The organism is Zobellella endophytica (assembly GCF_003012775.1).
In the GTDB taxonomy this organism is placed as follows: Bacteria; Pseudomonadota; Gammaproteobacteria; order Enterobacterales; family Aeromonadaceae; genus Oceanimonas; species Oceanimonas endophytica.
On sequence record NZ_PXYG01000003.1, the window covers coordinates 115344 to 319052 of the forward strand.

The following is a 203709-nucleotide window of genomic DNA, read 5'->3' on the forward strand; positions in this document are numbered from 1 at the left end:
GTTTCAATCCACGCGCCCGCGTGGGGCGCGACTTGCGTTCCACCCGCACGTGTACCACAACCTCAAGTTTCAATCCACGCGCCCGCGTGGGGCGCGACCACCATCACCGGCGCCATCATCGCCCGCTACAACGTTTCAATCCACGCGCCCGCGTGGGGCGCGACAAAATCACATGCTGACTGCCGCCGAAAGCATCCAGTTTCAATCCACGCGCCCGCGTGGGGCGCGACGCAGTGCGGCATCGAGCGCGTCGCCTGGCTCAAGTTTCAATCCACGCGCCCGCGTGGGGCGCGACACAACGCGCTCACTGCAAAGTGGGGGTTCTGATGTTTCAATCCACGCGCCCGCGTGGGGCGCGACACGAGCAGACCACTGCGATGCTGGCGGTACTGGCTGTTTCAATCCACGCGCCCGCGTGAGGCGCGACAAAATACGCGAACGCTGTTGAAGATGCTCGTGGGTTTCAATCCACGCGCCCGCGTGGGGCGCGACTGTAGAGGTTCAGCACCACACTACGCTGATATTGGTTTCAATCCACGCGCCCGCGTGGGGCGCGACGTGGAGCAGCAGGGCAACTTCCCGGGTGTTGAGGTGTTTCAATCCATGCGCCCGCGTGGGGCGCGACTGGCGATGGCTTCTTCGGCAGACATTGTGGTGTCGTTTCAATCCACGCGCCCGCGTGGGGCGCGACATAAACCGGGCTGATCCGCCGCTGACCTTTCCGTGTTTCAATCCACGCGCCCGCGTGGGGCGCGACGATACCGCTACTGGATACCGACCTGCTGCAGCAGCTGTTTCAATCCACGCGCCCGCGTGGGGCGCGACTTAGCTTCCACACAAACCTCCAAATTGAGTTATATGTTTCAATCCACGCGCCCGCGTGGGGCGCGACCATACCCGCGACATGTATTCACGCATCGGATACGTTTCAATCCACGCGCCCGCGTGGGGCGCGACGTTTTACGCCGAGTTCCCCAAGGCCATGGGGCTGTTTCAATCCACGCGCCCGCGTGGGGCGCGACAGGTCTAACCATGCCGATCACCCCCGATGCCGTAGTTTCAATCCACGCGCCCGCGTGGGGCGCGACATGCTGGGCGAGATGCTGCAAACGGTGAGCAACGTTTCAATCCACGCGCCCGCGTGGGGCGCGACGCCCACCGTGGCCACCATTCTGGCGGATGAAGTGCAGTTTCAATCCACGCGCCCGCGTGGGGCGCGACAAAGGCCAGAAATGCGGGGCGGCACGCCTTGTTGCGTTTCAATCCACGCGCCCGCGTGGGGCGCGACTGTAAAACAGATGACACCGTCACATTTTGGGTAGTTTCAATCCACGCGCCCGCGTGGGGCGCGACGATTTTCCTGAGTTTCGCGTCTGATAAGGCCATGTTTCAATCCACGCGCCCGCGTGGGGCGCGACTGGTGTCGTCCAGCACCAGCCGGCAGCTGTCGCCGTTTCAATCCACGCGCCCGCGTGGGGCGCGACGGTTCGCGCAGGGCCTGGCCGGCCTGCTGCACCACGTTTCAATCCACGCGCCCGCGTGGGGCGCGACATGCCTCTCATTATGCTTTAGATCTGCGTGTTGCGTTTCAATCCACGCGCCCGCGTGGGGCGCGACAATATCGATGGTTTTGCCGTTGGTCAGGATTATGTTTCAATCCACGCGCCCGCGTGGGGCGCGACAAAAAATCGCAAACTGGGGCGGCCCATTCGCAAAGTTTCAATCCACGCGCCCGCGTGGGGCGCGACAATTAACAAACGAAACCAGGGAGACGCTAGTAATGTTTCAATCCACGCGCCCGCGTGGGGCGCGACTTCGACGACCTCAGCCAGGGCGTGGCCGAAAGCGTTTCAATCCACGCGCCCGCGTGGGGCGCGACCGCAGCTTGCGGTTGACCCGCCCCTTGCCGTAGCGGTTTCAATCCACGCGCCCGCGTGGGGCGCGACGTTCGCGCAGGGCCTGGCCGGCCTGCTGCACCACGTTTCAATCCACGCGCCCGCGTGGGGCGCGACGGCGCCCCTGGGATGTGCTTTGCTCGTATGCGTTGTTTCAATCCACGCGCCCGCGTGGGGCGCGACAACGCCCAGTGGCAAGGCGGCAGTGCCATGATCGGTTTCAATCCACGCGCCCGCGTGGGGCGCGACAGCCGACATTCTGCTTACTCAGGTTATTCAGTTTTGTTTCAATCCACGCGCCCGCGTGGGGCGCGACCGCGCAGCCCCACAGCAGCAGCGGGTGGAGCAGGTTTCAATCCACGCGCCCGCGTGGGGCGCGACTTGGCGTAGAGCTCGAGCTGCCGGATTACGCCTCGTTTCAATCCACGCGCCCGCGTGGGGCGCGACGACATCATCACGAGAGTGCCAATCAAGGGTAATGTTTCAATCCACGCGCCCGCGTGGGGCGCGACTTATCGCCGTCTGCATAATGAGTAACAAAAAGACGTTTCAATCCACGCGCCCGCGTGGGGCGCGACACCAGCCGCCAGATAATCACGTGCAAGGCCGACGGTTTCAATCCACGCGCCCGCGTGGGGCGCGACTAAAAATCATGCGAAAAACGGTACTAATAATTGGTTTCAATCCACGCGCCCGCGTGGGGCGCGACATTCAGTTTCATGTTTTTATCTCCTTCCGGTTCAGTTTCAATCCACGCGCCCGCGTGGGGCGCGACGGGGTTCCGTCGGCTGATCACGTACACCTTGCCAGTTTCAATCCACGCGCCCGCGTGGGGCGCGACCCAGCGGCACCGAGTTCGAGACGACGGACGAGATGTTTCAATCCACGCGCCCGCGTGGGGCGCGACTTAATTGGTTTCGCCTTGTTCGTAAACGTGGTTGGTTTCAATCCACGCGCCCGCGTGGGGCGCGACGGGCGGCGGCCGGGGCGATATCCGCATCCACCAGGTTTCAATCCACGCGCCCGCGTGGGGCGCGACGCCGCTCGCCCCGGCTCTGCTCCCACTGCCCCAGTTTCAATCCACGCGCCCGCGTGGGGCGCGACCCGCCAGAAAGCCGATGAGGACATCCTCAACCTGTTTCAATCCACGCGCCCGCGTGGGGCGCGACACCAACGGCAATATCGTCGGCCGGTGGCTGGTAGTTTCAATCCACGCGCCCGCGTGGGGCTCGACCGATGAACGACGACAGGAAAACATGGCCTCATAGTTTCAATCCACGCGCCCGCGTGGGGCGCGACCGGGGAGCTTGTCGAGCAGCACCTCTTCGGAGTCGTTTCAATCCACGCGCCCGCGTGGGGCGCGACTTGCCACATACACCGCCGAGACCGCGATCAACTGGTTTCAATCCACGCGCCCGCGTGGGGCGCGACCCCCGAGCAACTGCTGGCCCCCGCGCCCCACGCCGGTTTCAATCCACGCGCCCGCGTGGGGCGCGACCCCCGTACCCAGCGAACGGGCGGACAAGGCCAGTGTTTCAATCCACGCGCCCGCGTGGGGCGCGACGCAGGGCACCACGGCACTACTCCACCGACTCCACGTTTCAATCCACGCGCCCGCGTGGGGCGCGACTTGTTGTTGTCCGAACATGGTCGTTGCTCCTTATGTTTCAATCCACGCGCCCGCGTGGGGCGCGACCGCCCCATCATCCGCATTGAGCAGCCCTGCCATGTTTCAATCCACGCGCCCGCGTGGGGCGCGACACATCAGGCCCGCCAGGCCCGGCGCTGGCTGGCCGTTTCAATCCACGCGCCCGCGTGGGGCGCGACATCGGTTCGACGATGCACGTGGGACACCCAGGGCGTTTCAATCCACGCGCCCGCGTGGGGCGCGACCTGATGCTGCCTATATATAGGAGGGGGGTCATTTGTTTCAATCCACGCGCCCGCGTGGGGCGCGACCGTGGAAGCCACCCGCGTCCGCCGCAACTGGGAAGTTTCAATCCACGCGCCCGCGTGGGGCGCGACTTGGCAATCCGCTGCTGGATCGCATCACGGGTCCGTTTCAATCCACGCGCCCGCGTGGGGCGCGACTGGAGCAGTTCCGCGACATGCTGCTGGCCGCGCAGGTTTCAATCCACGCGCCCGCGTGGGGCGCGACCATCGACAGGTAGAAACGGCTGGAGCCCGGGTCGCGTTTCAATCCACGCGCCCGCGTGGGGCGCGACGAAAACCGCTTTATGCACGTGCCCGAGCTCAACGTTTCAATCCACGCGCCCGCGTGGGGCGCGACTTGGGCGGCGGCCTCACCGCCGTGGCCGCCAGCGTGTTTCAATCCACGCGCCCGCGTGGGGCGCGACGTGGTTAAAACACCAGTGCGGCCGTGCATAGGGGTTTCAATCCACGCGCCCGCGTGGGGCGCGACCCAGCCACCGGCACCTCGCGGCACAGGGGTAGGAGTTTCAATCCACGCGCCCGCGTGGGGCGCGACATTACGAGTACGCCCAGCTGGCCGCCAACCTGGAGTTTCAATCCACGCGCCCGCGTGGGGCGCGACAGGCATCCTCCAACCTGTTGATCTCAGCCAAAATGTTTCAATCCACGCGCCCGCGTGGGGCGCGACCATCCCCTGCTGCGAGCCAGCCTCAGTCATGGCGTTTCAATCCACGCGCCCGCGTGGGGCGCGACCCGGGGTGGCGGACATCCGCTTCACCACCGACCCGTTTCAATCCACGCGCCCGCGTGGGGCGCGACCACGTCCAGGCCGTCATCAGCCGAACGCAGGCTGTTTCAATCCACGCGCCCGCGTGGGGCGCGACAACAGCTGTTGTGGCTCTTCTGCTGTGTTGTTGCTGTTTCAATCCACGCGCCCGCGTGGGGCGCGACGTGCCGCGCGGCAGCGTGGTGATGTTGCTGGATGTTTCAATCCACGCGCCCGCGTGGGGCGCGACTTGTCCGCTACCGGGTGATCCCCGCATGAGTGCCGTTTCAATCCACGCGCCCGCGTGGGGCGCGACTCACCACGGTGGTGGTGGCCACGCCCTGCTCGTTGTTTCAATCCACGCGCCCGCGTGGGGCGCGACCGCCGACCCGTTCGACGATGGGGTGGCAGATGTCGTTTCAATCCACGCGCCCGCGTGGGGCGCGACGGCGCTCTTCGTACAGCACGTCTTCAATCTGGCGTTTCAATCCACGCGCCCGCGTGGGGCGCGACCTTCATCCAGCGTCAGGGATTCGCAATCACCATTGTTTCAATCCACGCGCCCGCGTGGGGCGCGACCTTAAGCGTACAGTAAGTAATCAGCCGCTGAATATGTTTCAATCCACGCGCCCGCGTGGGGCGCGACTTCCTTGCTCGCTGCTTGCGTCGAGCTATCCGCAGTTTCAATCCACGCGCCCGCGTGGGGCGCGACGTCGTGGTGCGGCTCCACCACCCGAAAGCCGTAGTTTCAATCCACGCGCCCGCGTGGGGCGCGACGCCAGCCCACTTACATGCGCCGCATTCCCAAATTGTTTCAATCCACGCGCCCGCGTGGGGCGCGACTTGCCCTGCTCAAGCCGATCATCCAGGCGGGCCAGGTTTCAATCCACGCGCCCGCGTGGGGCGCGACGTTGTCTTTGATCCACCCCGACTGATACGGCAGGTTTCAATCCACGCGCCCGCGTGGGGCGCGACCTGTGGTCAACGGCAGCTACGTTACCCTGAGCCACGTTTCAATCCACGCGCCCGCGTGGGGCGCGACGTTCTATTTCGTTTTGTTCGCCAGATTTTTGAGGTTTCAATCCACGCGCCCGCGTGGGGCGCGACCTCCCCGCAAAAATCAGGAGCAAACAACTCGATAGTTTCAATCCACGCGCCCGCGTGGGGCGCGACGGAAACGGTGGCCCATAATTCTTTAGATCCAGATGTTTCAATCCACGCGCCCGCGTGGGGCGCGACGAGATAGCATCAGCGTGAGCAACCAGACAGCCGTGTTTCAATCCACGCGCCCGCGTGGGGCGCGACTTTCTCCACCGCATACCTAGCAGACGTGAACAACGGTTTCAATCCACGCGCCCGCGTGGGGCGCGACCATGGAGCGCCATTATCCAAAAGCTAGCAGGGGAGTTTCAATCCACGCGCCCGCGTGGGGCGCGACATGGATAAGCATAATGGGACACGGAAAAAAATGGTTTCAATCCACGCGCCCGCGTGGGGCGCGACCGATGGTCTGTATGCCCTACCGGGCATGTCCTGGGTTTCAATCCACGCGCCCGCGTGGGGCGCGACGATAACGGAGCGTAGACAAGCCCGCGATATAGGTTTCAATCCACGCGCCCGCGTGGGGCGCGACATATGGCGTCCGACCAGCTTGCGAATATGCTGATGTTTCAATCCACGCGCCCGCGTGGGGCGCGACGGCGGCCGAAACCCGCGATCGGGTGGCTAGCCACGTTTCAATCCACGCGCCCGCGTGGGGCGCGACCCAGCGAGCAGTTGCGCAGGCTGGCGGAAAGCTGTTTCAATCCACGCGCCCGCGTGGGGCGCGACCTCAAGGTATCGCTCGGGGCGGGCCAGATTTTGGTTTCAATCCACGCGCCCGCGTGGGGCGCGACGCAGGTCGTAGTGCCGCATTCGGCGCCAGCTCTCGTTTCAATCCACGCGCCCGCGTGGGGCGCGACTGCTCGACAGGGGACGCCCATTCCGGGGCGAAGTCGTTTCAATCCACGCGCCCGCGTGGGGCGCGACCGTTGGCCGCCGCAGCGTCGCCTTGATTCTGGAGGTTTCAATCCACGCGCCCGCGTGGGGCGCGACCAACGTCAGCGCCGCCAACTTCGCCATCGAGGTGTTTCAATCCACGCGCCCGCGTGGGGCGCGACCAAGCTGTTCAGTTTACGGCTGACGTTGAGGATGTTTCAATCCACGCGCCCGCGTGGGGCGCGACGCCCACAATGCGACCAGCCCCAACCAGGGCTACGCGTTTCAATCCACGCGCCCGCGTGGGGCGCGACTAGCCCCGACTCGTCATCAGCGCGCGTGGCATTGGTTTCAATCCACGCGCCCGCGTGGGGCGCGACTTCCGAGCGCCGGTCTTATCGCTCGGATCAATGATGTTTCAATCCACGCGCCCGCGTGGGGCGCGACTGGTCACCGCCGCCGAGGCGGTAGAGCAGTGCCTGTTTCAATCCACGCGCCCGCGTGGGGCGCGACGGTGAAGATCGAGGTCAACGTCGTCGACGCGAGGTTTCAATCCACGCGCCCGCGTGGGGCGCGACACGAGGACCTGGCCTCGGGTTTTGCCGGGACGATGTTTCAATCCACGCGCCCGCGTGGGGCGCGACTCACCCGGACGTACCGGCCAGCCATGCTATCGTCGTTTCAATCCACGCGCCCGCGTGGGGCGCGACTGCAGCGCCCGGATCTTCAGCGTGACGGACGTGGTGTTTCAATCCACGCGCCCGCGTGGGGCGCGACAGTGCTTTCCCGGAACGACCCCCGCAATGCACTGTTTCAATCCACGCGCCCGCGTGGGGCGCGACTGGCTGACGATGTCGAGGTCCAGCGGGAGTTCAGGTTTCAATCCACGCGCCCGCGTGGGGCGCGACTACTTACTGTACGCTTAAGGGTGTCGTGCGCTTCGTTTCAATCCACGCGCCCGCGTGGGGCGCGACATGCTTCCATGACGAGATTTGGGTGCTCACCACGGTTTCAATCCACGCGCCCGCGTGGGGCGCGACGTTGGCCGCCGCAGCGTCGCCTTGATTCTGGAGGTTTCAATCCACGCGCCCGCGTGGGGCGCGACATTCCAAACAGCCAGACCATGTGCGCAATGAGTTGTTTCAATCCACGCGCCCGCGTGGGGCGCGACCGAAATCTCCCGGAGCACGACCCCCAGAAGTGGGTTTCAATCCACGCGCCCGCGTGGGGCGCGACGCGGTAGTTGGTGTCCAGGTAATCCTTGATTTCAGTTTCAATCCACGCGCCCGCGTGGGGCGCGACGGAACTACGGCTTGCTCTTTCGGGGCCCGGTTCAGTTTCAATCCACGCGCCCGCGTGGGGCGCGACCCAGGCGCTCCCGGGCATGCTGACCACGTATATCGTTTCAATCCACGCGCCCGCGTGGGGCGCGACCCCGAGGCCAGGTCCTCGTTAATCTGCTTGGCGTCGTTTCAATCCACGCGCCCGCGTGGGGCGCGACATGCCGAACGACCGGAGAACAACTTCGAATACGTTTCAATCCACGCGCCCGCGTGGGGCGCGACATCAGCACGAGGCCGGACAACCGGCCCCTTTCAGTTTCAATCCACGCGCCCGCGTGGGGCGCGACCCCCGTCTTGGTTCGAGTACCGGGCAAGAAACGGTCGTTTCAATCCACGCGCCCGCGTGGGGCGCGACTGTGTCTTATTAAAAGCAGGCACCGGGTTATACGTTTCAATCCACGCGCCCGCGTGGGGCGCGACGTTGCCGCTAACGCGCAGTACAGAGCCACGAATAGTTTCAATCCACGCGCCCGCGTGGGGCGCGACGGAACTGAGCCCTCCAGTCGTCTTCCTCCGGCCAGTTTCAATCCACGCGCCCGCGTGGGGCGCGACGTTTGTAACGATAAAACGGTCGGCGCTCCGTTACGGTTTCAATCCACGCGCCCGCGTGGGGCGCGACGTGCCGCAAACGGTCAAGAACCTGAGCGAGGCGATGTTTCAATCCACGCGCCCGCGTGGGGCGCGACACCGGGGCCTGATACGTAAGCTGTAAAGGGCGACGTTTCAATCCACGCGCCCGCGTGGGGCGCGACGACCCACTGATGAATTTTATTATGCAGTTAATGCAGTTTCAATCCACGCGCCCGCGTGGGGCGCGACGCAGCTCAATGACCCGGTTTAAGCCGGCTTATCTGTTTCAATCCACGCGCCCGCGTGGGGCGCGACAGCCCCTACTCGTCATCAGCGCGCGTGGCATTTGTTTCAATCCACGCGCCCGCGTGGGGCGCGACGGAGATATAGGGCAATAAATCATCAAGCACTTGAGTTTCAATCCACGCGCCCGCGTGGGGCGCGACTAGCCCCTACTCGTCATCAGCGCGCGTGGCATTTGTTTCAATCCACGCGCCCGCGTGGGGCGCGACAGACCCAGCGGAATGCATAACCAGTGGCAATTGCAGTTTCAATCCACGCGCCCGCGTGGGGCGCGACGTCAGACGGAGATACAGATTAGCATCATGATCAGTTTCAATCCACGCGCCCGCGTGGGGCGCGACACCATTCTACTGACCCGGCCGGGGAACGTTCTCAGTTTCAATCCACGCGCCCGCGTGGGGCGCGACCGGCGATAGCAATGCTGCTGACGTTCAGGGCTCCGTTTCAATCCACGCGCCCGCGTGGGGCGCGACGGGTCGATTCGGCGACCGTCATGCCAAACCTTTTGTTTCAATCCACGCGCCCGCGTGGGGCGCGACGCCGTGTCCTTCGTGACTATCGGCCTGGAGTGGCGTTTCAATCCACGCGCCCGCGTGGGGCGCGACAACGATGCGGGACAGTTTGGCCGAGGTGGGCACGTTTCAATCCACGCGCCCGCGTGGGGCGCGACAAAGAACGTACCCCTCTACGCCCCCCTGATGCTGTTTCAATCCACGCGCCCGCGTGGGGCGCGACCCAGTATGGGGGCGTTGCTCAGGAGGGTAATTTGTTTCAATCCACGCGCCCGCGTGGGGCGCGACCAGGAATCCGCATGTTTTACGACTGGTTAACAATGTTTCAATCCACGCGCCCGCGTGGGGCGCGACACGGCATCGACAGCGTGCCCAAGTCCGGCACCTGGTTTCAATCCACGCGCCCGCGTGGGGCGCGACGCCTCTCCGCATCGGAGAAGAAATTGTCGTAGTAGTTTCAATCCACGCGCCCGCGTGGGGCGCGACAGGACGCGATCAAGAGTTAGGCGGTGGCAAAAAGTTTCAATCCACGCGCCCGCGTGGGGCGCGACGCACGAGGCCGGACAACCGGCCTACAATATCGAGGTTTCAATCCACGCGCCCGCGTGGGGCGCGACTGTACTCAAAAGAGCTGATCAAAGCACTAATGAAGTTTCAATCCACGCGCCCGCGTGGGGCGCGACAGTCATAACAGGCCCCAATAACTAGGATTTAACCGTTTCAATCCACGCGCCCGCGTGGGGCGCGACATTGAGCCTGGTATGACTGCTCTCGATGACAAAAGTTTCAATCCACGCGCCCGCGTGGGGCGCGACTCGACGTTTTTGAGGCACCAACAGGACCAGTAATGTTTCAATCCACGCGCCCGCGTGGGGCGCGACGACAAAGGCGTCCTGCAGCACGGCGAAGCCTTCGTTTCAATCCACGCGCCCGCGTGGGGCGCGACCAGTTCCGCCAACAGGAGCAGGCCCGCCAGGCCGTTTCAATCCACGCGCCCGCGTGGGGCGCGACGCTGCAGTTCGCCGCAGTGTGGGCAAGGGACATGGTTTCAATCCACGCGCCCGCGTGGGGCGCGACACAGCGTCTGCTTGCCCGGGTCGCCATAGAGCCGGTTTCAATCCACGCGCCCGCGTGGGGCGCGACCCGGGGTGGCGGACATCTACTTCACCATCGACCCGTTTCAATCCACGCGCCCGCGTGGGGCGCGACTGTCGATAAAGGCGGTTTCTTCACCGGGCTGGGCGTTTCAATCCACGCGCCCGCGTGGGGCGCGACTGCTTTAGTCTAACTTGTTAAAGAACAAAGGCAAAATACGCCATAGGCGCTAACCGCCTTGATATCCATAATCATCAGCGTGGCCGACATCAACGACTGTTTTGAAATGGTTTTAATATCATGTACTTATCTTAGGCGCTAACCGCCCTGCATTTTTCTGAGAACCGAAGGTTAGCGATTACAGGATCAAGGGATCCCTAAGTGGGTCAGCAGTTGGCTTGGCACCAACATGTTCCACCTTTTGGTGGCCCTTTTTGCCAAGAAAATAGAAGCGCAAGCTGTCTTCTTCAGGATCGAAAATATCCAACAGCTTGGTTTTGAGATAAACAAACTGATCCGGAGACACCTCGCATTCAAAAACAGAGTTCTGCACTCGTACACCGTGATCCAGGCAAACTTTGGCGATATTGCGCAAGCGCCGCCGTCCCGCCGCCGTGATAACACTCACATCGTAGGTGATCAGTACCAGCATGTCATTTCACCAGATAAGGCGTGTAGTATTCCGTATCCCCCCGGATATGCCGTGCCAGTAACATCGCTTGGCAATGCGGCAATAATCCGATGGGTACCTGTTCCTGCAAGTAGGGATGCATCACCTCCACTTGCTTGCGTTCCTGATAGGCAACCAGTAATTTCTTGCGCGCCTCGTCTTGCAGGCGAACCGCACCACTCGCTTCGGTAATGAAATCGGTGAGCTGGACCTGACGACGGTTGATCATCGTCAACACGAAACGATCCGCCCAGGGTGCGCGGAACTCCTCCAACAAATCCAGGGCAAGACTTGTCCGACCTGGGCGATCCCGGTGCAAAAAACCGACATAAGGATCGAGCCCCACGCCTTGCAACGCCGCCACGCACTCTTGCGTGATCAACGAATACACGAAGGACAGCAACGCATTCACCGGATCAGTCGGTGGTCGGCGTATCCGTCCGTTAAAGGTAAAACCTGAACCACGTAACAACTCGTTAAACACCGAGAAATAGTAATTGGCGGCTTCGCCTTCAATACCGCGGGTTTCGTCCAGCTCTTTCGCATGGCGAACGCGCGCCAGGCACCGCGCGAGATTATTCACAGCCTGCTTCAGTAATGGATTGTCACCGTGATTGCGCAGATCCCGCAGCAGAACCGCACGGCTGTTGGCGATTTTTGCCGCCACCATCAGCCGGGCGATACCATTGTACTGCTCGGACAGATCTGCCCAGCGGTACTGAGCTCTACGCAACAATACATTGCCGGTTTCCTTGCCCTGAACCCGCGCCAGAAAACGGCCGTATTCCGTATAAAAAGCCATGCCAATACCCTGTTCCGCGCAGTATCCCATCAAAAACGGCGACACGGAAATCTGCCCGAAACAGAGGATGTTGCCCAGGGATAATGACGGAAACTGCGCCAGTTTCTCGCCGCCATTTTTGATCACAATGGTTTCACGCTCTTTATGCAGGTAACTCTCCTGCCTCGTTACATACAGCGTATTGAGCAGCTTCTTCATGTCTTGAATAACTCCCTGATATAGCGGGCAGACCCATCCTTGCGAAAGCGATCCGGTTCGCACAGGTTGAACAGGGAGCAGGCACGGCAGCGCTTTTTGTCATCGATTGGCGGCGGCGTTCGCCCCTCGGCCAAGAGTGCATGGGCCTGCTCAATAGTAAAGATGGTGATCTCCCGGAGCCGGTCGTCTATCGGCACCAGTTCACGGCGGCGCACTTCCCAGTACCAGATCGCCCCCTCCCCGATCACCACATCACGCATCTCTTCTATACACATTGCCTGAGCACAAAGCTGGATTCGATCCCAGTCCTGCACCTTGGGCTTGCCACGTTTGTATTCCACCGGGCGATACGCCGGCTCTTTTCCACCTTCGATCTCCAGCAGATCCATCTTGCCAACCAGACGGTAGCGATCCGAACGCAGCATCACACCGCGTTCATAACGGATATGTCGACGTTGCTCCGCCATACCCGAATCAACGCGCTCGTGTAGCACACGACCTTCCGCCGTGAAACGGTTCTCCGCCCAAACCTGCTCCACATGGATTAACGCATACTGCCGAGGGCAGTATGCGTAGTGTTGGAGGGCGGAGATGGCTATTGCGTCATCGAGAGCCATCAAAATCCATCGATTATTTCAACGTCAAGATCGGGTAGCGCTGTTTTTATGCTATCCCGTAGCGAGGATGCATCGAAGAGCATTTCCATACCATTGCTTCTGTGTTGCTCAATATGCTTCCTTAGGCTGTTGTGTACTTTTGCTGAAGAGTACTGACCCGATTTCGAGTTATGTTGCCACCAGATCACTTTCTCAACCGCCATACTGCCTTCTGGCCTGGCCGAGGAAGCGTCCCCTTCAAACAGTCTTGGTAATATATGTTTGATGGCTTGTGCGTCTTCATCGCTAAAGCCAGTACGCTCGGCCAGTTGCGGAGACATGGCACCAAAGGCAACATAAGTGGCACTATCCACCCTATGTTTCATGCCCATAGTGTCCGAACCCCGTTTACCACCGTCACCTTCACCGCTGACGCTCTTTGTGATCTGTGAACTAGTTACACTAATAGTCTCTACACTAAAGGCAGGCTGAATTGTGACAGGTCCTCTAATAGGGATTGACACTCCCTCTGCCTCATCCCCTCCAGTAAAAGCGAACAGTTGCCCAAATGCTCTCACATCAAACCATTTTTCAGAGGCTCTTTTAGCCGTTTCAACCTCTTTCAGAGCATTTTCTTTCTTTATCTTCGCCTTGACGTCAGGTTTGTCACTTTTTTTAGGCTTTTTAAAGGTAAATGCTTCACTCCCCAGACCATATTTTTCTGACTCTGCCCTGACTCTTAAGGATGGCAATCCATCGACATTATTGTCATCGGACTGAACAAATATTGAAATTCCATCATTAAGTAATCTGTTTCGTATTTTTCGCTTTAGACAAACATCAGAAACCTCGCCGTAGCCATCATAGTCAGTGCGAGGTCTGTTACCATTCAATGGATCGCCGTTGGGATTGGCATTCTTCACAGAAAAAATCACGGCGAAATCAATTTTATTACTCAGTGAACTCATTACTCATCTCCTTCATTAACGGTCAACTCTGTTTCTTCTGAGGACTTGCTTACCCACAACCCCTTTTCCAACTTATGTTCCCTCAGCCACTTGCGCTGGCAGTGGAATCCCAATAGATACTCCCCGCTCAACCGCTTATCCGAAGAAAAATCATCCCGATTGAAAACATCACAAATATCGTCCAGCAACCTGTTGTAAGCGGCTTCCAAGGGCGGCAACTTGGTGCGCAAGCGCTGTTGGTATGGCACCAAGGCATTGCGGATATTCAACCAGGTGGATGCCGGCCGATCGGAAAATCGTTGCATCAAGCGGCTGGCATGAGTTGAGCGACTTGGCTCGCTGGCAGCAACCATCGCCATTTCCTCAATCCGCTCGGCCACCGCCAGTAGTCGTCCAAACAGGTAATCCCGTGAGGCATGTTTGGTATCTAACGACATAGCATATTCTCTCCTTTTACTTGAGTCGGGTTGACGTTCTGGATGATAAAATCCTCGATACAATGAACACGCAACACTTAAATCGCTCAACCATGCGTTTAATTCACTGCTGGGGTTTGAAAACTGCTCACTCAGCCGTTTAACATTCCTGTTTCCAGCTCGCCGAACAGCCAAATCAACAATATCCTTTGGCAAAGGGCGCATCTCAGAGATACATGGCAAGAGCCTTTCATTTAAGCTCTTTCTTAGCTCCTTATTGCTTTCCACAATGTTTCCGTAAGCAGCTCTCAGAATCTTCAAAGGCGAAGGGGTGCTAACTACCCAATAAGATACCCTCTTTGATTTCTTTTCGTCCCTTTTAATATCTCTACTGACACGTTGTGGCCAAGCCAGATGCAAATGCCACTTCTCAATAGTTTTTACATATTCTTTGGCCATAAAGTCGCGGTAGTAGGTGATCGCCATACGTCCCGGCGTAGCCGAGTCGAGACCCATAATAACGATACTTTCATGTTCTTTGAGGTTAGCGATACGACCATCGAAGTATCCAGCCATATAACGGCTTAGAGCCTTGGAAAAACTTTGGCCCAGATCGGTTGTAAGATCGGTTTCGATGGATAGCGCATCGTGGCTGTCATCCGGAATCTCATCGAAATTATCCAGATCCCAGGTGGGCACCAAGGGGGCAGGAACAGGCTTGCCCGATACCGCCCAGGAAACTACCACCTGATCGCCATTTCTGCTGGCCTGATTGAAAATCAACCAACGCAACGCATTATGGGCCTTTTGTGTAACTTCAAAGCCGATATTGGCTACCTGCTCACTAGCAATAAAACGGCCTCGGAAAGTGAATCCAGAGGTGTCGTTGGCTGATACCAGCTTGGCTTTATCGCCGGTGTGCCTGAGTTTGGCCGGATGGTTGGACGCCGTAGGTTGCGCTTGCCCTGAGGCATAACAAAGCGACTCCTTGCCGGATGTTTCGGCATCAAAGGCTATCCATGACTGTTGCACCGATTCATCCTTCCAGGTTTCGGGAACCAGATCGCCTTCGGTTATAACAGTCCAGCAGATCATTGCGTTACCCTGATCCAGTTCGCCACTCTCCTTGGGCAATACCTTGAAGAGCAAAGGCAGAGGATTTTCTTCTGTGACCTTAAACGGCCAGGAGGTCAGAAGTCGATTATCGGTATCCAGATAGCAAACCTTGGCATCTACCAGATCCTTGATAACTAGCCCTTTTGCGACATAGTTCAGTACAGCTTGTATTTTGAGGTGGCTATGGTGAGACTCACACCAACGCTTGAGCTGTGCTTCATATCCCTCGAAATAGTGTTTTTTTTGGCCCCCGAACTTGGCATAGTCAGCGGCCACATACTGTAGTTTATCCGCCAATGGATGCGGCGCCTCACCGCTACTTCGTCCTGCTGAGCTTTCCGTGGCCGGCAAAACGATCTGGGTCTTTTCCAGTACCTTGGCACCAAGAAAATTTCCATCCCCATCGATTTGAATATTGATGTGAGCATTTTGCAATGTGTGACTGATCGGCATCAGCCGCTTGTCATCGGGCAGATCCAGCTTCATCGCCTGCTCATAGGTATCATAGAGTTTCGCCATCCAGCTCATAGCGACGCCTCCTCTTCCTCTACGCCCAGCAGGTTATTGCCTAAGCTGAAATCCTTGGCTTCCATCTGGCGCACAAAACGGCGAATACCACATTGCTCTGGAGTCGGGAATTCCAATATGCCTGCTTTCATGGTGGCGTGCCAAAAACGGCTATGTAGCTCATCGCTGCCGGTTTCGTCTGGGTAATCGAAACCATGGAACATCAGGCCAAAAGACAGCTCATCAATATCGTCATAGGCCCCCGGCCCCTCGCCAAATTCACAGGATTCCACATAGCCCTGGCAATCCCTCACACCGAGAAAAATGTCCTGCCGACCACCTTTTTCCAGCATCCGTTTGGCAATGGCAAAATGCTTGCCGTCAATGCGGTCCTCGGTCAGCTCCGACCTGTGCATATTCCATTCAAAGTGAGCCTGCACCTGATACTCCACCTCATGCAGGAAGGTGTAGATGGCCAAGCTGTTTCCACCGCCCCAGACCAGCGGCTTGGTTCCCTTGGTCTGGGTACGGATCGGTTTAATCACACGCACCTTGTCCACATGCCAGACAATAGTGGGCTTCCAGTAGATGGATTTGAGCACACCCTTGATTGCCTCATAGGTGGGCACATGGTAGGAACATTTCTCCCCACCTATCTTGGTTATGGGATCGGTAAACAAGGCATACCGCCCCCATAGCTTGAAACTGATACTGTTTTTCACCTTATCCTCCCTATGCAATCAGAGCCGACATCGTGCCGACAGGCTCGGTGCCAAGGCCAAAACTCTCGTTGTAATACTCTTCGTCCAAGAAATAGATACCATGCCCAGGCTGAACTTCATGCACGGCTTTCTGCCCTTGTAATTTTTCCCATACGTTGGGAAACACATTGACACTAAATTTCTGGGCTTGACGCAATAGCTGGTAATAGCGATGAGCATTGAACTCCTTGGCTGCCGAGCAAAGCTCGGCTACCAATTCTCGACCTTTGCCGTATTGGACGATCACGGCCTGGGTTGGCGCGTCAATGGCTTTGAACTGTCTGCCAGCTTCCATAAAAGCTTGTCGTAATAGAGGAAGTTTTGTCATCTCCCCAGGTTTTCTATCTAGAAAAAATTCAGTACATCTGGGGTTATCACTCAGGAGATTCAGCAAATTGTCATCACGATGACTTTTGTTACCCTCCAGCCGATAGGTCATATCGTCGGCCCGGTCAAAGAAATAGTAGCGGAAATACTGTTTGATAGCGTCTGGTGACAACACATCCTCGTGGCTTTCCGACAGCACGCGCTCCGCTTTATCTTTTCCTATCTCAATATCCTTTAACATCCCCGTACTTTCCTTGTCCGGATTCACTACAAAGACTTGGCCTTTGATAAGGTTCCCTTTTTCGTCTTTCAGCTTGCCGTTGCGATTGCAACGCCCGGCGGCCTGGGCAATGGAATCCAAACCGGCCAGAAAGCGTATGACGGATGAAAAATCTACATCGACCCCGGCTTCAATCAGTTGGGTTGAGATACAAAGTACCGGCAGCCCTTGATCCAGGCGTGTTCTGATTTCTTCCAGCAACATTGTTCGATGGGCGGGGCATTGATTGGTACTGAGGTGGAACAGTTGAGACTTACCCACTTGCTCTGCACAGCGCTGAAAGAGCTCCTGCGCCCATGCCTTGGTATTGACGATAACCAGACAACTGCCTAGCTCCCGGAACTGCCCTACCGCCAGATCGCTGATTTCCTGGGCACTCCAGCCTCCTGGTTTTATCTGGTTATGCACATCCACCCGTCTGAGTTCGATAAAATGCCGGTCAAAATCTCCAGCCAATTCATTTATATTTGGAATAGTCAACTGGCCTTTATCCGGGCTTTTTAACTCGTTCAAAAGGGGCTGGGTCGCCGTACACAACACCGCAGTGGTGTTGCACCTCTGCGTGAGAAAATTCATGGCATTACAGAAGATATGCACGCAGTTGACCGGCAATGTCTGAATTTCATCAAAAATAAGGATACTGTTGGCAAGTTGATGCAGTCGTCTTACGCCTTTTGTTCCACCGCTGAACAAGGCTTCCAACAATTGCACCATGGTAGTCAGTACTATGGGTGCGTCCCAGTTCTCCGATACCAGCTTGCTTTGCCAGGTTTGCTGCTCCGGCTCCAGATTAGAGTGATGTTCCAGCACCCAGGGCCTGACGTCCTCTTCCTTCTCTACCACCTCCCGTATAACCTTGGCGTTCTGCTCAATAATTGAGGTATAGGGGATCACGTAGATAATGCGATCCAAGCCATGATGGCTGGCATGATGCAGGGCGTAACGCAGGCTGGCATAGGTTTTACCGCCCCCCGTGGGCACCGTCAGGGTGTAAAGCCCCTGCGCCTTGTCTGCGTTGTTCTTGCAGTTATCAGAAATTTCCCGGCGCAGTTCATCCACATAATTACGTGGCACCAGGCTCGCCAAGTGACCCTCCAAACGCTCTATGGCTATCCTCCAAGGTATAGGGGTCGCATTCTTCAGTCGTTCTTCCAGCCTGGCAGGATCCTCAAATTCGGCACTGTTGAGCCTATCCGCGTCGATCAGGCAACTGAACAGAAAGCGGGTGAAAAAGCCCAAATTGAAGTAATCACACGTCGATAATTTTTCGAAATCGACGAACTGGCGTAGTTGACCGAACAGCTCTTTTACCAACTCTACGTTCGCAAGTTGCTCAATCGCATCAAGAATTGCCTGGTCTGCCGCCAGCAGGCACTCCTCAATGTGTACTTTTTCGTCGGGTTTACGCATACGCTCAGTAAAGACTGCTCTGTCATCCATACTAAAACAGTCAATCAAGCCACTATGATGCGAAACGATGCAAAGCGCCAGTATCTGGCCACACAATTCACCCTGTCCTGCTGCCTTCCCAATACGGTTTAGACGTTGCCAGACAAGTTGAGCACCAGCGGTAGAATGATCAACCTTACCCTTCATGCCCTTGGCATCGACGTAGTCATCCTCGTCTGGATTGATCTCGCCAGTAGCGGACTTTATATAGGTTTGAAACTCTTGGCTATACTTGCCAAAATCGTGTACCAAACCGATCAATCTGCCTGCATTTTCGGCACCGATTTTTCTGGCAAAAGAGCTGGCGATTTCCCCAACCTCAGAGAGATGGGTATGCAGAAGTTGGCGCTCTCCATCAGATTTTCTCTTGTGTGCAATAAAGTCATCTTTCTTCATGTATCCGTCTCCTCAACCACTCCAATCTGTCTCGCGACATCAACCATTAATGCTGACGTTTTACCGACGGGACAACACTGTACATCCATACACGACAACTCAGTTGACAGGTTCGTCAACCCGGCTCGAATTACATTTCTTGCTCTCGTCAAAACAACCATGCCTTCACCTCATCATGGTTGGCCAGTATCAGTTGCTGGGCGGCGGGGTTGCCGTCGAGCATTTTTACACTTACCTGCATTTCGTTGAGCAGGTAGTGGGCCAGGGCGGCGCGGGTGGGCAGGTGCAGTTCACCGTTTGTCATGTCGTAGTCGTAGGCCAGGGCGGCTTGCTGCTCGGGGCTTAGGCGGGGGTCGGGTTTGAGTATCAGGGTGAGGGTGGTGTCCCAGGCGGTATCGTCGGGCAGAGGGGAGCGTTGTGGGCCTTCCGGCGCCGGCTCGCCGTGGAAGCGGCTCAGTACAAAATCCCGGTAGCCCTGGGCTTTTTCGCACCAGGCGCGCAGGTGCCAGCGCCGGCCGGTGTTGACGAAGCGGATCGGCACTATGATGCGGCCATCCCGGTCCGGCTTGCTGACGGCGCCGTAGTCCACTTCCAGCCGGTGGTTCTGGCGCAGGGCCTGGATCAAGGGGCGTATCACCCCGGGGGCGACGTTGCGCGGTGGTGGCGCCAGAATGGCGTGCTCCAGCCGGTAGCCGGGCTCAACGGGCATGGCGTGGGCGCGCTGGCCGGTCATCCAGTTCAGGTATTCGGCCACGTCGCCGGAAATAAAACCGGGCTTGAAGGTTGGGGTGGGCAAATGGCCCTTGCGGGAGGAGCTGTAATAAAGGTGCTCGGGATAATCCTGCAGATACAGGTTGATGTCCTTGCTGGCCTGCTGACGGCTCAGGCCGAAGAACTGCTGCAAATGGTTGGCGGTAAGCCGGCCTTCCCAATAGGCAACCAGCTCTATCAGCCAGTAACGGCGGTGGGGTTCGGTTTTTATCATGGCATCCGTGCTTTTTGTTTTTTGCCATTAAAGGCAGAGCATAGACCCGATATCAATCCCTAATTAGTCGAAGTTACGGGCGTTTGATCCCTGTCAACAAAAAGCGGCTGTTGGGCAAAGCTGCAAACGGCATGGCGGCGCCAAACTGCCAGCTGAAACGGCGGCAACAGTACCGTGCCGTCCAAGTCTGATCCGGTCTCCGTTCAATGGCTTCCTACCGGGCGGGATACGGCCCTGTCCGCCCGCTCCCGGTCCACATCCCTCACCCTTTGAGCAACCTGGTGGGCAATGGCCTGTACCTGGCCGAGTTCCAGCACGCCCGCATGCAGGGAAGGCAATTGCCTGGCCAGTTCGGTGGCGTTCATCACATAAGGATCGGCCATGCGCTGTTTGCGCTCCAGAAACCAGCCGGGCAGTATCAGCACGCCCGCCACCGGCACCTCGAAGCCGGTGGCCTCGCACAGCCACTTGCGCACGGCCTGGACGTTGCGTCGGGTCTGTAGCAACGGCTCCCGCTCGATGCGATGGGGAAAATGGAGGGCGTCGCCTTCAATTCTAACCTTGAATTGCTTGTTGCCCTTGTTGAGCGGCTTGGAGCGACCCTTGGTTTCAACCACAAAAACGCCGCTGGGGTTGACCACCAGGTGGTCGATATTGAAGCCGTCGAAAGGAATGTCATGGAATACCCGATAAGGCCGATCATTCGGGCGGATAAGCGGCTCCAGCTCCTGGCCCACGGCACGCTCACAGGCATGACCCAGCCTGAGTGCTGTCCGTGTTTTGACCAGCCTGACCGCCTTGCGAACATAGTAGCTCACAAAGAGCAGCAGTACACCGGCCATGAGCAGGCCCTCCACCAAGGTGGGATAGCGGCCTTTCGCCAGTGTCTGCAGCAGCAATATCATGGGGCCGGCTGTCATGATCAGTGGGATAATCGACAAACATTCCATCAGATCCCACTGGATATCGTCGAGCCGTTGCTGCAGGGAAAAACCGGGGGGACGCAACAGATCGGACGTCAGTGGGGTCACACTGTGGCTGGCCTGTTTTTTCTTGATGTACTGGATAAGCGCAACCAGCAACAGCAAAGGCACAAAAGCGCACGCCAGGAACAAGCCAACCAGGTAGATCGGTGAAATTAATTCCATCTGCCGCACTCCCTCCGTGGAAACATCACGCAGACCCAAGTTTAGGCGATGGCCGCCCGGCTACCGCCGGCGGCGGCCATTTAATTCAGTCTATCCTTTCCACCGCCCGGCAGCGGGGATAGGACGTCTCCCCCGATCCGGCAGCCTTTGTCCGGCGGCTAAAGCGCCGGCGACAATGCCTCTTGCTTCATGTATCCCTATTTCCACTGCGTCCATTTCAAGGGGCCAAAACGGTTCAGATTGACATATGACACCACAGGTTTAAAAGGCCCGAGGTAGAACAGGCATCGCGGGTTGGGTTGTGCCTTCGCCCACCTCGGTGCCACCCTCATGCGGGCTGGCCGCCCGCGCCCCAAGGTCCTCCCCCCGATTTCCCCCCATCGCTCACCGCCGGTTGGAACATAAAAAAAACCCCGGCCAGGCCGGGGTAAACAGAGACCAAACTACAAAGGGGTTAACGCAGTTCGCGCAGGCTCTGGATGCGTTTTTCCAGCGGCGGGTGGCTCATGAACAGCTCGCTGTGGCGCTTGCCGTTGATGCCGAAGGCGGCGAGCGAGCCTTCCAGCTCTACTTCCGGGCCCCGGCGCAGGCGCTCGAGGGCGGCAATCATCTTCTCTTTGCCGGCCAGGCGGGCACCGCCTTCGTCGGCGCGGTATTCGCGCTGGCGGCTGAACCACATGACGATGATGGAGGCCAGGATACCGAACACCAGCTCCAGCACCATCACCACGCCGAAGTAGGCCAGGCCGCCCAGGCCGCCGCCTTCCTCGTCGCCGCGGCTCAGGAAGCTGCTGATGATGTTGGCCACGATGCGGGCGAAGAACATCACGAAGGTGTTCACCACGCCTTGAATAAGCGTGAGGGTAACCATGTCGCCGTTGGCCACGTGGCTCACCTCATGGGCCAGCACCGCCTCGGCCTCGTCCCGGCTCATGCTGTACATCAGGCCGGAGCTCACCGCCACCAGGGCGTTGTTGCGGCTGGGGCCGGTGGCGAAGGCGTTCATGTCCGGCGAGTCGTAAATCCCCACCTCCGGCATGCCGATGCCGGCCTGCTGGGCCTGGCGGGCCACCGTGGTCATCAGCCAGTGCTCCATTTCGTTGCGCGGCTGGTCGATCACCTGTACGTTGTAGGCACGCTTGGCCATCCATTTGGAAATAAGCAGCGAGATGGTCGAGCCACCAAAACCGAACACGGCACAGAACACCAACAGGCCGCCGACGCTGCTGCGATCGATGCCCAACATCGAAAATACGATATTGAGCACCACGCCCAGTACCAGTACCACGGCCAGGTTGGTGGCAATAAACAGCAAAACGCGTTTCATAACCTTTCCTTACTTCAGAGAGTCTGCAGACATAATATGTCCGCAAACGCGAATTTCAAGATGACGACGATGAATTATTTCAGCAGCAGGGCCAGATCGATAAAGCCCTGGGCGCTGTCGGCTTCGTCTTCGGTCAGCCTCGGCATCTCCCCGAGAAAGGGCGCGGAAATCAATTGTTTAAGGGTTTCGGCATTTTCATGGTAGTGGCTCATATGGGGATCTACCCGGTTCAGCACCCAGCCGGCCACCACCAGGCCGTCGTGGCGGATGGCCTCCAGGGTGAGCAGGGCGTGGTTGATGCAGCCCAGCCGGGCGCCCACCACCAGGATCACCGGCAGGTGCTCCTTCTTCACCCAGTCCGAGAGCAGGTGCCGTTCGTCCAGCGGCAGCCGCCAGCCCCCCGCCCCTTCCACGAAAATCCAGTCGGCGGCGGTTTCCTTCAGCCGGGCCAGGCCCTCGCCTATATGAGCGAGGCTGATGGGTTCATTGGCCTCCCGCGCGGCGATATGGGGGGCGATGGCCGGGGCGAAGGCGTAGGGGTTGATCATGGCATAGGGCAAGTCGATGGACGACTCGGCCTGCAGGGCCAGGGCGTCGCTGTTTTTCAGCTCGCCGCCAACCAGCTCGCAACCCGAGGCCACGGGCTTGTAGCCCAGCACCTTGCGGCCCGCCTCCTTGGCGGCGCGCATCAGGGCGCGGGTAATAAAGGTTTTGCCCACTTCGGTGTCGGTGCCGGTCACGAAAAACGCCTTAGCCATAAATCACTCCATACGCCAGTCGGTAGCTGGCCACACAGTGGCCCTGATTGTTCTTAGGATAGGTCAGATTGAGTCGCTGCCAGGCATCTTTGCCGAGCAGGCCCGGGCGGCGGTCGCCGTTGACCCGGTTGGCGCCGATGCCCTTGAGATCCAGCAGCAGCCCCCTGAGTTCGGGATAGGCCAGGTGGATGTCGGCCCGCTCCAGCCGCCAGCGCCGGCCGGTGGCGGCCAGGTGAGACTCGAGTCGCTCCGGCTCGATAAAGCGGTTGATATGGGTGTGGTCGTCCACCTGCCGCCAGGCGGCCTCCAGCTCGTGCAGGCTGCCCGCCAGCAGGGTGGAAAACACCATCACCCCGCCGGATCTCAGCCGGCCGCTCCACTGGGCGAGCCAGGCGGCGGGATCGGCGCTCCACTGCAGGCAGAGGTTGGCGAAGATAAAGTCCAGGCTGTGCTCGGGCAGTGGCGGCCGGTCCATGTCGGCGCAGATGGGCTCCACCTCGGCCTTGGCCGCCGCCTGTTGCAACATGGCCGGCGACAGGTCCAGCGCCAGCAGCCGCCCGGCCCGGTGCTTGAGCGCGGGCAGGAACCAGCCGCTGCCGCAGCCCAGATCCAGTCCGGTGCCGGCGCGGGCCGGCAGCCGTTCGAGCAGCGCCTCGCCGCTCCGCCGTTGCAGCTCGTTGTGCCGCTCGTAGCTGTGGGCGGCGCGGCCGAAGGCCTCGGCCACCTTTTGCTTGTCGATAAGCTCCATCATGGGCTCACTCCCTCGGCGGCCTCGGCCAGGATCTTGATCAGGGTCCGGATGTCCTCCTGGGTATGGGCGGCGCTCAGGGTAATGCGCAGCCGGGCCGAACCTTTGGGTACGGTGGGCGGGCGGATGGCGCCGACCCAGAGGCCGCGCTCCTTCAGCCGCGCCGCCAAGGCCAGGGTGTCGGCCTCGTCGCCGATCACCAGCGGCTGGATGGCGGTAGCAGAGGGCAGCAGTTCGAACGGTAGTTCCGCTACCCCGGCGCGGAACTGCCGCACCAGTTGGTTCAGGTGTTCGCGCCGGTCGTCGGCCCGGCGCGCCAGGCGGACGGCGGCCAGCACGGCGGCGGCCTGGGGCGGCGGCAGGTGGGTGCTGTACACATAGCTGCGGCCATGGTTGTGCAGGTAGTCCACCAGCTCGCGGCTGCCGCCGACGAAGGCCCCGCCCACCCCCAGCGCCTTGCCGAAGGTGCCCATGAAGATCCGCACCTGCTCCGGCGCCACCCCCAGCGCATCCAGGGTGCCCCTGCCCTCCCGGCCGAGTACGCCCAGGCCGTGGGCATCGTCTATCATCAGCCAGTTGCCGCTCTGCCCGGCCAGGCGCGAAAGCCCCGGCCAGTCGCCCAGATCGCCGTCCATGCTGAACACGCCTTCGGACACGATCAAACCAGCGCTGGGCTTGAGCCGGGCCTCCAGCGCGACCATGTCGTTATGGGCAAAGCGCAGCATGCGCGCCGGGCTGAGCAGGCCCGCCTCCTGCAGGGAGGCGTGGTTGAGCCGGTCCTGCCACAGCAGGTGCTCCTTGCCGAGCAGGGCTTTGATCACCGCCTGGTTGGCGGAAAAACCGGAGCTGAACAGCAGCACCGCCTCCAGCCCCAGCCAGTCGCACAGCGCCGCCTCCAGCGCCCGGTGCACCGCCTGGTGCCCCACCACCAGCGGCGAGGCCACGGCGCCCGCGCCGAATTCCCGCGCCGCCCGGTCGGCGGCCAGGCGCAGCTCCGGCGCCTGGCTCAGGCCCAGGTAGTCGTTGCCGGCAAAGTTGAGGTAGGCGCGGCCGGCGGACCACAGCAGCCGGCCTTCCACCTTATCGATAAGGGGCAGGCTGCGTTTCAACCCCGCCGCTTCGCGGCCGGCCAGGCTTAAGTGAAAGGGCATAGCAGTTTCCATTATTCCGGGATGATGAAAAGCGGTAAGCCGTAGGGTCGATTTCAATCGACCACCCCACCGGCGGCGCCCTGTTCGGTCGAATAAATTCGACCCTACGGGCCCGTCACAGGGTCGATTTCAATCGACCACCCCACCGGCGGCACCGTGGTTCGGTCGAATAAATTCGACCCTACGGGCCCGTCACAGGGTCGATTTCAATCGACCACCCCACCAGCGGCGTCCTGTTCGGTCGAATAAATTCGACCCTACGGGCCCGTCACAGGGTCGATTTCAATCGACCACCCCACCGGCGGCGCCCTGTTCGGTCGAATAAATTCGACCCTACGGGGCCCGTCACAGGGTCGATTTCAATCGACCACCCCACCGGCGGCGCCCTGTTCGGTCGAATAAATTCGACCGAACAGGGCCCTACAGCTGTGTTTTACGCTTCGTAATACAGAGGCTTGGGCGCGTTCTGGGCGGCCAGTTGCTCGTGCAGTTCGATTTCGGTCATCTCGTCCGGTTTCTGGCTCACGCCGCTCGGGCGCAGCCCCAGGCGCTTGAACAGCTGCATGTCGCTGTTTTCGTCCGGGTTGGGGGTGGTGAGCAGCTTGCAGCCGTAGAAGATGGAGTTGGCGCCGGCCATAAAGCACAGGGCCTGCATCTGGTCGTTCATCTTCTCCCGCCCGGCGGACAGGCGCACATGGCTCTGGGGCATCAGGATGCGGGCCACGGCGATGGTGCGGATAAAGTCGAAGTCGTCCAGGTCTTCCTGGTTTTCGAGCGGGGTGCCCTTTACCTTCACCAGCATGTTGATGGGCACGCTTTCGGGCTGGCGCGGCAGGTTGGCCAGGGCCAGCAGCAGGCCGGCGCGGTCTTCCGGGCTTTCACCCAGGCCGACGATGCCGCCGGAGCACACCTTCATGCCGGCGCCGCGCACGTTCTCCAGGGTGTTGAGCCGGTCGGCATAGGTGCGGGTGGTGATGATATCGCCGTAAAACTCGGGGCTGGTGTCCAGGTTGTGGTTGTAGTAGTCGAGCCCCGCCTCGGCCAGGCGGTCGGCCTGGGAGGCATCCAGCATCCCCAGGGTCATGCAGGTTTCCATCCCCAGCGATTTCACCTCCTGCACCATCTTCAGCAGGTAGGGCATGTCCCGCTCCTTGGGGTTGCGCCAGGCGGCCCCCATGCAGAAACGGCTGGAGCCGTTGGCCTTGGCCTCCCGCGCCCGCTCCAGCACCTTTTCCACTTCCATCAGCCGCTCGGTTTCCAGCCCTGTGCTGTAACGGGCGCTCTGGGGGCAGTATTTGCAGTCTTCCGGGCAGGCGCCGGTCTTGATGGAGAGCAGGGTGCTCACCTGCACCTCGTTGTGGTCGAAGTTGGCTCTGTGCACCTGCTGGGCTTCAAACAGCAGATCGAAGAAGGGGCGTTCAAACAAGGCGAGCACCTGCTCGCGGGTCCAGTTCTGGCGGCTCATGGTTGCCCTATATCCTTAAATTCAAGAGGTGTTTTGCTTGGCTAGTGTAAGGACGGATGCTAGCCTGTCAACCATCAGTAACATCAATGGTTTACATTTGATTAATTTATGACCAATCAAGAATTCGATCTGCACCACCTCTGGCACCCCTATACTTCCCTCACCCAGCCCCTGCCCTGCTACCGGGTCGAGCGCGCCAGCGGCGTTTACCTGGAGCTGGCGGACGGCCGCAAGCTGATAGACGGCATGTCGTCCTGGTGGGCCTGCCTGCACGGCTATAATGTGCCGGAGCTGAACGCCGCCGCCACCGGGCAGCTGGCGAAGATGTCCCACGTGATGTTCGGCGGCCTCACCCACGATCCCGCCATCGCGTTATGCCGGGCGCTGGGCCAGGTGCTGCCGGCGGGGCTGGATCGCTTCTTCCTGGCGGACTCGGGCTCGGTGTCGGTGGAGGTGGCGCTGAAAATGGCCATCCAGTACTGGCACGGCCGGGGCACGCCCAAAACCCGCTTTGCCGCGCTCAGCCGCGGCTACCACGGCGACACCTTCGGCGCCATGAGCGTGTGCGATCCCAACGGCGGCATGCACAGCCTGTACAAGGGCTTTTTGCCGGAGCATATTTTCGTGCCCACGCCCCAGAGCCCCTTCGACGGCGAGCTCGACCCGGCCGATCTGCAGGCGCTGGAAGCGGTGCTGGCCGAGCACCACCGGGAGCTGGCGGCGCTTATCCTGGAGCCCGTGGTGCAGGGCGCCGGCGGCATGCGCTTCTACCATCCGGACTACCTCAAAGGCGCGCGCGCGCTGTGCGACCGTTACGAGGTGCTGCTGATCGCGGATGAAATCGCCACCGGCTTCGGCCGCACCGGCAAGCTGTTCGCCTGCGAGTGGGCCGGCATCACGCCGGACATCATGTGCATCGGCAAGGCGCTCACCGGCGGCTACATGACCATGGCCGCCACCATCACCACGCAAGCGGTGGCCGACACCATCTGCAACGGCCCGGCCGGGGTACTGATGCACGGCCCCACCTTTATGGCCAATCCCCTGGCCTGCGCCGTAGCCCTGGCAAGCCTGGAGCTGCTGCTCGCCTCCCCCTGGCAGCAACGCATCCAGGCCATCGAAGCCCAGCTCAAGCGCGAGCTGGCACCGGCCCGGGATCTGCCCCGGGTGGCGGATGTGCGGGTGCTGGGCGGCATCGGCGTGATCGAGATGAAAGCGCCGCTCGCGGTCGCCGAGGTGCAGAAGCGACTGGTGGAGCTGGGCGTGTGGATCCGCCCCTTCGGCAAGCTGCTCTACGTGATGCCGCCCTACATCATAAAACCCGACGAGCTCAGCCGGCTGACCGGTGCCATGAAGGTGATCGCCGGGCAGTAGCCGCCGTGATTGGGGTGGTTCCCGTAGGGTCGACTTCAGTCGACCGAACCACGGCACCGTTGTCGGAACGATCCACCGAAGTGGACCCTCGCCCACTTCGGTGCCCCCTTATGCGGCCTGGCAAGCCATGCCTTAACCACAGGCGTACCCCCCATGCGGGCGGGCCGCCCGCGCCCCAAACAGCGCCACTCTGCGACCTTAACGGCGAACGCCAACCCCCGGAGCGCAGGCGGCTCGCCGGTATTTCTAACTTGTAGGGTCCATTTCAATGGACCTCCCACCCACGGCGCCGTGGTTTGGTCGACTGAAGTCGACCCTACAACAGGAGCGCAGCGGGAACCTGCGGCCTGGCAAGCCATGCCTTAACCACAGGCGTACCCCCTATGCGGGCGGGTCGCCCGCGCCCCCCCAAAAAAAGCCCTTTCACCTGGGGTGAAAGGGCAAATCGGTGTCTTAACCACTTTTTAATGTCGTTCGAACTACATCAGGCTCGGCAGCCACAGGGAAATGGCCGGGAACACCGCGATGATCAGCATGCAGATCAGCATGGAGGCCAGGAAGGGGAGCATTGCCTTGAACAGGGCGCCCATCGGCAGGTTGGCCGAGGTCATGGCGATATAGAGCCCCGGCCCCACCGGCGGCGTGACCAGGCCGATCAGGGTCGCCAGGCTGATGATCACCCCGAAATGGATGGGATCGATGCCGAAGGAAATGGCCGCCGGCAGTATGATCGGCACTATCACTATCATCACGCTGATGCTCTCGAGGAACATGCCGAGCAGGATCACCAGTACATAGACCAGCATCAGGAACAGCAGCGGCGAGGTGGTGATGCCGCTGATCCATGCCACCAGCATGTCCGGCACCGCCTCGAACGACAGCGCCCAACCGAACACCGAGGCGGTGGCGATAAGGCCGGTGATGGTGGCGGTGTTGAGCGCCACCGAGGCGAAAATAGCCGGCAGCTCCTTCAGGCTGATGCTCCTGTAAACCACGGCGCCGATGATAAAGGCCAGGATGGAGGCGATGGCACCGGCCTCGGTGGGCGTCATCACCCCGGAGATGATGCAGACGATCACCACCAGCGGAATGGTGCCTGGCAACAGGCCGCTCACCAGCTCCTGGCGGATGTTCTTGTGCTTGAGGTGCTCGCCCGAGGGCAGGCCGGCGAACAGGCCGGTGAGGAAGATCACCAGGGCGAAGCCGGCGATGATCAACAGCCCCGGCAGTATGCCGGCGATAAACAGGGCGGAGATCGGCTGGTAGGCCACCACCCCGTAGATGATCATCAGCATCGAGGGCGGAATGATGGGCCCCAGCAGGCCGCCGGCCATGGTCACGGCGGCGGAGAATTCCTTCTTGTAGCCCTTTTCCACCATGGTCGGCACCATCAGCCGGCTCATCACCGCGATCTGGGCGGTGGCCGAGCCGAGGATGGAGGCGGCCATGGCGTTGGTCAGCAGGTTCACGTAGGCCAGTCCGCCCTTGAAGCCGCCCACGAACACGTCGGCGGCGTTCATCAGCCGGGAGGTGAGCCCGCCCTTGTTCATCAGCTCGCCCACCAGCATGAACAGCGGAATGGCCAGCAGGCCGTTCTGGTTGAGGGAGCCGTAGAGCTGGATCGGCAGCGAGCTCATCAGCACGGTGAGATCGGTTTGCCACAGGAACACCAGGGTACCGAGCAGCAGGGTGATGAAGATGGGCAGCCCGATCAGCAGGGTGACGAAGAAGGTAACGGAGGTCATCATAATGCCGCCTCGCTGTGAACCGAACTGGCCGGGCCGATGATTTTGACGAATTGATGCCAGGCCATGCAGTAGAAGGACACCACCAGCACCGCGTAGTTGTACCACCTGGGTAACTGGGTGGTGGGCGACACGTCCGCCTTGATTTCCGGGCGCAGTATCCAGTCGGTGGCGTAATAGCACAGCACCAGCAAGGTCAGCAGCGACACCAGCTGCAGCAGTTTTTCCAGCCAGAGCCGGCAGGATGCATTCAGATTTTCCAGAATAAAGTCCACCCGGACCAGTTTGCTGGAAAACAGCAAATAGCTGACGCCGATAAAGGTGGCGGAGATGAGTATCTGCACCGAGACTTCTTCCGCCCAGAACAGGGGGCTGTTGAAGAAATACCTGAGCACGACCTGGGTTGCCAGGATAAAGGTCAGCAGCACCGTCAATACAATCAACAGCCCGTATTCCACCTTACCCAGCAGTCCATCCAGCTTTCTGATGATCTTGAACATAATAACCTCGGTAGCAGGGCCCGGGCCCTGCTCGATTGATGTCACTGCTGACGCTGTTGCTGATAGAAGGCATCGATGCCGGCGCTGGCCGCGGTATAGCTTTCCACCACGGCGGCGGCGGCCTCCTGCAACTGGGCTTCATCGAATTCGTTGATGGTCACCCCTTCCTTTTCAAGCAGTGCCAGGTTGGAAATTTCGGCCTCCGCCTGTTTCCGGAAGCCCCATTCCTCGGCCTCCTTGAAGGCGTTCAGCACCAGGGTGCGATCCTCTTCCGACAGCCGGTTCCACCAGACCTCGGAGGCCACCACCACGCCGGGGAAGGCCATGTGGTTGGTCAGGGTCAGGTAGGGCGCCTGCTGGTACATCTTGAGGCCGACCACTATGTCCAGATCCACGTCCACCGCATCCAGCAGGTTGGTGGTCAGGGCCGAGGACACGTCGCTGATGGCCAGGGCGGTGGGCGCCGCGCCCAGCTGGTTCCACCAGTCGTTGAACAGCTTGTTGGGGAAGGAGCGGATCTTCTTGTTCTTGAAATCGTCTGCCGAGGTCATGGGTTTGGAAGAAATGACGTGGCGCATGCCGGCGAAGGTGTAGCCCAGCCCCACCAGCTTGTGCTGCTTGAGGTTCTCCAGCATCTCCTGGGCGGCGGGGTGCTTGCTGGCCTCGGCGGCGTCGGTCACGTCCTCGAAGATATAGGGCAGGAACCAGGCGTTCATGTTCTCGGCCCGGTTGGACAGGCTGCCCGCGGTCAGGATGGCCAGCTGCATGCCGCCGGACTGCAGCAGATCGATCATCTGATCGTCGCCGCCCAGCTTGGACAGCGGGAAGATCATGATGGAATGCTTGCCGCCCGAGGCTTCCTTCAGGTTGTCGTTGAAGCGCTCGGCCACCTGGTTCCAGATATGGCTGGGCGGGGTCACGTGCCCCAGCCGCATCCGCTCCGCGCTGGCGGAGAAGCTGAAGGTCAGTGCCGAGGCGATGGCGGTCACCGCGAAGAGTTTTTTCAAAGTTACCATGACGAGTCGAGCTCCCTGTAATCCGTAAACCATGGGGGAAATCCCCCACCATTGCGGCCGTGCTGGCCTAAAATCCGTTTTCATCCACAACGGGGCCGGGCCCATGAGCCGGCCCCGTCGTTATTGGGCGATGCGCAGCTCTACGCCGCCCACCCCGGCCACCACGCCGGTGATCCGGTCGCCGGCCACCACCGGGCCCACGCCGTCGGGGGTGCCGGTGTAGATCAGATCCCCCGGCTGCAGGTGGTAGAAGCGCGACAGGTGGGCGATGATCTCCGGTACGTTCCAGATAAGCTTGGTCAGATCCGAGTGCTGCCTGACCTCGCCGTTCACGCTCAGGCTGATCTCGCCGCTGTTCACTATGCCGGTCTGCGCCTTGGGCACGATGGGGCCGAGCACCGCGGACTCCTCGAAGTCCTTGCCCAGATCCCAGGGCCGGCCGGTTTCCCGCGCCTTCAGCTGCAGATCCCGGCGGGTCATGTCGAGGCCGGCGGCATAGCCGAACACCAGCTCGTTGGCCTCGGCCTCGCTCACTTCGAAGCCTTCCTTGCCGATGGCCACCACGAACTCCATTTCATAATGGTAATTGGCGGTTTGCGGCGGATAGGCGATTTCGCTGCCCGAGGGGATCAGGCTGCTCGGGTGCTTGGTGAAGTAAAAGGGCTCCTGGCTGCTCTTGTCGACGCTCACCCCCATTTCGGCGGCGTGGGCGTGGTAGTTGCGGCCCACGCAGAAGATGCGGTGCACCGGGAACAGCGCCTCGGTACCGGCCACGGCGGCGAAGGTCTGCTCTTTAGCAGGGAATAACAGTTGCTGGGTCATAGGGTCGCCTTCCATTAATAGATGCCGAGGTAACGATGCAGCGGGGCTTCGTCGGCGGTGATCATAAAGGCCGGCTTATCGGCCGAGCCGTTGCTCAGGGTAATGTCGCTGTAGCCGGGGGCGGACAGGGTGTCCTTGTCGTTCCAGGCCAGGGGCTCGCCGCCGTCCACGCTCAGCTGGCCCGCGCCTTCCACCGCGTGGAACACGCAGGCGGTGGTGCGCCTGGACAGGGTGACGCTCTCGCCCGGGCGCAGCATCAGGGCGCCGAAGCCGATGCTGGGGAACAGGCTGGCGCCGGTTTCCGGGTTGACGTAGCTCACCTGCAGCAGGCCGTTTTGATAATGCTCGGCCATCTCCACCAGGCAGGAACGGGTCTTGCTCCAGGGGTAGCGCAGCATGGGCGCGTCGGCGGTGCCGCGCTGGAAGTTGAGGTTGGGCACCACGCCGGCGGCGCTGTAGTCGGCGAACGACTTGTCCCGGCTCAGGGTGGTCTGCTGGGGCTGGCCTTCCATCGCCCAGGAGCCTTCCAGCTGGTAGATCAGCGGCAGGTCGAGGATGTCCAGCCAGACGATGGGGCCGTCCCCTTCGTGCTGGTGCTCGTGCCACTTGCCGGAGGGGGTGAGGATCAGATCACCCCGCTCCATGCGGCAGGGCTCGCCATCGACGGTGGTGTAGGCGCCCTCGCCCTCGACGATGATGCGCACCGCGTTGGGGGTGTGGCGGTGGTTGGGCGCGGTTTCACCGGGCAGGATCAGCTGCAGCCCCATGTAGATGCTGGGGGTGGCCTGCATGTTGTTGAGGCCGTGGCCCGGGTTGGCCAGCACCAGCACCCGGCGCTCGGCCTTTTCCATCGGGGTCAGCTCGCCGGCCTGCAGCAGCAGCGGGCGCACCACCTCGTAGCCCCAGCGCAGGGTGCGGGTCTTGCGGCTGGGCACCTTGGGCGGCAGCACGGCGCGCATGTTGGGCCACAGCGGCACCAGGTTCTGTTCGGTCAGCTCGTGGCGGTAGCTTTCGGGCAGCTCTTCCAGGGTTCCGAGTTGATGCATCTTCTCTGTCTCCTTGCGGCGCCGGCCGGGCCGGCGCGCGATACGATTAGCGGTGGTCGTCTTTCAGGCAGTTGGTCACGTTCCAGCCGTACAGCCATTCGATGGCGTCGTAGAAGCGTTCCTGGCTGCGGCCTTGCCACAGCTCGTTGCGCACCAGCCGCTCCACGCCCTTGGCATGATAGATGCGCCCCATCTCCCGGCTGGACAGCACGATACGGGCGGTGCGGGCGACCCGGGAGCGCTGGTACAGATCCAGCGCCTTGTCCCAGTCGTTGTCGTGCACCCGCAGCGCCTCGCCCAGGGTCACGGCATCCTCGATCGCCATGCAGGCGCCCTGGGCCATGTACTGGGTGGTGGGGTGGGCGGCATCGCCCAGCAGGGTGACCCGGCCGTAGGTCCACTGCTCGATGGGCTCCCGGTCGGCGGTGGCCCAGCGCTTCCAGCTCTTGGGCAGGTCGATCAGCTGGCGCGCCCTGGGGCAGATGCCCTGGAAGTAGCTCTGCACCTCTTCCTTGCTGCCTTCGGTCACGCCCCATTCTTCCTGCTCACGGCTGTGGAAGGTCACCACCACGTTGTACTGCTCGCCGCCGCGCAGCGGATAGTGCACCAGGTGGCAGTTGGGGCCGGCCCACAGGCTGGCGGCGTTCCAGCGCAACTCTTCCGGGAAGTCGTCCTTGTCGACCACGGCGCGGTACACCACATGGCCGGTGACCCGGGCCGGATCATTGACATAGGTGGCGCGCACCACCGACTTGACGCCGTCGGCGCCAATCAGGGCGATACCCTTGTAGACGTTGCCGTGCTGGTCATGGACGGCCACGCCGTTTTCATCCTGCTCCACCCGCTGGATCTGGGTGTCGGTCTTGAATTCCACCCGGCCGGTTTCCTGGGCGCCTTCGAACAGCGACAGGTGCACGTCCGCCCGGTGGATCACCGCATAGGGGTTGCCGAAGCGCTGGCGGAAGGCCTCGCCGGTTTCTATCTTGCCTACCTGGTATTCGTCGATGGCGTCGTGCATCACCATGAAATCGGTGAACACCGAGCGGCCGCGCGCCTTGTCGCCGATGCCGAGGGCGTCGAAGGCGTGGAAGGCGTTGGGCCCGAGCTGGATGCCGGCGCCGATTTCACCGATCTCCGGCGCCTGCTCCAGCACCTGTACCCGAAAGCCCCGGCGCACCAGGGCCAGTGCCGCGGCCAGGCCGCCGATACCGCCACCGACCACGATCACTTTTTGCGCTGTCTGTTGCTTGTCCATCTCTGTTCTCCTTTCAATCTGTCTGCCGCCCGGCTCAGGCGATGAAGTCCGGCTGGCGGGAGGGGACCGCCTGCTGGAAGGCCGGCTGCCGCTGGCAATGTTGGTATACCGCCATCATCCGGGGATAGGCGCTCAGGTCGCAGCCCATGCGCTCGGCGTTGGCCACCTGGGGCACCAGGCAGCAGTCGGCCAGGGTGGGCGCCTCGCCGAAGCAGTAGGGGCCATGGCCATAACGTTCGAGCAGGGCCTCCACCGCGCCGAAGCCCTCGGCTATCCAGTGGCGGTACCAGTCGTTCTTCTGCTCTTCGCTCACCTTCAGTTCGTTTTTCAGGTAGCCGAGGATGCGCAGGTTGTTCACCGGGTGGATGTCGCAGGCGATGGCATTGGCCAGCTCCAGCACCCGGGCCCGGGCCAGCGGCTCGGCCGGCAACAGTTTAGGCTCGGGATGAGTCTCGTCCAGATAGTCGATGATCGCCAGCGACTGGCTCAGGCGGTTGCCCTCGTCGTCCACCAGCAGCGGCACTCCCCTGGACGGGTTCACCGCCTGGTAGTCGTCGGTCTTCTGCTCGCCCACCCGGATGTTTATTCCTTTGTAGTCGTAGTCTAGGCCCTTCAGGGCCAGGGCGATGCGCACCCGGTAGGAGGTGGAACTGTTGAAAAAACTGTAAAGCTGCATGATTTTCCCCCTTACAGCACGCGCACGTGCAGTTCGCCCAGGCCCTCGACGCCGCCGACCATCAGCTCGCCCCGGTGCACCGCGCCCACCCCTTCCGGGGTGCCGGTCATGATCAGATCGCCCGGCTGCAGCTCGAAAAAGCGGGACAGGTAGCTGATGGTCTCGGGCACCGACCAGATCAGCTTGTCGATGTCGCTGCGCTGGCGATCTTCGCCGTCCACCTGCAGCCAGATCGCGGCCTGGCCGGGATGGCCGATCTGGCTGGCCGGATGGAGCGGGCCCACCGGCGCCGAGGCATCGAACGCCTTGCCGATTTCCCAGGGGCGGCCCATCTCGCGCATCTTCATCTGCAGATCCCGGCGGGTCATGTCCAGGCCCACGGCGTAGCCCCATACATGGTCGTTGGCCTGTTCCAGGGGGATGTTGCTGCCGCCCTTGCCGATGGCCACCACCAGCTCGATTTCATAATGGTAGTTGCCGGTTTCACTCGGGTAGGGCAGTGCCAGGGTGTCGCCTTCCGCCACCGGCACCACGGCGTCGGCGGGCTTGCAGAAGAAGAAGGGCGGCTCCCGATCCGGGTCGAAGCCCATCTCCCGGGCATGGGCGGCGTAGTTGCGGCCGACGCAATAGACGCGGCGCACCGGAAACTGCTGCTCGCCGCCGACGACGGGGATGCTGGTGACGGCTTGGGGTTCTACGACATAACTCACGTGACACTCTCCTGACTGATTGAGCGGCCCTGCGTCGGCGCCCTGGGTACTGCCCGGCGATAGCATTATTCCAATGTCTCGCTCACGGCCTCGTAACTTCTGAGCAACAGTATTATCCGTGAACCCCATACCGAATAATGATATTTTGAGATACCGTCATACACTTTATGGTATATCTCGATGGACTGGACCCGCCGCCTGCGCCTCAGGCACCTGCACCTGCTGATCAACCTGGCCGACACCGGCAGCCTGAGCGATACCGCCCGCCTCATGCATAGCACCCAGCCGGGGCTGTCGAAGTGGCTGAAGGAGCTGGAAGAAGACATCGGCGCGCCGCTGTTCGAGCGCCATGCCCGCGGCCTCAGGCCCACCGCCATGGGCCAGTTGCTGGTGGGCCATGCCCGGCGCATGGTGACCGAAATGGCCCGGGCCCAGCACAACCTGGAAGCTCTGCAGGAAGGCAGCTCCCGCACCGTGGCGGTGGGCACCTCGCCGGCCTCGGCGCCCAGCTTCGTGCCGGCGGCCATCATGGCCTTCATCGCACTGCACCCCAGGGCGCGGGTGGAAATACAGGAAAGCACCATGAACTCGCTGCTGGACAAGCTGGTGCTGGGCAAGCTGGACGTGGTGGTGGGCCGGCTCGACAACTACCAGCCCCGCGCCAGCCTGAAGAGCGAAATGCTCTACGAGGAGCCGCTGCGCATCGTGGCCCGGCCCGACCATCCCCTGGCCGGGCGGGCGGGGCTGGGCTGGGACGACCTTTATCAGTACGACTGGATAGTCTGGCCCCAGGGCACCCCCATCCGCAGCAAGCTGGACATGGCCCTGACCCTGGCCGGGCGCAAACCGCCGCCCTACCGGGTGGAGTCGTCCTCCCAGGTGGGCAACCTCTGGCTGCTGCAGCACAGCGACATGCTGTCGGTCAGCTCGGAGCGGGTGGCCCGCCACTTCACCGGCCGCGGCCTGGTGGTGCCGCTCGACATCCACCTCGACAGCGGCGAAGGCTATGTGGGCATGTGCTGGCGCGACGAAGAACACCCCGACCCCACCACCCTGGATCTGCTGGAATGCCTGCGCCAGGCCCGGCAGGGCGCCGTGGCTGAAAAGGTCGATTGAAATCGACCCTACGACAAACCACAGCCCGCCAAGGGTCGACTTCAGTCGACCAGGCCACGGCACCGTTGTCGGAACGGTCCACTGAAGTGGACCCTCGCCCACCTCTGTGCCCCCCTAATGCGGGCGGGTCGCCCGCGCCCCACCGTTGTTGTGCACGGCCTCGAGCCTGAAGACGAATAACGCGAAAAAGCGACACAAAAAGGTTACACATCGGTTAAAAAAGTGAAACAAAATACTTCACTTTCTCGATGTATGTGGCATATTTCGTATCGGGTTATACGGCCCTGGCCCCGGGTACGGGCTGAAGCACCCACGATAATGGAGTAGATAAAACAAAGACATGATCCCTTACCTGCCCGGGGGTGGCCCTGTCGATGTCGGTTTCGCCTCACCATAAACTTAGCAATATATAAAAGCGACACATAAAGATTAATGTATCGCTTTCATGGCTCTGGCCCCCGATATCGGGCTCCTGCTCCAGGAGCGCAGCCCCCATCATCGCCCTGAACGGCACGCGCCTCTGCCTCGGCAGAGCGCGTGAGGGATCCCTTTGCACATCGATCTCCTCGAGCGCACGCCTGAGACATCTCAGGGTGGACTTCTGTTAATAAAAGGACTTGATGACATGACTTACCCAAGCAAGAAATCGCGCGTCTTCCCCCTCTCCCTGCTGGCCCTGCTGGTGGCCGGCCCTACCGCCGCCTTCGAAGTGCAGGTGGGCGATACCAAGGCCAATGTGTACGGCTACGCCAAGCTGGATCTGATCTACGATCTGGACGCCGATCTGGGTAACACCGTCAACCGGGGTAATATCCGGCTCGACGGCGAGCCCGGCCCGGACGGACACACCACGCTGCACGCCTTCCAGAGCCGGCTGGGAGTGAGCACTGCCACCCCCACCCGGATGGGCGAAGTCAAAACCACCCTGGAGGGCGACTTCTTCGGCAACGGCGGCGGCAATTTCCGCCTGCGCCACGCCTACGGCGAGTGGAACGGCATCACCGCCGGCCAGACCTGGAGCAACTTCGGCGGCTTGCTCGGCATGAGCCCGACCATCGACTTCACCCCCCAGCCGGGCCAGGGCAACGCCGGCCGCCAGGCCCAGTTGCGCTATACCCTGGGCGGCTTTTCCGTCGCCCTGGAAGATCCCGGCAACCTGGGCAAGAACCTGGCCGTGGCCGCGCCCGACTCCGCCAAGAACACCCTACCCGATCTCACCCTGCGCTATCAGGGCACGTCCGGCGCTCTCAGCTACGGCGCCTCGGCGCTGCTGCGCGAGATCGAGTATTACCGCCAGGCGAGCGACAGCGATGAAAACGCCCTGGGCTGGGGCCTGAACCTGGAGGCGGCCTACCAGCTCACCGACGGCGTCACCCTGCGCGGCTCCCTCACCCATGGCGACGGCATCGGCGGCTACCTGGAAGGCAGCCCGGCGGGCCCGGGTTACCTGGATCCGGCCAGCGGTGCGGTGGAAACCATCGAGGCCAGCGGCGGCACCGCCGGCATCACCGTCAAGGCCGGCCCCGGCGCCGCCACCCTGGGCTACGGCATCGCCCGGGCCAGTCTGGACGATGCCGTGAACGCGGGCGCCGCCGGCTTCGGCGGCGGCAGCACCGATACCTTCGAGGCCATTCACCTCAACTACATCTGGTCACCCGTCGGCCCGGTCAGCTACGGGGTGGAAGTGAGCCACCACCGCCGCGGCCTGCACGACGGCCGGGACGGCGACGCCACCCGCCTGCAGGGCATGGTGATGTACCGCTTCTGACCCTTTCCCTTGCCTGCTGTTTTCGGTGTCGGCCTCGGCCGGCACCTTTTTTATCTGCCTGCCTCCCACCCTCGCACCTGTTACACCAAGGTTAAAAAAACAGAAACAAAATACTTCACTTTTAAAAATAAAATAGTGTAGTGTGTATCATGTTTGTTATGGCAATGTTCCGTTCATGCAAAGGGGAGTGTTATGAAACGTATATGGATATCTCTGTTCGCCGCCGCCGGGCTCTGGCATGGCCAGGCCACCGCCACCGAAACCACCATGCGGGTTGCCACCTGGCTGTCGCCCACCAGCGAGATGAACACGGTGGTGCTGCCCACCTGGGGCCGGTGGATCGAGGAAGCGACCGAAGGAAGGGTCAGGATCAAGCTGGAGCACGATCTGGGCCAGCCCCAGAGCATGATCGATTTGGTTCAGGATGGTGCCGTTGATGCATCATGGACGTATCACGGTTATTTTCCCGGTCGTTTCAAGCTGACCAGCATCGCCGAGTTGCCCAACCTGGGTGCCGGCGCCGAGGCCGCCTCCGTCGCCCACTGGCGGGTACACCAGAAATACCTGGCCCAGGCCAACGAGCACGGCGACGTGGTGGTGGCCGGCCTCTTCACTCACGGCCCGGGCGAGATCCACATGCGCGAACCGATCACCAGCCTTAGCGAACTCAGCAACAAGAAGATCCGCGTCGGCGGCGGGGTGCAGAACACCATCGGCGAGCAGCTCGGCATCATCGGCGTGGCCGCCCCCACCACCAAGGTCTACGAAATGCTGACCCAGGGGGTGGTGGACGGGGTGTTCAATCCCATGAACACCAAGCGCACCATGCGCTTCAAGGAAGTGGCCCCCTATACCCTGAAGATGCCCCACGGCATGTACCTGGGCAGCTTCGGCATCTTTATCGGTCAGGACTTCCTCGACCGGCTGTCGGAGCAGGACAGGGAAGCCGTCATGGCGGTGTCCGGCGAGCGGCTCTCGGCCATGGCCGCCCGCGCCTGGGTGCAGGGCGACCAGGAGGCGGAGCAGGACGCCATCGAATACGGCAACACCATCACCCCCGCCAGCGAGCAGGACGTGCAGCTGTTTGCCGAGCTGACCCGCGGCATCGAGCACGGCTGGCTGGACGAGGTGGCCGACCGCCGGGTCGACGCGAAGCGGGCCCTGGCCGAATTCCGCCGCATTGCCCGGGAATACCAGGCTCAAATGGACGGTAACCAGGGATGAACACCATGACTCGCACCGCAGCCCGGCTCTGGTGTGGCGGCGCGGCCGCCCTCAAGCGGCTGCTCAACCTGCTGGCCGCCCTGATGCTGCTGCTGATGATGCTGCTCACCACCGTCGACGTGCTCGGCCGCTACCTGTTCAACCGGCCGGTGGTGGGCGCCTCGGAGCTGATTGAAATCATGCTCGCCGCCGCCATCTTCCTGGTGCTGCCCACCATCACCTGGCACCGGGAGCACGTGGCGGTGGATCTGGCCGAGCCCTATCTGCCCCGGCTGGTCCGCCGGCTGCGCGACCGGCTGTGCCACCTGTTCATGACGGCGGGCGTCGCCTGGATGGCGATGACGGTATGGAAGCTGGCCGAGCGCGCCGCCCGCTACAACTCGGTCACCGAATACCTGGCCATTCCCAGCGCCTGGGCCATGTACCTGATCGCCGCCAGCCTTTGGCTGACCGCCCTGACCTTTTTGGTGCTGACCCTGCTCGGCGAGCCCGCCGAGCAGACCCTGGCACAACATGAACCCGCGCAGGAGGCGCCGGCCCTATGATGGAATCACTGCTTGGATTCGGCGTGCTGCTGACCCTTATCTTCCTGCGCGTGCCCATCGCCTTCGCCATGGCCGCGGTGGGAGTCGTCGGCTACGCCGCCCTCTCGGACTTCAACTTCACCGCCGCTCTGTCCATCAGCGCCCGCCGGCTGCTGGACACCGCCCAGGACTACGGCCTGAGCGTGATCCCGCTGTTCATCCTGATGGGCAACCTGGTCAGCCGCTCCGGCCTGTCCGGCGAGCTGTTCCAGGCCTCCCATGCGCTGATCGGCCACCGCAAGGGCGGCATGGCCATGGCCGCCATCACCGCCTGCGGCGGCTTCTCCGCCATCTGCGGCTCCAGCCTGGCCACCGCCGCCACCATGTCGCGGGTGGCGATACCGCCGATGCGCAAATACGGCTACGCCGACAGCCTGGCCACCGCCGCCATCGCCGCCGGCGGCACCCTGGGCATCCTCATTCCGCCGAGCGTGGCGCTGATCATCTACGGCGTGCTCACCGAGCAGAGCATCCGCGATCTGTTCGCCGCCGGCTTCGTGCCCGGCCTGCTCGGCATACTGCTTTACCTGGGCGCGGTGCGTTACGTGGTGTGGCGCAACCCCGAGGCCGGCCCCCCCGGCGACGCCATGAGCCGGGCCGAGAAGTGGCGCGCCTTCAAGGGCGTGGGCGGCATCCTCGGCCTGTTCGCCCTGGTGATGGGCGGCATCTACCTCGGCATCTTCACCCCCACCGAGGCCGCCGGCATCGGCGCCGCCGGCGCCCTGGGCATCGCCCTCAAGCGCCGCAGCCTGGGCCTTGCCGAGCTGAAGGAAGTGCTGACAGAGACCGCCCGCACCTCGGCCATGCTGTTCTTCGTGGTGATCGGCGCCCTTATCTTCTCCAACTTCGTCAACCGCGCCGGCCTGCCCGAACACCTGGTGGAGCTGATCACCGGCTTCTCGGTGTCGCCGATGACAGTGCTGCTGATGATCATCGCCATCTACCTGGTGCTGGGCGCCGTGTTCGAAAGCATGTCGATGATGCTGCTGACGGTGCCGGTGTTCTTCCCGGTGATCCACAGCCTGGGGCTGGACCCCATCTGGTTCGGCATCATCGTGGTGGTGGCCACCGAGATCAGCCTGATCACCCCACCGGTGGGCATGAACGTCTTCGTGCTGAGCGGCATGCTCAAGGACGTGAACAGCAGCACCGTGTTCAGGGGCGTCACCCCCTTCTGGTGTGCCGATATCCTCCGCCTGGGGCTGCTGATCCTGCTGCCGGCCCTCACCCTCTGGCTGCCGGAGCTGCTGTACCGCTGAGCGCCACAACCTCATCCCGGGGCCCGCCACGGCGGACCCCGCAGATCGCCGACACGCCTTCGCACCGGCGCCGATCGGCCCCCCCATACCCAAACATCCGGACAGTCCGGCCTTTCGGCTTGCATTCCCCCGGCTCTGCGCCGATCTTATGGTTTTACTTACCGCAAGGTACTGCAAGGAAGGATCCATGCGCTGGGAACATCGACGTCGCAGCTCCAATGTGGAAGACAGGCGGGGGGCCTCGGCCGGCGCCCCCGCCCTGCTGGGGCTGCTGTTGCGCCTGCTGCCCTGGCTGCTGCGCACCAAACTGGGCCGGGTGGTGCTGGTGGCCGGCGCCGGGATCTTTGTCGGCGCCCGCCTGCTTGGCATCGACCTGCTACCGCTGCTGAGCGGTCAGCCGACCACGGTCAGCCAGCCGCGTGCCCTGTCCGCCGAAGAGCAGCAACTGGCAGAGTTTGTCTCTGTGGTGCTGGCCGATACCGAAGACACCTGGCAGCCATTGTTCGAACGTATGGGCAGCCATTATCGGGATCCGACCCTGGTGCTATTCAGCGGCCAGGTGCAATCCGCCTGCGGGTTCGCCCAGGCGGCCATGGGGCCCTTTTACTGCCCCGGCGACAACAGGGTCTATATCGACCTCTCGTTCTACCAGGATCTCAGGCACCGTCACGGGGCGCCGGGGGATTTCGCCCAGGCCTATGTGATAGCCCACGAGGTGGGGCACCATGTGCAGAACCTGCTGGGGATTTCACGTCGGGTACACGAGGCCCGGCGCCAGTTGCCGGCGGTGGAAGCCAACCGGCTGTCGGTGCGCCAGGAGCTGCAGGCGGACTGCTTCGCCGGGGTCTGGGGATTTTATGCCAACAGCGAGCGCCGGTTGCTGGAGCCCGGCGATCTGGAGGAAGCGCTGACCGCCGCCGCGGCCATCGGTGATGACCGCCTGCAACGGCAGAGCCGGGGCCAGGTCACCCCGGACAGCTTTACCCACGGCAGTTCGGAGCAGCGGGTGCGTTGGTTCAAGCAGGGCTTTGAATCGGGCCGGCCGGAACGCTGCGACACCTTCGCCGCCGAGCGGCTCTAGTGAGGGCACCGTGCCTGCCAAGCCGCAGCCAAGGGGGAGGAGCGTTCCGCGCCGGCGGTACTATCCTCCCCTCCGCTGCTAGGCCTTGTATTTGGGCAGGTAGTCGGCGTGCTGGAACAGGCGGGGGCGATCCGGCTCCACCGCCTTGAGCGGGGTGGCCGGGCGCAGGCTGTGCAGGCAGCGCCCGACCAGATCGATATAGGTCTGGGTGCCCTGGCGCTTCCATTCGAGCTCCTCCTGGCGCAGCTCGCGCATCACCCGGGCCGGGGTACCGGCCACCAGCACATTGGCCGGGATCCGCATCTCGGCCTTCACAAAGGCGTGGGCCGCCACTATGCTGTTTTCGCCCACCTCGGCCCCGTCCATCACCACGGCGTTCATGCCCACCAGGGCATTCTCCCCCACCACGCAGCCGTGGAGGATGGCGCCGTGGCCCACGTGGCCCCAGGGGCAAACCTGGGTGTCGGCGTCGGGAAAGCCGTGCATCACGCAGTTGTCCTGCACATTGGCGTTTTGTTGCACCTGGATGCGGCCAAAGTCGCCCCGCAGCGAGGCCAGGGGGCCGATATAGGCGCCCCGTTCCACGATGACGTCGCCGATCAGCACGGCGGTGGGGTGCACATAGGCGCCCTCTTCCACCACCGGCACCAGGCCGTCTATTTCATAGCAATTCATCGATGATCTCCTTTGGTATGGGGAGCCGGTGTAGGGCCGGTTTCAATCGGCCGCCTACCCACGGCGCCGGGTCTGGTCGACTGAAGTCGACCTACAAGCCGGCCCTGTAGGGTCGACTTCAGTCGACCAAACCACCACGCCGGGGATGGATGGTCAATTGAAATGGGCCCTACGGCGATCCTTCCCGGCTATTGCCTCAAACCGCCGAAGCGGCGGTAGAAGGCGGGGCCGGCCGGCGGCAGCGGCCCTTCGGCGGTGCGGCCGGTGGCCCAGAGGTGTTCGTCCGCCGCCCGGTAGAGCAGGTTGTAGATATTGGCGCACAGGGTCTGGGCGGCGGCGCCGGGCCAATTCGCCGGCAGCAGGCCGATGGGCAGGTTGGGATCCTTCAGCAGCACCCGCCGGTAGTGGTAGATAAGCAGGGTGCGCAGCTGGAAGGCCTGGGCCGGATCCAGCCCGGCGCCATCTTCCAGCAGCGGCAGCAGGGGGCGATACAGCGTCAGAAACTCGTGATAGCGCTGGCTGATGTCCTCCAGCGGCCAGTTGACGCTCACCATCCGCGGCAGGGGCGGTGCCACCCCCAGCGACAAGTCCGGCGTCCGGGCCCGGAACACCACCACCTGCTCGGCCATGTCCAGATCCAGCAGCAACTGGCGCAGCTTGCCCTGGTCCAGCCCCGGGTAGGCCATCAGGTTGGGGGCGATGCCGGCGCAGCCCAGCCATTCCAGCTCCTTGCGCAGTTGGGCCTTGGCCTCCAGCTCCACCGAACTCAGCAGCACCAGATCCCACTGGCCGTCCCAGTCCCGCTGGCCGATGCCGTAGATGCGGGCCTCGGCCTGGCGGAAGCGGTGGACGCTGCTGTCGGTCACCCGGTAGAAGCTGAGCCGGCCGATACGCTCCGAGCTGAGCCAGTGGTGCTTGGCCAGGCGGAAGACGGAGGTGCGCACGAAGCGCTCGCCGAAGCCGAAGCCGGCCACCAGCTCGATCAGGCTGGCCAGGCTGATGCCGCCGCCGCGATGGGCGAGGCTGTCGCCGAAGATGGTCATGATGAGGGAGGTGCCGCTCACGGTTTCGTAGTCGAGGGCCTGCTGGATAAAGTGGCTGAGTCGGGAATCCATGGTGTCCAATCTGAGGTATGAGTCAGGTGTGAAAAGGCGGCCAAAGGCCGGGATGAGCCCATTACACCCCGTTTAAATGGCGGACATCAAGCACAAAAGTGGCGTTGCCGCCACTTTTGTGTATCAGGTCCGGCGCTCAGGCGCAGGCGCTGTTGCGCAGATCCAGCACCCGGGCCGCCTTGCCCTCGGAACGGGGCAACTGGCCCTCGCCCACTATGTCTATCTGGGTGGAGATGCCGATCATCGCCTTGATACGGTGCCTGAGCTGGTGGCCGAGCGAATGCAGATCGGCGCTGGCGCAGTCGTGGCGCAGCTCAACCTTGACCATCAGCGAGTCCAGGTGGCCGTGGCGGCTCACCTCCAGCTGGTAGTGGGGGGTCAGCTGGGGGAACTTGAGGATCTGCTCTTCCACCTGGGACGGGAACACGTTCACCCCGCGGATGATCAGCATGTCGTCGCTGCGGCCGGTGATCTTGTCCATGCGGCGCATGGTGCGGGCGCTGCCGGGCAGCAAGCGGGTCAGATCCCGGGTGCGGTAGCGGATCACCGGCAGCCCTTCCTTGGTGATGGTGGTGAACACCAGTTCGCCCAGCTCGCCGTCGGCCAGCACGGCGCCGTTTTCCGAGTTGATGATCTCCGGGTAGAAGTGATCTTCCCAGATGGTGGGGCCGTCCTTGGACTCCAGGCACTCCATGGCCACCCCCGGCCCCATTACCTCCGACAGGCCGTAGATGTCGAGGGCGTCGATGCCGAGGCGCTGCTCGATTTCGGCTCTCATGCCGTTGGTCCAGGGCTCGGCGCCGAACACCCCCACCCGCAGCGAGCAGGCGCTGGCGCTGCCGCCCATCTGCCGCTCCAGCTCATCGATGATGTTGAGGCAGTAGGAGGGCGTGACCATGATGGCGTCGGGCTGGAAGTCCTGGATCAGCTGGGCCTGCTTCTCGGTCTGGCCGCCGGACATGGGGATGACGGTGGCGCCCAGGCGCTCGGCGCCGTAGTGGGCGCCCATGCCGCCGGTGAACAGGCCATAGCCGTAGGCCACGTGGATCTTGTCCCTACTGCTAAGGCCGGCGGCGCGCAGGGAGCGGGCCACCACGTCGGCCCAGACGTCGATGTCGTGCTGGGTATAGCCCACCACCGTCGGCTTGCCGGTGGTGCCGGACGAGGCGTGCAGCCGCACTATCTTCTCCATCGGCACCGCGAACAGGCCGAAGGGATAGTTGTCGCGCAGATCCTGCTTGGTGGTGAAGGGAAACTTGTTCAGATCCTCCAGGGTCTTGCAGTCGGAGGGATGCACCCCGGCCTCGTCGAACTTGCGCCGGTACATGGGCACGTTTTCATAGGCGTGGTGCAGGGTCTTTTGCAGCCGCTCCAGTTGCAGCGAACGCAGTTCGTCGACGGATGCGGTTTCAATATGGTCCAGTTTGCTCATTTGTTGCCTCCTCCCTTTGGCTGGTTACGCGAGGTTCTCGACGATCAGGGCCACGCCCTGACCCACACCCACGCACATGGTGCACAGGCCGTAACGACCGCCGGTGCGTTTCAGTTCATTCACCGCCGCCATTACCAGGCGCACCCCGCTCATGCCGAGCGGATGGCCGAGGGCGATGGCGCCACCGTTGGGGTTGACGTGGGCGGCATCGTCCGGCAGCCCCAGTTCGCGCAGCACCGCCAGGGCCTGGGCGGCGAAGGCCTCGTTCAGTTCGATCACGTCCATCTGCTCAAGATTAAGACCGGCCTTTTCCAGCACGGCGCGCACCGCCGGCACCGGCCCCATGCCCATGTAGCGGGGCTCCACCCCGGCGCTGGCCATGGCCAGGATGCGGGCCTGGGGGGTAAGACCGTACTGGCGCACCGCCTGGCCACTGGCCAGCAGGGCGCAGGCGGCACCGTCGTTCACCCCCGAGGCATTGCCGGCGGTCACGGTGCCGTTCGCCCGGAAGGGGGTCGGCAGCCGGGAAAGATCCGCCATTGTGGTCTCGGGCCTGGGATGCTCGTCGGCGCTCACCTCGGTGACCTGGCCCCGGCGCCCCGGCACCAGCACCGGCACCATGCCCCGGGCCAGCATGCCGCTCTGGCGGGCCTGCTCGGTGCGCCGCTGGCTTTGTAGCGCAAATGTATCCTGATCGTGACGGCTGATGCCATAGCGTTCGGCCACATTTTCGGCGGTTTCCGGCATGGCATCGCTGCCGTACTGGCTTTTCATCAGCGGATTGACAAAACGCCAGCCGATGGTGGTGTCGAAGAGCTCCGCCTGGCGGGAAAAGGCACTCCCGGCCTTGCCCATCACGAAGGGCGCCCGGGACATGGACTCGACCCCGCCGGCCAGCACCAGGTGGGCCTCGCCGGCCTTGATGCTGCGGGCGCCGAAGCCGAGGGCGTCCAGGCCGGAGCCGCACAGCCGGTTGACGGTGGTGCCCGGCACCGTGACGGGCAGCCCCGCCAGCAGGGCCGCCATGCGCGCCACGTTGCGGTTGTCCTCGCCGGCCTGGTTGGCGCAGCCCAGTATCACCTCGTCCACCCGCTCCCAGGGCAGTTGGGGGTGGTTTTCCATCAGCCGGCGCAGGGGAACGGCGGCCAGATCGTCGGCGCGGACCCCGCTCAGGGCGCCGCCGTAGCGGCCCACTGGGGTCCGCGCCATGTCGCACAGATAGGCATCAGTCATGGTGTTCTTCCTTTAAAATGGTTCCCTTTACCTGGTAGGAGCGGCCCCGGAACAACGCCAGCACCTCCCCCGCTTCATTCTCCAGCTGCACGTCGTAGGTGCCGGTGCGCCCGCCCCGGTGCCGCTCCTCGGCCCTGGCCCGCAAAAACTCGCCGGCGAAGGCAGGCTTGAGGTAATCGATGCTGCAACCCTGCCCTATGGTCACCCGGTTGTAACCGTTGCAGGCGAAGGCGAAGGCCGCGTCGGCGAAGGTAAACAGTATGCCGCCCTGAATGCTGCCGTGGCCGTTGAGCATCCACGGCTGCACCCGCATGGTCATCACCGCGGCGCCGGCAGCCACGCTCTCGAGTTCCAGGCCCAGGTGCTGGCTGCAGGCGTCGTTGGCAAACATGGCCTCGGCGCAGCGCCGGGCCAGATCCTCTTCCATTCGTTCAGTCATGGGCTTCCTCCCTGGCCGCCCAGTGCCGCAAGGTGAGCGACGGGCGATATTTGTCCTCGCCGTACAGGGCGTGCAGTCGTTCGAGCAGAGCCAGCAACCGGCGGTAGCCGATTTCCGCCCCCCAGGCCACCGGCCCCTTGGGGTAATTCACGCCATAACGCATGGCCAGATCGATGTCTTCCGGGCTGGCCACCCCGTGCAAACAGGCCTCGGCGGCCTCGTTGACCAGGGTGGCCAGGGTGCGCAGCACCAGCAGCCCCGGGTGATCCGAGAGCAACAGCACCTGCTTGCCCAGGGCCTGGAAAAAGCCGGTCACGGCGGCCACCTGCTCCGGTGTGCAGCAGGCCGACACCCCCAGCGCTAGGTACTGGGCCCGCTCGTAGTCCTCGGCCCAGTCCAGGGCCATGGCGGCCCGGCCCGGGTGGCGCAGGGCGGCGCTCTGGCCGTTGGTCGGCTCGACGCAGACCCCGTCGATCAGCAGGGCGGGCGCGCCGCCCTCGCGCTCAATAGTGCCTGGATAACGGGCCAGCAGGGCCTCGACCCCCTTGAGCCCGGACCAGTCGCCGCGCACCACCACCCGCTCCGGCGCCCGGCCGGCGGGGCTGGGCAGTTCCTGCACCTCCGGCTGGCCGCCCTGGTAGCGGTAGAAGCCCTGGCCGGACTTGCGCCCCAGGCGGCCGGCGTCCACCAGCGCCTGTTGCACCAGCGAAGGCCGGTAGCGGGGCTCGTCGAAGAAGGCCCGGTAGACGCTGGTACTCACTGCAAAATTCACATCCTGGCCGATCAGGTCGGTCAGCTCGCAGGCTCCCATGGGAAAGCCGCCGGCGCTGCGCATCAGGGCGTCCAGCACCCCGGGCTCAGCCACCCCTTCCTGCAGGGCGCGCAGGGTCTCTCCGTAATAGGGCCGGGCGATGCGGTTGACGATAAAACCGGGGGTGGAGCGGGCATGGACCGCCACCTTGCCCCAGTCCCGGGCCAGGGCGAGCAGGGTGTCGCGCACCGGCGCCGCCGTGGCCAGGCCGGAGATCACCTCCACCAGCTTCATCACCGGCGCCGGGTTGAAAAAGTGCAGCCCGGCCAGCCGTTCGGGCCGTGCCAGGGCGGCGCCGATGGCGGTGATGGAAATGGACGAGGTGTTGGAGGCGAACATCGTCTGCTCGCCGCAGATGGCTTCCAGCTCCCGGAACAGCTGCTGCTTGACCTCCAGCCGCTCGACCACGGCCTCGATCACCAGCTCAGCCTCGGCCAGCTCGGCCAGGCACTCGGCGGGCACCAGCCGCGCCAGCAGGGCGGTCCTGTCATCCTCGGCGAGCCTGCCCCGGGCCACCCGCAGGGCCAGCCGTTCGGCCAGCTCCGCCAGGGCGGCGCGGGTACGGGCCGGGTCGACATCGTACAATTGCACGCTGTGTCCGGCCTGGGCCGCCACCTGGGCGATGCCCAGGCCCATGGTGCCGGCGCCGATCACCGCCACTCGTTGAATTGCGTTGCGGCTCATCTCAGCACCCCTTGAAGTTCGGCGACCGCTTGTTGAGAAAAGCGTCCACCCCTTCCCGGTAGTCTTCACTGCGGCCGGCCAGGCGCTGCAGATCCCGCTCCAGCTCCAGTTGCTGCTCCAAGCTGTTGCTCTCCGCCTGGTGGATGGCCTTCTTGATCAGCCCCAGGCCGTAGGTGGGCTGGCGGGCCAGGTGCTGGGCCAGTTGCATGGCCTCGCTGCCCAGTTGCTCGTCGTCCACCACCCGCCAGACAAGGCCCATGTCCAGCGCCTGCTCGGCGCCGAGTTTGTCGCCCAGCAGGGCCAGGCCCAAGGCCCGGGCGCGGCCCACCAGCCGGGGCAGCAGCCAGGTGCCGCCGGAGTCTGGCACCAGGCCCAGCCGGCAAAACGCCTGGATAAAGGAGGCGCTCCGCGCCGCCAGCACGATGTCGCAGGCCAGGGCGATGTTGGCGCCGGCGCCGGCGGCCACGCCGTTCACCGCGCACACCACCGGCTTGGGCAGGCTGGTCAGGCGGCGGATCAGCGGGTTGTAGTAACGCTCGATGGACAGGCCCAGATCCGGCGCCTCGCCGCCCGGGGCCACGGCCCGATCGCCCAGATCCTGGCCGGCGCAAAAGCCCCGGCCACGGCCGGTGAGCAGGATGGCGCGGATCTCGGCGTCCTGCTCCCAGGCTTTCAGCACCTCGGCCACTTCCTGGTGCATGCGTTCATTGAAGCTGTTGAGCTGGGCCGGACGGTTGAGCGCGAGCACGCCCACGGCGCCTTCCCTGTAACATTCGATATGCTGGTATTCCATTATTTCCCCCGGTAGTGCGGTGCGCGTTTTTCCAGAAAGGCGTTGATGCCTTCGTTGCGATCGTCGGTGGCGGCCAGCCAGACAAAGGCCTGGCGCTCCTGGCGCAGGCCCTGGCTCAGGCTGGTTTCCTGGCAGGCCCGCACGGCGGCCTTGGCGGCCCGTACCGCCAGCGGCGCCTGGGCGGCGATGCGCCGGGCCAGCTGGTGGGCGTATTCGTCGGTCAGGCCCGGCGGACAGACCCGGCTCACCAGGCCGAGCTCATGGCCGCGCTCGGCGCTGATGGGCTCGCCGGTGAGCACCATGCGCATGGCGGTCTGCTGTCCGAGCTGGCGGGTCAGCCGCTGGGTGCCGCCGGCGCCGGGCATGATGCCGAGGGTGATTTCGGGCAGTCCGAGCAGGGCGCCCTCGCCCGCCACCACCAGGTCGCAGTGCAGCACCAGCTCCAGCCCGGCGCCCAGGGCGAAGCCGTTCACCGCCGCGATCAGCGGCTTGGGAAAGGCCTCGATGCACGCCCACAGGGCCGGCCGTTCGTCCTGCTGCAGGGCCACCGCGTCCAGGTGGCGCATCTCTTCCAGGTCGGCCCCGGCGGCAAAGCCGCGGCCCTCGCCGCGCAGCACCACGGCGCGCACCCGCTCGTCACTGGCGGCCCCGGCCAGGGCATCGCCCAGCTCGCGCAGGCTCTGGTTGCGCAGCGCGTTGCGCCGCTCGGGCCGGTTGAGGCTGAGGGTCAAGACCCCGTCGTCCCCCCGCCGGCTCAGAATATCCCGCTCCGTCATCCTCTCCTCCTCCCAGGTTCAGTCGTCGAAGCTGATGCGCACCGCACCGCTCCGGGGCCGGGCCTGGCAGCTCAGCACATAGCCCCTGGCCACCTCGTCCTGCTCCAGGCTGTAGTTGAGGGCCATGTCCACCTCGCCTTCCAGCACCCGGCATTTGCAGGTGGCGCAGACCCCGCCCTTGCAGGCGTAGGGCAGATCGGCCCCGGCGCGCAGGGCGGCGTCGAGGATGCTGTCGTCCTCGGCGCTCACCTCCAGCCGGAACTCGCGGCCGTCCAGCAGCAGGCTGACGTCGCCCTGGCTGCGGGCGGCGCGCTGCTCGGCGCTGATGGCGCGCGGCACGCCCGAGTTGAAGCGCTCGGTATGGATGCGCTCCCGGGCGAGGCCGTGGTCGGGCAGCACCTGCTCCACCGCCTGCATCATCTCCTCGGGACCACAGGCGAAGCAGTGGTCGTAGCGGTCGGCCAGCAGCTGGCTGGCAAACAGGGACTGGATACGGGCGGCGTCGAGCCGGCCGTTGAGGATGTCGCTCTCGCCCTGCTCCCGGCTGAACACGCAGATCAGCTGGAAGCGGCTCGGATAGCGGTCCTTCAGATCCGCCAGCGCCTCGGCGAACATGGTCTGGCGCCAACTGCGGTTGCCGTACACCAGGGTGAAACGGCTGTCGGGCCGCTCGCCCAGCACCGCCTTGACGATGGACAGCAGGGGCGTGATGCCGCTGCCGGCGGCAAAGCCCAGGTAGCTTTCGCCGCCCTGCTTTTCCGCATGCTGGAAGAAGAGGCCCTGGGGCGGCATTACCTCCAGCGCATCTCCCGCCTTGAGGTTGTCGTTCACCCAGTTGGAAAAACGGCCCCCGGGCACCCGCTTGACGGCGATGGTGAGTTCCTCCTCGTCCTGGCGGCTGCAGATGGAGTAGCAGCGGCGCAGCTCTTCCCCCTGGTCCTGGTAACGCAGGGTGAGGTGCTGGCCCGGCCTGAAGCGGAACCGCTCCTTGTTGTCGCCCTCCAGCTCGAAGGCGATGGCGATGGCGTCCTGGGTCTGCTCCTGTACGGACTTGACCCGTAGCGAATAAAACTGATTCATACTCTGCTCCCTGTGCGGCTTGGCTAGATGCACTTGAAGTAATCGAACGGCTCCAGGCAGTCGCGACACTGGTACTGGGCCTTGCAGGCGGTGGAGCCGAACTCGCTCACCAGCCGGGTATGGTGGCTGCCGCATTGCGGGCAGGGCACCCCGTCTTCGGGAATAAGGTGCTGGCCGCAGGCCGGCCCCTGGGGCGGCGCTATGCCGTACCGGCGCAGCTTGTGCTTGCCCTCGGCGCTCATCCAGTCGGTGGTCCAGGCCTCGGACAGGTCCAGCTCCACCCGGGCCGGACGCAGCCCATCCCGGCCGAGGGCCGCCAGTATGTCGGCCTCCAGCATGTCGGTGGCCGGGCAGCCGCTGTAGGTGGGGGTAAAACGCACCACCAGGGCGCCGTCCTCGGCCAGCACCACCCCGCGGATCATCCCGAGATCGGTCACCGACAGCACCGGGATCTCCGGGTCGGACACGGTTTTCAGCAGCTCCCAGCAGCGGGGAATGCGATGATCGGCGATTTGCACCTTGCTTCTCCTTACCAGCTCACGTTCGGATGGGCCCGCGGCAGCGACTGCATCTCCGCCAGCAGGAACCCCAGGTGTTCGGTGTGCCGGCCCTGGCGGCCACCCTGGCGATAGGGCGCCTGGGAGGGCTGGGTCAGCTCGGCCTGGCGGCAGCCTGCCTCGATGCGCGCCCGCCACTGGCCGGCCAGCTCGTCCAGCCCGGGCAGGATGCCCGCCGCCACCAGCATCGCTTCCACCTCGTCGGTGGCGAACAGCTCGCCGGTGAAGCGCCACAGCTCGTCCAGGGCGGCCTGGGTGCGGCTGTGGCTTTCCTCGGTGCCGAGGCCGAGCCGCTGGATCCAGCCGTTTGAAAAGCGCAGGTGATAGTTCACCTCCTTCAGCGACTTGGCGGCGAAGGCCGCCAGCGGCGCGTAACCCGAGCCGGTGAGGGCGGTGAACAGCAACTGGTGGTAGTTATCAAGCCACCACTGGCGCATCAGGGTCCGGGCGAAATCGCCGTTGGGCTGCTCGCACAGCAGCAGGTTGCAGAACTCCCGCTCGTCCCGGAAAAAGGCGAGCCGGTCTTCGTCCCGCCCCTGGCCTTCCAGCTCGCCCGCCATGGTCAGCAGGGTGCGGGCCTGGCCCAGGATATCCAGGCCGATGTTGGCCAGGGCGATGTCCAGCTCCAGCTCGGGGGCGTGGCCGCACCACTGGGACAGCCGGTGCGACAGCACCAGCTGGTTGTCGCCCAGGCGCAACAGATAAGTAAAAAGCGCGTCTTTGTGTGCCTTGTCCATACCGCCTCCTACATGTGCTCGATGCCGTCGGGGATCCGGTAGAAGGTCGGGTGGCGATACACCTTGTCCTCCGCCGGCTCGAAGAAGGCGCCCTTCTCCTCGGGCTGGCTGGCGGTGATGAGCTCGGACTTCACCACCCAGATACTCACCCCTTCCTTGCGGCGGGTGTAGGCGTCCCGGGCGTGCTCCAGGGCCATTTCATCGTCGGCGGCGCGCAGGCTGCCCACGTGACGGTGGTGCAGGCCCTGCTTGCTGCGGATAAAGACTTCGTACAACGACCATTGCTTGTTCATGGCTTGCTCTCCTTGCTTGTTCATCAGGCCGCGTGCGGGCGGCGGGCGGCATAGGCGCTGGCCGCTTCGCGTACCCAGCGGCCCTCTTCCCAGGCCTTGCGGCGGACGGCCAGACGCTCGTGGTTGCAGGGCCCCTGGCCGGCAATCACGGCGTAGAACTCGTCCCAGTCGATCTCGCCAAACTCGTAGTGGCCGGTTGCTTCGTTCCAGCGCAGATCCGGGTCCGGCACCGTCAGGCCCAGGGCGTGCACCTGGGGCACGGTGTTGTCCACGAATTTCTGGCGCAGCTCGTCGTTGCCGAAGCGCTTGATCTTCCAGGCCAGGCTCTGGGCGGAATGGGGCGAGTCGGCGTCGGAGGGGCCGAACATCATCAGCGCCGGCCACCAGAAGCGGTTTACCGCGTCCTGGGCCATCCGCTTCTGCTCCTCGCTGCCGTTGGCCAGGGCCATCATGGCCTCGAAGCCCTGGCGCTGGTGGAAGCTCTCTTCCTTGCAGATGCGCACCATGGCCCGGGCGTAGGGCCCGTAGGAGGTACGGCACAGGGCCACCTGGTTGACGATGGCGGCGCCGTCCACCAGCCAGCCGATGGCCGGCACGTCGGCCCAGCCCAGGGTGGGGTAGTTGAAGATGGAGGAGTACTTCATCCGGCCATCATTCAGCTTTTCCATCATCTCGTCCCTGTCCGCGCCCAGGGTTTCGGCGGCGCTGTACAGGTAAAGGGCGTGGCCCGCCTCGTCCTGCACCTTGGCCAGCAGCACCGCCTTGCGGCGCAGGCTGGGTGCCCGGGTGATCCAGTTGCCTTCCGGCAGCATGCCCACCACTTCGGAATGGCCGTGCTGGCCAATCTGGCGGATCAGGGTTTGGCGGTAGGCCTCCGGCATCCAGTCCTTGGGCTCTATGTTCACTTCGTCGCGTACGGCCTGTTCAAACCGTGCGAGCTGTTCGGCGTTTTCCATCACTCAACCTCCTGCACCAGGGTGTGCAACATTTCAAAAACATGATGAAAACTTAATATGACACATAAAATATTACAATATATTTTTTAATGAATCATTTTATAGTTACATCAACACCTTGATATATAAGGAAATAAAAACACAATGATCTGGGATTGCCGTATAAAATCCATAAAACATCGTTGACAAGTAGCCACAACAGCAACAAATTATGTAACACAATTTATGTTGATCGTGATTTTTTGGTGTCGTATCCGAGGGAGGAGTGATGGAAAAACTGCAGAGCTATGTGGCCGGCCGCTGGCTGGCGGGAGAAGGCGAAGGACGCCTGGTGCGCCACGCGGTCACCGGCGCCCCGCTGTATGAGGTGACCAGCCAGGGGCTGGACATGGCCGCCATGGTGGCCTGGGCCAAACAGGGCGGCCAGGCGCTGGCGGCCATGAGCTTCCATCAGCGGGCCCATATGCTGAAGGCCCTGGCCAGCCACCTGGCGGAGCGCAAGGAGGAATTCTACGCCCTGTCCGCCGCCACCGGCGCCACCCGCAAGGACGGCTGGATCGACATAGAAGGCGGCTTCGCCACCCTGTTCACCTATTCCAGCCTGGTGCGGCGCGAACTGAGCGACGAACGCATCCTGCTGGAAGACGACTGGATCCCCCTGTCGCGCCGGGGCGGCTTCGGCGCCCGCCACATGCTGACCCCCAAGCCGGGAGTGGCGGTGCACATCAACGCCTTCAACTTCCCGGTGTGGGGCATGCTAGAAAAGCTGGCCCCCACCCTGCTGGCGGGCATGCCGGCCATCGTCAAGCCGGCCACCGACGGCGCCCAGCTCACCCAGGCGGTGGTGAAATGCGCGCTGGCGTCCGGCCTGCTGCCCGAGGGCGCCCTGCAGATCCTCTGCGGCGGGGTCAACGATCTGTTCGACCAGTTGGGCCCCCAGGACGTGGTCACCTTTACCGGCTCGGCCCACACCGGCCAGCAGCTGCGCGCCACCCCCCGTTTCAACCGCTGCTCCATCCCCTTCACCATGGAGGCGGACTCGGTCAACAGCGCCATCCTGGTGGAGGGCGCCGACGCCGCCACCCAGGCCCTGTTCGTGCGCGAGGTGGTGCGGGAGATGACCACCAAGGCCGGCCAGAAGTGCACCGCCATCCGCCGCGCCTTTGTGCCCCGGGCCCTGCTGCCCCAGGTTCAGGACGCCCTGCTTGCCAAACTCGGCAAGGTGGTGCTGGGCGATCCGGCCCGGGAAGGGGTGACCATGGGTCCCCTGGCCAGCCAGCGCCAGCTGGCGGACGTGCGCGACAAGGTGGAGCAGCTGGCGAGCCAGGCCCGCATCCTGTGCGGCGGCCACCAGCAGCCCTTTGCGGTGGACGCCGAGGCCCCCGAAGCCGGCGCCTTCTACCCGCCCACCCTGCTGCGGTGCGACCAGCCCAAGGAAAGCCCGCTGGTGCACCAGACCGAGGCCTTCGGCCCGGTGTGCACCCTGCTGCCCTACGACGACGAAGCCGAGTTGCTGGAACTGGTGGCCCTGGGCGAAGGCAGCCTGGTCGCATCCCTGGTGTTCAACGCCGGTCAGGACATTTCCGCCCTGGTGGCGCAACTGGGCGCCTGGCATGGCCGGCTGCACCTGCTCGATCCCGTCAGCGCCGAGGAGAGCACCGGCCACGGCTCGCCCCTGCCCCACCTGGTGCACGGCGGCCCCGGCCGGGCCGGCGGCGGCGAGGAGATGGGCGGCCTGCGCGCGGTGAAACACTATATGCAGCGCACCGCGGTGCAATCTTCCCCCGGCGCCATGACCCAACTGAGCCACAGCTGGACCACCGGCGCCCCCGTGGTGGAAGACAGGGTGCACCCCTTCCGCAAATACTTCGAGGAGCTGGCCGTGGGCGAGCGCCTGCTGACCGCCCGCCGCACCGTGACCGAGGCCGACATCGTCAACTTCGGCTGCCTGAGCGGGGATCACTTCTATGCCCATATGGACAAGATTGCCGCCGCCGAATCCCTGTTCGGCGAGCGGGTGGCCCACGGCTACTTTGTGGTGTCCGCCGCCGCCGGCCTGTTCGTGGACGCGGCACCGGGCCCGGTGATCGCCAACTACGGCATGGAAGGGCTGCGCTTTATCGAGCCGGTGAAGATAGGCGACACCATACAGGTGGAGCTGACCTGCAAGCAGAAAACCCGCAAGCCCAGGCGCACCCCGGACGATCTGCCCCAGGGCGTGGTGGTGTGGGACATCAAGGTCAAGAACCAGCGCGACCAGCTGGTGGCCAGCTACGACATCCTGACCCTGGTGCAGGCGAAGGAATAACGACACCGGGGCCATGCCCCGTTCTACCCGCCGGTGCCCGGGCATGGCCGGCGGGCCTTTTACGCCAGTCTGCGACTGGCGTTTTTTCGTCTATTCCCGGGCCAGCGTTGCCACGGGCTGCGCAGACAACCGACCGTCGCTCCAGAAACGCGGCGCCAGCCTGAGTGTCTCCCCCTGCCCTTGCTGCCCACGACCCCTTTCATAGGTGTGTTCGACATGCTCCCGGCTCTCCGTCACATAAGCCGCCAGCACCATCAGGGCCAGCACCGCCAACAGCTTCACGGCCGCCGTACTCCGTGCCGACAGCGACGGCCCCGGCCGGTATGAGCGGTACAGTCCAAACGCCATCCCCAGCACCAGCACCAGCATCAATTGGCTGACCGGCATCACGATCACACCGCTCAGCAGCGACTGCAGCGCCGCCGTGGCCATGGCGGCGGTCAGCATCACAAACCAGACCGGCTCGACCCGGCTGCTCACCCTCCCCAGCACCACGGTCCGGGCCAGTCGCAGCCAGCGTACCGCCGCCCAAACCAGGAGCACCAGCACCATCCCCAGGGCGGGCAACCCCCACTCTGCCGCCAGTTGCAAGGGGGCGCTATGCGGGTGACGAGGGCCAGCCACGGTATCCGCGGCGAGCTGCATCGGTCCGACACCGAACCAGGGGTGATGCGAGATCTGCTCGATTGCCCGGGCCCAGAGCTGCTCGCGGCTGGACAGTCCGGCGGACAGCAGGCGGCTGCGTTCGGGATCGAGTCCGGGGGCATCGAACAGCAGCCAGGCCAGGATGGCCCCCAGCACCGCCACTCCCAGGGTGGCCAGGGCGAAGCGCCGCCCCGGCCGCCCCAGCAGCAGGCCCCGTCCCTGGGTCTGCCAGATCAGGGCCCAGTGCATGCCGAGGCTCAGCAACAGCAGGCCCCACCAGGTCGGCGCCGACAGCCAGGTCGGGCGAGGCAGGAACAGCAGGCCGGTGAGCACGGGCAGCAGCCAGCCCTGGTACTGGTTGAAAAAACGGGGATTGATAAAACCGTGCATCGGCTCATGGCCGCTCACCCCGCCCTGTAGCCGGTACAGGACGATCAGATAGACGAGGGCGATCAGCACATAGGCCAGCGCCGACAACAACCAGCATGGCTTGACCCACAGTGCCAGCGCCGCCGGGTACCGATCGATCAGGGTAGCGGTGATGTACACTGCCAGCAGCAGCAGCGCAAAGAGGCTGACCTCTACCAGTTGGTCCAGCACCAAACCGTTGATGCCAGCCGACGCCAGGCCCCAAAACAGAAACCACGCCAGCAGCCGGTATCCGGCCAGCAGGGGGGCTCGGGCGGCGATCAGGAACACCACCAGCAGCGCCAGCAGCAGTAGTTGCCCCAGCCGCTGGGTATCGTAACTGAGCAGGGGGAGCAACCAGGAAAAAGCGGGGATCAGCAAGGTGGCCAGCAACAGCCCCCCCGCCAGGAAACCAGACAGCTTGTCGGACACCGGATAGCCTCGCTGAACCTAACGCCGGGCCACAAGCAGCGTGCCGAACCGGCGTGAATGAAAGTGGACAGCTTCAGATATACACCGATTCGTTCGGAACCGCCAGTCATCTCCCGGTCCGGCAGCCCGCCGTCCCCGATGGGGTATGACACTGCCCCCGTTTGTGGGGCTATGTCCCCACAAGCGGGGAAAATGCCCCTCGCCATCCCCTTAATCCACATCCACGGCTGCCCGGTTTCACCCCTCGGCGCCCCACTGCTATACCAGCGTGCCGAAGCGTCAAAGACTGGCGCGCTCCTTGCTGGGGATCCCAATGTCGGTGGCCGTTTGCGGTGTCGACAGGATCAGACAATGACCAACAGGGAGAAAAGCCACGGCGTCCGGGCACGGCCGGCGCCGAGGTAAGCGGTTGCGGCGCCCGTCCCGGGCGCATCGAGAGGCGAAAGGCGTGGCATGCCAGGGACGGCATGCCCGGCGGAGGGTGACAAGAATGAACAGCAGCACAACCCCGGCACAAGGACTCCGATACACCGGCATCGCCACGGCAGTGCTGCTGACCCTGGGCCTGGCGAGCGCCGCCCCGGTCGACGACGTCGGCCCGCCACCGGCCACCGACCCGTCCGCCTTCGTCGATCCACCGGCCGACAACAGGGCCGCGCTGGCGGAGCTGCTGACTCTGCCGGCGGCCTACAAAGGAGCATTGGAAATGCCCGATAACGTTTTCGGCGACAGGACCACACCGCTCGCCGAAAACGTGCTGCAGCCCGACGATCAGCCCTCCTTCGATTATCCCTCCGAGGGACCGGCCAGCCCGCTCTACGGCGCCAGGCCCTTCACCCAGCACATGCTGCGCTTCGAAGCCTTTGGCATGGAAAAGGTGGATCCGACGGTGCCCGCAGGCAACATCCGCTTTCCGCAGCCCAGCACGGGTCCGGCGCCGGAGCAGGATCCCCTGTACCTGGCCCGCAGCAGCCCGGCCGGCAGCGCCCTGGATGCTTTCCTGCAACAACCGGGGTTCCATCCGTTTCCCACCCAGTTTGCCAATGTGCTGGACCGTAACCCCTGGAAGGCGCACATCGAGCACTTCCTCAACCGCAGCCTGGTCGGCGCCCCCGCCGAAGGCCGCCCCCCCGGCAAAGGCTGGTCACACCAACGCTGGAACGAATTCTATCCCCAGGTGGGCTTCAAGACGGTGCAGGCCGGCTCCCGGGTCAACAGCGGGATCCTAGACAGCAAACAGACCCATGGTTACACCAACGGAGAATTCGGCCCCGGCGGCCTCTATTACCACAATGGCAGCAGCAGGGGGCTCGCCGTGCGTTTCCACCCCAAGATGCCGGTGCAGGACCACAAGTCGCTCTGGACCTTCGACGGCACCCTGCCGCCCAAGCTGCTTATGGCCCGCCATGGCCAGCCGATACTGATGCGCCATTATAACGCCCTGCCCATCGATCCGGCGGCCAACCGGGGCTTCGGCCTGCACACCATCACCACCCATGAGCACAACGGCCATGTGCCGGCGGAGAGCGACGGCTACGCCAACGCCTTCTTCTTTCCCGGCCAGTTCTACGATTACCGCTGGCCGATGCAGCTGGCCGGCTACGACAGCATCAACACCACCGCCGAGGATCCCCGCGCCGCTTTTCCCTGCGAGCCCGGCGAAACCCTGTGGGTCAACGACACCAATCCCGGCCTCAAAAACTGCGACAACGGCAGTATCCGCATCCGCGGCGACTGGCGGGAGACCATGAGCACTCACTGGTTCCACGATCATATGCTCGACTTCACCGCCCAGAACGTCTACAAGGGCAACGCCGCCATGATGAACTACTACAGCGCCCTCGACCGGGGCAACGAGGGGTTCGAGGACGGAGTCAACCTGCGCTTTCCCAGCGGCACCGCCTATTCCTGGGGCAACCGCGACTACGACGTCAACCTGATCATCGCCGACAAGGCCTGGGATCCGAGCGGCCAGCTGTGGTTCAACCCCTTCAATACCGACGGCTTCCTCGGCGACCAGATGCTGGTCAACTGGCTGTACAAACCCTACCTGGACGTGCGCGCCCGCAGCTACCGGTTCCGCCTCCTCAACGGCTCGGTGTCCCGCTACTTCAAGATTGCGGTAGTGCGGGAGATCTCCGGCGGCGGCGGCGAATTTCCCGGCCCGGACGGCTCGGGCGTCTCCTACGACCGGGTGCCCTTCCACCTGATCGCCAATGACGGCAACATCATGGAGCATGCTATCCCCTTCGACGGCAGCCGGGATCTGGACGGCGACGGCGACCTGGACGATCACCACGGCATCATGCCGGAACAGGGTATCGCCGAGCGCTACGACATCATCATCGACTTCTCCAAGCACGGCATCCAGCCGGGCGACAGGATCTACTTCGTCAACCTGATGGAGCACGACGACGGCCGCAACCCGGAGGAAGCCATCCCACTGGACGAGGTGCTGTCCGAGGAATACAAGGCGGTCACTCGGCAAACCGACAAGGGCCTACGCTGGCGGGATGGCGACCCCGTGGTAGGCAAGTTCCTGCAGTTTAATGTCAAGCCTTACGCCGGCCAGGATCTGAGCATGAACCCGGCGGAGTACGAGCCGGGCGGCAAGAAGATGATCCCGCTCACCATCGACCGGGACGATCCGGAGATGCAGGCCAAACTGCGGCAGGCGCGCAAGCGTACCTTCGAATTCAGCCGCTCCGACGGCACCGACGAAAACCCCTGGACCATACAGACCGACGACGGTTTCGGCTACGCCATGGACCCCCGGCGCATCTCGGCGGCGCCCCAGTTGGACACCGGCCCGACCGACGCCGGCTTCAGCGGCGACACCACCCTGGAGGTATGGCGGCTCGACAACAGCGGCGGTGGCTGGAGCCACCCGGTGCATGTGCACTTCGAGGAAGGGGTGATCCTGAGCCGCGACGGCAAGGCCCCGCCGGAATGGGAAAAGTGGGCACGCAAGGACGTATTCCGTATCGGGCGCGAGGATGAAGCCTCCGAAGTGGTCGAAATCGCCTTCCGCTTCCGGGAGTTTGCCGGCACCTATATGGAGCACTGCCACAACACCCAGCATGAGGACACCGCCATGCTGCTGCGCTGGGATCTGGAACAGCCGGGACAGTTCCAGCTGATGCCCACCCCCCTGCCCAGTTGGGACGGGGTACGTTATGTGAACTCGGTGGCCCTGCCCACCGCCCGTACCGGCTTCCGGGACGACGACGATGAAAGCCGGGATGATGGCGGCAGTATTGACGATATTGTCGATAATGATGATGGGCTTGGCGACAACGGCAACACCGATGACGGACTGGCCGACAACGGCGACGGCAACACCGATGGCGGACTGGCCGACAACGGCGACGGCAACACCGGTGACGGACTGGCCGACAACGGCGACGGCAACACCGGTGACGGACTGGCCGACAACGATGACGGCAACAGTGGAGACGATCTCGCCGATGTCGGTGACAGCCGGGATGACGACCGCAACCGCAACGCCCGGGACGAACGCCGCGACCGGGACGACGACCGCAACCGCAACGCCCGGGACGAACGCCGCGACCGGGACGACGACCGCAACCGCAATACCCGGGACGAACGCCGCGACCGGGACGACGACCGCAACCGCAATACCCGGGACGAACGCCGCGACCGGGACGACGACCGCAACCGCAACAACAACCGCCGGAGCGATGAGCTCCGACGATCCGCCGGGATCACCCCGGTGGCCTCCTTCGTAGACCGCTAACACCAGGGAGAACGAAAGATGGAACGAAATCCTTATTCATGGTGCAAAGGGGCCCTGCTGGGCCTGTTTTGCCTATTATTTGTCCAGGGGACGACCGCCAGCCCCTGGGGAGCCGACTATTTCCCCAATACACTGCTGGTCAACCAGCATGGCGAGGAGGTCCGCTTCTTTGACGATCTGCTCAAGGACAAGGTGGTGGCAATCAACTTCATCTTCACCAGTTGCACCGACTCCTGCCCGCTGGAGACCGCCCGCCTGAAGCAAGTGCAGGACCTGCTCGGAGACAGGGTCGGCCGGGACATCTTCTTCTATTCGATCACCATAGATCCGCAAACCGATACCCCCGAGGTGCTCAGGCAGTATGCCGAACGGTTCCGGGTCGGGCCCGGCTGGCAGTTCCTGACCGGCGCCGAACAGGATATCGATCGGTTGCGCCAGAAGCTCGGCCTCTTTATCGAAGGAGTCGACGACAGTCCCGATAACAACCACACCATCACCATGATCGTCGGCAACCAGAGTACCGGCCGCTGGATGAAGGCATCGCCGTTCGAGAACCCCTACATACTGGCGGATCGGCTGGGCAACAGCCTGCATAACTGGAAGCAGGCGGTGGCGATGGACAACAGCTACGAGGAAGCCCCCGAGCTGCGAGCCCCCTCCACCGGTGAACAACTGTTTCGCACCCGCTGCTCCTCCTGCCATACCCTGGGCGACAACGAGCATGCGGGCATGCGCGGCATTGGTCCGGATCTGCTGGGCGTCACCCGCAACCGGGATCCCGCCTGGCTGGTCCGCTGGATCAAGGAGCCCGACCGCATGCTGGAAGAAAAGGATCCCCTCGCCCTGGCCCTGTACGAACAGTATAACCGGGTGTCGATGCCGAACCTGCGCCTGAATGACAGCCATGTCCATGCCCTGCTGGCCTATATCGAGGAGGAAACCGAACGGCTGATGCCGGCCGAGCCCGCACCGGCCCCCATGGATCACAGCGCCCATCACCAGGGCGATGGTGGAGGTCATAGTGACGGCCATGGCGACCACCAGCACTGAGGCCGATGGGGTTCAGGAGGGGTAAAAATAAAACAGCAACAGGGTAAGGATGGCGGCCGAGGCCAGCATCACCAGGTACACCTTGAGAAACTGGCTGTGACGGCGGCCCTTGAGGTGTACCAGGGTAAAGGCGGTCACCGCCAGCCCCAGGGCGCCCCAAATGCCCACATGAAACCAGTAGGTCGGCAGGCTCAGCCAAGTGGTTCTGACGTCGACTTCCAGGTATTTCAGGTAGCCGAATTCCTGCTCGGGGCGGCCGTAATGAAACAGCACCAGCAGCAGGACGTAGAGCACCCAGCCCCCCAGGGTCATGCCGGCCAGCAGCCGACCCAGCCAGTCTATGCGTCGCTGTACCATAGGCTACCTCCACGCACATCTTTTGCTTGAGTCCTGAGGCTACAAGGGTAACATTAGCCCCCTTATATATAGTCTATCGGCCGGGCGCCGATTTAGTTTAAAGCTGGAGAGCGATTCAAGATGACCCACGCATCCGTTGCAGATGTGCTGGCGGGCAAATATCCCGTTGGTACCACCCTGACCGTTAAGGGGTGGATTCGTACTCGCCGTGACTCCAAGGCGGGCATTTCGTTTTTGGCGGTACACGACGGCAGCAGCTTCCATCCGGTGCAGGCCGTGGTGCCCAATAACGTGGCGAATTATCAGTCCGAAGTGGTGCGTCTGACTACCGGCTGCTCCGTGGAAGTGACCGGCACCGTGGCCGAGTCCCAGGGCCAGGGTCAGGCTTTCGAGCTGCAGGCCACCGAGGTCAAGGTAGTGGGCTGGGTGGACGATCCCGACACCTATCCCATGGCCGCCAAGCGCCACTCCATCGAATACCTGCGCGAATACGCCCACCTGCGCCCGCGTACCAACCTGATCGGCGCCGTGGCCCGGGTGCGCAACTGCCTGTCCCAGGCCATTCACCGCTTCTTCCACGAGCGCGGCTACATCTGGGTGGCCAGCCCCATCATCACCGCCGCCGACACCGAGGGCGCCGGCGAGATGTTCCGGGTATCCACCCTGGATCTGCATAACCTGCCGCGCACCGACAAGGGCCAGGTGGACTTCGGCGAAGACTTCTTCGGCAAGGAAGCCTTCCTCACCGTGTCCGGCCAGCTCAACGGCGAAACCTACGCCTGCGCGCTCAGCAAGATCTACACCTTCGGTCCTACCTTCCGCGCCGAAAACTCCAACACCAGCCGCCACCTGGCCGAGTTCTGGATGATTGAGCCGGAGCTGGCCTTCGCCGATCTGAACGACATCGCCGCCCTGGCCGAAGACATGCTGAAGTATGTGTTCAAGGCCGTACTCGAGGAGCGCATGGACGACATGAGCTTCTTCGCCGAGCGGGTCAACAAGGAGGTAGTCAGCCGGCTGCAGGATTTCGTGGAGAAGGACTTCGCCCAGGTGGATTACACCGACGCGGTGCGCATCCTGCAGGAAAGCGGTCGCACCTTCGAATTCCCGGTGGAATGGGGCATCGATCTTTCCTCCGAGCACGAGCGCTACCTGGCCGAGGAGCACTTCCAGGCGCCGGTGGTGGTGAAGAATTACCCGCGGCATATCAAGGCCTTCTACATGAAGCTGAACCCGGACGGCGAAACCGTGGCGGCGATGGACGTGCTGGCTCCCGGTATCGGCGAGATCATCGGCGGCTCCCAGCGGGAAGAGGTGCTGGAGGTGCTGGACAAGCGCATGGAAGAGATGGGCCTGAACAAGGAAGACTACTGGTGGTACCGGGACCTGCGCCGCTACGGCACCGTGCCCCACTCCGGCTTTGGCCTCGGCTTCGAGCGCCTGGTGGCCTACGTGACCGGCATGGCCAACGTGCGCGACGTGATCCCCTTCCCCCGCACCCCGCGCAACGCCGAGTTTTAGCCGGCTGGTTGAGTGCCGGGTTCCACCGGCTTTGTTGTAGGGTCCATTTCAATGGACCTTTACAACATCGGCGCCGGGGTTTGGTCGACTGAAGTCGACCCTACGACGACCCTACCGCAGGCGACGGCTTTGCCGTAGGGTCCATTTCAATGGACCTTTCCACCATCGGCGCCGGGGTTTGGTCGACTGAAGTCGACCCTTGACGATCCTACCGCTCAAGCGCTACCCCACATTTACTTGCCGCCGCTCAGGGCCGACAATGGTTCCCTGAACCATGCCGGCCACCGAGGTCAGGCGGAGCGAGCCCGAGGAGCCTTGCGGATGTTGTTAATCCTCTCCCTGCTGCAGCAGATGAGCGTCTTTCTGGTGATCGCCTATCTGTTTTCCAAGTCCCCCCTGTTCAGGCCCGTGGCCAACGACGCCATGCGGTTTCAGCACAAGCTGCTGATTTATTTTGTTTTTTCCGGCTTCTGCATCATGGGCAGCTACTTCGGCCTGGCGGTGCAGGACGCCATCGCCAACACCCGGGCGGTGGGGGCCGTGCTCGGCGGCCTGCTGGGCGGGCCCGTGATCGGTTTTCTGGTCGGCCTGACCGGCGGCCTGCATCGCTACTCCATGGGCGGCTTTACCGACCTGGCCTGCGCCATCTCCACCACCCTGGAAGGGCTGCTGGGCGGCCTGGTGCATTACCGGCTAGTGAGGAAGGGCGATGTCACCGCCCTCTTCTCCCCCCGCATCGCCTTCTTCACCACCCTGGCGGCGGAGGCCCTGCAGATGGGCACCATACTACTGGTCGCCCGCCCCTTCGAGCAGGCCTGGGCCCTGGTGCAGGTGATCGCCCTGCCCATGCTGCTCGCCAACGCCACCGGCGCCGCGCTCTTTATCAGCATGATCCGCGACCAGAAGACCATGCATGAAAAATTCTCCAGCGCCTATTCGGCCAGGGCCCTGGCCATCGCCCGCCGCACCGTGGGCATCATGGCCAGGGGCTTCGGCCGGGAGTCCGCCGAGCAGATCTGCCGCATCCTGCACCAGGAGATCGGGGTCGCCGCCGTGGCCATTACCGACCGGGAAAAGATCCTGGCCTTCACCGGCCTGGGCCACGAGCACCACCGGCCGGGCACCCCCATCTCCTCGGCCCTGACCCTGGAGGCGATAGCGGATCAACAGGTGAAGTTCGCCGACGGCTACCAGGTGCCCTATGCCTGTTCCCTCGCCGCCGACTGCAAGCTGGGCTCGGTGCTGGTGATCCCCATCAAGGGCTGCAACGGCATCCTCGGTACCATCAAGCTCTACGAGCCCAAGAAACGGCTGTTCCTCAAGATCAACCGCACCCTGGGCGAAGGCATTGCCGAGCTGATGGCCCACCAGATCCTCAGCGGCCAGCTGGAGCGCCAGCAGCAGTTGCTGACCCAGGCCGAGCTGAAACTGGTCCACGCCCAGGTCAACCCCCACTTCCTGTTCAACGCGCTCAACACCATCGGCGCCATCATCCGGCTGGATCCGGACAAGGCCCGGGCCCTGCTGCTGCACCTGTCCCATTTTTTCCGCAAGAACCTCAAGCGCTCCGGCGAGCGCACCACCCTGAAGGAAGAGCTGGAACACGTGCAGGCTTACCTGGCGATAGAGCAGGCCCGCTTCAGCGACCGGCTCAGGGTCGGCTTCGACGTGCCCGAGGCCCTGCTGGGGCAGCGGCTGCCCACCTTCACCCTGCAGCCGATCATCGAGAACGCCATCAAACACGGCACCTCCACCCTGCTGGAGCAGGGCGATATCAGGGTGGAGGCACGACGGGAGGGCGAACAGATACGGCTTCGGATCACCGATAACGCCGGCAACTACCAGCCCGCCGCCCGGTCGGACGGGCTCGGCCTCGGCCTGGTCGACAAGCGGGTCAAGTCCCTCTATGGCGACCAGTACGGGGTGCAGATAGAATGCGAGCCGGAACAGTGGACCCGGGTCACGGTGTCACTGCCCGTTACGGAGGACCACCCATGATCAGTGCCCTTGTCGTCGACGACGAACCCTATGCCCGCGCCGAGCTGGCCGAGCTGCTGCGCGCCGAAAACGTCACCGTGCTGGCGGAGGCCGGCAACGCCCTGGAGGCGCTGGCCCTGCTCAACCGGCTGCGACCCGATGTGGTTTTCCTCGACATCCAGATGCCCAAGGTCAGCGGGCTGGAGCTGCTGGCCCTGCTCGATCCCGCCCGCCTGCCCCGGGTGGTGTTCGTTACCGCCTTCGACGACTACGCGGTGCAGGCCTTCGAGGACAACGCCTTCGACTACCTGCTCAAGCCCGTGGCCCCGGCCCGGCTGCACAAGACCCTGGCCCGGCTGTCACAGGCGCTGGCGCCCCAGGATCTGGCGGCGGTGACCCCGCCCCTGCGGATGGTGCCCTGCTACCAGCAGCAGCGCATCCGCCTGGTGCCCATCGACGAGGTGGAATACGCCTATTCGGATCTCGGCGGCGTCCACCTGGTGACCGCCGAGGCCACCTACCATGCCCAGCTCACCCTCAAGGCGCTGGAATCGCGCAGCCCCCTGCTGCGTATTCACCGCCAGTACCTGGTCCGCGGCGAGGCAATCCGCGAGATAGTCCTGCTGGACAACCACGCCGCCGAGCTCAAGACCCGCCATGGCCACGCCCTGCCGGTCAGCCGCCGTTACCTGAAGTTTCTCAAGGACCATTTCGGCTTCACCGCAACGTGATAGCGCTCACCTTTCGGCCCGGCTCCGGAAGGGGGCCTCGCCGCTCGGCGGGCCATATGACCGCTCACCCAATAAGGCCGGGATTTTACCGGCCGGCTCCTTACACTGCATAACGTTAACAACCCGTTCACAGACAAGGAGCAGTGTTATGACGTGGCTTTTACTTTGTATCGGCCTCTTGATTGCCGGTTACTTCACCTACGGAAAGTTCATCGAGCGCCTGTTCGGGCCCCGGCCCGAGCTGGATACCCCGGCGGTCACCATGGCCGACGGGGTCGACTATGTGCCCATGTCGGACAAGAAGGTCTACCTGGTGCAGTTGCTGAACATCGCCGGCCTGGGCCCCATCTTCGGCCCCATACTGGGCGCCCTCTACGGCCCCGTGGCCATGCTCTGGATCGTATTCGGCTGCATCTTCGCCGGCGCCGTGCACGACTACTTTTCCGGCATGCTGTCGGTCAGGGCCAGGGGCGCCTCGGTGCCGACCGTGGTCGGCCAGCAACTGGGCAGCTTCGCCAAGCACTTTATGAATATCTTCGCCGTGTTGCTGCTGTTGCTGGTGGGCGTGGTGTTCGTGCTCGGCCCGGCCAAGCTGCTGGGCGATCTCTCCGGCACCACGGTCGCCGCCTGGGTGGCCGCCATCTTCGCCTATTACATCATCGCCACCCTGGTGCCTATCGACAAAATCATCGGCCGCCTCTATCCCATCTTCGGCGCCCTGCTGGTGTTTATGTCGGTGGGCCTGCTGCTGGGCCAGTTCGCCAGCGGCAACGGCTTCCACTCGGGCGGGCTCGACTTCAGCAACCTGCATCCGGACGGGCTGCCCCTGTGGCCGCTGCTGTTTATCACCATCGCCTGCGGCGCCGTGTCCGGCTTTCACGCCACCCAGTCCCCGCTGATGGCCCGCTGCATGCAAAACGAGCGCTCCGGCCGCTTTATCTTCACCGGCGCCATGATCGGCGAAGGGGTGATAGCGCTTATCTGGTGCAGCCTCGGCATCTCCTTCTATGAAAGCCCGGAGGCGCTGAACGCGGTGCTGGCCAGCGGCGGCCCCGCCGCCGTGGTGCACCAGGTTTCCACCAGCCTGCTCGGTGTGGTGGGCGGCGTGCTGGCGATACTGGGCGTGGTGATACTGCCGATCACCTCGGGCGACACCGCCTTTCGCAGCGCCCGCCTGATCATCGCCGACTTCCTCAAGCTGCCCCAGCAGTCCCTGCCCAAGCGGCTGCTGATCGCCCTGCCCATGTTCGTGGTGGGCTACCTGATCACCCAGGCCGAGTTCGGCGTGATCTGGCGCTACTTCGGCTGGGCCAACCAGACCACCGCCATGATCATGCTGTGGGCCGCCGCCGCCTACCTGGCCAAGGAAGGCAAGCTGCACTGGGTGTGCACCCTGCCCGCCATCTTTATGACGGCGGTCACCTTCACCTACCTGGCCCATGCGGATATCGGCTTCGGCCTGGGGATGCAGCCGGCTACCCTGATCGGCCTGGGCGTGGCCCTGTCCTTCACCGTCGCCTTCCTGCTGAAATACCGCCCGGCCAGCACCCCGGCCGCGGTGGAAGAGCAGCCCTGATACGGCTCAGGCCATCACGCAAAAAGCCCCGGATTTCCGGGGCTTTTTTTGTTGTGATCTTGAGCTTGAGCTATGGGAGTTGTAGGGTCGAATTTATTCGACCGAACCCGGCACGGGTTACAGCCCTACCGCAAACTTCACCACGAAGAGCACCGCCAGCACCCAGACGGTGGTGCTGATCTCGGCGGCCCGTCCGGCCAGCAGCTTGACGCCGACGAAACTGATAAAGCCCAGCGCGATGCCGTGGGCGATGGAGAAGGTGAAGGGCATCATGGCCACCACCACCACGGCGGGTACCGCTTCGGTGATATCGTCCCAGTGCAGGTGGCTGAGCTGCCCCATCATCAGCACCGCCACGTACACCAGGGCACCGGCGGTGGCGTAGGCCGGCACCATGCCCGCCAGGGGCGAGAACAGCAGTGCCAGGATGAACATCAGGCCGGTCACCACGGAGGTCAGGCCGCTGCGGCCGCCCACCGCCACCCCGGCGGCGCTTTCCACATAGGAAGTGGTGGTGGAAGTGCCCAGCATGGAGCCGGTGATGGAGGCGGTACTGTCGGCCAGCAGGGCCCGGCCCAGGCGCGGCAGCCGGCCCTGTTCGTCCAGCAGTTTGGCGCGCTGGGCCACCGCGATCAGGGTACCTGAGGTGTCGAACAGGTCCACGAACAGGAAGGCGAAGATCACCGACAGCATGGCCAGGTTGAAGGCACCGGCGATATCCAGCTGCATAAAGGTCGGCAGGATGGACGGCGGGGCGGACATGATGCCCGCATACTGCACGTCACCGAAGGCGATGCCGAGCCCGGTGATCACCAGGATGCCGATCATCACGGCGCCACGCATGCCGCGTGCCGCCATGCCGATGATCAGGAAGAACCCCATCACCGCCAGGCCCACCGGCAGGCTGGTGACATCGCCGAGAGACACCAGGGTGGCCGGGTGATCGACGATAATACCGGCGTTTTTCAGCCCGATCAGCGCCAGGAACAGGCCGATACCGGCGGCGATGCCGATCTTGAGCGGCCCCGGAATGGAGTTGATGATCCACTCCCGCACCTTGAGCAGGCTGAGCAGCACGAAGATACAGCCGGAGAAAAACACCGCCCCCAGAGCGGCCTGCCAGCTGTAACCTTCGGTGAGCACCACCGTATAGGTGAAAAAGGCGTTGAGCCCCATGCCCGGAGCCAGGGCGATGGGGTAGTTGGCCCAGAGCCCCATGATAAAGCAGCCGATGGCGGCGGCCAGGCAGGTGGCCACGAACACGGCGCCCCGGTCCATGCCCGCATCGGCCAGGATGGCCGGGTTGACGAAGATGATGTAGGCCATGGTGAGGAAGGTGGTGATCCCGGCCAGCACCTCGCGGCGCACGTCGGTATTCAGTTCCTTTAAATGAAAGTATTTTTCAAGCATGGGGGTTGCTCTGAACAGGTTGTTGGAATAGGAAATTATCGACTCAAAAGGGGCCTTTGGCAATGAGAGGACCGGCCAGCTGACCGGCGGGACAGGGCGGCCCGAGTCCCGGTGCCGTTGTTGGCATGGTCGATTGAAATCGACCCTACGTATCCGTAGGGTCGAATTTATTCGACCAAGGTTATATCGCGGCGAGCAGGCCGGCGCCGGCCATGGCGGCACCGGCGATGCGCACCGCGGTGGCGTGGACTTTGCCGGCGGCCAGCCAACCTGCGGCGTGCAGCAGGGCGGTGGCGGCCACGAAGCCGGCGAAATAGCCCAGCGCCGAGCCGTGGGCCGGCAGCTCCAGGCCGTGGGCGTTGCCGTGGAACAGGCCGAACAGGGCGCACAGCCCCAGGGCCAGTCCGGTAAAACCGGTGACGCCGGCGGCCAACATGCCGCCCAGCACCATCAGTGAGGCGAGAATGCCCGTTTCCACCCCGGTAATACCGACCCCGCCGATGCCGAGGAGGGCCCCCGCCACCATGGCCGCCACGAAGGCCAGCGGCAATTGCCAGGCTTTCTGCTCCCGGCCCAGCACCGCCAGCATGCCCACCGCCACCATGGCCAGCAGGTGATCCCAACCGAACAGCGGATGGGTAAAGCCGGACACCAGGCCGTGGTCGCCGTGGCCCGGGTGGGCGAAGGCGGCGGTGGGGACCAGGGTCATCAGTACTATCAGTGCTCTGTTCATGGTTATGCTCCTTCCTTTATGGTTGTTATGGCAACGTCGGCGGGCAGCGGGCGCAGCATGCCCTGTTGCTGGATAAACTGGATGATGTCGCCCAGGCCGTCGCCGCGCATCAGGTTGGTGAAGACGAAGGGGCGCTCGCCGCGCATGCGTCTGGCGTCGCGGTCCATCACCTCCAGGGAGGCGTTGACCATGGGCGCCAGATCGGTCTTGTTGATGATCAGCAAGTCGGACTTGGTGATGCCGGGGCCGCCCTTGCGGGGGATCTTGTCGCCGGCGCAGACGTCGATCACATAGAGGGTGAGATCCGACAGCTCGGGGCTGAAGGTGGCGGAGAGGTTGTCGCCGCCGCTTTCCACCAGCACCAGCTCGAGCCCGGGATGGCGCTCCTGCAGGGTGTCGATGGCCGCCAGGTTCATGGAGGCGTCCTCGCGGATGGCGGTGTGCGGGCAGCCGCCGGTTTCCACCCCCATGATGCGATCCTCGGCCAGCGCCTGATGGCGCAGCAGGAACTCGGCATCCTCCTTGGTATAGATGTCGTTGGTGACCACCGCCAGATCGTAGTGATCCCGCAGGGCCAGACACAGCTGGCGCAGCAGCGCCGTCTTGCCCGAGCCGACCGGCCCGCCCACACCTACGCGCAAACATTGTGTACTCATGGTTCAACTCCGGAATAAACGGGAATATTGGGTTTCGTGCAGGGCGCTGGCCTGCACCTGGCCGGGCAGGCTCAGCCCCAGTTGGTCGTCGTGCAGTTCACCGGCCAGGGCCAGCGCCCCGGCCAATGCCGGCTTGAGTGCCAGCAACAACCGCTGGGCGGCGGTCTGGCCGAGCGGCAGCGTTTTACTGGCCACGGTGAGCTGGTTTTCGAGCCAGCTCCAGGCAAAGCCCAGGGCCGCGCCCTCGGCGCTCAGCCCCCAGCTGCGGGCGGCCAGTGCCCAGGCGCTCATCAATGCCGGCGGCGCGGGCAGCATCGCCACCTCGGTGCCCTGCCCCTTCAGCAGCCGCACCAGGGCCCGGGCCTGCTGCTCGTCCTCGAACAACAGTTCACGGGTTTCACGGCTGGCGCGCACCACGTCGTTCCAGTGCGCCAGCGCCTCGTGATCATTCCGCTCCAGGGCCCGGTACAGGCGCAGCAGCACCGGCAGGTCCAGGTGCGCCAACCCCTGCAGGGCGCCGGCCAGCCACAGCTCCAGGCCGTCTTCGTCGCTCACCCAGCCCAGATCGATGGCTGACTCCAGGCCGGCGGAATAGGCGAAGCCGCCGATGGGCAACGCCGGGCTGGCCAGGTGCAGCAGCCCGAGCAGTTCCCCCACCTCAGTGGTCATGGTGGTGCCCGTGATCATCATGGTGGTGGTGCCCGCCCAGGCCCTGGTAGGCGCCGGACTCGGGGCTGAAGGGCGCCTCGCCGTGCTCCAGCCACAGGCCCAGGTGCTCGGCCAGGTGCTCCAGCACATGATCCGGTGGAAAGCGTAGCCAGAGCGGGCCGATTTCCAGGGTGACGTGGCGGTTGCCCAGGTGATAGCAGGCGCGGGCGAAACCCGGCCAGTCGGCGGCGTGGGCGGTGACCATGGGCTCGGGGCTCGCCGCCACCTCGAACAGCCGGCCGCACTCGCTCTTGAGCCTGTCGCCCTGGGCCAGCACCTGGCCGCGCTCGAGGAAGAGCCCCACCTCGGTGCCGGCGTCGCTGACGGCGCGAAAACGCCCCTTCCGGCGCAGCTCGAAGGGCAGGGTCAGGGTATCCTGTGCCGGTTCATCCGTCTGGCCCAGGTTTTGGGTAATTCTCAGCATACGTTTCCTCTGTATAAGTGGTTGTTTCCGTAGGGCAGATTTTAATCGGCCACCTACCGCAGATGGCGGCTTTGCCGTAGGGTCCATTTCAATGGACCTTTCCAACACCGGCGCCGGGTTCGGTCGAATAAATTCGACCCTACAAGTCAACCCTACAAGTCGAGCCTTGCTGGTGGAGCGCAGGCGGGCCGCCCGCGCCCCAAACGGCGGGCTCCCATATCGCCTGCAGACCGGTTAAAACAACGAATACAGCTGGGCCAGGGGCAGCACAGTGGCCGGCTCGCAGTGCAGCAGTTCGCCGTCGCAGCGCACCTCGTAAGTCTGGGCATCCACGGTCAGCGCCGGGGTGGCGCCGTTGTGGATGAGGTCTGACTTGGTGATGCTGCGGGTATTGCGGCAGGCCGCGAGCTTGCGCGTGAGTCCAAGATCCTTGGCCAGATCCCGCGCCAGCGCCGCCTGGCTGACGAAGGTCAGGCTGCTGGCCGCCGCCGCCCGCCCCTGGGCGCCGAACATGGGCCTGTAGTGCACCGGCTGGGGCGTGGGGATGGAGGCGTTGGCATCCCCCATGGGGGCGTAGGCGATGCTGCCGCCCTTGATGATCAGCGCCGGCTTGATGCCGAAGAAGGCCGGGCTCCACAACACCAGGTCGGCCAGCTTGCCCACCTCCACCGAGCCCACCTCGTGGCCGATGCCGTGGGTGATGGCCGGATTGATGGTGTACTTGGCGATGTAGCGCTTGGCGCGGAAGTTGTCGGCGCCAAGCGCCCGGTCTTCCGGCAGCAGGCCGCGTTGCACCTTCATCTTGTGGGCGGTCTGCCAGGTGCGGCACACCACCTCCCCCACCCGGCCCATGGCCTGGCTGTCGGAGGAGATCATCGAGATCACCCCCAGATCCTGGAGGATGTCTTCCGCCGCTATGGTCTCCTTGCGGATACGCGAGTCGGCGAAGGCCACGTCTTCCGGGATGTTGGGATCCAGGTGGTGGCACACCATCAGCATGTCCAGGTGCTCGTCCACGGTGTTGACCGTATAGGGCCGGGTCGGGTTGGTGGACGAGGGCAGCACATTGGGCAAGCTGCAGGCAGTGAGGATGTCCGGCGCATGACCGCCGCCGGCGCCCTCGGTGTGGTAGGTATGGATGGTACGGCCCTTGAAGGCGGCCAGGGTGTCCTCCACGAAGCCCGACTCGTTGAGGGTGTCGGTGTGGATGGCGATCTGCACGTCGTATTCCTCCGCCACCGACAGGCAGCAGTCGATGGCCGCCGGGGTAGTGCCCCAGTCCTCGTGCAGCTTGAGCCCCATGGCGCCGGCTTCCAGCTGCTCGCGCAGGGCTTCGGGCCGGCTGGCGTTGCCCTTGCCGAGAAAGCCGAAGTTCATCGGCATCTGGTCGGTGGCCTGCAACATGCGGGCGATGTGCCAGGCGCCGGGGGTACAGGTGGTGGCCTTGCTGCCGGTGGCGGGGCCGGTGCCGCCACCGAGCATGGTGGTGATGCCGGAGCAGATCGCCTCCTCCACCTGCTGGGGGCAGATAAAGTGGATATGGGCGTCCACCCCGCCGGCGGTGAGGATCAGCCCCTCGCCGGCGATCACCTCGGTGCCGGGCGCCACGTTAATGGTGACCCTGTCCTGAATATCCGGGTTGCCGGCCTTGCCGATGGCGTGGATGCGGCCGTCCTTCAGCGCCACATCGGCCTTGACGATGCCCCAGTGATCCAGGATGAGGGCGTTGGTAATCACCGTGTCCACGCTGTCGGCGCGTACCGCCTGGCTCTGGCCCATGCCGTCGCGGATCACCTTACCGCCGCCGAACTTCACTTCCTCGCCGTAGCGGGTGTAGTCCTGCTCCACCTCTATCCACAGTTCGGTGTCGGCCAGCCGCACCCGGTCGCCCAGGGTGGGGCCGAACATGTCCGCATAGGCCTGCCGGCTAATTTTGCTCATCTTGCGCTCCTTGCTGGTCGATGGGGCCCATCACCTCGCCCCGAAAACCGTAGACTTCCCGCTTGCCGCCCAGGGCCACCAGGGTCACGGTGCGGCTCTGGCCCGGCTCGAAGCGCACCGCGGTGCCGGCGGCGATATCGAGGCGAAAGCCGAGCGCCTGGGCCCGATCCAGAACGAGCGCCGGATTCACCTCGGCAAAATGGTAGTGGGAGCCCACCTGGATGGGCCTGTCGCCGGTGTTGGCCACGCTCAGGGTGCGCCGCTGCCGGCCTTCATTGAGGGCGATGTCGCCCCCGGCCAGCTGGTATTCGCCCGGTATCATGGCGCCTCCTTATTGAATGGGTTGATGCAAGGTCACCAGCTTGGTGCCGTCGGGAAAGGTGGCTTCCACCTGCACTTCCTGCACCAGCTCGGCAACGCCTTCCATCACCTGGTCGCGGCCGAGCCAGGTCCGGCCCTCGCCCATCAGCTCGGCCACGGTGCGGCCGTCGCGGGCGCCTTCCATCACCGCCGCCGACAGGTAGGCCACCGCCTCCGGGTAGTTGAGCCTGAGCCCGCGCACCAGCCGGCGCTCGGCCAGCAGGGCGGCGGTAAACAACAGCAGCTTGTCCTTTTCTCTTGGACTGAGTTCCATCTTGATGTCTCTCCTAGGTGAGCCAGATGCGGGGAATAACGGCGGGCCGGCCGAGTACGGCGGGGCGGAGCAGCCCCCAGGCCCGCCACATGCCATCGCGGCAGGCATTCATATCAGTGCCCAGGTAGCGCACCAGCAGCACACCCAGGCGTTCGGTCACGGTGAAATCGGGGCTCGGCAGGACCTCGCGTAGGGCGGTGATCAAAGCCTCATCCAGCCCCGGCCCCGCCGCCATCAGGGTGCCGAACACGCAGCCGCCGTTCAGCCCCACCTGGTCCCGGTGTAACCAGTCGCCGCCCTCGAGGCAGAGGCGTTCGTTGAACAGCAGGCGGCCGGCCCGGTGCAGTTGCAGGCGCTGGGTCAGGTGGCCCTGATCGAACCACTGCTCGCCGGCTGGGCGGCCCAGGCAGACCAGATCCCAGCCGATAAAGCGGGCGCCTTCGGCCAGCTCGATTTTGGTGTCGAGCACGCCGTTGGCGCCCCGGTAAACGATGGTCTCCTGGGGCAGCCACTCCAGTTCGGCGCCCTCGCCCGCGCGCAGCAGCACCTGCTGGCCCTGGGCCACACCGGCGCTGTCGCGGCCGTAGATCTTGCCCGCCGAGGGGGTGGTCAGCAGCGCCTGCCCGCCGGGCTCGGCGGTCACCTCGATGGCCAGCCGGTCGCCGGACACCAGGCCGCCGGGCGGATGCAACAGGTAAAGATGACAGGTGCCCCCTTCCGGATAGAAGGGCCGCTGGATGCGCAGGGGGCCGGCGAAGTCCAGCCCCTTGAGCCGGGTCTTGCCCCCCGCAGGAGCAGGATCGGCTTCCAGCCGCAGGCGCAGGTGCGCCGGCCAGCTACGCTTTTGGCCGTAACCGGAGCTGGCTTGCAGGGCTTGTGCCGGAGTCTGGGTCATATGGACACATCAGGGTCGAAGATTCTGTACACAAGCCTTAACAGAATTCGTGCCAATTATTTAAATAATAATAAATTCAATAATTTAAATTCAATATTGAAGAATTAATGGCGCCGCTATCCCGCTTGACTGAGTCCTTTCCACCAAAATGGTGCATGATGCCGTGCACAAGATCCATATTGGTGCAACCCGAGCCCGTACCAACAAAAAAGGCCCCGCGAGGGGGCCAAGGCACGATTAACGCTTTAATACACTCAGGACTCGGTTTGCAGCACCACCTCGCCGGCGGGTTTGGCGATGGGTTTCATCAGCAGGGTGTAACCCGCCACGCTCACCGTCAGGCCGACGAAGAAGGCCAGATCCATAAAGACAACGCTGGCCAGGAAAGACACCCCGTACACCAGGAAGGCCCGCAGGTTGTAGTTGTTCTGGTAGACAAAGGGACCCTTGGGGTCGTAGAAATCGTTAACATTCAGCCGGCCGCGGCGCAGCAGGTAGAAATCGGCCAGCATGATGCCCGCCACCGGTCCCAGCAGGCCGGAGGTGATCACGCTGAACCACAGCAGGTTGTCGGCGAACACCCAGGGCATCATCAGCAGGCCGATGGCACCGGAGATGGCCACGCCCTGGGCGAAGTTGAGCCGGGGGAAGACGTTCATCAGGATATAGGCCGAGGGCATCAGGTTGGCGGCGGTATTGGTGGACCACTGGGCGAAGGCGATGGTCAGCATGCTCAGGATCAGCACGATGGGTGAACTCATGGAGTTGAGCACTATCTCGATGGGATCCCAGGTGCCGGTGAGGATGCCGCCTATCATGCCCACCATCAGGATGCCGGAGCCGATCACGATAAGGCCGGTGATCTGGGCGATAAAGGGCTTGCGGTTGCGGATAAAGAAATTGTTGCTGGAGTGATCGCGCGAACGCTCCAGCTTGCGGGTGAGATCCGGGCTGTTCAGGCCCATGGTGATCCAGATGCCGGCGATGGCCATCACCGCGAACCAGAAGGAGCCGTTGTCCAGCGAGGGCGCGGCCAGCACGTCGCCGATGGTGGCGTCGTTGGTCTGCAGCAGCCAGAAGGTGACCAGGCCGATGAGGATGGTCAGCGCCGGGATCGCCACCCAGTCGAACTTGGCCATGGCCTTCATGCCGTAGACGGCGTTCACCACCTGCAGCACCCCGAAGATCAGGATCAGAATGGTAGTGTTGGTATAGCCGACCCACATCTCCAGCACCTTGCCGATGGCGACCGCCGCCACCCAGGTCTGAAAGCCGAACCAGAAGCAGGCGGGAATGGCGCGGAAGGCGGCGGGGATCTTGGCGCCCTTGTAGCCGAAGCAAGAGCGGATATAGACGGTGAAGGGAATGCCGTAGCGGATGCCGATGTCGCCGGCCAGGATCAGGATGCTGGTGACGATGGCGTAGGCGGCCAGGATGGCGCCGATAATGGTCCAGGGCGACAGGCCCGGATAGAGCTGGGCGCCCATGGTGAAGGCACCCATGTTGATGGTCATGCCCGCCCAGAGCATGGTGAAGTCCCAGATGTTGATGTCCCTGTCCTTGTCGGTGGACGGCATCAGCTCGGGGTTGTTCATTTCATGTACCGCCATTGGCCTCTCCCTGTGTGACTGCCATGCCGGCGATGTTGCCGGCATGGGTTAAATGTGAACAATGAAGTTATATTTACGTAAACAAATTAACCAATAAATCGTTAACAATAAATCTAACAGTTCGTTATCGATCTATATTTGTGATCCTTGTCACGCTATGGCGGCGCGAGGACGACCGGTGCCGGACGGATCGGCGGGGGAGCCCCGGCTCCCCCGCCACCTCCACTTCTCTTCCGTCACGCTCGCGAAGGCGGGAGTCCATGCGCCCCTTCGGCTCTGCCATTGCGATCCGGCCGGGCTTCCGTCCTGTTCGCCCGAATTGAATCCGGATGACCCCTGTGGTGACCTGAAAGGCATGGTGCACAGTGGGCCGGCGATTCGCGGTGTGAAAGAGCCCGGGCAGCGAGCCCGCTCCTGTATGCGGAAGTTGCGACAGAGGCCGAGTACCAGCGTTCATCCTTCAGATACCGTCTGTTTCCTTTTCGGAGTCAATACTTTATTTTTTTAAACCATTGCTCGTTCTCATCACCGTAATGAAACCAATTTAATGCAATAAAAACAGCCGCTTACGAAAAACTTGAATTAATTCGATATCAATGCACCACTCTTTTCAATTTTTTTATCAGGCCGCCCCCCCTAATATCGGTTCCGAGCTTAACGAACAGCGAGCCATGCCTGGCCAGGCTTTAAAAAACAGTTAGCAAGACAACCCAAAGGAAACGAAAGCCATGTCTAAAGTAACAATTGAATTTTTTCACGATGCGGTCTGTGGTTGGTGTTATGTCCTGAGCCCGAGGTTGCGCAAGCTGGTTGAACGGGCCGATGTCGAAGTGAAACAGCGCTGCTTTGTACTGCAGCGAAATGATGAAGAAATGGTTCAGCGCTTTGGTTCTCTGGCTGCTGCCAAATCGGAAATCCTGAATCACTGGGTCGCCTGCCAGCAAAAGGCGGATGATCCCACTCGCTTTAATATTGAAGGCATGCGTGCTCAGCCATTCTCTTACCCGAGCGGTTATTTGGCAGCGCTGGGCGCCAAGGCGGCAGAGTTGCTGGGGCATTCAGACAGCCACTGGGATTACTTCGATGAAATCCAGCGCCTGCACCTGAAAGTGAACGATAACATAGGCGATCGTGACGTCATCATCGCCGCAGCGGGAAATATCGGCCTGGATACTGAAGCCTTTGCCAAAGTCCTGGATAGCGATGAAGTCCGCCAGGCGGTAGAAGCCGACCTCAAGCGAGCCAGAGACTTTAACCTGCGCAGCATTCCAAGCCTGATTATCAACGGCGAGCATGTGGTGTCTGACACGCTGACGAACGAACGCATTGAGCAACTGTTTCTGAAATAAGACAGGCAGTAAAGATAAAACATGAAACGCATTGCAAGTTTTTAATTATATTAAAGTGAGATAACACCATGACGACAAAAGTACTGGTTCTATATTATTCAAGTTATGGCCATGTTGAAACAATGGCGCACGCGGTGGCGGAAGGGGCAAAGAGCGTCGGTGATGTCCAGGTCGACATTAAGCGCGTCCCCGAGCTGGTGCCGGAAGAGATTGCGAAGAAATCCGGTATTCAACTGGATCAGCTGGCACCCATTGCCGAGCCCAATGAGCTGGCAAACTACGATGCCATTATTTTTGGTACGCCGACCCGCTTCGGCAACATGGCCGCCCAGATGCGCAACTTCCTCGACCAAACCGGTGGTCTGTGGTTTGAGCAGAAGCTGATCGGTAAAGTCGGCAGCGTGTTTACCTCAACGGGCACCGGCGGCGGCAATGAAACCACCTTGCAGTCATTCCATACGACGCTGTTTCACCATGGCATGGTGGTGGTTGGCCTGCCTTACTCCGCATCCGAACTGACCGACCTATCGGAAGTAAAAGGTGGCTCTCCGCTGGGGGCGGCGTGCATCGCAGGCGGTGACGGCTCACGTCAGCCTTCGTCCAAGGAGCTGTCAATGGCACAATTCCAAGGCCAGCATGTGGCCAGGCTGGCCAAGAGAATCAGCCAGTAATCCTCACCGACCCAGGATGGCGGCCGCTTGTCAAAAAAGCGGCCAACCCTTCTTGACTTTCCCCAGCGACAGAAGGAGGTATTCCCGGACGCAATCACAATGTCACTGCAGGCTGTCAGTCCCACGCGCCACCGTATTCCTCCCCCGAATCACAGTGTTCACCGGCATTGAGGCGGTGTTGAGCTTGCTCATCAGCGCCGCGAGCTACGCTGACTCTGCCAGGTTTTCCTCCCGCGTGTTATCGGCCATCGACTTCGTTTTTAGAGTGTGCTCTCGTTTTGTGGGCACAGCCACCTTGGTCAAGGTGATACTGAATACTCATGCTTTTTCCTTTCCATAAGGTCTATCTTCCCATGTATGAACGATGTCTGATACCGTGGCTGCATGGTTCAGGTTCGCACTTTAATTTTTATTCATTGTGTTGATCATCATTACGTTGCAATATAACTTGGCTTTAAGTCAATGGTCCATGAATGGTCATCGAATAAAAAAGAAACATATTGAGAGTTGGTTGGTTAAAGGGATATCACTCATGTCAGCGCGTGTAACCTTAGAAATGTGGCGGGCTTTTATTGCAATAGCAGAGCAGGGCAGCGCGATGAAGGCGGCTCAGAAATTGAATAAAAGCCAGTCCGCCCTGTGCCACAGCATCAAGAAAATGGAATCGTTGCTGGGGCATTCCTTGTTTATTGTCGAAGGCCGAAAATCCACCTTGACGGACCTTGGTCACAGTCTGTTGCCTCGGGCACAAAGTTTACATAATAATGCCACCCAGATTGAAGCGCTGGCCTCGACATATCAGGGGACGCTGATGACAGAAATCAATGTGGCAGTGGATGTGCTGCTGCCGTTTGATTTTATCCGGGACGTTTTTGAACGCTTTTATCAGGCCTATCCAACGGTTTCGATACGGGTATTCGAAACCGCACTGTCCGGGGCCGGACAGTTGATGGAGTCTGGCAGCGTGTCGCTGGCGATTGCCAGCCGCCTCCCCAAAGAAACCGTGCTGGAACCCTTGGTCGAGATCGAACTGCTTTGCGTGTGCGCCCCTTCATTTCCGCTGGCAACCGAAACACAGGTGTTTCAACCGGAACTGAAACGTTACCGCCAGGTGGTGATCCGTGATTCAGGCAACCAGAACCTTGATAGCGGCTGGCTGGGATCACACCAGCGGCTGACGGTCAGCAGCCTGACGGCGGCGTTGGAGTCTGTCGAGCAGGGGCTGGGGTTCGGCTGGTTACCGATGCGCAGTATTGCCGGGAAAATGGAACGTGGTGATTTGTTACCTGTTGACCTGACGAAGGGGAAAAGACGGGTCGTCAGGCTTCAGCTGGGCATGAGTGCGGATCAGGCCCATGTTGGTGAGGTGAATACACTGTTTGACCTGTTTAACCAGCGGAAAGTCATGCTGGATCAACCCGCTGAGGTTGAGCTTGCGTAAGTGAGTGGATGGTTCTCTCCGGCTGAAGGTGTCTGAAGACACAGCGGGTTTTGGAGGGCTTTTGGGATGGCGGGGAATGAACGGGCACGGCTGACATTCCCACGCCGGGCGCGGGAATGCGGTAACGAAAAGATAAGGGTAGAGCGCAGGCGGGCCGCCCGCGCCCCAATGGCCCATTGAAATGGGCCCTACGGCTGAGTAGGGTCGATTTCAGTCGAGCAAACCCGGCGCCGTGGGTGGGAGGTCCACTGAAGTGGACCCTACAACACCCCCTACGGCGCACCCGGCGGATCCCGTAGGCTGCCCCCGGTCAGCCGCCCCTTTTAGTTGATCACAAACAGCGCCATAAACTCCTGCACCGGGGTGGCCTCCAGCCGTTGCTGATCCAGGCAGAGATCCATGATCTGCCGGCAGCGCCCCTGGGGGAAGCGGGTCTGCAGGTTGCGCAGGAACTTGCGCTCCAGCACCGGGATGCCCTCGGCCCGGCGGCGGCGGTGGCCGATGGGGTATTCCACCTCTACCCTGTCGGTGTGGGTGCCGTCCTTGAAGAACACCTGGATGGCGTTGGCGATGGATCTTTTGTCGGCCTCCAGGTACTCGGCGCTGTAGCGCGGCTCTTCCACTATCTCCATCTTGTCGCGCAGGGTATCGATGCGGCTGTCCTCCCGGTGGAAGTCGTCCTCGTAGTGCTCGGCCACCAGGTCGCCGTACAGCAAGGGCACCGCTATCATGTACTGCAGGCAGTGATCCCGGTCCGCCGGGTTGGCCAGCTCCCCTACCTTGGAGATGATGCGGATGGCGGACTCGTGGGTGGTCACCACAATGCGGTCGATCTCACCGATGCGGTCCTTCACCTGGTCGTGCAGGCGCACCGCGCACTCCACCGCGGTCTGGGCGTGGAACTCGGCGGGGAAGCTGATCTTGAACAGCACGTTTTCCATCACATAACTGCCGAAAGGCTGCCTGACCTTGAAGCTCTCGCCCTTGAACAGCACGTCGTAATAGCCCCACTTGGGCGCGGTCAGCACCGAGGGCAGGCCCATCTCGCCCTTCATGGTGATCATGGCCAGCCGCACCGCCCGGGCGGTGGCGTCCCCGGCCGCCCAGGACTTGCGCGAGCCGGCGTTAGGGGCGTGGCGATAGGTGCGCAGGGCGCAGCCGTCGGCCCAGGCCTGGGACAGGGCATCGATGATCTGCTCCCGGCTGCCGCCGAGCATCCTGGTGACCACGGCGGTAGAGGCCACCCGCACCAACAGCACGTGATCCAGCCCTACCCGGTTGAAGCTGTTTTCCAGCGCCAGCACGCCCTGGATCTCGTGGGCCTTGATCATGGCGGTGAGCACCTCACGCATGGTGAGCGGCGCCTTGCCCTGGGCCACCGCCACCCGGCTCAGGTAGTCGGCGGTGGCCAGGATACCGCCCAGGTTGTCGGAGGGATGGCCCCACTCGGCGGCGAGCCAGGTGTCGTTGAAGTCGAGCCAGCGGATGATACAGCCGATGTTGAAGGCGGCGGTCACCGGATCCAGCTCGTGGGAGGTGCCGGGCACCCGGGCGCCGTGTTGCACTGTGGTGCCGGGCACTGTTGGCCCCAGGTGCTTGGTGCACTCGGGAAAGCGTAGCGCCAGCAGGCCGCAGCCCAGGGTATCGATCAGGCAGTTGCGGGCGGTGTTGTAGGCCTCGGCGGAGGCGATTTCGGTATTGGCCACATAGTCGGCGATGGTGACCAGCAGTTGATCGGGATCGGGTCTTTGGTTCAGGTCGAAATTGGCGCTCATCTTGGTGTTCCTTGTCTCTTTGTCGACATCGTATGAATGGGTTGGTCGACTGAAGTCGACCCTACGGCCGGCTTGAGGCTTGAGGTTTCCGGCTTCCAGCCTCAAGCTTCGAGCTTCCGCTCAGCGCTGCGCTATCGGCACCCACTGCTGGTGGCCCGGGCCCACGTAGTCGGCGTTGGGGCGGATGATGCGGTTATGGGCGCGCTGCTCCATGATATGGGCGGTCCAGCCGGTGACCCGGCTCAGCACGAAGATGGGGGTGAACAGCCGGGTGGGGATGCCCATGAAGTGATAGGCGCTGGCGTGGTAGAAGTCGGCGTTGGCGAACAGTTTCTTCTCCCGCCACATCACCTCCTCCACCCGCTCGGACACCGGATAGAGCACCCGGTCGCCCACCGCCTGGCCCAGCTGCTTGGCCCAGGGCTTGATGATGGCGTTGCGTGGATCCTTTTCCTTGTACACGGCGTGGCCGAAGCCCATCACCTTGTCCTTGCGCGCCAGCATGGCCAGCAGCTCGCGCTCGGCCTCGTCCGGACCGCTCCACTGCTCGATCATCGCCATGGCCGCCTCGTTGGCGCCGCCGTGCAGGGGGCCGCGCAGGGTGCCGATGGCGGCGGTCACCGCCGAGTGCAGATCGGTGAGGGTGGAGGCGCACACCCGGGCGGCGAAGGTGGAGGCATTGAACTCGTGCTCCGCATACAAAATCAGCGAGCAGTGCATCACCTTGACGTCCAGCTCCGGCGGGACATGGCCGCGCAGCATGTGCAGGAAGTGGCCGCCGAGGCTGTCGTCGTCGAGCGCGGTGTCGATGCGCACGCCGTCGTGGGCATAGCGGTACCAGTAGCAGATCATCGAGGGCAGCAGTGCCAGCAACCGTTCCGCCGCCTCCTGCTGCTCGCTGAATTTGTGTTCGGTTTCCAGGTTGCCGAGCATGGAACAGCCGGTGCGCAGCACGTCCATGGGGTGGGCCGAGGCCGGGATCTGCTCAAGCACGGTGCGCAGCGCCGCCGGCAGGCCGCGATTGGCGCGCAGCCGGGCCTTGAAGGCAGGCAGTTCCCCCTGGTTGGGCAGGTAGCCCTTCAGCAACAGGAAGGCCACTTCCTCGAACTGGGCCTTGGCGGCCAGATCCTCGATGTCATAGCCCCGGTAGGTCAGGCCGGAGCCGGTCTTGCCCACGGTGCAGAGGGCGGTCTGGCCGGCACTTTGGCCGCGCAGTCCTTCGGTGTTAGTCATGGTGTCCTCCTTGTGCAAACAGTGCATCCAGTTTGGCTTCATAGTCGTGGTAACCCAGGGTCCGGTACAGCTGCTCCCGGGTCTGCATCAGCGCCACCGCCTCCCGCTGGTGGCCGTCGTTCAGGATATGGCGGTAAACGGTGTCGGCGGCCCGGCTCATGGCGCGGAAGGCCGACAAGGGGTAAAGCACCATGGCCACCCCGGCGCCGGCCAGCTCCTGCTGGCTGAACAGGGGGGTCTGGCCGAACTCGGTGATATTGGCCAGCACCGGCACGCCCACGGCGTCGCAGAAGGTGTGGTACTGCTCCAGGCTCTCCATCGCCTCGGGGAAGATCAGGTCGGCGCCCGCCTCCACGCAGGCCAGGGCCCGCTCCACGGCGCTGTCCATGCCCTCCACCGCCAGGGCATCGGTGCGGGCCATGATGGCGAAGCGGCTGTCAACCCGGGCGTCCACCGCCGCCTTGATCCTGTCCACCATCTCCGCCCGGGAGACGATGGCCTTGTTGGGCCGGTGGCCGCAGCGCTTCTGGGCCACCTGATCCTCGATATGGATGGCGGCCACCCCGGCCCGCTCCATCTCCCGGACGGTACGGGCGATGTTGAAGGCGCCGCCGAAACCGGTGTCCACGTCCACCAGCAGCGGCAAGGGGCTGGCGGCGGTGATGCGACGGGCGTCTTCCAGCACGTCGTTGAGGCTGGTGATGCCCAGATCCGGCAGGCCGAAGGAGGCGTTGGCCACCCCGGCACCCGAGAGATACAGGGCCTGGTGCCCTGCCTGCTCGGCCTGCATGGCGCTGTAGGCGTTGACGGCGCCGACGATGGCCAGGGGCCGGGATGCCGCTATGGCCTCGAACAAACTGTGCTTCATTGCATTTCCTCATTGAATTGGGCCAACAGGTGGTTGCGGCTGCGGGCCACGTGGCGACGCATCAACAGCTCGGCCAACTCGCCGTCGCCCTGGAGCACGGCGTCCAGGATCTGGCGATGTTCCCGCAGGGCGAGCCGGGGGTCGGAGTGACGATAGGAAAGGCGATGGCGGTACATGCGCAGCAGTTGGTACAGCTCATCGCACAACAGCTTGACCAGCATCTGGTTGTGGCTGGCCTTGAACAGCAGGTAGTGGAAGTCCTCCTCCCCCTGCTGGCGCAGGTAGACTTCCTGGCTGTCGACAAACTTCTGGTGCTCGTCCAGCAGCCGGGTAAGTGCCTCGGCCTCTTCCCGGGTAATGGCAGCGGCAGCCAGGCGGCAGGCCATGCCTTCGAGCGCCTCTCGTACCGCAAACAACTCGGTCAGCCCCTCGGCGGTGAGCTGCACCACCCGGGCGCCCTGGCGCGGCAGCCGCTCCACCAGCCCCAGGCCTTCCAGCCGCAGCAGAGACTCGCGCACCGAGCCCCGGCCCACCTCGAAGCGGCGGGCCAGTTCGGGCTCGGACAGCTTGGTGCCGGGAGTCAGTTCGCCGCCAATCACGGCTTCCACCAGGCGGGGGGTCAGATCTTCACTAAGCACGGGCATAATGTTGTCGACATTTAAATTTTACATAACGAAAAAATAGCAGTTTTTTCACGTTACGAAACAAAAAGTGTCGACAAATTTCGAAAGGACGATCCTGCGCACATTCCGACCAAGGTCGTATTGTTCGTGAGGTGTGAGGCAGCCGTAGTCGACCAAACCGCGACACCGGTGGTGGAATGGTCCATTAAAATGGACAGCGGAATCCGTAGGGTCGAATTTATTCGACCGGATATGGCACCGCTGTTGGAAGGTCCATTGAAATGGACCCTACAACAGGAGTGCAGGGCGGCCCCGCGCTCAAACGGATTCGGAATAGGGCGGGCAGTCGTTTACCAGCCAGTCGGCCACTTCCTCGGCCGGCATGGGCCTCGCCAACAGGTAGCCCTGTCCCAGCTCGCAGCCCAGCTGTTGCAGCCGTTGCTGCTGCTCGGCCTGCTCTATGCCTTCGGCGGTCACCGACATCTCCAGGCTGCGGGCCAGATCGATAATGGTCTTGACCAGGCTGACCGCCCTGCCGTCTGTCGACAGATCGGCGACGAAGGACTTGTCGATCTTGAGCTTGTTCACCGGCAGCTGGCGCAGGTGGCTGAAGGAAGAATAACCGGTGCCGAAATCGTCCAGCGCAATCTCTACCCCCAGCCGGCGCAGCTCATGCAGGGTATCGATGGAGCCGGCGGTATCCCACAGGCTGGTGTCCTCGGTGATCTCCAGCACCAGGGCATCGGCGCCGACCCCGGTCACCAGCAGCGCTTTACCTACCGCTTCCGCCAGTTCGCCGCGCATAAAGATGCTGGGGCTGATATTGACGTTGATCTTGAGCCAGCCGAAGCCCGCCAGCTGCCACTGGCGCAACTGCCGGCAGGCCCGGTACAGCACCCACTCGTTGAGCGCGCGCGCCAGGCCGTGATGTTCGGCCACCGCGATAAGCTCCAGCGGACAGACCCGGCCGAATTCCGGCGATTGCCAGCGCAGCAACGCCTCGAGGGACTCGATACGGCCGGTGCCCAAGTGGAAAATGGGCTGGTAGTGCAGCACCAGTTCGTCTTTTTCGATGGCCGCCTGCAACGCCACCGCCATCTTCTGGCTGCGCAGCCGCTGCTCATTCATGCCCGGCTCGAACAGCTGTACCGCACCCTGGCTCTGGTTCTTGGCGTAATACATGGCGGTATCCGCATGGCTCAGCAGCTCGGGCATGGTGGTGCCGTGATCCGGGTACAGGCTGGTGCCGATACAGGCCATGGGTGACAGGCAGCCGTCGTTGAGCCGGATTTCCCGCGACAGCGACCGCCACAGCCGCTGCGCCATCTGCTCCGCCTCCACCACCTCCGCCAGCCGCTGGATCACCACGAATTCATCGCCGCCCAGCCGGGCTACCTGACCGTGATCGCCGATAGTCTGGCGCAGACGCGCGGCCACCATCCGCAGCAGCCGATCCCCCACCTCGTGCCCCAGGCTGTCGTTGATCGCCTTGAACTCGTTCAAGTCCACCATATGCACCGCTATCCGATGCCGCTCCTTCTGGGCGGCGGCCATCGCATCGCCCATCAGCTGGTAGAAGAACATGCGGTTGGGCAGGCCGGTCAGCATGTCGTGATAGGCCAGGTGGCGGTTGCGCCGGTTTTCCCGCACCAGCATCCACAGCATCAGGCCGCCGCTAGAGAACAGGCCGGCCAGGTAGAGCATGGAACGCAGGCGGATGTCCTGAATGATATTGAGCTGCTGCCAGACATTGGCGCCGGAGAAGCTTTCCACATTGATTTCCCGGGTCAGGGTCCGGTAGGCGGCCACCTCCTGCTGTAATGCCAGTATGCCGGCCCGGTCGGCGGCGGTCAGCCCGTAGACCGGCTGCTCCCACCGCTCCAGTTGCGTCCGGAAACGCTGCAGCAGGGGCAGCATGCCGGGCTGCTCCCGCAGCGGCTGGTTCTCCTCCCCCTGCAGCAGGATGTCGACGCGGCTCCACAACAGTTCGAAGCGCAACTGGAGGTTGGCTTCGTCACTGGTGCCGGCAACCAGCTCGCTCAGGGCATGGTCGAATTTCAGCGTCTCGGTTTCCAGCTCGGAACTGGCCCAGCCGATAGCCTTGATGGTGGCCGACACATAGCGTACCACCTCCAGATCCCGGTGATAGCTGTAGAGCGAACTGAAACCGAACAGCAGGGCGATGCCGGTCAGCAGGAGCAGCTTGAGTTTGGTCACGGTCAGCGGATGTCCAGGGTTCTGAGTTGCCAAATCATCATCTCATGGTGCTGCTTGGTATTGAGGGCCGGCATGTCCGACAAAGGCAATAGTATCCACACCGGGCCCTTGTCACGGATTTTCATCGCTTCGCCGTCCTGGTGGGTGGCCAGCAGCACCGGCAAGCCCGCGGCCGTCGCCCAGTCGATATCCACATGATACTGGTTGAGCGCCAAGGCCCTGATCCGTTCGCCGCTGGCGCCCACCCGGGCCAGCAGATCCCGCAGCAGCACCCCGCTATAGCGGTGCGCGCCTTCGGTCCAGGGGGTTTCAGTGGTGAGTTCGTGCTGGGGCAGTTGTTGCAGCATCGCCATGTCAAAATCAGCCCGTTCGCCGGCATTGGTGGTAGCGACATTGCCGGTCAGGCTGAGCAGTACGGGGCCCTGGGCCGCCGGCAGGGGCTCTGCCGCCGCCACGGCGCCATGGCACAGGGCGAACAGCAGACACAGAGAGCGGAGCCCGTCCCCGAATAACGACTTTGTCGGAAGCATGGTGATACCTCTTCATCATGAGGGACTCATAAGAGTTTAGATAGCCGCGCCCATTTTAACAGGTCGCAACATAATAAAAGTTCGCAGATTAAAGCAGTCGGAAATTGAAGTCGAGCGGATCCGGGCACCACGGAAAAGTCCCGGATAGAAGGGACTCATTCAGCGTCAACCCCTGACAGATGACGACATTTGGGCCGGCCTGCCTTCCGCCGGCATATATACTTCAAGCCATGTTTCCACCCGGAGATATCACCATGAAACCGCTCCCGATGCTGGCCGCCGTGCTGTGGCTGCCCCTGCCCGTGCTGTCGTTTCCACTCACCCCGGACGCCCTGCCCACCAACCTGTATGGCAGCTATGGCCCGGGCGGCGACTGCCTGGCCCGCCCCCTGGTCAGCCTGGACGACGGCGGCCTCTACCTGGTCAGCGGCGACCAACGGAGTCGGTTCGAGGCGGTGGAGGTCTGCCTGAGCTGCGCCGGCGGTGTCCGCTATGAGGGCATCGAAGTCTGGCTGTCACCTCAGGTGGCCGACCACCATGCCCTGCATTTTCGCTTCAACGCCGGCGAACAGCCCGGACGACTGGAAGTCGAGGATCCGGGGAACGTCGAGCCAGGGCCGAGCCTGAGCACCGTGGCCGCCGCCTCTCCCTACCACCGCTGCGGTCCCCCGGCACAGCCGGCCACCTGACCCGGCCTTGGTTACTCCGCCGCGTCCCTGCCGGCGGCGGGCGCCTCCCGCGGCAGATGGCGGATATGCAAATCCATCTGCGGGAAGGCGATCTCGATGCCGGCCTGGCGGAACGCCTTGAGGATGGCGAAGTTCAGCTCGCTGGTGGTAACCATGCGATCGTTCATCTTGTCCACGTAGGCGCGCAGCTCGAAATCCAGGGTGCTGGCCCCGAACAGGGTGAAAAACACCGAGGGCGGCGGCTCCTCCAGGGTCAGCGGGTGCGCCTCTGCTATCTGCTCGAGCAGCGCCTTGGCCTGGTCCACGTCGGCATCGTAGCTCACCCCCACCTTGATCACGATGCGGGTCACGTTGTCGGACAGGGTCCAGTTGATCAGCCGTTCAGTGATGAAGGCCTTGTTGGGCACCACTATCTCCCGGTTGTCCCAGTCGATGATGGTGGTGGCCCGGGTGCGGATACGCGCCACGGTGCCGCTGAACTCGCCGATGGTGATGGTGTCTCCCACCCGCACCGGCCGTTCGAACAGCATGATGATGCCGGATACGAAGTTGGCCACCACCTCCTGCAGGCCGAAGCCCAGGCCCAGGGTCAGGGCCGCCACCATCCACTGCAGCTCGCTCCAGCGCAGGCCGAGCAGGGAGAACACGGTGATCACCGCCATCACCGCCAGGGCGTAGCGCAACAGGGTAGTCACCGTGTAGCTGTGGGCCGCGTCCATCAGGCTGCTGCGGGCCAGCAGTATCTCCACCAGGCCGGGCAGGTTGCGCGCGGCGAGCAGGTAGACGGTGCCGAGGAAGATGGCCAGCAGGAAGTCCTGCAGGCTGACCGCGCTCAGCACCTCGCTTTCCCCCACCGTGATGGTGCGCGACCAGAGCGTCACCCCGTCCAGCCAGGTCAGCGCCGGCAGCACCTCGGCCCACACCCAGAACAGGGCCACCGCCAGCAGGGTCAGGGTGGCGGTGCGCAGCAGGGTGCGGGTCTGCTGGTTGATGTCCTCCAGGCTGAGGTGCGGGTCCGGCAGCTCGACATTGCCCTCGCCCATGCTGTTGCCCTCTTCCGCCGTCTTGGCGCGCTGCTCGCGCTTGCGCCGCAGCAGCAGGTGGGTTTCGCTCAGGATCAGCGCCCGCGCCGCCAGGCTGTAGGCCAGCCAGACCAGGCTCAGCACCACCAGGCTGTCGACAAAGCGCGGCAGCAGCTCGGCCACGGTGATCAGGTAGCCACCGAGGATCAACAGGCCCAGGATCGCGAACAGCAGGCTCATGCCGATCCGGATGAAACGCCGCTTGCCGTCGCTGACAAAGGCGGTCTCGTGACGGCTGCCGGGAGCCAGCAACCGCCAGGTCGCCAGGCCGTTGAGCCCGGTGATCAGCAACAGGATCAGCCGTCCGAACACGTCGTACACCGCTTCGTCCGGATGGCTGAAGCTCAGCGCCAGCCCCAGGAGCAGCAACAATTGCGCCGGCAGGAACCAGGACAGGATGGTGCCCAGCCGCGCCAGCAGCAGGGGATGCCAGTTGAAGTGGGCGTTGCCGGGCCCGTGCTCGCGCACGAACAGCAGGAACAGGTGTCCGGCCAGCCACCACAGGGCGATGTTGCCCAGGGCCCCGGCCAGCACCTCCGCCACCGGCTCCGCATCGGCCAGCGTCGCCAGCTGCGAGGCGGCGAGCAGCAGCAGCAAGGGCACCGGCAGTACCCGCAGCAGGCTCCAGCCGATGGCCTTGAAGGTCAGGCCGATATTGTCGGTATAGCGGTGCGAGCTCTGCTCGGCGAGCAGCGTCAGTTGCTCCCGGGTATTGCGCCCCCAGAACACCAGCAGCACCGTGGTCAACAAGGCCAGGGCGGTGTTGAACGGGCTGGCGACGAGCACCAGCAGCAGCAGCTTCAGCAGCGGCAGCCAGTTGCCCGGGCTGAGCAGGCTCAGGGTCGCGTCCGGCACCTGCTTCAGCCAGCCTGCGCCGATCGTCGCGTGGCTCGGCCACCACAGCAGGCTCTCGCTCAGGGTCTGATCCAGCTCGGCCACCAGCCGGTTCAACTCCCGCAGCCGCACCTCGTTCTGGCGCAGCTGTTCGCTAAGCTGCTCTTCGGCCTGCAGCTGCAGCGTCAGGATCTGGGTTTTGATCCGGTGCAGCTCGCCCTGGGCCGGATCGTCGCTCGGCGGCCTCGGCTGGCCGGCGAGCTCGCGCAGTTGATCCCGCAACGAGATGCTGCGCAGCCGGGACTGGGCCAGATCCCGCTCCAGCACCTGCAGCGAGAAGCGGGGCTCCTTGTATTCATTGAGCCGCCGTTTTTCGTCGAGAAACTGCACTCCCAGCGCCTCGGTCAGGCCACCGATATCCAGCCGCTCGCGGATACTCTCCAGGGTCTGGGTCAGGCGGGTTTCCCGCTCACCGTAGTCGTCGCGCCGCTGCTGCATCAGCCGCAGCTGTTCATAGGCCGTCGCCACCCCGTCGATATGGCCGCGCAACGTCTCCAGCTCGGCGGCGAACCGCGTTTGCGCCTCCGGCTCCCGCTCGGCCAGCCGGTGCAGTTCGACGCTGAGCGCCCGCAGCTCTTCCGACGACCGCCGGTTGAACTCGCCTTCCCGCTGCTGAATATGCAGGTTGAGCAACTGGTTGGCCAGCGCCAGGGCCCGGATCTCCAGCTGCAGCAGCGCCTGGCGCACCGGTATGGTCTGGCCGTCCAGCTCGGCGGCCAGCTGGCGGGCGTCGGTCCGGCGCTGCACCGAAGACTGCAGCGCCTCCCTGGCCTCGGCCAGTTCCGGGGTGCTCTCCGCTTGCACCGCCGGCGCCGCCTCCTCCGGGGCCTGGCGCCGCAGCGTTTCCAGCGCCTGCTGCTGGCCACGCTGCTCTTCCTCCAGCCGGGCCAGGGCCTGTTGCTTCTGCTCCACTTCGCTCAGCAGCAGGCTCTGGCGGGCCTTGAGCTCGGCGATGTCGTCCTCGACCTGGGTCAGCGACTGACTCCGGCCCTCGCCGGTGAGCAGCCCGGCCAGTTCGTCGAGCTGCCGGCGGGCCTGGTCCAGCCGTTCGTCTGCGCTGTGGGCCAGCTCCGCCCGCTCCAGCGCCCCGCTGAGCCGGGCCTCGGCACTCCGCTCGTTGTCCAGCACCTGCTGCCACAGCTGGCGCGCCGCCTCAGCCAGGTTTTCGCCTTCCAGCTGCTTGGTCGCCTGCGCCGCCAGCCCCGCCTGCAACCAGGCCTGCGCCGGCGCATCATCGATGGCCTCCACCTGGCCGGCCAGTTGCGCCTGTCCTTCGTTCAGGGCCCGGCGCAATTCGGGTAGCTGCTGGGACAGCACCAGAGCCTGTTCGTCCGGCTCGGCCGCCCGGACCGGCTGTGACAGCCATAGCCCGCAACACCACACCAGGCTCAGGATCAGGATCAGGCCCAAGGATCTCTGCTTACCGCCCATTCCGCTCACCCCCAAAGAAGAACATCAGCCGTCGATGATAAGCCAAGTACGGGAACTTGTGCTGCCCCTATATCGGGCCCGGCTCACATTTCCTGACGCGCCCGCACCAGCGGCCAACGGGAAAAGACCCGGCGAAAAAACGGACGATGGCCCTGGCCATCAAGTGAAGGGAACTTAGGCCGGCTTGCCGGCGTGAGGGGCCCTGGCGGACCCCTCCCTGGCTTACAGCCGGTTCAGGGTCACCGTGGCCGGGGTCAGCTCGGTGAGCACCGGGCGCTGGTCGCGCACGTAGTCGATAAAGGCCTGGGCGTCGGTGTTGCAGCGCACGCCCTCGGCGTTGCACTCCAGCGGCTGGTTGATGTAGTGCACCTGGGTGCCGCCGCCGCTGGCCTTGCTCAGCCGGGCCACCGGGAAGGCCGTCAGCCGACCGTCGACGAACGCCAGATCCAGGCGGTCGGTCAGCACCTGCTGGGCGGTGTAGAGGGTGTTCCAGCCGTCGTTGCCGGAGGCGTTGTAGCTGGTCATCACCACCTGGTAGCCGGCTTGCGGGTCCAGTTTCTGCCAGCGGCCGTCGGCCAGGTGCTCGATGCGGCTGAGGTAGCCCCGCCCCTTGCTGGTTTCGCTGAACTCGTAACGCAGGCCGGCGCTGTAGGGGAACTTGCCGGTGTGGGCCCCCTCGGGCAGGGTGCCGTTGATGGCTTCCAGCAACAGGCCCGCTACCTGACGACCGGTGAGCGAGACGATGCTCATGGCGTTGGCGAAGGGCAACAGCTCCAGGCTGACGTGGCCTTCCTTCAGCTCGCCCGGTTCCAGGCTGTTGCGCACCCCGCCGGCGCCCACCAGGGCGAAATCGGCCCGCCGGCCGGTGACCGCCTGCACCGCCGGGGTATTGGCCCAGTACAGCTGGCTGGCCGCCACCAGGGGCGCCACCCGGGAGCCCTGGCCGTCGGCGCCGGGCAGGCGCACATGCTTGAGCTCAACCGGCACATGGCCGATCACCTCGCCGTAGGCCCGGTCCAGCGCCGGCTTGTACTGCTCGTCGATATGGGCGCGCAGTGCCGGGTCTTCCTCCACCAGGGCGATATTGGGCTGGGCCTCGATAAAGGCGGCGACCCGCGCTGCGTCCTGGCCGGCCAGGCGGTGCTGCTCGGCGCGGCGGATGTCGCGGAAGAAGGCGTGGTCCGACAGCAGGGTGTTGCCGCCGTCGCACTGGCTCACCCGGCCGTCGGGGGTAAAGGTCACGCTCACCCGCCCCATGGCCTGGGCATACTGGCCGGCCTGCACCACGCAGGTCTTGCCGCGACCGTCCTGGTTGGTGAACACCTGGGCATAGGGCTCATTTTGATCCCACCCCAGGTTGCTGAAGTTGCCGAGCAGGCTGTGGGAATGGCCGCCGACGATCAGATCGATACCATTGACCTCTTTCGCCAGGCGCTGATCCCGCTCCAGCCCCAGGTGGGTGATGGCGACGATGTGTTTCACCTCCTGTTCGCGCAGCGCCCGGACGGTACGCTGGGCCGCCAACACTTCCCGTTCGAAGATCAGTTCGCCCAGGTTGGGCGAGATTTCGGCCATGTCCTCCAGCACCAGGCCGATCACCGCCACCACCGGATCATCGCCGGCGTCGTCCATGCTCTCCAGCCGTTCCTTGTCGTGGCCGTCAAATTCATAAAGCACATAGGGCCTGAGGTTCTCCAGCCCGCTCAGGTGCGGATCCCGGCTGGCATCCAGGTTGGCGGCCAGCACCGGAAAATCGACGCCGCCGATAAAGGCGGCCAGCCGCTCGTTGTCGAGGTCGAATTCGTGGTTGCCGAGCGCCATGGCATCCAGCCGCATCCGGCTCAGGATGTCCGCGTTCATAGCGCCCTGGTTGAGCTTGAAATAACCGGTGCCCTGCCAGGCATCGCCACCGTGCACGAACAGCAGCGGCTGATCCGCGGCCTCGGCCTGCCGGCGCAGGGACTCGGCATGGCTCTGCAGGCGGGGATGCCCGCCCAGGCGGGTAAACAGGGCCTGGTTGCCGAGTTCCAGCCGGGCATCGGTGGCATCGAAGTGGGAATGGGTGTCGTTGATATGGGCCACGGTCAGGGTGAAGGGCTGCTCCGGCTGCTGGCTGGCACAACCCGCCAGGGCCAGCGCCAGCATCCCGGCCACTATGCTTTTATTCATTGATGGATAAGCTCCGTTTATTGAGAAATATCGTGCTCTTTGGTGCTGCGTGGCCGGTCGAGTGAAATCGACCCTACAGGATGCACCGGGGCCTGCCGTAGGGTCCACTTCAGTGGACCACCCACCATCGGCGCCGTGGTTCGGTCGAATAAATTCGACCCTACGACTGCTGTACCTGCCGCAGAACTCAACTGGTGAACACCACCGTCTTGCCGTTGTGCAGGAACACCCGTCGTTCGATATGGTATTGCACCGCCCGCGCCAGGGTGATGCATTCGATATCCCGCCCCTTGGCGATCAGCTGCTCCGGGTAGTGGCTGTGATCCACCACCTCCACCCCCTGGGTGATGATGGGGCCTTCATCCAGATCGTTGTTGATGTAGTGGGCGGTGGCCCCCACCAGCTTGACCCCCTTGTGGTAGGCCTGGTGATAGGGCTTGGCGCCCTTGAACCCGGGCAGCAGGGAATGATGGATATTGATGGCCCTGCCGTTCAGGGCGTCGCACATGGCCGGACTCAGCACCTGCATGTAGCGCGCCAGCACCACCAGGTCCGCCTCGCATTCGTTGACGATACCCAGCACCTGGGCCTCCTGCCCGACCCTGTTGTCGTTGCCGACCGGCAGGTGGTAATAGGGAATATGGTGCCAGTCGGCCAGCCGTTGCAGGTCCGGATGGTTGGAGATAATGGCCGGGATCTCGATGGCCAGCTGGCCGGTGCGGTAGCGATAGAGCAGGTCGTTGAGGCAGTGATCGAATTTCGACACCATGATCACCACGTTGGGCCGGTAACGGCTGGCGGTCAGCTCCCACTGCATGCCGAACTGCCCGGCCCGGGGCTCGAAGCCCAGGCGGAAGGCATCCTCGTCGAAGGCCTGCCCCCGGGGCGGCCGGAACTCGGCCCGGATAAAGAAATGCTCGCTCACCACGTCGTCGAAGGTCTGCATTTCCACCACATAACAGCCCTGTTCGCGCAGGTAGCGGGTTACCACGTCCACGGTGCCCAGGCTGCCCGGGCAATGGGCGGTCAGATAATAGGTGTCTTTTGGCTTGGCCACGGATGCTCTCCCTACCCCGAAAAGAAAACGGCGTCGCCGGATGGCGGCGACGAGGCGCTATTCTGCGGCAAACGGCGCCCCAGTGCCAGTGGCTCAGGACGATGGCGGCGCCAGCGGTTTCTCCATCACGAAGCGGGTAAAGGACTGGCCGCTCCGTTCCACCTCCTGCTGGCTCACCAGCCGGAAGCCGCGCTGCTCGAACACCGGCCTGCTGAGCACGCTGGCGTCGGTGCGCAGACAGCGCACCCCGCGCCGCGCCGCCTCCTGCTCGATATCGCCGCACAGCCGGCCGGCCAACCCCCGGCCGGCGTGCTCGGCCAGCACATAGAGCAAAGCCAGGTGGTTGTCGGGGTAGAGGGTGGCGAAGGCCACCGGGATATGCTGCAACGCCATGATCCGGGTATAGCCGCTGCCGACCAGGGTCCTGAACTCGTCGGCATAAAGATAGGGAAAAGACGCCCATGCCGAGACCTGTTCATCGCTGTAGCCCCGGCGGCCCTGCCCCATCACCGCATCGTGGTAGATCAGTTCGAGGCTGCTGAGATCGGTCTCTTGATAAGCTCTGATCAGATACATAACGACTCCGGCTGGATGTCCAGTCTGTACCGACAACGGATGGATTAATTCTGATCCGCCCCGCCGGGCTTGTCCAACCACCGCAGTTGCTGTTCCTTGCGCCGGGCGCTGATCGCCAGCACGCCGCCGGCGACACAGACCATGAGGCCGAACACCCAGGAGCGCTCCGGTCCCCACAGCATGACCCCGGAGCCGGACAGCAGCAGCACGAAGCCCATCAGCTTGGCGCGGGTGGCGCGGCCGTTCACCGCCAGCCGAGCCCGGCAGTGGGGACAGTGGAAATGCACGTTGAGCCCGTGACTTTCACGCTCGGTGACCTGGGCGGGACGAATGATGTTCTCACAGGATGGGCACTTCACAGCGTCTCCTCGGTTGATATCGGTGCGGCCGATTTTGTCCTTGCCGGCCAGCCACTGCAAGTAAAACAGGCAGCGATCGCCATGATGACCCCACCGCGCGCCGCCAGGGTCAGGCCGTCGAGGGTTGCTTCCATCGACAAACAGGTATGGAAGGCCGAGAGCGTCAGGGCATAGTTGTCGCCCAGGCCAACGCCGACGGCCTGGCTCAAGGACAGCAGGCCGACACGAAGCCGATGGTAGCCAGGGTGGTGAACATGGGTCAACAATATCCCTGTGCTTATCGTGACCACGGGCCGCGTCATACGCCCCGGCAAAACACCAATGACAACAAAGGCCGACCGGGCTATCTGCCCGGCGGCCTGATTTTATTGCATGTGCCCTGGGTTAACCCACCGCGTGCGCCGACAGGTGTGGGACGTTCGATAACCGACGAGGCGGCAAGGTCCCTCACCTGAGGGGTGATCCTTATTTGGATCCGCCGACTTCATGACCGATGATGCCGCCGACCACGGCCCCCCCCAGGGTACCGGTGGTGCTGCCACCGGTAAGCACGGCACCGCCCAGGGCACCGGCACCGGCACCGATGGCGGTATTCCGCCCCTGATCCGACATGCCGCTACAACCGGACAGACCGAGCAGCACTGCCGAAAATACAGCGGTTAACGTGACACTCCGTATTGTGTTCATGAGATAACCTCTTTTCAAATAGCATTTCAGCGAACCCGCCGATGACAGGCCGGCGGAACGGGCGGCGCGCTTGCGCCATCGTTAATACCGCTGCATGACGCCATTGTTGATCCTGACCCTGTCACCGACTCTGAAACCGGGATTTCCCTCCAGCATCAGCGATTGATATGAGCCGTTATCCATACGAATGGAGAACCGGTAGATCTCCGGCCCCAGGGACTGTCGGTTTTCCAGTTCGTGGCCGATGTAAGCCCCCCCTGCCGCGCCAATCACGGTCGCCGCTATACTGCCACGCCCGGAGCCGATCTGACTGCCGGTGACACCCCCGACCACGGCACCGGCAATGGTTCCCAGGCCGATGCTGCTGCCGGTACTGTCTTGCTGCATCAGTTCTATCGACTGCACTACGCCATACCCCGAATACACGGTGGGCTGGCCGGTCGTCCCGTATCCCGAAGACTGATACGGCTGGTTGGACTGCATAGGCTGGTTACGCTGGGTTTCACAGCCGCCCAGTATCAGCACCCCGGTCAAACCGAGTACCGAACCAAGCCCCTTGATCATGTTCATGACAATTCTCCTGCGTAATGAGGATGCACACCGGATATCGCCAACACCGTCAATCCAATAGCCCCGTCAATCGTCAATCCCATCATGTCCCACATCCGGTCTGGTTTCTGTACGCTAACGCTCATAGAAGCCGGATATATACGGCGGCCGAAAGCAGACCCGCCGTGCTCTACACTTAAACCGGTTATTGCACTCATGGACATGACGACAGTGTCACCTTTTCAGCATCGCCGCGCCGCCGGCCAGGCCCTGGCCGGGCTGGTGCAACCGCTTCGCGACCATCCCCGCCTGCTGGTGCTGGGCCTGCCCCGGGGCGGGGTGCCGGTGGCTTATGAAGTGGCTCGCGCCCTGGGTGCCCCGCTCGACGTGCTGCTGGTGCGCAAGCTCGGTCACCCCCATCACGAAGAGCTGGCCATGGGCGCCATCGCCTCCGGCGACATCCTGGTATGGAATCCGGAGATCCTCGGTGCCGGTGGCATCCGTCAGGCCCAGATAGACCGGGTGCTCCGCCGGGAACGGGCGGAGCTCGAGCGCCGGGAAGCCGCCTATCGGGGCGAGGCGCCGCCGCTTGTGCTGACCGACGCCACCGTGCTGCTGGTGGACGACGGCCTGGCCACCGGCGCCACCATGGAGGCGGCGGTACGGGCGGTAAAAAGCAAAAAGCCGGCGTACCTGGCGGTGGCGGTGCCGGTCTGCTCGACCGAGGCCGCCGCCCGCATCCACGCCCTGGTGGACGACTTCATCGCCCTGCGGACAAGCGACCAGTTCTGCTCGGTCGGCCAGTTCTATCTCGACTTCGGCCAGACCGACGACCGGGAAGTGCGCGAGCTGCTGGCGGCGGCGGCCGGATAACGCCGGGGTTATCCTTCCAGTTCCAGCAGTACCAGCTCGGCGACCGGCCCGCCGGAGGCTGGATTCTGCCCGGTGATCAGCCGCTGATCATTGACGGCAAAAGGCAGCCAGGGCGCTTCCGCCTTTTGGTAAATGGCACCGCGCCTGACCAGTTCGTCCTCGGTGAGGAAAGGCACGAACTGATCCAGCTCGGCCAGCTTCTCTTCTTCGTTGGAAAAGCCGGTCACTTCCTTGCCCTCGATCAGCAGGCTGCCGTCGGCCAGCCGGATATTGAACAGGCCGGCGGCGCCGTGGCAGACGGAGGAGACGATGCCACCGCTCTCGTAGATGCGCTGGCTGATCAGTTGCAGCGCCTCGTTGTCGGGAAAATCCCAGATCACGCCATGGCCGCCGGCGAAATAAATAACAACATAGTCATCCGGATCGACCTCGGCCGGACTGAGGGTCGCCCCTAGCCGGTTCATAAAGGCCTTGTTCCGGTACCACTGCCAGTCCAGCTCGTCGGCCATGGCCAGGCTGTGGGGATCGATGGGGGTATAGCCCCCCTGGGGGCTGACATAGTCGACCCGGTAGCCGGCCTCCTCCATCTTGTTGACGAAATGCACCGCCTCCCCCAGCCACAGGCCGGTGGCCCGGTTCAGGTTGGGATATTTTTCCACGCTGGTCACTACCACCAGGATGTTCTGTTTCATCGCTCCTTTCTCCCTGTCATCGAAGCCGGTATCACCTGCAAGCTTAGTCCCGCTGTCGCCAAAGAGCGCGGGATGGAAGCGCCGACCGCAAAGCCCTTTAATTTTTCCCGGCTTGGGATATGCTGCGGGCAGTCAAGCCAACGAACGGGATAAGAACTTGAAACCACGTTACCTCAGTGCCCTGGTGATCGGCGCCGTGCTCAGCGGCTGCGCCGGCCAGGCCGAAACCTCCCAGCCGGCCGCGCCGGCCCAGTCACCTCAATCCACTCCGGCCGCTCCCCAGGTCAGCGCCGCCGAGCAGCAGAGCTTCGCCGCCTGGCGGCAGGATTTTCGCGGCCGGGCCCTGGCCGCCGGCATCCGGCCGGCGGTGTTCGACGCCGCCTTTCGCGACGTCAGGCTGAACCAGGAAGTCATGCGCCTGGACGGCCGCCAGGCCGAGTTCACCAGGCAGATCTGGGAATACCTGGACACCGCCACCTCCGCCACCCGCGTCGGCAACGGTCGCCAGAAATGGCAGGAGCTGGCCCCCACCCTCAAGGCCATCGAGGAGCGCTATGGGGTGGATGCCAAGGTCATCATGGCCATCTGGGGCATGGAAACCAACTACGGCTCCTTCCGGGGCAACACCGGCATCATCGAAGGCCTGGCCACCCTGGCCTTCGAGGGCCGTCGCCGCGGCTTTGCCGAAGAGCAGCTGATCGCCGCGCTCAGGATACTGCAGTCGGGCGACACCAGCCCCGAGCGGATGCGCGGCTCCTGGGCCGGCGCCATGGGCCACACCCAGTTCATGCCCACCAGCTACCTGCAATACGCCCAGGACTTCACCGGCGACGGCAAGCGGGACATCTGGGGCGAGGATCCCACCGATGCCCTGGCCTCCGCCGCCCACTACCTGGCCCGTTTCGGCTGGCAGCAGGGCGCTCCCTGGGGGCTGGAGGTGACACTGCCGGCCGGCTTCGACTATGGCGTTGCGGATCAGGACAACCGCCGGCCCGTAGCCTACTGGCGGGAGCGGGGCGTGACCACCCTCGACGGCCGGCCGCTGCCGGATCACGGCGAGGCCGCCATTCTGGTGCCCGCCGGCGCCCGCGGTCCGGCCTTCGCCGTCTACCACAACTTCCGGGTGATCCGCCGCTACAACAACGCCACCTCCTACGCCATGGCGGTGGGCCACCTGGGCGACAAGCTGGCCGGCGGCGGCGAGTTCCGCACCCCCTGGCCCCGGCACGAGCGGGCCCTGAGCCGGGCCGAGAAGGAAGAGCTGCAGCGCCGGCTCACCGCCCGCGGCTTTGACACCAAGGGGGCGGACGGGGTGATCGGCCCCAATACCATCGGCGCCATCCGCGCCTTTCAGCAGTCCCGCGGCCAGGTGGCCGACGGCTACGCCAGCGAGTCGCTGCTCAAGCAACTGCGCTGAGTCAAGGACAGGGCCGGACGGCCCTGCCAGACTGCTGACAAAGCTTAGGGCTGGCTTGAACAGACAACTCCCATGCCAGTTCAAGCGGACAAAGGGAACGGCTCCGCCGCGCCAGGGATGGCGCGGCGGGGCCCCCAGGGGGCGAGCTTGCTCGCCGTGACGAGCGGTTTCAGCCTGACCGAACATCCAGTGAATGTTCGCAGCAGGCTGAAACAGCGAGTGTCATGTCCTTACGGCGAGTCGGCGGAGTTGGCCCTTTGGTCGATTCATGCCTGTAGAGCAGACGACTTTGTTATCAAGCGGTCTGCCCTTCTTTCAGGCCGCCTTGTCCGCCAGCAGGTGACCGGCGTCGAAGCCCAGGATCAGCGAGCCCCAGTGCTGGCCCTTGACGTAGAGCGGAATGGACAGATCGTTGATCACCTCGCCGGTGTTGCGGATATAGCTCTGCAGCAGGAAGGGCTTCTGGTGGTTGCAGCGCCGCCGCTCCTGGCGGCTCTGGTTGTAGAGCCGGCGATGGCGGCAGTGGATATTGTCCCGCTCCGGATCACCGCTCAGGGGCTGGGAGTCCTTGCCGTGATGTACCGGGATATAGCCCTTGGTGTCCACCCCCACCACGTAGATAAACTCCGGATGTTCCTTGATAAAGCGGTCGTAGAGCGGCTGCAGCTCGCCTTCCACCGCCGTCACGTACCCGGTCATGAACTGGGCCGGCACCTGGCCCGGATTGACCGGCCGGTAGTTCTGGTCGAACAGGTTGACACCCTCGTCCTGGAGCCGCCCCAGCAGGGTGCCCACCTCTTGCGCCCATTGGGTGCCCAGCCGGGTGATGCGCTCGAAATCCCCCTGTCCCACGATAAACTGCGACAGCAGCTCCAGGGTGGCGTCGGTGGCGCTTTCCAGCGACGAAGAAAAATCCCGGGACCGGGTCATGTTGTCCTTCATGGTGACGGAGAGCCCGGCGATGGACTCCACATGCTGGTGTGATTCCTTATTGGTGTAGGAGAGCTCGTCCAGGGCGGCGGAAATGGTGGTCAACTGCTGGCTCATCTGCTCGAAGTCCGCCACCATGGTGCCGAACTGATCCCGGTTGCGGCTCATGAACCGGTCCGTTTCCAGAATATGCTGGCCGATGGTCTCGGCCCCCTCGCGGGTGCTCTGCACCAGGCTGGTCATCTCGCCGATATTGTGGTGAATTTCCTGGGTCGCCTCCCCGACCTTGCGGGCCAGGTTGCGCACTTCGTCCGCCACCACCGCAAAGCCCCTGCCGGCCTCGCCGGCGCGGGCCGCTTCGATGCTGGCGTTCAGGGCCAGCAGGTTGGTCTGCTCGGAAAAATCCTGCACCAGCCCCAGTATGTTCTGGATATTGCGGGAGTTCTGGCTCAAGGTATGGACCGTCTTGCCGAACTCCCGGGTCAATTGCTCCACGGCCTTGATCTTGTCCACCGCCAGCTGCAGTTCCTCGCTCGACTGGCGTACCTCGGTCAGGTTGTGGCTGGTCTGCTGGCTGATGTCCACGGTATTGGCGGCGATCTCCTCCACCGCCAGGGTCGCCTGCCGGCTGGACTCGAAGATCTGCTGGGCGATCTGCTCCTGGTCGGCGGAGGAATGGCCGGCATGTCCTATCATCTGCCGCAGGCGGGTGGCATTGACGGCGACGCTGATCGAATTCGTCCGGGCTTCGCTGATCATCGCCTTCAGCTTGCCGGAGAAGTCGTTGTAGCTCCTGGCCATGGTGGAGATTTCATCGAAGGTGTAATCGGGCAGGGTCGCCGAGATATCGCCGTTCTTGTCTTTCACCGCCTGCAGCGCCGCGGTGATGTCCCTGATCGGCCGGACAAAAATCTCGCGCATAAAGAACACGATAAAGATGCCTACGGCCAGGGTCAGCAGGGCCCCTCCCAGCAACAGCCAGCGGAACTGCTGCAGGATCTGCGCCGCCCCGGCGGCATCCTCCAACCCGCGCACTTCGTTCGCCAGTTGGGAGAGATGGAACAGGGAAAGGGCGACCAGCAGCAGCGGGGGCAACAGCAGGGCAATGACATTGCCCACTATCTTGCGGGTAAGGGTATACCAGAAGGTCTTTTCTATGGTGCGGTAGAGGTTCATCCTGATGCTCTCGTTGTCGTAAATTCCATTGTGCGGACGGCGGTAATGGTCATCTCAGCTGCAACATACTAAGTCATCTCCGGCACCAGACCACAGTTTCATGTGGAAACTTTGACCTTGTGCACAGCATGGTGATCGACAATGACCAGTTCGGTCAGTTTATCCACCAGAGCGCAGGTGGCCGTCATTGCGCAAAGAACACCGCCAGCCAGATGGTATCCTGCTCCGGGTGGGTCCAGTTGACCCGGTGCCGGCGGTGGGCGGCGATGGTCAGGCAGTCGCCGGGCTCGAGCCTCAGCCGCTCGTCGGGCGCGGCCAGCTCCAGCTCCGCCGCGCCCTGCACCAGCAGCACGAACTCGTGCTCGGCCTGATCGTACCAGAAGCCTTCCGGGGAATGGTGGCCGCGGGACACGATGCGCTCGATACGCACCCAGGCGTTGCCGGCCAGGGCCTGGATCAGCTCCTCGGGCAGCATGGCGGGGATGTCTTGCCGCAGGTTCATCGGCACCTCCTTTCAATGATCACAAAAATGAAACATATATTCGACATCGGGATCGAACCATGATTAACTGCCCCTGATTGTGAACCGGGGAGCCTCCGCCATGAAAGAAAAGGATCTGCTGTTTTTCCAGCCGCTGTGGCGGCGCATCGTCGTCACCCTGTTCTGCGCCGGCTGGGCCGGCTGGGAATGGCTCAATGGCCAGACCCTGTGGGGCCTCATCATCACCGGCGTCACCCTCTACTGTTACTGGACCCTGTTCCATACCTTCGTGCCCATCGAGCGGCAGGACAAGAAAGGCTAGAACACCATATATACGATTTTAAAACTCAGGCTCTGGTTCTCCCTTGGCCGGAGACATCATTGACTCGGTCAAAGGGCACTGCTCCGCCGACACGCTATGAATACCTCCCTGTACGCTCTCTGTTTCATCCCTGAAACAGAAGGTCGGCTGAGCAGTGCCCTTTGTCCCGATGCCGCCTGCTGGCACCCTCCTCAGACGGCGTCGGGGCTTGAAAAGAGACAACAGGGATGGCCTCCGCCGACCGTCACATGCCATGGGTACAAAGCACCGCATACGGCCACCAGTCCATGGGTGCAGAGCACCGGCTAAATTTGCTATGATCCGCGCCCTGTTGCGCCATGCTCACGCCGAGCCTGGGGCGGATACTAGATTGATACAGCGCGCGGCCGGCGCTGGAGGAAACCATGTCTCAGTTTGTTGTTTGTGCCCTCTATAAATTCGTTACCCTGGAACGCCACGAGGCGCTGCGCGGGCCGTTGCTTGCCCTGATGGAAGCCGGGCAGATCCGTGGCACCCTGCTGCTGGCGTCCGAGGGCATCAACGGCACCGTGGCCGGCTCCCGCGCCGCCATCGACCGGCTCAAGGCCTGGTTCGCCGCCGACGACCGTTTTGCCGGCATCGACTACAAGGAATCCCTGAGCGAGGAGCAGCCCTTCTACCGCACCAAGGTCAAACTGAAGAGGGAAATCGTGACGCTGGGGGTCGAGGGCATCGATCCCAAGCGGGTGGTCGGCACCTATGTGGAGCCTCAAGACTGGAACGCGCTGATTTCCGACCCGGAGGTGGTGTTGATCGATACCCGCAACGACTACGAGGTGGATATCGGCACCTTCAGGGGGGCCGTCAATCCCCATACCGAGAGCTTTCGCGAGTTTCCCGACTACGTGAAAAACAACCTGGACCCGGCCAAGCACAAGAAGGTGGCCATGTTCTGCACCGGCGGCATCCGCTGCGAGAAGAGCACCGCCTACCTCAAGGAGCAGGGCTTCGACGAGGTCTATCACCTGCACGGTGGCATCCTCAAGTACCTGGAACAAGTGCCCGAAGAAGACTCCCTGTGGCAGGGCGAATGCTTCGTGTTCGACAACAGGGTGACGGTGGATCACCAGTTGCAGCCGGGCCATTACCAGCTGTGCTCCGCCTGCCGGGCACCGCTGTCCCATGAAGACCTGCAGAGTCCCCACTACCAGCACGGCGTCAGCTGCCCCCGTTGCCACGACCGGCAAACCCCGGAGCAGCGCCGCCGTTATGCCGAGCGCGAGCACCAGCTGCAACTGGCGAATGCACGGGGCGAGGCCCATATCGGCAGCGACGCGGTCGAGGCCGCCAAGCGGCACCGGGCGGAAAAACTGGCCCGCAAGCAGGAGCAGCAGGCCCGCAAGGGCTGAGCGCGGCGGCGCCGTTAACAGACCCAAGCGGTTTGGCGTTGGCTCCCCGGCGAAGGCGGGGGCCCAGGGCGCGACCGGATGGAAGCCGGCTCGATACCGTTTTTCTCCTTGCCCGCCACACGGCGGGGCCCCTTTTGACCAGGAAGCTGTTCGATGCTTTGGATCCCCTTTACCCTGTTTGCCGCACTGATGCAGGCCTGGCGCAACGCCTTCCAGAAGCAGCTGAGCCAGGAGACCGGCGCCACCGCCGTGACCCTGGCGCGCTTCGTGCTGGCCGGGCCCATCGCCGCCCTCTATCTGTGGCTACTCTACCGCTGGCAGCCCCAGCAGCCGCTGCCCGATATCAGCTTCCTTTTCGCCGCCTACATCGTCGCGGCGGCCTTTAGCCAGATCCTGGCCACCGCCCTGATGGTGCGGCTGTTCCAGCTGCGCAACTACGCGGTGGGGGTGGGGCTGGCCAAGAGCGAGGCAATACTGGCGGCGGCCCTGGGGGTGTTCTTTTTCAGCGCCCCGCTCACGTCCCTGGGCTGGCTGGGGGTGCTTGTCGGCGGCCTGGCGGTGTGGCTGTTGAGCGGCCTGCGCCGGGCCGTGGGCAGCCCCGTCCCGCCGGCCACCCTGCTGATGGGTCTGGGCAGCGGCCTGGCCTTCGCCCTCACTTCCCTCTGGGTGCGGGAAGCCAGCCTGGTGCTGGGCCTGCCCTTTCCCTTCGGCGCCGCCTGGGTGCTGCTGCTGGTGATTTCCCTGCAGACCCTGGTGCTGCTGCTCTGGCTGGGGATCAAGGATCCCGCCGGCCTCACCGCCCTCTGGCGCCGGCCGGGGCTGACCTTGCTGATCAGCCTCAGCAGTTGCCTGGGATCCATCGGCTGGTTCAGCGCCATGAGCCTGGAAAGCGTGGCCCTGGTCAAGACCCTGGGCCAGATAGAGGTGCTGTTCACCCTGATGATCTCGGCCTGGTACTTCCGGGAGAAGCTGGCCCGCCAGGATCACTGGGGTCTGCTGCTTATCGTGGTGGCGGCCCTGTGCGTGATGTGGGCCTAGCAGCCCACCCGCCGCCACGCCCGGTGAGAGGCGCCGTTTTGCACCGCCCAGCGCAGCACCCGGGCGAGCGCGTGCACGCCGAGGCGCACACCGTGGCGCTCGAACCCACCCAATTGCCAGCCGCTCATCGCCAGCGCCCAGGGCGGCAGCAGATCCATGCCCGCCTTCATCATCAGTCCCACCAGGGGCCGGGCCGGAAGACTGGGCGCCGGCGCCGCCAGCAGCAGCCGGAAGATCTCGGCGGTGCGCTGGTCAAACACCAGCTCGGGACGCATCCGCTGTAGGTACTGGTCGACATGATGCCGGGTTTTGGGCACGCCTTGCGCTCCCAATGCCTCGGCCACCCGCGCGGCCTCGGCGAAGTAGCGGTCCTGCCCGGCCAGGTTCAGGCCGGGATTGCAGTAGCGCAGGTGGGCCGCCATAAAGCAGCTCACTTCCGCCACGTGCACCCAGGTGAGCAGGCCCGGGTCGTCCGCCGCATAGGGCCTGCCGTCCGCCGCTACCCCCGTCACCCGGCGATGGATGCCCTTTACCCGTTCGATCAGCCGTTCGGCGTCGGCCCGGGGGGCGAAGGTGGTGGCGGCGATAAACTGGCTGGTGCGGCGCAGCCGACCCGGCATGTCCTCCCGGAAACGGGAATGATCCCAGACCCCGGCCAGCGCCAGCGGATGAAGCATCTGCAGCATCAGGGCACCGATACCGCCACACAGCATGGCGGTAAAGTCGCCGTGCACCCGCCAGATCACCGAATCCGGGCCGAACAGGCCGGGATCATTCCTGGGATGCTCGTAGTCGATGTCACCCAGCGCCAGCCCGGTCACCCCCATCACCTGACGCTCGATGCGTTGTCTCAGTGCTTCCATCTCAATCAAAAGGATAACGTTTGAAGGACCACAGCCGTTTGATGCCTTCCAGCAGCAGCAGCCCCACCGCCGTCCAGATGGCGATATAGGTGGCCCATTCGTCGGGGGCTATGGTCTCGCCCAGCAGCAGGGACACCAACACCAGCAGCACTGGCTCCACATAGCCGAGCAGGCCGAACAGCACCAGGGGCAGGCGCCGGCTGGCCAGGATATAGGAGATCAGCGCCAGGGCACTGATGAGCCCCAGCCCCAGCACCAGCCAGGGCAGGGCGGCGCGCTCGGCGAAAGGCGCCAGGGGTGCCCCGGCGGCGAACAGGAAGCCGCAGGCCAGGGGCAGCAGCAACGCCATGTCGAGCCAGAGCCCGCCCAGGTTGTCGTTGCCCAGCCAGCGGCGCCAGACAAAATAGCAAGGATAACCGATGGCCACCACCAGGGTTTCCCAGGAAATACCTCCGGCACGCCACAGCTCGTTGGCCACGCCGGTGGCGGCGCAGGCTACCGCCAGCCACTGCAACCGGCTCGGCCGCTCCCGGTAGACGAAACGGCCGATCAGCACCAGCGCCAGCGGCATCATGAAATAGCCGAGCGACACCGGCAGTCCCCGGCCGTTGAGCGGGGCCCACATAAACAGCCACAGCTGTACCCCCACCAGGGCGGACGACAGCGGCAGTCCGAACCACAGCAGCGGCCGCCGCCTCAGCTGGCCGAGCAGGCCGGTCACCAGCCGCCAGTCGCCGCCGAGCAGCAGGAAGAGGCCCATGCAGGGCAGCGTCAGCAACATGCGCCAGCCGAAGATCTGCTCGCCGTCGAGCGGCCACAGCAGGCTGGCATAGTAATACAGTAGCGCGAACATCACCGACGAAAATACCGACAGCGCAACACCCTTGGTCACTCTGGTTTCCCCCTGCTTCATCGTTATTATCGGATCGGTCGGCAGCTTATCAGCTTTGTACACAAAGATTGAGCTGGCGTTAAAAATAAAAGCAGTGCCGACCACCGGTTGAGCGCTACTACACCAGCAGATACTGCTGTCCGTCCCCGCGAGACTGCCGCAGTCATCATGCTAACCAACCGGCTCCGCCCGGCCATGGGCTGCGGCGACGCCAAAGGGCCGGAAACCGACCCAGGCGGATTTTCCTGTGCCTCGGCCGGCAAAACCGCTATAACTGCAGCTCGTTGAATGACAAGGAAAAAACCGATGCGCCTGCTTTCCCTCGCCCTGCTTGCCCTGTGCCTGGCCGGCTGCGCCGCCGCCCGGGGCGAGCGGCTGGCACTCGAGCCCCTGGCCGACTTTCCCTCCCTCCTGTCGGAAAGCTCCGGCCTGGCCGCCTGGCGGGGCGGCCTGCTCAGCCATAACGACAGCGGCAAGCCGGCCACCCTGTTCGCCCTGAGCGCCGCAGGCAAATCCGTCCGGAGCTGGCCGGTGCCCGCAGGCAATCGCGACTGGGAAGACATCGCCGTGCACGGCGACGACATCTACCTGGCGGATACCGGCAACAACGGCGGCCAGCGCCGGGATCTGGCGGTATACCGGCTGCAGCTGGCGGCAGGCACGCTGCAACTGCGCCAACGCCTGCCGGTGGCCTACGCCGAGCAGGGCAACTTCCGGCCACCCCGCCACCAGCACAACTTCGACGCCGAGGCCCTGGCCTGGGTGGACGGCGAGCTGTGGCTGCTGACCAAGCGCTGGCTGGATGAAGACAGCGCCCTCTATAAGCTGCCGGCAGAGGGCGGCAAGGCGCCGCTCATCGAGCAGCAGCGACTGGCCACCGCCATGCTGGTGACCGGTGCCGATTACGACGCCGCCAGCCAGACCCTGCTGCTGCTCGGCTACAGCCGCCACTGGCTGGACCGACGCGCCTTTCTGTGGCTCTACCCGGTGCGGGACGGCCGGGTCGAAGAAGCGCAAGGACGGCGCTGGCAACTGAGCGAGGGTGGCCAGTTCGAAGGCATCACCCTGGGCGAGGACGGCTTTATCTACCTGAGCCGGGAAGGCGGCGGCAGCAACCTGTTCCGCAGCCGCCAGCCCCTGGCCGAGCTGCTGCCAACGGCCGCACCGGCTCAGCCGCGCCGGTAGCTGCTGATCGAAAAGCGGGGGGCGAAGCCCAGCCGCCGATAGAGCCCCTCCCCGGCGACGGAGGCCTGCAGGGTCAGATAACGGGCCCCCTGCTCCCGGGCCAGGGCCATCAGTTGCAGCATCAGCTCATGGGCGATGCCCTGGCCCCGGAGCTCCGGCACCACCCCCACCTGGTGCATGCCCATCACCTCCCCGGAGTGGTACAGCAGCGCCGTGGCCACCGGTCTGTCCTCCCTGCTTGCCAGCAGCAGGCAGGCCCCGCCCGCCCCGAGCAGGCGACGGACGGTTGCCGCCGCCACCTCGTAGCCGAAGGCCCGGCCGCACAGCACCGCCCACTGCTCCGCCTGGGCGGGCGTCAGTACCCGGCTCAGCCGCAAGCCGCCTTCCGGCCGGCGCCCCTCGCCGTCCATGCGCAGGTGCATGGCCCTCTGCTCCAGCGCCAGGTCGAAGCCCTGGCTTATCAGCGCCCTCTCCAGCACCGAGCCGGCGGTCCAGACCGGCACCATGGCCCTCGGCGGCAGCCGGGCCAGTTCATGCCCCTCGCACAGCGGCTGATGGTCCCAGTCGAACCAGAAACGGTGCGGCCAGCCCCGGCTGGCCTGCAGGCCGGCCATGCCGGCGGGCTCGGAACCCATGGCCCGCCACAGGGCGGTCAGGTTGTCGATATTGGCCTTGTCCAACTGCGTGTCATTCATGCTTTACTCCCGGTTTATCAGGATGACCCCCGCCACCAGCGCCACCGCCCCGAGCAGCTTCAGCGGGGTGAGCGGCCGCACCGGCAGCTCGAACCAGCCGTAGTGACTGACGATCAGCGCCACCGCCAACTGGCCGGTCAGGGCGAAGGACATCATGGGCCCGACGCCCATGCGCGGGATCAGAAAATAGAACAGCCCCACCCCCAAGGCGCTCAGGGCGCCGCCGAACCAGAGGTGGCCCGGCACCGCCTGCAGGGTATCCGGGCCCGGCCAGCTTCGCGGCAGGACCAGGCTGGCCAGCAGGGATACCCCGGCCGCCACACCGAAGGCGATGGTGGTGCCCAGCAGCACATGGCGCAGCTGGACCCCGAGCTGGGCATTGAGACCGGCCTGCACCGCGATGGCGGCGCCCGCCAGCAGGGCCAGTACGGGCAACAGGCTCATGGTCAGTACCGCCGCACCAGTTCGTCGTAGGCCAGGCGCACCTTCGCCAGCCCGGCCTGCGCGTCCTCGGGGTGGCGATAACCCAGGGTACAGATGGCGGTGGTGGCCAGCCCCTGCTCCGCCAGCCCCAGTTCCCGGTCATAGCCGGCCGGATTTATGCCGGTCATGGGACAGCTGTCGATGCCCAGCAGGGCGGCGCCGGCGAGCAGGGTACCGAGGGCGATATAGGCCTGCTGGTGGGCCCATTCCCGCCGCGCCCCCGGAGACTGGGCGGCCAGGAAACTCAGGTAGTGATCGGACATGGCCGACAGCGCGGCGGCGTCGGCCCCGCGCACCTCGGCCAGCCGCGCCAGGTAGCGGGACACCAGCCGCTCATCCGGCCCCACATCGGCGGCCAGCACCAGCAGGTGCGGCGCCTCCACCACCTTGTGCTGCCCCATGGAGTGGGCCAGCAGCCGCCGGCGCAGGGCCGGCGACTCCACCAGCAACAGCCGGTAGGGCTGCAGGCCAAAGGCCGAGGCACTGAGGCCGGTCGCCTCCAGCAGCTGGTGCAAAAGCGCCGGTGCCACCGGCTCCGGTGCGAACCGCTTGACCGAATAACGCCATTGCAGGGCGCTGATAATGTTCATTCGACTTCCTCCCGACAGGCAGGCGAACCCCCATGGCCGCCCGATGTCCGCCAGCATAGGGGGAGCCGGAGCCGGCTTCCTTTACATAGGTTGAGTGCCCTCGATTTTTTTGCGGATGCGGCTGAGCTGGGTGGGCGTGATGCCCAGGTGGGAGGCGATATGGTACAGGGGCAGGCGCCCGGCCAGGGCCGGAAAGTCGCGCAGAAAGCGCAGGTAGCGTTCGGCCGCTTCCTCCTGCACCAGCTCTATCTCGCGGGCGTCCTTGTCCAGCAGCCAGTGATGCTCCAGGTAGTGGATCTGGAACAGGGCGAGATCGTGGTGCAGGTGCAGCAGACGGCGGAAACTCGCGAACGAAATGTCGATGACCACCGCCGCTTCCAGCGCCTCCAAGGTCACCCGCGACGGCTCACCGCGCAGCAGGGCGGTCATGGCTCCGGGAAAGCGTCCTTCCTCGAAGAAGGCCTTGTTGTACTCGTTGCCTTTCTCGTCGAGCACGAAGGCCCGGAACAGCCCCCGGTGAACGAAGGAGAAGTAAGTGGGCGTTTCGCCGGCCCGGCACAGCAGCTCATGCCGGCGCAGCTCCCGGTAGCTACAGGCGGTCTGCAACGCCGCCCAGCTCTGGTCACCGAGCGGGTGGTAACGGTCCAGGGTCCGGCGCAAGGCGGCAAAGGCCTCTGTCTTCAAGGGGATCAAACGGTATGCTCCGGCTAGCCGATGAGTCACGAGTAAGACAGTGTGCGGTGATCGCGGAGCAGAGGCAATCCCTGTTCCCTCTTTCAAGCCCTCCGGCACCGGAGCGGCTATCCCGCCCGGGGCTATCCCGCCGAGCGCAGCGGCACGTCCAGGGACGACGAAGGCGCGGCGCTGTCGATACGGATGCGCACCGCGTCGTGGCGCCAGATCTCCCGGTCGCAATCGATCGGTCGGCCGAACTGATCGTAGTTGATACGGGTCACCGCCAGCACCGGGCTGCCCGGGGCCAGGTTGAGCACCCGGGCCGCCTCGCCCCGGGCCGCGGTGGGGCAGATGTCGAATCGGGAGCGGCCGTACTCCAGCCCGTATTCGCGCCGGTAGAGCTCGGTCAGGGACTGGCTCAGATCCTGGCGCTCTATGCCCGGAAACAGATGTGGGCGCAGGAAGTGGGTCACATAAAGCACGGTCCGGTCGTCGATGCGCCGCGCCCGGCGGATGCAAAACAGCGGGCTGAGCGGCGCCAGCTCCAGCTCGGCCACCAGCTCCGAGGGCGCGACCACTGGCTCGGCGCCCAGCACCCGGGTCTCGGCCCGGCGCCGCTGGGCCTCCACCAGGGCGTGGAAGTGGGAGCGGCTGGCCGGATTGTAGACCAGGCGTGGTCGCGACACGAACCAGCCGCGCCGCTCCTCCCGGTAGATGAGCCCCTCGGCCTCCAGCATGGACAGCGCGTCCTTGAGGGTGATGCGGGTGGTATCGAACAACACGGCCAGCTCCCGCTCGGCGGGCAGCTTGGCCCCGGGCGGGAGGGTACCGGCCACCACCTGCCGGCGCAGGGTCTCGGTGATATGGGCAATCTGGGTTTTGGGAAGCGGCTCCATGACGATGGCCTAGTCCAGCAGACAAGAGCGTCAGTATCGGCCGCCGCCATGACAGCCCGATGACAGGGAAACGGTCACGATATCATCAAAACGGCATCAAACTGCCACCAAACCGTCGCCGTTCTGTCACACAGGCCTCCTAGCATGAGCCTCGAACCTGACCTAGTCCAGAGGATTGCAACTCATGAAACATCTGTTTACCGCAAGTCTGCTTACCCTGGCCCTGGGCACCACCGCCCAGGCCGCCGATATCAGTGAACTGGAAGCCAAGGCCCGGGACGAGGGCCGGCTCAACAGCGTGGGCATGCCCGACTCCTGGGCCAACTGGAAGGACACCTGGCGGGACCTGACCGAACAATACGGCATCCGCCACCAGGACACCGACATGAGCTCGGCCCAGGAGATCGCCAAGTTCGCCGCCGAGAAGGACGACGCCACCGCCGACATCGGCGACGTGGGCGCCGCCTTCGGCCCCATCGCGGTGCAGCAGGGGGTGACCCAACCCTACAAGCCCAGCACCTGGAGCGAGATCCCGGACTGGGCCAAGGACGAGGACGGCCACTGGATGCTGGGCTATACCGGCACCATCGCCTTTATCGTCAACAACGAGCTGGTGACCAGGCCCCCCGTCTCCTGGGCCGAGCTGCGCCAGGGCGACTACAAGGTGGCCCTGGGCGATGTGGGCATCGCCGCCCAGGCCAACAGCGCCGTGCTGGCCGCCGCTTTCGCCCTGGGCGGGGACGAGTCCAACCTCGAGCCGGCCCTGAGCCTGTTCGCCGAGCTGGCCAGACAGGGCCGGCTGTCGCCGGTGGACTTGAACATCGCCAACCTGGAAAAGGGCGAGATCGAGCTGGCGGTGATGTGGGACTTCAACGCCCTCAACTATCGTGACCAAATTGACCGCGCCCGCTTCACCGTGGTGATCCCGAGCGACGGCTCGCTGATCTCCGGCTACGCCACCATCATCAACAAGTACGCCAAGCACCCCAACGCCGCCAAGCTGGCGCGGGAATACATACTGAGCGACGCCGGCCAAATCAACCTGGCCCGGGGCTATGCCCGCCCCATCCGCACCAATGTGGCGCTGCCCGAAGACGTGCAGGCCAAGCTGCTGCCCAACGACATGTACGCCAAGGCCCGCCCCATCGAAAACTTCGACGCCTGGGAGCAGACCACCCGCACCCTGTCCCGGCTGTGGCAGTCCGACGTGCTGCTGCACCAGAAAGGCTGAGCATGAACAAGGTCATACTGGTCCTGATCGACGGTCTGGCCCATGAGGTAGCCCGGGACAGCCTGGGCTACCTGCTGGCCATGAGCGAAGCCGGGCGGGCCACCGGCTACAAGCTGCAGTGCGAGCTGCCGGCAGTGTCCCGCCCCCTGTACGAAACCATCCTCACCGGCACCCGGCCGGTGGATCACGGTGTGGTACACAACCAGGTGGTGCGCCCGAGCCGCGAGCAAAGCATCTTCACCCTGGCCCGCGCCGCCGGGCTAACCACGGCGGCGGCGGCCTACCACTGGGTGAGCGAGCTGTACAACCGCGCGCCCTACCAGGCGGTGCGGGACCGCTTCACCCAGGACGAACACCTGGCCATCCAGTACGGGGTTTTCTACCACCGGGACGACTACCCGGACTGCCACCTGCTGCTGGACGCGGAATGGCTGCGCCGGCGCTTCGATCCGCACTTTCTGCTGATCCACCCGATGAACGTGGACGACGCCGGCCACCGGCACGGCCTGGACTCCGCCCAGTATCGCAACAGCGCCCGCCGCCTCGATCTCTGGCTGGCGGATTACCTGCCGACCTGGCTGGAGCAGGGCTACCAGGTGCTGGTGACCAGCGACCACGGCATGAACCGGGACCAGAGCCACAGCGGCACCCTGCCCGAGGAGCGGGAGGTGCCGCTGTTCGTGCTGGGCGCCGCCTTCAGCCACGACCGCCACGCCCGCCCCCGCCAGCTCGAGCTGTGCGGCACCCTCGCCAGCCTGCTGGGCCTTGCGCACGACAAGCCGGTCTGCGGAGAGTTATTGAAATGAATCAACAAGCTATTTCCGGCAAATTACAAAATACCGACGGCGGCACAGCGACAGCCAGCTCCGATCTCGATGAGCGGACAAAGGGAACGGCTCCGCCGACCGTCTCGTCGGCCAAACCCGCTTCCTGGCGCCGCTTGCTGCCGCTCGCCCTGGGGCTGCCCTTCGCCCTGGTATTCGGCCTGTTCCAGCTCGCCCCCATGGCCTGGGTGTTGATCCACAGCTTCCAGGCCGGCGGCGGCTGGAGCCTGGCCAACTTCGGCCAGATCCTGGGCTCCCCCTACTACCGCCAGTCCTTCGCCAACAGCCTGGATCTGGCGCTCTGGTCCAGCCTGCTGGGGCTGGCCATCGCCCTGGCGGGCACCGCGGCACTGCGCCAGGTGCCGGGCCGGCTGCAGGACGCCGTGGTGGCCTTCACCACCATGGCCAGCAACTTCTCCGGCGTGCCGCTGGCGTTCGCTTTTATCGTGTTGCTGGGCATGAACGGCGCCGCCACCCTGCTGCTGCAGGAACTGGGCCTGTTCGAGGGATTCCACCTCTACTCCCGGGCCGGGCTTATCCTGCTCTACACCTACTTCCAGATCCCGCTGGCGGTGCTGCTGCTCTACCCGGCCTTCGACGCCATCAAGGCCGACTGGCGCGAGGCCGCCGCCCTGCTCGGGGCCGGCCCGCTGCACTACTGGCTGCGGGTGGCGCTACCGGTGCTGAGCCCGGCCCTGCTCGGCACCTTCATCATACTGCTGGCCAACGCCCTCGGCGCCTACGCCAGCACCTATGCGCTGATGACCAGCAACTACAACCTGGTCACCATCCAGATAGCCGGCCTGGTGGCGGGGGACATCTTCCTCGAGCCGCAACTGGCGGCGGCCCTGTCGCTGTTGCTGATGGGGCTGCTGTTACTGGTGACCGCCGTCAACCAATGGCTGATCGCCCGGAGTCGTTATGAATAAGGCTCCCCTGCCCGCCCGGCTGACGCTCTGGATCCTGGTGGCGCTGCTCGCCACCCCCATCCTCATCACCCTGGTGTATTCCCTCTCCGCCCAGTGGGGGGCGCAGATCCTGCCCCGGGGCTTCACCCTGGACTGGTACCAGACGCTCTGGTCCGACGGCCGCTTCCTCGCCGCCTTCGGCCGCTCCCTGCTGGTCTGCGCCGCCGCCCTGGCGCTGAGCCTTCTGCTTATCCTGCCCACCCTGTTCGTGGTGTTCTACTACTTCCCGCGGCTCAAGGGGCTGATGAACCTGCTGATCCTGCTGCCCTTCGCGGTGCCGGCGGTAGTGTCCTCGGTGGGCCTGCTGCAACTCTACGCCGGCGGCCCCCTGCCGCTGGTGGGCACCCCCTGGATACTGGTGTTCAGCTATTTCACCCTCGGCCTGCCCTTTATGTACCGGGCGCTGGCCAACAACCTGGAGGCGGTGAACCTGCCAGACCTGATGGACGCCGCCCACCTGCTGGGTGCCGGTACCGCCCGCGCCTTCTTGCAGGTGGTGCTGCCCAACATCAGGAACGGCCTGCTCAGTGCCCTGTTCCTCGCCTTTTCCTTTTTGTTCGGGGAGTTTGTGTTCGCCAACCTGCTGGTGGGCACCCGCTTCGAGACCCTGCAGGTCTACCTGTACAGCCAACGCACCAACAGCGGCCACTTTACCAGCGCCATGGTGATGTCCTATTTCCTGTTTATCGGCGCCGCCACCTGGCTGGCCCTGCGCCTGCAATCCCGGAGAGCCTGATGTTTTACCTGGAAGTTGCCCACCTCGCCAAGTCCTTCGGCGACACCCCCGTGTTCAGCGATATCAGTTTCGACGTCCGCCAGGGGGAACTCATCACCCTGCTCGGCCCCTCGGGCTGCGGCAAGTCCACCCTGCTGCGCAGCCTGGCGGGGCTGGTGCCCCCGGATACCGGCCAAATCCGGGTGGCGGGGGAAGACATCACCTGGCTCAAACCCCAGCGGCGGGGCATCGGCATGGTGTTCCAGAGCTACGCCCTCTTCCCCAACCTGACGGTGGCCGGCAATATCGCCTTCGGCTTGACGCTGCAAAAACTGGACAGGGGCGAGATCGCCCGCCGGGTGGCGGAGGCGGTGGAGCTGGTGGGCCTGACCGGGCGCGAGCACCACCATCCGGCCCGGCTGTCCGGCGGCCAGCGCCAGCGGGTGGCCCTGGCCCGGGCGCTGGTGGTGCGCCCGCGCATCCTGCTGCTGGACGAGCCGCTCTCCGCCCTCGACGCCCCCATCCGCAAGCGGCTGCGCGAGCAGATCCGCGCCATCCAGCAGCAGCTCGGGCTCACCACCCTGTTCGTGACCCACGATCAGGAAGAGGCGCTGACCCTGTCGGATCGCATCTTCGTGATGAACCAGGGCAGCATCGTGCAGGCCGACACCGCCGAGGCGGTCTACACCCGCCCGGCCAGCGATTTCGTGGCCGGCTTTATGGGCAGCTACAACCTGCTGTCGCCCGATCAGGCCAGGGCCTTGCTCGGACTCGAAATCGGCGGCAAACTGGCCATCCGCCCCGAGTCCATCTACCTGCGTGAACCCGGGCGGGACTACGGCCCGACCATGACGGCCCCGATACCGGCACGGATAGCGCAGCACCAGTTGCTCGGCAACGTGGTCCGCTACCGGGTACAGACGGCGGGTGGCGAACTCATGGTGGACCGGCTCAACCGCGGCGCCCGTGCCCTGTTGCCGGCAGGCAGCCGGGTGGAGTTGTTGTTCGACACCACAGAACTGAACGAGGTGGCCTGATGACCCTGGCGATTTTCGACCTGGACGAGACCCTGATTGCCGGCGATTCCGCCAGCCTGTGGCTGGAATTCCTGGTGCGGCACAAGCTGGCCCCGGCGGCCATACTGGAGCAGGAACGCGCCCTGATGAGCGCCTACTACCAGGGCCGGATGGACATGGACGCCTATATGGCGCTGACCCTGTCCCCCATTCGCCACTGGCAGCCGGCGGATCTGGCCCCGCTGGTGGAGGAATTCATCGAGCAGGACATCGCGCCCATCGTCTACCCCGAGGCCCAGGACCGGCTGGCCTGGCACCGGCGCCTGGGCCACGAGCTGCTGATCATCTCCGCCACCGGCGAACACCTGGTCAGGCCCATCGCCCATTCTTTGGGCGTGAACCACGCCCTCGGTATCCGGCTCGAATGCTGTGACGGTATCTACAACGGCCGCACCCGCGGGGTATACAGCTACCAGGAAGGCAAGATCACCCGGCTGCAGGAGTGGCTGGCCGAGCGGCAATTTTCCCCCGAACTGACCTACGGCTACAGCGACTCGCTCAACGATCTGCCGCTGCTGGAATACGTGGACAGGCCATGCGTGATCAACGGCGGCGACCACCTGACCCGGCTGGCCGCCGAGCGGGGCTGGGCGAGCCTGCACTGGCGGCTGTAAGCCTGCCTATTTAGTTAATCACCCGTTTCCGCTGTCTTTTGATGAGGTGTGAATCGTCAGACAAAGGGCACTACTCCGCCGACACGCGATGAATACCTCCATGTACGCTCTCTGTTTCATCCCTGAAACAAAAGGTCGGCCAAGAGCAGCACCCTTTGTCCTCCTTTACGCTAAGGCAGCGCTTTTGGGTATTACCATCACCCAGCTCAGCGGTCAGGGAGAGGCAAAAGGGAGCGCCTCCGCCGACCGTGACATGCCAGGGATGGCATTTCCGAGCCCCCATGGATGGGTTTATGGCGTGTCGGCGGAGGTGGCCCTGTTGCCTCTTCTCCTCGCAAGATCAGGCAACCGGATGCATGAGTTTGTCCCATCACACGGGCGGACCGCCGATACTCCGCCTTAAAGACAATGCCCAGAGGGAGCTGAACAGCACCCTTTTGTCATCTGGGCTTCATATTACTGCCATACACTGCCGTCCATTATTGCGGTATATGGTGCCCCATGACGGTGTTGACCTGCTTGAGCGATTCCCTCGCTTCCCTGATAGCCCAGCACAGACTGCGGCCCCTGTTCCAGCCCATAGTGGATACCCGCCAGGGGCGAGTTCTAGGCCATGAAGCGCTGATCCGCGGCCCTGCCGGCCACCCGCTCGAATACCCCACGGCGCTGTTCGGCGAAGCCAAGCTGACCGGGCTCTTGTCCGAGCTCGACCTGGCCTGCCGCGAGGCCGCCATCCAGGCCTATTGCCGGCAGCAGATGGACGGCTACCTGTTCATCAACGTCAATCCCAATGTGCTGCTCGACAAGCAACATCCCAGGGGCTGCACCCAACGCCTGATCCGGGAACTGGGCATACCGGCGGAGCGCATCGTGATCGAGCTGTCGGAGCAGTATCCCATCCAGGATCCGGAAGGGCTCAAGGCCGCCGTCGACCGCTACCGGGAGCTGGGCTTTCTGATCGCCATCGACGATCTCGGCGCCGGTTACTCCGGCCTCAAGCTGTGGTCCGAGGTCAGGCCGGATTACGTGAAGATCGACCGCTATTTCATCCAGCACATCCACCAGGATCCGATCAAGCGGGAATTCGTGCAGAGCATCATCACCCTGGCCCGCGGCATGCAGTCCAGGGTGATCGCCGAAGGCATCGAAAGCCGGGAAGAGCTGCAACAGCTGCACAGCATGGGCATCCACTACTGCCAGGGCTACTACCTGGGCCGGCCGGATGCCCGCCCCCTGCACCGGCCGGACAACACCGATGCACTTCATGGCCACCGTACCCTGAGCCGGCACAAGGAAACCGTGGCCATGCTGGCCCGCCCCGGGGTAACGGTGGACATCGGGGAAAAGATCCACGACGTGTTCGACACCCTGCTGGCCGACAGCCGGCTGCTCTCCCTGCCGGTGCTGGACCAGGACGTGCCGGTGGGCATACTGCGGCGGGAAAAAATCATGGAGCTGTTTTCCGGCTCCTACGGCCGGGCCCTGTACGCCAACAAGGACGTGCGCCACGCTATGGAGACCCGGCCGGTGGTGGTGGACTGGCAAACCGCCCTCGAGCAGGCCAGCAGCATGATCACCGATGACGACGACGCCTCGGCCCTGCAGCATTTTATCGTCACCCGCCAGGGCCGCTACTACGGCCTGGCCTCGGTACGCGGTCTGCTGCGCAACATCACCGAGCAGCGCCTGCTGCACGCCCGCTACGCCAACCCGCTGACCCTGCTACCGGGCAACGTGCCCATCTACCGGGAGATCGACGAGGCACTGCAGCAGCAGCGCGACTTCCATGTGGCCTACTTCGACCTGAATCACTTCAAGCCCTACAACGACGTCTACGGCTACGCCCAGGGCGACAAGGTGATCCAGTGGGTGGCCCGGCTGCTGCAGGAAATCATCGTCGGCGCCGGCCAGTTTCTCGGCCATGTGGGGGGCGACGATTTCGTGGCGGTGTTCGGCGCCGACTGCGACTGGCGACGGCTGTGCGACACCATCATCCGGCGCTTCCACCAGGAACTGCCGGGATTCTATACGGCGGAAGATCGGCGGCGGCGGGGCATTATCGCGCACTCGCGCCGCGGAGAGCAGCAGTTCTACCCCCTGCTCGGCATCGCCATCGGCGTGGTCCACCCGGACCCGCAGCGCTGCCAGTGCCACCATGATGTGGCCGCCCTGGCCAGTGAGGCCAAGCACCTGGCCAAGCAGCAGCCCCGCAGCCATTGCCTGTTAAGCCCCAAGAGAACCCCATTCCTGCCCCGGGAAAACACAATATTCGGCCGGGATCGGATAACAAACCACAATAAATGACTATTTATTGACCAATAAAATAGTGAATCCGTCAACCATGTCGGATTTTACTGGATCTTCGTCTAAATTTTACCTTTTCATAACAAAATCATGTTCTCTTTGTGCTAATACTCTATGAGGCATCGGATATTTTATGCCTTTCCGGTACGGATAACGCTACCTGCCCGAGTAATTCAAGAGGAAGTGACATATGACAGGCAAAGGAAAAACAGCACTTTTTGCAGCAGTAACCCTGGCCCTGGGGCTGTCCCAGGCGCAAGCCGCCACCCTGGATTCGGTCAAGGAAAGAGGGGTGCTCAAATGCGGCGTCAACAGTGGCCTGCCCGGCTTCTCCAACCCGGACGACCAGGGGGTATGGAAAGGGCTGGATGTGGATCTGTGCCGGGGCATTTCGGCGGCGGTGTTCAACGATCCGGACAAGGTGCAGTACATTCCGCTCAATGCCAAGGAACGCCTCACCGCCCTGCAGTCCGGCGAAATCGACGTGCTCTCCCGCAACACCACCTGGACGTCCAGCCGCGACACCGATCTGGGCGTCAACTTTACCGGCGTCAACTACTATGACGGCCAGGGGTTCCTGATCAACAAGAACCTCGGCGTGTCCAGCGCCAAGGAGCTGGACGGCGCCGCCATCTGCATCCAGTCCGGCACCACCACCGAGCTGAACGTGGCCGACTACTTCCGCAAGAACGGCATCAGCTACAGCGCCGTGGTATTCGACACCTCCGATCAGACCGCCCAGGGCCTGGAAGCCGGCCGCTGTGACGTGCTGACCTCGGATCTGTCCCAGCTCTACGCCCTGCGCATCAAGCTGTCCAACCCGGACGATGCCGTCGCCCTGCCCGAGGTGATCTCCAAGGAGCCCTTGGGCCCGGCGGTGCGCCAGGGTGACGATCAGTGGTTCAACGTGGTCAAGTGGGTGCACTTCGCCATGGTCAACGCCGAAGAGCTGGGGGTGACCAAGGCCAACGTGGATGAGATGCTGGCCAGCGACAACCCGGATATCCGCCGCCTGCTGGGCCAGGATGCGGACTTCGGCCAGGGCATGGGCCTCGAAAAAGACTGGGCCTACCGCATCATCAAGCAGGTCGGCAACTACGGTGAAATCTTCGAGACCAACGTCGGCCAGGGCTCGGCCCTCAAGATCGACCGCGGCCTCAACGCACTCTGGACCGAAGGCGGCCTGCAGTACGCTCCGCCCGTTCGTTGATGTGCTCCGGGGCTGCGCTGGTCGCAGCCCCTCTTCATTAGGTTGATTGCAAGGATGGCGACCTATGTCCTCACCCCCTGACAAGCAAGCACCCAAGGTGCGATTCTGGCGGGATCCCGCCAAACGGGCCCTGGTATTTCAGCTGATCCTGCTGGCCGTGGTGGGCTGGTGCGTCTGGTTTATCGTCGATAACACCCTGAACAACCTGGCCACCCGGGGCATCACCACCGGCTTCGGCTTCCTCGACGATCCGTCCGGTTTCGCCATCGCCCAGTCGCTGATTTCCTACAGCGAGACCGACACCTATGGCCGCACCTTCGTGGTGGGCCTGCTCAACACCCTGCTGGTGTCATTCATGGGGATTGTCTTCGCCACCATACTGGGTTTTATCATCGGCGTGGCCCGGCTTTCCCCCAACTGGCTGATCAGAAAGCTGGCCTCCGCCTATGTGGAGATATTCCGTAACCTGCCGTTGCTGCTGCAGATGTTCTTCTGGTACTTCGCGGTGTTGCGCACCCTGCCCGGCCCCCGGGACAGCCTCAATGTCAACGACACCTTCTTTCTCAATGTGCGCGGCCTCTACCTGCCCGAGCCCGTGCCCGGAGCCGGTTTCCACTTTATCTGGCTGGCCCTGGCCCTGGCCCTGACGCTGTCGGTATGGCTGTTGCGCTTAAACCGCCGCCGGCAGGAAGCCACCGGCAAGCGGCTGCCCGCCTGGTGGATATCGCTGGCGCTGCTGGTCGGCCTGCCGGGGCTGACCTTTGTGCTGCTCGGCACCCCGCTGGAGTGGAACTACCCGGAGCTGCGCGGCTTCAACTTCCGCGGCGGCATGACCATCATTCCGGAATTCCTGGCGCTGTGGCTGTCGCTCAGCATCTATACCGCCGCCTTTATCGCCGAAATCGTGCGTTCGGGTATCCAGGCTGTGTCCCACGGCCAGACCGAGGCCGCCCACGCCCTGGGCATCAAGGACAGCCTGACCCTGCGGCTGGTGGTGATCCCCCAGGCGATGCGGGTGATCATTCCACCGCTGACCAGCCAGTATCTCAATCTGACCAAGAACTCGTCCCTGGCCACCGCCATCGGCTATCCGGATCTGGTCTCTGTGTTCGCCGGCACCACCCTCAACCAGACCGGTCAGGCCATCGAGGTGATCGCCATCACCATGCTGGTGTACCTGACCATCAGCTTGTCGGTGTCCTGGTTTATGAACTGGTTCAACAGCCGCATGGCCCTGGTGGAGAGATAGGATGCACAAAGATACCCTGATCCCGGCGCGGGACGCGCCGGTCGCCAGCAGCGGCCTGCTCGGCTGGCTGCGGGCCAACCTGTTCTCCGGCCCGGTCAATACCCTGGTGACCCTGGTTGGGGCCTATGCCCTGTACCTGCTGCTGGTGCCGCTGCTCGACTGGGCGCTGGTCAACGCCGACTGGCTCGGCGACGACCGCAGCGCCTGCGTCAGCGGTGGCGCCTGCTGGGTGTTCGTCACCAACCGGCTGCAGCAGTTTACCTACGGTTTCTACCCGGGCGATGAACTCTGGCGCATCAACCTCACCTTCGCGCTGTTCGTGGCGCAACTGCTGTGGCTGGCGCTGCCGAAGCTCCCGGGCAAGATGTGGCTGGCCGCCTTTACGGTGCTGCTGTTCCCCTTTGTCGCCTATGCGCTGCTGTACGGCGGCTGGTTCGGGCTGACCCTGGTTCCCACCCACCAGTGGGGTGGCCTCACCCTGACCCTGATCCTGGCGGTGGTGGGCATTACCGCCGCCCTGCCCATCGGCACCCTGCTGGCCCTGGGCCGGCGCTCCCACATGCCGATAGTGCGCAGCCTGTCGGTGGTGTTCATCGAGTTCTGGCGCGGGGTGCCGCTGATCACCGTGCTGTTCATGTCGTCGGTGATGCTGCCGCTGTTCGTGCCCCAGGAGCTGACCCTCGACAAGCTGCTCAGGGCCATGATCGGCATCATCTTCTTCCAGTCCGCCTATATCGCCGAGGTGGTGCGCGGCGGCCTGCAGGCCATCCCCAAGGGCCAGTACGAGGCGGCCGAAGCACTGGGACTCGGCTACTGGAAAATGATGGGGCTGATCGTGCTGCCCCAGGCCATGAAGCTGATGATACCGGGCATCGTCAACACCTTTATCGCCCTGTTCAAGGACACCAGCCTGGTGCTGATCATCGGCCTGTTCGACCTGCTGGCCATCGTCCAGGCGGGGCTGTCGGATCCCAACTGGCTGGGCTATTCCACCGAGGGTTATGTCTTTGCCGGCCTGGTGTTCTGGGTGTTCTGCTTCGGCATGTCGAAATACAGCCAGTATCTGGAACACAAGTTGTATACCGGGCACAAGAAACGTTAACCCTGGCGGCCGCTTATCAGGAGAAAATGGATGGAACAACAAAGCAGAGAGGCCATGGTCGCCATGCACCAGGTCAACAAGTGGTACGGTGACTTTCATGTGCTGCGCGACATCAACCTCACCGTGACCAAGGGCGAGCGCATCGTGATCTGCGGGCCTTCGGGCTCGGGCAAATCGACCCTGATCCGCTGCATCAACCGGCTGGAGGAACATCAGCAGGGCGATATCATAGTGCGCGGCACCCCGCTCACCAACGACGTCAAGAACATCGAGACCATCCGCCGGGAAGTGGGCATGGTGTTCCAGCACTTCAACCTGTTCCCGCACCTGACGGTGCTGGAAAACTGCACCCTGGCGCTGATCTGGGTGCGCAAGACGCCGCGCCGTCAGGCGGAGGAAATCGCCATGAAGCTGCTGACCCGGGTCAAGATCCAGGAGCAGGCCAAAAAGTATCCCGGCCAGCTCTCCGGCGGCCAGCAGCAGCGGGTGGCCATCGCCCGCAGCCTGTGCATGAACCCGGAGATCATGCTGTTCGACGAGCCCACCTCGGCGCTGGATCCGGAGATGATCAAGGAAGTGCTGGACGTGATGATCGAGCTGGCGGAAGAAGGCATGACCATGATGTGCGTCACCCACGAGATGGGCTTCGCCCGCACCGTGGCGGACCGGGTGATCTTTATGGACGCGGGCCAGATTATCGAGGAGAACGATCCGGAAAACTTCTTCCACCACCCCCAGTCGGAACGGACCCAGCTGTTCCTCAGCCAGATACTGGGGCATTGAACACCAAACGGCACCCGCGGGTGCCGTTGTTTTATGATATTAAGTCCGGTCGCCCCCCCGCTTTTGCCACCAGACAGTCTGGAGGGCACCAAGCGGTAGAAAAATGGGCGGAGCCTCCGTCTGCACGAAGGCCCCGCCCGGGAGCGCCTTAGTAGGCGGCGCGGAAGATGGCGACCACTTCCTCATGGCTGGGCTGCACCGGGTTGGTCAGGCCGCAGGCGTCCTTCATGGCATTGCCGGCCAGCACCGGGAAGTCTTCCTCCTTCACCCCGAGGCCGGCCAGGCCGGCGGGAATGCCCACCTGCTCCGCCAGGGCCACGATGGCCTGGATGGCGCGGTCGGCACCTTCCTCATCGGTTAAATAATCCACGTCCTGGCCCAGGGCGGCGGCGATGTCCTTCAGCCGGGTGGCGGCGGCGCGGCGGTTGAAGCGCTGCACATGGGGCAGCAGTATGGCATTGCAGACCCCGTGGGGCAGGTCGTAGAAGCCACCCAACTGGTGCGCCATAGCGTGCACATAGCCCAGGGAGGCGTTGTTGAAGGCCATGCCCGCCAGCAACTGGGCGTAGGCCATCTGGTTGCGGGCCGCCATGTCGCTGCCGTCCGCCACCGCCCGGGCCAGGTTTTGGCTGATCAGGGTCACCGCCTTCAGTGCACAGGCGTCGGTGATGGGGTTGGCGGCGGTGGACACATAGGCTTCCACCGCGTGGGTGAGGGCATCCATGCCGGTGGCCGCGGTCAGCGATTTGGGCATCTTCTTCATCAGTTCGGGATCGTTGACCGACATGATGGGGGTGACGTGCTTGTCGACGATGGCCATCTTGATGTGGGTATGCTCGTCGGTGATGATGCAGAAGCGGGTGATTTCCGAGGCGGTGCCGGCGGTGGTGTTGATGGCCACCAGCGGCAGCTGGGGCTTGGCGGACTTGTCCACTCCCTCGTAGTCGCGGATGTCGCCGCCGTTGCTGGCCACCAGGGCGATGGCCTTGGCGCAGTCGTGGGGCGAGCCGCCGCCGAGGGAGATCACCGAGTCGCAGCCCTGTTGCCGCAGCAGTTCAAGCCCCGCCTCCACGTTGCCGGTGGTGGGGTTGGCCTGTACCTGGTCGAAGATGCTGGCCTGGATATCCTGGGCCGCCAGGGCCTGCTGCAACTGGCCGGCATAGCCCAGCTCCACCAGCGGTTTGTCGGTGACGATCAGGGCGTGACAGAATCCGGACTGGCTCAGTTTGGTTACCGCCTGCTCTACCGCGCCGGCGCCGATAAGGTTGACGGACGGCATATAGAAAGTAGCTGTAGTCATGATGCTTCCCTACGTTGTTTCAGGTTAAGTATGTGGCCGCCTCTCCCCTGCGACCGGATAAAAACCGTGCTCTTTAAATGGGCACCGGCACTGCTAATGCTCGGGCCAGGCTATCGCCACGCCAACACGCAGCAAGTACATCCCTGTATGCTCGACGATGGCATCCCTGCCATCGACGGTTGGCTTAGGCAACAGCCTGCCCCTCTTGACTGTTCTGCATTACCGCGGCAGTACCTGTTATCAGAAGAAACCGAGCGGGTTGCTGTCGTAGCTCACCAGCAGGTTCTTGGTCAGCTGGTAGTGATCCAGCATCATCTTGTGGGTTTCGCGGCCGATGCCGGACTTCTTGTAGCCGCCGAAGGCGGCGTGGGCCGGATAGGCGTGGTAGCAGTTCATCCAGATGCGTCCGGCCTGGATACCCCTGGCCATGCGGTAGGCGCGGTTCACATCCCGGGTCCAGACCCCGGCGCCCAGGCCGAACTCGGTGTCGTTGGCAATGGCCAGGGCTTCGGCCTCGTCCTTGAAGCGGGTCACTCCCACCGCCGGGCCGAAGATCTCTTCCTGGAACACCCGCATCTTGTTGTCGCCCTGGAAGATGGTGGGCTGGATATAGAAGCCGTTTTCCAGGCCGCTGATGCGGTTGGCCTGGCCACCGAGCAGCATGCGCGCACCTTCGTCCCGGCCGATCTGCATGTAGCTCAGGATCTTCTCGAACTGTTCCTGGGACGCCTGGGCCCCGACCTGGGTCTCGGTATCCAGCGGGTTGCCCTGCTTGATCTGGCGGCCGCGCACCAGCACCCGCTCCATGAAGTCGTCGAAGATGCTGTCCTGCACCAGGGCCCGGGACGGACAGGTGCAAACCTCGCCCTGGTTGAAGAAGGTGAGCAGCATGCCCTCGATGCACTTGTCGACGAACTCCGGCTCGTAGCGCATCACGTCTTCGAAGAAGATGTTGGGCGACTTGCCGCCCAGCTCCACGGTGGAGGGGATCAGCCGCTCGGCCGCCGCCTTGAGAATATGGATGCCGACCGGGGTGGAGCCGGTAAAGGCCAGTTTGGCGATGCCCGGGTGGCGCAGTATGGCCTCGCCCGCTTCCCGGCCCAGGCCGTTGACCACGTTGATCACGCCCGGGGGCAGCAGGTCGCCAATCAGCTCCATCATCACCAGGATGGAAGCCGGGGTCTGCTCGGCGGGCTTCAACACGGTACAGCAGCCCGAGGCCAGCACCGGCGCCAGTTTCCAGGCCGCCATCAGCAGCGGGAAGTTCCAGGGGATGATCTGCCCCACCACGCCCACCGGCTCGTGGAAGTGATAGGAGGCGGTGCTGGCGTCCAGCTCGGCGGCGGTGCCTTCCTGGGCACGGATGGCGCCGGCGAAGTAGCGGAAGTGATCCACCACCAGCGGGATGTCGGCGGCCAGGGTCTCGCGCACCGCCTTGCCGTTGTCCCAGGTTTCCGCCACCGCCAGCAGCTCGCGGTTCTGCTCGATGCGATCGGCGATGCGCAGCATGATGTTGGCCCGCTCCGCCACGGCGGTTTTGCTCCAGGTCGCGAAGGCCTGCTGGGCCGCCTGCACCGCCAGATCGATGTCCTGGGCATCGGAGCGGGGCACCTCGCAGAACACGGCACCGTTCACCGGCGAGACGTTTTCCATGTAGCGGCCGCTCACCGGCTCGCGCCATTGACCGCCGATAAAGTTCTGGTAGCGGGCCTTGAAGTTGACCACGGCTCCGGCTTGTCCTGGTTGCTGATAAATCATCACGGCTCTCCTTGCGGGTAATCTCGGTTGACGTTGACGCCAGTCGGCGTTTGCAAACAGGTAGGTGCAAGGTCGGTGCCAGTTGTTGCAGATCAAGCAAACAAGGTTAAAAAGTCGTTACAATTGGGCCTTCTAAAGACTAACCTAAGGGAGTCCGCTCCCCGGTTGGCAAGGCGCTTTGTCCAGGGTCTGGACAGGGTGTTCAGTACAGGTGTTCAGTTTCTTAACAGGCAGGGACCATGACCATCAGCACAGTGCTTACTCAGCCCCAGGATCTGGCTTTACTCGAACGTTCATGGCAACGAAGCCGCGACTACGGCCTGCTCCAGGCCGGTCGCTCCGATCCCCGCTGCCTGCCGCCCTCGGCCCTGAACCAGAAACAGCAACAACACGAGTTGCTGCTGCGCTACCTCCGCCACAGCCTGCCGCTGTTCGAACAACTGCAGCAGGGCCGCCACTGTCGGTTGATCTTCGCCGATGCCGAGGGCACCATCCTCTTTACCAGCGGTGATCCCCACTTCGGCAGCAAGGCCCAGAAGATGGCCCTGGCCAGCGGCGCCAGCTGGCACGAGCAGAGCATGGGCACCAACGCCATCGGCACCGCCCTGAGTGAACAGAAAGAAATCTGCATCCTGGGCAATCAGCATTTTCTGGCCGCCAACCAGGGTATCAGCTGCAGCGCCAGCCCGGTGCTGTCGCCGAGCGGCGAGCTGCTGGGGGTGATCGACATCTCCAGCGAGGCCGGGGAACACGGCCAGGACATGATGCTGACCGCCCGGCTGATGGCCCTGTCGGTGGAAAACGCCCTGGTGATGAACCACGACGACACCCACTGGATCCTGAGCCTGGCACCCGATGCAGGCAGCCTGCAGCAGCCCTGGTCCGGCATCATCGCCCTGCGGGAAGACGGCCAGCTGCTGGGCGCCAACCGCAGCGCCCGCCACTGGCTGCCGGAGTTGGACCTTCCCGCCATGCTGAGCGATCTGCGCCAGGGCGAGCTCACTCCGGTGGGCTCGGGGTTGGCCCTGCTGAGCCGCCAGCCCGGGCGACGCCCGGCTTCCCGCCCCGCGCCTGAGGCGAGCTCGGGCCTGGAGAGCACCGCCCTCAAGCTGATGGCCCGCTGCATTCCGCTGCTGATCCAGGGCGAAACCGGCACCGGCAAGGATCACCTGGTACGCCGCCTGCACCGGCAGAGCGGCCGGGCCCAGGGTCCGCTGGTGGCGGTGAACTGCGGTGCCCTGCCCGCCGAGCTGCTCGAAGCCGAGCTGTTCGGCTACCTGCCCGGCGCCTTCACCGGCGGCAGCCGTCAGGGCCGCCCCGGCTATATCCGCGCCGCCCAGGGCGGCATCCTGTTCCTGGACGAGATCGGCGAGCTGCCGCTGGCGGCCCAGACCCGGCTGCTGCGGGTATTGCAGGAAAAGGCGGTGACCCCGCTCGGCAGCCATGCCCCCGAGCCGGTGGACTTTCAACTGGTGGCGGCCAGCCACCGGAACCTGGCCGCCATGGTGACGGACGGCGGCTTTCGCCAGGATCTGTACTTTCGGATGAACGGCTTTTCACTGTGCCTGCCGCCGCTGCGGGACTATAGCCATGACGACTTCGTGCGGCTGGTGCACACCCTGCTGGCGGAGCTGGAGGAAGAGGTAGCGTTGGACGAGACCGCGCTGAATCTGCTCGGCGCCTACCACTGGCCGGGCAATGTCCGCCAGCTGAAACAGGTGCTGGAAGTAGCGGCGGTGCTGGCCGACGGCGGCCCTATCACTCCGGCCCAGTTGCCCGAGTTGCCGAATTTCGAGGAGAATGCCAAGGCCGGCCCGGCCACGGGGGATTTAAAATCCCTCGCCGACAGATTGATAGTGCAGACCCTGGACGAGTGCGGCGGCAACGTCAGCGCCGCCGCCCGCCGCCTCAAGGTGAGCCGCACCACCCTCTATGCCCGGCTCAAGGCGCTGAAGGGCAATTAAGCCAGCACTTCCCGCTCCAGGGACGACAGGACCCGGGTCACCTCCATGCTGGCCTGCTCCATCGCCTCCAGGCACGCCAGCCCCTGTTGCCGATTGCCGGCGGCAAAGGCCTGCAAGGCCCTGGTCCCCTCGCCGTGTACCCGCTTGTGGCTGGCCTCCAGGCTCTTGAACGCCGGCAGGTGGCTGTACAGCCTGGCACCGCGCCCCTCGTAATACCATTTGCCCAGCCGACACTCGGTATGGGTGCTCACGCCCTGACCGAACTGGCGCTGCTCGATGCGCTGGTAGATATCGGTTTTCCACACCGCATGATCCAGTTTCACCGCCTCCAGGAAGGCGGTGGCGGCGTTGCGCTGGATCACCAGCCGCATGCCCTCGGCGTGGGTCAGCACCTCGCGGGTGACTTCGTCGATCTGCTGGGCGGAGGCGGAGATGTCATCCGTGCTCTCCAGCGACTGGCTGACCATGGTGTTGATGGCCCTGCTCTGCTCCAGCACCTGCTGCACCAGCTTGTTGATATTGCCGCTGGCCTCGTGGGCCTTGCCCGCCAAGGTACGTACCTCGTCGGCCACCACCGCGAAGCCCCGGCCCTGCTCGCCGGCCCGGGCCGCCTCGATGGCGGCGTTGAGTGCCAGCAGGTTGGTCTGCTCCGAGATTTCCTGGATCACCGAGACGAAGTTGCTGATCCTGCCGGCGGTGTCGGTGAGCACCGCCGCGCTCTCGGCGCTGTGCCCGACCTCGGTGTTGATCGCCACGGCGCGCTGCTGGAGCACATCGGTCGCCTGGTAGGTGTGGGCAAAGACGCCTTCCATCTCGGTCAGCTTCTCCCGCTCGCCCAGCAGGGACTCGGCATTGGACACCATGCCCTCGCGGATGGCGGACAGCATGTCGGCGCCCTGCAGCACCACCTGCACCAGCTGATGGGCCAGCTGATGGCTTGATTTCAGCTCGTCGAGCTCGGCTTTGAGCGCCGTTATCCTGCTTTCCTTGGCCAACAGGCGCGTTTCATAGTCCGCCACCTGGGCGGCCAGTTGCAGCTCCAGCTCTAGTACCCGTTTCTTGATCTTGCCCGCAAACATGCTTTCCCCTGTGGTGATAGCGTCCCGATTGACGCCATTAGGTACCATTTAAGTAGTAACCACAATATCATCCGCAGCAACAAGGCAGGTTTTTAACGGTTCTGTGAAGATAAGAGCAAAAAACGGGGAAAAGACGACATTGGCGGCGGATACGGGGCCGCCGGGCCCCATAAGATTGACTAGATGTCGCTGCGGGGATACTTGGCGAATTCGCGGGAGATGTCGGCGTACAGCTCCACCGCCCACAGCGGCAGATGGGAGGCGAAACCGTCCAGCGGCTTTTTGCGCGGATCGTGCGGGGCGATGACCACCGAGGCCCGTTCGGTGCCGATGGTATTCACCAGCACGAACAGCTCTTCGATGGCGATATCGCCGACCGCCAGGCACCCGGTCGACTGTGCCTTGCCGTGGATGTAGATATCTCCGCCCGGATTGGAACGGCCTTCTTTGGCGGCCCGCATCAAATCGTAGGAATTGGGGTAATTCAGCCGCATCGACAGATGAAACTGGCTGTTGGGGTTGAGGTGGGTAATGCGGTAGATGCCTTCCGGCACCTGCTTGTCGCCTTCGCGCAACTTGGGCCCGGGGCCACCGCTGGCCTTGCGGATGGGATAGCTGCGAATAAATTTGAAGTCGCCGTCGTTGCGGGCCCACAGCTCCAGCGCTTTTTCTTCCTTGGTGGCCAGCAGCACGATTTCCTGCGGCGGGTACTCCATCTCGGCCCGCATAAAATGGGGCTTCATGCGTATTTCCGCCAGGGGGCCATAGGCAGCCAGCACATTGTCGATGCTGCCGTGATAGAGGTCGGCGGCAGCCGGAGCGGGATTCACTAAAGCGGCCAAAAGCAGGGCTGAAGCAGAAAATCCATTTAAAAGGCGCATAAGCGATAACAAGTCTGATGGAAAACCGATAAGGAAATGATAGCCCGGGGCGGGGCCGGTTGGAATCCGGCAACGGGAAAATAATTGATGGCGGCAAGAGTGAGGGAAGTATTGCTATCCGGCCGGCACGGGTCAGTTTTGGGCGCAGCAAAACCCGATCCGGCCCGGCGCCGATTGCCCAAACCCGCCCTGGCGCCGACAATAACGGTTTGACGTCTCAACCCCGGAAAGACGATGTTCAAGCCTGCCATGCTGCTGTTGGCCCCGGCGCTGCTCCTGAGCGGCTGTGCCGGCCTGGAACTGCCCTATTACGGCGGTGACACCAAGCGGGTGTCGGCCCGCACGCCCGGCGTCGCCGTTACCCGGGAAAGTCCGCCCGCCCTGAGCAGCGTGGCGTTCATCTCCGATTCACGCTTTGACCGGGTCCGCGCCCGGCAATGCGCCGGTGAGCTGCTCACACCGCCGGCGGAAAAGGAGGACATCATCGAATACACCGGGGAGGATCTGCTGAAGGCCCGGGGCGAGATCGCGCTGGAGGAAATGCAATACGCCGTGCTGCCCACCCATTACCGGATCAGATTCCGGCTGGCCGCGCTGGCCCACCACAACGGCATTACCTACGGCTTCAACCATCTGCAGCTGGCCCGGGAAAGCGACTGGGGCCTCGGCGGCCACGATTTCCAACCCCTGCCCCCCTCCGGCGCCGACGCCGACAAGGTCTACCGGGCACTGCAAGCCTTGTATCAGGAACTGGACAGCTGTATCGCCGGCTGAGGTGATACCACTTGCGATGTTGGAATCGACTAAAACACCTGAAAAGGGTTGAAAGTATTCCCCACCAATATTCCTCGGGAATCCCCCAACGCATTTCGTGTTAGTGCTCGTTAACCAGGAAAGCCGTATGCTTGATGGTGCCCGGAGCCGGACTTGAACCGGCACGCTGTTACCAGCGAGGGATTTTAAATCCCTTGTGTCTACCGATTTCACCATCCGGGCGTAGACGTACTGAGGAAATTTGGAGGCGCGTAGCGGAGTCGAACCGCTCTAAACGGATTTGCAATCCGCTGCATAACCGCTTTGCTAACGCGCCGAAAGAGGTCATTTAGATGCTGAGCATTCTAATGACCGGGGCCTGCCAGTCAACTTTAATCTGGATTTTTCGATTCGTTCGCACACTTTTTATGCGCAAGGCCCCATTTTGGCAATCGGGCCGGGCTGCCGGTCAGCGTGCCCCGGTCAAGTCGCCCCAGGCGGCTTTCAGGTAGTCGTAGGCCGAGGCCAGGGTCAGGCCGGTGGCCACGTACAGCAGCAGGTAGCTGGCCCAGATCATGTAGATGCTCTGCTGCCAGATAAGGCCGATCAGCGCCAGCATCTGGATGGTGGTCTTCCACTTGCCTATCCAGCTCACCGCCACCCGCGCGCGCTGACCGATCTCCGCCATCCATTCGCGTAGGGCCGAGATGATGATCTCCCGCCCGATCATGAACATGGCGGGAATGGTCACCAGCGGGCTGCTGTAGTCTTCCACTATCAGAACCAGGGCGCTGGCCACCATCACCTTGTCGGCCACCGGATCGAGAAAGGCGCCGAAGGGCGTGCTCTGCTCGAGCTGACGGGCCAGGAAGCCGTCGAACCAGTCGGTCACCGCCGCCAGGGTGAATACCGCCGCCGCCCAGAAATAGGCCCAGTCGAACGGCAGATAGAACAGAACGATAAAAACCGGGATCAGCAGGAGTCGGAAAAAAGTCAGGGAATTAGGGACGTTTATCATTGTTATTCAAGCCATAGGATGATGCTGTTACATGGTGCATGATGAATCTCAGTGATGCAACGCATCATGTATTTTTTCTGCCAGCGCTTCGCTGATCCCCGGCACCTTGGCCAGTTCGTCCACGCTGGCCCGTTGCACCTCCTGCAGGCCACCCAGGTATTTCAACAACGCCTGGCGGCGCTTGGCTCCCACCCCGGGAATCGACTCCAGGGTGCTGGTGGTGCGTACCTTGCCCCGCTGGGCCCGGTGCCCGGTAATGGCGAAACGGTGGGATTCGTCGCGGATGTGCTGGATCAGGTGCAGCGCCGGCAGGTCGGCGGGCAAATGCCGCTCTTGGTGGCTGCCGCCCATGACGAGCGTCTCCAGCCCCGGCTTGCGGGTCACGCCCTTGGCCACGCCAACAAGCAGCGGCTTGCACGGGCTGTCCGCCAGTTCCCGGGCCACCACCTCTTCCGCCCGGGCCAGTTGGCCCAGGCCGCCGTCGATAAACAGCAGGTCGGGCAGCTTGTCCACATCGGCCTGGCGGAAACGCCGACTCAGCGCCTGCTCCATGGCGGCGTAGTCGTCGCCGGGGGTGATGCCGCCGATGTTGAAGCGGCGGTATTCGCTTTTCAGCGGCCCGTCCTGGTTGAACACCACGCAGGAGGCCACCGTCTTTTCCCCCATGGTATGGGAGATGTCGAAACATTCCATGCGGCCGATGTCGGTGACCGCCAGTACTTCTTCCAGCTGCTTGAGCCGCTGGCGCTGGGTGCTCTTGTGGGCCAGCCGGCTGGCCAGGGCGCTCTGGGCGTTGGTTTGCGCCAGCTTGATAAAGCGGGCCCGCTCGGCACGCAGCCGGCTGCGCAGCTTCACCCGCCGCTGGTAATGCTGGCTCAGGGTATCGCTCAGCACTTCCTCATCGGGCAGGCTGCGGTCGAGCAGGATTTCGGCGGGGGCTTCCCGGCCGCCGATACCGGACAGGTAAAACTGCAGCACGAAGCTCTGCAGAATCTCTTCCGGATCCGTGTCCGGCGGCATCCTGGGGAAATAGCTGCGGCTGCCCAGCACCTTGCCCTGGCGGATGAACAGCACCTGCACGCAGGCCAGGCTGCGCTCGGCGGCCAGGCCGATCACGTCCAGGTCGTCCAGCACCTTGCCGCTGACGAACTGCTGCTCCTGCATCCGGCGCAACGCCTGCAACTGGTCGCGAAAGCGCGCCGCCTCCTCGAAGCGCAGCGCCTGGCTGGCCTGCTCCATGCTGTCCGCCAGATCGGTCAGCACCTGCTGGTTCTTGCCCTGCAGGAACAGCCGGGCCAGCTGCACCTGGTGGGCGTATTCCTCGTCGCTGACCAGGCCGGCCACGCAGGGGCCGGCACAGCGCTTGAGCTGGTACATCAGACAGGGCCGGGAGCGGTTGGCGTAAACCCCGTCCTCGCACTGGCGCACCGGAAACAGCTTCTGCATCAGGTGCAGGCTGTCGCGCACCGCCACCCCGCTGGGATAGGGGCCGAAGTATTCGCCCTTGTGCTTGCGCGGCCCGCGGTGGATGCCGATGCGGGGATGACGGTGATCGGTGATGATGATGTAGGGGTAGGACTTGTCGTCCCGCAGCAGCACGTTGTAGCGCGGCAGGTGCTGTTTGATCAGGTTGTGCTCGAGGATCAGCGCCTCGGTTTCGGTGTGGGTCACCGTCACCTGCACATCGGCAATCTGGCGCACCAGGGCGCGGGTCTTCTCGCCGCTGACGTTGCCGCGGAAATAGGAAGACAGCCGCTTCTTCAGGTTTTTCGCCTTGCCCACGTAGATCACCTCCCCGGCGGCGTCATGCATCAGATACACGCCGGGTTGCTCGGTCACCACCTTGAGAAAGGCTTTGGCATCGAAGGAGGGGTTCATGGACCCTTAGATTTTTTCCGCGTCCAGCATGCCGTAGCGGATCGCCAGGTGGGTCAGCTCGACGTCGCCGTTGATGTTGAGCTTGCTGAACAACCGGTAGCGATAGCTGTTGACCGTTTTCGGGCTCAGGTTGAGCTGCTCGGAAATGTCGGTCACCCGCTGCCCCTTGGTGATCATCAGCATGATCTGCAGCTCCCGCTCGGACAGTTGCTTGAACGGGTTTTCCTCGTTGGAAAACTGGCTCAGCGCCATGCGCTGGGCGATTTCCGGCGAGATGTAACGCTGGCCGCTGTTGACCAGGCGAATGGCGTTGATCATTTCTTCCGGCCCGGCGCCCTTGGTCAGGTAGCCGGCGGCCCCCGCCTGCATCACCTTGGTCGGAAAGGGGTTTTCGGTGTGGATGGTTAACACGATGATCTTCACATCCGGGTTGAAGCGCAAGATCTTGCGGGTGGCTTCCAGGCCGCCGATACCCGGCATGTTCATATCCATCAGGATGACGTCGGGGTGGTGTTCCCGGCACCATTGCACGGCCTCTTCGCCGCTCTTGGCCTCCCCCACCACCTTCATTCCCTTGACGTCTTCTAGTATGCGTCGGATCCCTGTGCGCACTAACTCATGGTCATCAACCAGGAATACGTTAATCAAAAGATGTTCTCCGACTGCTGTAGCCTGCGTAGCGTAAAACACGTTCCCGAAGTCGGCATCATAGCGGAAGATGCAGGCGGATAAAACCGCTCGCCAACCGGGGCACACTTTAGTATCAAATCAAGTACATATTGGCAACATAAAGACCGTTTGTCTGGCGGGAATCTCTCAAAAACAAGATAAAAGGCGCCGAAGCGCCTTGATTGTCAGAACTCCTCGGCCAGGGTGGGCAGGTTGCGGTACTCGATATCGGCGGCGGCCTTCAGCGCCTGGATCAGGCTCTGGTATTCCCGCTGTCCCTGAATGCCGCTCTGGCCTTCGCGGATCTGGGCCAGTTGCTCGGACGGCTCGGCCGGGGTGGACACCCGGTTCAGCTTCAGCACCGCCTGATCGCCATTGGCCAAGGGCACGATGCGCAGGCTCGGCTGCTCGCCGGGGCTGGCCATGGCGAACAGGGCATTGAGCAGCTCGGGCTCAAGCTCGCGGGTTTCGCGGGAAACGCCGTTCAGCGTTTCCACGCTCAGCGCCTGCTCAGACAGCCACTGCCCCTGCTCGCCCTCGCTCCAGGCCTGCTGCAGCGCCTGGGCGGACTCGGCCGCCAGCGTCTCGGCCCTGGCGGCGGCGGCCAGCTCCAGCGCCAGCTCCTCGACCTCGGCAAAATCGCGCACCGCGGCGGGCCTGTGCTCGATCACATGGATGACGGCGGCCTTGTTGTCCCCCAGTTCAATCAGATCCGAGTTCATGCCCTGCTCCCGCAGGCGCTCGGAGAAGGCCTCGGACAGCAGGCGCGGATCATTGATGGCGGCCGGCGCCTCTACGGCGGAGAAGTAATCGGTGGACTGGATCTCCAGCCCCAGCTCCTGGGCCGCCATGTCCAGCGAGTCGGGAAACTCGAAAGCCAGCTCGGCCAGGCGCTGTTCCTGCTCGTAGAAGGCGTTGGCGGCCTGCTCCCGGGCCAGGCGCTCGGCGATGGCGTCACGCACCTCGGCCAGCGGCCGGGTCTGCCCGGGCCGGACGTCCAGCAAGGTGATCAGGTGCAGGCCGAATTCGCTCTCCACCACCTCGGACACCTCGCCCACTTCGTCCAGGGCGAAGGCCGCGGAGTCGAAGGCCGGATCCATGGTGCCCTGCTCCATCCACTCCAGCTCGCCGCCGTTGCCGCCGGAGAACACATCGTCCGATTCACTCTCCGCCAACGCGGCGAACGACTCGCCGGCGGCCAGGCGATCGGCAATGGCCTGGATTTTCTGCCTCGCCTCGTCCCCCTTGTTGACCATGATATGAGCCAGCTTGCGCTGCTCGGGCTGGCTGTAGCTCGCCTGGTTAGCCTGGTAATAGGCCTCAATCGCCTGCTCGTCGATCTCGTCGCCGGAGAGGGCGCCCGCATCCAGCAGCAGGTAGTTGATCTTCACCTGCTCGGGGCGCTGGAAGCGCTCGGGATGCTGCTGATAGTAGGCCTGGGCATCGTCGCTGCTCGGCTCGACCCGGGCGATGAAATCGGCCAGGGGCAGGCGCACCAGCTCGGCGTCCCGCTGCTGGCGGCTCAGCCGATCCAGCCAGCCGGCTTCCGCTTCCAGGGTGAAGCTGGATCCCACCAGGGCATTGAGCAGCAGTTGCCGGCTGATGTCCTGGCGCACGCTGTCACGCAGTTGCTCGGCGCTGAGGCCGCTACGGGCCAGCAGTTGCAGGTAGCGGTCGTTGTCGAACCGGCCGTCCTGCTGGAACTCCGGCAGGGCGCGGATGGCGTTGCGCACCTGCTCATCGCTGGCGCGCAGGCCCAGTTCCTGCACCTTCTGATCGAGCAGCCGCTGCTCCACCATCTGCTCCAGCACGGAGCGACGGATCTGCGCCACATACTGGGGATCCCCCAGCAACTGGCTGAACTGGGTGCCCAGCTGGTTTTCCAACCGGGCCCGCTCGTTGCGGTAGGCGTTTTCCAGCGCCTGGGCGCTGATCTCGTCGCCGTTGACCACGGCCGCCACTTCCTGCGCCGGCCGGGAGACATAGCTGCCCACCCCGGCCAGGGCGAAGGATAAGATAATCAGTACGAGGATGACTTTGGAGACGGTGCTTTGGGCTCCCGCTCTTAGCTTGTCAAAAAACATAAAGTGTCGTTGCTCCCGATAGACGGTCGTGCCGCCTTATCCGAAAAAAAAGCGCACCTCGAGATGCGCCCTGTTCGGATCATGACCTGCTGGACCCGAAGTCCAAGTAAGGGGTCGCTTAGTTGACGGCGTCTTTCAGCGCTTTGCCGGCCTTGAACGCCGGGGTCTTGGCGGCGGCGATCTCGATGGCGGCGCCGGTTTGCGGGTTGCGGCCGGTGCGGGCGGCACGCTCGCGCACCTCGAAGGTACCGAAGCCCACCAGAGACACGGACTCGCCTTCTTTCAGAGAATCGGAGATCGCATCCACGAAGGCGTCCAGAGCACGGCCGGCGGCGGCTTTGGTGATGTCGGCGCCGTCGGCGATTTTATCGATCAGTTGAGATTTATTCACAGTCATTCCCCTTGTCGTTATTTTTGCGTTGGTCTGATGACGCAACCCTAACCTGATATCGTTATTTGGTTGAAAGCCGGGTTCTGGCCCGGCCGTTTGTCTCGTATCGGAGGCGGCATATTCCCCGCCGCGCCCCGGGTCAGATGAAATCCACCCAAGGCTACTGCGAGTCATGGCCGCTGACAAGCCTGAAACCGTGACTTGGGCGCAAAAAGCCTAAGCCGATGCGACAGAAAAGCCTTCCGGCGGCTGTTCCAGCGCCAGCTCCAGCACTTCCTCTATCCAGCGCACCGGATGGATCTCCAGATCCTGCTTCACGTTGGCCGGAATTTCTTCCAGATCCCGCTCGTTCTCCTTGGGGATCAGCACCCGCTTGATGCCGCCGCGGTGGGCCGCCAGCAGCTTCTCCTTGAGGCCACCGATAGGCAGTACTTCGCCGCGCAGGGTGATCTCGCCGGTCATGGCCACGTCGGCCCGCACCGGGTTACCGGTCAGGCTGGACACCAGGGCGGTGCACATGGCGATACCGGCACTGGGGCCGTCCTTGGGGGTGGCGCCTTCCGGCACGTGCACATGGATGTCGCGCTTCTCGTGAAAGTCAGCGTTGATGCGCCATTTTTCCGCCCGGGAGCGCACCACCGTCATCGCCGCCTGGATGGATTCCTGCATCACGTCGCCGAGCGAGCCGGTATAGGTGAGCTTGCCCTTGCCGGCCACGTTGGCCACTTCGATGGTCAGCAGGTCGCCGCCCACCTCGGTCCAGGCCAGGCCGGTCACCTGCCCCACCTGGTTGTGATCTTCCGCCTTGCCGTAGTCGAAGCGGTGCACGCCCAGGTAGTTCTTCAAGTTGTCCTGGTTGATCACCACCTGCTTGAGATCCTTGTTAAGCAGTATCTCCTTCACCGCCTTGCGGCACAGCTTGGAGATTTCCCGCTCCAGGCTGCGCACCCCGGCTTCCCGGGTGTAGTAGCGGATAATGCCGATGATGGCCGAGTCTTCCACCACCACTTCATTTTCCTTCAGGCCGTTGCGGCTGATCTGTTTGGACAGCAGGTGGCGCTTGGCGATGTTGAGCTTCTCGTCCTCGGTGTAGCCGGACAGCCGGATCACCTCCATCCGGTCGAGCAGCGGACCCGGAATGTGCATGGAGTTGGAGGTAGCCACGAACATCACGTCGGACAGATCGTAGTCCACCTCCAAGTAATGGTCGTTGAAGCTGTGGTTCTGCTCCGGATCCAGCACCTCCAGCAGGGCCGAGGCCGGATCGCCACGCATGTCGGAGGACATCTTGTCGATTTCGTCCAGCAGGAACAGCGGGTTGCGCACCCCGACCTTGGCCATTTTCTGGATCAGCTTGCCGGGCATGGAGCCGATATAGGTACGGCGGTGGCCGCGGATTTCCGCCTCGTCCCGTACCCCGCCGAGCGCCATACGCACATACTTGCGGCCGGTGGCCCTGGCGATGGACTGACCGAGGGAGGTCTTGCCCACCCCGGGCGGGCCCACCAGGCACAGGATGGGACCTTTCAGCTTGTTGATCCGGCTCTGCACCGCCAGGTATTCGATGATGCGTTCCTTGACCTTTTCCAGGCCGTAGTGATCGGCGTCCAGGGTTTCCTCGGCCTTGGCCAGGTCTTTCTTCACCTTGGAGCGCTTCTTCCAGGGCACCGAGATCATCCAGTCGATATAGCCGCGCACCACCGTGGCTTCCGCCGACATCGGCGACATCATCTTCAGCTTGGCCAGCTCCGCCTCGGTTTTCTGCCGGGCTTCGTCGGTCATGCCGGCCTCTTCGATTTTCTGTTGCAGCGCTTCGAATTCGTCGGGCACGTCGTCCAGCTCACCCAGCTCTTTCTGGATGGCCTTCATCTGTTCGTTGAGATAGTACTCGCGCTGGCTCTTTTCCATCTGCTTCTTGACCCGGGCGCGGATGCGGCGCTCGACCTGCAGCAGATCGATCTCCGACTCCATCATCGCCATCAGGTACTCCAGGCGCTCGCCCACCTGGGCGATTTCCAGCACCTTCTGCTTGTCTTCCAGCTTGAGCGGCATGTGGGCCGCCATGGTGTCGGCCAGGCGCGCCGCGTCCTCAATGGCGGACAGGGAGGTCAGCACCTCGGGCGGGATCTTCTTGTTGAGCTTGATGTAGCCTTCAAACTGGGTGATGGCCGAACGCACCAGCACTTCCTGCTCGCGCTCGTCCAGCGGCTCGGTGGCCAGGTACTGGGCCTCGGCCACGAAGTAGCCGTCGTGCTCGCGCAACTGCTCCAGCCGGGCCCGCTGGCCCCCTTCCACCAGCACCTTGACGGTGCCGTCGGGCAGCTTGAGCAGCTGCAGCACGTTGGCCACGGTGCCGACCTGGTAGAGGTCATCGGCCCCAGGATCATCGGTCGAGGCATCTTTCTGCGCGATCAGCAGCACCTTCTTGTCCTGCTCCATGGCCGCTTCCAGGCAGCGGATGGACTTTTCCCGTCCCACGAACAGCGGGATCACCATATGGGGATACACAACCACGTCACGGAGAGGCAGGACGGGGGTTTCGATGCGTTCGGAACGCTCTAGGGTCATAGTGTCCTCTCGGCTTGAATGCAATTTATTAGCGCTTGGGCAGTATATGGGGGCGGGATCGCAAGATTCAATCGCCGCGGGCGGAAAAACAGAAAAAGGGGCCTAAAGCCCCTTTTGACTGTTCAAAAATAGCCCGCCTCAGTCGCCGGAAGCGGCCTGGGCTTCCCCTTTCTGGTAGATGAGAATGGGGTCGGACTCGCCCTTGATCACGGTTTCGTCGATCACCACCTTGGCCACGTCGTCCACCGAGGGCAGATCGTACATGGTGTTGAGCAGCACGCCTTCCACGATGGAACGCAGGCCGCGCGCGCCGGTCTTGCGCTCCATCGCCTTGCGGGCAATGGCGCGCAGGGCGTCGTCACGGAACTCCAGTTCCACGTCCTCGAGCGAGAACAGCGCCGCATACTGCTTGGTGAGCGCGTTCTTGGGCTCGGACAGGATCTGCACCAGGGCGTCTTCATCCAGCTCGGTGAGCGTGGCCACCACCGGCAGGCGACCGATGAACTCGGGGATCAGGCCGTATTTGACCAGGTCCTCGGGCTCGACCCGGGTAAAGATCTCGCTCAGGGTGGCCTTGTTGCTCTTGGTTTTCACCTCGGCGCCGAAACCGATGCCGGTGCCCTTGTCCATGCGCTGCTCGATCACCTTGTCCAGGCCGGCGAAGGCGCCGCCGCAGATAAACAGGATCTTGGAGGTATCCACCTGCAGGAACTCCTGCTGGGGATGCTTGCGCCCGCCCTGGGGCGGTACCGAGGCCACGGTGCCCTCGATCAGTTTCAGCAAGGCCTGCTGTACCCCTTCACCGGACACGTCCCGGGTGATGGAGGGGTTGTCGGACTTACGGGAAATCTTGTCGATTTCATCGATGTAGACGATGCCGCGCTGGGCCTTCTCCACGTCGTAGTCGCACTTCTGCAGCAGCTTCTGGATGATGTTCTCCACGTCCTCGCCCACGTAACCGGCTTCGGTCAGGGTGGTGGCGTCGGCCATGGTGAAGGGCACATCCAGCAGCCGGGCCAGGGTTTCGGCCAGCAGGGTCTTGCCCGAGCCGGTGGGACCGATCAGCAGGATGTTGGACTTGCCGAGCTCGACGCCGTCGGTAGAGCCGGCGTTGCGCAGCCGCTTGTAGTGGTTGTACACCGCCACCGCCAGCACTTTCTTGGCGTGGTCCTGACCGATGACATAGTCATCCAGGTGAGCGCGGATCTCATGGGGCGTCGGCAGGGCACTGCCTTCACGCTTGGGTGAAATATCCTTGATCTCTTCCCGGATGATGTCTTCGCACAGCTCGACACACTCGTCACAAATATAGACGGAAGGGCCTGCGATGAGCTTACGCACTTCATGTTGGCTTTTACCGCAAAAAGAACAGTACAGCAGCTTGCCGCCATCCCCTTCGCCCCTGCGTTTATCTGTCATTCAGTCACCTCTTATGCGTACAGGCTGCGGAGCGCTTGCAACTCTCACTAATGAGTGTACAGCACCCCACCCCGCTTTGCTCAACCGCGCTTGTGGAACACCTCGTCCACCAGGCCGTATTCTTTGGCCTGGTCCGCCGACATGAAGTTGTCGCGGTCGGTATCACGCTCGATGATCGACAGATCCTGACCGGTGTGCTCCGCCAGCAGGCGATTGAGCTTTTCTTTGATATACAGAATTTCCTTGGCGTGGATCTGGATGTCCGACGCCTGCCCCTGGAAGCCGCCCAGGGGCTGGTGGATCATCACCCTGCTGTTGGGCAGGGCGAACCGCTTGCCCGTCGCGCCGCCGGCCAGCAGGAAGGCCCCCATGGAGCAGGCCTGGCCCATGCACACCGTGCTCACGTTCGGCTTGATGAACTGCATGGTATCATAAATCGACATGCCCGCCGTGACCGATCCGCCCGGCGAGTTGATGTACAGATAGATATCCTTTTCCGGGTTTTCCGATTCCAGGAACAGCAACTGGGCACAGATCAGGTTGGCCATGTGGTCTTCGACCTGGCCGGTCAGGAAAATCACCCGCTCTTTCAGCAGACGGGAATAAATATCGTAGGAACGTTCGCCCTTGGCGGTCTGCTCTACCACCATGGGGATCAGGGCAGCCAGGGGCCCGTCCATCATCGGATTATGGTTGTTTGACATAAGATATTGTCCCCAAAACAAAATGGCCCAAGTGCACTCACACTGGGGCCATTATACGCAAGAGCTTAATGCTTAAGTCAAATGTTCTTAAGCGCCAACGCCCGGCTTGTTCATCAGGTCGTCAAAGCTGACCTGCTTGTCGGTCACCTTGGCCTGGGCCAGCACGAACTCGATGGCCTGATCTTCGATGGCCAGGTTACGCACGCTTTCCAGCAGCTGCTGGTTTTCGTTGTAGTAGGCGACCACTTCGGTCGGGTCTTCGTAGGCGGACGCCATGGAGGCGATGATTTCCTGCACCTTGGCATCGTCAGCCTTGATCTCGTTGGTCTTGATCACTTCGCCCAGCAGCAGACCCACGCGCACCCGGCGCTCGGCCTGTTCCTGGAATAGCTCGGCCGGCAGTTGCGGGGCGTTCTTCGGATCCATGCCGCCGAAACGCTGCAGCGCCTGCTGCCGCAGGGTGTCGATTTCGCCGTCGATCAGGGACTTGGGCACGTCCACCGGGTTCTGCTCCAATAGACCGTCGATCACCTGTTCTTTCACGGAAGCTTTCAGTGCCTGGGCCAGTTCGCGCTCCATGTTCTTGCGCACTTCGGCTTTCAGGCCGTCGACGGAGCCGTCGGCGATGCCGAAGCGCTGCACGAATTCTTCGGTCAGCTCGGGCAGTTGCTGGGCTTCGACCTTGGTCACGGCCACGGCGAACTGGGCCGGTTTGCCTTTCAGGTTTTCGGCGTGGTATTCCTCGGGGAAGGTCACTTCCAGGGTGAAGTCGTCACCGACTTTCTTGCCCAGCAGGCCGTCTTCGAAGCCGGGGATCATGCGGCCGGAGCCCAGTACCAGCACGAAGTCTTCGGCAGCGCCGCCTTCGAACTCTTCACCGTCCACGGAGCCCACGAAGTTCATGGTCACCCGGTCGCCGTCGGCGGCTTCGCGCTCGACGCTCACCCAGTCGGCGTGCTGCTTGCGTAGGGTGTCGATCATCTTGTCCAGATCGGCGTCGGTCACCTCGGCTTGAGGTTTCTCGACGGATACCGCGTCCAGCCCCTTGACTGCCACTTCCGGGTAGACTTCGAAGGTGGCGATAAAGGTAAAGTCTTCGCCGGCCTTGATCGGCGCCGGCTGCATGGTCGGCATGCCGGCCGGGTTCAGTTTCTCGGCGATCACGGCTTCGAAGAAGTTGCGCTGCATCAGCTCGCCGGCCACGTCGGCTTCCACGGAGGAACCGAACATTTTCTTGACGATGGACAGCGGGGCCTTACCAGGACGGAAACCGTCGATACGACGGGTCTTGGCCAGCTGACGCAGGCGGCTGTTCACTTCGCCGTCCACTTTCTCAGCCGGTACGGTAATGGTCAGACGGCGCTCCAGGCCTTGGGTCGTCTCTACAGAAACTTGCATTCTTATACCTCAATTTTCTTCAGCACCTTTGTGCTGACCCTGTGATGTATGGGAAGCAGCCCAGCTGCTCCTTGAATCCTGGCGAAGGCCCATGGCCTTCATGGTAAAAAGACGCGGCATTATAGCGAGGCAAAAAACCAGCGTCGAGCGGCAGTCGGCGACTGTTGGGCAATATGAGGCATAAATAGCGCTTTTCAACCCCGTCAGGCCGGTTTTTACCACCGAACCGGCCCAGCGTCCATCCGATGGCCGGCGCCGATCAGGGCATGGTATGGATAAAGGCTTTCCACTTGTTCTGCAACCGGATGACCCAGCGCGGGGTTGACGCGCCGGTTCCGGCCGCCTCCAGCCGGGGATGGGCTCCCACCACCCGGGCCAGTACCGCCTCCTGGGCCGGCTCGACGTCGACGAAGAACAGATGTCGCCCCGCATTCAGCTCGCCCCGGTACTTGCGAAACGCCCGGTGGGGTTGCTGGATGCCGAACATGCCGCCTTCCCAGGTGCAAAAGCCCAGCGCCACTATCGCCAGAAACACGAAGGGCGTCCAGCCGACGCTGGTCGTCATACCGGAGAAGTAACTGACCAGCAGCACCAGCGCCGCGGCCACTACCCCGATGAGGGCACCCAGTTCGGTGGAATGCACCACGTCCTGCTTCAGTACCGGCTCCACCTCATGCAGCCGGTGCCGCTCCACCTCGCCATCCTGCTCGCTGAGAACATGGATCTGCGGCTGGGTCACGCCGCCCTCCTCCAGTTCCTGTTCGACGGCCTCCAGATCATCCAGGTCGTCGCTGAGATAGTAATACCGTTTCATGACTGCCTCCCCATTCGGTGAGGATGGCCGTGCACCTCCCACCAGTTCCGATCGCCATGTTAATAGTATAAGCAAGGCCGTTATGACCCGCACCGCCCACCTTACCGGAGCGAACCACGACAAAACGCCGGCGTGCGCCGGCGTTGGAAATTCGGGTCCATGGCCGTACTCAGCCGGCTTTGGCCTTCAGTTTTTTCACATTGTTCTTCCCGGCTTTCGGCTCGTGTTCCACCCCTTCCTGGTAGGCCAGGCCGTAGAAGCTGTCGTGCAGCAGTTGCCTGAGCTCGGTGATCAGCGGGTAGCGCGGGTTGGCGCCGGTGCACTGATCGTCGAAGGCGGCGATGGCCAGCTCGTCAAGCTTGGCCAGGAAGTCGGCCTCGTTGACCCCGGCGTCGCGGATGGAAGCCGGAACTCCCAGCTCGGCCTTCAGGCTGTCCAGCCAGGCCACCAGTTTCTCCACCTTGGCACTGCCGCCGTCGGCAGGTGATGCCAGGCCCAGGTGCACCGCCACCTCGCCGTAGCGGCACTTGGCCTGGGGCCGGTCGTACTGGCTGAAGGCGGTCTGCTTGGTCGGGTTGTCATTGGCGTTGTAGCGAATGACGTTGCTGATCAGCAGGGCGTTGGCCAGGCCATGGGGCAGGTGGAACTCGGCGCCAAGCTTGTGGGCCATGGAGTGGCAAACCCCGAGGAAGGACTGGGCGAAGGCCACGCCGGCCAGGGTGGCGCCGTTGTGCACCTTTTCCCGCGCCTGCGGATCCTGGGCTCCCTTGTGATAGGCCGCCGGCAGGTAATTCTTCAGCAGGGTCAGGGCCTGCAGCGCCTGGCCATCGGCATACTCGTTGGCCAGCACCGACACATAGGCTTCCAGGGCATGGGTGACCGCGTCCAGGCCGCCGAAGGCGGTCAGGGACTTGGGCAGGTTCATCACTAGATCCGCATCGATGACGGCCATGTCCGGAGTCAGTTCGTAGTCCGCCAGCGGGTACTTGATGCCGGTCTGGTCGTCGGTGACCACCGCGAAGGGGGTCACTTCCGAGCCGGTGCCCGAGGTGGTGGGGATGCACACCATGGCGGCCTTGGCGCCCATTTTCGGGAAGCGGTAGATGCGCTTGCGGATATCCATGAAGCGCATGGACAGCTCTTCGAAGTGGGTGTCGGGATGCTCGTACATCACCCACATGATCTTGGCCGCATCCATCGGGGAACCACCGCCCAGGGCGACGATGACGTCGGGCTGGAAGTGCAGCATGCGCTCGGCACCCTTGCGTACCGTGGTCAGGGTCGGATCCGCTTCCACTTCATGAAAGACTTCCACTTCCATGCCCTGGGCCTTGAGTTGGCGACCGACTTTGTCGGCGTAACCGTTGTTGAACAGGAAGGCGTCGGTCACCACCATGGCCCGGCGTTTGCCACTCAGATCGGTCAATGCCTCGGCCAGGCAGCCCCGGCGGAAATAGATGGACTTGGGAAGCTTGTGCCACAGCATGTTTTCCGCCCTCTTGGCCACGACTTTACGGTTGATCAGGTGTTTGGGTCCCACGTTCTCCGAGATGGAGTTGCCGCCCCAGGAGCCGCAGCCCAGGGTCAGGGACGGGGCCAGCTTGAAGTTGTACAGATCGCCGATGCCACCGTGGGAAGCCGGGGTATTGACCAGGATGCGGGCGGTCTTCATACGGTCACCGAACAGGCGAATACGCTCGGCGTTGAGATCCTGATCGGTATAGAGGGTGGAGGTATGGCCGATGCCGCCCAGGATCACCATCTGCTCCGCCATGTCCAGGGCCTGGGCGAAATCGCGGGCGCGGAACATGCCCAGCGTCGGTGACAGCTTCTCGTGGGCGAAGGGCTCATCGTGGCCGATGGCCAGCCCTTCACCGATCAGGATACGGGTATCGGCCGGCACCGCGACCCCCGCCATGGCCGCGATGGCCTGGGCCGGCTGGCCGACGATATCGGCGTTAAGGGCACCGTTCTTCAAGATCACCGCCCGCACCTTGTCGGCGTCGGCACTCGGCAGCACATAGCCACCGTGGCTCTGGAAGCGGGCCTTGACCTGGTCATAGACCTCGTCCAGCACGATCACCGCCTGCTCGGAGGCACAGACCACGCCGTTGTCGAAGGTCTTGGACATCACAATGGACGCCACCGCCCGCTTGATGTCGGCGGACTCGTCGATCACCACCGGGGTATTGCCCGCCCCCACGCCGATGGCCGGCTTGCCGGAGGAATAGGCCGCCTTCACCATGCCGGGACCGCCGGTGGCCAGGATCAGGTTGATGTCCGGATGCTGCATCAGGTGGTTGGACAACGCCACCGAGGGGCTGTCTACCCAGCCGATAATATCGCGCGGTGCCCCCGCCTCGACCGCCGCCTGCAGTACCAGGCGGGCGGCCTCGCAGGTGGCGCCCTTGGCCCGGGGATGGGGCGAAAAGATGATGCCGTTACGGGTCTTGAGCGCGATCAGCGCCTTGAAGATGGCGGTGGAAGTCGGGTTGGTGGTGGGCACGATGCCGCAGATCAGACCCACCGGCTCGGCGATGGTAATGGTGCCGAAGTCGCTGTCTTCCTCCAGCACGCCGCAGGTGCGCTCGTCCTTGTACTTGTTGTAGATGTACTCGGAGGCGAAATGGTTCTTGATCACCTTGTCTTCCACCAGGCCCATGCCGGTCTCGGCCACCGCCTGCTGGGCCAGCGGAATACGGGCATGGTTGGCGGCCAGGGCCGCGGCGCGGAAGATTTTGTCCACCTGTTCCTGGCTGAAGCCGGCGTAGCGGTGTTGGGCGGCCTTGACGCGGGCCACCAGGGTGTCCAGCTCTTGCAGGGTTGAAACGACCATAGGGATACTCCTCACTCGAAAATAAAAAACCTTGGCTAAAACCTGAGCCTCGGGGGCTTAACCAAAGATTTGATACCAGTGTAAGAGATACCCTTTAGTGGGTATTGATCCGGATCAGCATTTCACCCAGAAACGTAATTTAATTACATAATCACAGGGAAAGAGAAAATTAGACGATTAATCAGGAATTCATGTAGGAAAATAACAAGGCATGCCGAAGCATGCCTTGTGTCACCGAACCCGCGCTACCTTAGAAGGAAACCCGGCGGTACTTGCGGTATTCCGGCTGCCAGAAATTGGCTTCTATCGCCTCATCCAGCGCCGCATCGGAGATCTGCAGCGCCTGGCCCTGCAACTGGGCGGTCTTGGCCACCATCTTGGCGATCTGCTTGCTTACCTGCTGGATTTCGCCAAGCGGCGGCAGCAGGGCGCCTTCACCGTCTTGGGCCAGGGGCGAGCAGGCCGCCAGCGCCCGGCTGGAGGACATCAACATGGCATCGGTTACCCGTTTGGCGCCACAGGCCAGCACGCCGAGGCCGATGCCGGGGAAGATGTAGGAGTTGTTGCACTGGGCGATTTCATACAGCTTGCCCTTGTACTCCACCGGCGCAAAGGGACTGCCGGTGGCCACCAGGGCCTGGCCATCGGTCCAATTGATGATGTCTTCCGGGGTGGCTTCGACCCGGGAGGTGGGATTGGACAGCGGGAAGATGATGGGCCGCGGGCAGTGGGCGTGCATGGTCTTGATCACCTCTTCGGTGAACAGCCCCGGCTGGCCGGACACGCCGATCAGGATGTCGGGCCTGGCGTTCTGCATCACTTCCAGCAGGGAGATGTTCTCGCCCGACACCTGCCAGTCCTTGATGCTCTCCAGCGACTGGGCCAGCGGGCGCTGGAAGTCGACCAGGTTGGGCATGTTGTCGGTGATAAGGCCGAAGCGGTCCACCATGAATACCCGCTCTCGGGCCTTGGCATCGCTCAGGCCCTCGGCCTTCATCTGCGCCACTATCTGCTCGGCGATGCCGCAGCCGGCGGAGCCGGAGCCGAGGAAAGCGACCTTCTTCTCGGACAGCTTGCTGCCGCTGGCTTCACAGGCGGCGATCAGCGAGCCCAGGGTCACCGCGGCGGTGCCCTGGATGTCGTCGTTGAAGCAGCACAGCTCGTCCTTGTAGCGGTTGAGCAGCGGCATGGCATTCTTCTGGGCGAAGTCCTCGAACTGCAGCAGCACGTTGGGCCAGCGGCGCTTCACCGCCTTGATGAAGGCATCGACGAACTGCTCGTACTCCTCGCCGGTGACCCGCGGATTGCGCCAGCCCATGTACATGGGATCCTTCAGCAATTGGGGATTGTTGGTGCCCGCGTCCAGCACCACCGGCAGGGTGTAGGCCGGCGAGATGCCGCCACAGGCGGTATAGAGCGACAGCTTGCCGATAGGAATGCCCATGCCGCCGATGCCCTGGTCGCCCAGGCCGAGGATACGCTCGCCGTCGGTCACCACGATGACTTTGACGTTGCGCTTGGTGGCGTTTTGCAGGATATCGTCGATACGGTCCCGGTCCGGGTAGGAGATGAACAGGCCCCGGGCCCGGCGATAGATGTTGGAAAACTCTTCGCAGGCCTGGCCCACGGTCGGGGTGTAGATGATCGGCATCATGGTGCTCAGATGATCTTCCACCAGCCGGTAGAACAGGGTTTCGTTGGTGTCCTGGATATTGCGCAGGTAGATGTGTTTGTCGAGGTCGTTCTGGAAGGCGGTGTATTGTTTATAGGCGCGGGATACCTGCTCTTCGATGGTTTCTATATTATGGGGCAGTAATCCGTCCAGGTTGAACGCGATCCGCTCGGCCTTGTTGAAGGCGCTACCTTTGTTCAGCAGGGGAGTTTCGAGCAGGGCGGGGCCGGCATAAGGCACATAGAGGGCACGTTTTTCCTGATGCTCTTTCGGCATAAGACATCTCGCTTTGTTTTAGTCCCTGAGGGGGGATTTATGGTTAGGGTTGAGGGGGCTTGCCGCAGTATAAGCCAAGCCCCGGTCCCAAACCACCACCGGCGGAGCGCACCGGTTATCTCTGCGCCACCACGCAGTTGCGGCCGTGGCTCTTGGCCGTGTACAGGGCCTCGTCGGCCTGGCGCAGCAACGCCTGCAGTTCGCTGGTATGGTCGCCCTCCACTACCCCGGCACTGATGGTGACCGTCACTTCCCCCTCCCCCAGTGGGCTTTCCACCGGCTGGGACTCCACCGCCAACCGCAGGGTTTCCGCCTGACGCTGGCCCTGCTCCAGGCCGGTATGAGGCAGCAGCACCATGAATTCCTCGCCGCCGTAGCGGGCCACCACCGCCTCCGGTCCGAAGATGTCCATGATGGTGTTGGCCACGCTCACCAGCACCTCGTCGCCCATCAGGTGGCCGTGATCGTCGTTGATACGCTTGAAGCGATCCAGGTCCATCAGGATCAGGGTATAGGGCCGGTCCACCCCGCTGTGGTGGCGCACGTCCTCGAGCTGGCGCACAAACAGCCGGCGGTTCATCAGCCGGGTCAGGGGATCCCGGGTCGACTCCCGGTACAGGTCGAGCAACATGCGCAGCTGGCCGGCCTGCACCCAGATCATCGCCAAGCTGAAGCTGAGCAGCAGCCAGACCCGGTCGATCAGATCGCCGTTGCTCAGGCTGCGCGAATCCAGCCAGTAATCGGTGGCCAGGGTGGCCAGGGTAATGACGGCCGCCACCCGCAGGCCGGAGCGCACCGGCAACGGCAATACGCCCAGCAATGCCAGCAGGAAATAGGGAAAGGCGATAAAGCCGACCGGGATCTCGGCGCCGTCGCGAAAGCTCCACAGGCTGACCAGGTTGAAGGTCAGCAGTATGCCCAGCAGGGAATAGATGGACAGTATCATCCAGCGACGATTGAGCTTGCACAGGTAGCTGAGCGGCAACAGCGGGGTCAGCATGACGCCGGTAATCAATCTGACTTTCCACAATAGCTTGAAGTGCGCCGGATCCAGCACCCACCAGTCGACCGCCACCCAGCCGGCGATGCCGATGATCAACAGGGCGACCAGCCAGCGAAAACGAATGGCGACAAAACCGATGCGGGTGAGTTTAAAATCGCGGGAGTGATAGCTATCGCTCCAGTATTCCTTGAGTTCCAACCCTTTCCCCTTTTTCTTTATTGTTGAACGGCGAACTGAATAAAGTGCCACGGGTAACGCCGGACGCGCGCCTGAGGGCGGGCCTTGTTTGCGGCTGCGACGGGAATTTTAAAAACGCTAACACTACCCAAAGCCCGGATGATGCGCCAGTGTATTTTGGTCTGAGAGGGAAATCCTTGACCTGGCTTAATTTTGGCGGATGAGCGGGGCGGCCGGCCGGTTGCAGGCCCGGGGCTTAAGTGCCAAAATCCCGGCCATACAATCACAGGACACGCTCATGACCATCACCCTCTACGGCATCAAGAACTGCGATACCGTCAAGAAAGCTCGCAAGTGGCTGGAACAGCACGCCATCGATTACCGCTTCGTCGACCACAGGGCCGACGGCCTGGACCCGGTCGAACTCGCCCGCTGGCTCGCGGTTCTCGGCTGGGAACAGCTGGTCAACAAGCGCGGCACCACTTACCGGGCCCTGTCGGACGCCGACAAGGCCAGCCTGGGGCCGGATACCGCCGCCGCCCGGCTGTTGTCCTCCCCGGCCATGATCAAACGCCCCCTGCTGGAGCTCGATGGCCAGCTGCACCTGGGCTTTAATGCCGAGCTCTACTCGCGCTTATTCAACAAGTAATAAAGGATAACAATGACTGACTCCGCCGTGCTGGCCCTGACCAGGGATCTGATCAACCGCCCTTCGGTCACTCCCGAAGACGAAGGCTGCCAGGAACTGATGGGCGCACGCCTCAAAGCCCTGGGCTTTAAACTCGAAACCATGGTATTCGAGGACACCACCAACCTGTGGGCCCGCCGGGGCAGCGCAGGCCCGCTGTTCTGCTTCGCCGGCCACACCGACGTGGTACCGCCCGGTCCGCTCGACAAGTGGCACACCCCGCCCTTCGAGGCCACCGAGATCGACGGCTACCTGCACGGCCGGGGCGCGGCCGACATGAAGGGCTCGCTCGCCGCCATGGTGGTGGCCACCGAACGCTTTATCGCCGAACACCCGGATCACCAGGGCTCCATCGCCTTCCTGATCACCAGCGACGAGGAAGGCCCCTTCATCAACGGCACCACCCGGGTGGTGGACACCCTGGAAGCGCGCAACGAGAAGATCACCTGGTGCCTGGTGGGCGAGCCTTCCTCCACCAGCGAGGTGGGCGACGTGGTCAAGAACGGCCGCCGTGGCTCGCTCACCGGCTCTCTCACCGTCAAGGGCGTGCAGGGCCACGTGGCCTATCCGCACCTGGCCGACAACCCGGTGCACAAGGCCGCCCCAGCCCTGGCGGAACTGGCCAACACCGTCTGGGACAGGGGCAACGAGTTCTTCCCGCCCACCAGCTTCCAGATCGCCAACATCCAAGCCGGCACCGGCGCCTCCAACGTGATCCCCGGCGAGATGCAGGTGCAGTTCAACTTCCGTTTCAGCACCGAGCTGGACCAGGCCAAGATCCAGGCCAAGGTGCACAGCGTGCTCGACGCCCACGGCCTGGACTACGACATCAGTTGGCTGCTCAACGGCAAGCCCTTCCTCACCGACCAGGGCGATCTGCTGGCGGCCACGGTGGCGGCGGTGCAGGCGGTGCGCCACCAGGCGCCGGCGCTGCTCACCACCGGCGGCACCTCCGACGGCCGTTTCATCGCCCAGACCGGCGCCCAGGTGATCGAGCTCGGCCCGGTCAACGCCACCATCCACAAGCTCAACGAGTGCGTGAAAATAGCCGATCTGGAGCAACTCACCGACATGTATCAGGGCATACTGGAGCGCCTGCTGGCATGACCCCCGAGGCTCTGCTCGGCCTGACCGAGGAGCATCTGGTGGCCCTGGCCGAGCCGGGTCACCGGCTGCAGCCAGAAGCGGCGGCGGCCTTCGCCGCCCTGCAGGCGGCCGCCGCCGGGGCGGGTTTTACCCTGGCACCGGCCTCGAGCTTTCGCGGTTTCGAGCGGCAGATGCTTATCTGGAACGGCAAATTCGAGGGCAGCCGCCCGCTGCTGGATGCGGACAGCCAGCCGCTGGACGCCCTGGCCCTGGCCGAGCCGGAACGCATCCGTGCCATACTGCACTGGAGCGCCCTGCCCGGCACCAGCCGACATCACTGGGGCACGGATCTGGATGTCTACGATCCCGCCCTGTTGCCCGTCGGTGGCACGCTGCGGCTGGAGCCCTGGGAATATGACGAGGGCGGCTATTTCTACCCGCTCAGTCGGTGGCTGGACGCCAACATGGCCCACTTCGGTTTTTTCCGCCCCTTTCGCCGGGACACCGGCGGCGTGGCGGTGGAGCCCTGGCACCTGAGCTACCGGCCCCTCGCCGGGGCCTGCGCCGCAGCCCTGACCCCGGCCCTGGTGGCCGAGGCCATCAAAGCCCGGCCGGTGGCCGGAAAAACGCATATCCTTAAGTTACTGGACGAGATTTTCGCCCGTTATATCCGCAACATTACCGAGGATTGAACCATGAGCATCTGGCTCTGGATTGCCCTGCCCCTGCTGTTTCTGGTCGGCATTTTCGTCAGCGCCCTCAAGGACACCAAGCAGATTGAAAAAGTCGTGAAGAAAAATCGCGACAAGATGAAACTGCGCGACTGGGACGACGAGGAAGAAGAACGCAAGAAGGACGACGACTGGGGTGTGCCCCCGGGCAGCTACCATCCCGATGACAAGGATACAGACAAGAACAAGAAATAGAGGCCGGGGATTATCCAGTCCCACTCCATGTTCACTGGCTCGTTAAAACAACCCCAGTTGCTTTCCGCTCAAGGCATCGAAACTCAGGCCCGCAAAGGGCAAGATGGCGTCGGCCACCGGCTTCAGCTGGCGGTCGATATAGTGCTGATAGTCGATGGCCGACCGTCGATACTCCTCCGGCTCAGGACCGTTGACCGTGATCAGGTAGCGGATCACCCCCTTGTGCTGGTAGCGCAACGGCAAGCCCCGCCGGGCGTTGTGCTCATCGGCCAGCCGCGCCGCCCGCACCTGGGGTGGTTGTGATTTAACATACTGGGCCAGGGGCCGGCGTAACCGCTTGCGATAGACCAGATCCGCGTCCCGCTCGCCGGCCAGGGTCCGGGCCAGGGTCTGACGGATGAAGTCGCTGGGATCCCGGTCCGCGAACACCAGCCGGTACAGTTCGGTCTGGAACTGCTGGGCCAGGGGCGTCCAGTCGGAGCGCACCGTTTCCATGCCCTTGAACACCAGTTCGCCTTCACCGTTTCTGAGTCGCAAGCCAGCGTAGCGCTTCTTCGAACCCTGCTCCCGGCCGCGGATGGTGGGCATCAGAAAGCGGGCGAAATAGCTCTCGAACTGCAGTTCGAGGAAGCTCTCGAGTTGCAGCTCCCCGGCCAGTTGCTCCCGCCAGCCGTCGTTGACCCGCGCCGCCAGCCGCCGTCCCTCCCGGCTGGCCGAGGCCTCGTCGTGCTCCCCTTCCAGCAGCACGAACACCGAGTCGGTGTCGCCGTAGATCACCTCATGGCCCTCGCCTTCTATCCAGCGGGCGCTCTGCTGCATGATCTCGTGGCCGCGCAGGGTGATGGACGACGCCAGCCGGGTATCGTAGAAGCGGCAGCCCCCCGAGCCCAGCACCCCGTAGAAGGAGTTCATCAGGATCTTGATGGCCTGGGAGCGGGGGCCGTCCCGCTCCCGCTTGGCCTGATCCCGCTCCCGCCACAACCCTTCGATGATGTCCGGCAGGAAATGGTGGCGGCGGGAGAAGCGACCGCCGCGAAAGCCGGGGATGGCGTCCTCTTCCTGCAGGCCCAGCACCAGGCCGAGGGGATCTATCTTGAAGGTGCGGATGATGGAGGGATACAGGCTCTTGAAGTCCAGCACCAGCACGTGGCGGTACAACCCCGGGCGCGAGTCCATCACATAGCCGCCGGGGCTGGCCAGGCCGCCGCCGGCGGGCAGGTTGGGCGCCACGAAACCGGCCCGGTGCAGGTGGGGCAGGTAGACCTGGGTGAAGGCCGCCACCGAGCCGCCCACCCGGTCCAGCTCCAGGCCGGTGAGCTGGCTGCGCAGGCGCAGGAAGTCGAGCAGCCGGGTGTGCTCGAAGATGTCCCACACCAGCCGGCAATCTTCCAGGTTGTAGGCGGCGAGTTTCGGCTTGTTGTGGCAAAAGTCGCGCTGGATGGCCGCCAGCCGGTTGGCCACGTCCTCGGTCTGCTTGCCCCGGCCCAACAGCGCCTGGGCCACATGCTCCAGGCTGAAGCTGTCGAACTGGTAACAGGCGGTCTTGAGCGCGTCGATGCCGTCGATGGCCACCCGCCCGGGCAGGGTGACGAACACCTGCCCGGTCTGGCTCTGCTCACGCAGGAAAGCGCCCTCACCGCCCCGTCCCAGTCGCAGCTGCAGACCATGCAGCGCCGCCCGCTGCAGGATCAGCTTCAAGTCGAAGCCGACCAGATTCCAGCCGATAAGCAGATCCGGATCGTGGTCGCCGAGCTCCTGCTCCAGCGCCCTGAGCAGGGCCACCTCGTCCTCCAGCCAGCGGATGTCGGTATCGGCCGGCTCGGGCTGGCCGATCATCAGCACCCGCGCCAGCCGCTCTCCGTAGAGGCCGATGGAATAGAGTTCGCCCCGGGCCGAGCATTCGATATCGAGCGACAGCACGCGGAAGCGGGGCTGCCAGTGGCCGGGCCTGAGCCGGACCCGGGTAAACTGGCGGTAGCCGGCCTGCTGCCGGCCCTGCCCGACAAACTCCACGGCGCCGCGGATGAAGCGGCTGATCAGAAAACGCTCATGCAACCGCAGATCGTCTTCCAGCACGGTGACGCCCTGGGCACCCAGCCACTGTGCCGCCGCCCGGTGCGCCGCTATGGTCGGAAAGTAAAGCACCGCCACCGACTGGTGGTCGAAGCTCTGCAGGCCGGGCTCGGCCCACTCGCAGGCGATGCCGGCCCGGGCGAGCCCCTCGCGGCAGGGCTCGCCTTCGCGCACCGGCACCATCAGCAATGGACGCTCGCCGGACAACAGCAACCGTACCGGTCCCTGCGGGGTGCAGAGCCAGTAGACGATCTCGGTGCCGTCCCGGCGATCCCGGCTGTGGCGGGTCAGGATAAAACCCTGTTCGATGGCGTTCATGGAGGCATTATAAACGAGCGCCACGGGGCGTCCTCTTGTTCCGGAGAGCGGCCATAAAAAAGGGCCGACCGGCCCTTCCGACTGCTGACAAACCTTTGCCTTTCTCGGTGGTCACGCCCGCGCTGGCGGGAGTCCGGAGCAATAGGCCATGGATCTCCGCCTTCGCGGAGATGACCTGGGTTAAACAGCGGCGACAAAGGGAACTGCCTGACAAAAAGCAGGTAATGGACGTTGTCAGCAAGCCGAACGTCCGCCTCAGCGGATCAGATCGGTCCGCTCGAAGGCCTGGCCCAGGGTGGTGGCGAAATCGCTCAGCACCTCGCCGGAAACCGGGGCCTTGTCCTTGTCGCTCAGGGTAATGCTGGTCTGGTTGCCCAGATCGCCCAGCTGGATACGGTATTCCTCTTCCGGGATCGCCATCGCCGGTAGGCCCAGCTCACGCCAGTTACCGGCACTGAGGCCGTCGAACGTCACATCCAGGTAACCCAGCGCCTGCTGGCGATTGGTCAGCTCGAAGCCGAGCTGCGGCAGCAGGGTCGCCAGCCGTTTCCAGGTGCGGTCATACCCCTCGGCCGCCAGCAGGCGGCCCTGGGGAGCGTCCAGCTCCAGCTTGATCGGGCTGCGATCCAGCAGGCTCTGCTGCCGGCCGAGCTCCCGCTGGTAAGACAGCGAGAAGGCATTCAGCATCGACGCCTCGGCCCGTTGCTGATCCTGGGCCAGCGCCCCTTCCCGGCCCAGGGCGCTCACCTGCACCGCCACCGCCCGGCGCACCGCGTCCGGCACCAGCTGCCAGCGGAATTGCTGGCCGGCATTGCCGATGGGCCGGCCATTGCTCTGCCAGCCCTGGTCGTCGCGGCGGAACTCCGCGTCCTGGTTACTGAAAAAGCTTTCCAGCGCCTGGCTCAGCTCCTGCTCCAGCGGCTGCTCCAGCCGTTGCTGGTAAAACCACAGGCCGGAGGCGTCTTCCATCACTTCGGAGCCGCGCACCAGCGGCAGCACCTGGGTGGGCGGGCGGATATCCAGCGCCTTGCCGGTGACCCCGCGCTGGGCGCTGTCGGACAGCATCGGCACCACAAACTCGTTATTGAACGCCGGCGCTTCCAGCCCGGCCGGGATCAGCAGCGGCGTCGAACGCAGGCTGGCATCCTCATAGTCGAAGCCCCGGTTGGCTTGGGTGCGGGTTTCCGGGTTGCTGCAACCCGCCAGTACGCCCAGGGCCAGCAGCCCTATTACCATTTTCTTTGAATTCAAGGTTTTATCCACGCCCTATTAACTCCGCTTGTAGTAACGCCGCCCTTACCCGCTGCTGCCCCGAAGCACTCAGGGGGATCAGGGGCAAACGCGGCATTGGTGACTCGATGAGCCCGAGCTCGGCACAGGCCCATTTCACCGGTATGGGGTTGGTATCACAGAACAGTTCGCGGTGCAGCGGCAGCAATCGCCGGTTGATGACCTCCGCCTGCGGCCAGTCGCCGGCCAGGGCCGCCGCAAACAGCGCCGCCATCCCGGCGGCGGCGGCATTGGCGGTGACCGACACCACACCATGGCCACCGAGGCGCACAAAATCAAGCGCCAGCTCATCATCGCCGCTGAACAGCAGGAAATCCTCACCGCAGCACGCTTTCAATTGGCTGACCCGTTCGAGACGCCCGCTGGCCTCTTTGATACCGACCACCGGCACAAGTTCCGCCAGCCGGCCGACGGTTTCCGGCAACAGGTCGCAGCCGGTGCGCCCAGGCACGTTATAGAGGATTTGCGGCAGCGCGCTGGCTTCGGTAATCGCGGTGTAGTGGGCCATCAACGCCGCCTGGGACGGCTTGTTGTAGTAGGGTGTCACCGAAAGGCCCGCGGTCACCCCCATCTGCTCCATCGCCCGGCTCAGGCGGATGGCCTGGCGGGTATTGTTGGAGCCGCAACCGCCGATCACCGGCACCCGGCCGTCGGTATACTCGACCACCGCCCGCACCACCTCGAGGTGTTCGGCGGTGGACAGGGTCGGCGATTCGCCGGTGGTGCCCATGGCGGCAATGGCATCGGTGCCGCTGGCCACATGGTAGTCGACCAGCCGCCGCAGGCTGGTGAAGTCGACTTCCCCCGCCGCCGTCATCGGCGTGATTAACGCCACTATGCTGCCGCTGAACATGGCAAATTCCGTTTGGTATCAAGTGTTCGCTATGGTAGTGGCGGCCCTTGCGGAATACAAGAGAGGCGCTGGAGCCACCATCAATTTGTGCTACCATGGCCTCCCTCTTAACACCGACCTTTTCGGACAGCCAGATGACCCATCATCTCGTGGTGACTGCCATAGGCGAAAACAGAGCCGGCATCGTGAATGAGGTGGCACGCCATGTCACCGACTGTGGTTGCAACATCGTCGACAGCCGGCTCGGCATCTTCGGCAACGAATTCACCTTTATTCTGTTGCTCTCCGGAAGCTGGAACCAGATCACCCGTCTCGAAACCACCCTGCCGCTGTTCGGCCAGAGCCAGGCGCTGATCACCATGATGAAGCGCACCCAGGTGCTGGTGCAGCCGAGCTACGCCCTCAGCGCCGATGTGGACATGGTGCTGACCGACCGGCCGGGCATCGTCAACCGCTGCACCCAGTTCTTCAGCGATCAGGGCTGGGACATCCAGGCCATGCAGAGCCAGACCCTGACCGGTGACGAGTCGGGCCTGTTCCAGGCCCATTTCCAGCTCAACCTGCCCGAGCAGCTGGCCGACGACGCGGCACAGGCCACCTTCGGCCGGTTGTGCCACGAGCTGGAATGCGAACGCCACCGCTTTCGCCTCAAACGCAAATAACCAATAGGAAACCGCAGATGACCTATCTGAAAGCAGGCAACCAGGCCCCGGCCTTTACCCTTTGTGATCAGAACGGCGAGGCCGTCAGTCTGAACGACTTCGGTGGCAAGAAAGTCCTGGTCTATTTTTACCCCAAGGCCATGACCCCGGGCTGCAAGGTCCAGGCCTGCGGCCTGCGCGACAGCCGGGCCGAGCTGGACGCCCTCGGCGTGGTGGTGCTCGGCATCAGCCCGGATCCGGTGGCCCGGCTCAAGAAATTCGAGGAAAAGGACGGCTTGAATTTTCCCCTGCTGTCCGACGAAGATCACGCGGTGGCCGACGCCTTCGGTGTCTGGGGCCCGAAAAAGTTCATGGGCAAGGAATATGACGGCATTCACCGCATCAGCTTCCTGCTCGATGAACAGGGCAAGGTGGCCAAGGTGTTCGACAAGTTCAAGACCAAGGACCACCACCAGGTGGTGCTGGATTATCTGAACCAGGCGTAAGCTGGAAGCTGGAAGCTGGAAGCTGGAAGCTGGAAGCTGGAAGCTGGAAGCTGGAAGCTGGAAGCTGGAAGCAAATGATAAGGGCTGCGGACCCCTTGCCAAGGGTGCGCAGCCTTTTTATTTGGTTGATGCATTCACGGCATCCACCGACGGCGCGATCGGCTTCAAGCTTACGTCTTCCCGCTTCCAGCTGCCGTGCTTCCCGCCGCCGTCAGGCGTCCCACCAGCCAGAAGCCGGCCACCATGGCAGCGATAAAAAGCCCGGCCTGCCATTGCAGGCTGCCCGCCAGACTAATGGCCGGCCCGGGGCAGAGTCCCGCCAGGCCCCAGCCGATGCCGAACAACAGCGCCCCCAGCACCAGCCGGGTATCGATCGTCGGTGCCGGCACCCGGGGCAGTTCGCTACCCAGCACACAGCGGCTGTGGCCCCGACGCCAGATAAAATACCCGGGACCGAACACCGCCAGGGCACCGCCCATCACCAGCAGCAGGCTGGGATCCCAGTTCCCGAGCAGATTGAGAAAGCCCAGCACCTTCACCGGATCCACCATGCCGGACACCACCAGCCCCAGCCCGAACAGGGCGCCGGACGCCAATGCAATCAATATCAACATCATGACACTCCCATACCGAGCAGGCCGACGGTGGCGATGCCGGCGGCGATAAACACCAGGGTCGCCACCATGGAGCGGAGAGACAAGCGCCCCATGCCGCAGATGCCATGGCCGCTGGTGCAACCATTGCCCAGCCGGGTGCCGATGCCCACCAGCAGGCCGGCCAGGAGCAGGCGCGGCCAGGAGAAGGCATCGAGCGAGGGCGCCTCGGCCAGGCCGCTACCGAACAGGACAAAGGGCACCAGTACCAGGCCGGCGACGAAGGCGAGACGCCAGCCCTTGTCGGGCAGGCCGCCAATGCCGGCGACGATACCGCTGATGCCGGCGATGCGGCCGCCGACGATCAGCAGCAGCAGGGCGGCCCCGCCGATCAGCACACCGCCCAGCAAGGCCGTCCAGGGTGTAAAGTTCACGATGGTCATCGGGCTACCCCATTTAAAATTAGCATGTGCTAATAATACATCCATTCTATTATTCAGCAATACCTAATATAAAGAGCCGGCGGCAATACCCCCGGCCTTGTTTACAATGGCCCCGGCAGCCGTCAATATGTTCGCCATTCGGCAAGCGCGCTTATACAAGGACAGATAGCATCATGCAGTTGCCTGCGCTAAACAGGGTCCGGCATTCTTTGTGTTTCTTCAGGCTGGACCCCCAATTTCGTCTTCATCCACTGACGCCGCTGCCTGTTGCCGATATCCTCCTGCCCGACGCCACCCGCTCCCTGCTCAGCCAGCTCGACGCCGCCGATCGCCGGCAGCTGGAACAGCTGTGCGCCGCCGGGCGCTCCGCCAGCCTGGGGCTCACCATAGAAGGCCACCGCTGGCAATGCCACCTGGCTCCTGCCGAGCAGGGGCACTGGTTGCTCAGTGCCGACATGAGCCGGGTCCAGCACGATGACCGGCTGGGGCTAATGGAATGGCGGCTGCAGCAGGACTGGGCCCGGCAGGACGACACCCGGCCCAGCCAGTTGCCGGTGCTGATGGACACCCTGATCCACCAGCTGCAGGCGGACCGGGTGATCCTCTGGCGCCATTACGAAGCGGAAGAGTTGCTGCGTCCCCTTTACAGCCAGGGGCTGCCGTTCACCCTGAGCCCGGTGCGGGCCGAGCGCCGCTACCTGCGCACCCTGCTGCAACGTGGCGGCCTGAGCTACAGCCATTGCGCCCAGCAGCCCCTGCTCGGCGCCTTCGACTACCTGGCCCGCGACGGCATCCAGCACCGGCTGGATGTGCCGCTGCCACCGCAACAGGGCCTGGCGGGACTGCTCAGCCTGGAATACAGCCATCCGCGGCCCCCGGTCAAACCGGCGGACATGCAGTTCGTGTCCGCCATCGCCGGCCGGCTGGCGACCCTGCTCGGCGCTCCGGCCACCCCGCCCGCCGCGTCCCCGGCCGGGCCCGACATCGCCGCGCTGATGCCGCTGCTGTGCCAGCATACCGGCCAGGATTTCTTCAATCAGCTGATGCTGCAGCTGGCCCAGTTGTGCGGGGCCGACATGGCGCTGGTGGGGTTGCAGCAGCGGCGGATCGACCAGGTCCGGGTACTGTCCTGCTATGAAGACGGCCGGCTGCAGCCCCCGTTCAGCTACCACCTGGCCGGCACCCCCTGCGCCTTCAGTCACCGGGGCGACAGCCGGCTCTGCGTCTATCCGGGACAGGTGGCCGAACTGTTTCCGCAGGATAGCCTGCTGCGGGAAAAAGGCCTGCAGGCCTACGTGGGGCTGTCGCTACGCGACGAAACACAGCGCCCCATGGGCATACTGGCGCTGCTGTTCAGGCAACCGCTGGCGGAGTCCGCCGCCATCCAGTCGCTGCTCGAACAGCTTGAACCCCGGGTGCGCGCCGAACTGCTGCGCCGCCGGGATCAGGAAGCGCTGATGGTGGCCGCCGCCGCCTTTGAAACCCAGGAAGGGCTCTTTATCACCGACAACCGGCTGCATATCCAGCAGGTCAACCAGGCCTTCGCCAGCATGAGCGGCTATCACAGCGACGATCTCACCGGCAAGTCGGCGCTGAGTTTCCGGGCCGAAGACCCGCACACCGCCGATGTGGATGCCATCATCCAGATCATGGCCCAGAAACACCGCTGGCAGGGAGAGCAGCGGCTGCGTCGCGCCGACGGCCAGGAGCTTGCGGTCAGCATCCGCATCACCGAAGTCCGCGACGGGCTGGGCATGGTGCACTACGTCTGCTGCGTGGAAGACATCTCGGGCCAGAAGGCCGACAAACAGCGCATCGAGCAGATGGCTTACTTCGACGATCTGACCGGGCTGCACAACCGCCGCTTCATGGTGGAGCACATCCAGCATACGGTGGCCCTGGCCGAGCATGAGTCGAGCCGCGGCGCCCTGCTGCTGCTGGATCTCGACGACTTCAAGAACATCAACGATTCCCTCGGCTACGCCACCGGCGACGCACTGCTGACCCAGGTGGCCGAGCGGCTCAAGGCCTTTGCCGCCCAGCAGGAGGGCAGCAGCCTGGCCCGCATCGCCAGCGACGAGTTCGTGCTGCTGTGCCCCAACCTGGGCCACGGCTACAGCGCCGCCAAAACCCGGGCCGAACAGCTGGCCAATGCCCTGCGCGAGCTGTTCCTGCTGCCGTTCCAGCTCGACAAGCTGCGCCTGCACCTGAGTGCCAGCCTGGGGGTCAGCCTGTTCCCGGTCGCCGGCCTGGGCCAGGAGGAGTACATGCGCCAGGCCGACACCGCCAACCACATGGCCAAGCGTATCGCCCCCGGCAGCCACGTGTTCTTCAGCCAGGAAATGGCGGAGGAAGTCCAGGAGCGGCTGCGGTTGTCCAATGCCCTGCAGCAGGCACTGAAGAACGAGGAGCTGACGCTTTATTTCCAGCCTCAGCTGCGGGTCAGTGACGCCCAACTGCTGGGGGTGGAAGTGCTGCTGCGCTGGCATCCCCCCGGCGGAAGCCCGATACCGCCGGGGCACTTTATTCCGGTGGCCGAGGAAACCTCGCTGATCTGCGATATTGGTGACTGGGTGCTGCAACAGAGCTGCCGCCGTATCCAGCAATGGCCGGCCGGCCAGGCGCTGCCCGGCCGGGTATCGGTCAATATCAGTGCCCGCCACTTTCACAGCCCGGATTTTGTGGCCAGGCTTTCGGCGCTGTTGCAACAGTATCCGGCCTGCAGGAACAGGCTGACGCTGGAGGTCACCGAAGGCGTCATTCTGGAAAACCTGCAGGAAAGCCGCACCCGGATGTCGCAGATCAAGGCCCTGGGCGTGTACCTGTCGATCGACGACTTCGGCACCGGCTACTCTTCGTTCGCCTACCTGCGCGAGCTGCCGGTCGACGAACTGAAGCTGGACCGTTCCTTTATCCAGCATATCGACACGCGCCCCCAGGACAAGGCGATCATCGCCTGCCTGCTGGAACTGGCCGTGATACTCAAACTGGCGGTGGTGGCGGAAGGGGTCGAGACCGAGCAACAGCTGGCCAGCCTGAGCGAGCTGAACTGCCTGGCCTATCAGGGCTACCTGGCCGCCCGGCCCATGCCGGAGCCGCAACTGATGGCCTGGCTGGCACAACAGGGATGATTCTTGGGGCGCGGGCGGCCCGCCCGCATGAGGGTGGCCCGAGGTGGGCGACGCCACAGCCCAACCCGCGATGCCTGTTCTGCCGCGAGCCTCTTTAACCCTGTAGTGTGGCAGGCCCGTCCGAGGGTTCCCGCTACGCGGGAAAGCAGGCGGGCCGCCTGCGCTCCACCAGTCAGGTGCCAATCTGCAAATGTCGTTGGCCGCCGACGAGAGTGGCAGATAGCACACGCCTGACCGCTTGATGTTTAAACTATATGGCGCTCTAGTGTTTCCCCTTACCGGGCTCACAGAGGACTTGCACCTCCAAGCCATCCGGCCGCCACCACGCGCACCGGAACAGCCCCCGTCAAGGCGCTGCGCGCCCGTGCCGGGCGCACAAAAAAAACCGGCTGCAAGCAGCCGGTTTTTTTACAGGATGGGGAAAAGCTTAGGCCAGCAGGGCCTTGGCCTTTTCCACCACGTTGTCGACATGGAAGCCGAACAGCTTGAACAGATCGCCGGCCGGTGCCGACTCGCCGAAGCTGTGCATGCCGATGATGTCGCCACCGAAGCCCACGTACTTGTACCAGTAGTCGGCGATGCCGGCTTCCACCGCCAGGCGTTTGGTGACGGCGGCAGGCAGTACGCTTTCCTTGTAGTCGGCGGACTGGGCATCGAACAGGTCGGTGCTGGGCAGGGACACCACCCGTACCGCGCGGCCGTCGGCGCTCAGTTGCTCGCAGGCGGCCATCGCCAGCTCCACTTCGGAGCCGGTGGCGATGATGATGAGCTCGGGGGTGCCGGCGCAGTCCTTCAGCACGTAACCGCCCTTGGCCACGTCGGCCAGCTGGGACTCGGTACGCTCCATCTGTCCCAGGTTCTGGCGGGAGAAGATGAGGGCGGTCGGGCCGTCCTTGCGCTCGATGGCGTGTTTCCAGGCCACCGCGGACTCAACCTGGTCGCAGGGGCGCCAGGTGCTCATGTTGGGAGTCAGGCGCAGGGAAGCTATCTGCTCCACCGGCTGGTGGGTGGGGCCGTCTTCGCCCAGGCCGATGCTGTCGTGGGTGTAGACGAAGATGGAGCGCTGCTTCATCAGGGCCGCCATGCGCACCGCGTTGCGGGCGTATTCCACGAACATCAGGAAGGTGCCGCCGTAGGGCACGAAGCCGCCGTGCAGGGCGATGCCGTTCATGATGGCGCTCATGCCGAACTCGCGCACCCCGTAGTGCAGGTAGTTGCCGGAGGCGTCTTCCGCGCTGATCGACCTGGAGCCCTTGTGGATGGTCAGGTTGGAGGGGGCCAGGTCGGCGCTGCCGCCGAGCAGTTCGGGCAGGATGGCACCAAAGGCATCCAGGGCGTTCTGGGACGCCTTGCGGGTGGCGATCTTGGCCGGGTTGGCCTGCAGGGTCTTGATGAAATCGGCGCTCTGCGCGGCCCAGTCGGCGGGCAGCTCACCGCTGACGCGACGCTTGAATTCGGCGGCCAGCGCCGGGTGGGCGGCGGTGTAGGCGGCCAGTTTTTCGTTCCAGTCGGCCTCGGCGGCAGCGCCCCGGGCCTTGGCGTCCCACTCGCCATAGATATCGGCGGGGATCTCGAAGGGCGCGTGGCTCCAGCCCAGCTGCTCGCGGGTGGCGGCGATTTCGGCGTCACCCAGGGGGGCGCCGTGGCAGTCGTGGCTGCCGGCCTTGTTGGGCGAGCCGAAGCCGATCACCGTCTTGCAGCAGATAAGTGTCGGGCGGGTCGTGTCGGCGCGGGCGGCGTCGATGGCGGCGGCCACGGCGGCGCTGTCGTGGCCGTCGACACCGGCGATCACCTGCCAGCCGTAGGCTTCGAAACGTTTGGGCGTGTCGTCGCTGAACCAGCCTTCCACGTGACCGTCGATGGAGATGCCGTTGTCATCCCAGAAAGCGATGAGCTTGCCCAATCCCAGGGTGCCCGCCAGGGAGCAGGCCTCGTGGGAGATGCCTTCCATCAGGCAGCCGTCGCCCAGGAAGGTGTAGGTATGGTGATCCACCACCTCATGGCCGGGGCGGTTGAACTGGGCGGCCAGGGCCTTTTCGGCGATGGCCATGCCCACGGCGTTGGTGATGCCCTGGCCGAGGGGGCCGGTGGTGGTTTCCACACCCGGGGCGTAGCCGTACTCCGGGTGGCCCGGGGTCTTGGAATGCAGTTGGCGGAATTGCTTGAGATCGTCGATGGACAGATCGTAGCCGGTCAGGTGCAGCAGGGAGTACAGCAGCATGGAGCCGTGGCCATTGGACAGGATGAAACGGTCGCGGTCGGCCCAGTTGGGGTTGGTGGGGTTGTGCTTCAAATAATCACGCCACAACACTTCGGCGATATCCGCCATGCCCATGGGGGCTCCGGGGTGACCGGAATTGGCTTTCTGTACCGCATCCATACTTAATGCACGAACGGCATTAGCCAGCACTTGACGAGAAGGCATCGACATCTCCTGAAACGTTTCTACATGTAGGGTTAAACGACGGCGCATTGTCCCAAAGACTGGGGGGGCTGCGCAAATTTAATCTGACCATAACAAATGAACACAACAAAAACAAATGTAAGGTCAGCCGATGACGCCGCCCTGCCCGCCGCCCCGCTTTCGCGCACCGGCACCACTTTTTACTGGTATTCCCCCCTGACGCTCTCTAGAATAGCCATCCAGATGTTAATACCGCCGAACCTGGCCGGTATTGCACAGAGACAGAATCCATTTCAAGTTAGGAAACCGAAGCATAATGGCCAGACTGTTTACCTCCGAGTCCGTATCCGAAGGTCATCCGGACAAAATTGCCGACCAGATCTCCGACGCCGTGCTCGACGCCATCCTCAAGCAGGATCCCAGGGCCCGCGTGGCCTGCGAGACCTATGTCAAAACCGGTATGGTCATTGTGGGCGGCGAGATCTCCACCAGCGCCTGGGTCGATATCGAAGAGCTGGCCCGTAACACGGTGCGCGACATCGGCTACACCAGCTCCGAAATGGGCTTCGACGGCGACAGTTGTGCCGTGCTCAACGCCATCGGCAAGCAGTCGCCGGACATCGCCATGGGCGTGGATCGCCAGGATCCAAAGGAACAGGGCGCCGGCGATCAGGGCCTGATGTTCGGCTACGCCTCCAACGAGACCGAAGTGCTGATGCCCGCCCCTATCACCTATGCCCATCGCCTGGTCAAACGTCAGGCCCATGTGCGCAAGGCCAAGGAGCTGTCCTGGCTGCGCCCGGACGCCAAGTCCCAGGTGACCTTCGTGTACGAAGACGGCAAGCCGGTGGCCATCGATGCGGTGGTGCTCTCGACCCAGCACAGCCCGGACATCGATCAGCCCACCCTGCGCGAAGCGGTGATGGAGCACATCATCAAGCCGGTACTGCCGGCGGAATGGCTGACCAGCAAAACCAAATACTTTATCAACCCGACCGGTCAGTTCATCATCGGCGGCCCCATGGGTGACTGCGGCCTGACCGGACGCAAGATCATCGTCGACACCTACGGCGGCATGGCCCGCCACGGCGGCGGCGCCTTCTCCGGCAAGGATCCGTCCAAGGTGGACCGCTCCGCCGCCTACGCCGCCCGCTACGTGGCCAAGAACATCGTCGCCGCCGGCCTGGCCGACCGCTGCGAGATCCAGGTGTCCTACGCCATCGGCGTGGCCGAGCCGACCTCCATCAGCGTGGAGACCTTCGGTACCGGCAAGGTGGCGGAAGAACTGATCGATGCCCTGGTACGAGAGCACTTCGACCTGCGCCCCTACGGCCTGATCGAGATGCTCGACCTGAACAAGCCCATCTATCAGTCTACCGCCGCCTACGGCCACTTCGGCCGGGAGGAATTCCCCTGGGAAGCCACCGACAAGGCGGCGCTGCTGCGCGACGCGGCCGGCCTCAAGTAACCACCGGAGGGGAAGCGCGCGCTTCCCCTTTGTTTATAAAGAGCGGCGGCTGTTGATATTGATAACGTCGGCCAAAGGGCCCACTCCCCCGACACGCGGTGAATATCTCCCTGTACGCTCGCACATGCCATCCATGGCATGCGACGGCCGGTGGAGCGGCTCCCTTTGGCCGCCTTTCCAGCATCGGTGCTGTCTGGTATTCCTAGGGCCGACTGATTACCCACTATGTCCTCTCCCACCGCCATGAACCAACCCGGTGACGCCCTGTGCCAGCAGGTGCGGGACAGAGTCGAGCAGTGCCTGGCCCTGGCCGGGCAACGGCTGGGGCGGGACTTTCCCGCGCCCCTAGTACGCTTCGATCAGCGCGGCCGCATCGCCGGCTCCGCCTGGCTGGAGCGCGGGGAGCTGCGCTTCAACCCGGTGCTGCTGGCCGACAATGTTGCCGACTTTCTCACAGAGATAGTGCCCCATGAAGTGGCCCACCTGGTGGTATTCCACTGCCACGGCAAGGTCAGGCCCCATGGCTCCGAATGGCGGGGGGTGATGCGCGAGATCTTCGGCCTCGAACCCCACACCCGCCACCGGCTGGATACCACCAGGGTCGCGCCCACCTTCAGCTATGGCTGCGGCTGTCGCCTGCACCGGCTGAGCCTACGTCGCCATAACCGCATCCAGCGCGGCAAGCAGCAGTACCTGTGCATACATTGCGGTAAACTGTTGTCGTTAGCCCCACCCACCATGAGGAAAATCCGATGATCAAGACTGGCGATCGCCTGCCCGAGCAGGAATTCACCTTTATTACCGACGGCGGCAAACACACCGCCACCAGTGCCGAGCTGTTCGGCGGCAAGAAGGTGGTGATTTTCGCCGTGCCCGGCGCCTTCACCCCCACCTGTTCCCAGGCCCACCTGCCCGGTTTCGTGGTGCTGGCCGACCAGTTCAAGAGCAAGGGCGTCGATTTGTTCTGCCTGTCGGTCAACGACACCTTCGTGATGCGCGCCTGGCAACAGGCCCAGAACGCCGGGGCCATCACCATGCTGGCCGACGGCGCCGGCCACTTTACCCGGGCGCTGGGACTCGCCAAGGACACCGGCGACTTCGGCGGCCTGCGCGCCCAGCGCTTCGCCCTGGTGGCCGAAGACGGGGTGGTGACCGCCCTGCAGGTGGAGGCCCCGGGCCAGTTCGAGCTGTCTTCCGCCGAGGCCATGCTGAAACTGGTGTGAGCCACGCCGGAATCGGGGGCTCGGGACTGTTCCCGGCTCCCGGTCATCGCTCTTTCCCCCGCCCCGCCCCGAATGGTAAGCTTGCCCCGCGATAACATCACCAAACAATAACGAGTCGTGCGCTATCTGATTTTACTATTGGGCTTCAGCTCCTGGCTGGCTTATGCCGACGCTTTGTCGTTCAGCCAGGCCAAGCGGGTGGCTCCCGAGATTTACCAGGACTACCCGCTCAGCTTCTACTGTGGCTGCCACATCACCCGGCAAGGCAAAAAACTGGTGCCGGAGCTCGGCAGTTGCGGCTACCGGGTGCGCAAGCAGCAGCAACGGGCCAGCCGCATCGAGTGGGAGCACATAGTGCCGGCCTGGGAATTCGGCCACCAGCGCCAGTGCTGGCAAAACGGCGGGCGCAAGAACTGCACCCGCGACGACGCGCTGTTCAGGCAGATGGAAGGCGATCTGCACAACCTGGTGCCGGCAGTAGGGGAAGTAAACGGCGATCGTTCCAATTACCGCTTTTCCGAGTGGAACGGTACCCCAAGCCAGTATGGCCGGTGCCAGATGCTGGTCGATTTCAAGGGCCGCCGGGCCCAGCCGCCGGCGGAAAGCCGTGGCGCCATCGCCCGCACCTATCTGTACATGCAGCAAGAGTATCGTCTGCACATCGCTCGGCAGCAGCTACAGCTGTATGAATCCTGGAACCGCATGCACCCGCCCTCCGACTGGGAATGCGAGCGGGATTATCGCATCAATGAGGTACAGGGCAACCGCAACCCCTTTGTGAAGGAGCAGTGCGAACACTATGCGTATACCCCGAATCCATGAGCCCCGGCCGCTGAGTCCGGGCGCAACCCTCGCCCTGTCGGAAGACGGCGCCAACCACGTGGGCCGGGTGCTGCGCATGCAGCCCGGCCAGGCGCTGGTGCTGTTTGACGGCAGCGGCGGCCAGTACGACGCCGAGATCACCGCAGTGGACAAAAAGTCGGTACAGGTACGACTGGGGGCGTTCAGGGCCACCGAGGTCGAGTCGCCGCTGCATTTTCACCTGGGTCAGGTCGTCAGTCGGGGGGAGAAGATGGAGTTTACCATCCAGAAATCGGTGGAACTGGGGGTGAACCTGATCACCCCGCTGTTTTCCAGCCGCTGCGGGGTCAAGCTCGGCGGCGAGCGACTGGAGAAAAAATTGCAGCAATGGCAGAAGATCGCCATCGCCGCCTGTGAGCAGTGCGGCCGCAACCGCATCCCCGAGATCCGCCCGGCCATGGATCTTTCGCACTGGCTGGCGGAGGAAAGCCGGGAACTCAAGCTCAACCTGCATCCGCGCGCCCATTTCAGCGTCGGCACCTTGCCGCCGCCGGACGCTGGCGTTAGGCTGCTGGTAGGCCCCGAAGGCGGCCTGTCGGATGATGAAATCGCCCTCGCCGCCGCCTCGGGATTCGTCGATATACTACTCGGCCCCCGGGTACTGAGAACCGAAACCGCGGCCCTGACCGCCATCACCGCCCTGCAATGCCGCTTTGGAGATCTTGCATGACCATCAAATTGGGAATCGTGATGGACCCCATCCAGTCCATCAACATCAAGAAAGATACCAGCTTCGCCATGCTGCTGGAGGCCCAGCGCCGGGGCTACGAGCTGTGGTACATGGAAATGAGCGATCTCAGCCTGCTCGGGGGCGAAGCCTTCGGCCAGATGGCCCGGCTTTCGGTCAAGGAAGACGCCAACGGCTGGTTCACCCTGGCCGAGTCCGAACGTCGCCCGCTGAGCAGCCTCGACGTGATACTGATGCGCAAGGATCCGCCCTTCGACACCGAATATATCTATGCTACCTACCTGCTGGAGCGGGCCGAGGAAGAAGGTACCCTGATCGTCAACAAGCCCCAGAGCCTGCGTGACGCCAACGAGAAGCTCTACACCGCCTGGTTTGCCGAGCACACCCCGACTACCCTGGTCAGCCGCAAGGCCAGTGATATCCGCGCTTTCCATGCCGAGCACAAAGACATCATCATGAAACCGCTCGACGGCATGGGCGGCGCCTCCATCTTCCGGGTGAAGGAAGACGATCCCAACCTGGGGGTCATTATCGAAACCCTGACCGAACACGGCAGCCGCTATTGCATGGTGCAAACCTATCTGCCGGCCATCAAGGACGGCGACAAGCGGGTGCTGGTGGTGGATGGCGAACCGGTGCCCTATTGCCTGGCGCGCATACCCCAGGGCGGCGAAACCCGTGGCAACCTGGCCGCCGGCGGCCGGGGCGAGGCGCGTCCCCTGAGCGACAGCGACCGGCGCATCGCCACGGCCCTGGGCCCGGTGCTCAAGGCCAAGGGGCTGATCTTCGTCGGGCTCGATATCATCGGTGATAAACTCACCGAGGTGAACGTCACCAGTCCGACCTGTGTGCGCGAAATCGAGGCCGCCTTTCCGGTGAATATTGCCGGCATGCTGATGGATGCCATCGAAAAGCGGCTATCCTGACACTAAGGCATCGTTAATGCGTGCGGCCGGCCTGTTCCGGCCGCCTTGCTCAACACCAACACAGAGACGCCATGGACTCACTGCAACATCATTTTCTTATCGCCATGCCCAGCCTCAAGGATCCCTTCTTTGCCGGCTCCGTCACCTATATCTGCGAACACAACGACGACGGCGCCATGGGGCTGGTGATCAATATTCCCATCGATATGAAAGTGCATGAGCTGCTGCACCAGCTCGAGCTGGAGCCGGAAGACAGCCCGGAGCTCGACCGGCCGGTGCTGCAGGGAGGCCCGGTTGCCGCCGACAGGGGCTTCGTTCTGCACAGCCCGGTGGAAGGCTTCAACTCCAGCCAGCAACTGGCGGACGACCTGATGATCACCACCTCCCGCGACGTGCTGGAAGTGCTGGGTACCGAGCAGGCGCCGGACAAATACCTGGTAGCCCTGGGCTACGCCGGCTGGACCCCAGGTCAACTGGAGCAGGAACTGGTGGAAAACAGCTGGCTGACCATTCCCGCCGACGCGGACTTGATCTTCGACACCCCCCTCGCCCAGCGCTGGCACCAGGCCATCGGCCGGCTGGGGGTAGATTCGCACCAGCTCTCCTCCCAGGTAGGCCACGCATGAGCCGGACCCTGCTCGGTTTCGACTATGGGCTGAAGAGCATCGGCGTGGCGGTGGGCCAGGAGATCACTGGCTCGGCCCGCCCCCTGATGGCGCTCAAGGCCAGCGATGGCGTGCCCAACTGGGAACAGGTGGAAAAGCTGCTGAAGGGATGGCAGCCGGCACTGCTGGTGGTGGGGCTGCCGCTCAATATGGACGGCACCGAGCAGGACATCAGCCAGCGCGCGCGCAAATTCGCCAACCGGCTGCACGGCCGCTTCGGCCTGGCCGTCGAGCTGCAGGACGAACGGCTCACCACCACCGACGCCCGCGCCCGGTTGTTCGAGGCCGGCGGCTACAAGGCCCTGGGCAAAGACGCGGTGGACGCGGTCTCGGCCCAGCTGATCCTGGAATCCTGGATGGAAAGCCGGCTATAAGCTGGAAGCTGGAAGCTGGAAGCTGGCATCATCGATATACTATGATTCAGTCTGTCAATAACCATCCGCACCAGCAACAGGCCTCTCTTTCCCGGTTACGGGTACAAAAAAACCCGCCGAAGCGGGTTTTTGCAGAACTCCAGTATCCTTAGAGGATTAGAGTACCTGGATTTGTGATGCCTGCGGGCCCTTGGCACCCTGAGACGGGGTGTAGGATACCTGCTGACCTTCGGCCAGGGTCTTGAAACCACTGCCGACGATTTCGGAGAAATGGGCAAACAAATCCTTGCTGCCGTCAGCGGGAGTAATAAAACCAAAACCTTTTGCTTCGTTGAACCATTTTACGGTGCCGTTAGCCATTTTTTCTTACCTTTATTTAGATGATGAGCCATGCTCGAAAACGCAACAAAAATCAAATAAGGGAAGCTTGGTGACTGATGAACCGTAAGGAACCAACAATATACAAAGGCCGCGCTAACTTGAGAATCTTGCTGAGGTGCACTCTACGGGAGTCGCCGGGTGGCGTCAAACACTATCGCCAATATTTTTGAATAAATTTTATACAACCGAAAAAAGGCGCCCGCAGGCGCCTTTTTCCATTTCCGATGACGGGAACAACCGGCTTATTTGCCGTTGGCGACCCGCTCGTGCATTTCCTGCACCGAAATCACCGAAGCGGTGGCGTCGTGCGCCATGGCCATCACGGTGGCGAAGGCCCCGTTCAGGGTGGTGGTGTAGGACACTTTCTGGCTCAGGGCACCGCGGCGCAGCTGGCGGGAATCCTCGATAGCCTGGCGGCCCTCGGCGGTGTTCACGATGTAGCTGTACTCGTTGTTCTTGATGCGATCCAGAATATGCGGACGGCCTTCGTGCACCTTGTTCACCAGCCGCGGGTTGATGTTGGCCTCGCCCAGTACCACGGCGGTGCCGTGGGTGGCGTCCAGCTGGTAGCCGGCCTCCACCAGGCTGGCGGCCAGGTCGACCACCCGCTGCTTGTCGCTGTGGCGCACCGACAGCAGGGCTCGGCCTTCCTTCGGCACTGCCTTGCCGGCGCCCAGGTGGGCCTTGCCGAAGGCCTCGGCGAAGGTCTCGCCCACGCCCATCACCTCGCCGGTGGAGCGCATTTCCGGCCCCAGCAGCGGGTCCACGCCCGGGAACTTGTTGAACGGCAGCACCACTTCCTTGACCGAGTAATAAGGCGGGATGATTTCCTTGGTCACGCCCTGCTCGGCCAGGGACTTGCCGGCCATCACCCGGGCCGCCACCTTGGCCAGGGCCACGCCGGTGGCCTTGGACACGAAGGGCACGGTACGAGCGGCGCGCGGGTTCACCTCGATGAGGTAAATGTCGCTACCCTTAACCGCGAACTGTACGTTCATCAGGCCGACCACGCCCAGCTCCAGCGCCAGCTTGCGCACCTGCTCGCGCATCTCGTCCTGGATGGCCTTGCTCAGGGTGTAGGGCGGCAGGGAGCAGCCGGAGTCGCCGGAGTGCACGCCGGCCTGCTCGATGTGCTCCATGATGCCGCCGATGACCACGTCCTTGCCGTCGCAGATGGCGTCGATATCCACCTCGGTGGCGTCGTCCAGGAAGCGATCCAGCAGCACCGGCGACTCGTTGGACACGCTCACCGCCTCGTTGAAGTAGCGGCGCAGATCCTGCTCGTCGTAGACGATTTCCATGGCCCGGCCGCCCAGCACGTAGGAGGGCCGCACCACCAGCGGGTAGCCGATTTTCTCGGCCAGGGACACCGCCTGCTCCATGGCGGTCACGGTGGCATTCTGGGGCTGCTTGAGGCCGAGACGCTCCACCGCCTGCTGGAACCGCTCCCGGTCCTCGGCCCGGTCGATGGCGTCCGGGCTGGTGCCGATAATGGGCACCCCGGCCGCTTCCAGGGCCCGAGCCAGTTTCAGCGGAGTCTGGCCGCCGTACTGGACGATCACGCCCTTGGGCTGCTCGACCCGCACGATCTCCAGCACGTCTTCCAGGGTCACCGGCTCGAAGTACAGACGGTCGGAAGTGTCGTAGTCGGTCGACACGGTTTCCGGGTTGCAGTTGACCATGATGGTCTCGAACCCGTCCTCACGCAGGGCGAGCGAGGCATGCACACAGCAATAGTCGAACTCGATGCCCTGGCCGATACGGTTGGGGCCGCCACCCAGCACGATGATTTTGTCCTTGTCGGTGGGGTTGGCCTCGCACTCCTCGTCGTAGCTGGAGTACATGTAGGCGGTGTTGGTGGCAAACTCGGCGGCGCAGGTATCCACCCGTTTGTACACCGGGAAGATCTCATGGCGGTGACGCAGCTTGCGCACCTCGCCTTCGGCCACGCCCAGCAGCTTGCCCAGGCGCGCATCGGCAAAGCCCTTGCGCTTGAGCGCACGCAGCAGCTCGGGGCTCAGCCCGGCCATGCCCGCTTCCTTCACCTGCTCTTCCATCTGGACCAGCTCTTCGATCTGCACCAGGAACCAGCGGTCGACGTTGGTCAGCTTGAACACCCCGTCCACGCTCATGCCGGCCCGGAAGGCATCGGCGATGTACCAGATACGCTCGGCACCGGGCTCCTGCAGTTCATGGCGGATGCGTGCCAGGCTCTCGGGATCGTTCAGGTCGACGATGGGATCGAAACCGTGCATGCCGGTTTCCAAGCCGCGCAGCGCCTTCTGCACCGACTCCTGGAAGTTGCGGCCGATGGCCATCACCTCGCCCACCGATTTCATCTGGGTGGTCAGGCGGTCGTTGGCGCCGGCGAACTTCTCGAAGTTGAAACGCGGCACCTTGGTGACCACGTAGTCGATGGCCGGCTCGAACGAGGCCGGGGTCAGGCCGCCGGTAATGTCGTTCTGCAGCTCGTCCAGGGTGTAACCGATGGCCAGCTTGGCCGCCACCTTGGCGATGGGGAAGCCGGTCGCCTTGGAGGCCAGGGCGGAAGAACGGGACACCCGCGGGTTCATCTCGATGATGACCATACGCCCGGTCTTGGGATCGATGCCGAACTGGACGTTGGACCCGCCGGTTTCCACGCCGATTTCGCGCAGCACCGCCATGGAGGCGTTGCGCATCAGCTGGTATTCCTTGTCGGTCAGGGTCTGGGCTGGCGCAACGGTAATGGAGTCACCGGTGTGCACGCCCATGGCGTCGAAGTTCTCGATGGCGCAGACGATGATGCAGTTGTCGTTGCGATCCCGCACCACTTCCATCTCGTACTCTTTCCAGCCAATCAGGGACTCATCGATCAGCAGTTCGCTGGTGGGCGACAGATCCAGGCCGCGGGTACAGATTTCCTCGAATTCTTCCCGGTTGTAGGCGATGCCGCCGCCGGTACCGCCCATGGTAAAGGAGGGGCGGATGATGCAGGGGAAACCCACCTGGTCCAGCACCCCGTAGGCTTCGTCCATGTTGTGGGCGATGCCGGCGCGGGGACACTCCAGGCCGATGCTCTTCATCGCTTGGTCGAAGCGATAGCGGTCTTCCGCCTTGTCGATGGCGTCGGCGGTGGCGCCGATCATCTCCACCCCGAACTCGGCCAGCACCCCGTGCTTTTCCAGCTCCAGGGCGCAGTTGAGGGCGGTCTGGCCGCCCATGGTGGGCAGCACCGCATCGGGGCGCTCTTTCTCGATGATGCGACGCACCACTTCCCAGTGAATGGGTTCGATATAGGTGGCGTCGGCCATCTCCGGATCGGTCATGATGGTGGCCGGGTTGGAGTTGACCAGGATGACGCGGTAGCCTTCTTCCCGCAGGGCCTTGCAAGCCTGGGCGCCGGAGTAGTCGAATTCACAGGCCTGGCCGATCACGATGGGGCCAGCGCCCAGGATCAGAATGCTCTGTATGTCTGTACGTTTTGGCATGACTCTTCCCTACTCCTAATTACGCGCGGTACTGCTTAATCAAATCGATAAAGTGGTCGAACAGGTCGGCGGCTTCGTGCGGACCCGGGCTCGCTTCGGGGTGGCCCTGGAAGCTGAAGGCCGGCTTGTCGGTACGATGAATCCCCTGCAGGGAGCCGTCGAACAGCGACTTGTGGGTCACCCGCACATTGGCCGGCAGGGTGGCTTCGTCTACCGCAAAGCCGTGATTCTGACTGGTGATCATCACCACGCCCTTGTCCAGATCCTTGACCGGGTGGTTGGCGCCGTGGTGGCCGAACTTCATCTTGACGGTGTTGGCACCGCTGGCCAGGCCAAGCAGCTGATGGCCGAGGCAGATGCCGAACACCGGCGTGTCGGTCTCGAGGAAGCTTTGGATGGCGCTGATGGCATAGTCGCAGGGCTCGGGATCGCCGGGGCCGTTGGACAGGAAAATACCGTCCGGCTTCATCGCCAGCACCTCGACGGCCGGGGTCTGGGCCGGTACCACGGTCAGGCGGCAGCCGCGGTCGACCAGCATGCGCAGTATGTTGCGCTTGACGCCGTAGTCGTAGGCCACCACATGGTAGGGCAACTCACTTTCGGCGGGCTTGCTGTGGCCCTGGCCCAGGGTCCAACTGCCCTCACGCCAAGGGTAGGCTTCGCGGGTGGTTACTTCCTTGGCCAGATCCATGCCTTTCAGGCCGGGGAAGGCACGGGCTTCGGCCAGGGCCTTGGCTTCATCCAGATCCTTGCCGGCCAGGATGCAACCGGCCTGGGCGCCCTTCTCGCGCAGGATGCGGGTCAGCTTGCGGGTATCGATATCGGCAATACCCACTATGTTATGGGCTTTGAGGTAATCGGACAGCGAGCGCTGGTTGCGGAAGTTAGAGGCGATGATCGGGAGATCGCGGATGATCAGGCCCTGGGCATGGACTTGATCGGACTCTTCGTCTTCAGCATTAGTGCCGGTATTGCCTATATGAGGATAAGTAAGCGTAACGATCTGGCGGGAATAGGACGGGTCGGTGAGGATTTCCTGGTATCCCGTCATCGACGTATTGAATACCACTTCACCTACGGAACAACCGTCGGCACCGATGGCTGTACCGCGGAAGACCGAACCGTCTTCCAATACGAGCAGCGCTGAGTGAGTCAAGACAACCTCCAAGTTAATTCTTATAAATCAACAATTTACCTGGCTGTCCCGAGCTGCAGACAAAAAAATTTTACTGCATCTCGGCTAATACTGGGCAAATTCTGCGTATTTTATATAAAAGCGGCGTTTTCGACAAATTTTTTTGACGAAAACACGCCGACGCATGGAACACTTGGCCAGAAATGAATTTAAAATCAAAAAAAATAGATAATTAATAAAAATTATTTTAGCAACCATATAAAAATAGGCATTGAATTGCTTTACTTGAAAATTATCATCCTATTTGCAAAAAACAAAAAATAAACGTTAAAAAACAATAATATAAAAATTAAACACAAGAAAAAACCATCCTGAAAAAGCGCTCGCAGGCCAGGCAGCTCATGTCCGACCGGCCTGCACGGCTGCATAACGATGAATTATTTTAAATTCAAGACATCCTGCATGTCGTAAAGACCCGGCTGCTGGGCGGCAATCCAGGCCGCGGCCCGTACGGCGCCATTGGCGAAGGTCAGGCGGTTGGATGCCTTGTGGGTGATCTCCACCCTTTCGCCGATGTCCACGAACATGGCGGTGTGTTCACCCACGATATCGCCGGCCCGCACCGTGGCGAAGCCGATGGTGTTGCGATCCCGTTCGCCGGTGATGCCTTCGCGACCATAAACGGCGCATTGCTTGAGATCACGTCCCAGGGTATCGGCGATCACCTCGCCCATGCTGAGCGCGGTGCCGGAAGGCGCATCCACCTTGAAACGGTGGTGGGCTTCGACGATTTCGATATCGGTGTAATCCCCCATCACCCGGGCCGCCTGCTCCAGCAGCTTGAACACCAGGTTCACGCCGACGCTGTAGTTGGACGCCATCACCATGGCGGTGTCGGCGACGGCGGCGTGGATCTCCGCCTTCTGCACCTCATCAAAACCGGTAGTGCCGATCACCAGCCGCTTGCCGTGGGCCTTGGCCAGGGCGATATTGGCCAGGGTGGCTTCCGGGCGGGTGAAATCGATAATGACGTCGACCTGGTCGATCACCGCCGCCAGACTGGCACTCACCGTCACCCCCAGGCGTCCCACATTGGCCAGCTCGCCCGCATCCACGCCCAGTACACTGGAGCCGGCATGCTCGATGGCGGCGGTCAGGACGACGCCGTCGGTATTGGTCACGGACTCCACCAGTACCTTGCCCATGCGTCCATTACAGCCGGCGACGGCGATGCGAACCGGATTTGTCATGCTGTTCTTTCCTTATTGATACGATTGCCAAGAATAGACCCGAAGTTTGCCAGATAAGCGCCGGCTTGCAAATTCTCCGTTGCCCAAAGGATGGACATAAAAAAACCGGCGGCTGCCGGTTTTTTCAGACTCAGGCGATCTCGAGCAGTTCCACTTCGAACACCAGGGTTGAGCAGGGCGGGATGGAACCGGCACCCTGTTCGCCGTAGGCCAGGTGATGGGGTACGTACAGCTTCCACTTGGAGCCGACCGGCATCAGTTGCAGGGCTTCCACCCATCCCTTGATCACGCCGTTGACCGGGAACTGGGCCGGCTCGCCACGCAGCACCGAGCTGTCGAACACGGAGCCATCGGTAAAGGTGCCGTGGTAGTGCACGCGCACAGTGTCGGTGGCGGCGGGCTTGGCGCCGTCCCCCTGGGCCAGGACTTCGTACTGCAGGCCGGATTCGGTTTGCTCGACTTCGGCACGCTCGCCGTTGGCGGCGAAGAAGGCCGCTTCTTCTTCCCTGGCCTGGGAAGACTGGGCCGCCTGCTGCTCCTGCATACGCTGGGTGATCACCTGAAAGGCACCGTTGATGTCTTCGCGGGACACGGCGAAGTCAACCCCGTTGAGGGCGTCGGCCAGGCCCTGCTGCACGGCAGATATCTCCAGCCCTTCAAATGATTGCTGGGCCAGTTGGTCACCGATTTGGCGGCCGATACCGTAGCTGGCCTGCTGCTCTACTGTCTCATATGACGACATGACATTCCCTCTGTTTGGGTACAAAAAAGTCATGCTAACAAAATAAGCCGGTCAGCTAAATGGCAAGGACGCGTGCCTGGCCAATAATGCAGCGCCGCGCACCCCCCCGGCCCCGCCGAATACCGGCGCGATCACCGGTGCCGCGCTGACTCCGGCCATCAGATATTCGGGCAGGCGCGTACCCAGTTCCCGATACAGCCAGGGATACTCGCTGAGTCCGCCCCCCAGCACCACCGCATCCGGATCGAGCTGGGTCATCATGGCCCCCACCCCCGCAGCCAGTATGTCCAGGTAAAGCGACATGCAGTGCCCCGCCTGCGCCTCCCCCTGCTGCCAGGCGGCGATCACCCCCTTGCCATCCCGCTCCTGTCCCCCGCAGTGCCGGTAAAGCCGGCTCAGGCCGGTGCCGGAGACATAGGTTTCCAGGCACCCCGGCAGGCCGCAGCCGCACTCATACAGGGGCAGCTCCGGATAGCGCCGAAGCAGGGACGCGTTGATGCCGCCATGGCCGAATTCGCCACAGCCGCCACGGCGGCTGTTGATCAGGCGGCCGTCATGGATCAAGCCCCCCCCCACCCCGGTGCCCAGGGTCAGCCCCAGGGCCAGGCCGGCGCCGGCAACTGCCCCCCGATGGTATTCCGACAGCAGAAAACAGTTGGCGTCATTGTCCGCACAAAGCGGCCGGTCCAACTGCGGCCGCAGATCGCCGAGCAGATCGCGGCCATCGATGGCCGGCACATTGGGGGCCAGGATCCGTCCCCGGACATCCAGAACGCCCGGGAAACCGAGCCCGACCGTCCCCGCTCCGCCCCAGCGGGCGTCCGCCTGCCGCACCAGCGTCAGCAGCAAGGTCAGAAAGGCGGGGTAATCCCGGGCCGGCGTCGGATGCAGGGAGCGTTCACGCTCATTGAACTCATCGTCAAAAACGGCGAAAGCAATCTTGCTTCCGCCGATATCAAAACCGTAATACATGGTTACCCTTAGCGACGACAGGTGGGCGTCTTGCCCTGGGTCCGAGCCTGTTGATAAAGGGCGCTGGCACTCGGCATGGCGGCATTCAGCTCCTGAATACGGGTGCCATGGGAGGGGTGGGTCGAGAGCAGTTCAGGCGGTTGCCGGCCGGACGCCGCCGCCGACATATTACGCCACAGATCGATGGACTGCTCCGGATTGAAGCCGGCCCGCGCCATCATTTCCAGGCCCAGCCGGTCCGCCTCGGCTTCCTGCTCGCGGCCATAAGGCAACAGATAACCGACCTGCACGCCCAGCCCCAGGGCCGCCATGGCCGGCTGACGCAGCCCCGATTGCCCCAGTGCCAGATCGGCGGCGCTCAGCCCCATGTTGGTCAGTTGGGTACGGGATACTCGCTCATTGCTGTGGCGCGCCAGTACGTGGGCGATTTCATGGCCGACCACCGCCGCCACCTGATCCTGATTTTTCGCCACCTTGAGCAGGCCGCTGTAAACCCCGACCTTGCCACCGGGCAGGGCGAAGGCATTGACCTGGGGCGAGTCGAACACCACCACCTCCCACCGGCTCTGGCCGTAGCTGGCGGGCACTTCCGCCACCAGCTGGTTGGCGATGCACTGTACATAGGCCGTATCCGCCCTGCTGGTGCTAATTTTTTCCTGTTCCTTTATCTGGGTAAAGGAGCTTTCCCCTAGCTTTTGCATATCGGCTTCCGAAAACAGCAGTACCTGGCTGCGCCCGGTCGGCGACTGACTGCAGGCAAACAAGAAACTACAGGCCAAGAGCACAAAAATGGAACGCACAGCAATAACCTCATTGAAAGACCATGGACGTGTTCGTTCTTTCTAGCACAAAGCCGGGCCCGAAATCAGCCGGCCCGGACAAAATCCCTGGCGTCAGGACTCCGACCCCGGGCTGACCTGGCCGGCCTCCTCCAGGGTCCTGTCCGACAGCAGCCAGAGCGTGAACTTGTGCAGTTCCGGATGCTGGGCCAGCGCGACCAGAAAGGCACCACCCACCTCCCGGTAGCCCAGCTCGTAGTTTTTCAGGGTGGTCGGAGGCACCTGGAGCAGCTCAGCAAATTTGGGGCGGCTGAGTCCCATCGCCTCACGGATTTGTCGGATTTTTTTTCCGACCAGACTGGTGTCAGGATTCATAACCTTGCTACTCCTATCGAGGGTTCCGATAACAACTGGCATGACCTTGTCTATCAGTTTAACACCAGTAGAGAGACTCGTTATGAACTGGTCAAATTTTGACAAAAATAAATAAAAAACACCTAAGGAAAGACTCTTATGAAACTTTAACGTCGTGTTAAAATGCATCCCCGAAATGCAAAAGCTGCGACAATTCTAGCCCATCCCCCCAGGCCACTGCTTGTCGCTACCCGTAAAAACGGCTAATCTTGGTGTCGTGCGGGTACACTGAACGGGATACTGGAGTCCAACTGGACAGTCCCTGAACAACTAAAATATTAAGGACTTCCCGCACTGCACCGGCAGAAAGACGCCGGTGGTACATTTATTTCGGCACCGCCGAGTTCTCATAAAATGAGGAAGACAAAATGAAAAAGACAGTGGCTCCTTCTCTGATTGCAATCGCGCTGGCTACCGCCGGTGTTTCCGCCGGTGTTCAGGCCAACGACTGGTACCTGGGCGGCGGTGTTGGTGTATCCAACTTCGAAGACATCAACGACACCCTGCCGGCCGTAAAAGAAAACCCGCTTTCCGTTAATGCCTTCACCGGTTACAACTTCAACGAAAACTTCGGTGCCGAGTTCGGTTACACCCTGTTTGACGGCGGCGCCACCCGTGCTCACGCCCTGAACCTGTCCGCCATCGGCCGCCTGCCGCTGAACGAACAGTTTTCCGTGTTCGGTGAAGCCGGTGCCCTGGGCTGGAAAGCCATGCGCGGCGTTAACGACGAAGGCCTTTCTCCGATGGCCGGCCTGGGTCTGACCTACCGCGCCTCCGACCTGGTCGACGTACAGGCCCGCTACCGCCGTATCGAAGATCTGGGCGACCTGTCCAACAACGGTTATGAAAGCGACGTAAACAACTTCATGCTGGAACTGGTGCTGCACCCGAACCGTGGTGGCGCCGCCCCCGCTCCGGTGGCACCGGTAGCTCCCCAGCCTGAGCCCGAAGTGACCTACGAAACCCGTACCGTGACCGCCGACGGCTCCATCTACTTCGCCTTCGACAAGTCCGATCTGTCCGCCGAGTCCCGCGCCACCCTGGATGAAGTTGCCCGCTTCGCCCAGGAAAACCCGGACTATCAGGTTGAACTGGCCGGTTATGCCGACCGCCTGGGCAGCGCCGAGTACAACCGTCGCCTGTCCGAGCGTCGCGCCATGGCCGCCAAGGACTACCTGGTTCAGCGTGGCGTCGCCGCCCAGAACATCCAGACTGCCTGGTACGGCAGCGAACTGGCTGAAGGCGTGACCGAAGCCGAGCGTCAGCGCGATCGTCGCGTGGATGCCAAGGCCCAGGCCACCATCCAGGTCGAAATCATCGAATAAGACCGCTTTTCGACTGTATCCCAAACGGCTCTGCGGAGCCGTTTTTTCTTTTTCGCATCCCGCCGGGACCATGGCATACTGTTTTCCTTTTAACTCCGGACCCCTGATGCCTTGCTATTGCCATAGCCAGCAACCCTTTGCCCAATGCTGTGAACCCTACCTGCAGGGACGGCTCCCCGCTCCCACGCCCCTGGCGCTGATGCGCTCCCGCTATAGCGCCTACCGGCTGGGCCTGGGGGATTACCTGGTGCAAAGCTGGCATCCGGATACCCTGGGCGAACTGGATGCCGCCACCCTGGCCCGCTCCGGCCTGGAGACCGACTGGCTGGGGCTGACCATCGTCTTTGCCCGGGGCACAGCAGCCGACAAGGAAGGCGAGGTGGAGTTCAAGGTCCGCTACAAAGAAGACGGGCGGGTGGTACTGCTGCACGAACGCTCCCGCTTCGTTCGCCATGAAGGCCCTTGGGTGTACCATTCAGGCCAGTTCAACCCGCCCAAGAGCGGGGCCAACCAACCCTGCCCCTGCGACAGCGGCAAAAAATACAAACAGTGCTGCGCCAGGCGCTGACTCGACCGATTCCAATCAACTCAGACAGATCACCCATAATGGAACGAAAAATACTGCTTACCCATTGTCCCGACGCCAAGGGACTGATCTCCAAGATCACCAATATCTGTTACAAGCATCAGCTCAACATCATCCGTAACGACGAGTTTGTGGACTACGACAACGGCCACTTCTTCATGCGCACCGAGCTGGAGGGCATCTTCAACGACCATACCCTGCTCGCCGATCTGGACGACGCCCTGCCCCAGGGCAGCCAGCGCCGGCTGGTGCCGGCCGGCAGCAAGCGGGTGGTGATACTGGTGACCAAGGAAGCCCACTGCCTGGGCGATATCCTGATGAAGAACTACGCCGGGGCCATGAACATCGACATCGCCGCCGTGGTCGGCAACTACGATGTGCTGGGCTCGCTGACCGAAAAGTTCGACATCCCCTACCACACCGTGTCCCACGAAGGGCTGAACCGGGCCGAGCACGAGCAGCGGCTGGCGGAGATCATCGACCGCTACCAGCCCGACTACGTGGTGCTGGCCAAGTACATGCGCATCCTGAGCCCCGAATTCGTGGCCCGCTATCGCCAGCGCATCATCAACATCCACCACTCCTTCCTGCCCGCCTTCGTCGGCGCCAGCCCCTACCGGCAGGCCTATGAGCGCGGCGTGAAGATGATCGGCGCCACCGCTCACTTCGTGACCGACGACCTGGACGAGGGCCCGATCATCGAGCAGGACGTCAGCCACGTGAACCATACCTTCTCCGCCCAGGACATGGCCAAGGCCGGGCGGGACGTGGAAAAGTCGGTGCTGAGCCGGGCGCTCAACCTGGTACTGGAGGAAAAGGTCTTCGTCTACGGCAACAAGACGGTGGTGTTTAAATAACGCCTCCAAACCTCGGCCAAAGAGCCAACTCCGCCGACACGCCGTGAACACATCCATGTGGGCTCGAAATGCCATCCCTGGCATTTCATGGTCGGCAGAGCCGGCCCTTTGCCCACCGCATCAGTATGGCCGATGAACCGCTGGAGCCAAGGCATTGATCTGCAAACGGGAAGCCAGGGCTTCCCGTTTTTATTCAGTCGTGCTTGTGGCTTCGCTCAAACGCCGCCTTCTGCTCGGCCGTGGCTTCCTGCTGGTATTTCGCCTTCCATTCCTCGTAGGGCATGCCGTACACCCGCTCCCGGGCCTGGTCGTAGTCCATCTCCAGCCCGCGCTCCTCGGCGGCGGCCAGGTACCACTTGCTCAGGCAGTTGCGACAGAAACCGGCGAGGTTCATCAAATCGATATTCTGTACGTCCTTGCGCTTGTCCAGGTGCGCCAGCAGGGTGCGAAAGGCGGCCGCTTCCAGCTCGGTTTGGGTTTGCTTGTCCATTCTCTTCTCCATCAGGGTCGGTTGATGCCATTATAACGACATCGCTCCCCAACAAAACAGGCAAGCCCATGAGTCGCAGCCACTTCTTCGCCCATATGGCCCGCATGAAACTGATCCAGCGCTGGCCGCTGATGCGCAATATCGAACGGGAAAACGTGGCCGAGCACAGCCTGCAGGTGGCCATGGTGGCCCATGCCCTGGCGGTGATCAGGAATACCTGCTTCAACGGCCGCCTGGATCCGGCCCAGGCGGCCATGCGGGCCCTCTATCATGACGCCAGCGAGGTGCTGACCGGTGACCTGCCCACGCCGGTGAAATACTTCAACGAGGACATCGCCCGGGCCTACAAGGACATCGAGAAAAATGCGGAGGCGACGCTGCTGAAGATGCTGCCCGCCGAATTGCAACCGGCCTACGCTCCCCTGCTCAGCGGTCATCCGGACGACGACTACGGGCAACTGGTGAAAGCGGCGGACATCCTCTGCGCCTACCTGAAGTGCGAGGAAGAACTCACCGCCGGCAACCGGGAATTCGCCCCGGCCAGGAAACGGCTCATCGCCATGCTGGAGCAGCGCATGAACGAGGAAATCCGCTATTTCCTGGCGGTGTTCGCCCCCAGTTTCTCCCTGACGCTGGACGAGATCTCGAGCCCCGAATTCTGAGCACGCCGGCGGGCCTACCCCTTGCGTTCGATCCACAGGGTGACCTCGCCGACCCGAAAGCCCCACTTGCTCATCTCGGCTCTGTTGATCAGCCGGTCCTCGTCGAGCAGGTACATCCAGTCGTTGAAGTGGAGTGCCCATATCTCGCCGTCGACCGGCACCGCCAGGGTATAGCGCCAGTTGAGGGCAAAGCCCCGGGCCCGGCCGGCGGCCGGCTCGAGCACGTCGGCGGCGGTGCCGCTGTAGTGGCCGTCGGGCCCCTTCTCCAGATACCAGACCCGACGCTGGGTTTCACCGTCGTCATAGCGAAAATCCTCCTCCAGCACCCCCTTGTTGCCTTTCCAGCGACCGACCATGTCCACCCTGAACCGGCGCAGCACCTTGCCCGATCTGTCCTGTACCAGGCCATAGGCGACCAGTTCACCGTTGAAGAAGCGGTCCAGCTCGAAGGCCGGCCCGGTGTTTCCATAATCATCGATGGTGCTGCCGCACGACATCAGCAACAGGCTCAGGCCCAACAGCAACGGACGCATATCAGTTCCCCTTCAGTTGACGGGTGAGGGCCGGATCGCGGCTGTCGGGCGACAGCCAGATGGCCAGGAAGGCGGGGCCGAAAGCGGGGTCGGCGATCTCGCCCAGCAGTTGCCGGTTGAAATAGAAGCGGCTGATCCCGGACGCCTCCACCCGCAGCACCAGTTCGTCCTGCTTACGTACCGAAGGCCAGAGGCGGCGCAGCTGCCGGTGCCATTCGGGCCGCCAGTCCACCCCCAGCCGCCGCCACTCCTCGACGGTCGCCCGCAACAGCTCGGCCTGCTCAATGTCCCGCTGATAACGCAGGGCCAGGGCCTGGGGGAAAACACCGGGCCGGTAGCGGCCGTCGTCACTGTACAGCCGGGCATGGTAAAGATCCCAGAACAGCCAGCGCATCCCGCCTTCACCCACCAGGGTCAGGTCCGCCATCGGGCTGGCCCAGACGGGCACCGCCAGAAAAAAGAGTATCGACAGCCATTTCTTCATCGTCATTCCCTCCTTAAACGCCGATCCAGCCCTACCAGCAGCGGCAGCAGCGTCGCCCAGACCGGCACCAGAATGGCGGCGCTGACCCAGCAGCCGAGCGGCAGTTGCACCGCGCCCAGGCGCCAGCCGGCGAGGTAGGATGAGGTCCCGGCCAGGGCCCCGGTGAACGCCATCAGCGAGGGCGAAAACCGACGCAGCCAGACGAGACTGTGCCCCAGGGTCAGCACGAAGCCGGCCCACAACAACGCCAGCCACAGGGGCCAGTGCCCGAAGACAAAGACCCCGGCCCAGGCCAGCGCCGCGTCGGTCAGCAGGCCCGGCACCGCCAGCCAGAGCGCCCGCACGTCGGCACCACGGCTGGGGCTGAACCAAAAGTGCGCCGCCAGCAACAGCGCCGTCAGCCAGGCCCAGCGGTTCTGCCCGGCCACCGCCAGCAGCCAGAAGCCCTCGAAGGCTAGCAGCTGAGTCCATTGCCATCGGGACATGCCCTGGCTCCCGGCTTGGCCGCCTCGAAATGCACCAGGCCGATGGTGCCCTCGCGAAAACCGCCTTCGCAGTAGGCGAAGTAAAAGGCCCACAGCCGGTGGAAATCCTGGCCGTAACCCAGGGCCCTCAGCGTGGGTTCGACCCGGTGGAAGCGCTCGGCCCAGATCCTCAGGGTCTCGGCATAATGCAGGCCATGGTCGTGCAGCCGGGTCAGGGTCATGTCGGTCTGCTCTTTCAGGTGCCGGCACATCTCGCTCACCGACGGCAGGCAGCCGCCGGGGAAGATGTAGCGCTGGATAAAATCCACCCCCTTGCGGTACTGGTCATAACGCTGATCGGCGATGGTGATGGCCTGGATCAGCATCCGCCCCCGGGGCCTGAGCAGCCGGTTCAGGGACTGGAAATAGACCGGCAGGTACTCGTGGCCCACCGCCTCTATCATCTCCACCGACACCAGCTTGTCGAAGCGGCCGCGCAGGTCGCGGTAGTCCTCCAGCAGCAGGGTAACCCGCTCGCCCAGCCCCTCCCGCTCGACCCGCTGGCGCGCATGCTCCAGCTGGGCCCGGGACAGGGTGGTGGTGGTGACCCGGCAGCCATAATGTTTGGCGGCAAAACAGGCCAGGCCGCCCCAGCCGGTGCCGATCTCCAGCAGGTGATCGTCGGCACTCAGCTCCAGCCGTTCGCAGATCAGCCTGAGCTTGTGCTGCTGGGCCTGCTCCAGGCTGGCATCCGGGGTCGGAAATACCGCCGAGGAATACTGCATCAGAGGATCCAGGAACAGCGCGTACATCTCGTTGCCCAGATCGTAATGGGCGGCGATATTGGCCCGGCTGCCCGCCCTGGAGTTGCGGTTGCCGCGGTGCCTCAACCTGTGCCAGGGGAGGGTCAGCCAGCCCAGCCGGCGTTCCAGCCGGTCGAGCACCTCGATATTGCGGGCGAACAGCCGGATCACCGAGGTCAGATCAGTGCTGTGCCAACCGCCCTCCACCCAGGACTCGGCCGCCCCTATGCTGCCCCCGGTCATCAGTTGCCGATAAAAGCGCGGTTCGAACACCCGGATACTGGCCTGCAGCTCGGCATCCCGTTCACCGAATTCGAACCGCTCCGTGCCTTCCAGTACCGTCAGGCCCGCCTCCTTCAGCCCGGACAGCAGGGAAAAGGCCAGGCAGCGGGCCCAGCGCTCCAGGCGGCGGGGTTCTGCCATGCTCAGGGTCGTGTCCATCTTGGCCTCCTTCAGGGATGTGAATGATAGGGAACGCGTTTCAGCCACAGCCGCACCGCCTGCCAGTAGATGCCGCGCAGTATGGTCAGCGTCATCATCGGCCACTGCAGCAGCGCCGCCTGCAGGGCCGCGGCCGCGAACGGACGTCGCCGCAGCGCGACGGTGGCATCGAACAACAGCGCCGGGTTGCGGTTCTCGATATGGATCAGTACCCGCCGGCCGGGCGGCTGGATGCACCAGTGGTACTGCATGTCCAGCCCCATGAAGGGGGAAACATGAAAGACCTTGTCGGTGGGCTCATTCGCCGTCAGATCCACCAGATAACAGTGGCGTTCGTTCCAAGGGGTGTTGTGCACCTCGGCCAGCAGGTAGCGGGCCTGCCCGCCCCGGTAGCAGAAAAAGAAATTCACCGGGCTGAAATAGAGCCCGAAACAACGCACCTGGCCGAGCATCACCACCCGGTCGAGCCCGGTGCCGTTGCCGCCCAGCCGCGCCACCTCGGCCAGGATCGCCGCCTTCAGCGGCTGTGCCGGATCCCCCGGATAGTCCCGGCGGTAAAAGCTGAGCGGCGCGAAGCGCTCGCAGGCAAACAGCCGGCTCTCCCGGGCGAGCGGCGCCAGTTCGTCCAGATCCAGCGCCAGCATGTAAAGACCGTAGCTGAACCGGTGACGGCGGGGGGCGTAGCGCCGGTGGCGCACCTGGCCGGTATAGATGGCGCTGTTGAGGCTCACAGGCCCACCCCGAACCGGGCACAGACATCGAGGGCGCTGCGCACCCCGTCCTCGTGGAAACCGTTGTACCAGTAGGCGCCGCAGAAATGGGTATGGCGCCGGCCGCAGATCTCCTCCCGCCGCCCCTGGGCGGTGATCGCATCCCGGTTGTACACCGGATGGGCGTAGTGGAAACGGCGCAGCACCCGGGCCGGATCGATGGCCTCGCCGCGGTTCAGGGTTACGCACAGGGGCGCTGCCGTTTCCAGCCCCTGCAGTATGTTCATGTTGTAGGTCACCGCCGGCGGCGCCTCCTCGTTCCCGTCCAGCCAGTAGTTCCAGCTGGCCCAGGCCCGGGGTTCCTTCGGTAGCAGGCGACGGTCGGTGTGCAGCACCACCTCGTTGTCGCGGTAGGCGAGTCCGCCCAGCACCTGGCGCTCGGCGTCGCTGGCGTCACGCAGCAGGCGCAGCGCCTGATCCGAATGGCAGGCCAGGATCACCTCGTCGAAGTATTCCGCCCCGGCCCGGCTGTCCACCCGCACCCCGCGCCCGCCCCGCTCGATGCCGACAACCGGGCGGTTCAGGCGGATATCCCGCACCGGCGCGGTCAGCGCCGGGATATAGCTGCGCGAGCCGCCCTCCACCACGTACCACTGGGGCCGGTCCACCAGGTTGAGCAGGCCATGATGGTTGAAAAAACGCAGGAAGAACGCCAGCGGAAAGTCGCGGCTGCCGGCCAGGGACGACGACCAGATCGCCGCCACCATCGGCAGCACATAATGGCCGGCGAAGAAGTCGGAAAACCCGTGCTGCCGCAAAAACCGGCCCAGGGTATCGTGGTCGTTCAGCCGCCCGGCCTTCAGCACCCGCTTGCACAGCAGGTTGAAGCGCACTATCTCGGCCAGGAAACCGTAAAAACGCGGACTCAGCAGGTTGCGCCGCTGGGCGAAAAGGGTGACCAGGGTATGGCCGTTGTATTCCAGCCCGCTCTGCGCCTGCTGCACGCTGAAGCTCATCTCGGTGGGCCGGGCCCGCACCCCGATACGCGCCAGCAGGGCCTGGAACCTGGGGTAGGTCCTGTCGTTGAACACGATAAAGCCGGTATCCACCGCGTGCTGGCGTCCGTCCAGGGTGACATCCACGGTCGCGGTGTGGCCACCGAGACGGTCGCTGGCTTCGAACAGGCTGACCTCGTGTTCCCGGCTCAACAGCCAGGCGCAGGTCAGTCCGGAAATGCCACTGCCGATCACCGCTATTCTGCTCATGACTGTTTCCTTGTCGCGGTGGGTGCCAGCCGTGCCCAGAGCCCTCGGGGCAACCAGGACAGCAGGCGCAATACCCAGATAAAGCCGGAGGGAAAGCCGATCTCGGCCCGGCCGCGCGCCAGGCCGCGGCGGATGGCCAGACTGGCCTCGGCCACCGGCACCCGGCCGGGCATGGGAAAGTCGTTTTTCCGGGTCAGCGGGGTGTCGACGAAACCGGGACGGATCAGGCTGACCGCGATGCGGCGCGGCGCCAGATCGATGGCCAGGCTTCGCGCCAGATAGTCCAGCCCGGCCTTGGAGGCGCCGTAGGCCTCGGCCCGGGTGAGCGGCAACAGGGTGACCGAGGAGCTGACCAGGGCCAGCCGGCTGCCGGCGCTCATCCGCGGGAGCAGCGGAGCCAGGCAGTTGGCGGCGCCGATCAGGTTGGCGTCGATCACCCGGGCGAACAGCGCCGCGTCGAAGGCGGCGGCATCGTCGACATACTCGCAGCTGCCGGCGTTGAGGATCACCAGATCCAGCGGTGCCAGCTCGCCCAGGGCCTGCCGCGCCTGTTCCCGGTCCCGGACGTCGAACAGGCACAGTTCGCAGCCGGTGCCCGCCAGCGCCTGTCCGAGCTTGTCCCGGTTGCGTCCGCAGGCCACCACCTGCCAGCCGTCGGCGGCGTAATCCAGGGCCAGCCGCAGGCCGATGCCGGAGCTGGCGCCGGTGATCAGTACTCGCTTCATGCACTTAATCTCCGTTTGAGGGCCCGGATCACGCCGCCCAGCACGGGCAGTTGTTCGTAGAGCAGGTTGCCGAGGTCGAAGTAGTCCCGGTGGTAGTACACCTGCCCGTCAAAGCGCAGGTGGCTGACGCCGGGCACCGTGATCCCGGCTCCGCCGTTCAGCCGGGGATGGACAAGGTGCATCTGCCAGCGGATAAAGGCTTCCCCGTCCTGCTCCATCGCCTGGGCAATGTCGAAGCGGCACTGGCTGACATGGGCAAAGAGCCCCTCGAAGTAGGCCTGCAGGGCCGAAACACCCCGCAGCTCATGGGCCGGATCGCAAAAATGCACATCGGGCGCATAGACCTCGCGCAAAGCCTGGAGCCCGGCGGGCGACAGCCCCTGGTACAGCCGGCAAAAGGCCGCCAGTGCCGGGCTCATACCGCCTCCCGGTCTTTCAGGGCATCGAACATGGCGATGGCATGCCGCCGGGCCCGGGCATGATCCACCACCGGCGGGGGATAGCCGTGCCCCGGGCAATGCCTGTCCAGCCAGTCGTGGGGGGCGTGGATGGCACCGGCGGGCACCGCCGCCAGCTCCGGCAGCCAGCGGCGCAGAAAGTCGCCGTCCGGATCGAACCGCTCGCTCTGGGTGGTGGGGTTGAACACCCGGAAATAGGGGGCGGCGTCGGCGCCGGTGCCCGCCGCCCACTGCCAGCCGCCGTTGTTGGCCGCCAGCTCGCCGTCGATCAGCCGGGACATGAACCAGGCCTCGCCCCGGCGCCAGTCGATATGCAGATCCTTGGTCAGGAAGCTGGCCACCAGCATCCGCAGCCGGTTGTGCATCCACCCGCTCTGGTGCAGGCAACGCATGGCCGCATCGATGATCGGATAACCGGTCCTGCCCTCGCACCAGGCCCGGAACAGTTCGTCATCCCGGCTCCATTGCAGGGCCTCGGTTTCCGGCTTGAAGGCCCGGTGCATGGACAAGCGCGGAAACACCACCAGCAGGTGGCGGTAGAACTCGCGCCATATCAGCTCGTTCAGCCAGCTGAAGCCCCGTTCGCCGCGGCTGAACGGCAACTGGCCCAGTTCGGCTTCCATCGCCGCCAGGCACTGGTTGGGAGACAGTACCCCCAACGCCAGGTAAGGCGACAGGCTGCTGGTGGCCGCCTCGGCCGGGTAATCCCGCCGCTCGCCGTAATCGTCCAGGCGGGCCGCGCAGAACGCCGCCAGCCGTTGCCCGGCCGCCGCCTCCCCCGCCGGCCAGGCGGCGCTGCACCGGCGTTCGCCCTCCAGCATGGTGGTGCCGGCCGGTACCGGAGCTCCCTGGGCGGCAGGCACGGGCAACAGCCGGTAGCCGCTGCCGCGCACCCTGGCCAGCCAGGCCCTGGAAAAGGGAGTGAAGACCTTGAACATGTCGCCGCCGCGGGTGGTCAGGCTGCCATGGTCGACCACGCAATCGCCGTTGAATACCCGACAGGGAATGGCCAGCGCCTGCTGCACCGCCCGGTCGCGGCGGCGTTCGTTGATGCCGATTTCCCGGTTGGCATAAAGCGCGTCGATGCCCTGTTGCGCCACCCATTGTGCCAGCAGCGCCGGCACCTCGGCGAAGGTGTCGGCCTCGAGCACCGTCAGGGATACCCCCAGCAGGGCCAGCCGCTCGCTCAGGGCCGACAGGTGACGGGCGATGAAATCGCGCTGGATGGGGGCATTGCCGTGCCGCCGCCACTGGCCGGGGCAGTCGATGTAGATGGCCGCTACCCGGGCACCGCCGGCCATGGCTTCATACAAGGCCGGGTTGTCGGCCACCCGCAGATCAGTTCTGAACCAGACCAAATGACGCATCATGCCCCCTCGCAATCTCGCTGACCGTGACCGCAAAGGGTCGGTTGAGCCAGCCCTGACGCTGGTAAATCACACCCAGCTCGCCGATAAAAAAGCAGACCTCGGGCCAGTGATGATCCGCCTCGTTGAACCAGCTCTGGGTCAGTCCCGCCCCCAGCAACACCACCAGGGCCTCGCATTTCAGGCGCTCCGCCGCCAGCGGCAGCTGGGCCGGTTCCAGTAGCCCCAGATCGAGGCTGCGGCATTCCAGCCCCTGCAGCTCGAACTGGGTCAGCACCGCCTGCAGCTCGCCGACCTGCCCCACCCGGGCCAGGGCGATGCGGGGGCCGGTCTTGATGCTGAGCAACTGGACACAGAGCCGGGACAGCAAGGCCCTGGCGCTCTGCTCGATCAGCTGGCGATCCGGCCGCGCCAGCCGGACCAGCTCCGTCAGCCAGGGTTCGATCACCCGGCGCAGCAGCAGCTCCGCCGGATAAAGGCTGGCCAGCTCCAGCAACTCGGCCTCCAGCCGGCCCAGATTGAGCGCCTGGGCCGCGTCCAGCAGCCGCGCCCTCGCCTGCTCCCAGTTGGAACCCTCCACCACCGGCGCCGGATTGGCCAGCAGCCCCTTGACCTGGCCGATGCTGACGCCCTGCTCCAGCCAGTGCAGGATCTGGCGGATCAGGGCGATATCCTCCTCGGAATAGAGCCGGTGGCCCTTGTCGGTGCGGGCCGGTTTCAGCAGGCCGTAGCGGCGCTGCCAGGCGCGCAGGGTAACCGGGTTGATGCCGGTCAGCCTGGCAACGTCCCGAATGGGGTACTTGGGTTCAGATGCCATAGCGCAGCCGCAATGCCTCCGGGTGAGGGTTGAGATAGACCTGCCGGCGCAGGTAGTCGTTGGGATGTTCTTCCAGGTAGTGACGAAACAGGGTAATGGGCGCCAGCAGCGGCAGTATGCCCTCCCGGTACTGATGGATGGTGCGGGTCAGCTCCTGGCGCTGGCGGGCGCTGAGCTGGCGCTTGAAGTACCCCTGCAGGTGCTGCAGCACATTGGTGTGGCCGCTGCGGCCAACCCGTCGGGACAGCGCCTGCATCAGCCCGCGGATGTAGATCTGCGCCTTTGGCTCCACCTCCCGGGACAAGTCGGACAACAGCCGCCCCAGCGCCTGGTAGCTGTCGCCATGGTGCGCCATCAGCAGGTATTTGTAACGGCTGTGAAAGGCGATCAACCGGGAGGGGGTGATGCCCCGCCGCACCAGCGTCTGCCAGTCATGCAGGGCATAGACCCGGGTCACGAAATTTTCGCGCAATACGGGGTCATTGAGCCGGCCATCTTCCTCGAACGGCAGCAGCGGCAACGCCCGCATCAGCTCGGCGGCATAGATGCCGGTGCCTTCCTTGGCGTTGCCCTTGCCGCTCTGGTGGTACACCCGCACCCGCTCCATGCCACAGCTGGGTGATTTGGCACAGAGGATATAGCCGCTCAGCCCCTCGAGCCGGGCCGCCATCTGCCGGCCATAGTCGCGCAGCGGCGCGGTCAGATCCTCGCCGCCGGCGCTCTGGGCCAGGATGATGCCGTCGCGGTTGAGCAGGCGGATGCTCGGCCGCGGGGCGCCCAGGCCGATCGCCATCTCCGGGCACAAGGGTACAAACTCCACGAATTTCGCCAGTAGTTCGCTGCAGAAATCGGATCTTTTATGGCCGCCGTCGAAGCGGACCCGCTGTCCCAGCAGGCAGCTGCTGATGCCGATACGGATGACGGCCGGATCAAACTTGTACATATATCACCACCTTGTACAACCATGGCTATACCATAGCCTTAGTTATACAAGATGATCAAGGTTGTACAATAAAAATATCTCCGCCGCCGAACAGGGCACACAAAAAACCCGAGCCAGGCTCGGGTTTGCGGGGTAGGGAAGGGAGTGGGACTCAGTTCAGCTTCTGGCGGGCGATCTCGGCTTCGTCACGGAACTGGCGGCGCAGCTCGGACTTGCTCTTCATCACCAGTTCACCGCCCTTGCCGATGGTCATGTGCTCGCGGTTGTCGTTGTGCATCGCCTGCCAGGCCAGCACCGCCTGCATGGTGGTTTCCTTCTGCTCCGGGGTCAAGGCCGCCCCGTCGGGCCACTTGCCCAGCTCCACCGCGGTTTTCAGCCGCTCGTAGACCTCCTTCGGCATGTTGGCGATGGCCTGCTGAAATGATGACATGGCATTTCCTCCTGTATTGGCGGCCTTACTGTACCACCACAAACACAAAAGGGGCAGCCGCTGCCACCCCTTGATAACCCCCCGGCGCTCAGCCGCGAGCCGGCAGATCCATCAGTTCGATGCCGGCCATCTTCTGCATCACGCGCACGACCTGGCAGCTGTAGCCGAACTCGTTGTCGTACCATACATAGAGCACGGCGCGATCGCCGTCGACGATGGTGGCCAGCGAATCGACGATCCCGGCGAAACGGGAGCCGACCATGTCGGTGGACACCAGCTCGCTGCTGGTGCTGAAGTCGATTTGATTATGCAGCGGCGAATCCAGGGCGACCTGGCGCAGATAATCGTTCAGCTCTTCAACCGTGGTGGCCTTGTCCAGGTTCAGGTTGATTACCGCCATCGACACGTTGGGTGTCGGCACCCGGATGGAGTTGCCGGTCAGCTTGCCTTTCAGCTCGGGCAGCGCCTTGGCCACCGCAGAAGCGGCACCGGTGCTGGTCAGTACCATGTTCAGGGCGGCACTGCGACCACGACGATCGCCTTTGTGGTAGTTGTCGATCAGATTCTGGTCGTTGGTATAGGAATGCACGGTTTCCACGTGACCATTCTTCACGCCGTAGACATCGTGCACCGCCTTCAGTACCGGGGTAATGGCGTTGGTGGTACAGGACGCGGCGGACATGATCCGATCTTCCGGCAGGATCATGTGGTCGTTGACCCCGAACACGATGTTCTTGATGTCGCCCTTGCCCGGCGCGGTCAGCAGCACCTTGGCGGCCCCCCTGGCCTTGAGGTGCAGGCCCAGGCCGGCTTCATCACGCCATTTGCCGGTGTTGTCGACCACCAGCGCATTATCGATGCCGTACTGGGTGTAATCGATATCTTCCGGGCTGTTGGCGTAAATCACCTGGATGTAGGTGCCATTGGCGATGATGGCGTTGTTTTCGGCGTCCACTTCGATGGAGCCGTTAAAAGGACCATGCACGGAATCGCGACGCAGCAGGCTGGCCCGCTTTTCCAGGTCGTCCGCGGAGCCGCGCACCACGATGCCTCGCAGGCGCAGGCCGTTGCTGTTGCCGGCGCGCTCGATAAGCAGTCGGGCCAGTAGGCGGCCGATACGGCCAAAGCCGTACAGCACCACATCGGTGGTCTGGTGCTGCGGGCCGGCGGCCAGGGCCGGTGCCAGCTCGCTCCGCAGGAAATCGGCCAGGCCGGATTCATCCTGGTGGGTTTTCCAGTAGCGTACCGCCAGCTTGCCCAGATCGATGCTGGCCGGTGCCAGTTGCAGCTCGCTGATGGCCTTGAGCACGGGGTAGCTCTGCGCCACCGGCAACACCTGACCTTCGTGGCGGCGTACCACCCGGTGAGCCTTGAGGATATCGATGGTGGACGCATTCAGCAGCGGGCGACCGTAGACACAGGTTTCGATTCCCTGGTTGCGGTACAGCTTGCCGATAAGGGGTTGCATGGACTCCGCCAGCTCCTGGCTCTGCTGCCAGGCGGACAGGTAACTCTCGTGGGTCATCGACCAGATCCTTTTATTTCACGTAACCGTCATTAGTATTGGGGCGGGCAGGAAAATCATGCCGCACTTTGCTTTTTTAAGCGCGCCCATTTTAGTGGATAGGGGGTATGATTACCAGACCAAGGCCAGGCTGTGAGGGCTTCGAATGAATACAAAATTGACGCTTATTATTGTTGCGACCGCGGTTTTCTTGACAGGCTGTGAGCGGGATCGCATTAGGGCTATCTGTGAAAGCTACCCCCGGCTATGCGCCAACCTGCACGAGGACGGCTGGTGCCGGTTCGAACGCAGCAACCTGATCCGGGCTCGCTACCAGCAGCAGGAAGCCCCGAGCGATGCGAATCGTTACGTCCTGATGACGGAGCTGGAAACCTATCATGATTGCCTGGACCCCCTGCTCGACATCGAATACACAGACCGCCAGGAAAGAAAGAACGACAAGGTGGAAGCCATCGTGCTGGTGCGGGAAGAACTGGCCGCGCTGGAGCAGCAGACCCGCGCTTCTGACTCCCCCTATCTGCAGCTGTGGCACTGGCGGCATCATGGCGACCGCCAGGCCCGCTCCCGCTTTATCGCCCAGGCTGACAGCCCGGCCATGCAGCAGCCCGAGCTGCTGAAAGCCCTGGCCGAGCTGCTGGCCCCCAGAGACAAGAAAGCCGCCGAACAGGCGTTGCACCGGGCGCTGGGCCTCTACCAGGCCAGGCAGGACATCGACACCGCCATCATCGCCAACCTGATCAACCTGCAGATCGGCGAACGGCGCTATGAAGACGCCTGGATCTGGACCAGGGTACTGGCCCAGTTGACCGAGCAGCGCGGCGTCGACTGGGAGCGCATGGACTCCTACGTGCGCTTTTCCCCCGAGCAGCAGCGCCAGATGCAGCAACAGGCAGACAATCTGGTAACAAGACTGAAAAACGGGAGTTATATCCAACGATAGAAGCACCGATTCACTTCTATACTGGATCAGGTACCGCCGTCAGCCGATGCTCATGCGACCCACATCCCCAGCCCGGTCGGGGCCCGGCGCCGACCGTCGAAATATACCGACAAAAACGAAATAAAATTTCACTAAATCATGACGCGGCACAAATTCGCCGTGGTTTTAGGTTGACGTACTCTTTTTTTTTTGTAATTTTACAACCAATAGATTTTTTCATAACGTAATTTTTCATAACTTAAGAGTCAGGTGAACTTATGACTATCAAAGTAGGTATCAACGGTTTCGGTCGTATCGGTCGTTTCGTTTTTCGCGCCGCGTGCGAGCGCAACGACATCGAAGTGGTTGCTATCAACGATCTGCTGGATCCGGAATACATGGCCTATATGCTGAAGTACGATTCCACCCACGGCCGTTTCAAGGGCACCGTGGCAGTGGAAGGCGGTCAGTTGATCGTCAACGGCAAGGCCATCCGCGTGACCGCCGAGCGCGATCCCGCCGCCCTGAAATGGGATGAAGCGGGCGTGGATGTAGTAGCCGAAGCCACCGGTCTCTTCCTGACCGACGACACCGCGCGCAAGCACATCCAGGCCGGTGCCAAGAAAGTGGTACTGACCGGTCCGTCCAAGGACGATACCCCCATGTTCGTGATGGGCGTCAACCACGCCGCCTATGCCGGCCAGGACGTCGTGTCCAACGCCTCCTGCACCACCAACTGCCTGGCCCCGCTGGCCAAGGTCATCAACGACAAGTTCGGTATCGTGGAAGGCCTGATGACCACGGTGCATGCCACCACCGCCACCCAGAAAACCGTTGACGGCCCCTCCGCCAAGGACTGGCGCGGCGGCCGCGGCGCCAGCCAGAACATCATTCCGTCTTCCACCGGTGCCGCCAAGGCCGTGGGCAAGGTCATTCCCGAGCTGAACGGCAAGCTGACCGGCATGGCGTTCCGCGTACCGACGCCGGACGTGTCCGTGGTTGACCTGACCGTGCGCCTGGAGAAATCCGCTTCCTACGCCGATATCTGCGCCGCCATCAAGGCCGCCGCCGAAGGCGAGCTGAAAGGCATCCTGGCCTACACCGAAGACGAAGTGGTCTCCAACGACTTCGTCGGCGAAGTGTGCACTTCCGTGTTCGACGCCAAGGCCGGTATCGCCCTGAACGACAACTTCGTCAAGCTGGTGTCCTGGTACGACAACGAGATCGGCTACTCCAACAAGGTGCTGGACCTGATCGCCCATATCTCCAAGTAACATTTGGGGATATAACCCGTTAATATGAAAAGCGGCCCCCGGGCCGCTTTTTCTGTTTACCGCCACGGAATCCCTTTATGTCCTCGTCGCTTACGCCATTAGAATCCCTGTCGGCACACAGCCGGCTGTTACGCAACGACGCCGGCCTGACCTTTGTCCGGGTCGACAACGCCCATGCCAGCGCCCTGCTCAGCCTGTTCGGCGGCCAGCTGCTGCAATACCGGCCCCATGGCCAGGCGCCGGTGTTGTGGTTGAGCGATACCGCCGTCCTCGACGGCAGCAAGGCCATCCGTGGCGGCATTCCCATCTGCTGGCCCTGGTTCGGCAAGGGGACGCCCGGCCTGCCCCAACATGGGGTGGCCCGGCTCGGCCAGTGGCAACTGGCATCGGTGCAGGAAACGGATGACGGCACCCGGCTCCGGCTCAGCCTGCACCATGAGCAGGCCCGCCTGGAGCTCGAGCTGCGGATCGGTGCGGCGCTCGAGGTCAGCCTGTGCACCACCAACCTCGGCCCCGCTCCCCTGCCCCTGCAGGCGGCCCTGCACAGTTACTTTGCCGTTCCCCATGTTGATCGCTGCCGCATCGAAGGACTGGGGCCGGACTATCACGACAGCCTCGGCGGCACCGGAGTGGCCGGAGACCAAGATGAACGGCCCAGGGCCCCCTTCGATCGTATCTATACCCGCCCGCAACCGCTCACCCAGCTGCACTGTGACGACCGCCTGCTGCAGCTCCAGCATGAGCGGCATGACAGCTTGGTGCTGTGGAACCCGGGCGAACATGAACTGCCGGCCGACATCAGCGCCCCCGCCGGCTTCGTCTGCATCGAAACAGCCCTGCTCCGGGCGCCCGCGCTGGCGCCCGGCGGCAGCCAGCGGCTGGGATTTCGCTGCCACCTCGATGCCCCCGGCCGGAGCTGAGCACCATGTACCTGCTGCTGGTTGAAGACGATCTCGCGCTCGGCAACGCCCTGGTCAAACTGCTGAAAGCCCACTACCGGGTGGAATGGGTACGCCAGCTGGCGGCGGCCAGGGCCCACTTCGCCGCCGCCGAAATCGAGCTGATCCTGCTCGATCTCGGCCTGCCCGACGGCGATGGCCTGGGCTGGCTGCAACAGCTGCGCAGCCAGGGCCATGAGCTGCCGGTGCTGATCCTCTCGGCCCGGGATCAGCTGGATGACCGGGTCCAGGGGCTGGATACCGGCGCCGACGACTACCTGGTCAAGCCCTTCGAGCCCGACGAGCTGCTGGCGCGGATCCGCGTGCTGCTACGCCGCCAGGCCGGACAGGCCAGCCCGGTGATCCACCTGGGCGCGCTCAGCTTTTATCCGGACAGCCAGCAGTTTATGCTGCATGACCGGCCGCTGACCCTACCGCCCAAGGAGCAGCAACTGCTCCGGGTGCTGGCCATGGCCAGGGGCCAGACCGTCAGCCGGGAGCGCCTGACCCAGCAGCTCTACGGCATGGGCAACGGGGCCGACTCCAATACCCTGGAAGTCCATATCCACGCCCTGCGCCGGCAACTGGGCAAGGATCGTATCCTGACCATACGCGGCCAGGGTTACCGGCTGGTGGCCCTATGAGCTTCCGCCTGACCCACCTGGCCCTGCTGCTGGCCGTCAGCACCCTGCTCAGCACCGGCCTGGGGATCATCAGCACCTACCGTATCGCCGAGGCGGAGTTCCGCGAGCTGATCGACGAGGATCTGGAAAAACAGGGCCGCATGCTGGCCCGAGTGCTGGCCGCCGGCCAGGGCGAGGTGTCCGATGCCCGGCTGGAACGGCTGTTGCGAGACACTTTTGAAGCCGATGACGAGGAAACCCTGCTGGTCAATGTGATCGATCTGCAGCGCCGGGCCGTGCTCAGCAACCTGGGCTACGACGAGCTCCCCGCCTCGCTCGGCGACGAGGCCCTGACGCTGGAGTTTGACGGCCACCACTGGTTCGGCCATCAGCAGCAACAGGCGCATATCGTGGTGCAGTTGCTGCGCCGCGACGATTTGCATCGCGAGCTGCAGGAAGACATAGTGGAGGACATCATCACCCCGGCACTGATCGGCAGCGGCATCAACCTGCTGCTGCTGGCCGCGCTGATGGGACTGATGCTGTGGCCACTGTCCCGGCTGGTCAGGCAGCTGGAAACCCGTTCGGCCGATGCGCTGACCCCGCTCGAGATCCGCGGCCCGGCCCGGGAGATCGTCACCCTGGGCCACAGCCTCAACCAGTTGATCGGCGACGTCAACGAGGTGCTGGGCCGGGAGCGGCGCTTCGCCAGCGACGTGGCCCACGAGCTCAGAACCCCGCTCACCACCCTCAAGCTGGAACTCGCCTCCGGCGAGCCGGATCTGCCGGCGGTCAAGGCGGAAATCGACCGCATCGCCCGGGTGATCGAACAACTGCTGACCCTGGCCCGGCTGGATCAGGGCCGATGGCAGCACCGGTTCAGCCCGCTCGAGCTGGAGCCGCTGTTCACGCCGGTGCTGGCACGTTTTCGCGCTCGCGCCGAGCTGGCCGGCTGCCGGCTGGACGCGACCCTGGTTCCGCTCCAGGTCAGGGGCGAGCCCACCTTGCTCACCATCCTGCTGGAAAACCTGCTCGGCAATGCCCTGCGCCATTGCCCCGCCGGCACCCGTATCGAGGTGATGCTCCGTGAAGAGCACGGATGGTCGCTGCTGGAAGTCATCGACGACGGCCCCGGCATCGACGCCGGGCTGCGGCAACGGATGGCCGGGGGCAGTACCCGCCTGGACAGCAAGAGCCAGGGACTGGGGCTGGGGCTGGCCATCTGCCAGCAAATTGCCCAGGCCCACCGGGGCCTGTTGTACTTTCTGGCGCGGGGAGATGGCCGCCCCGGACTCCGGGTCCAGTTGCGGCTGCCGTCTTAAGGTTAAGTTAAGCTTTGCCGGCTAAGATAACAGCCATCAACCACACGGGAGCAACAACATGAAAAAGACCATCACCGCCGCCGCCATCGCCCTGACCGCCTTCACCGGTACCGCCTTCGCCGACCAGCATGGCGGTTTCAAGGGTCCGGATCGCACCGAGCAGGTCACCGTGGCTCAGGCTCTGGAGCTGGGTGACGACAGCCAGGTCCGGCTGACCGGGCTGATCACCGAGTCCCTCGGCGATGAAAAATACCGCTTTCAGGATGACAGCGGCACCATGACGGTGGAAATCGACAACGAGGACTGGCGTGGCATCGAAGCCACCCCGGAAACCCGCCTGACCCTCTGGGGCGAACTCGACAAGGACTGGAACGAAACCGAGCTGGACGTCGAGCGTATCGAGCTGGCCCAGTAAGATCGTCAGATAAAAAAAGCCGGAAGCATGGCTTCCGGCTTTTTATTTTTTCTGGCCGCCAGCGCAGCGGATCAGGCGTTGCCCTTGACCTTGAGCTTCAGCTGTTCGGCAAAGCTCAGCATTCGCTCGAGCGGGAGCATCGCCTTTACCCGGGTCACCTCATCCACCTGGATTTCATGGCTGGCGCCGCCGTCGCGCAGGGCGTCGCGGATCGCCACCAGGCCGTTCATCGCCATCCAGGGACAGTGGGCGCAGCTGCGGCAGGTAGCGCCGTTGCCGCCGGTGGGGGCTTCCACCATTTCCTTGTCGGGGCAGGCCTGCTGCATCTTGTAGAAGATGCCCTTGTCGGTGGCCACGATCAGCTTCTGCTGGGGCAGGGTCCGGGCCGCCGTGATCAACTGGCTGGTGGAGCCCACCGCGTCTGCCAGCTCGATCACCGAGGCCGGCGATTCCGGGTGGACCAGCACCGCCGCATCCGGATTTTGCGCCTTCAGCTCTTTCAGCGCCTTGGCGCGAAACTCGTCGTGCACGATGCAGGCGCCCTGCCAGCGCAGCATGGAAGCACCGGTCTGTTTCTCGATGTAGGCTCCCAGGTGCCGGTCCGGGGCCCAGATGATCTTGTGGCCTTCGCTGTCAAGGTGTTCGACGATCTCGAGCGCGATGCTGGAGGTCACCACCCAGTCGGCGCGGGCTTTGACCGCCGCCGAGGTATTGGCGTAGACCACGACTGTGTGATCCGGATGGGCATCGCAGAAGGCGGTGAACTCCTCAATCGGGCAACCCAGGTCGAGGGAGCATTCCGCTTCCAGCGTCGGCATCAGCACGGTTTTTTCCGGGCTCAGGATCTTGGCGGTTTCGCCCATGAAACGAACTCCGGCCACGATAAGGGTATCGGCATCGTGATGCTTACCGAAGCGTGCCATCTCCAGCGAATCGGACACGCAGCCACCGGTTTCTTCCGCCAGGGCCTGGATTTCCGGATCCGTGTAGTAATGGGCTACCAGCACCGCGTTACGGGCGTGCAGTAATGCCTTGATCTCGTCTTTCAGCGCCTGCTGCTGGTCCGCGCTCAGCGGGGCCGGCTTGGCGGGAAAGGGGTAGTCAAACTCGATAATATCGACAGCTTCAGTCATGACCGGGTCCCAATTGCTCCATCCAGATAGCTACAATAGCGGGGCATTATAACGCCGACCGCGCCTTAACCCAAATAGACGGCAATAAAACAGTCACAAAAATACGGTATTTACAGGGAGATAACAGCGGAGGGAAAATGGTGGGTCGTGCAGGATTCGAACCTGCGACCAATTGATTAAAAGTCAACTGCTCTACCAACTGAGCTAACGACCCGTATCTGGACGGATGATAAAGATGGTGGACGCTACTGGGATCGAACCAGTGACCCCCTCCTTGTAAGGGAGGTGCTCTCCCGGCTGAGCTAAGCGTCCGGGAATATGGTGGGTCGTGCAGGATTCGAACCTGCGACCAATTGATTAAAAGTCAACTGCTCTACCAACTGAGCTAACGACCC

179 protein-coding genes, 5 tRNA genes, 1 pseudogene and 1 CRISPR repeat array (1 of these 186 cut by a window edge) are annotated in these 203709 nt (G+C 63.5%); of the genes and pseudogenes, 62 read left to right on the top strand and 123 right to left on the bottom strand.

The annotated features are described in order from the left end of the window. Positions 1–10573: direct repeats of the CRISPR family, unit length 32 nt; unit sequence GTTTCAATCCACGCGCCCGCGTGGGGCGCGAC (it extends 133 nt beyond the left edge of the window). A 178-nt stretch (positions 10574–10751) separates the two neighbouring features. From cas2 to bioB, 14 genes are all read right to left on the bottom strand, one after another. Further along, positions 10752–11045, bottom strand: coding sequence for a CRISPR-associated endonuclease Cas2 (gene cas2 / locus C7H85_RS09645; protein WP_106729501.1), 294 nt, complete (start codon positions 11043–11045; stop codon positions 10752–10754). Between the two features lies 1 nt (position 11046). Next, complete coding sequence (cas1c, locus tag C7H85_RS09650) at positions 11047–12063, bottom strand: type I-C CRISPR-associated endonuclease Cas1c (RefSeq protein WP_106729502.1); 1017 nt, start codon at positions 12061–12063, stop codon at positions 11047–11049. Beyond that, complete coding sequence (cas4, locus tag C7H85_RS09655; protein ID WP_106729503.1) at positions 12060–12680, bottom strand: CRISPR-associated protein Cas4; 621 nt, start codon at positions 12678–12680, stop codon at positions 12060–12062. Before cas4 ends, cas1c begins: the two co-directional genes overlap by 4 nt. Beyond that, a complete protein-coding gene (gene cas7c / locus C7H85_RS09660) occupies positions 12680–13627 on the bottom strand; it encodes a type I-C CRISPR-associated protein Cas7/Csd2 (RefSeq protein WP_106729504.1) in 948 nt (315 codons plus the stop codon). Before cas7c ends, cas4 begins: the two co-directional genes overlap by 1 nt. Next, on the bottom strand, positions 13627–15687 hold the full coding sequence (gene cas8c / locus C7H85_RS09665; RefSeq protein WP_106729505.1) for a type I-C CRISPR-associated protein Cas8c/Csd1: 2061 nt from the start codon (positions 15685–15687) through the stop codon (positions 13627–13629). Before cas8c ends, cas7c begins: the two co-directional genes overlap by 1 nt. Beyond that, positions 15684–16388, bottom strand: a complete 705-nt coding sequence (gene cas5c, locus C7H85_RS09670; RefSeq protein WP_106729506.1) for a type I-C CRISPR-associated protein Cas5c — start codon at positions 16386–16388, stop codon at positions 15684–15686. Before cas5c ends, cas8c begins: the two co-directional genes overlap by 4 nt. Before the next feature lie 10 nt (positions 16389–16398). Further along, positions 16399–18879, bottom strand: coding sequence for a CRISPR-associated helicase/endonuclease Cas3 (locus C7H85_RS09675; protein WP_106729507.1), 2481 nt, complete (start codon positions 18877–18879; stop codon positions 16399–16401). Between the two features lie 148 nt (positions 18880–19027). Beyond that, positions 19028–19864, bottom strand: coding sequence for a helix-turn-helix transcriptional regulator (locus C7H85_RS09680; protein ID WP_106729508.1), 837 nt, complete (start codon positions 19862–19864; stop codon positions 19028–19030). A 203-nt stretch (positions 19865–20067) separates the two neighbouring features. Continuing rightward, a complete protein-coding gene (locus tag C7H85_RS09685) occupies positions 20068–21012 on the bottom strand; it encodes a nuclease-related domain-containing protein (RefSeq protein ID WP_106729509.1) in 945 nt (314 codons plus the stop codon). Positions 21013–21466: 454 nt separating this feature from the next. Continuing rightward, the gene (gene htpX / locus C7H85_RS09690; RefSeq protein ID WP_106729510.1) at positions 21467–22339 is read right to left on the bottom strand and encodes a protease HtpX; all 873 of its coding nucleotides are present in this window, start codon (positions 22337–22339) and stop codon (positions 21467–21469) included. Positions 22340–22413: 74 nt separating this feature from the next. Further along, positions 22414–23097 carry a dethiobiotin synthase gene (bioD, locus tag C7H85_RS09695; RefSeq protein ID WP_106729511.1) on the bottom strand — a complete coding sequence of 228 codons (684 nt, stop codon included), beginning with the start codon at positions 23095–23097 and terminating at the stop codon, positions 22414–22416. After that, the gene (bioC, locus tag C7H85_RS09700) at positions 23090–23848 is read right to left on the bottom strand and encodes a malonyl-ACP O-methyltransferase BioC (protein WP_245879632.1); all 759 of its coding nucleotides are present in this window, start codon (positions 23846–23848) and stop codon (positions 23090–23092) included. The genes bioD and bioC overlap by 8 nt, the downstream gene beginning before the upstream one ends. Further along, positions 23845–24996, bottom strand: a complete 1152-nt coding sequence (bioF, locus tag C7H85_RS09705) for an 8-amino-7-oxononanoate synthase (protein ID WP_106729512.1) — start codon at positions 24994–24996, stop codon at positions 23845–23847. Before bioF ends, bioC begins: the two co-directional genes overlap by 4 nt. A 433-nt stretch (positions 24997–25429) precedes the next feature. Further along, positions 25430–26461, bottom strand: a complete 1032-nt coding sequence (gene bioB, locus C7H85_RS09710; protein ID WP_106729513.1) for a biotin synthase BioB — start codon at positions 26459–26461, stop codon at positions 25430–25432. A gap of 108 nt (positions 26462–26569) precedes the next feature. Here bioB and bioA point away from each other — a divergent pair, with 108 nt between their 5' ends. After that, positions 26570–27835: an adenosylmethionine--8-amino-7-oxononanoate transaminase gene (bioA, locus tag C7H85_RS09715; protein ID WP_106729514.1), complete on the top strand. Its 1266-nt coding sequence runs from the start codon at positions 26570–26572 to the stop codon at positions 27833–27835. A gap of 479 nt (positions 27836–28314) precedes the next feature. Here bioA and C7H85_RS09720 read toward each other — a convergent pair whose 3' ends face one another. From C7H85_RS09720 to C7H85_RS09755, 8 genes are all read right to left on the bottom strand, one after another. Next, positions 28315–29583, bottom strand: a complete 1269-nt coding sequence (locus tag C7H85_RS09720; RefSeq protein WP_106729515.1) for a TRAP transporter large permease — start codon at positions 29581–29583, stop codon at positions 28315–28317. After that, on the bottom strand, positions 29580–30080 hold the full coding sequence (locus C7H85_RS09725) for a TRAP transporter small permease (protein WP_106729516.1): 501 nt from the start codon (positions 30078–30080) through the stop codon (positions 29580–29582). The genes C7H85_RS09720 and C7H85_RS09725 overlap by 4 nt, the downstream gene beginning before the upstream one ends. A 41-nt stretch (positions 30081–30121) precedes the next feature. Continuing rightward, complete coding sequence (locus C7H85_RS09730) at positions 30122–31096, bottom strand: TRAP transporter substrate-binding protein (RefSeq protein ID WP_106729517.1); 975 nt, start codon at positions 31094–31096, stop codon at positions 30122–30124. A gap of 120 nt (positions 31097–31216) precedes the next feature. Further along, positions 31217–31918, bottom strand: a complete 702-nt coding sequence (locus tag C7H85_RS09735; protein WP_106729518.1) for a fumarylacetoacetate hydrolase family protein — start codon at positions 31916–31918, stop codon at positions 31217–31219. A gap of 14 nt (positions 31919–31932) precedes the next feature. Next, positions 31933–32964 (bottom strand): cupin domain-containing protein, encoded by a 1032-nt coding sequence (locus tag C7H85_RS09740; protein WP_106729519.1) that lies wholly within the window; start codon positions 32962–32964, stop codon positions 31933–31935. Between the two features lie 46 nt (positions 32965–33010). After that, entirely contained in the window at positions 33011–34219 is a 1209-nt protein-coding gene (locus C7H85_RS09745; RefSeq protein ID WP_106729520.1) for a 3-hydroxybenzoate 6-monooxygenase, read from the bottom strand. Between the two features lie 34 nt (positions 34220–34253). Further along, entirely contained in the window at positions 34254–34895 is a 642-nt protein-coding gene (maiA, locus tag C7H85_RS09750) for a maleylacetoacetate isomerase (protein WP_106729521.1), read from the bottom strand. 11 nt (positions 34896–34906) lie between these two features. Next, entirely contained in the window at positions 34907–35605 is a 699-nt protein-coding gene (locus tag C7H85_RS09755; RefSeq protein ID WP_106729522.1) for a fumarylacetoacetate hydrolase family protein, read from the bottom strand. A 180-nt stretch (positions 35606–35785) separates the two neighbouring features. Between C7H85_RS09755 and C7H85_RS09760 the strand changes: the two genes are divergently transcribed. The 6 genes from C7H85_RS09760 to ypfJ all read left to right on the top strand — a co-directional run bounded on the left by C7H85_RS09760 (position 35786) and on the right by ypfJ (position 42637). Then, positions 35786–36721 (top strand): LysR substrate-binding domain-containing protein, encoded by a 936-nt coding sequence (locus tag C7H85_RS09760; protein ID WP_106729523.1) that lies wholly within the window; start codon positions 35786–35788, stop codon positions 36719–36721. Positions 36722–37346: 625 nt separating this feature from the next. Beyond that, a complete protein-coding gene (locus tag C7H85_RS09765; protein ID WP_106729524.1) occupies positions 37347–38489 on the top strand; it encodes a DcaP family trimeric outer membrane transporter in 1143 nt (380 codons plus the stop codon). A gap of 192 nt (positions 38490–38681) precedes the next feature. Beyond that, entirely contained in the window at positions 38682–39713 is a 1032-nt protein-coding gene (locus tag C7H85_RS09770; protein ID WP_106729525.1) for a TRAP transporter substrate-binding protein, read from the top strand. Positions 39714–39718: 5 nt separating this feature from the next. Beyond that, the gene (locus C7H85_RS09775) at positions 39719–40258 is read left to right on the top strand and encodes a TRAP transporter small permease (protein ID WP_158260077.1); all 540 of its coding nucleotides are present in this window, start codon (positions 39719–39721) and stop codon (positions 40256–40258) included. Then, entirely contained in the window at positions 40255–41556 is a 1302-nt protein-coding gene (locus C7H85_RS09780; RefSeq protein WP_106729527.1) for a TRAP transporter large permease, read from the top strand. Before C7H85_RS09775 ends, C7H85_RS09780 begins: the two co-directional genes overlap by 4 nt. A 187-nt stretch (positions 41557–41743) precedes the next feature. Then, positions 41744–42637: a KPN_02809 family neutral zinc metallopeptidase gene (gene ypfJ, locus C7H85_RS09785; RefSeq protein WP_106729528.1), complete on the top strand. Its 894-nt coding sequence runs from the start codon at positions 41744–41746 to the stop codon at positions 42635–42637. Positions 42638–42715: 78 nt separating this feature from the next. Here the strand turns inward: ypfJ and C7H85_RS09790 are convergent, their stop codons facing one another. From C7H85_RS09790 to paaA, 13 genes are all read right to left on the bottom strand, one after another. Continuing rightward, a complete protein-coding gene (locus C7H85_RS09790) occupies positions 42716–43312 on the bottom strand; it encodes a phenylacetic acid degradation protein PaaY (RefSeq protein WP_106729529.1) in 597 nt (198 codons plus the stop codon). A 188-nt stretch (positions 43313–43500) separates the two neighbouring features. After that, positions 43501–44427, bottom strand: a complete 927-nt coding sequence (gene paaX / locus C7H85_RS09795) for a phenylacetic acid degradation operon negative regulatory protein PaaX (protein ID WP_106729530.1) — start codon at positions 44425–44427, stop codon at positions 43501–43503. 136 nt (positions 44428–44563) lie between these two features. Beyond that, complete coding sequence (gene paaK, locus C7H85_RS09800; protein WP_106729531.1) at positions 44564–45859, bottom strand: phenylacetate--CoA ligase PaaK; 1296 nt, start codon at positions 45857–45859, stop codon at positions 44564–44566. A gap of 24 nt (positions 45860–45883) precedes the next feature. Continuing rightward, positions 45884–47092, bottom strand: a complete 1209-nt coding sequence (pcaF, locus tag C7H85_RS09805) for a 3-oxoadipyl-CoA thiolase (protein WP_106729532.1) — start codon at positions 47090–47092, stop codon at positions 45884–45886. Then, on the bottom strand, positions 47085–47531 hold the full coding sequence (paaI, locus tag C7H85_RS09810; RefSeq protein WP_094039817.1) for a hydroxyphenylacetyl-CoA thioesterase PaaI: 447 nt from the start codon (positions 47529–47531) through the stop codon (positions 47085–47087). The genes pcaF and paaI overlap by 8 nt, the downstream gene beginning before the upstream one ends. Beyond that, the gene (locus C7H85_RS09815; protein WP_106729533.1) at positions 47524–49026 is read right to left on the bottom strand and encodes a 3-hydroxyacyl-CoA dehydrogenase; all 1503 of its coding nucleotides are present in this window, start codon (positions 49024–49026) and stop codon (positions 47524–47526) included. The genes paaI and C7H85_RS09815 overlap by 8 nt, the downstream gene beginning before the upstream one ends. Before the next feature lies 1 nt (position 49027). Further along, positions 49028–49819 (bottom strand): 2-(1,2-epoxy-1,2-dihydrophenyl)acetyl-CoA isomerase PaaG, encoded by a 792-nt coding sequence (gene paaG / locus C7H85_RS09820; RefSeq protein WP_106729534.1) that lies wholly within the window; start codon positions 49817–49819, stop codon positions 49028–49030. Further along, entirely contained in the window at positions 49819–50595 is a 777-nt protein-coding gene (locus C7H85_RS09825) for an enoyl-CoA hydratase-related protein (protein WP_106729535.1), read from the bottom strand. Before C7H85_RS09825 ends, paaG begins: the two co-directional genes overlap by 1 nt. Before the next feature lie 18 nt (positions 50596–50613). Then, the gene (paaE, locus tag C7H85_RS09830) at positions 50614–51675 is read right to left on the bottom strand and encodes a 1,2-phenylacetyl-CoA epoxidase subunit PaaE (protein WP_106729536.1); all 1062 of its coding nucleotides are present in this window, start codon (positions 51673–51675) and stop codon (positions 50614–50616) included. Positions 51676–51698: 23 nt separating this feature from the next. Beyond that, on the bottom strand, positions 51699–52193 hold the full coding sequence (gene paaD, locus C7H85_RS09835) for a 1,2-phenylacetyl-CoA epoxidase subunit PaaD (protein ID WP_106729537.1): 495 nt from the start codon (positions 52191–52193) through the stop codon (positions 51699–51701). A gap of 11 nt (positions 52194–52204) precedes the next feature. Next, the gene (paaC, locus tag C7H85_RS09840; protein WP_106729538.1) at positions 52205–52969 is read right to left on the bottom strand and encodes a 1,2-phenylacetyl-CoA epoxidase subunit PaaC; all 765 of its coding nucleotides are present in this window, start codon (positions 52967–52969) and stop codon (positions 52205–52207) included. A gap of 8 nt (positions 52970–52977) precedes the next feature. Next, complete coding sequence (paaB, locus tag C7H85_RS09845) at positions 52978–53262, bottom strand: 1,2-phenylacetyl-CoA epoxidase subunit PaaB (protein ID WP_106729539.1); 285 nt, start codon at positions 53260–53262, stop codon at positions 52978–52980. A gap of 23 nt (positions 53263–53285) precedes the next feature. Beyond that, positions 53286–54218 carry a 1,2-phenylacetyl-CoA epoxidase subunit PaaA gene (paaA, locus tag C7H85_RS09850; RefSeq protein ID WP_106729540.1) on the bottom strand — a complete coding sequence of 311 codons (933 nt, stop codon included), beginning with the start codon at positions 54216–54218 and terminating at the stop codon, positions 53286–53288. 268 nt (positions 54219–54486) lie between these two features. Between paaA and paaZ the strand changes: the two genes are divergently transcribed. Beyond that, positions 54487–56526: a phenylacetic acid degradation bifunctional protein PaaZ gene (gene paaZ / locus C7H85_RS09855; RefSeq protein ID WP_106729541.1), complete on the top strand. Its 2040-nt coding sequence runs from the start codon at positions 54487–54489 to the stop codon at positions 56524–56526. A 90-nt stretch (positions 56527–56616) separates the two neighbouring features. Here paaZ and C7H85_RS09860 read toward each other — a convergent pair whose 3' ends face one another. Next, positions 56617–58011 (bottom strand): O-antigen ligase family protein, encoded by a 1395-nt coding sequence (locus tag C7H85_RS09860; RefSeq protein WP_106729542.1) that lies wholly within the window; start codon positions 58009–58011, stop codon positions 56617–56619. Between the two features lie 490 nt (positions 58012–58501). Between C7H85_RS09860 and C7H85_RS09865 the strand changes: the two genes are divergently transcribed. Further along, positions 58502–61768 (top strand): multicopper oxidase domain-containing protein, encoded by a 3267-nt coding sequence (locus tag C7H85_RS09865; protein WP_106729543.1) that lies wholly within the window; start codon positions 58502–58504, stop codon positions 61766–61768. 18 nt (positions 61769–61786) lie between these two features. After that, a complete protein-coding gene (locus tag C7H85_RS09870; RefSeq protein WP_106729544.1) occupies positions 61787–62818 on the top strand; it encodes an SCO family protein in 1032 nt (343 codons plus the stop codon). Positions 62819–62830: 12 nt separating this feature from the next. Here the strand turns inward: C7H85_RS09870 and C7H85_RS09875 are convergent, their stop codons facing one another. Then, positions 62831–63175, bottom strand: a complete 345-nt coding sequence (locus C7H85_RS09875; protein WP_106729545.1) for a hypothetical protein — start codon at positions 63173–63175, stop codon at positions 62831–62833. 120 nt (positions 63176–63295) lie between these two features. Between C7H85_RS09875 and asnS the strand changes: the two genes are divergently transcribed. The 4 genes from asnS to C7H85_RS09895 all read left to right on the top strand — a co-directional run bounded on the left by asnS (position 63296) and on the right by C7H85_RS09895 (position 68980). Next, entirely contained in the window at positions 63296–64696 is a 1401-nt protein-coding gene (gene asnS / locus C7H85_RS09880) for an asparagine--tRNA ligase (RefSeq protein WP_106729546.1), read from the top strand. Positions 64697–65017: 321 nt separating this feature from the next. Next, positions 65018–66694, top strand: a complete 1677-nt coding sequence (locus C7H85_RS09885) for a sensor histidine kinase (RefSeq protein WP_106729547.1) — start codon at positions 65018–65020, stop codon at positions 66692–66694. Continuing rightward, the gene (gene btsR / locus C7H85_RS09890; protein ID WP_106729548.1) at positions 66691–67404 is read left to right on the top strand and encodes a two-component system response regulator BtsR; all 714 of its coding nucleotides are present in this window, start codon (positions 66691–66693) and stop codon (positions 67402–67404) included. Before C7H85_RS09885 ends, btsR begins: the two co-directional genes overlap by 4 nt. Positions 67405–67552: 148 nt before the next feature. Further along, the gene (locus C7H85_RS09895; protein WP_106729549.1) at positions 67553–68980 is read left to right on the top strand and encodes a carbon starvation CstA family protein; all 1428 of its coding nucleotides are present in this window, start codon (positions 67553–67555) and stop codon (positions 68978–68980) included. Between the two features lie 117 nt (positions 68981–69097). Here the strand turns inward: C7H85_RS09895 and C7H85_RS09900 are convergent, their stop codons facing one another. The 10 genes from C7H85_RS09900 to C7H85_RS09945 all read right to left on the bottom strand — a co-directional run bounded on the left by C7H85_RS09900 (position 69098) and on the right by C7H85_RS09945 (position 77991). Further along, positions 69098–70390 carry an NCS2 family permease gene (locus tag C7H85_RS09900; protein WP_106729550.1) on the bottom strand — a complete coding sequence of 431 codons (1293 nt, stop codon included), beginning with the start codon at positions 70388–70390 and terminating at the stop codon, positions 69098–69100. A gap of 181 nt (positions 70391–70571) precedes the next feature. Continuing rightward, positions 70572–71123, bottom strand: coding sequence for a HupE/UreJ family protein (locus C7H85_RS09905; RefSeq protein WP_106729551.1), 552 nt, complete (start codon positions 71121–71123; stop codon positions 70572–70574). 2 nt (positions 71124–71125) lie between these two features. Continuing rightward, positions 71126–71779, bottom strand: a complete 654-nt coding sequence (gene ureG, locus C7H85_RS09910; protein WP_106729552.1) for an urease accessory protein UreG — start codon at positions 71777–71779, stop codon at positions 71126–71128. Between the two features lie 3 nt (positions 71780–71782). Continuing rightward, positions 71783–72448 carry an urease accessory protein UreF gene (locus C7H85_RS09915; protein ID WP_106729671.1) on the bottom strand — a complete coding sequence of 222 codons (666 nt, stop codon included), beginning with the start codon at positions 72446–72448 and terminating at the stop codon, positions 71783–71785. Beyond that, the gene (ureE, locus tag C7H85_RS09920; protein WP_106729553.1) at positions 72438–72911 is read right to left on the bottom strand and encodes an urease accessory protein UreE; all 474 of its coding nucleotides are present in this window, start codon (positions 72909–72911) and stop codon (positions 72438–72440) included. The genes C7H85_RS09915 and ureE overlap by 11 nt, the downstream gene beginning before the upstream one ends. A 234-nt stretch (positions 72912–73145) precedes the next feature. Beyond that, on the bottom strand, positions 73146–74852 hold the full coding sequence (ureC, locus tag C7H85_RS09925) for an urease subunit alpha (RefSeq protein ID WP_106729554.1): 1707 nt from the start codon (positions 74850–74852) through the stop codon (positions 73146–73148). Next, a complete protein-coding gene (locus tag C7H85_RS09930; protein ID WP_106729555.1) occupies positions 74839–75174 on the bottom strand; it encodes an urease subunit beta in 336 nt (111 codons plus the stop codon). Before C7H85_RS09930 ends, ureC begins: the two co-directional genes overlap by 14 nt. Positions 75175–75183: 9 nt before the next feature. Further along, a complete protein-coding gene (locus C7H85_RS09935) occupies positions 75184–75486 on the bottom strand; it encodes an urease subunit gamma (RefSeq protein ID WP_106729556.1) in 303 nt (100 codons plus the stop codon). Between the two features lie 13 nt (positions 75487–75499). Further along, the gene (locus C7H85_RS09940) at positions 75500–76381 is read right to left on the bottom strand and encodes an urease accessory protein UreD (RefSeq protein WP_106729557.1); all 882 of its coding nucleotides are present in this window, start codon (positions 76379–76381) and stop codon (positions 75500–75502) included. A 254-nt stretch (positions 76382–76635) separates the two neighbouring features. Next, on the bottom strand, positions 76636–77991 hold the full coding sequence (locus C7H85_RS09945) for a cytosine permease (RefSeq protein ID WP_106729558.1): 1356 nt from the start codon (positions 77989–77991) through the stop codon (positions 76636–76638). A gap of 728 nt (positions 77992–78719) precedes the next feature. Here C7H85_RS09945 and C7H85_RS09950 point away from each other — a divergent pair. The 3 genes from C7H85_RS09950 (at position 78720) to C7H85_RS09960 (ending at position 81452) form a co-directional block, all read left to right on the top strand. Beyond that, positions 78720–79340, top strand: a complete 621-nt coding sequence (locus C7H85_RS09950; RefSeq protein WP_106729559.1) for a DsbA family oxidoreductase — start codon at positions 78720–78722, stop codon at positions 79338–79340. 68 nt (positions 79341–79408) lie between these two features. Then, the gene (gene wrbA, locus C7H85_RS09955) at positions 79409–80011 is read left to right on the top strand and encodes an NAD(P)H:quinone oxidoreductase (protein WP_106729560.1); all 603 of its coding nucleotides are present in this window, start codon (positions 79409–79411) and stop codon (positions 80009–80011) included. A gap of 532 nt (positions 80012–80543) precedes the next feature. Beyond that, positions 80544–81452, top strand: a complete 909-nt coding sequence (locus tag C7H85_RS09960) for a LysR family transcriptional regulator (RefSeq protein ID WP_210433616.1) — start codon at positions 80544–80546, stop codon at positions 81450–81452. Between the two features lie 323 nt (positions 81453–81775). Here C7H85_RS09960 and C7H85_RS09965 read toward each other — a convergent pair whose 3' ends face one another. From C7H85_RS09965 to C7H85_RS09990, 6 genes are all read right to left on the bottom strand, one after another. Continuing rightward, positions 81776–83227, bottom strand: coding sequence for a bifunctional 2-methylcitrate dehydratase/aconitate hydratase (locus C7H85_RS09965; protein WP_106729561.1), 1452 nt, complete (start codon positions 83225–83227; stop codon positions 81776–81778). A 120-nt stretch (positions 83228–83347) separates the two neighbouring features. Beyond that, on the bottom strand, positions 83348–84460 hold the full coding sequence (prpC, locus tag C7H85_RS09970) for a bifunctional 2-methylcitrate synthase/citrate synthase (protein ID WP_106729562.1): 1113 nt from the start codon (positions 84458–84460) through the stop codon (positions 83348–83350). Further along, positions 84453–85328 (bottom strand): methylisocitrate lyase, encoded by an 876-nt coding sequence (prpB, locus tag C7H85_RS09975; protein WP_106729563.1) that lies wholly within the window; start codon positions 85326–85328, stop codon positions 84453–84455. The genes prpC and prpB overlap by 8 nt, the downstream gene beginning before the upstream one ends. Then, on the bottom strand, positions 85325–85972 hold the full coding sequence (locus C7H85_RS09980) for a GntR family transcriptional regulator (protein WP_106729564.1): 648 nt from the start codon (positions 85970–85972) through the stop codon (positions 85325–85327). Before C7H85_RS09980 ends, prpB begins: the two co-directional genes overlap by 4 nt. Before the next feature lie 297 nt (positions 85973–86269). Continuing rightward, positions 86270–88168 carry a putative bifunctional diguanylate cyclase/phosphodiesterase gene (locus C7H85_RS09985; RefSeq protein ID WP_245879633.1) on the bottom strand — a complete coding sequence of 633 codons (1899 nt, stop codon included), beginning with the start codon at positions 88166–88168 and terminating at the stop codon, positions 86270–86272. 2 nt (positions 88169–88170) lie between these two features. Next, positions 88171–88698, bottom strand: a complete 528-nt coding sequence (locus C7H85_RS09990) for a putative pterin-binding protein (protein WP_210433617.1) — start codon at positions 88696–88698, stop codon at positions 88171–88173. A 254-nt stretch (positions 88699–88952) separates the two neighbouring features. Here C7H85_RS09990 and C7H85_RS09995 point away from each other — a divergent pair, with 254 nt between their 5' ends. Beyond that, on the top strand, positions 88953–89387 hold the full coding sequence (locus C7H85_RS09995; RefSeq protein WP_146140439.1) for a hypothetical protein: 435 nt from the start codon (positions 88953–88955) through the stop codon (positions 89385–89387). An 11-nt stretch (positions 89388–89398) separates the two neighbouring features. Here C7H85_RS09995 and C7H85_RS10000 read toward each other — a convergent pair whose 3' ends face one another. The 8 genes from C7H85_RS10000 to C7H85_RS10030 form a co-directional block, all read right to left on the bottom strand. Beyond that, positions 89399–92794: a mechanosensitive ion channel domain-containing protein gene (locus tag C7H85_RS10000; RefSeq protein ID WP_146140440.1), complete on the bottom strand. Its 3396-nt coding sequence runs from the start codon at positions 92792–92794 to the stop codon at positions 89399–89401. A gap of 222 nt (positions 92795–93016) precedes the next feature. Next, on the bottom strand, positions 93017–94963 hold the full coding sequence (locus tag C7H85_RS10005; RefSeq protein ID WP_106729567.1) for a bifunctional metallophosphatase/5'-nucleotidase: 1947 nt from the start codon (positions 94961–94963) through the stop codon (positions 93017–93019). Between the two features lie 187 nt (positions 94964–95150). Further along, positions 95151–96020 (bottom strand): formyltetrahydrofolate deformylase, encoded by an 870-nt coding sequence (gene purU, locus C7H85_RS10010; RefSeq protein ID WP_106729568.1) that lies wholly within the window; start codon positions 96018–96020, stop codon positions 95151–95153. Between the two features lie 93 nt (positions 96021–96113). Further along, positions 96114–96596 carry a GNAT family N-acetyltransferase gene (locus C7H85_RS10015; RefSeq protein WP_106729569.1) on the bottom strand — a complete coding sequence of 161 codons (483 nt, stop codon included), beginning with the start codon at positions 96594–96596 and terminating at the stop codon, positions 96114–96116. Between the two features lie 44 nt (positions 96597–96640). After that, positions 96641–96955: a hypothetical protein gene (locus C7H85_RS10020; RefSeq protein ID WP_146140441.1), complete on the bottom strand. Its 315-nt coding sequence runs from the start codon at positions 96953–96955 to the stop codon at positions 96641–96643. Then, complete coding sequence (locus tag C7H85_RS19555) at positions 96952–97218, bottom strand: hypothetical protein (protein WP_146140442.1); 267 nt, start codon at positions 97216–97218, stop codon at positions 96952–96954. The genes C7H85_RS10020 and C7H85_RS19555 overlap by 4 nt, the downstream gene beginning before the upstream one ends. Before the next feature lie 202 nt (positions 97219–97420). After that, positions 97421–97642, bottom strand: a complete 222-nt coding sequence (locus C7H85_RS10025; protein ID WP_106729571.1) for a glycine zipper 2TM domain-containing protein — start codon at positions 97640–97642, stop codon at positions 97421–97423. Positions 97643–97723: 81 nt separating this feature from the next. After that, positions 97724–98212, bottom strand: a complete 489-nt coding sequence (locus C7H85_RS10030; protein WP_106729572.1) for an outer membrane lipoprotein — start codon at positions 98210–98212, stop codon at positions 97724–97726. A gap of 195 nt (positions 98213–98407) precedes the next feature. Between C7H85_RS10030 and C7H85_RS10035 the strand changes: the two genes are divergently transcribed. Next, positions 98408–99064, top strand: coding sequence for a phosphoribosyltransferase (locus tag C7H85_RS10035; RefSeq protein ID WP_106729573.1), 657 nt, complete (start codon positions 98408–98410; stop codon positions 99062–99064). 8 nt (positions 99065–99072) lie between these two features. Here C7H85_RS10035 and C7H85_RS10040 read toward each other — a convergent pair whose 3' ends face one another. Then, positions 99073–99756, bottom strand: coding sequence for a type 1 glutamine amidotransferase domain-containing protein (locus tag C7H85_RS10040; protein WP_106729574.1), 684 nt, complete (start codon positions 99754–99756; stop codon positions 99073–99075). Between the two features lie 157 nt (positions 99757–99913). On the opposite strand from C7H85_RS10040, the gene C7H85_RS10045 reads away from it, so the two are divergent. Beyond that, positions 99914–101173 (top strand): lytic murein transglycosylase, encoded by a 1260-nt coding sequence (locus tag C7H85_RS10045; RefSeq protein WP_245879634.1) that lies wholly within the window; start codon positions 99914–99916, stop codon positions 101171–101173. Positions 101174–101488: 315 nt separating this feature from the next. Here the strand turns inward: C7H85_RS10045 and C7H85_RS10050 are convergent, their stop codons facing one another. After that, positions 101489–103279: a methyl-accepting chemotaxis protein gene (locus C7H85_RS10050; protein WP_106729576.1), complete on the bottom strand. Its 1791-nt coding sequence runs from the start codon at positions 103277–103279 to the stop codon at positions 101489–101491. 184 nt (positions 103280–103463) lie between these two features. Further along, complete coding sequence (locus C7H85_RS10055; RefSeq protein WP_106729577.1) at positions 103464–103781, bottom strand: cupin domain-containing protein; 318 nt, start codon at positions 103779–103781, stop codon at positions 103464–103466. A 100-nt stretch (positions 103782–103881) separates the two neighbouring features. Here C7H85_RS10055 and C7H85_RS10060 point away from each other — a divergent pair, with 100 nt between their 5' ends. From C7H85_RS10060 to C7H85_RS10070, 3 genes are all read left to right on the top strand, one after another. After that, positions 103882–104082, top strand: coding sequence for a hypothetical protein (locus C7H85_RS10060; protein ID WP_106729578.1), 201 nt, complete (start codon positions 103882–103884; stop codon positions 104080–104082). Between the two features lie 404 nt (positions 104083–104486). Then, complete coding sequence (gene trhO, locus C7H85_RS10065) at positions 104487–105470, top strand: oxygen-dependent tRNA uridine(34) hydroxylase TrhO (RefSeq protein WP_106729579.1); 984 nt, start codon at positions 104487–104489, stop codon at positions 105468–105470. A 153-nt stretch (positions 105471–105623) separates the two neighbouring features. Continuing rightward, positions 105624–106508, top strand: a complete 885-nt coding sequence (locus tag C7H85_RS10070) for a DMT family transporter (RefSeq protein ID WP_106729580.1) — start codon at positions 105624–105626, stop codon at positions 106506–106508. Here C7H85_RS10070 and C7H85_RS10075 read toward each other — a convergent pair. Further along, positions 106505–107371 (bottom strand): oxygenase MpaB family protein, encoded by an 867-nt coding sequence (locus tag C7H85_RS10075; protein WP_106729581.1) that lies wholly within the window; start codon positions 107369–107371, stop codon positions 106505–106507. The genes C7H85_RS10070 and C7H85_RS10075 overlap by 4 nt on opposite strands. A gap of 1 nt (position 107372) precedes the next feature. Beyond that, positions 107373–108263 carry an EamA family transporter RarD gene (gene rarD, locus C7H85_RS10080; protein ID WP_106729675.1) on the bottom strand — a complete coding sequence of 297 codons (891 nt, stop codon included), beginning with the start codon at positions 108261–108263 and terminating at the stop codon, positions 107373–107375. A 306-nt stretch (positions 108264–108569) separates the two neighbouring features. Here rarD and C7H85_RS10085 point away from each other — a divergent pair, with 306 nt between their 5' ends. Next, the gene (locus C7H85_RS10085; RefSeq protein WP_106729582.1) at positions 108570–109448 is read left to right on the top strand and encodes a hypothetical protein; all 879 of its coding nucleotides are present in this window, start codon (positions 108570–108572) and stop codon (positions 109446–109448) included. Here C7H85_RS10085 and C7H85_RS10090 read toward each other — a convergent pair. The 5 genes from C7H85_RS10090 to C7H85_RS10110 form a co-directional block, all read right to left on the bottom strand. Then, on the bottom strand, positions 109433–110143 hold the full coding sequence (locus C7H85_RS10090) for a GNAT family N-acetyltransferase (RefSeq protein WP_106729583.1): 711 nt from the start codon (positions 110141–110143) through the stop codon (positions 109433–109435). The two genes, C7H85_RS10085 and C7H85_RS10090, sit on opposite strands and share 16 nt — an antisense overlap. Before the next feature lie 3 nt (positions 110144–110146). Beyond that, positions 110147–110587 carry a DMT family transporter gene (locus C7H85_RS10095; RefSeq protein WP_106729584.1) on the bottom strand — a complete coding sequence of 147 codons (441 nt, stop codon included), beginning with the start codon at positions 110585–110587 and terminating at the stop codon, positions 110147–110149. Between the two features lie 2 nt (positions 110588–110589). Beyond that, a complete protein-coding gene (locus tag C7H85_RS10100; RefSeq protein ID WP_106729585.1) occupies positions 110590–111216 on the bottom strand; it encodes an NAD(P)H-dependent oxidoreductase in 627 nt (208 codons plus the stop codon). An 81-nt stretch (positions 111217–111297) separates the two neighbouring features. Next, positions 111298–111909, bottom strand: coding sequence for a Crp/Fnr family transcriptional regulator (locus C7H85_RS10105; protein ID WP_210433618.1), 612 nt, complete (start codon positions 111907–111909; stop codon positions 111298–111300). Positions 111910–112031: 122 nt separating this feature from the next. Then, a complete protein-coding gene (locus C7H85_RS10110) occupies positions 112032–112787 on the bottom strand; it encodes a UTRA domain-containing protein (protein WP_106729586.1) in 756 nt (251 codons plus the stop codon). Between the two features lie 184 nt (positions 112788–112971). Between C7H85_RS10110 and C7H85_RS10115 the strand changes: the two genes are divergently transcribed. From C7H85_RS10115 to C7H85_RS10165, 11 genes are all read left to right on the top strand, one after another. Next, positions 112972–114018: an ABC transporter substrate-binding protein gene (locus tag C7H85_RS10115; RefSeq protein WP_106729587.1), complete on the top strand. Its 1047-nt coding sequence runs from the start codon at positions 112972–112974 to the stop codon at positions 114016–114018. 2 nt (positions 114019–114020) lie between these two features. Beyond that, positions 114021–114824, top strand: a complete 804-nt coding sequence (locus C7H85_RS10120; protein WP_106729588.1) for an alkaline phosphatase family protein — start codon at positions 114021–114023, stop codon at positions 114822–114824. After that, entirely contained in the window at positions 114821–115771 is a 951-nt protein-coding gene (locus C7H85_RS10125) for an ABC transporter permease (protein ID WP_106729589.1), read from the top strand. Before C7H85_RS10120 ends, C7H85_RS10125 begins: the two co-directional genes overlap by 4 nt. Continuing rightward, entirely contained in the window at positions 115764–116546 is a 783-nt protein-coding gene (locus tag C7H85_RS10130; RefSeq protein ID WP_106729590.1) for an ABC transporter permease, read from the top strand. Before C7H85_RS10125 ends, C7H85_RS10130 begins: the two co-directional genes overlap by 8 nt. After that, positions 116546–117562, top strand: a complete 1017-nt coding sequence (locus C7H85_RS10135; protein WP_106729591.1) for an ABC transporter ATP-binding protein — start codon at positions 116546–116548, stop codon at positions 117560–117562. The genes C7H85_RS10130 and C7H85_RS10135 overlap by 1 nt, the downstream gene beginning before the upstream one ends. After that, positions 117562–118215, top strand: a complete 654-nt coding sequence (locus C7H85_RS10140; RefSeq protein ID WP_106729592.1) for an HAD family hydrolase — start codon at positions 117562–117564, stop codon at positions 118213–118215. Before C7H85_RS10135 ends, C7H85_RS10140 begins: the two co-directional genes overlap by 1 nt. Positions 118216–118734: 519 nt before the next feature. Then, positions 118735–120519, top strand: coding sequence for a bifunctional diguanylate cyclase/phosphodiesterase (locus C7H85_RS10145; protein ID WP_245879635.1), 1785 nt, complete (start codon positions 118735–118737; stop codon positions 120517–120519). Between the two features lie 190 nt (positions 120520–120709). Then, positions 120710–121729, top strand: coding sequence for an amino acid ABC transporter substrate-binding protein (locus tag C7H85_RS10150; protein WP_106729594.1), 1020 nt, complete (start codon positions 120710–120712; stop codon positions 121727–121729). A gap of 64 nt (positions 121730–121793) precedes the next feature. Then, on the top strand, positions 121794–122978 hold the full coding sequence (locus C7H85_RS10155; RefSeq protein ID WP_106729595.1) for an amino acid ABC transporter permease: 1185 nt from the start codon (positions 121794–121796) through the stop codon (positions 122976–122978). Position 122979: 1 nt separating this feature from the next. Next, entirely contained in the window at positions 122980–124080 is a 1101-nt protein-coding gene (locus C7H85_RS10160) for an amino acid ABC transporter permease (protein ID WP_106729596.1), read from the top strand. A gap of 30 nt (positions 124081–124110) precedes the next feature. Further along, entirely contained in the window at positions 124111–124863 is a 753-nt protein-coding gene (locus C7H85_RS10165; protein WP_425445066.1) for an amino acid ABC transporter ATP-binding protein, read from the top strand. Positions 124864–125011: 148 nt separating this feature from the next. On the opposite strand, the gene yiaY is transcribed toward C7H85_RS10165, so the two are convergent. Beyond that, the gene (yiaY, locus tag C7H85_RS10170) at positions 125012–126163 is read right to left on the bottom strand and encodes an L-threonine dehydrogenase (RefSeq protein ID WP_106729597.1); all 1152 of its coding nucleotides are present in this window, start codon (positions 126161–126163) and stop codon (positions 125012–125014) included. Between the two features lie 240 nt (positions 126164–126403). Further along, entirely contained in the window at positions 126404–127921 is a 1518-nt protein-coding gene (gene exaC, locus C7H85_RS10175) for an acetaldehyde dehydrogenase ExaC (protein ID WP_106729598.1), read from the bottom strand. Between the two features lie 239 nt (positions 127922–128160). Here exaC and C7H85_RS10180 point away from each other — a divergent pair, with 239 nt between their 5' ends. Next, entirely contained in the window at positions 128161–129885 is a 1725-nt protein-coding gene (locus tag C7H85_RS10180) for a sigma-54-dependent Fis family transcriptional regulator (RefSeq protein WP_106729599.1), read from the top strand. Here the strand turns inward: C7H85_RS10180 and C7H85_RS20325 are convergent. The 3 genes and pseudogenes from C7H85_RS20325 to C7H85_RS10190 all read right to left on the bottom strand — a co-directional run bounded on the left by C7H85_RS20325 (position 129882) and on the right by C7H85_RS10190 (position 131794). After that, the gene (locus C7H85_RS20325; protein ID WP_425445067.1) at positions 129882–130256 is read right to left on the bottom strand and encodes a CZB domain-containing protein; all 375 of its coding nucleotides are present in this window, start codon (positions 130254–130256) and stop codon (positions 129882–129884) included. The two genes, C7H85_RS10180 and C7H85_RS20325, sit on opposite strands and share 4 nt — an antisense overlap. Positions 130257–130289: 33 nt before the next feature. Next, positions 130290–130595: pseudogene (locus C7H85_RS20330) on the bottom strand (methyl-accepting chemotaxis protein); the annotation flags it as partial. Positions 130596–131143: 548 nt separating this feature from the next. After that, entirely contained in the window at positions 131144–131794 is a 651-nt protein-coding gene (locus tag C7H85_RS10190) for a L,D-transpeptidase family protein (protein ID WP_245879636.1), read from the bottom strand. A 285-nt stretch (positions 131795–132079) separates the two neighbouring features. On the opposite strand from C7H85_RS10190, the gene C7H85_RS10195 reads away from it, so the two are divergent. After that, positions 132080–132619 carry a hypothetical protein gene (locus C7H85_RS10195; protein WP_106729601.1) on the top strand — a complete coding sequence of 180 codons (540 nt, stop codon included), beginning with the start codon at positions 132080–132082 and terminating at the stop codon, positions 132617–132619. 135 nt (positions 132620–132754) lie between these two features. Here the strand turns inward: C7H85_RS10195 and C7H85_RS10200 are convergent. The 15 genes from C7H85_RS10200 to C7H85_RS10270 form a co-directional block, all read right to left on the bottom strand. Further along, positions 132755–132841 (bottom strand) — tRNA-Leu (locus tag C7H85_RS10200). A 20-nt stretch (positions 132842–132861) separates the two neighbouring features. Continuing rightward, positions 132862–132935 (bottom strand) — tRNA-Cys (locus tag C7H85_RS10205). A 132-nt stretch (positions 132936–133067) separates the two neighbouring features. Then, on the bottom strand, positions 133068–133616 hold the full coding sequence (gene pgsA / locus C7H85_RS10210) for a CDP-diacylglycerol--glycerol-3-phosphate 3-phosphatidyltransferase (protein ID WP_106729602.1): 549 nt from the start codon (positions 133614–133616) through the stop codon (positions 133068–133070). A 48-nt stretch (positions 133617–133664) separates the two neighbouring features. After that, positions 133665–135494: an excinuclease ABC subunit UvrC gene (gene uvrC, locus C7H85_RS10215; RefSeq protein WP_106729603.1), complete on the bottom strand. Its 1830-nt coding sequence runs from the start codon at positions 135492–135494 to the stop codon at positions 133665–133667. A gap of 6 nt (positions 135495–135500) precedes the next feature. Continuing rightward, a complete protein-coding gene (gene uvrY, locus C7H85_RS10220; protein ID WP_106729604.1) occupies positions 135501–136142 on the bottom strand; it encodes a UvrY/SirA/GacA family response regulator transcription factor in 642 nt (213 codons plus the stop codon). 206 nt (positions 136143–136348) lie between these two features. After that, a complete protein-coding gene (locus C7H85_RS10225; protein WP_106729605.1) occupies positions 136349–138247 on the bottom strand; it encodes a SurA N-terminal domain-containing protein in 1899 nt (632 codons plus the stop codon). 118 nt (positions 138248–138365) lie between these two features. Then, complete coding sequence (locus tag C7H85_RS10230; protein WP_106729606.1) at positions 138366–138638, bottom strand: HU family DNA-binding protein; 273 nt, start codon at positions 138636–138638, stop codon at positions 138366–138368. Positions 138639–138854: 216 nt separating this feature from the next. Then, positions 138855–141206 carry an endopeptidase La gene (gene lon, locus C7H85_RS10235; protein WP_106729607.1) on the bottom strand — a complete coding sequence of 784 codons (2352 nt, stop codon included), beginning with the start codon at positions 141204–141206 and terminating at the stop codon, positions 138855–138857. Between the two features lie 138 nt (positions 141207–141344). Continuing rightward, positions 141345–142625 (bottom strand): ATP-dependent protease ATP-binding subunit ClpX, encoded by a 1281-nt coding sequence (gene clpX / locus C7H85_RS10240; protein ID WP_106729608.1) that lies wholly within the window; start codon positions 142623–142625, stop codon positions 141345–141347. A gap of 80 nt (positions 142626–142705) precedes the next feature. Beyond that, the gene (gene clpP, locus C7H85_RS10245) at positions 142706–143329 is read right to left on the bottom strand and encodes an ATP-dependent Clp endopeptidase proteolytic subunit ClpP (RefSeq protein ID WP_106729609.1); all 624 of its coding nucleotides are present in this window, start codon (positions 143327–143329) and stop codon (positions 142706–142708) included. Positions 143330–143416: 87 nt separating this feature from the next. Further along, positions 143417–144727, bottom strand: coding sequence for a trigger factor (gene tig / locus C7H85_RS10250; protein WP_106729610.1), 1311 nt, complete (start codon positions 144725–144727; stop codon positions 143417–143419). 259 nt (positions 144728–144986) lie between these two features. Beyond that, on the bottom strand, positions 144987–145541 hold the full coding sequence (locus C7H85_RS10255) for an NAD/FAD-utilizing enzyme (protein ID WP_106729611.1): 555 nt from the start codon (positions 145539–145541) through the stop codon (positions 144987–144989). 169 nt (positions 145542–145710) lie between these two features. After that, a complete protein-coding gene (gene adhE / locus C7H85_RS10260; RefSeq protein WP_106729612.1) occupies positions 145711–148377 on the bottom strand; it encodes a bifunctional acetaldehyde-CoA/alcohol dehydrogenase in 2667 nt (888 codons plus the stop codon). A gap of 250 nt (positions 148378–148627) precedes the next feature. Beyond that, positions 148628–150325, bottom strand: coding sequence for an NAD-dependent malic enzyme (locus tag C7H85_RS10265; protein WP_106729613.1), 1698 nt, complete (start codon positions 150323–150325; stop codon positions 148628–148630). A gap of 115 nt (positions 150326–150440) precedes the next feature. Beyond that, positions 150441–151526: a GGDEF domain-containing protein gene (locus tag C7H85_RS10270; RefSeq protein WP_106729614.1), complete on the bottom strand. Its 1086-nt coding sequence runs from the start codon at positions 151524–151526 to the stop codon at positions 150441–150443. Between the two features lie 277 nt (positions 151527–151803). Between C7H85_RS10270 and C7H85_RS10275 the strand changes: the two genes are divergently transcribed. From C7H85_RS10275 to C7H85_RS10290, 4 genes are read left to right on the top strand one after another with little or no spacing between them, the layout of a single operon-like run. Continuing rightward, complete coding sequence (locus tag C7H85_RS10275; protein ID WP_106729615.1) at positions 151804–152154, top strand: ArsC family reductase; 351 nt, start codon at positions 151804–151806, stop codon at positions 152152–152154. A 12-nt stretch (positions 152155–152166) separates the two neighbouring features. Further along, positions 152167–153300 carry a succinyl-diaminopimelate desuccinylase gene (gene dapE / locus C7H85_RS10280; protein ID WP_106729616.1) on the top strand — a complete coding sequence of 378 codons (1134 nt, stop codon included), beginning with the start codon at positions 152167–152169 and terminating at the stop codon, positions 153298–153300. Continuing rightward, on the top strand, positions 153297–153971 hold the full coding sequence (locus tag C7H85_RS10285; protein ID WP_106729617.1) for a M15 family metallopeptidase: 675 nt from the start codon (positions 153297–153299) through the stop codon (positions 153969–153971). The genes dapE and C7H85_RS10285 overlap by 4 nt, the downstream gene beginning before the upstream one ends. Before the next feature lie 3 nt (positions 153972–153974). Further along, on the top strand, positions 153975–154205 hold the full coding sequence (locus C7H85_RS10290; RefSeq protein ID WP_106729618.1) for a hypothetical protein: 231 nt from the start codon (positions 153975–153977) through the stop codon (positions 154203–154205). A gap of 42 nt (positions 154206–154247) precedes the next feature. Here the strand turns inward: C7H85_RS10290 and C7H85_RS10295 are convergent, their stop codons facing one another. The 3 genes from C7H85_RS10295 to dapA all read right to left on the bottom strand — a co-directional run bounded on the left by C7H85_RS10295 (position 154248) and on the right by dapA (position 158739). Next, the gene (locus tag C7H85_RS10295; RefSeq protein WP_106729619.1) at positions 154248–156596 is read right to left on the bottom strand and encodes a DNA polymerase II; all 2349 of its coding nucleotides are present in this window, start codon (positions 156594–156596) and stop codon (positions 154248–154250) included. Positions 156597–156851: 255 nt separating this feature from the next. Further along, positions 156852–157847, bottom strand: a complete 996-nt coding sequence (bamC, locus tag C7H85_RS10300; protein ID WP_245879637.1) for an outer membrane protein assembly factor BamC — start codon at positions 157845–157847, stop codon at positions 156852–156854. A 4-nt stretch (positions 157848–157851) separates the two neighbouring features. Further along, positions 157852–158739: a 4-hydroxy-tetrahydrodipicolinate synthase gene (dapA, locus tag C7H85_RS10305; RefSeq protein ID WP_106729621.1), complete on the bottom strand. Its 888-nt coding sequence runs from the start codon at positions 158737–158739 to the stop codon at positions 157852–157854. Positions 158740–158873: 134 nt separating this feature from the next. Between dapA and C7H85_RS10310 the strand changes: the two genes are divergently transcribed. Then, positions 158874–159401, top strand: a complete 528-nt coding sequence (locus C7H85_RS10310; protein WP_106729679.1) for a glycine cleavage system transcriptional repressor — start codon at positions 158874–158876, stop codon at positions 159399–159401. A 17-nt stretch (positions 159402–159418) separates the two neighbouring features. After that, the gene (gene bcp, locus C7H85_RS10315; protein WP_106729622.1) at positions 159419–159886 is read left to right on the top strand and encodes a thioredoxin-dependent thiol peroxidase; all 468 of its coding nucleotides are present in this window, start codon (positions 159419–159421) and stop codon (positions 159884–159886) included. 170 nt (positions 159887–160056) lie between these two features. Here bcp and C7H85_RS10320 read toward each other — a convergent pair whose 3' ends face one another. Further along, positions 160057–160500 carry a DUF6691 family protein gene (locus tag C7H85_RS10320; RefSeq protein WP_106729680.1) on the bottom strand — a complete coding sequence of 148 codons (444 nt, stop codon included), beginning with the start codon at positions 160498–160500 and terminating at the stop codon, positions 160057–160059. Further along, positions 160500–160922, bottom strand: coding sequence for a YeeE/YedE family protein (locus tag C7H85_RS10325; protein ID WP_106729623.1), 423 nt, complete (start codon positions 160920–160922; stop codon positions 160500–160502). The genes C7H85_RS10320 and C7H85_RS10325 overlap by 1 nt, the downstream gene beginning before the upstream one ends. A 173-nt stretch (positions 160923–161095) precedes the next feature. Here C7H85_RS10325 and C7H85_RS10330 point away from each other — a divergent pair, with 173 nt between their 5' ends. After that, positions 161096–164053, top strand: a complete 2958-nt coding sequence (locus C7H85_RS10330) for a sensor domain-containing phosphodiesterase (protein WP_106729624.1) — start codon at positions 161096–161098, stop codon at positions 164051–164053. A 427-nt stretch (positions 164054–164480) separates the two neighbouring features. Here C7H85_RS10330 and tkt read toward each other — a convergent pair whose 3' ends face one another. Further along, positions 164481–166478 carry a transketolase gene (gene tkt, locus C7H85_RS10335; protein WP_106729625.1) on the bottom strand — a complete coding sequence of 666 codons (1998 nt, stop codon included), beginning with the start codon at positions 166476–166478 and terminating at the stop codon, positions 164481–164483. Between the two features lie 295 nt (positions 166479–166773). Between tkt and metK the strand changes: the two genes are divergently transcribed. From metK to ruvX, 8 genes are all read left to right on the top strand, one after another. Beyond that, a complete protein-coding gene (gene metK / locus C7H85_RS10340; protein WP_106729626.1) occupies positions 166774–167925 on the top strand; it encodes a methionine adenosyltransferase in 1152 nt (383 codons plus the stop codon). 225 nt (positions 167926–168150) lie between these two features. After that, a complete protein-coding gene (locus tag C7H85_RS10345; RefSeq protein WP_245879638.1) occupies positions 168151–168681 on the top strand; it encodes a SprT family zinc-dependent metalloprotease in 531 nt (176 codons plus the stop codon). Further along, positions 168678–169148 carry a peroxiredoxin gene (locus C7H85_RS10350; RefSeq protein ID WP_106729627.1) on the top strand — a complete coding sequence of 157 codons (471 nt, stop codon included), beginning with the start codon at positions 168678–168680 and terminating at the stop codon, positions 169146–169148. The genes C7H85_RS10345 and C7H85_RS10350 overlap by 4 nt, the downstream gene beginning before the upstream one ends. Positions 169149–169265: 117 nt before the next feature. After that, positions 169266–169970: an endonuclease gene (locus tag C7H85_RS10355; RefSeq protein ID WP_106729628.1), complete on the top strand. Its 705-nt coding sequence runs from the start codon at positions 169266–169268 to the stop codon at positions 169968–169970. Further along, positions 169948–170679 carry a 16S rRNA (uracil(1498)-N(3))-methyltransferase gene (gene rsmE, locus C7H85_RS10360; RefSeq protein ID WP_106729629.1) on the top strand — a complete coding sequence of 244 codons (732 nt, stop codon included), beginning with the start codon at positions 169948–169950 and terminating at the stop codon, positions 170677–170679. The genes C7H85_RS10355 and rsmE overlap by 23 nt, the downstream gene beginning before the upstream one ends. Continuing rightward, on the top strand, positions 170676–171623 hold the full coding sequence (gshB, locus tag C7H85_RS10365; protein ID WP_106729630.1) for a glutathione synthase: 948 nt from the start codon (positions 170676–170678) through the stop codon (positions 171621–171623). The genes rsmE and gshB overlap by 4 nt, the downstream gene beginning before the upstream one ends. Before the next feature lie 71 nt (positions 171624–171694). Continuing rightward, positions 171695–172249: a YqgE/AlgH family protein gene (locus tag C7H85_RS10370; protein ID WP_106729631.1), complete on the top strand. Its 555-nt coding sequence runs from the start codon at positions 171695–171697 to the stop codon at positions 172247–172249. Beyond that, positions 172246–172662 carry a Holliday junction resolvase RuvX gene (gene ruvX / locus C7H85_RS10375; RefSeq protein WP_106729632.1) on the top strand — a complete coding sequence of 139 codons (417 nt, stop codon included), beginning with the start codon at positions 172246–172248 and terminating at the stop codon, positions 172660–172662. Before C7H85_RS10370 ends, ruvX begins: the two co-directional genes overlap by 4 nt. Positions 172663–172818: 156 nt before the next feature. On the opposite strand, the gene C7H85_RS10380 is transcribed toward ruvX, so the two are convergent. The 8 genes from C7H85_RS10380 to C7H85_RS10415 form a co-directional block, all read right to left on the bottom strand. Continuing rightward, on the bottom strand, positions 172819–173022 hold the full coding sequence (locus tag C7H85_RS10380) for a cold-shock protein (RefSeq protein WP_094038042.1): 204 nt from the start codon (positions 173020–173022) through the stop codon (positions 172819–172821). Positions 173023–173285: 263 nt separating this feature from the next. Continuing rightward, complete coding sequence (carB, locus tag C7H85_RS10385; RefSeq protein WP_106729633.1) at positions 173286–176513, bottom strand: carbamoyl-phosphate synthase large subunit; 3228 nt, start codon at positions 176511–176513, stop codon at positions 173286–173288. A gap of 19 nt (positions 176514–176532) precedes the next feature. After that, positions 176533–177669, bottom strand: coding sequence for a glutamine-hydrolyzing carbamoyl-phosphate synthase small subunit (gene carA / locus C7H85_RS10390; RefSeq protein ID WP_106729634.1), 1137 nt, complete (start codon positions 177667–177669; stop codon positions 176533–176535). 416 nt (positions 177670–178085) lie between these two features. Further along, entirely contained in the window at positions 178086–178898 is an 813-nt protein-coding gene (dapB, locus tag C7H85_RS10395; RefSeq protein ID WP_106729635.1) for a 4-hydroxy-tetrahydrodipicolinate reductase, read from the bottom strand. A 130-nt stretch (positions 178899–179028) separates the two neighbouring features. Beyond that, positions 179029–179640, bottom strand: coding sequence for a BamJ family beta-barrel-assembly machinery protein (gene bamJ / locus C7H85_RS10400; RefSeq protein ID WP_106729636.1), 612 nt, complete (start codon positions 179638–179640; stop codon positions 179029–179031). 51 nt (positions 179641–179691) lie between these two features. Continuing rightward, positions 179692–180612, bottom strand: coding sequence for an ROK family protein (locus C7H85_RS10405; RefSeq protein WP_106729637.1), 921 nt, complete (start codon positions 180610–180612; stop codon positions 179692–179694). 8 nt (positions 180613–180620) lie between these two features. Continuing rightward, positions 180621–181313: a M48 family metallopeptidase gene (locus tag C7H85_RS10410; RefSeq protein WP_106729682.1), complete on the bottom strand. Its 693-nt coding sequence runs from the start codon at positions 181311–181313 to the stop codon at positions 180621–180623. Positions 181314–181505: 192 nt separating this feature from the next. Beyond that, positions 181506–181766: a helix-turn-helix domain-containing protein gene (locus tag C7H85_RS10415; RefSeq protein WP_106729638.1), complete on the bottom strand. Its 261-nt coding sequence runs from the start codon at positions 181764–181766 to the stop codon at positions 181506–181508. Positions 181767–182173: 407 nt separating this feature from the next. Here C7H85_RS10415 and C7H85_RS10420 point away from each other — a divergent pair, with 407 nt between their 5' ends. The 3 genes from C7H85_RS10420 (at position 182174) to purU (C7H85_RS10430) (ending at position 184573) form a co-directional block, all read left to right on the top strand. Continuing rightward, entirely contained in the window at positions 182174–183130 is a 957-nt protein-coding gene (locus tag C7H85_RS10420; RefSeq protein ID WP_106729639.1) for an OmpA family protein, read from the top strand. A gap of 106 nt (positions 183131–183236) precedes the next feature. After that, complete coding sequence (locus tag C7H85_RS10425) at positions 183237–183698, top strand: YchJ family protein (RefSeq protein WP_106729640.1); 462 nt, start codon at positions 183237–183239, stop codon at positions 183696–183698. A 38-nt stretch (positions 183699–183736) separates the two neighbouring features. Then, positions 183737–184573, top strand: a complete 837-nt coding sequence (purU, locus tag C7H85_RS10430; RefSeq protein WP_106729641.1) for a formyltetrahydrofolate deformylase — start codon at positions 183737–183739, stop codon at positions 184571–184573. A gap of 193 nt (positions 184574–184766) precedes the next feature. Here the strand turns inward: purU (C7H85_RS10430) and C7H85_RS10435 are convergent, their stop codons facing one another. After that, positions 184767–185063 (bottom strand): DUF1244 domain-containing protein, encoded by a 297-nt coding sequence (locus C7H85_RS10435; RefSeq protein ID WP_106729642.1) that lies wholly within the window; start codon positions 185061–185063, stop codon positions 184767–184769. Between the two features lie 68 nt (positions 185064–185131). On the opposite strand from C7H85_RS10435, the gene yfbR reads away from it, so the two are divergent. Further along, a complete protein-coding gene (yfbR, locus tag C7H85_RS10440) occupies positions 185132–185725 on the top strand; it encodes a 5'-deoxynucleotidase (protein WP_106729643.1) in 594 nt (197 codons plus the stop codon). 14 nt (positions 185726–185739) lie between these two features. On the opposite strand, the gene C7H85_RS10445 is transcribed toward yfbR, so the two are convergent. The 13 genes from C7H85_RS10445 to C7H85_RS10505 form a co-directional block, all read right to left on the bottom strand. Next, positions 185740–186258, bottom strand: coding sequence for a DUF3833 domain-containing protein (locus C7H85_RS10445; protein ID WP_106729644.1), 519 nt, complete (start codon positions 186256–186258; stop codon positions 185740–185742). 1 nt (position 186259) lies between these two features. Continuing rightward, a complete protein-coding gene (locus C7H85_RS10450; protein ID WP_106729645.1) occupies positions 186260–186742 on the bottom strand; it encodes a chalcone isomerase family protein in 483 nt (160 codons plus the stop codon). Between the two features lie 2 nt (positions 186743–186744). Then, entirely contained in the window at positions 186745–187227 is a 483-nt protein-coding gene (locus C7H85_RS10455; RefSeq protein ID WP_106729646.1) for a DUF2878 domain-containing protein, read from the bottom strand. Beyond that, entirely contained in the window at positions 187197–188450 is a 1254-nt protein-coding gene (locus C7H85_RS10460) for an SAM-dependent methyltransferase (protein ID WP_106729647.1), read from the bottom strand. The genes C7H85_RS10455 and C7H85_RS10460 overlap by 31 nt, the downstream gene beginning before the upstream one ends. Before the next feature lie 11 nt (positions 188451–188461). Next, on the bottom strand, positions 188462–189181 hold the full coding sequence (locus tag C7H85_RS10465) for a DUF1365 domain-containing protein (protein WP_106729648.1): 720 nt from the start codon (positions 189179–189181) through the stop codon (positions 188462–188464). Next, entirely contained in the window at positions 189178–190425 is a 1248-nt protein-coding gene (locus tag C7H85_RS10470) for an NAD(P)/FAD-dependent oxidoreductase (RefSeq protein ID WP_106729649.1), read from the bottom strand. Before C7H85_RS10470 ends, C7H85_RS10465 begins: the two co-directional genes overlap by 4 nt. Then, positions 190422–191150 (bottom strand): SDR family NAD(P)-dependent oxidoreductase, encoded by a 729-nt coding sequence (locus C7H85_RS10475; RefSeq protein ID WP_106729650.1) that lies wholly within the window; start codon positions 191148–191150, stop codon positions 190422–190424. Before C7H85_RS10475 ends, C7H85_RS10470 begins: the two co-directional genes overlap by 4 nt. Then, positions 191147–191569, bottom strand: a complete 423-nt coding sequence (locus C7H85_RS10480) for a nuclear transport factor 2 family protein (protein WP_106729651.1) — start codon at positions 191567–191569, stop codon at positions 191147–191149. The genes C7H85_RS10475 and C7H85_RS10480 overlap by 4 nt, the downstream gene beginning before the upstream one ends. Next, complete coding sequence (gene phrB / locus C7H85_RS10485; RefSeq protein ID WP_106729683.1) at positions 191566–192975, bottom strand: deoxyribodipyrimidine photo-lyase; 1410 nt, start codon at positions 192973–192975, stop codon at positions 191566–191568. Before phrB ends, C7H85_RS10480 begins: the two co-directional genes overlap by 4 nt. Continuing rightward, positions 192947–193792 (bottom strand): MerR family transcriptional regulator, encoded by an 846-nt coding sequence (locus C7H85_RS10490; protein ID WP_106729652.1) that lies wholly within the window; start codon positions 193790–193792, stop codon positions 192947–192949. Before C7H85_RS10490 ends, phrB begins: the two co-directional genes overlap by 29 nt. Then, positions 193782–194735: a YbgA family protein gene (locus C7H85_RS10495; RefSeq protein ID WP_106729653.1), complete on the bottom strand. Its 954-nt coding sequence runs from the start codon at positions 194733–194735 to the stop codon at positions 193782–193784. Before C7H85_RS10495 ends, C7H85_RS10490 begins: the two co-directional genes overlap by 11 nt. A 151-nt stretch (positions 194736–194886) precedes the next feature. Next, a complete protein-coding gene (locus C7H85_RS10500; RefSeq protein WP_106729654.1) occupies positions 194887–195165 on the bottom strand; it encodes a YeaC family protein in 279 nt (92 codons plus the stop codon). 88 nt (positions 195166–195253) lie between these two features. Continuing rightward, complete coding sequence (locus C7H85_RS10505) at positions 195254–196690, bottom strand: glyceraldehyde-3-phosphate dehydrogenase (protein WP_106729655.1); 1437 nt, start codon at positions 196688–196690, stop codon at positions 195254–195256. 190 nt (positions 196691–196880) lie between these two features. On the opposite strand from C7H85_RS10505, the gene C7H85_RS10510 reads away from it, so the two are divergent. The 6 genes from C7H85_RS10510 to C7H85_RS10535 all read left to right on the top strand — a co-directional run bounded on the left by C7H85_RS10510 (position 196881) and on the right by C7H85_RS10535 (position 202181). Then, positions 196881–197630, top strand: a complete 750-nt coding sequence (locus C7H85_RS10510; protein WP_158260079.1) for a DUF2989 domain-containing protein — start codon at positions 196881–196883, stop codon at positions 197628–197630. Positions 197631–197887: 257 nt separating this feature from the next. Next, entirely contained in the window at positions 197888–198883 is a 996-nt protein-coding gene (gene gapA, locus C7H85_RS10515) for a glyceraldehyde-3-phosphate dehydrogenase (protein ID WP_106729657.1), read from the top strand. A 77-nt stretch (positions 198884–198960) separates the two neighbouring features. Next, positions 198961–199803, top strand: a complete 843-nt coding sequence (locus C7H85_RS10520) for a D-hexose-6-phosphate mutarotase (RefSeq protein ID WP_106729658.1) — start codon at positions 198961–198963, stop codon at positions 199801–199803. Positions 199804–199808: 5 nt separating this feature from the next. After that, entirely contained in the window at positions 199809–200465 is a 657-nt protein-coding gene (locus C7H85_RS10525; protein WP_106729659.1) for a response regulator, read from the top strand. Next, complete coding sequence (locus C7H85_RS10530) at positions 200462–201766, top strand: ATP-binding protein (RefSeq protein ID WP_106729660.1); 1305 nt, start codon at positions 200462–200464, stop codon at positions 201764–201766. Before C7H85_RS10525 ends, C7H85_RS10530 begins: the two co-directional genes overlap by 4 nt. Positions 201767–201824: 58 nt before the next feature. Continuing rightward, entirely contained in the window at positions 201825–202181 is a 357-nt protein-coding gene (locus C7H85_RS10535; RefSeq protein ID WP_106729661.1) for a YgiW/YdeI family stress tolerance OB fold protein, read from the top strand. A gap of 71 nt (positions 202182–202252) precedes the next feature. Here the strand turns inward: C7H85_RS10535 and nadA are convergent, their stop codons facing one another. From nadA to C7H85_RS10555, 4 genes are all read right to left on the bottom strand, one after another. Beyond that, on the bottom strand, positions 202253–203314 hold the full coding sequence (gene nadA / locus C7H85_RS10540; protein ID WP_106729662.1) for a quinolinate synthase NadA: 1062 nt from the start codon (positions 203312–203314) through the stop codon (positions 202253–202255). A gap of 138 nt (positions 203315–203452) precedes the next feature. Continuing rightward, positions 203453–203528, bottom strand: a tRNA-Lys gene (locus tag C7H85_RS10545). 22 nt (positions 203529–203550) lie between these two features. Next, positions 203551–203626 (bottom strand) — tRNA-Val (locus C7H85_RS10550). Between the two features lie 7 nt (positions 203627–203633). Continuing rightward, positions 203634–203709: transfer RNA gene (locus C7H85_RS10555), tRNA-Lys, on the bottom strand.

Coding starts and splice junctions, on each gene's coding strand:
- C7H85_RS10075 (WP_106729581.1), bottom strand. CDS start 107,371: ATGGAAGCACTGAGACAACGCATCGAGCGTCAGGTGATGGGGGTGACC.
- C7H85_RS09760 (WP_106729523.1), top strand. CDS start 35,786: ATGGACTGGACCCGCCGCCTGCGCCTCAGGCACCTGCACCTGCTGATC.
- C7H85_RS10155 (WP_106729595.1), top strand. CDS start 121,794: ATGTCCTCACCCCCTGACAAGCAAGCACCCAAGGTGCGATTCTGGCGG.
- C7H85_RS09930 (WP_106729555.1), bottom strand. CDS start 75,174: ATGATACCGGGCGAATACCAGCTGGCCGGGGGCGACATCGCCCTCAAT.
- C7H85_RS09780 (WP_106729527.1), top strand. CDS start 40,255: ATGATGGAATCACTGCTTGGATTCGGCGTGCTGCTGACCCTTATCTTC.
- C7H85_RS10350 (WP_106729627.1), top strand. CDS start 168,678: ATGATCAAGACTGGCGATCGCCTGCCCGAGCAGGAATTCACCTTTATT.
- C7H85_RS09960 (WP_210433616.1), top strand. CDS start 80,544: ATGTCAGCGCGTGTAACCTTAGAAATGTGGCGGGCTTTTATTGCAATA.
- cas1c (WP_106729502.1), bottom strand. CDS start 12,063: ATGAAGAAGCTGCTCAATACGCTGTATGTAACGAGGCAGGAGAGTTAC.
- carB (WP_106729633.1), bottom strand. CDS start 176,513: ATGCCAAAACGTACAGACATACAGAGCATTCTGATCCTGGGCGCTGGC.
- ureG (WP_106729552.1), bottom strand. CDS start 71,779: ATGAGTACACAATGTTTGCGCGTAGGTGTGGGCGGGCCGGTCGGCTCG.
- C7H85_RS09790 (WP_106729529.1), bottom strand. CDS start 43,312: ATGAATTGCTATGAAATAGACGGCCTGGTGCCGGTGGTGGAAGAGGGC.
- yiaY (WP_106729597.1), bottom strand. CDS start 126,163: ATGACTACAGCTACTTTCTATATGCCGTCCGTCAACCTTATCGGCGCC.
- dapB (WP_106729635.1), bottom strand. CDS start 178,898: ATGACAAATCCGGTTCGCATCGCCGTCGCCGGCTGTAATGGACGCATG.
- C7H85_RS10420 (WP_106729639.1), top strand. CDS start 182,174: ATGAAAAAGACAGTGGCTCCTTCTCTGATTGCAATCGCGCTGGCTACC.
- bioD (WP_106729511.1), bottom strand. CDS start 23,097: ATGGCTAAGGCGTTTTTCGTGACCGGCACCGACACCGAAGTGGGCAAA.
- C7H85_RS10455 (WP_106729646.1), bottom strand. CDS start 187,227: ATGTCCCGATGGCAATGGACTCAGCTGCTAGCCTTCGAGGGCTTCTGG.
- C7H85_RS10470 (WP_106729649.1), bottom strand. CDS start 190,425: ATGAGCAGAATAGCGGTGATCGGCAGTGGCATTTCCGGACTGACCTGC.
- bioA (WP_106729514.1), top strand. CDS start 26,570: ATGACCAATCAAGAATTCGATCTGCACCACCTCTGGCACCCCTATACT.
- C7H85_RS09725 (WP_106729516.1), bottom strand. CDS start 30,080: ATGTTCAAGATCATCAGAAAGCTGGATGGACTGCTGGGTAAGGTGGAA.
- prpC (WP_106729562.1), bottom strand. CDS start 84,460: ATGACTAACACCGAAGGACTGCGCGGCCAAAGTGCCGGCCAGACCGCC.
- C7H85_RS10290 (WP_106729618.1), top strand. CDS start 153,975: ATGAGCATCTGGCTCTGGATTGCCCTGCCCCTGCTGTTTCTGGTCGGC.
- C7H85_RS10165 (WP_425445066.1), top strand. CDS start 124,111: ATGGAACAACAAAGCAGAGAGGCCATGGTCGCCATGCACCAGGTCAAC.
- trhO (WP_106729579.1), top strand. CDS start 104,487: ATGTCTCAGTTTGTTGTTTGTGCCCTCTATAAATTCGTTACCCTGGAA.
- paaG (WP_106729534.1), bottom strand. CDS start 49,819: ATGGAATACCAGCATATCGAATGTTACAGGGAAGGCGCCGTGGGCGTG.
- C7H85_RS10095 (WP_106729584.1), bottom strand. CDS start 110,587: ATGAGCCTGTTGCCCGTACTGGCCCTGCTGGCGGGCGCCGCCATCGCG.
- C7H85_RS10475 (WP_106729650.1), bottom strand. CDS start 191,150: ATGAAGCGAGTACTGATCACCGGCGCCAGCTCCGGCATCGGCCTGCGG.
- C7H85_RS09915 (WP_106729671.1), bottom strand. CDS start 72,448: ATGACCACTGAGGTGGGGGAACTGCTCGGGCTGCTGCACCTGGCCAGC.
- maiA (WP_106729521.1), bottom strand. CDS start 34,895: ATGCAGCTTTACAGTTTTTTCAACAGTTCCACCTCCTACCGGGTGCGC.
- C7H85_RS09950 (WP_106729559.1), top strand. CDS start 78,720: ATGTCTAAAGTAACAATTGAATTTTTTCACGATGCGGTCTGTGGTTGG.
- C7H85_RS10325 (WP_106729623.1), bottom strand. CDS start 160,922: ATGACCATCGTGAACTTTACACCCTGGACGGCCTTGCTGGGCGGTGTG.
- C7H85_RS09905 (WP_106729551.1), bottom strand. CDS start 71,123: ATGAACAGAGCACTGATAGTACTGATGACCCTGGTCCCCACCGCCGCC.
- C7H85_RS09735 (WP_106729518.1), bottom strand. CDS start 31,918: ATGACCCAGCAACTGTTATTCCCTGCTAAAGAGCAGACCTTCGCCGCC.
- C7H85_RS10530 (WP_106729660.1), top strand. CDS start 200,462: ATGAGCTTCCGCCTGACCCACCTGGCCCTGCTGCTGGCCGTCAGCACC.
- C7H85_RS10410 (WP_106729682.1), bottom strand. CDS start 181,313: ATGCAAAAGCTAGGGGAAAGCTCCTTTACCCAGATAAAGGAACAGGAA.
- ruvX (WP_106729632.1), top strand. CDS start 172,246: ATGAGCCGGACCCTGCTCGGTTTCGACTATGGGCTGAAGAGCATCGGC.
- exaC (WP_106729598.1), bottom strand. CDS start 127,921: ATGATTTATCAGCAACCAGGACAAGCCGGAGCCGTGGTCAACTTCAAG.
- C7H85_RS09745 (WP_106729520.1), bottom strand. CDS start 34,219: ATGGACAAGCAACAGACAGCGCAAAAAGTGATCGTGGTCGGTGGCGGT.
- C7H85_RS09980 (WP_106729564.1), bottom strand. CDS start 85,972: ATGCCCGTGCTTAGTGAAGATCTGACCCCCCGCCTGGTGGAAGCCGTG.
- dapA (WP_106729621.1), bottom strand. CDS start 158,739: ATGTTCAGCGGCAGCATAGTGGCGTTAATCACGCCGATGACGGCGGCG.
- rsmE (WP_106729629.1), top strand. CDS start 169,948: ATGCGTATACCCCGAATCCATGAGCCCCGGCCGCTGAGTCCGGGCGCA.
- C7H85_RS10085 (WP_106729582.1), top strand. CDS start 108,570: ATGCGCCTGCTTTCCCTCGCCCTGCTTGCCCTGTGCCTGGCCGGCTGC.
- lon (WP_106729607.1), bottom strand. CDS start 141,206: ATGACCCTAGAGCGTTCCGAACGCATCGAAACCCCCGTCCTGCCTCTC.
- C7H85_RS10445 (WP_106729644.1), bottom strand. CDS start 186,258: ATGCGTCCGTTGCTGTTGGGCCTGAGCCTGTTGCTGATGTCGTGCGGC.
- C7H85_RS09770 (WP_106729525.1), top strand. CDS start 38,682: ATGAAACGTATATGGATATCTCTGTTCGCCGCCGCCGGGCTCTGGCAT.
- C7H85_RS10450 (WP_106729645.1), bottom strand. CDS start 186,742: ATGAAGAAATGGCTGTCGATACTCTTTTTTCTGGCGGTGCCCGTCTGG.
- C7H85_RS09685 (WP_106729509.1), bottom strand. CDS start 21,012: ATGGAATTAATTTCACCGATCTACCTGGTTGGCTTGTTCCTGGCGTGC.
- C7H85_RS09900 (WP_106729550.1), bottom strand. CDS start 70,390: ATGCTTGAAAAATACTTTCATTTAAAGGAACTGAATACCGACGTGCGC.
- C7H85_RS09965 (WP_106729561.1), bottom strand. CDS start 83,227: ATGAGCGCCAATTTCGACCTGAACCAAAGACCCGATCCCGATCAACTG.
- ypfJ (WP_106729528.1), top strand. CDS start 41,744: ATGCGCTGGGAACATCGACGTCGCAGCTCCAATGTGGAAGACAGGCGG.
- tkt (WP_106729625.1), bottom strand. CDS start 166,478: ATGCCTTCTCGTCAAGTGCTGGCTAATGCCGTTCGTGCATTAAGTATG.
- C7H85_RS10035 (WP_106729573.1), top strand. CDS start 98,408: ATGGACATGACGACAGTGTCACCTTTTCAGCATCGCCGCGCCGCCGGC.
- C7H85_RS10500 (WP_106729654.1), bottom strand. CDS start 195,165: ATGTCATCATTTCAGCAGGCCATCGCCAACATGCCGAAGGAGGTCTAC.
- C7H85_RS10425 (WP_106729640.1), top strand. CDS start 183,237: ATGCCTTGCTATTGCCATAGCCAGCAACCCTTTGCCCAATGCTGTGAA.
- C7H85_RS10370 (WP_106729631.1), top strand. CDS start 171,695: ATGGACTCACTGCAACATCATTTTCTTATCGCCATGCCCAGCCTCAAG.
- C7H85_RS10005 (WP_106729567.1), bottom strand. CDS start 94,963: ATGAATAAAAGCATAGTGGCCGGGATGCTGGCGCTGGCCCTGGCGGGT.
- C7H85_RS10225 (WP_106729605.1), bottom strand. CDS start 138,247: ATGTTTTTTGACAAGCTAAGAGCGGGAGCCCAAAGCACCGTCTCCAAA.
- ureC (WP_106729554.1), bottom strand. CDS start 74,852: ATGAGCAAAATTAGCCGGCAGGCCTATGCGGACATGTTCGGCCCCACC.
- paaI (WP_094039817.1), bottom strand. CDS start 47,531: ATGACTGAACGAATGGAAGAGGATCTGGCCCGGCGCTGCGCCGAGGCC.
- C7H85_RS10535 (WP_106729661.1), top strand. CDS start 201,825: ATGAAAAAGACCATCACCGCCGCCGCCATCGCCCTGACCGCCTTCACC.
- C7H85_RS09895 (WP_106729549.1), top strand. CDS start 67,553: ATGACGTGGCTTTTACTTTGTATCGGCCTCTTGATTGCCGGTTACTTC.
- C7H85_RS10295 (WP_106729619.1), bottom strand. CDS start 156,596: ATGAACGCCATCGAACAGGGTTTTATCCTGACCCGCCACAGCCGGGAT.
- ureE (WP_106729553.1), bottom strand. CDS start 72,911: ATGCTGAGAATTACCCAAAACCTGGGCCAGACGGATGAACCGGCACAG.
- C7H85_RS10380 (WP_094038042.1), bottom strand. CDS start 173,022: ATGGCTAACGGCACCGTAAAATGGTTCAACGAAGCAAAAGGTTTTGGT.
- paaE (WP_106729536.1), bottom strand. CDS start 51,675: ATGAATCAGTTTTATTCGCTACGGGTCAAGTCCGTACAGGAGCAGACC.
- C7H85_RS10160 (WP_106729596.1), top strand. CDS start 122,980: ATGCACAAAGATACCCTGATCCCGGCGCGGGACGCGCCGGTCGCCAGC.
- C7H85_RS10050 (WP_106729576.1), bottom strand. CDS start 103,279: ATGAACCTCTACCGCACCATAGAAAAGACCTTCTGGTATACCCTTACC.
- C7H85_RS10520 (WP_106729658.1), top strand. CDS start 198,961: ATGTCCTCGTCGCTTACGCCATTAGAATCCCTGTCGGCACACAGCCGG.
- bioB (WP_106729513.1), bottom strand. CDS start 26,461: ATGAGCCGCCAGAACTGGACCCGCGAGCAGGTGCTCGCCTTGTTTGAA.
- clpP (WP_106729609.1), bottom strand. CDS start 143,329: ATGTCAAACAACCATAATCCGATGATGGACGGGCCCCTGGCTGCCCTG.
- gshB (WP_106729630.1), top strand. CDS start 170,676: ATGACCATCAAATTGGGAATCGTGATGGACCCCATCCAGTCCATCAAC.
- C7H85_RS09940 (WP_106729557.1), bottom strand. CDS start 76,381: ATGACCCAGACTCCGGCACAAGCCCTGCAAGCCAGCTCCGGTTACGGC.
- C7H85_RS09765 (WP_106729524.1), top strand. CDS start 37,347: ATGACTTACCCAAGCAAGAAATCGCGCGTCTTCCCCCTCTCCCTGCTG.
- C7H85_RS09825 (WP_106729535.1), bottom strand. CDS start 50,595: ATGACGGAGCGGGATATTCTGAGCCGGCGGGGGGACGACGGGGTCTTG.
- C7H85_RS10505 (WP_106729655.1), bottom strand. CDS start 196,690: ATGACCCACGAGAGTTACCTGTCCGCCTGGCAGCAGAGCCAGGAGCTG.
- C7H85_RS09875 (WP_106729545.1), bottom strand. CDS start 63,175: ATGGTACAGCGACGCATAGACTGGCTGGGTCGGCTGCTGGCCGGCATG.
- C7H85_RS10015 (WP_106729569.1), bottom strand. CDS start 96,596: ATGTATCTGATCAGAGCTTATCAAGAGACCGATCTCAGCAGCCTCGAA.
- nadA (WP_106729662.1), bottom strand. CDS start 203,314: ATGACTGAAGCTGTCGATATTATCGAGTTTGACTACCCCTTTCCCGCC.
- C7H85_RS09990 (WP_210433617.1), bottom strand. CDS start 88,698: ATGCTTCCGACAAAGTCGTTATTCGGGGACGGGCTCCGCTCTCTGTGT.
- yfbR (WP_106729643.1), top strand. CDS start 185,132: ATGAGTCGCAGCCACTTCTTCGCCCATATGGCCCGCATGAAACTGATC.
- C7H85_RS10115 (WP_106729587.1), top strand. CDS start 112,972: ATGAAACATCTGTTTACCGCAAGTCTGCTTACCCTGGCCCTGGGCACC.
- C7H85_RS10435 (WP_106729642.1), bottom strand. CDS start 185,063: ATGGACAAGCAAACCCAAACCGAGCTGGAAGCGGCCGCCTTTCGCACC.
- C7H85_RS09740 (WP_106729519.1), bottom strand. CDS start 32,964: ATGCATCAACTCGGAACCCTGGAAGAGCTGCCCGAAAGCTACCGCCAC.
- htpX (WP_106729510.1), bottom strand. CDS start 22,339: ATGAAACGCGTTTTGCTGTTTATTGCCACCAACCTGGCCGTGGTACTG.
- C7H85_RS09675 (WP_106729507.1), bottom strand. CDS start 18,879: ATGAAGAAAGATGACTTTATTGCACACAAGAGAAAATCTGATGGAGAG.
- C7H85_RS09865 (WP_106729543.1), top strand. CDS start 58,502: ATGAACAGCAGCACAACCCCGGCACAAGGACTCCGATACACCGGCATC.
- clpX (WP_106729608.1), bottom strand. CDS start 142,625: ATGACAGATAAACGCAGGGGCGAAGGGGATGGCGGCAAGCTGCTGTAC.
- C7H85_RS09935 (WP_106729556.1), bottom strand. CDS start 75,486: ATGGAACTCAGTCCAAGAGAAAAGGACAAGCTGCTGTTGTTTACCGCC.
- C7H85_RS09945 (WP_106729558.1), bottom strand. CDS start 77,991: ATGGCGGTACATGAAATGAACAACCCCGAGCTGATGCCGTCCACCGAC.
- tig (WP_106729610.1), bottom strand. CDS start 144,727: ATGCAAGTTTCTGTAGAGACGACCCAAGGCCTGGAGCGCCGTCTGACC.
- cas7c (WP_106729504.1), bottom strand. CDS start 13,627: ATGAGTTCACTGAGTAATAAAATTGATTTCGCCGTGATTTTTTCTGTG.
- prpB (WP_106729563.1), bottom strand. CDS start 85,328: ATGAAGCACAGTTTGTTCGAGGCCATAGCGGCATCCCGGCCCCTGGCC.
- C7H85_RS10040 (WP_106729574.1), bottom strand. CDS start 99,756: ATGAAACAGAACATCCTGGTGGTAGTGACCAGCGTGGAAAAATATCCC.
- C7H85_RS09680 (WP_106729508.1), bottom strand. CDS start 19,864: ATGATAAAAACCGAACCCCACCGCCGTTACTGGCTGATAGAGCTGGTT.
- bcp (WP_106729622.1), top strand. CDS start 159,419: ATGACCTATCTGAAAGCAGGCAACCAGGCCCCGGCCTTTACCCTTTGT.
- dapE (WP_106729616.1), top strand. CDS start 152,167: ATGACTGACTCCGCCGTGCTGGCCCTGACCAGGGATCTGATCAACCGC.
- C7H85_RS10000 (WP_146140440.1), bottom strand. CDS start 92,794: ATGGGCGGTAAGCAGAGATCCTTGGGCCTGATCCTGATCCTGAGCCTG.
- C7H85_RS10525 (WP_106729659.1), top strand. CDS start 199,809: ATGTACCTGCTGCTGGTTGAAGACGATCTCGCGCTCGGCAACGCCCTG.
- C7H85_RS10255 (WP_106729611.1), bottom strand. CDS start 145,541: ATGAAACGGTATTACTATCTCAGCGACGACCTGGATGATCTGGAGGCC.
- C7H85_RS09995 (WP_146140439.1), top strand. CDS start 88,953: ATGAAACCGCTCCCGATGCTGGCCGCCGTGCTGTGGCTGCCCCTGCCC.
- bioF (WP_106729512.1), bottom strand. CDS start 24,996: ATGCCCTTTCACTTAAGCCTGGCCGGCCGCGAAGCGGCGGGGTTGAAA.
- gapA (WP_106729657.1), top strand. CDS start 197,888: ATGACTATCAAAGTAGGTATCAACGGTTTCGGTCGTATCGGTCGTTTC.
- C7H85_RS10345 (WP_245879638.1), top strand. CDS start 168,151: ATGTCCTCTCCCACCGCCATGAACCAACCCGGTGACGCCCTGTGCCAG.
- C7H85_RS10180 (WP_106729599.1), top strand. CDS start 128,161: ATGACCATCAGCACAGTGCTTACTCAGCCCCAGGATCTGGCTTTACTC.
- C7H85_RS09885 (WP_106729547.1), top strand. CDS start 65,018: ATGTTGTTAATCCTCTCCCTGCTGCAGCAGATGAGCGTCTTTCTGGTG.
- paaZ (WP_106729541.1), top strand. CDS start 54,487: ATGGAAAAACTGCAGAGCTATGTGGCCGGCCGCTGGCTGGCGGGAGAA.
- C7H85_RS10130 (WP_106729590.1), top strand. CDS start 115,764: ATGAATAAGGCTCCCCTGCCCGCCCGGCTGACGCTCTGGATCCTGGTG.
- C7H85_RS09815 (WP_106729533.1), bottom strand. CDS start 49,026: ATGAGCCGCAACGCAATTCAACGAGTGGCGGTGATCGGCGCCGGCACC.
- C7H85_RS10150 (WP_106729594.1), top strand. CDS start 120,710: ATGACAGGCAAAGGAAAAACAGCACTTTTTGCAGCAGTAACCCTGGCC.
- paaC (WP_106729538.1), bottom strand. CDS start 52,969: ATGGACAAGGCACACAAAGACGCGCTTTTTACTTATCTGTTGCGCCTG.
- bamJ (WP_106729636.1), bottom strand. CDS start 179,640: ATGTCGTCATATGAGACAGTAGAGCAGCAGGCCAGCTACGGTATCGGC.
- C7H85_RS10265 (WP_106729613.1), bottom strand. CDS start 150,325: ATGCCGAAAGAGCATCAGGAAAAACGTGCCCTCTATGTGCCTTATGCC.
- C7H85_RS10120 (WP_106729588.1), top strand. CDS start 114,021: ATGAACAAGGTCATACTGGTCCTGATCGACGGTCTGGCCCATGAGGTA.
- C7H85_RS10055 (WP_106729577.1), bottom strand. CDS start 103,781: ATGAACCTGCGGCAAGACATCCCCGCCATGCTGCCCGAGGAGCTGATC.
- C7H85_RS10490 (WP_106729652.1), bottom strand. CDS start 193,792: ATGGCATCTGAACCCAAGTACCCCATTCGGGACGTTGCCAGGCTGACC.
- C7H85_RS10495 (WP_106729653.1), bottom strand. CDS start 194,735: ATGTACAAGTTTGATCCGGCCGTCATCCGTATCGGCATCAGCAGCTGC.
- purU (WP_106729641.1), top strand. CDS start 183,737: ATGGAACGAAAAATACTGCTTACCCATTGTCCCGACGCCAAGGGACTG.
- paaK (WP_106729531.1), bottom strand. CDS start 45,859: ATGAGCAAACTGGACCATATTGAAACCGCATCCGTCGACGAACTGCGT.
- paaA (WP_106729540.1), bottom strand. CDS start 54,218: ATGGAAAACGCCGAACAGCTCGCACGGTTTGAACAGGCCGTACGCGAC.
- paaX (WP_106729530.1), bottom strand. CDS start 44,427: ATGGATTCCCGACTCAGCCACTTTATCCAGCAGGCCCTCGACTACGAA.
- btsR (WP_106729548.1), top strand. CDS start 66,691: ATGATCAGTGCCCTTGTCGTCGACGACGAACCCTATGCCCGCGCCGAG.
- C7H85_RS10135 (WP_106729591.1), top strand. CDS start 116,546: ATGTTTTACCTGGAAGTTGCCCACCTCGCCAAGTCCTTCGGCGACACC.
- C7H85_RS10140 (WP_106729592.1), top strand. CDS start 117,562: ATGACCCTGGCGATTTTCGACCTGGACGAGACCCTGATTGCCGGCGAT.
- paaB (WP_106729539.1), bottom strand. CDS start 53,262: ATGAACAAGCAATGGTCGTTGTACGAAGTCTTTATCCGCAGCAAGCAG.
- pgsA (WP_106729602.1), bottom strand. CDS start 133,616: ATGATAAACGTCCCTAATTCCCTGACTTTTTTCCGACTCCTGCTGATC.
- C7H85_RS09720 (WP_106729515.1), bottom strand. CDS start 29,583: ATGATGACCTCCGTTACCTTCTTCGTCACCCTGCTGATCGGGCTGCCC.
- asnS (WP_106729546.1), top strand. CDS start 63,296: ATGACCCACGCATCCGTTGCAGATGTGCTGGCGGGCAAATATCCCGTT.
- C7H85_RS09775 (WP_158260077.1), top strand. CDS start 39,719: ATGACTCGCACCGCAGCCCGGCTCTGGTGTGGCGGCGCGGCCGCCCTC.
- C7H85_RS10415 (WP_106729638.1), bottom strand. CDS start 181,766: ATGAATCCTGACACCAGTCTGGTCGGAAAAAAAATCCGACAAATCCGT.
- C7H85_RS10090 (WP_106729583.1), bottom strand. CDS start 110,143: ATGAATGACACGCAGTTGGACAAGGCCAATATCGACAACCTGACCGCC.
- C7H85_RS10285 (WP_106729617.1), top strand. CDS start 153,297: ATGACCCCCGAGGCTCTGCTCGGCCTGACCGAGGAGCATCTGGTGGCC.
- C7H85_RS10275 (WP_106729615.1), top strand. CDS start 151,804: ATGACCATCACCCTCTACGGCATCAAGAACTGCGATACCGTCAAGAAA.
- C7H85_RS09870 (WP_106729544.1), top strand. CDS start 61,787: ATGGAACGAAATCCTTATTCATGGTGCAAAGGGGCCCTGCTGGGCCTG.
- C7H85_RS10125 (WP_106729589.1), top strand. CDS start 114,821: ATGAATCAACAAGCTATTTCCGGCAAATTACAAAATACCGACGGCGGC.
- phrB (WP_106729683.1), bottom strand. CDS start 192,975: ATGCGTCATTTGGTCTGGTTCAGAACTGATCTGCGGGTGGCCGACAAC.
- C7H85_RS10030 (WP_106729572.1), bottom strand. CDS start 98,212: ATGAACATGATCAAGGGGCTTGGTTCGGTACTCGGTTTGACCGGGGTG.
- cas2 (WP_106729501.1), bottom strand. CDS start 11,045: ATGCTGGTACTGATCACCTACGATGTGAGTGTTATCACGGCGGCGGGA.
- cas4 (WP_106729503.1), bottom strand. CDS start 12,680: ATGGCTCTCGATGACGCAATAGCCATCTCCGCCCTCCAACACTACGCA.
- cas8c (WP_106729505.1), bottom strand. CDS start 15,687: ATGAGCTGGATGGCGAAACTCTATGATACCTATGAGCAGGCGATGAAG.
- C7H85_RS10320 (WP_106729680.1), bottom strand. CDS start 160,500: ATGTTGATATTGATTGCATTGGCGTCCGGCGCCCTGTTCGGGCTGGGG.
- adhE (WP_106729612.1), bottom strand. CDS start 148,377: ATGGTCGTTTCAACCCTGCAAGAGCTGGACACCCTGGTGGCCCGCGTC.
- C7H85_RS09730 (WP_106729517.1), bottom strand. CDS start 31,096: ATGGTAACTTTGAAAAAACTCTTCGCGGTGACCGCCATCGCCTCGGCA.
- pcaF (WP_106729532.1), bottom strand. CDS start 47,092: ATGACTGATGCCTATCTGTGCGACATGGCGCGGACCCCAGTGGGCCGC.
- C7H85_RS10480 (WP_106729651.1), bottom strand. CDS start 191,569: ATGAGCCCGGCACTGGCGGCCTTTTGCCGGCTGTACCAGGGGCTGTCG.
- C7H85_RS20325 (WP_425445067.1), bottom strand. CDS start 130,256: ATGCGGCTGGTGATCCAGCGCAACGCCGCCACCGCCTTCCTGGAGGCG.
- C7H85_RS10110 (WP_106729586.1), bottom strand. CDS start 112,787: ATGGAGCCGCTTCCCAAAACCCAGATTGCCCATATCACCGAGACCCTG.
- C7H85_RS10100 (WP_106729585.1), bottom strand. CDS start 111,216: ATGAACATTATCAGCGCCCTGCAATGGCGTTATTCGGTCAAGCGGTTC.
- C7H85_RS10060 (WP_106729578.1), top strand. CDS start 103,882: ATGAAAGAAAAGGATCTGCTGTTTTTCCAGCCGCTGTGGCGGCGCATC.
- C7H85_RS10310 (WP_106729679.1), top strand. CDS start 158,874: ATGACCCATCATCTCGTGGTGACTGCCATAGGCGAAAACAGAGCCGGC.
- C7H85_RS10025 (WP_106729571.1), bottom strand. CDS start 97,642: ATGAACACAATACGGAGTGTCACGTTAACCGCTGTATTTTCGGCAGTG.
- C7H85_RS10195 (WP_106729601.1), top strand. CDS start 132,080: ATGTTCAAGCCTGCCATGCTGCTGTTGGCCCCGGCGCTGCTCCTGAGC.
- wrbA (WP_106729560.1), top strand. CDS start 79,409: ATGACGACAAAAGTACTGGTTCTATATTATTCAAGTTATGGCCATGTT.
- bioC (WP_245879632.1), bottom strand. CDS start 23,848: ATGATGGAGCTTATCGACAAGCAAAAGGTGGCCGAGGCCTTCGGCCGC.
- C7H85_RS10070 (WP_106729580.1), top strand. CDS start 105,624: ATGCTTTGGATCCCCTTTACCCTGTTTGCCGCACTGATGCAGGCCTGG.
- C7H85_RS10405 (WP_106729637.1), bottom strand. CDS start 180,612: ATGTATTACGGTTTTGATATCGGCGGAAGCAAGATTGCTTTCGCCGTT.
- C7H85_RS10460 (WP_106729647.1), bottom strand. CDS start 188,450: ATGGACACGACCCTGAGCATGGCAGAACCCCGCCGCCTGGAGCGCTGG.
- uvrC (WP_106729603.1), bottom strand. CDS start 135,494: ATGAACCCCTCCTTCGATGCCAAAGCCTTTCTCAAGGTGGTGACCGAG.
- C7H85_RS10330 (WP_106729624.1), top strand. CDS start 161,096: ATGCAGTTGCCTGCGCTAAACAGGGTCCGGCATTCTTTGTGTTTCTTC.
- metK (WP_106729626.1), top strand. CDS start 166,774: ATGGCCAGACTGTTTACCTCCGAGTCCGTATCCGAAGGTCATCCGGAC.